Origin of the sequence: Mesorhizobium onobrychidis (genome assembly GCF_024707545.1) — a bacterium.
Lineage (GTDB): Bacteria > Pseudomonadota > Alphaproteobacteria > Rhizobiales > Rhizobiaceae > Mesorhizobium > Mesorhizobium onobrychidis.
In genome coordinates, this window is the sequence record NZ_CP062229.1 from 4832580 (window position 1) to 5063265 (window position 230686).

Here is a 230686-nt window from a genome sequence, read left to right on the forward strand (position 1 = left end):
AGGCTTGTCCCGGCAGGTTGCAGTCGCGGATTGGTGAACCATCGCAACTCAGCTGGCAAGACCGGACAGCGCGGCACGCCGTCGCGCCGCTTCTTGCGGGTTGCGTGCCTCTTCCGTTGGGCCTAAGCGATAGCAATCAACGGGATCGCGAAATGCCCATTCGCCTGAAGAAGCTGATCGGAACATTCCTGCTGGTGGCGCTGGTCATCGTCTATGCATTGGTCGCATCGATCGTGGCGGTCGCCCAACTGGCGGAATCGGGACCGTGGGCGCATTTCCTGTTCTTCCTGCTCAGCGGCATGCTCTGGGTGCTGCCGGCTATGGGCATCATCAAATGGCTGATCCTGGAGCCCCCGCGGCCGAAGAACTGAGGCTCGCTCGCCGCCGCTAGATGGTGAAAGCCTGACGCTTTCTACCCGACGTGTAGGGCAGCTCAGGGTGGTTTTCTGCCTTCCGTGTCGCCGATCGGAACGCGCAGGCAGCGCCAGAAGCGGCTGTTCAGTTGACAAACATCCAACGGCGGGAGTCGACGCACCCCGGCCGCTCACCAATGCCCTTGCTCTAGCACCCTTGCCGCTGGCTGCATAAAACGTCGCTGATTGGCCGTCCCGTTAGACCTCCTCTAGGGCGCACGTACGAGAAGGTGGGCTGGCATAGGCTCCGTTCATCAACCGAAGATCGCTTTTTTGCACCCGGTTTCAAAATTGCGGTTCAGCAAGGCAGAATTTTTGAACGCCAGAACTGCCATTCGCTCTTAGCTCGGAACGGCTGACGCCGACCATCGCGTGGTGAGGTCGACAGCGCATTGGAGCGATATCAGCTTGGACAGTCGCCAACTTCACCTTCGACAGGAAGGAAGAAACGTCGCCGTTCGCAGGCGGTCAGTTCGCGTGGAACAATCCCACGTGCGTAGTCAATGAGGTCCAGAGGTGTTTGGAACGCGCGAATTATTCGGACGCTATCATCACCGGACACGATTGCGATCCTCGTTCCATCGGAATTGAAAGCCGCCCGCATCAGCGCCGGTCGGTTGGCCTCGTCCTCAAGGCTGGCAGGCACTGCGATCTCGCGCCCCGACTGCGCCGCCCAGAGCCTGACCGTGCGATCCTGAGACGACGTCGTCACGACATACAAACCGTTAGGACTGATTTGCGCGCTGTCCACTGCGCCGCTGTGACCCCTGAGAACGACCTTTTCTGTTCCTACCGGAACGCTCCAGATTCGAACGGTCCCATCGCGTGAGGCAGTTAGGAGAGACTGACCGTCCTGGCTGAACGCGACTGCTGTCAGCTCGTCGCTGTGGCCCTTCAGCGTCGCGACACTGTTTCCGTCCTTGATCGACCAGATCCGCGCGGTGCGGTCGAGTGAACCCGTGACAACCAGTTGGCCGTCTGGACTGAAAGCGGCCGCGGTGATTCGGTTCTGATGCCCGATGAGAACCTTGAATTCAGTTCCGTCCGTCTTCAAAAGGTGGGCAGCGTTGTCGTCCGTCGCGGTAAGGACGAGATCCCCGTCCCGGCCGAAAATCGCCTGTGGCAACTTCCCGCTTGTCTTGATGGTGGCCAGTTCGGCGCCGCTTGCCGCGTCCCACAACTGTGCGGTACCGTGAGCCGAACCCGTCGCTAACAGGTCTCCCTTGGGACTAAATTGAACTTGAAGTAGCCCCTCACGAGATTTGAGCTGCGCGACCTCGCGTCTGCTTGCAACGTCCCAAACAAGAACTCGGCCCCCAAGAGATGCGGTTGCAACGCGACTTCCATCAGGGCTGAACGTCGCACTTTGGATAGTTTCGTGTGTGTCAAGCTCGGCTATCTGACGTCCGCTTACAACCTCCCACAGGTGCGCTGCGCTATCCCCACCTCCTGTCAAAAGGTGCACATTATCGGGACTAAAGACCGCAAAGGTCGGCGGATATTCATGGGACAGCGCAGTTGTCAGAACCCCGTCGATATCCCAGAGCCGAGCGGTGCGATCGTGCGATGCAGTGAGAAGAATGCTGTTGTTAACTGGGCTGAATTCCACGTGCTCGACCAAGGCGTCATGGCCGATGATGGTGGTGAGCAGCGACGTGCGCTCGACATCCCAAATACGAACCGTGCCGTTGAGGGAAGCGGCAGCCAAGAACCGATCGTCTTGGCTGAAGACGCTGTTCATCTCCTGATCGCGCTCATCCGGGCCCAGGTAACTTAGTTTGAGCCCCGAGGACTCCTGGCCGAGCACGCCAAGCAAATTACCCGAGATTCCGTCCCAGAGTCGTGCGCTACCATCGAGTGATACCGTCGCAATTCGACGGCCGTCGTGACTGAACATTACGCCTTGCAACTGTGTGTCGCTCTTGTGACCGGCCAATTTCGCAATTTCCATGCCTTTCGACACGTCCCAAAGATGCGAAAGGAAAGGGTATGAAATTGGGCCCCACGAGCTTATCAGGATCCGGCTTCCGTCCGGGCTGAATGCGACGCTGTACGGCCAAGCGTTAACCCGCAGAGTCCGGTTCAGTTTGCCATCTTCCGCATTCCAGATAAGAACGGAGCGTTGATCGCGTTGTGCGATTGCGAAGCTCTGGCCATCGGGACTAAAGCTAGCCAGGGAGCTTCCACGTCTCTCTACACTTAGGATTTTCCTTCCGGTTTGAGCGTCCCAGAGTGATGCATCGCTGTTCTCCCCCGCTGTCAGCACGCGGGTGCCGTTTGGGCTGAAAATCGCCGTAGGAAAATTGCCGACCGGCTGAAGTAAAAAGAGCTGCTCCCCTGAGGTGGCGCTCCACATGCGCGCGGTGCCATCTCTAGCAACTGTAATGACGCGGCTTCCGTCCGGGCTGAACTCGGCTCTCTCAACGGCGCCTTGGTGGCCCTTCAGAACCGCAGTCTCGGTACCATTCAGGGCGTCCCAAATGCGTGCCGTCGCGTCATGCGATGAGGTGACAATGCGGTCGCCGGTCCGATTGAAGGCTGCATGTGTCACACTGGCGTCTTGGTGGAAGATCCTCGTTTGACGATGCGCTAGCAAAGCCTTGTAAAGCGCGGCCTCCGCATCAACGATGTACGGGCGTCTGTGTTCAGATGTGCCCGTCGGCAGCGCTTCGAGCGCCAGCAAAACCGCGGCCTCAGTATTACCGCTCGTTGCGGTTTGCTGCGAAAGAAACGCAAGCGAAAGAGACTGGTTGCGCAGCGCCTGGTCGCGCGCCTCAAGGGCCTTCCTCTCGGCCGACCTGGCCTTGTCCGCGCTCATTTGCGCCAGCACCGCCTGCCGCATTGCTTCCTGCTGTCCTCTGAACCCAATGAATGCGCCTGCTCCAGCCAAGAGAGCCAACACCGTCGCGACAATGGCCGCATAGCGCGTACGTCGTGCCAGCTGTATCGCAGCAGTTGCTGCCAGATCCCGACGCTCAGCTTCTCCCGCGAGCCGGTCGGCCTCGCGCTCCAAGCGTTCGCGTCTTGCTACTTCAGCAGCCTCGATCAGTGCCCGCTCTGCTTGCCGGTCCTTCTCCTCTCTCTCCTTCTGGGCACGTGAGGACGCCTCGATGTATTCAACGACTTGATCGTCGACTTCCTGGCGTCTCGATAGCAGCAATTCCTCGCCCTCGGCGAGACGCTTGCCGGACGGCAGCAAAAGATCGCGGTTCTTGTTGTCTGAGTGCCATCGATGGGCGTCAGCCTTGAGCCGAGCCCGCGTCTCGAGGAAGCTCCTATTCGCGTTGACAATGTCGCTGGCGCGCGGCCAGCGGCTGAGCAGCGCTTCATGGGCCACGCGGACGAAGACATGGCCCGCGGCATCTTCATCACTGACGAGGAGCCGGGCGGCGATCAGCGCATCGACGAGAGCCACTCGTGCCGGCTTTCCAGCCACTTCGCTGAGCAGGACTGGACTTGCCGTAACAGTTTCATCGCCCGGACGCACCGTGGTGAGAGCACGCAGCACCGCCGGCAATGCCTCCTGGATGTCGGGCGGGAGCGCGTCGACGACTTCATCGGCGCGGCGCGCGATCGCCCCTTCGAGGCCGCCAAGCGCACGATACGCAGCAAAGGTGAGGATCCGGCGCTCCCGGCCTACCTCGTACAGCGCATCGAGAACGAATTCGAGAAGCGGCAACGATCCGGGATCGGCGGCTGCCGCGTCCTGCAGCACATCATCGAGCCGCCCCAGATCGGCGCGCTCCTCGAAGCGGAGTGCGGCAGCACGAGCCGGCTCGCGAATGATCTGGGCGATCTCAGGGCTCGTCGGCGGCAAGAGCTCATAGCTGCCGAGGCCGTCCTTCAGCGCCGAGAAGCCTCGGACTTCGCCGCAGCGGTGAAAGAAATCCGACCGGATCGTCGCAATCACCCAGACCAGTCCGCTGCCGGCGAACGCCGCCAAGAGCCGCACAAGCCCTTCGCGCGACGCCGGTTCCTTCTCCGTCGTGAACAGCTCCTCTGTCTGATCGATGGCGATCAGCAATCGTATTTGCGAAGGGACCGAGCCAGCGGCGGTGGCTGCTTTGCCGAGTGCCTGGCGGATCAGAGTCAGCGCGCGATCGGGAGCGCTTCGACAGAGTTGAGTCAGCTCTGCCGCTGTCAGTTCGAGAGCCAACTCGGGCAAGGCACCTTCGCGAAGCAGTCCCGCGGTCAACGAGGCGACAGCATCAGGCCCTTCGGACGGGCGGATCAGGCAACGGCGCCACAAACTGATGCCTACCACTGCGCCGGGTCGGGTGATTGAAGGCATCAGCCCCGCGCGCAGAAGAGAAGACTTGCCGGAGCCGCTCATCCCGTAGATGAGCAAAAATGCTTTGCCGTTGGCTGCCAGCTGCTCCAGCCTTTCGGTGCAAGCAGTGATCGCCCGCGCTCTGCCGAAAAAGAGGTCGGCGTTTTCAAATTCGAAGACGTCGAGACCGCGAAAAGGCGACCTGACCTGTTCCTCCGAAGCGAGGGGTACACGATAGACGTGCACAGGCCGGGCGATATTCTTCACCTTGTGCTCGCCAAGATCGATGAAATCGAGCGAAAGCCGATCGCGAGCCTGCGCATAGATCGCCTCGGAGACACATATTCCGCCCGGCCGTGATAACGGTTCCAAACGCGCGGCGACGTTGACGCCGTCGCCCATGAGGTTGTCACCCTCTACGACGACATCGCCGAGGTTGATACCGATGCGAAATCGCAGGCGGCCTGGCTCGGGGAGGTCGGCGTTCTGTCTATCGATTTCCAACTGGATTTCGGTGGCACACCGCAGCGCCTCGACAGGGCTTGCGAACTCCGCGATGACACTGTCTCCGGCGCTGCCGAACACCCGTCCCTCATGGTGCACAATCAGCCGGTCAATGATCTGGCGATAGGCTCTCAGGGTCGCAAGAGTACCTTCCTCATCCCTGCCTATCAGCCGGCTGTAGCCGACCACATCGGCTGCAAGGATGGCAGCCATTCTACGCTGAACGCGATCCACGGCCATAGCCAGCTCCCGCAATCCTGAAGCATCCTAAAGGAAATGGCGGCCGATGAGGAGGGAGCACCAAGCTTACCCGAAGGACGGCGTTGGCAATTATTCCTTTTGACCTCAACGCACAGTTTCCGCCATTGTAGCGGAGAAATCCAACCCCAGTCGGTTCTGCCACTACCAGCATAATTCTAGTTTTATTGATCGTCCATTGGACCTCCATCCCGTGGCGCACTTGCGACAACGGGACACCGGCATAAGTCCCGCCTATCGACCGAAGATCGCGTTTTCGCACACGGCTTCAAAATTGCCATTCGCAAACGACGGGGTTTGACCTGACCCGGACTTCCAAGGTGGTTCCACGGAACGGCAGCTAGGGGTCACGACGTTCCCTTGACCTCCCATCAGGGATGGTCCGCAAAGGGTCGGTTCTTGCCGTCCACGGGTAAGTTGCGCGGGCGACCATGTAATTTCCGAAGAAAAAAGCCCGACAAAGGGTCGCTTACTACGAACGAATATGCCGGTGTCTCCGCCTCAATTTGGTACGATGGCTCCAAGCTCACCTTCTGGCGCCGCAGCATGAATGAATTTATGGCCCTTGAATTCGCGGGTGATACGAACAAGCTGCTGGATGAACTGACCGATAAGTATAAGTTCGAAATTCCACTTGCCGACCTCCTCTACTCGGACGTGAGCAAGGCCCTCGCGAAAACAGCCACCAGATCTCGTTTGAGAGCCGATGGCGCGGATTGGCAGCTCTGGGTCGAAGCGGGCTCGACCCTCGTTCCCCGCCGCTTCGCCGACAACTTGGCGGACGCTACCACGTCGATGCCAGTCAACAAGCCGGCAATTACCGATCAAGTATGATGACGCGGCGCCGGTAGTTTCCATAGTGGCCTGAATTAAAACTGCGACATTTTCCGGCATCATTCAGCTTGGGCGAGCATGGACGCCCGCTGGCGTAATATTCTCCGTAGTACCTGTCGCCGTCGTACCTGTCAGCGTAGTCAGCCGGTCGATTGAAAACCGCCAATTGAGCATCGAAAGCACCCTTGAGCCATGATCACTGGCGGATAACTGCGCGATGACTTTCCCAATCGTAGCCCAAAACGACAAAGCGCGAGCAAGACCCGAAGACGTGAAACGCGGTGGCAAGGCAAAAGAAGACAAATTTCTGTTGCACGCTGAACGATGAGCACACATCAAGTTCCCCGCGGCCACAAGCGAAAGATTTGGCAAGAAGCGCTAAAGGCATTTCCATCTTCGTTGAACGACTGTACCTTAGCCGATGCCGTAGGGCCGTACTCATGAAACTGCTCCCCATCTTACGCAGTTTTGGTCCGTGATGGTCCTGTGCGTGAAGGCAGAGGAGGGGACATGATCCGGCAGCTTACGTCCTCGGAACGCCAGCGCGGCGCAGCTATCGCGCTCGCCGTGGTGATCACTGGAGCGGCGATGGCAGCCCTGGGACGTTCGGACACGCTTGGTGTCCAGGGCGTTATCGTAATGCTGTTCGCAGGCGGATTGCTCTACGGAGTGCTGTCCTCGTTCTACGAGCCGGAGCCGACGGAGGACCGGGAGGCGTCGTATTACGACGATCCGATCAAAGTCGGCATTGTGCTTTCGATGGCCTGGGCTGTATTCGGCATGTTCATGGGCGTTTGGGTGGCCGCACAGCTCGCGTGGCCCGACCTTGCCTTCGATGCGGCGTGGTCCAGCTTCGGGCGGCTGAGGCCTGCGCACACCTCCGGCGTCATCTTCGGGTTCGGCGGAAATGCCTTAATCGCGACCTCGTTCCACGTCGTCCAGCGCACGTCTCGTGCACGGCTTGCTGGGCAGATCAGCCCGTGGTTCGTGCTTCTCGGCTTCAATCTGTTCTGCGTTCTGGCCATTTCCGGCTATCTGCTAGGCGTCACCCAGTCGAAGGAATACGCGGAAGCCGAGTGGTATGCCGACTTGTGGCTGGTGATCGTGTGGGTGACCTACTTCATCCTCTACATCGCTACGATCGCGCGACGGAAGGAGCCGCACATCTACGTCGCCAACTGGTACTTCATGGCGTTCATCCTGGTCGTCGCGATCCTCCACATCGTGAACAACCTCGCCGTTCCCGTCTCATGGGGGCACGCCAAGAGCTACACGATCTGGCCGGGCGTCCAGGATGCGATGGTCCAGTGGTGGTATGGCCACAACGCGGTCGCCTTCTTCCTGACTGCGGGCTTCCTCGGCATGCTCTACTACTACCTGCCCGTCAGGGCGCAGCGACCGATCTTCTCCTATCGCCTGTCGATCCTGAGCTTCTGGGGCATCACCTTCTTCTACATGTGGGCGGGTTCGCACCACCTGCACTACACCGCGCTTCCGCACTGGGTGCAGACGCTCGGCATGACGTTCTCGGTGATGCTGCTCGTGCCGTCCTGGGCTTCAGCAGGCAACGCGCTTCTGACCCTCAATGGCGCATGGCACAAGGTGCGCGACGACGCTACGCTGCGCTTCATGATGGCCGCCGTGGTATTCTATGGCCTTTCGACCTTCGAGGGCTCGTTCCTCGCCATCCGGCCGGTGAACTCGCTGTCTCACTATACCGACTGGACCGTCGGGCACGTTCACGCAGGCGCCCTTGGCTGGGTCGCGCTGATCACCTTCGGCTCGCTTTATACGCTCGTGCCCAGCCTCTGGAAGCGCGAGCGCATGTACTCGGCGACCCTCGTCGAGGTGCACTTCTGGCTGGCGATTGCCGGAACGCTGATTTACGCCTTCGCGATGTGGAATTCAGGCATCATCCAGGGGCTGATGTGGCGGACCTACACGGAAGACGGCGCGCTCGCCTATTCCTTCGTCGACTCGCTGGTGGCGATGTACCCCTATTACATCGCCCGCGCCTTCGGTGGCCTGCTCTTCCTGCTGGGCGCGGTAGTGGGCTGCTATAATATGTGGATGACGGTCCGGTCCGCGCCGCTCGCTGCGCCGCGCGAAGCAGACGTGCCCGTAATCCCGGCGACCCTCCCGGGGGAATGACAGATGCCTGAACTCTTCCACCGCAAGCTCGAGCGTTCTGCCATCTGGTTCGTTATCGCAATCATCGCGGCCGCGAGTGTCGGCGGCATCGTCGAGATCGCGCCCCTGTTCACCATCGATGAGACGGTGGAAGAAGCTCCGGACATGCGGATGTACACCCCGCTGGAGCTCGCCGGGCGCAACATCTATATCCGCGAGGGCTGCTACGCCTGCCATAGCCAGATGATCCGGACACTCCGGGACGAGGTGGAGCGCTATGGGCCCTACTCGCTCGCCGTAGAGTCCCGGTATGACCGCCCGATGCTCTGGGGGTCCAAGCGGACGGGACCGGATCTCGCCCGTGTCGGCGGCAAGTATTCCGACTTCTGGCACGTCGCGCACCTGACGAACCCTCGTGACGTGGTCCCGGAGTCGAACATGCCCGCCTACCGCTGGTTGGCCCGTACGTCTCTGAAGATTGAAGACCTGCCCTTGCACCTGGCGGCGCAGCGGGCGCTCGGCGTACCCTACACGGACGAGATGCTGGAGAACGCGGCGCGCGACGCCTATGGCCAGGCGACTCCGGACACGGACTTCGCCGCAGGCGTCACTGAGCGTTACGGCGAGGAGACCCAGGTAAGCGCGTTCGACGGAGTGACGACCGACGTCACCGAGATGGACGCACTGGTGGCCTATCTCCAGGTCCTGGGGCGACTGACGGCAGCAGCGTACGGGAATACCGCGGCCCCTGAAGAAGAGCCGGACCCGGAAGGCTAATGGCGGAGGCTATCGGATGGACCTGGATTATAACGCCGTTGTCGCATTCTCGAAGAGTTGGGGCCTTTTTTACCTGATCGCGTTCGCACTCGGCGTGCTCGTCTATACCTTCTGGCCTTCGAACAGGAAGCGTTTCGACAGGGCCAAGCACAGCATCCTCGACGAGGACGACAAGCCATGGAAGTGAATGAACGCGACCCCGTCACCGGCCGCGAGACCACCGGTCACGAGTGGAACGGCATCAAGGAGTTGGATACGCCGGTCCCGCGCGGCGTGCTCATGTTCCTGATCGTAACCCACGTCTGGGCGATCGCATGGTGGTTTCTCGTTCCATCCTGGCCGCTGGGAACGACCTATACGAGGGGCCTTCTCGGAATTGACCAAAGACAGACGGTCGAGGCGCGCCTCGTCGAGGCGCGGCGCGATCGGGTGAACTGGATGAATCGCATCGAGACGGAAGGCTACGATGTGATCCTCGCCGACGAGGCGCTGATGCAAACGGTTCGCAGCACCGGACGGCAGCTGTTCGGCGACAACTGCGCGGCATGCCACGGCAGGGACGGCAAAGGCGGAGCGAACTATCCCGACCTTACGGACGACGATTGGCTATGGGGCGGCGGCCCCGAACTCATCGAGCAGACGATGCGCGTGGGCATCAACACCCGGCACCCGGAAAGCCGGATCGGACAGATGCCGGCTTTCGGGCGCGATGAGATGCTCGACCGCGAACAGGTCCGGACCGTGGCCGCCTACGTCTATTCGCTGACGCACCCCGACTACTCTACCCATGAAAACATCAAGCAGATAGAAGCAGGGCGGGAGGTATTCGTCACGACCTGCGCGACCTGCCACGAGGAGAATGCCAAGGGGAAGCGGGATGTCGGCGCTCCAAATCTCACGGACTCGCACTGGATTTATGGTGAAGATCTGGACACGATCATCGCGTCCGTGCACGGCGGACGGCAGGGTCACATGCCGACCTGGGACGAGAGGCTGACGACGGCCGAGATCAAGACGCTCGCGCTCTATGTCCACGATCTTGGAACGCAGCAGCCATGACCACAAAGATATCCCACAGCAAAGCATGGATAGCCTGGGTGCTGGTTCCAGCCGGGTTGCTGATTTTTGCCGGGGCGAACGCGCACCTTGTCTATGTGGCGGTTCAGTCGCAACCGGACTGCGTGGAGCACTTGAAGGCCGGGGGCGAAGGCGAAGGCTACCGCGCGGCGAAGTCAGCGTGCTGAGGAGGAGTGAGATGAGCGAGACCGACAAGTCGTATTGGCTGCTCAGCGAGACCTCGGGCATTGGCGAAACGCGCGACCGGCGCCTCGACCGGGGACTGCCGCTTTTCGAGGGACTCCGCTGGCTCTCTGCGGGCTGGCGGGATTTCTGGATCCGGCCCGCGTCGAGCCTGGCCTATGGGATTGTCGTCTTTCTCCTGTCCGTCGCCTTCGTTTGGACGCTTGTCGGATTCGGTCGTGACTACATTCTGTTTCCGGCGCTTGCCGGGTTCATGATCGTGGCCCCCTTTTTGGCGCTAGGCCTGTATGAAAAGAGCCGGGCAATAGAGGAAGGACGCGCCATCGGTCTGGCATCAATGCTCCTGGTGCGCCCCACCGGCGGCGCACAGGTCTTCTTCACGGGCCTACTACTGTGTTTGCTCCTGCTTCTGTGGACGCGTGCGGCGGTGCTCCTCTGGGCGCTCTTCTTCGGCGTGACGCCCTTTCCCGGATTCGACCGCATAGTCGGAGTGCTCTTCGGCACCGCATATGGGTGGGCGATGATTGCGATCGGGACGGCGATAGGAGGCCTCTTCGCGGCCTTCGCTTTCGCCATCAGCGTCTTTGCAGTGCCGATGCTGCTCGACCGGCGCGTGGACGCGCTGACGGCTATGGCTATCAGCGCGAAACTGGTGTGGAACAACCTTCCGCCGATGCTGGCCTGGGGCGCCTTGGTGCTCCTGCTCTTCGCAGTCTGCGTGGTCACAGGGCTTATCGGGATGATCGTCATCTTTCCTCTGCTGGGGCACGCAACCTGGCATGCGTACAGGGCGGTCGCACGTCCAGAGGGGTGAGACCATGAGTTGTTGCGCGCCGGGAGCCGAAGCCGCATTGCTGCTGGCGCCAGGGCGGGAGATTGCCGAGCGCGAAATCGTGCTCGCCAGCCGCGACATGGGGGATGGCGCTTTCCAGACCCAGTTTTCGGTACCGCAAGCGCATTGCGCTGCCTGCATAGCTGCGATCGAAGGCGCGCTGCAAAGTCTCGACGGAATCATCGCGGCACGAGTGAATCTCACGTCCCGACGTGTCGCCGTGAAGTGGAGGAATGAAGGTCGTGTCCCTCCGATGTTCGACGCCCTGAAGGCTGTCGGATACGATGCCTGCCTCGCGGAGACGGAAGACGGCGCATGCGATGCCGAGTTGTCGCGGCTGCTGCGGGCCACAGCCGTGGCGGGATTCGCCGCCATGAACATCATGTTGCTGTCGGTGTCCGTCTGGTCTGGCGCAGATCAGGGAACTCGAAATGCATTTCACTTGATCTCGGCGCTGCTGGCCGTCCCCACCGTCGCCTATTCCGGACGGATATTCTTCGTTTCGGCGTGGAATTTGGCGATGAAGCGCACCGCCAGCATGGACTTTCCCATCTCAGTCGGAATCCTGCTGGCTCTGGGCTTGAGCCTCTACGACACGTCTGTCGGAGGACCTCACGCCTATTTCGATGCGGTAACGTCGTTGATCTTCTTTCTGCTTGTCGGGCGCACGCTTGACCATGCGATGAGGCGGAAGGCGCGGAACGCCGTCACCGGTCTTGCCCGCTTGATGCCGAGGGGGGCGGCGGTGGTCGGGGCGGACGGAAGCCGCGAGTTCCGCGACCTGACAGAAATCGAGCCGGGCGACATGATATTGGTAGCCCCCGGAGAACGCATTCCGGTGGACGGGACGGTTGTCATGGGCGCGGGCAGCCTCGACGTTTCGGTGGTGAGCGGTGAGTCCAAGCCCGAACGCGCGCAGCCGGGCAGCGCCGTTCTTTCGGGAGCGCTAAGTCTTGATGGCGCGCTCACTGTCCGTGCCGAGCGGCGTGCACGGGATTCCTTCCTCGCCGACGTGGTCAGGCTGATGGAGGCGGCTGAGCACGGCCGCGCCCGCTATCGCCGCATCGCCGACCGCGCGGCCGCGCTCTATTCCCCTGTCATCCATCTGCTGGCGCTTGCGACTTGCGCCGCCTGGATACTGCTTACAGGCGACTGGCATCGATCGGTTACGATTGCGATTTCCGTCCTCATCATCACCTGCCCGTGCGCGCTCGGCCTTGCCGTGCCGATGGTCCAGGTCGTGGCGGCGCGCCGGCTGTTCGATCTCGGCGTCACCCTCAAGGATGGCAGCGCGCTAGAGCGCCTTGCCGAGACCGACACCGTGGTCTTCGACAAGACGGGCACGCTCACGACGGGCGCCGCCCGCGTCGAACGGCACACGGTAGCTCCGCAAGATGTTGTGGCCGCCGCAGCACTCGCCTCCTTTTCCAGGCACCCGGTGGGGCGCGCGGTGGCCGCGATGACAGTCGCAAGAGTGGCTATCGAAGGGTTCCGCGAAGTTGCCGGGTACGGGATCGAAGGGCGCGTTGGCGAAGCGTTTTACAGGCTAGGAAGGAAGGATTGGGTCTCCGCAAGCGTGGCCAACGTCCCGAGTGAAGCCGCCACGTGGCTTTCGAAAGACGGAAAGCTTGCGGGTTCATTTGCGATTGCCGACGAAATCCGTCCTGGCGCGACGCGTGCCATCCGAAAGCTAGCTGACCTCGGGTTGGCGACAGAGGTGCTGTCCGGCGATCGAGTGGAGGAGGCTTGCAGGGTGGCGGCTGCGTTGGGAATCTCGGAAATCCGCCACGGTGCGCTTCCCGAGGACAAGGTCGAGCGTCTGGAGGAGCTGGCGCGGTCCGGCCGCCGCATCCTTATGGTTGGAGACGGGCTGAACGATGCCCCCGCGCTCGCCACCGCGCATGTCTCAATGGCGCCCTCGTCGGCGGCAGACATCGGGCGGAATGCTGCCGACCTTGTCTTCCTGGGCACGAGCCTGGAGGCCGTACCACATGCCATAAGAGTCGCTCGGAACGCATCCCGGCTGGTGCGGCAGAACCTCGCCCTTGCCATCGCCTACAACGTTCTGGTCGTGCCCCTCGCTGTGATGGGCCATGTTACGCCCCTTATGGCCGCTGTCGCCATGTCGACGTCATCGATTCTCGTGGTCGGAAACGCATTGCGCCTTCCGGGCGAGCCTCCGCCCGCAGGATCTCCGGCTCTTCGCAGGCTCGACTTGGCGGAGGCGGCATGAACTATCTCGTCTGGCTTGTTCCAATTGCCTTGGGCATGGGCGTCGCGGGTCTCGCGGCGTTCCTGTGGTCGATGCGCAGCGGCCAATATGAAGATCTCGACGGAGCCGCCGAAAGGGTGCTGCTTTCAGACGCCGCGGACGTTCCCCTTCGTCAGTATGGGTGGAAAAGCGAGGCGGCCGCTCATGAGGCTCGCCCCAAGGGCGGGAAGGCGCCGACCGCCGACGGCGTTTTCTCAAGGAGCAGAACGGACGGAAGGGTTTGACAATGTCTCAAGCTGGTGACAGGCCGTACGACTGGGTGGCGGCGTTGGCTTTTTACTCGGGAGCCGCCGTGCTTGTCCCAAGCCTCGCCGCCTTGGTCGTTAGCCTTCTGGCGGTCGCCTTGGCATTGCTATAGCAACGAGATGGCTGTCCTGCGTAGGGCGGCGGCTCCGCGACTGCTGGCCTCTTCAGTTGCATTCGGATGCGGACGGAGTATCCTTAAGTTTGGGCGCTGGACGTTGCTGCGCCTAGTGCTCGGGCGTCCTCGCACGAGCGAAATTGGGGAGTGGCAGGCATGTCCGAGGCAATGCATCCGGCGGCGCCGCATCATCTGCCGCCTTTCATAACGGCCCCCGGCGAGACCGATGTGTTGTTCACGGGGTCGGTCATCTTCCTTGTGCTGGCCGTGATGGGGATTGGAAGTTTGTACTTCTGGCTCCATTCCTTGCCGGAGCGCATGTCCCACGGCGGCAGTCAGATCCAGTTCCAGCTGGTGGCGGTGCTGTCGCTGCTGGCGTTGTTCACCCACGTCCATGCGTTCTGGATTGCCGCGCTGTTTCTGGCGCTCGTCCCCGTGCCCGACTTCTGGACGCCCCTGGCCAGCATGGCCGACTCGCTCGCCAGGATGGCGACGGGGCGGTTTCGATCCCCCGCCGCGGAGGCGCCGTCTGAGCCGGCTCCCGAGGTGCTTGCCAACTATACGCCGGTCAAAGTGGAGGCCGTACCTCCTCCGACCCCCTTGGAGAAAGCCCGAAGCGACCCCCGCGACGAAATCGCCAAGACGCATGCGCCGGAGCCGTCCGACCGCCATCAGCGCCAGCCGGTGTCAGTGGGAGGTCATGAACGATGATCGAGGTTCTGCTTTGTTCGGTCCTGACCGTCCTGCCCGATTTTCTCGTCCGGAGGTTCGTACAGGGAAAGAGGATTGGTCACGAGATCACGCTTTATTCGGTGTGGTATGAGCTGCGATACGGAATAACGGCGTGCATAGCCCTGACCATAGTCCTTTTGACGCTCATTCTTTACTATCATCCGTCGACGTCGAGCGCGGTTTCGTTCTTCCGCACAATTCCCATCCTTCCCGAAGGCTCCGGCCGCGTCGAGGAAGTCTATGTGGGCATAAGGGACAAGGTCGAGGCTGGCCAGCGCATCTTCAGGCTTGACAGCTCGGAGCAGGAAGCGGCGCTCGAGACCGCGCGACGGCGCATATCGGAGATAGACGCTGGTTTCGAATTGGCCAAGACCGAACTGGTTGGGGCCGACGCCCGCATTCAGGAAGCGCAGAGCGCCTATCAGCAGGCCCTGGACGAATTCGAAACCAAGAGCGAGCTTCAACGGCGAAACGCCAGCACGGTCGCGCAGCGCGAGATCGAGAGGCTCGCCAATATCGTGGAAGGGCGGCAGGCCGCCGTTTCCGCCGTCGTGGCGAGCAAGCAGTCAGTCGAATCACAGATTTCGTCCGTGCTGCCGGCGCAGAAAAAGAGCGCCGAGGCGGCGCTTGCCCAGGCCCAGGTCGAACTGGACAAGACCGTCGTCTACGCCGGGGTCGCCGGTACGCTGGAGCAATTCACCCTGCGAAAGGGAGACATCGTCAATCCCTTTATGCGGCCCGCCGGCGTTCTGATACCGGCGGAAGCCGGAAGGAAGGCGCTTATAGGGGGCTTCAGCCAGCTCGAAGCCCAGGTGATGAAGGTCGGCATGGTTGCCGAAGCGACTTGTATTTCGATGCCTCTGACGATCATTCCGATGGTGGTCACCGAGGTTCAGGATCTCATCTCGACCGGTCAGGTTCGGATGTCGGATCAGTTGATCGACGCCCAACAGGTGGTCCGGCCCGGAACGATCACCGTCTTTCTGGAGCCGCTGTTCGCGGGAGGGTTCGATGGCGTGCCTCCAGGCAGCAGTTGCATCGCCAACGCCTACACCAACAATCACGACCGACTTGCCGAGGAAGATTTGGGCACAGCGCACTGGCTGTTCCTGCACGTCATAGATACGGTCGGGCTGGTGCATGCGATCATATTGAGATTCCAGGCGCTCCTTCTTCCGGTGCAAACACTCGTCTTTTCGGGCGGGCATTGAGGAACCGACGCGCCGTCGAACATGCGGCCAAAGGAAATACCGTCATGTGCACCAAAGTGCGATCTTAAGCTCGCTATGGCCGTTCGTGCTTAAATGGAACGGGATTTGAACCGACATAACGCGGAGCAACAACGACGTCTCAAGGGATCAATGCGGCAAGTCATACGCTTGGCCTGCCGACCTTAGTTGCTCAAGTGTTTTTCCGGCGCAACTTCCCGACCAATCTCCGCCAACTGGCTCGGCCTTGCCTCGTATGGTGATTGTGCCGGCCTGATTGTCGGGGGTTATATAAACGGCAACCCCGTCTGGACCAATTTTGGACAAGTAGTAAGCACGAACGATGCCGCTTAATTCACAACGCACCAAGAAAGGAAAGTCCTCGAACGATCCCTCTTGGGCATGTGCTTCAGGGCTATACATGCAGGCAAGCGACGATTGCGCAATGACAGCGAAAACTGTTCCTGTAAATAGCCAACGAGCCTTCATGCGAATATCCTTCCTAGGCCAAATATACACCATTGCCAAATATACACCATTGATTGCCGTTCCTTGACCACCGGTTCCGAATAAGCTCGATGGCGCTTCGCCACTCGTCACCGACACGATCAATGCGAAAGCATTATCGGCAGCCGGACGTCCGACAGGATGCCTTTCGTGGCCCCACCGAGCACGAAATCCCTCAGTCTGGTGTGACCGAACGCTCCCATGATCATCAGGTCGGCGCCGATTTCGATCGCTCGCTCCTGAAGCGACACCTCGACCGGGCAATCCTCGGATACGAATGGCATGGCCTCGGCTGACAGCCCGCGTAGGTTCAGCCCTTGAGCCAAGCGTTGGGCGGCGTCCGTCTCCTGCAGGGACTTCTCGCCCGTCACGGTGAGCACCGTAATCTTGGAAGCGCGGCGCAACACCTGATGTGCATCCGCCACGGCGCGAGCCGCAACACGGCTGCCGTCCCAGGCAATAGCAACGCTGTGCAGCTTCGTGACAGGCTCGACCTCTGGCAGAAGGATCGTCGGCCTTCCCGACCCGAAGATAATGGCCTGCGCGGTCGTCCTGCTCGTGGGGTTGTTCGCCTCCCAGGCGCAGAGAACGAGATCATAGTAACGCGCTTGAATTGCAGCGGTGTCATTCAGCAAGGGAGCGTTCGACGCGACCGCGTCTGTGGTTGAGTCCACGCCTGCCCGTTTCGCTTCCAGCACAACCTTTGCTAGAAACGCTTCGCCGCGATCCCGGCACAGCGCTTCGGCCTCCCGCGTCATTTTGGGGACGTCGACCAGCCTCCGCGACAGCGCATTCGAGATGTTTCGGATCTCTACGTTGATGGCCAACGCATGCAGTTGCGCGCCGAGGGCCGCCGCCATCGCGACCGCCCTGGGCACTACCATTTCAGGGTTGGGTTCGGGATAGGTGATAACAGGAAGCAGGGCTATCGTTTTCACTAGGGACCTCCTTCTGAATGCAGGGTACGCGACAGCCATCTAGTCCCAAAGCACTCATCCGGCATGTGCATGGGTCCGCTCACTCGCCCGGATCGTTGACCACGGCCCAACCGTCATCGGGATCGAACGCCGTGATCTTTTCGGCGAGCGCCGCCGTATCGGGCCCGAGATCCTTTTCGTAGACTGTGCCGTACTGGTTTACGACGAAGGTCATGATGCCTGTGCGGTCGTATTCGGCAGGCATCGCGATCAGCCCAAAGCCGGCGATCATGTTGCCGTTGATGACGTAGTCGTACTGGCCGCCGGCGACGTTAGCGCCTTGACCGTTCAATATGCGGTAGCGGTATCCGAAATAGCCGTCCTCGGCGGCCGTCGCCAACTCGGCCTGGCTGATCAGCGAACCGAACGGGCTTTCCGGCACGCCGTCGCCGGGTTCCCAATAGAGCCCGTCATATGTCCCGGGCGTGCTGATCAACTTCTGAGCATATTCGCCGACGCCATCCTCGTCCCAGTCGGTTTCCTTGTAATCCTCCTGGGCCTCGACATAGGCGCGCAGGTTGGCGACGGTGGTCAGCTCGTTCTCGCCGATCCTGCGGTTGATGACTTCTTCCAGCCCGGCGATGGTATCGAACGCCCATTTGCCCTCTGTCTGCACGACAGGGAATGGAAACGGCCATACCTGGTTACCAAGAAGAAGCGAGCGGCGGTCGGATGCCAGTTCCTTGACGGCGATGGCCTTCGCCGCCTCTTCGCGGATTTCCGGAAAGCTCGCCTCCACTTCCTTCGACTTCAGCACTTCGCTGGGCGACAGTCCGAGAAGCGAGGCGACGGCCTCCTTGTCATCTTCCTCCAGCGCTTTGCGGAACGCCTCGACGAGTTCGTCGACTGTTGCGAACGGCGTGGGCGTCTCGCCGATGAAGGCATCGAAATCCTGCGTGGTGCTGGTCTGTGCTTCCTGGGCGCCGCCGGCCGAAAGTGCGGGAACGCCGAGCGAAAGTGCGAGAGTTGCGGTAATGAGGTATCGGATCATGATCATGTTCCTGAAATAAACCGGATGTCGCACACGATACGGCAGTTGCTACCGGCGTCCTCCGCCTCCGCCTCGTCCGCCTCCGCCTCGTCCGCCTCCGCCTCGTCCGCCTCCGCCCCCTCCTCTTCCACCTCTGCTCTGCACCTGGCGATGGCCGCCACCCCGGCTATAGGCGCCGCGGTTCGAATGGTTGGTCGCAACCCTGCCGGGCCGCGGATTTCCCATCGCCGACGGCTTGCGCGGACGATTGTCGGCGCGCGCAGCCGGCTTTTTCCTGGAGGACTTTTTCTGAGCGACTTTCTTGGCCGCGGGCTTGTTGACCGCCGGCTTCGCCTTCCTGTGCTGGTCCGAGACGCGCTTTGCGTCGGGCCGCTTCGTCCCCGACTTCGGCAGCTTGGCCTGCGGCCGGTCCTTCAAACCCTCGGCGACGTTCTTGCGGACATCCTTGCCCTTGAGATCATGCGCCCGCGCCTGCTTGCCCTTGCCCGACTCCCGGCGGTCCTTGGCCTTGCTGGCAATGTTGTTGAAGTCCTTGCTCTTCAGGTTCTGCTTGAGCTTGTCGCGGTCGATGTTCGCGTTCTTGAGATTGATCTTGTCGCGGTCGATGTTCTTGAGATCGAGGTCCTTCAGTCTGTCGATGTCGATATTGTCGATGTCGATATTGTCGAAATCGATATCGATGTTGTCGCCGATATCGACGTCGAGATCCACGTCGCCGCCCCAGGTTCCCCAGTCGTCCCAGTCGACCACAGCGGCCCACATCGCACCGGTGGCAAGCGCGGCCCAGTAGGGCGCCGTCGGATAGTAGTAGGAGGGGTACGGGTCGTAGGCGATCGGGTCGCCCGCTATGACGTAGTCGGGCTCGTACAGCATTTCGGGGGGATAGGTCGGGATATAGACGGTCTGCGGATCAGCAGACCTGATAACGACATTGTCGCCTTCGTTGACAACCTGCACCTGTTCCGTCGTCTTCAAGTAGTTCTTGGCCACGGCCTCGTCGCGCAACTGCTGGATGGCGACGAGCATATCCTTCTGCTGGTTGGCGGCCGCATCCCCCAACTGCTCGGTCCACTCCAGATCGTCGTTCATCATCTTCACGATCTCGGGATAATTGAGCAGCGAGATCACGCTGCCATCCCATTTGTCGCTCGGCTCGAGGTCGGGAGACTTCGCCTTTTCGTCGAGAAAGCGGGCCGCCTGCACGATCTGCAGCGGATAGAGCGAAGCCGCGATGGTGAGCGCGACGAGATCGTCGGGATAAAGCGCGATCGGCGCGGTCAGAACCTTCAATTCGTCGAGCGTGAGAGGAGCAGGCTCCTCGGTGGCGGCGGCCGGTTCGCTGTCGACCGCCGGTCGGGGAGTGGGCGTGGGCGTTTGTGCGTAGGCTGGCGCACCCACCGCCGGCGAAAGCATCAGGAGGGCCGCAAGGCCGACTGAAACGAGGCCGAACCTGGAACAATGGGTCATCTGGCTGCTCCTACGGTAGCGATCGCCGAGCTATTTCTTTTGCACGGCGTCGAAAGTGTCGACGTAGCTCCGCCCAACCGCACGTACGGCGCGACCTATGTCGTCATGGATATCGTCCTGGAGATTGACGAAGGAGACACGCACGCTCCAGTTGGGAGCATCGAAACCCCCGCCATTGAGCAGCACGATCGAGTGGTCCTCCGCCAGGCGATAGACCAGGTCCAGTGGATGAACGTTCTTCTTCAGCCACGTAACCATTTCCTCGCCTTGGTATTTGCGCAGCCAGAACTCGAAATCGAGGGTTCCGCAGTACGCCGCAGAATTCGCGTTGGGCTGAACATCCAGAGGCGGTCCTTGCGCGTCCGATCTGCATCGGTCGGGCATTCCGGCCGCGCCACCGCTGTCGGAGCCTTCGCGAATATGGCTTGCACTGGAAACCGTTTGCGCGGCATCGATATGGTTTACCCGGTCACACGGGGTGAGCCGTCGCTTCAAGCTCGGAACAGAGCCAATCTCACTGGAAAATTGATGCGCCACAGGAATACCCCTTCAATGGCCATTCAACTCTCTATTGTTAAACTACTTTCTCGCGCAGTTTTTAGACATACAACATAACTAAAATAAGTTTTTGAATTGTCGCCCCTAGCTCGTTTACGTCTGTTGTTTAAAACGTAAACCTTGTAGTAGTCTACGTCAAAAAAAATCGAGACTTCAATAACATAGCGAGGCAGTTGTTTATCCCATGATAACACCTTGAATCAGGCACGCAAGGGTGTATTGTACGAATTCAAATTAACTGACATTACAATCAGAGGTTTCATTAGATAATTATCATATAATTTAGTTTTTGGCGAAGCAATCGACTTCTGGCCGCTTGCTCTAGTATTGAACCTGCAACAGGAGGGTATCATGGTTGAATGGGTTCGTGAGCACGCTTCGCAGCTGTCCTGAAATCGCGACCTTCATGTCTCTAGCCATTGGCTATTATTTCTGCCCCTTTGTGTATGAAGATCTCGGCTTAGGAGCGGTGACAGCGACCCCCATTGCAGCCGTCATCGTCGGGCAGCTTGGGATCACGATTTCTCCGTCGCTGAAGGCGCTGCTGGCAGGACTGGTTGTCGGGCATCTGCGTATGCGCTTCCCTCTCTTCGGTGGGGCCGGGACTGTACCTCTGGCACTACCTGCTCCGTATGAACCCCATACTGCTCCTGGGAGGACTGGCTGGGGCGCAGACCATGACCGCCGGCATGGCGGCGGTGCAGGACCGCTCGGGTAGTCCGGTTGCCGTCCTTGGCTATACGCCGGCGGTTCCGATCGGCCACATCCTGCTCACAACCTGGGGGACGGTGATCGTGGGCGTGATGGCGAACTGAAATCCGACCTGAGAAAGGGACCTCGGTGGCAGTAGGATTACCCGGCAAGCCCCGATCGCGGCAGTTGAGACGCAGCTTCTTTTATGCGCTCGTGCAGCAGCTTCGCGTGGTCTGGCCGATCTTCTCCGGCATCCTTCTCGCCATGGCGGGATGCGGGCTGATCATCGGGCGTATTGAAAATTGGCGCGTCGACGAAGCTCTGTACTTCACCTTCGTGACGGGTCTTACGATCGGCTACGGCGATTTCTCGCCACAGCACCTTCTGACGCGGTTACTGGCGATAGCAATCGGTTTTGCCGGCATAGTGATGACAGGCCTCGTTGCGGCGGTCGCCGTGCAGGCGCTGAGGGCGGCTGAGCGCAATCTCCTGAATGAGGCTGGAAATGGGCCCCTTGATCAAAGAGATCCGTAGCAACGTCGTACTCTGGCTTTTGGCGTTTGTTCCGGTGGTATTCGTCGTCCGGCAATTGGAGCCGGAAGCGCACACGCTGCTCTTTGTGCTCTCGGTGCTGGCGATTGTACCGCTGGCCACCTTGCTGAGCGCGGCTACCGAGTCGGTCGCGTCCAAGACGGGCGATACGGTCGGCGGGCTGCTGAATGCCACGTTGGGAAACCTGACGGAACTGGTCATTGCGCTGACTGCGCTGCAAGCCGGCCAGTACACGTTGGTGAAGGCTTCTATCGCCGGAGCAATCGTCGCCAATACTCTGTTCATGTTGGGCGCCTCGTTCCTGCTAGGCGGTATCAAGTATCATGTGCAGGAGTACAACAGGGTCAGCGCCAGGCTGCAAACCAGCCTGCTGTTCCTCGCTACGATCGCGATGGTGACCCCGTCCATGGTGGCGCAAGTCGATTCCGTTGCCACGTCCGCGTTCACCCAGCAGCTGAGCGTTGGATTGTCGGTGCTGCTCATCAGCGCCTACGCGATGGGCCTGGTCTTCTCGCTGAAGACCCATCGAGAACTTTTCAGCGGCACGGCCCATGCGGAAGACGGCGAAGCGTGGCCGATGGGCCTGGCTCTCGGAACGTTGGCAGCGGTGACAGTGCTTGTTGCTCTGGTAAGCGAAGTGTTCGTCGAGTCGGTGCAGGAGGCTGCGGTCGCGTTCGGCATGACCCCCGCCTTCGTGGGTTTCATCGTCGTTGCGTTGGTGGGCGGTTCCGCCGAGATGGCGGCGGCGTTTGCCGGCGCGCGAAGGAACCGGCTGGACCTGAGCGTGGGCATCGCGCTTGGGGCCGCATCACAGATCGCGCTTTTCGTTGCCCCGATGATGGTGCTCCTCAGCTATGTCATCGGCCCTGCTCCGATGGACCTTCTGTTCTGGCCGGGCGCGGTCGTCATGGTGCTTATCGCGACGATAACGGCATTTCTGATGACCAATAACGGACGTTCCGCATGGTTCGTCGGAGTGCTCCTGCTGATGGTCTATCTGATCTTCGCCATGACGATCTACCTTCTGCCACCGCAAGTTTAGGAAGGTGGGTGGAGCGTGGTTCCGTCACGGCGAATACCAGAGATGAACACCAGGATGGGCTGGTCTGACCGCCAGGTTTGGGCGCCCGAAGCAGGCCTACAGGACATGGCGTGAGAACGATAAGCAAGCGGCGGTCTCGTCGGGAGGGCAGATAATTGGATTCGGACGGTTCGCGTCCCCTCGTCCATCCTCGTCAGGATCTCACCCGCGTGACGCTGGCGGTGGTGTTCATCGGCAGTCTTCTCATCGCCAGCTTCTGGGTGATGCAGCCGTTTCTGCCGGCGATCGTATGGGCCACGACGTTGGTGCTTGCCACCTGGCCGCTCATGCTCTGGTTGCAGCGCCATACCGGCAACCGCCGCGGCCTTGCCGTCCTGATCATGACGCTGACCTTGCTGCTGCTTGTGATCGTGCCCTTCTGGCTGGCGCTCAGCACGGTCATCGCGAACATCGACAAGGTTGGCGACCTGGTCCGGACTATCCTGTCGATGCGACTGCCACCGCCACCCAGCTGGCTGGAGGGAGTGCCCCTGGTTGGAGCACGCGCTGCCGAAGCATGGGAGAAACTGAACTCGGCGGGCGTTCAGGAACTGGTCCAAAGACTGACCCCTTATGCCGGAACGCTGACCTACTGGTTCGCGTCAGCCACCGGAAGTTTGGGTGGCATGTTCATACATTTCCTGCTGACGACCGCGATTGCCGCGATCATGTATTCGGGCGGTGAACGGGCCGCCGCCACCGCAATTCTCTTCGGTCGCCGGCTGGGCGGCGTTCGTGGAGAGACCGCGGTAAAGCTAGCCGGCCAGGCGATCCGAAGCGTGGCCTTAGGCGTAGTGGTGACCGCCGTTGCGCAAAGCGCCGTAGCGGGTATCGGGCTGGCCGTGGCCGGCGTGCCCTATGCCGCCGTGCTCATGGCATTGATCTTCATTTTGTGTCTGATCCAGCTCGGTCCGGTCCTGGTAATGGCTCCAGCAGTGATCTGGATGTATTATTCGGGCGACACGCTTTGGGCGACGGTGTTGCTGGCCTTTACCATCGTCGCCGCGACAATGGATCAATTTATTCGCCCTGTTCTCATCCGCAGAGGCGCCGACTTGCCTATGCTGCTTATCCTGGCCGGGGTCATCGGCGGCCTGGTAGCGTTTGGCATACTGGGCATTTTCATAGGCCCGACGGTCCTCGCGGTCGCCTATACGCTGCTCAATGCGTGGATGGCGGATGGCGATGATAGAGAACCTCCTGGGGAAACGCCATGAAGCCGGCACGCGTTGCTGCTTTTAAGCTAGGCGGCAGCGCCGCGAGCCAAATCGGCTAGTAGGGTGGACTCAATGCGCACGCCCGGCAGTTCACCCTCCAAGCGCTATAGTCGTAACTACCAAGACGCTACCGATTGCCGCCATGGCCAGAGCCATCGGCCAAGGGCTTCTGCCCATATATTTGCCGAGCCGTGCGCCGATCAAAAACAGCATGGCGACGGCTACCGCGTTCGACGCGCGCATCGCCGTCGGCAGATCGTCGATGAACAGGAACGGCATGCTGGGTGGAAGCGTCGATAGGATGACCAGCAAGCAGATTGAAACTGCAGCTCTGACATCCCGAATGTTCACAATGCGCCGATTGTCGGATGCTGGAAGAGATCTGATGCGCGTGACGATACTTTCGGCGTCGGCCTCGGATGTGACCAGGCGGACGTCCTTCGGCAACTCGGAGAGGAAGACGCGCCGCGCCTCTGCCAGGGGCATGACGCGGATGGCCTCAAGGAAATTTAGGCGCTTCACCCGCTCCACAGCTGTCGTCAAGGCAAACATGACGCCGTCGACAATTCCCCAAGCGAGGTTGCAGCCCAGGGCAGCCATCAGCACGGCCCCCACCTTGTCGCCTTCGCCAACCGCGACGCTCATGGTGCCTGTGAAGGAAAGCGCCATCAATAGTCCGAAAATTACCTCCGACAGACGGTCGATGGGGTCGAGCACGGGTCTAACGGGATCGGGACCGTTCATGGCAGGACAACCGGCACATGACAACACTTGAGCAATCGCACCTTACAGCAAGCGATTTCCGTTTGGAGTCTAATTCCGCTTGCCGAGTTCCCGTGCTTTGGGCAGAGGCGAACGCGTGGCTCCGCTTCAGCATGGTGGCGCGGCGGTGTAGAACCTGTCCCATAGCGCATCCTTTGATTCGGATGGCAATGATGCGCCAGGCACCCAGGACGGGACGTTTGAGTTCAAGATCCCGAAGCGTCCGATCCGCAGGAAGATCACGGGGTTGCCGGCATTCACCACCCTCAGGGGCGGCGCCTACTTCTTCCTTCCTGGTATTAAGGCGCTTCGATACCTCGCGGCGCTCGGCGACGCCAACTCAGCCTAGCCATAAATGCGGGAGAACGACCATGAGCACAGTGCCACCAGCTCGCACCTACAACCAAGACCACATTGCCCGCAAATACACGCCGGGAAAACGCCGCATGAGCATCTACTGGACGTGGAGTTACCCTTGGGAATCCCAGCGCGATCCGGCGGCGATGGAAAACCGCTTCTCAACGATGACCGAAGTCCGCACCGTCTTGTGGCCGAATTACGAAACGCCGGAGTGGAGCGCGGCACAATTTCTACAAGGAATTGCGGGTACGCTGGAGCTTTTCCACCGTTCCACGCTCAGCTTCCAGCGCATTGCCGGCGAGGCCACCGGTCACCCGGTCGCCGTTTTCCAGCGCATTGACCAGGCGGGTTTCAAGCTGCCGATCGACGAAAGGATTCTGGCAGATACCGACACGCTTATGGTGTTTGGACTCGACCACATCCTCTCTGAGCAGGAAGCCGCGCCAGAGGAAGTCGCCGCCATCGGCGAGTGGCTCAAGCGCGAAGGCACCTGTCTGCTGCTCGCGCCACACCACGATGTCGGTTTCACCGATGACCTCGAGCAGCGCCAGATGGAATACCGCCACCACGGCGATGCACTCGTGCCGCGCCAGCAACGCTTCGGGCAATACACCCGTTCGCTGATGAAGGCTCTCGACGTCCCAGTGCATAACCTGTGGGGTCTCAGGCCAGCGCTCGTCAAAGGCACGAAGGAGATCGCGCCGCTTACAGCCTTTCGGGACATTGACAAGCTGGGTCTGCTCAAAAACGTCCCTACACTCAATTTCCATCCACACCTGCCGCACTATGAGCTGACCACCAAGGACACCAAGTCGGTGCATTTGCTGGCGCGCCAGCCTATTGATCCCGACCGTCCGCATCCCTTCACCGCAGCCGGCAACACGGAGTTCAATTGCCTGCTCTGGATGCCGCCAAATCAGCAGCGCGTCGGCGACATCGTGCTCGTGGACTCGACGAACTTCACCACCCTGTTCGGCGGCACGGACAGTCTGGCGAACTTTTGGCGAAATCTCGCACTGATGAAATAAGCGCCGCTCGGTCATTGCCAACGGCATTGACCGCGTACGCGGCTCCATACGGAGACAGCCCATGCTGATGGACTTGTTGAACAAAGCGGTCACTGTGGCCATGCTTGGTTTTGTGGTTTCAAGCATGCTGGCAATGGGTTCGGGGCTCACCATCCGGCAGATCGTTGAACCGCTGCGCAATGCCCGTCTGGTCCTGCTTGCACTGTTGGCCAATTTCGTCTTGATGCCCCTTGGCGCGCTTGCCTTGGCGAAGGTGCTCTGGCTCGATAACCCCCTCGCAGTCGGGATGTTGGTGCTCGGATGCGCGGCGGGAGCGCCGTTCTTGCCGAAGCTCGCCGAACTTGCCAAGGGCAACCTCGCGTTCTCCGTTGGCGTTATGGTGCTTCTGACGGTTGTCACGGTCGGTTACCTGCCTATCGTCATGCCCTTGCTGCTCCCGGGGGTCACTGTTGATCCGTGGAACATTGCTCGTTCCCTCGTCCTCCTGATGCTACTCCCGCTCGCCATCGGACTTGCCCTGAAGGCGCGATACGAAGAATTGGCCAGTCGGGTGAAGCCCATGCTCGACTGGATTTCCAACATCAGCCTCATCCTGCTGATGTTGTTAATCACTGCAGCGAACATCGACAAGGTTCTACAAGTCTTCGGCACACGAGGAATTCTTGCAGGGCTTCTGTTTGTCGCATTGGGCTTTGGGATTGGTTGGTTGCTCGGCGGTCCTGAGACCGGCACGAGATGGGTCATGGCGCTCGGTACTAGCCAGCGCAACATTGCCGCTGCACTCGTGGTCGCGAACCAAAGCTTCAGCGACCCACAAGTGGTCGTAATGGTAATTGTTGTCGCGATCGTCGGATTGATCATCCTCATGCCGCTTTCTCGTGCGTTGGCCAATCGTTGAGCCAACACGGCATGCTAGACTAAGACTATGGCTCCCATCATCCCTGGAGGTACCGTATAAGGCAGCCAGCTTTTGCTCCGCACCTGCGCCGACCCGGAGCCGGGTTCTCCACCTCGCCAACCTGCGAGAGGCCGCCATGCAGCTCGGCCTTGGTTTTGACAGTCTGTATCCAGCGCCGCCCGTCGAACGGGCTGACGGTGTCGCGGATCGTTTTGGTGGCGACATGGGTATATCGGGCGGTAGTCGCCAACCTGGCATGGCCAGAAGGACCTGGATCACCCGCACATCGGTGTTCGCTTCCAGCAGGTGGGTGGCAAAGCTGTGCCGCAAGGTATGCAGCGTCGCGGGCCTGGCGATCCCCGCCATGTGCTTGGCCGCCATGAACGCGCGGTTGAGCTGCCGCGGCGAGATCGGGTTGATCGGTTGATCCTGGGTTTGCCGGGAAACAGCCAACCTTGTGGCCGCGCTTCGCGCCAGTAGGCGCGCAAGAGCTCCAGCAGCCCGGGCCACAGCATGACCTTGCGGTCCTTCTGCCCTTTGCCTTGTTCGACATGGATCAGCATGCGGTCGCTGTCGATGTCGCCGATCTTGAGATTGCAGACCTCTGAGGCGCGCAGTCCGGCCCCATAGGAGATGCTGAGCGCCGCGCAATACTTCAGGCCCGGCCCCGGGGCCGCCATCAGAAGGTCGGAAACCTCCTCGACGCTCAAGACCACGGGCAGCTTCCGCGGCTGGCGGCGAAACTGCATATGCCGCTTCATGTCCTCGCGCCCGCAGGTGGTGCCGAAAAAGAACCGCAGCGCGACGATGCGGGCGTTGAAGGTGGGCGCAGTAAGGCCCGCATTGGTCATGTGCAGCTGGTAGGCGCGCAGGTCATCAGCTGTGGCGGTGTCCGGAGGTCGCTTCAGAAACCTGGCGAAATCCTTGATGGCTCGGATATGAGCCTGCTGGGCTTTGTCGCCCATCCCGCGGATGCGCATGTCTTCGATCATCCGCTCGCGCAGCGGGGTGGTCCTCTCCTCCGTCATGGGAACCTCCTGTCTGATGATTGAGAAGACCCCAATCGTCAGCCAGGACCGCAAATCCACAAATGCACAGCGTTCAGATCATTGCTGGACCTTCACCACGGGCGCCAGTGCCGCGCGAGCGGCTTCGTCCAAGGGTCAATTCTTCCGGTCTGCGAACAGGAAGGACGCGCCATTTCTTGACATTCCCGGCGCTTCTCCGAAGCTGACCTTCGCGCAAGGGGCTCGAGTCGACCCGCTCCAGTCGTTCGAACTCGAGCGCCCAACGGCGCAAGTCGATTAAAACGTGCAATCCACGGGCCTCTAAATCGCGTAATCGTTCCGACAACGTCGAATCCAAGATGACGCCAAAGCTTGACCGCGCGTTCGTTGGTACTGACCACGCAGTTGAACTGCATGGCCGGAAGCCTCGCGCAGCCGCGTGCCCCAGACCCCGCGCACAAAGGTGCAGGGCACGAAGGGCGTGATCGGTCGCAACGGCAGGCTTGCGCGATAGACGGATTGGGGACAGCCTACGGTCTCTTTTGGACCACACGTTGCGGTTACTCGAGTTTGTCACTTTCAGTAAGCAGTCTCAATGCCCGCCGCAGAATATCTGCTGCGGGTTCTCGGTCGTCTTTCGTCATCGCTTCAAGATCAATATCGATCCTCACGTTGGAATGCTCTTCCCGGAAATGTCGCCGTTCTCTCCCGAGGTTCTCGAAAGTGTCGACAACCCGATAGGTGGCGACTGGATACGAGATGCCCTTCACCTCTATCTCGCCATGTTCCTCACTGCGGACCTGATCCTTAACGTGCGCGAAAGTCTCGTACGAGATAAGGATTTCCCCTGGCGTGGCCAGTGATTGCAGGCGAGACGCGGTGTTCACGGCCCCCCCGATAATGGTGTAGTCCATCCGGTCCGCGCTACCGAAGTTTCCCACGGTACAATAGCCGGTATGAATGCCCATCCTGACCCGCAACGGCTTCTCAATGCCCGAGTCTCGCCACAGGTCGGTCAGATCATGCAATTTCTTCTGCATGGCGATAGCCATGTTCACACACGCGAGAGCATCTTCTTTGACACCTTTGGATTCGGGATCACCGAAGAAAATCAGCATGGCATCGCCAATGTATTTGTCGATGGTCGCGCCATAATTCACACCGATTCGGGACATCTCCGTGAGATAGTGGTTGATCAGCTGAGTGAGCTCTTCGGATTCCATTCGGTCCGCGGTTTCCGTAAAGCCGGCGATGTCCGAAAAGAAGACCGTCAACTTCTTGCGGCTGCTGGCAACCTTGACCTCTTGCTTGCCGCTGAAAATCGAATCATAGAGCTGAGGGGAAAGATATTTCGCTAGCTGGCTGGACAGCTGCTCTAAGGTCTTAGATTTTTGCTCCAACGCTTCAGACTTTTCGGAAAGTTCCTGCTCTCGGTGCTTGAGCTCAGTGATGTCCGCGTATACCGCGACGGTGCCCCCATCTTCAGTCTTTCGCTCGCTGATCAGAATCCATTGATCTTCGCTTCTTCGCTGAAGGTGAGGCTGACCAGGGTTGCGATGAAGCGCTAGACGTTCGGCAACCCAGGCTTCGATGCGCCCCTCAGCATCACGGATAAGCCCGCGCTCAGCAGCTGCGCGAATGATCGATTCGAAGGATGTTCCCGGCGTCACGACATCCTCTATCCACGGATATAAAAGCTTCCTGTACCTGCTGTTGCAGACCACCAGCCGGTCTTCGGCGTCGTAGAGCGAAAAACCTTCGAAAATGCTCTCGATGGCGTCAATCAAGCGTCGGCGTGCCTCATTGATTTCCCTTAAGTTGCTCTCTCTGACCTCGACCGCAGTGTCCCTGAACACAACGAGTGCCTTAGCCATGCCGCTGATCTCGTCATCGCCGCCGCCCGGAATAGTCGCTTCCAGATTACCATCGGCGATCGCCAGCATGCTGTCGCTGAGCGCGGTCAGTCGGGCAATCAGATGGCGTCCGACGTAGAGCCAGACGATGAGAATTGAACTTATTAGGCTCAACCCGACCACTGCGAGCAAAACCCCAGTGCTCCATTGCTGCACGGAAATTGCGCTTCGGTTCGCCATGTTTATGTCTTCATTTGTCGCTGCGACCAATCGATCCACCACGTCAGTCAATTGGCGAGAAAGGTCGACGTTTCCATCCAGCCGCAGTCTCGCGTTGTTCATTATTTCGAGCTCGTGCTCGCGGGCACGAAGGATACTATTCGGACCGTCTATCAAGCTTCGAAATTCCTTAGTTCGATCCGATATGCGTGATCGCAGCATTTGATCCATGTCGGCAGCGACGCGCTCCAACGAACTTACCGAACGCTCCAGCGGAAAGCTCAGAATCGGTAGATCCGCCAATTGAGAAACCGAGGCACGAAGCAATGTGTCGTAGATAGTTGATTCCTCGAACTGCGCCTTCTGCAGTGGCTGTAAAGTGGCAATTGATTGGGCCACCTTAGCGATCGTCCGCGATTTTTGGTCAGACGTGATGTCGCCATCGTCAATCGACTTACGCAAGCGCGACAGGTCTGCCTCCATCACCCGGAGGCCGGGTGCGAGTAAACGCAGGGTAGCAATATGCGTATTGGACAGCTGGCGAAGCAGCTCAGCTTTGCGGTCGTGGGCCTCAAGTTGCCGAGAAATCTCGGTGCCTAAAGAATCTAGATTAATAACTAGGTGCTCTACAGATGGCTCTATTAGATTGAGATATTTAGCACTAACGCCGCCGAGCTTGACGTCGGACAGTAGATCCTTGAGTCGCTCAACCTCTACAGCGATCCTACTCGACAATTGCTCATGTTCTATAGATGTTGCGACAGAAAGATAGGCCGGGGCCATCGAGACGACACGCTCGGCCTGACGAGACAATTGCTGAGACGCTAAGGCGGCCGGGACGCGTTTCTGAGTGATTTGGTCGAGGACTTCACCGACCTGGAGAAATGCATACATGGCGGCAGCCGCGGCGAATACGGCAAAGGCGCTGATGCCCAAGAAGGCCAAGAATAAACGACCACGAACCCCAAGCTGTTGCAATGGTTGCCGCCTCCCTTGGTTTGACCGGCGGTGTTCGCGGTTCCGTGACTTCTGACGGCTTACTTTGCTGGCACGTACTCCCCCTTCGTCCAGCGATACCAGACGTAGCCGGGAGCCGTTACGTCACCATTTTGATCAAAGCTGATCTCCCCCAAAACTGTGTGGAATCGATGGGTTCGCAAAGCCTTGATTACTGCCATGAGGTCGAGTGAACCGGCTATTTCGGCAGCTTGCGTCCAAGCTTGTACCGCCGCATATGTGTGAAGCGTGTATCCCCCGGGTTCGAAATTCTGCGCACGAAACTGATCGACGACCTCAGCTGCTTCTGGATTCATTCGGGGATCAGCGCCAAATGTCATCAGCGTGCCTTCGCCCGCTGGACCCGCAACCATCCAGAACTCTTCGGTGGTCAAACTATCCCCTCCAACAAGCTGAACCTCGAAATCTTGATTGTTGGCCTCACGCAGTATTAGTCCCGCATCGGCGCCATAACCGCCGAAATACATGACGTCGATGGCCACCGCTCGCATGCCGGACACCAGCTCCGCGTAGTCGCTTTTGCCCGGCATATAGCTTGCGTACATGGCCTCTTTGACACCGCGCTTGTGCAATTGCTTCCGGGTTTCGTCAGCAAGGCCCTTACCGTAGACTGAGTTGTCGTGCAGGATGGCGATGCTCTTGTCTGCCCACACATCCGCCAGGTAATTGCCGGCCACAAGTCCTTGCTGATCATCGCGGCCGCACACGCGAAAAACATTGGCACCACCCTCGTCCGTCAGTTTCGGATTGGTCGAGGCCGGCGAGATCATGAGAATGCCCTCTTCCTCGTATACTTTCGACGCCGGGATTGAGGAATGAGAGCAAACGTGCCCCGCGACGAAGACAACACCGTCAGTCGCAAGCTTTCGCGCCACTGCCACAGCCTGCTCGGGATCGCAGGCGTCATCACCGACCAGCAGTTGGACACGCTGGCCGAGTACGCCACCCTTGGCGTTGAGATCCGCCACGGCCAATTGGGCGCCCTGCTGTATCTGCTCGCCCCTAAAGATGTTTTGCCCAGTCATCGGGCCGGCGACCGCTATCGCGATCTCCGCCCGAGCGGCCACTGAGTTGAGTGTCATTAGGGCAACAACTCCAAATAACCGGATTAGCAATCTGGCCATGGTCAATGCCTTCATAGTCGGTACTCCAGTGGTCCCGCACAGTCCCCAACCCGTTCGCAGCCCTCGGTGATCAGCGCGATGACGTAGGTCGGATGGGTGTGAAGCTCAAAGCTATGCTGCCTGAAGCGCGCCTTGAGCAAGCCAAGGTCGCGGAAGCGTGCGTAGCGCGAGAACTCCTTCCTCTCCTGCACGCATCAATCCTCGAGCTGGTCAATCTGGTTCAAGACGAGTGCCGGCCAACTCTCCTATCCACGCGGCAACGCAGGAGAGAACCATGCTTCATAATGATCCCATCGCCGCCATTACGCCAGAGTCATCGCCTGGCGTCACCGCATCCACGCCAATCCCGAACTCGGCTTCCAGGAGAAGGAGACGGCGCGCTTCGTCGCCGATCAGCTCAAGTCGCTCGGCCTGGAGGCTCATAGGCATCGGTGGAACCGGAGTCGTCGGCGTCCTTCGCAGCGGGCGTGGCCGCACGATCGGGCTTACGGCCGAGCTCGACGCCTTGCCGGTCATCGAGAAGACCGGGCTGTCCTATGCATCGACCAAGGACGGCGTCATGCATGAGGTGCCCGGATCGCTGACCGAACGCGATCCTGTCAACTTGGGTTGCCGTGCGGCGGCCCAAAGGCGGCTCCCCAAAAGGTTCTCTCTTTTGTTCGGCGGCATTTTCGAACAGGCATTCAAATCTATACGTTCGAAAGTTTGGCGCGCCGGAGAGGATGAAACTGGGCACTGCTATGTCATTGTTGCGGCTATAGATTTCTGAGATCGTCGCTCGGAATGGAAGGTCCGCCTTGCGCCATAAGCAGACGAAGAATGCAGCCCGGCACCCCTGCAATGGGCGCCAGCCCTAACCACACTCGAACTCCGAAAATCTCCGAAACGTGTTGCGGCCGAGCGCTACAAGAGTCATGATCAGTCCGCGAACGAAATGACGCAGACGGCTTCGTTTGCCGCGGAGGCGGGGCGGTTCGCGGCCCGGGAAGGGCAAATCACAGGAATTCGCCATGCACAATGTCTCTCGGCGAAATGCCATTCGCCTCGTTCTGGCGGTCACAGCCGCCCTGTTTGCGACCTCGATGCCCTCTTTTGCCACGGAAGCGGTTCCGCTGGCGATCAAGGGTTATGACCCGGTCGCCTATTTCACCATCGGAAGCCCCACGCGCGGGCTGCCGGAGATCGAGTACGAATGGGATGAGCACCGCTACCTCTTCGCGAACGCCGAGCATCGCGAGCTTTTCAAGGCCGATCCTGTTCGCTACGCGCCAGAGTTTGGAAATTTTTGTGCAATGGCGCTGGCCCTGGGCGAGCTCGACGAGGCCAACCCGGAGAACTGGCTGATCAGCGACGGAAAGCTTTATATTTTCGGCAAACCGGCCCCGATGGGACCCGCGCTCTTCCAGCAGGACCTTGCTGCGAACATCGCGAAGGCCAACCAGAACCGCGCGCTACTTCAAGGACATTAGCGGTTCATTCTCTCGGCCGGTGGCAGGTCGCCTGTGACGGGGTAGAGGCGGGCCTTGCGGAATCCGTCGCGCAGATGTTCGAGATCGCCAGAGCTTAGAAGCTTGGTTCCGAACTCCTGCGGGTCGAAGGTTGGGTCGATGCGGCGTATCATCGTCACGACACGCGCGGCGTCATCCGCTCGATCGTCTTGTGCATAGGCGGCCGCCAGCAGGATACGGCTGAAGTTCGCGCCTGCGGTTGTTCGAAGACTAAGTTCCGCCTGTTCGATCGCCGCGTCGTAACGCCGTTTCAGATAGTAGGCCAGGCTCAGCGCAAAGCGATCGATCGCATTGAGATCGGGGTCGATACGCTGCGCCTGCTCCAAGGCCTCGATCGCCGCATCCGTCTGTCCCAGCCACAACAGGATGGTGCCGCGCCCGGCGAGGCCGTGAGCATCGTTCGGATTGATCGCAATGGCGCGCTCGATCTCAACCTCTGCCTGGTTGTATCTCTGACGAAAGAGGTGGATGTGGCCGAGGGTGATGCGCGCGCGCACGTCGGAATCATCAAGGCTCAGCGCCTTGATTGCCAGTTCCTCGGCACGGCTCAGGAAGGCGGTTGGCGATTCCGCCCAGCCCATCGAGCTGGCAATGTGATAGGTTTCGGCAAGTGCCGCATATGCAGCAGCGTAGTTCGGGTCAAGCTCGATGGCGCGTCTGAGCAGGGCGCGCGCCTCCACATTGTTTGCATGCGTCGGGCTCTGCAATGCCGGCCTGGCGCGCAGCACGTAATCATAGGCTGCGAGATTTTCGGTTGGCTTCGCGAACACCCGATTTTGTTCGATCTGGGTCACGCGAATCGCCAGGACTCTGACGATGCGAGTGACAATGTTGTCCTGCAGCGCGAACACGTCCGCCAGCGCCTCCTCGAAGCGTGCAGACCAAATCACCCGTCCCTGCCTTGTGTCGACGAGTTGCGCGATGACCCGCACGCGGTCGCCGGTCTGGCGGACGCTGCCTTCGACCAGATAGCTGACGGCGAGACCGCGGCCGATCTCCTCCGGGCTTGCGGGCTTTCCCTTGTAGGGGAAGACAGCGTTCCACGACATCACGGTCAGCGCGGAGAACCGACCCAGTGCGTTGATGATATCCTGCGTCAATCCATCCGCGAAATACTGACGAGCCGAATCGTCGCTCTGGTTCAGGAACGGGAGAATGGCGATCGCGGGTTTCGTGCTGACTTCAGCACTTTTTGTGAATTGATCGCCAGAGCGCAGAATGCTGAGAAATTTCCACTCAGAGCCAAGACCGGCCCACAGCGCGCCTACAATAAGCAAAATCATCAGAGCCAGAGCGGCGAACAATCCCCGGCGCCAGCCGGCGGGCGCCGGAGCGGCCGTGGCGTCGAGCCGCACGCGAAAGGCGCGCACCGGCCGAGCGATGTTCTTGAGCTTCTGTTCGCCGATATCCTCAAAGGCAATGTCGAGCTTGCCTTGCACGTCTTCCTGCACGCGGCCCGAGACGCAGATGCCGCCAGGCTCCGCGAGCCCCTCCAAGCGAGCCGCCACGTTGACGCCATCCCCGAAAATGTCGTCATCCTCGATGATGATGTCGCCGACATTGATGCCGACGCGGAACTCGATACGTTGTCCTGCCGGCACCGCGACATTGCGTTCCGCCATGCCGCGCTGGATCTCGACGGCGCAGCGCACGGCCTCGACCACACTCGCGAACTCGACCAGCATCCCATCGCCGGTGGTCTTGACAATCCGCCCGCGGTGTTCGTTGATCTTTCGGTCGACCAGAGCACGCCGATGCGCCTTCAGCTGGGCGAGCGTACCTTCCTCGTCGTTGCCCATCAGCCGGCTGTAGCCGGAGATGTCGGCCGCTAGAATGGCCGTAAGTCGCCGCTCTACATGCTCGGTTGACAATCCGACTCTCCCAGCGCGGAGTAGCCCACCACATCGGCAGCAAGAATGGCAGCAAGCTTGCGATCCACGACGGCGTTCTTTAAGACCACTTATGCCCGAGGAATGCACCGTAGCAGAAGTCGGACGCATTGTATCGCCGCAAGGCCCTTTGCTGTGCATGCGCCGGGAGGTCTGGAATGGGTCTTGGCAGTGTGAAAACGCGACAGCGCAACGAACCGGTAGAATGATTTCCTTGGGAGAGGCGATCAGAGACATGACGTCCTTTGGTGCCGTCAACGTGATCGATCTTGGGAAAATCATCCCACGCATCCGATCTCGCGGAGTTTTCACACAGCCACGGTCAAAACCGGACGTCGCGCTACATGATTTTGGAATGTACATCCCGCGCCGTACGAGATTCGAACTAAGACTGGGCGTCCGCTGTCGGCGCAAGCAGACATCTGGTCGAGCAATTTGGTTGTCGCCTTCGGGTCACGACGTTCCCTTGACCTCCCATCAGGGATGGTCCGCAAGGGGTCGGTTCTTGCCGTCCACCGGAGTGTCAGACTTTCACCACTAGATGGTGACAAGCATCTTGCCGGCATTGGCCAGCGGCGTCGTCACACCCGACAGCATCGTGCGGATATGGGCAACGCTCTGATAGCGACCGTTGACCGAAATGCGCGGCAGCGCTTGCAGGAAGCCGGCATGTTCGGCGCGCAGCACGCCGTGGCGCGTCGTCACCGCCGAGGCATAGCCGGCGTCGCGGGCAAAGCCGACTTCGCGGTCGCCAACGGCGCTGGCATAGCCATAGGGATAGGCGAAATGGCGCGGCGCCTCGCCGAGTTCGGCCTGCAATATGCGCCTGACGTCGTCGACCTCGTGCCGCGCATCGGCGTCGGGAAGCCGCTTCAGATTGCGATGATTGACCGTATGCGCGCCGATCGTCACCAGCGGATGCCCTGCCATGGCGCGGATCTCGTCCCAGTTCATCAAAGTGCTCTGGCGCGCGTCCCGCTCGATACCGTTCGACCGCGCCAATTCGCGCAGCACCGCGCGCTGGTCCTCCTCGCGGACCTCCAGCGTCAAATAGTCGTGCAGGCGCGCAAAGGCCTGGAGTTTCTTGCCCGCGGTCGAGCAATCGATCGTCACCGCACCGTCCGGTGTTGTCAGAATCAACCGGTCGCGCGCGCTGACGATGTCCTCGACCACCTCCCACCATAGATCGGCGGCGCCGTTTATCAGCCCCGGCGCGACATAGATGGTGACCGGCGCGCCGTGCTTTTCCAGCACCGGCAGCGCCTCGGTCATGTTGTCGCGGTAGGCGTCGTCGGCGGTGATCGCCGCGAACTGGCCATCCTTGCCGCCGGCCTTGATGCGCTCGATCGCCTCGTCCAGCGTGACGAATGTATAGCCGTTCACCGTCATATCGGCGATCACGGCGTCGAGGAACTCAGGCGCGATGTTGAGATGCCGGTTGACGCTATCAGGTTTTTCCGGCCTCGCGGTGACCCGGTGCAGCATAAGGATGGCGCCGATGCCGCCGACAAACGGCTTGGCCAGCGGGGCAAGACCGGTATAGCGGACGACGTTGAGCGCCAGTTTCCGGATCGCCTCGCCCCCGTCGATCATTCATTCACCTTTTGCGCCTAGGCTCATCCAAGCGCGGAATGCGCCTATGCGAGCCCCCAATCGCGGTGAATACGCCCTAAAGGATTGAGGTATGGTTGACGCCACCGCGTCATTTGACGGCAGTCGGCTCGAAGCAATGGAGGCGGCGCCGCGCGCGTTGCCTGCGGATCATGCCGGCCTGTCGGTCTCGGTCGCCGACGGTGCGGCACTTGCGGCCTATGCCGAGTTCTGCGGTTCGGCGCTGTTCGCGCCGGCGCAGAGCCCGGCCTGGATTCTGAACTGGGCCAGATATGCCGAAGCGGACACCGTTTTGGCGACGCTGAACGCTGAAGGCAGGCCGGCTTTTTCGTTGGCGCTGGAAGTCACCAGCCGCGGTCCGTTCCGCGTCGCCCGTTTCATGGGCGGCCGCCATGCCAACGGCAATTTCGCCGCCGCCGACCCGTCTTGGCTGACCAAGGCGGATGGCGCGGCAATCCGCTCGATGCTGGCGGCGATCGCCAGGGCGCGGCCGGACATCGACCTCGTCGCACTGGAACGGCTGCTGCCCGATCTCGACGGCATTGCCAATCCGCTTCTATCCCTCCCGCATTTTCCCAGCCCCAACCTGTCGCTGGCCGTCGACTTGGCGGGAGGTTTTGATGCACTGCTCTCCCGCGCGAGCGGCAAGCGCAGGCGCAAGAGGCACCGCTCGCAGGCGCGCAAATTCGAGGCCGTCGGCAGCCACCGCCGCATCGAGGCGCAGACTGCGGGCGAGGTGAACAGACTGCTCGATGCGTTTTTCGAGATGAAGGAGTTCCGCTTCCGCAAGATGGGCGTCGCCAACGTCTTCGGCGAGCCGAAGGTTCGTGCTTTCTTCCGCGCGTTGTTCGTCGAAGCGCTTTCCGACGACAAGCCGTCCTTCGTACTGCACGGGCTCGAAGTCGCGGGCAAGCTTCGCGCCGTCACCGGATCGAGCCGCTCGGGAAAACGCCTGATCTGCGAGTTCGGAGCGATCGCCAACGACGACGTCGCCCATGCCAGCCCCGGCGACTTCCTGTTTTTCGACAACATCGAGGAAGCCTGCGAGAGGGGATTCGATGTCTATGATTTCTCGGTCGGCGACGAACCCTACAAGCGGCTGTGGTGCGATATCGAGACCCAGCATTTCGAGGTCCTGATTCCGCTGATGCTGAAGGGCCGCGCGCTGGTGTTTGTCCTGCGGCAAGGCGCGCGCCTGAAAGCCTTCGTCAAGAACAGTCCGACGATCTGGAAGCTGACCAAGATGCTGCGCCGCAAGACGGCCGGACAGGCAGCACCTGCGGCGGGCGAAGACGACAGCTGAACGCTGCCGAGATTTCCGGGACGTCTCAGGCGGCGGAGCGCCGTCCGGGTATCGGCGTCCCTGGCGTCTCGTGGCCGACCGGCGTCACCAGCGTCAGGTCGGGATAGCCGCTCTCGATCAGCTCGACTGCGGCCTGAGCCACCTCGTCGTCCGGCTCCAGCAGCGACAGGAAGACCTCGGTGTCCTCGCCGACAAGGCGGCTGATGCCTTGCGCGTCTGCGGGTCCGCATTCGACCACGACCAGATCGTAGGCGGTGGTCAGCGACTGCATGATGATCGGCAGGCGGTCGGCGGCGCGCATGGCGCGGACCGGATCGGCGGTGCCGACGGGAATGACGTGGCAGTCCGAATAGAGATCGGGGTGGATCACGTCGCTGAACTGCGCTTCGGAGGCGAGCAGATTGGTGATGCCCGGGAAAAGCCCGCTGTCCAGCATTGGCCGCGAGGCGGCGCCCGAAGCGGTGAGATCGAGCAGGAGCACACGCAGACCGGCGTCGGAAACCTCACGCGCCACCAGCACCGCCGAGGCGGCCGCCTCGTCGCCTTCCGGCGACACGAATATGGCGCGTGCCGCACCGCTTGTGATCAGTTTTTCCACCGCCCTGTCGATTTCGACCTCGCCAAGGGTGGGGCGCGCCGGCTCGACGTCCTCGCCAGTTGCTGGGGCCGTTGCCGGCGCCGCGGCAGCCGCTTCCGGCTCTGCCGGGACTTCCGCCGCCCGATCCTCGACGTCCTCGATAACGGCCGGTTCGCGGTTGGACGGTTCGCGGGCAACCGGCATAGCGACCTGTTCGATTCGCTCGAAGCGGGCGCCGGCGGCCGGCCGCATGGCGCGACCCGAAAACAGCTCTTGCAGAAGCGTCACGATCGCCATGAGCAGCAACGAGCCGACGAAGGCCGCACCGGTGATCGGCAGGATTTTTGGGAAATAGGGCTCGGACGGCGCCACCGCGCGGGAAAAGACGCGGGCGTCGACCGGCAGATAGTTGCTGTCCTTGCGCGAGGACGCCTCACGGTAACGGGTCAGGTAGGATTCGAGCAGCTGCCGCTGGGCGGTCGCTTCGCGCTGCAGCGCATCCAGTTCGACCTGCTGGTCGCCGGCGCGCGCCGATGCGGCCTTCAGCGTGTTGACGTCGCCGACAAGCTGGTTTTCGCGGGCCTGGGCGGTCTGCGCCTGCGTCATCAGCCCTTTCATGATCTTTTCCGCCTCGTTGCGGATCTGGCGGTCGAGATCGGCAAGCTGCGATCTCAGCGCCCGGATACGCGGATGATTGTCGAGCAAGGAGGTGGAAAGGTCGGCGATGTTGGTCTTGAGCTCGACCTGCCGCTCGCGCAGCCGCTGGATGAGTTCGGAAGACAGCACCTCCGGTACCGCATCCAGCGAGCCGCCATTCTGCAGCGCCCTGCGCACACTGTCGGCAGTCGCTTCCGCCGAGGCGCGATTGGCCCGCACCCGCGACAGTTCGCTGGACAGTTCGGAAAGCTGTTGCGTGGCGAGCACCGAATTGTTGCCGCCCATCAAAAGATCGGACTGGGCGCGGTAGCTTGCTACCTTGGCCTCGGCATCCTTCACTCGCTTCGACAGGTCGGCGATCTCAGGCGCCAGCCAGTCGGTTGCAGCCGAATTCGATTCGATGTTGGCATTGCCCTGGACGGAGATGTAGGCGTCGGCGATCGCGTTCGGAATTTCGGCAGCGAGCCTGGGATTTTCCGAGGAGAATTCGATGACGATAACGCGAGATTTTTCAACGCGATAGACGTTGAGCTTCTCGCGCATCTTCGTCAGCACGCGTTCTTCCGGCGGAATCTCGTTGGGGTCGCTTTTCAGGCCGGCGATGACGAGCAGACGACTCGACACCGGCATGTCCGCCGTCTCGTCGAATTCGGGAAGCCGCGACAAATTGAGCTTCTGCGCAACCTGCTTGAGGATGTCGGTCGAGGAAATGACCTCGACCTGACTGGTCACGCCTTCCTCGTCGAGAATCGGCTTGTCGTTGTCGTTGGTGCCGTCGGGGCGCGTGTAAACCGATTCGCGCGTTTCGATCAAAAGCCGTGTTTCGGCCCTGTAATGCGGCGTGGCGAGCCAGGTGAGCGCGAACGCCAGGCCGGTTACTACAAGCGCGACGACAAGAATGCGCAGCCAATTCCTCGCAAGGCTTGCGAAGAGCTGCCTGAGATCGACGTCGACATCTGCGGCCGCGGATTGAACGGACATGGATCCTGCTCCGGTACTTAAAGCACGTCGCGTTGAACCGGTTCATGCGACGCGCTTTAAGCTCTTGTTTTCATGCATGTCGTTGTCGCAAAACCGCTGCGCACTTTTGGGCGACATGCATTGGTCAGGATGCACCGTAAACAACTATGGTAACTCAGCCGTTAATATCGCGGTAAGCATCTGTTAGGTTTTTACTCGCAAGCGGCAGGTAAAAGCATCGGAACCGGCCGTCTCTTGTCGCTTCGGCCGTGCACCTTTACCGGCCATTAACCCTAACGGGATGATAACGGGCCTCGATCCCCAGAGTTTGCCGCGGTGTAACGGCGGCCAGTCGAAGGTACATGTCCGGCCATGAAAAGCACTGCTTCCCTCTTCCGTGCGCTGCTCACCGTGTCGTTGCTTGCCGGCTGCTCCAGCTACCAGCCGGCGCCGGCCGCCTTTCATAAAATGCTCGATCAGCCTTATCGCCTCGGCGCCGGCGACCGGGTCCGCGTCACCGTGTTCGAGCAGGAAGGATTGACCAACGTCTACAGCGTCGACCAATCCGGCTATCTGTCCATCCCGCTCGTCGGCGCCGTTCCGGCGCGCGGCCACACCGCACAGCAACTTGAAGGCGAGATCGCCGACAAATTACGCCAGGGTTACCTGCGCGATCCGGACGTTTCGGTCGAGATCGACCGCTACCGGCCGATCTTCATCATGGGCGAAGTCGGTGCCGCGGGCCAGTACTCCTATGTTCCCGGCCTGACCGTACAAAAGGCGATTGCCATCGCCGGCGGTTTCAGCCCGCGCGCCAACCAGGAAAGCGTCGATATCACCCGCGACATCAACGGCAAGGTCATGACCGGTCGCGTGGCCACCTCCGACCCGCTCCTGCCCGGCGACACAGTCTATGTTCGCGAACGCCTGTTCTAGTCCACGTGGCGGACACACTCAGGATCGTTCACTGCTTTCGCTCACCTGTCGGAGGGATTTTTCGCCACGTGCGCGACCTGACCGAGGCGCAGGTCGCCGCCGGGCATGCCGTCGGCCTCGTCTGCGATTCGACGACGGGCGGCGACTTCGAGGAACATTTGTTCGAACAGATGAAGGGCACAATGGCGCTCGGCATCCATCGTACGCCGATGCAGCGGCATGTCGGACCGGGCGACCTCGCCTCGGCCTGGCGCACCTTTGGGATCATCAAGGAATTGCGGCCGGACGTGCTCCACGGGCACGGCGCCAAGGGTGGCGCCTATGCCCGTCTGTTCGGCTCATTGTTGCGGGTATCAAGGTCTCGCGTGGCCCGCCTTTATTCGCCTCACGGCGGCTCTCTCCACTATGACGAGACCACCGCCACGGGGAAGCTGTTCTTCGCGCTCGAACGGTTCATGGCGCGTTTCACCGACTACCTTCTGTTTGTCTCCGATTACGAAAGGCAGACATACCGCAGTAAGGTCGGCGAACCGCCCATCCCGAACAACCTTGTCTACAACGGCCTGAGCGCCGCCGAGTTCGAGCCGGTGCGGACCGAGCAGACTGCGGCCGACGTCCTCTATATCGGCATGATGCGCGACCTCAAGGGGCCGGACATCTTCATCGATGCGCTGGTCCTTGCCGGAACGCGGCTTGGCCGCCCGGTGAAAGCGGTGATGGTCGGCGACGGCGACGACCTGCCACGCTACCATGCGCAAGTGAAGCGGCTCGGGCTCGAAGGCCATATGCGCTTCCTGCCACCGATGCCGGCGCGAAAGGCCTTCGCGCTGGCCGAACTGGTTGTCGTTCCCTCGCGCGCGGAAGCCATGCCCTACATCGTGCTGGAAACGCTCGCCGCCGGTAAATCGATGATCGCCACCGCCGTCGGCGGCATCCCGGAAATCTTCGGAGCCGGTTCCCCTGCCCTGATCCGGCCTGACCCGCGCGAACTCGCCGGCAAGATGAGCGCGGCGCTGGCCGATCCCGAAGCGTATAGCAGCCTGATGCCCGACACCGCCGACCTCAAGACGCGATTCGGCGCCGACGTGATGGCCGCCGCGATCGAGACGGCCTATTTCGCCGCGCTCAAGCGTTAGCCCCAAAGGGCGCTAGCCCCAAAAGCTTCTCCAAAGCCACCTGTTGTTTCAAGGGTTTCTTAGCTCTCTTTTGCTATTCACCTGAGGGAAGCTTTGCGGATGCACCCATGAACGAGATCGATCCCGCACGCCGCTTTTCGATAGACGCGGTGCGCAAATTCGACGGCCCTGCCAGCGGCGATAAGCTTGGCGGGATGAACGACGTCGCCCGTCAGGTCGCGTCGCAATACAGGCGCGATACCATGTCGCCGATCATGGTCAGCGGTGTCCTGCGCATGGTCGAATTCGCGCTGCTGTTCCTGTCGGGCCTCTGCGTCTATTTCTACCATGTCGGCATCTTCAGCCATCTCGCCTGGCAATACCCGCTGACGATCGCCGCCGCCTCGTTCCTCGCCGTGGTGCTTTTCGACGTCACCGACTGCTACCAGGTCGTCTCGTTGATGCGGCCGCTCGCCAATTTCGGCCGTCTCCTGCTGGTCTGGGCCGGCACCTTCGCCTTGATGGCGCTGACGGCATTCGCCATGAAGATGTCGGAAGACTATTCGCGCCTGTTTTTCGGCACCTGGTTCGTTGTCGGCTTCATGCTGATCTTCGGTCTCAGGCTAATGATGTCCAAGCTGATCCGGCGCTGGGCGCGCGACGGGCGCATGGAGCGCCGGGCCGTCATCGTCGGCGGCGGCACGACGGCGGAAGTCCTGATCCGCTCCGTCGAAAAGCAGCCCTACAACGACATCCGCATCTGCGGCATCTTCGACGACCGCGGCGACAAGCGCTCGCCACCCATCGTCGCCGGATATCCGAAGCTCGGCACCGTTTCCGAGCTCATCGAGTTCGCCCGCATCGCCCGCATCGACATGCTGATCGTGTCGCTGCCGCTGACCGCCGAATCGCGTGTCCTGCAGCTTTTGAAGAAGCTGTGGGTGCTGCCGGTCGATATCCGGCTCTCGGCGCATTCGAACGCGCTGCAATTTCGGCCGCGCGCCTATTCCTATATCGGCTCGGTGCCGATGCTCGATATCTTCGACAAGCCGATCAACGACTGGGATTCGGTCGCCAAGCGCGCCTTCGACATCGTCTTCTCGATCATCGGCATCATCGTGTTCTCGCCGGTCATGCTGGTGACCGCGATCGCCATCAAGCTCGACAGCAAGGGACCGGTGCTGTTCCACCAGAAGCGGCATGGCTTCAACAACGAGATCATCGAGGTCTACAAGTTCCGTTCGATGTACACGGACAAGGCGGACCCGACGGCCAAGCAGACGGTGACCAGGATCGACCCGCGCGTCACCCGCGTCGGCCGCTTCATCCGCAAGACCTCGATCGACGAGTTGCCGCAGTTCTTCAATTCGCTTTTCGGTTCGCTGTCGCTGGTCGGGCCGCGCCCGCATGCCATTGCCGCCCGGTCGCACAACCTTCTCTACAATGAGGTGGTCGACGGCTATTTCGCACGCCACAAGGTCAAGCCAGGCGTCACCGGCTGGGCGCAGATCAATGGCTGGCGCGGCGAGATGGATACCAACGAGAAGATCCGCATGCGAACGGAATACGACCTCTATTATATCGAAAACTGGTCGCTGCTGTTCGATCTGAGGATCCTGTTCCTGACACCGATCCGGCTGCTCAATACGGAAAATGCCTATTGAGCGCCGTCACGCGTGAACTGCCGCCGGCCGCAGTCAACGCCAAGCTGATCGCGCTGATTGCGTCGGGCGCGGTTTTCCTCGGCGTCTTCCTGTCCGGCTTCGTCATTGCCGAGCCTGCCCCATACGACCTCTATATGGCCGGGCTGATCGTGGTGTGGGCCTTGTTCGGCCTGCGCATATCGCGCGCGGCGGCGCCGCTGCTGGTGCTGCTGGTGGTCATGAACATCGGCGGCATGATCTCGATGACCCAGATGTCGGATATTGCCGGCACCCCGCTCTATCTCTCCGTGTCGCTGTTCCTTGCCTTCACCGCGGTGTTCTTTGCCTCGGTGACATCAGTCCAGCCCAGTCTCTACCGGGTGATCTTCCTGGCCTATGTGATGTCGGCGGTGCTGACTTCGCTGCTCGGGATAGCAGGCTATTTCCATGCCTTCCCGGAGGCGGAGATCTTCACCAAATACGACCGCGCCACCGGCGCCTTCCAGGATCCGAATGTGTTCGGGCCGTTCCTGGTGCTGCCCGGCATCTACATGCTCTATCTCCTGCTGACAGGGCCGATCTCACGCATGCCGTTGCTGGCAGTGCCGCTGCTGATCATCACGGCCGGCATTTTCTTCTCCTTCTCGCGCGGCGCCTGGGGCATGTTCGGCGTTTCGGCGATCCTGCTCACCGGCGCCCTGTTCCTGCAGAGCGCCAGCGGAAAATTCCGGCTGCGTGTCGTCGTCATGACCATCGCCGCCATCTCGCTGCTGGTCATCGCGATGCTCGTGATCCTGCAGCTGCCGGGCGTCTCGGAGATGTTTTCCAGCCGCGCCCAGCTGGAACAGAGCTACGACACCGCCCGCCTCGGCCGCTTCGCCCGCTACACGATCGGTTTCCAGATGGCGCTGGAGCATCCGCTCGGTATCGGCCCGCTCGTCTTCGGCACGATTTTCGGCGAGGACACGCACGACATCTGGCTGAAGATGCTGATGGACTATGGCTGGCTCGGCTTCGTGTCGTTTCTGACGCTGACCTGCTGGACGATATCAGCCGGTCTCCGCATTCTCCTGCGTGACAGGCTGTGGCAGCCCTACCTTCTGTGCGCCTATGTCGCCTTCATCGGCAATATCGCGTTGGGCACCTTCATCGACATCGATCACTGGCGCCACGTCTATCTGCTGCTCGGCCTGATCTGGGGCGCCATCGCATTGGAATACCGCCATCAGCGGCAGTTGCGGCCGCTGGCGCTGCCTGCGCCGGCGGCTAAGGCATGATGGATTTCTGGGGGCAAGTCTAAGTTTTGAAATGGTCGGAGTGGCCGGATTCGAACCGACGACCCCTTGACCCCGAGGAAATTGGGCGTAAAGCGGATTTCTATTTAAAGTCATCGCGTTATGCCGTTTTTCCCTTCCTAGTTCGGGACTTTTTTCGGGCCTTCGCGGCAGCGTTTTGTAGCAACTCCATCGCTGCGGCCAACTCTTCGTCCAGCACGTGGGCGTAGCGAGTGGTGGTCTTAGCCATTGCCGTCGAGTATGGCGGGAACTCGCTGCAGGGCTGGTGATGGGCATAGGCATAGCCGTCGGCATGGCGCTGGCCGGATGAACCTAGGCGAGCGTTGCGCAATCTAACGTATAGGCGGCAACGCCATCACTACGACCGCGGCAACGGCCGTATCCGGGGGCGAAACGTTGATCGTCATCTAAGCATCCACCAAACGATGGCCGCACACAGCAAAAACACGAGCGCGGCACCCGCGATCAACATACCTCTTCGCGTTCGCCACCTTGGCGGCTCAGCCGGCGCAAGCCTGAACCGCTGGGCATGCTCCGTTGCGATTTTCAGTAGGGCTGCAGCCGTTTCGCGCGGCGTCCACCCCTGCGCTTCCGAGGCGGTCACTAGGGCTGCAAATGCGACCTCCAAGGCGACTTCACAGTTGACGTCCCGATCTGGGCTACCCTTTGGCAATATGGGTGGTTGCACGGCTTGGGACATGCACACAAAGCGGCTCGCGGATGAAAGGTTCCCGCGTTTCGAGCCCTTCACTTTCGAAGGTCGGCTTCCAGTCGCGATTGCGCGCCCGCTGCTGGCCTTCGTAGTCAGGAATGCATGTGAAGAACACCTGCCGGCGGACACGGCCGGCAGCCTTGCAATTTAAGCAGATAAAGAGCCCGACCAGGTCGTCATGCATCGAGCCGTGGTCACGGCCGAGTCTGTCAATCAGCGCCTGGATGTCGAGCTTCGTCGACCTCTGCGTGAAATCAATGCGACTTTCAGCGCTATGATTAGCTCTCACTAATATGCTATACGCAAAATGGTGAGGGGCTAGTTCCATGAGACAGTTGCTAGGACACATTGCATTGGCGTGGCTCGTGCTGCCCAGCGATGCAGACGCCCATGATTGGTATACGGGCAAGACTGATCCCGTTCTTCACTATGACTGCTGCGGAAACAAGGATTGCCACCCGATCGATTCCAACGACGTCAGGATGACTAAAGACGGCTATTTCGTCAGGCTGCAGCGCCCCGCTTACTTGAATGAAACCCAGGAAGCGGAGTGGTTTATCCCCAGAGAGCGTGTCCAGACCTCGCCTGATGATCGATACCATATCTGCGAACGTCTAACGACGTTTTATCGAACGATCATTCCCCATATGAAGTTCGAGGCCTATCACAGATTCAGATGGACGTGCTTCTTCGCGCCTAGTGGCACAAGTTCAATCCAGCCGGATGAGATTTACTTCCGGCTTTTGGATTTCAAACTGACCAACTACCTATATTAGAGATGGCTTGAATTTTGCGCAAAGCAGGATCTGCTTAGACCGCGCGGATGTGCGGGCGACCAAGCTTAACTTGGTTTAAGATTTGCTTTTCCCGCTATCTTCGCAGCGTATCCAAGTCACATGGCCGTTGAGGTGCAGAAGATCGAAGGCGACGAAGTAGAGGTCGTGCTGGCGCCGCGTGATCGCCTTCCGCAGGGCGGCAAAGTCCGAAATACCATCCTCGTTCAAGACGATGATTTCGCCGTCGATGATGGCACTCTCGACGTCCATCGTCTTGGCCGCCGTCGCTAGGTCGCGGTATTTGGCAGTCCAATCAAGGCCGCGCCGGGTGAAAATGCGAATGTCCGCGTTTTCGATGATGATTTGTGACCTGTAGCCGTCGAACTTAGCTTCATGAAGCCAATCGTCACCTTTGGGCGGCTTCTCAACCAAGGTCGGCAGTAGTGGCGGGACAAACTTCAGACGCATGCATTGACTCGCAAAACCGCGATTCAATTAGCATGTTCTTAATTAGTTCCGGAAAATTTTAACGGATCGTTGACCGCGCTGTCCCAGAATAGGACGGCGCGGTCAAACCCCCAAACGGGCTGCGCTGGCGGCTCCGGCAATTCGCCTTCCCGTGCCACTGTCGGAGCCGCTACCACACTCCTCCAAAATACCAGTAATGGTTGAATCAACTGTTACCGCACGTGCTTTCCAGTGCGTTTTCCCAGTCGTTAGACTTTGATGGAACAGGGCCTCGCCTCGTCCGGGCGGAAGCCCGTTTTGCCCTCGCGGCTCGAAACCGGCATCTTCCTAGCCATGGGGGATGTTGCAGCGAAAAAGCCAAAAACGGTCTACGGCGCCGATATGACGCCCTATGTGTTTAGTCCCGGCATTTGATGGGTGGGATCGAGTCGGAACCGTTCGGGCTCTTTTGCCCAGATTTTGCAGATGAATTCGTGGGGCGTGAGGCCCTTGAGGGTCTTAAGCCGGCGCGCGAAATTGTAAGCTAAGATGAAGTCGGCGAGATGCCGACGCAGTTGCTCGTGATCGTCATAGTGGAAGCGCTTGACGGTGGCGTCCTTGATGGTCCGATTCATCCGCTCGACCTGGCCGTTCGTCCAGGGATGGTTGATCTTTGTGAGCCGGTGCTCGATGCCATGTTCGTCGCAGATGCCGTCGAAGATGTGCTGAAGGGCATGCCGGTCGCAGGTCCGGTTGGCGAACTGAATGCCGTTGTCGGTCAGAATGGTATGGATGGCATAGGGCACGGTCGCGATCAGGTTGCGAAGGAATTGGGCCACCGCCATCTTGCCCGCCGTCGGGTGCAATTCCGCATAGGCGAATTTCGACGTCCGATCGATGGCCAAGAAAAGGCGCAGCTTGCCCTCGGCGGTCTGCACCTCGGCGAGGTCGATATGGAAATAGCCGAGCGGATAGGCGTTGAACTTCTTCCTGGCCGGCTTGTCGGCGTCCACCTGCGGCAGCCGCGAAATGCCATGGCGCTGAAGGCAGCGATGCAACGACGAGCGCGTCAGATGCGGGATCGAGGGCTGTAGGGCATAGAGACAATCATCCAGCGCCAGCAACGTGTGCTTGCGAAAGGCGACGATCACCGCTTCCTCTTCGAGCGACAGCACTGTCGATCTTGGTTTCTTCGGGCCGGTGGGAAGATCGGCGGTCGAGATCCGGTTCCTCCACTTTCTAACTGTCTTCTGATCGATGCCGTAGCGCTTGGCCAGCGCTCTCAGGCTCTCTTGACTATGCTGTATCGCTCGACGGACTGCCTCTGTCGTCGTGGCGCGGCGGTGTAGAACCTGTCCCATAGCGCATCCTTTGATTCGGACGGCAATGATGCGCCATTAAAGTCCGGGATCAAACACCTATGGCGTGTTCATCTTCGCCAAAACCTACAGGTTGAACGCCGATGTCCTAGTGGTCCCACAGATCGGGCCAAGCCTGTCCGATCACCCGAGAAGGTTTCTCTACTTCCAGGCGCTAGAAAACTATCTCCGGTGCTTCCTTCTGCTCCAGGGCAAAACGCCGGATGAAGTCCGCGACTACCAGCACCGTTTCGGCAAAATGCTTGATGAGAGCAAGCGCCTCGGGCTTGTGGTGCCAAAGGCCGTGGAGAAGTTCATCCACTCGCGCACTCTTTCAAGTGACTACACACGCATAAGGTACGATTTTAAGCTGGATGATCCGGAGGATCCGACGCGACAGCCTCCCCCCATGCAACAAATGCAGCGTGCGGTCAGGGTGCTCGAACAGGCCGTCGGCCGCGCTGTCGAGGCAGCGGACCCAGAGTTCATAACGATGGGCGATCTGAAACTCTTCAAGATATCGTTCGGCCAATGTAAGGCAGTGATCCAAGCCGTTCCGGCGCAGCACCTTCGCGAGCGGCCAGTTGTCATTGGCTGCTTCGCGTGGCTCGCCGGCATACCAAGCCAAACCCGACGCGATAAATTGCTCCGGTGAAGGGCCGTCTCCCGAGCGAGTGATAGGCGTTCCTAGGGGCCGTTTGACGCGGCGTGGCGACCATTCGATCTCATCGGTCTCGGCTTTCTACGATTGGCGTTAACGGCGATACCGGCCTCGAGCGCAAGTCGATCGAGCTGTTTGAAAGACATTGGATTTCCCCATGAAGCCATCCGCCAGGATGGTGGTGAACCGGCCAGGCCAGTCCGTTTCCGCAAAGTGCGGGACGGTAGAAAAATCAAACGCGCCAGCCAAGGATCGGAAGGCCCCTAGTCGTCTTCCTTCTGGATCTCGGCTTCTTCCCTTAGCTTTTGCCAGTCGGCCCCGTGCTTGCGAAGCAGGGCTCGCGCTTGTTTCGGCGTCACGTCTGTGACCTCCGTCAAGTGCTCAACCTCAAGCTCTGCACCTTTCTTGACCCGGCTCGTATCGGTCGATTTCTTTCGGGCCACCTCTGCGCCTCCTTGCTCCACCGTCAGTGGCAACGAGTGTCGAACGTTGAGGTTCCACCCATGTGGAACTATCTGCCGGCCGCATGGTTTCTACCGCCTAAGGGAGACAACTATGCTTAGACTGTTGCTCGTTGCAGGCGCCCTCTACGCGGCATTCCAAATTGGTAGAGAATACGGCCGCGCCGAAGCCGAAGCGTTGCTATCGCCGCCTGTCGATGACGAGCATCGCCCGACGGCAAGCGACGAGGCAGAGTTCGGCGAGCCGCCATAGGGCGCTTGCTCATCGTCATTCGCGGGCTTCAAGTCTGGCCTGATCTTCCAGAATTCGTTCCAACTTATGCGGCGAACTTGAACGGCGCCGTCGCCGATGGTGACGGTGTGGGAAGTGGTCATAGGGGGCTTCGTGGATGGCGCTCGAGGCGGCCGTGATCTCTGCATCGAACTTGGCGACGCACGGAAAACGCGCGTCGCCAGGGTTGGCGGCAGGCTCAATAGAAAGGATACGCATTTCGGGTTCCTTAGAGGAATTACGCAGGCTAGATTCGGAGTAGCCGAGGCGCACGAATGCAGAACATTCGCGCCTCCGCTTCGGGACTTTTCGGGACTCCAGGTTCCGAAACGGGCGATTTGAGCGCCTTTCGTTCCGAAAAAAGAAAAAGGCGCCGGAGGGCGCCTTCAATAAGAACTAGGGACTTCAAGGTGCCCTTCCCGAGAGATGGGTGACAGTTCATTCCGGAGACATGGGTTACACTTTCGGCCCTTTGCAAGGAGAGCAAGGGTGCCTTGGAAGGAGTGTAGCCAAATGGATGAGCGGCTGAAGTTCGTCGCGCGGGTTCTGGATGGAGAGAAGATGGCGGTGCTGTGCCGGGATTTCGGCATCTCGCGCAAGACCGGCTATAAGATCCTCAAGCGCTACAATGACAGCGGGCTGGAAGGGCTGACGGATCGCTCGCGCCGACCTTACCGGCACGCCAATCAGCTTCCTTTCCAAATCGAGAAGCTGATTGTGCGTGCCAAGCAGGACAAGCCCAGCTGGGGCGCGCCGAAGATCAGGGAGCGGCTGGCCCGGCTCTACCCGGACGTCCACACCCCCGCGATCTCAACGGTGCATGCAGTTCTGGACCGCCACGGCCTGGTCAAGCGCCGCAAGCAACGACGCAACCGAGCGCAGGGAACGGCGCTCTCCCATAGCGGCCAGCCCAACGATCTGTGGTGTGCCGACTACAAGGGCGAGTTCATGCTGGCCGACAAGCGCTATTGCTATCCGCTGACAATCAGCGACTTCGCCAGCCGCTATCTCCTGGCCTGCGAGGCGCTCCACACGACCAAGGAGGCCTATGCCTTCACCGTGTTCGAGAACGCTTTCAAGGAGTTCGGCCTGCCCGGGGCGATCAGAACGGATAACGGTGTGCCCTTCGCAAGCCCCAATGCTCTCTTCAATCTTTCCAGGCTGTCGGTCTGGTGGCTCAGGCTCGGCATCGCCATCGAGCGCATCAAACCGGGCAACCCGCAACAGAACGGCCGCCATGAACGCATGCATCTGACTCTGAAGCTGGAGACCACCAAACCGGCCGGCGCCAACTTCCTGCAGCAGCAGGCCAAGTTCGATGACTTCATTCAGGAGTTCAACAACGAACGTCCACACCAGGCGCTCGACATGGACTGTCCGGCACAGCACTACGCGCCGTCACCGCGCACCTACACTGGCCTGCCTGACCTCGATTATCCGTTCCACGACAAGGCCGTCACCGTCACCACCTGCGGGCGCATCTGCTACAATCGCAAAAAGATCAACCTCAGCCAGGTCTTCGCCGGCCAGACCGTCGGCATCAAACAGGTCGAGGACCATATCTGGCTGGTCAGCTTCGTGGACTATGATCTGGGATATTTCGACGATGAGACATGCAGGCTCGAACCACTCCAAAACCCTTTCGGGCCAAAAGTGTTACCCATGTCTCCGGTATAAACCGTAACCTATGTGTCCAGAATGGACCCAGGACTTAATGGTCGGAGTGGCCGGATTCGAACCGACGACCCCTTGACCCCAGCAAGGGCTTCGCCGACATCAACCTGCGCCGCCGAATGCTGATGCGGTTCAAGACCCACCACGAAGCCGTGCGGAAGTGCGTCCTGCTCTACGTCGGCGACCACGATCCCGCTGGCCTGCTGATCTCCGATGTCATCAAGTCGAACCTGATGGACTGCGCCAACGTCAAGGGCGTCGACTTCGATCCGTCGCCGATCCGCGTCGAGCGCATCGGTCTGACACGCGAGCAGATCGACGACCTCGGCCTGCCTTGGATCGAGAACTTGGAGACCGGCAGCGGCAAGGACCTCGGCGATCCGGGTCACCCCGATCACCGCAAGCCCTACGTCCAGAACTACATCGCCAGTCAAGGTCGGCGAAAGGTTGAGGCCAATGCGCTGGTTCGCGATCTGCGTGGTTCGCGTGCGTTGGTCGAGGCGGCGATCAACCGCTACATCCCGGCAAGCTGGCCCGCTGAGCACGAAGCGCGGCTGGCTCCGCATCGACAGGCTGCCCGCGATGCGTTCGCGGCGCTGATCGCGGTCAGGTCATGACTCAGGCAATCTCGATCTCGCCGGCAGGACCTTCGCCACCGTTGCCGAATCCGGCGTTAACATTGCCGCCATTGCCCGCCGTTGTCAGCGCGCGACGCTGCCGCTGCCTCCGACGCTGCCGCTGCCGCTGCCGTCAATGCTGCCGCTGCCACCGATGCTGCCGGTGCCGCTGCCGCCGATGCTGCCGCTGCCGCTGATGCTGCCGGTGCCGCTGCCGTCAATGCTGCCGCTGCCACCGATGCTGCCGGTGCCGCTGCCGCCGATGCTGCCGCTGCCGCCGATGCTGCCGCTGCCGCTGATGCTGCCGGTGCCGCTGCCGTCAATGCTGCCGCTGCCACCGATGCTGCCGGTGCCGCTGCCGCCGATGCTGCCGCTGCCGCCGATGCTGCCGCTGCCGCTGATGCTGCCGGTGCCGCTGCCGTCAATGCTGCCGCTGCCACCGATGCTGCCGGTGCCGCTGCCGCCGATGCTGCCGCTGCCGCTGCCGTCAATGCTGCCGCTGCCGCCGATGCTGCCGGTGCCGCTGCCGCCGATGCTGCCGCTGCCGCTGATGCTGCCGGTGCCGCCGACGCTGCCGGTGCCGTGGTCGCCGACGCTGCCGCTGCCGGCGATGGTGTCCCTACTAGCTGTGCCTGTCGGATGGCCCTCGCCAGTGGTGAGCGGCGGGCACAAGCGACATTGCTGCCCCGCCGAGATCTGGCGCTCAATCGCCTGCGCAAATGCTGGAACGGTCGCCGTTGAGCCGAAAAATGCACTTGAAATCAGCACCATACCGGTGCCGGCGAGGAGATGATGGATGGTTTTCATTGTGTTGCTCCCTAAGACTTTCACCTTGGGTTAACAATTGAAACTCAGAGCTTGTTAAATCGGTTCCCTGCCATGTCGTTCTTAGGCGGGCCGTGGCCGGAAACTGGCCGTTTGGCAAGCGCCTGGGGTTGATTTTGAAACGCAGGCGAGCCGCTGGACGCGATCTCGCCCTTGGCTGGTCTTATGGACCGGGATGCGGCTCCCGCGCGTCCTGACGCGCCGTAGGACTCGCCAATCGCCCATCCTGCGCCAGTCTGGTCAGCCGCGCATCGTCTTCGATCCACTCGGCATGCGTCGGGTAGCACAACACCGCCCATGTTGGCGCGCCGTACCTCCGCTCAAGCTCATCGTCGCTCACGCTAAGATTGCCCCAGTACCTCGCACGCCATACTCGATCCGCCTCGGGCTCGGGCTCCGGATCGACCTGCACCCGCTTCGGTTTCGCGCCCTTGTACACCTCGACAATCAGCCGCCGCTGTTCGGCAACCGCCACGTTGAGCGCTCGCGTCGAAGCCAACGATCCTGACGTTTTCTCAGCCTGCCTCAGATCGGGCAAGCGAGCGCTGAGCCGGACGAATTGCTCGACCAAACCAGCCCTTGCGTCGGCATCAATCCCACGGTCGATCAGCGTTTTGACCGTGCTCCGTTGAAGTGGACCCCCAGAGACCTAATGAGAGATGCCGTTAAGGCCAAGTATGATCGGTAGGACGATGAAAAAGAGGATTGCGAGAACGTAGATTACGGCCTTGTTGTCGGTGATCGGCTCAACCAACCAGTGGTCATCTCCATAGCGGTTGCGCTTAAGCCAACCGCGCTCCCATCTGTCACGGGCCTTCTTGCTTCGATATGGATTTGCCGCAACAGGTTGGCCCGCGTGTCTCGCCCGATAGCCAGCCTCGTATTCCGCCGAAAAGTTGTGTCGACTGGTATTGAGCATCGCGATGCTCACCTTATCGAAATGGGTGCTGGTCTCCTCATCGTAGGAATATACGCCGTAGCCTGTCACTGGAGACAGAGACTCGTGTGCGGCGAGGGGCTTGGAGCGGCCCGCGCGCCTGTCTTGGAACTGCTTCAGCTGCCGTGCGATTTCAGCATCCGCCGCATCGCCGTGAATTTCACGCTGCTTCGCTATCCAATCAGTCCCGAATAGTTCGCCTGCGGATTCGAGCGATCCGCCCTCGCAGTACTCCATCACCAAATGGACGGCATCTGCATCTTTTGCTTCAGTTAGGTAGTGAACCTCTACGATGTTTCCGTGCCTCGCCTTCTCAAGACTTGCTCCTTCTCGCAGCAGGCCCTCTTTTCTTGCAGCCCATTTGTCTTGTGTCTCATCAGGCAGTTGCCTAAGTACTTTGACTGCAAGGCGGTCGCGGATTCCGTCGTGTCCCAAATGAACACGGCCGAAATGGCCGTGGCCGATCTCATCTTCTATTACCAAGGTGGAGCGCAGATCGGTCATTTTCGACACTTCGCCAGGATACAAAACGCTGCTTCTCTGCTTCCAGATCTTAGCTCGTTGCCGTCGAACCGTTCGTCCCAGAAGTCGTTGTCTGCTATGTAGTCATCCGCCTTTCGCTCACCGAAGGTGCGGCTGATGCTTGCCTTCGTAACGGTCTCAGTATCACAAACGCTAGAAAGCGCGGACAGCACAACACCTCTCAGCTCTGCAGACTCAAGGTGAGCTAGGGTTGGTCTTCCTTGTTGACTCACAGCGCTCCCTTTTACAACAGCACGACTTATGCCTTTCTCCCTAGCGTAGTCTGAAATCTCTTGCGCCACAGATGCGTACCCTGCCGGGCGGCTTCCTTTGGGAAGTCGCACAGTAACATCCGCGTTGATAATTATCGGCCCATCTTCGTCAGGCACATCGACGTCGACCATAACCACGCGATCCCCACCAACGGTGAGACCTAACCATCTCTTTGGCAAATCTACCCCTCTCTCTGGCGCGTTACCCTAGTACTCGTCATCGGGCCGAATCTTTACCGAGGAAGATATTCCGCTGGTGAGCCTACAAGCAAGCTCAACAAACCGTTCGACCGCTACGGTCTCTGTTAATCCGAAAGGGATTAATTACTTATGAGTAACTTAGAACGCGCCGCGGCGCGACCGCACAGCCGTGCCCACACCTTCGAACGCGCCGTGGCGCGCACGCACAGGCTTGCGCGAATGGTGAGTTTAATGACGGCAAAGCGGCCATACGCGGGCGCAAACAACCGAGGCGCGGATCTAGGAACCATCATAGGCGACTACCGTTCTGATGCGCGGCCGGTTTTCTCCATCCTTCCAGCCGCTTTCCTCGATGCCCGCCCGCCGAAAAGGCGCGGCGGGCTTTTTGCAGGTATATGAGCTAGCTCGTCTGAGTCTGGTCCGGCTTCTGCCGATCGTTGGCAGGGCTCAATCGCTTGCTGTTTACGCTCCCGCTGGGTTTCAATCTCTTCAGGTTCTTTGTCGTCGATCTTGGCTGTCTCGCTGTCGGCCTCGCCGACTGCGCGAAGCAGTTCGTCCAGCTTGGCGTGCAGCGCCTGCGTATCGCGATGCTCGGCGCGCTGGATGAACAGCGTCATTGCCCACGTCGCCAGTGTCGCTAAGGCGTGCCAATCGAAGCTGCGTCGATCAAAGATCAGCCAGAGAGCGGCGTAGGCGAAAAAGATCAGGAATGCCTGCGGGCGCGATGCCAGCGTACCAATGTGGGTGATGGCCTTCCTGACCTGATTGGTTGACATTTCCTAGACGCCTCCTATCCGGTCAGGAATCGAGTTCGAGTGGTTCGTGTCCCGGCTGCTCATGCCAGATCACCTGCCGCAGATCGCGCCTGTCGACCAGCTGTCCGCAGGTGGGGCAGGCGTAAAAATGCTCCTGTTCGGTCGCAGGCTCGCTTCCCTCGTGGCGTCGCCCGGTGATCGGCGGGCCGAGGTCTGACAACTTCGTCACCGGCGAAGCTTCTTCGCCTCGCGTTCGAGCGTGGCGCGTTCGTTGCCGTGCCGCCTGATCAGGTCGCGCACTTCTTCCGGCGTGAGATGCATCGTCCCTGGCGAAATAGTCGATCTCGTAGTCTTCCTCGGCGGAGACCCGGTTGCGGTCACGGAAATCGCGCTTGGTCTTGTCGTCGGTCATGGCTGTTCCTCCTGGTGAAAAGGAAACAGCGATCCGGGGCGGAATGTTCCACTTTGCTTATTCAAGCGAGAGCTAAGGGAACTGAAACAACCATGCTGGCCGCTATGCCGGCTGTTAAGGAAGCCTGAAGAACAACCCCATTTGACCGCGCAATCACGCGGCCGGGCCCAGACGCCAGGTATTAGGCCGTGAACTCATTAAATCGAGGCTGACAAGAAATGCACGAGCTTCCGGTCTCCAAGACCGTCACCGACACCGCTAGCGCGGTCCACTACGACGTCGTCACCAAGTTACTGTCGCCGATGGGCCAACAGTGAAAGTGACGGGCGGGTAGAACGTGGGCGCTTGCTGAAATGAGTGCATAAGCGACATTTTCTGTCGGCCTCAGGTTGACGCGATCATTGGAGAAGCGCGCTGCGGGTTTCTTCGACCCAACCGTCCGCTTCTATCTCTTTGAAAAGTTTAAGAGCGCTGTGTAGCAGTCCCTCGGCTTTATCTCTTTCAGTCGCGAGTTCAAATTTGCCAAAAGCAAGCAGGCTCTGGGCGAGTTCGGGCCGGGACTGGATTTTCTGAAGAACGTCAATACTTCGACGGAACTGCCCGTCGGCCGATTGGCGATCGCCGTTGGCCTCGTAGGCCTGGCCGAGTGCGCGGTGAGCAGCGCCGATCTCAAGCCTTGCAGTGACGCGCTCCGCGAGCTCCAACGCGCGTTCCGCGGATTGCAATCCCGCTGCAGCATCGCCTTCGGCAAGGTGCAATTGGCTCAGTGCGATATGCGGATAAATTTTGCAGAAATCGAAATCTAGGCGGCGCGCCGCCGTCTTCATTGCCGGCTCCAAAAAGGCTCGGGCATCGGAAATACGGTTTAACTTCAAACAGGCGATGGCGGCCCAACCCGAAGCCCATAATACGACGTTCCATCTCCCGTTTTCCCAAGCTGTCGATAAGTTCTCGTCGACAACCCGGACTGCGCGGTGCCAAAGCCCCTTATAAAACCAAGGCTCCGCTTCCATCGCAAACCACGAGCGCACATCCAAGTTGTGGGTGGACGCTGCAATCTCTCGGGCCATCTCCGCGAACTGCAGAGACCGGTCCAGCCTGCCGGCGCGAGCATTGTTGCAGCGGCCGGCGCCTGCAGCGAAATTACCGAGCTCTTCCAGAGCTCCGACTTGCTTCAAGAGCTTGACGGCCTTTTCGATCTTCCCGAGCGATTCCACAAGCCGTCCGGTATTACCCAGGAAGTAGGCGTAGCGACACGCGACTTCGGCCTGGAGCGCCGCGTCCCCCAAACCGGCATGTCGCTCTGCACTGACCAGCAAGGACTCTTCCAGCCAATCAACTCCTTTGTAGGACTGCAGGCGTGCTAAAGCAGCGATGTCTCCGTCAGCAAACGCGATGGCTTTGTCGACTTGGTGAAGCGCTTCGGCACGCTCTTCTTTGGTCGCGTTAGACCAACCACACCTGATTCGCGCCAGGAATGTCTCAAGGTAGGATTGCCGGTAAACCGCTGTGTCTGGAAGATGTTCAAGAGCGTGGATGGCGCGCCGGTAATGCTCGGCCGCCTCCCAACCAGCTGATCGGCTCTCGGCTTTCGCCGCAGCCAGAAGCCGGCAATTCAGGACCTCTTCCCACGCATGCGCACATTCGTAATGATGCGCCAGCAATGCGGGATCGTTGTCCAGCGACTGGCTGAGCGCACCCGCGACTCGCTTGTGCAGCTCTCTCCTCGTATCACGAAGCAAGCTGCTATAGGCAGCATCCTGAAGAAGCGCGTGCTTGAAGACGTAAGTCGCTCCCGAGGCGGTTTGGCGGGAGACCAGCAGCCCGGCCTCTACCAACGCGTCCAGAGCATTCTGGAGCGCAGCTCTGTTCAGGTCGCATATGTGCCCGAGGAGCTCGGTCGTGAACTCGCGACCAATCGCAGCTGCGGTCTGAATGACCGGCTTTCCCGTGGCCAGCCGGTCGAGCCGGGCCATAAGCAGATCCTGAAGCGATGCGGGCACATCCAGCTTGAATTCACCAGTGGCAGTTGGTTTGCCGCTTCGTGCCTCGATGAGTGTCCGAGCCATCTCCTCAAGAAAAAGCGGGATGCCATCGCTCCGATTGACAATCTCCTCAACTAGGCGCTCCGGAAGCAAGTCATCGTTTGAAAGCGAATTTAGCATTTTCTCGCACTCACGCTTGCTGATGCGATTCAACATCAGCGTCGTGACATGAGGCTGATCCGACCAGGCCACGCGGATGCCGGGGCGAGAGGTGACCAGCAGCAGAACCGGCAGGGTCTCTACCCTGTCGACCAGCCTGCTGAGAAATTCGAGCGTGGACTGGTCGCACCACTGCAAGTCCTCGAAGATGAGAACCGAGGGGCCGTTGGCGCAGGAGTCTTCCACGAGGCCCGCAAGCACGTCATAGGTTCGCTCGGTCTGTTGGGCCGCATCGAGGCTCGGCGACCCCTCTCCTCCATTCTTCGGTATTGAGAGAAAGGTAGCGAGGACCGCCAATTGCTCCTTGGTGCCGTGAGCGGACATCCGGAGCATCGCAGCAAGCCTCCTCAACTTTTCGCCAGGATCGAGGTCCAGCCGAATGTCGGCCGCCTGCTCAAGCTGCATGGCCAAAGGGTGAAACGCTCGGTCCGTGTGAGAGGGCGAGCACTGGTACGTCAGACGCGTATGCGGCCGGTCGAGGAGGCCGGCCCGCAAGGCCTCGCAAAGCCGGGACTTGCCGATGCCGGGCTCGCCCGAAATGAGGACGACCTGGCCTTCTCCTGCTTCTGCCTGCTGAAATCGTTTCATAAGCAGTTCCACCTCATCGTCACGCCCGATCAGCGGTGTACGAAGTCCGCCGTGCAGCGCCTCGAAGCGCGTCTCCTTGGGCTCTTTGCCGCTCACGCACCAAGCACGCACGGGCTCCGCAAATCCCTTCAAGGACTGCTCGCCAAGATCGGTTGTCTTGAACAGATTGCCGAGCAGCTTCCGCGTGCTCGACGCGACCACCACAGTCCCGGGCTCCGCGACGCTTTGCAGGCGCGCCGCCAGATTCGGCGTTTCGCCGACCACAGCTTGCTCACGTGCCGTACCTGCGCCGGTCGTTTCACCGACCATTACAAGGCCGGTTGCGATGCCGACACGAGCTGCAAGGGGCCGTCCTACTGCGGTGTCCAACGTTGCCACTGCCGATGTTAGTTCGAGACCCGCCTGGACGGCGCGCTCAGCATCATCCTCATGGGCGCGCGGCCAGCCGAAATAGATCAGGACCCCATCGCCCATAAACTTGGCGATGTGCCCATCCCATCGCGCGACGACTTTTGTGCAGCTTTCGTGATACACACGGATTGCGTTGGCTAGGTCCTCGGGGTCGAATTCCACCGAGAGAGGCGTCGAACCCACGAGGTCACAGAACATCACCGTGAGCTGGCGGCGTTCGGCTGACACTTCCTCCGGGGACCTAGCACGCGCGACGGGTTCCGCGACAACTTCCTCATGCTGCGCATTGTGGGTCTGTGAAAGGACGGCGATTGCATCGAGAAGCCTCCGGCGATCGCCGACCGTGGCAACGCCCATCTCCTTGAGGTCCTCCCCCGTTAAGCTTGGCAGCACATCGCGATCGATTTTGTTCCTGGCGAACGCTTCCGCGTACTCCCCAAAACCTTGGCCCTCCAGCCACTCGGCGATATCGTGCATAGCCGTTCCTCGACTGGCTACGGTCCGTTCTAAATGAGCGTCATTCCTAGTTCGCGCTATGTCGGCCGCAAGTCAATTGTCTCCGTCGGACCGGCTCACTGTCAGTTCCAAATTGGTGCTAACCCCGGAACGCAGGACGAGGCCTTGAGTGGGGAGCTGATGTGGTCCTCGTCCGTAAGTGGGTCCGAGCATGCGATATAAACTTAGCGACTCTGAATGGCGCGTCATTGCGCCGATGCTCCCGAACAAGGCACGCGGCATTCCCCGTGTCGACGACCGGCGCATTCTCAACGGCATCTTCTGGGTCTTGCGATCGGGTGCGCCGTGGCGCGATCTGCCAAAGAACTATGGTCCCCATACGACCTGTTACAATCGCTTCGTTCGCTGGCGGCGGGCTGGCGTCTGGGATCAGATCATGGATATGCTGGCTGCCAGCCATGATGCGGCGGTGCAGATGATCGACACGTCAGTCGTTCGGGTCCACCAGCACGGGGCCTGCATAGCGAATAACCGCGATCAACAAATGGGCCGTTCACGCGGTGGGCTGACAAGCAAGATTCACGCCGTCGTGGACGCCAATGGTCTGCCGGTGCGCATTGGTCTTACGTCCGGTGAGGCTCACGACAACCGGCTGTGTTCGGTTCTCCTAAGCGGGCTGCATCCACACACGATGCTGCTAGCTGATCGCGGCTATGATGCGGATTGGATCAGGGAACTCATCAGCGCGAAGGGCGCCTGGGCCAATATACCGCCCAAGCGAAATCGCAAGGAGCCCATCTCTTTCAGTCCATATCTCTACCGAGCGCGCAATCTCGTCGAGCGGTTCTTCAATAAGATCAAGCAATGTCGTCGCATTGCCACCCGTTACGACAAACTCGCTGCAAACTACCTCGCCTTCGTCAAGCTAGCATCCATCCAGCTTTGGCTGCGCGTTTTATGAGTTCACGGCCTAGAACAAGTCGAACGAGAACCTCTTCGAGATACTCAAGCCGAAAGCGAATTGATCTTCGCTGCCAAACTTAACAATCGGCGAATCGGCGGCGTCGCCCACAAGCTTACTGTACGATGCCTTTGCGTTCAAAAACCAGGTCGGCCGAAATTCATATCTTGCAAGCCCCCTGATACCCACGCTCTTAAAGCCACCGCCTGGATCAAAGGCGTCAACTCTGAAGCCTGTGTTAGCGGATTCTCGAGCCGAAACTCCGAAATAGCTGTCCATATAGTCGGCTGAAGCAACTGTCGCGAAAGGTCCCAATTTGAGCTCGAGCTCAGGCGTAGGCCGGGCCACCGCGTTCACGCCGAATTCACCCACGACACCGTCAGCACCCCCGAAAGCATAGCGAGCCTCTCCCCAAACCTCCGCGTTGGTCCATTCATAGCTGGCCCGCAAACCAGCTTCGAATGTAGCGTCGACATCATCAAGCCCGGACAGGTCTGGATCATCGCTGACGTCCCGATCAGAGGTGTAGTTGAAGGACGGACCGATCGCGAATCCGCCTGCCTGAGCCTCTGGGCTACCGATTGCAAACAAACCGGGGATGGCGAGATAGCCGAAGCCGATCACTGGCCACGGCCAAATCTCATAATCCTTTGAACCTTCGTATTCAGGCTGAATTATTCCGCCAAGGCCGAGTTCAATGACAACGTCGACATCAGTCTGCGGCGCCTGATCCACTCCTGAATTGTCGGCTGACCAGGCGGGCGTCACAAGGAGTACGGTTGCAGCAACCACGCTGAGGCCAATTTTGATCAAAACCTTCCACCTTCGGACGCTAGATATCGTTCCACTGCATGGTGAAGTATCAACCAAGATGCTGCAAGCGAAATTGGCTATCAGCAACCGCGTCGTGTGGCCGAATTTTGGAGTTCGTGGGCGAACAGATCGAGGCATAGCTTAAACACAACCTCGGCCCGTCGTGATTATCACTGGGGCCGCGCCGACGCGGCCTATCTCAAAAGGGCTGGGTGGTGATCCGGCATGACCAAGGCAAAAGCTGTCTGAAATGGGTGTCAAAAGCCCCAAATCCGTCACTCGATCGTGATGGAATAGAACCGAGCGCAATGTTGTTGACCGATTGCGGGGGAACCCACGGAAGGGAGACAACCCTTATGCCCAGTCACATCACAATCGCAGTCTTGCTCATGATCCTAACCGGTGCCGCCGGGTGCATGACCAGCAATGGAGCGCAGCATTCCACGACACAGACCACAAACGGTGGCAGCAGTAGCCCCGGCGGTAGCGGCGGCATGGGCGGCGGCGGCTACTAAGGCGAATGTGACGCGGACGGCGCTCCACGCGTCTGTGCGGCGGCTTACCTGACGCTGCCGGTGGTGATATTTCAAGGAGAACGGCATGCCGATCTGGCTGGTTCTAATTCGGGTCACTTGGCCTCACCGTGCCTACCACTTCAGGCGGCCCGGCAGCCAATTGGGGGGACCAGTCGGCCGTCGGGCCTAACCGACGGGCGGGGGACGTTCGCCGGCTGGGGTTTAATCATCGCCACCTTCATAAGTTGCAACTAATTTAGTAAAATGATCGTGTTTCGTTCCCCTAGCAGCCAGATCGACCGGACCTATAGTCGAATCCGTGCGTAAACGAGTGAGTACCGGCGCTGACCGGCTGGCGTTCATTCCACCAATGTTGCCAACCCTGGTTGCGAAGCCACCCGAGGGGGATGGCTGGATTCACGAGGTCAAGCTCGACGGCTACCGGTCGCAGATCGCACGCACCGCTGTCACGATGCAACGACGTCAATACAGCGAGAGCAATTCGCACTCCGAGTTCCTCGTGTCGTCAGGCAGTTATCCATCCGGCCCTAGGGTCAAAACCCAACGGAAGATCAGTTGACTTTGGGCCGCAACGGCTCATCCTTGATTTGTTGGCCTACCTTTCCGACCAACTTTTGATAGGGAGGAAGCAATGGAAGCCGTCAATCGTAGATCCACATTTGCACTCGGTCTTACAGTGGCCGCAACGCCACTGATCGCTTGGGCAACCCCAGCCGCCGCACAGACTTACGGCCCCGATGAGGGCAAGGAGATCGGCCCCGGTGTCAGAGTTGTAGCGCTTGGTGAGCGGGCTTCGGTCATACACGCGATGTTGTTATCCAACCCGGGGCGAAGACGCCGGACAACATGATGAAGAACGACATGCTCTGCCACATGACTGAGGGAGAACTTTCGGTCGTTCACAACAAAGAACAGTTCACAGTCAAGAAGGGCGATGTTTGGGCCTGCGCTAAAGGCGCTACTACAGAAGGCACCCAAAACACGAGCAGTGCGGTCGCGATCATGCGGGTCATCGATTTGATGCCCGCATGAGGTAAGCGATGGGGCGGAAGTGCGGCTATGGCCCGTCCCTAAAGAGATGCCCGAGCGCGTATCTGTCGTGTTGGGGAACGTCCAGCGACGGGCCGCCTTCCCCGCTTAATCCGCCATGTCGCGCAGCGGCGTCTTGCGCTTTGGCGCCTGGTATTTTGCGACCAGCCTTGACCTTGTCGATGTCAACCGTCACCAACGGTCCCAGTTCAATCGTCACCTTGCCGCCTTGCTCGTCTATGCGTGTGACCTGGCCGGAAAGAGCGCAGCAGCAGGTAGGCGCGCAGAGGTATGGAAATCATTCGCACGGCGATCAAAACTGATGTCGGCAAAACCGACAGATACGCGCATCCGCCTTCACCATCTCAGCGCAGTCGGGGCATTGCTTCTCGAGTATAGGGCCGAAGGTGATTCCTGGTCCCGTGACTGGCATTTGGACCGTGTATTGGGAGGGTGGTGGCCGCCTGTCACCAAGCGCCAGCACGAGAAGACCCGCAAGCAACGGCGAAATCAGGATCGCCAGCAAGAACCAACCGAAGGTGCTGCGATTGCGTTTGCCGGCTGCGACCCCGACGATGGCTGACAAGCCGAGCCAGAATAGAAGGAACCCCATCCGCGATATCCCCCCAATATCCAGCGAAAGCCTGAACTAATCAGATTTGGGGTAGTTGGTTTTCAAAGATGGTTGGACAATCTGCTTCACGGCATAGTTGATCTTCAGGGCGCACGAAACCGCATCATTCGACTGCTGCGATCCGATGAAAATCCCCATCACTCGGTCGCCGTCATAGGAAACGATGCTTCCTCCTTGGTTTCGGATCAGACGCGCCGAAGCGTAGAGGAATGTCTTGTATATCTCGGCAGCGAAAGACCAAGTTTTTTTCTCAACCAGATTTGTTGAGCCATCTAAGTCGGCGTAGAGAACGGTCGCTCTTTTGAAATAGATAGCGTCATTCGTTAGCTTTAGCGCTGAAGGCTCTGGAACAACAGTTCCGTCGCGGCTCTCCCACGTGGTTTTGAATGTCGTATCTGAATGCGATTTTATTTCGTCACTCAAAGCCACCCAAGTTGCCCCTGCGCCCGTGGAACTGTCTGGCTAAGAAACACTGTGGTAGGCTCGCGGCAAGTGCACCGCCAGCCAATGCACCGTTATAATTGGTGTGGCAGTTCTCTCTTGCAGCGAACGCTTCCTAAGTGCACCGAAGAGTAGTCTTCGCAAAATCGGCCCGCCTAGCTACGTGAAGGAACATTCTGTATGTTCCGCGTTCTTGGGAGGGGTCTATGCGCATCAATTTGCTTGTCAGCTTCATTCTGACGCTTGCCACAGTTAGCGCCAGAGCGGACGACGTTGAAAGCTTGTATTTCACAACAAAGAACGGGGAAGGCCCGAAGGTCGTCAGCCGTTCGACGGGTTTCGCTCAGCCAGTCGTCGAAGCGGTCGATGGGAAGAAGCCATTGGACTGCCCGCCAGAGGCATATTGGTCCGCGGACGATGCAGTGTATCGATGCAAAGATGACTTGAAATACCTTTTGGTGAGCCCGCCAAACCCTGCGGCATATCCAGCCGGCGCACTGATCCTAAAAACTTCCCACCCCGGCACAGACGATCCTGGTCCGAGTGCGCCAAAAGGTTAAGTAAAATGCTAGAACGCAAGGATTTCCTCGATGCAAAGCAGTCTATAACTGCGACTATTTCAGAAATATGTCGATACATCGCGTTCGGGTTACTAGTAGCATTTTATACGATTAGGACAGATAGTTCCCCCTTTGCAAAGGAGCTGCAGTCTTATGGATTGTTGGTATTTCTAGTCGGATTTTGTGGCGCGGCAGCGATTCTGAGTGACTATTTACAATATGTGTTCGGTAAGGTGACAGTCGATAGAGCGCTATTGGAACAAATGTACGAGTATGATGACACTTCGCTGCCCTACCAAGGGCGGAAACAAGCATTTGACGCTAAACAGTTGTTTGTCGGAGTCGGTGCGCTCAGCCTGGCAATTATGGTAGTGTTGGCTAGTTTCGACCCCATTCATTCCTGCTTTTAGGGCTGTCCGCAACTCGGGCAGGTGTAGAAATGGTCGACTTCCCAGGATTTCAGGGAGGACGATGAAAATGGCCCTAGCTAAAAAGGACCAGGAGCGCACCCCCTTCGCTTGATGCAGCCGCATCCGTCAGAGCTGATGAAGATGTGGCCAATCGACAACAAAGATCGGAAGCCCGCGGAACAACACGCCCGACATCATCGATGAGATGGACGGTCCGCCCGATCTGTTCTACGTGTAGGCTCGTCCCGACACCCGAGCACCAAATCGGCGTATCGTTCTCAATCGTCAGGTTATAGACTATAGGGCAATCGCCACCCAAGCTTCTTTGTGTGGAGTGCGGAATACTCTAACAAGGTGGCTTGCCGCAGTGGATGGACATCTAACAGCAGCTAAACATGCCTTCATTGCGCTGATTCTGGCAGCTGCAGCCTTCATTTATCTAGCCATTGGCGAGATACAACGAAATGCAAATTATGAAACCAAGTTGCAGTTGTCACTTATTTTGGCTGCTCGCGATATTGCCACTGGCCTTTATAAGCCGCACCAGGCCACTGATAAAGATATAGCCAGTTTTTCTGACGGTTTAGGAAAGCAATACCATGACCTTTATATAACCGCCATGAAAAAACGAGCAGAACAGACGGGACAAATTCCTGAATTAACGGAACTTATGAAAAGGTTCGGAGCTGCCAAGAATGACTTGGGCGTGGTCATAGACGATATACCAGTGCCGTACTCGATCCTCAAAAAATGCGATGCGCTTTTGATACAACCAGATACCTATTTCTTTTTCTATAACTTCAATTATTTGCGTCCTTTGGATTGGAACGACATATATAGCCGCAACGTGAGATATCTGATTTTCGACAATGATTGTCAAAGTTCTCGCAATCAGAGATTTTTCGCGCTGATTATTCCAGCTAACAATGGCACAACGAGTTTAGCGCTGCCCCACTCAGCATTGTCCATATTTCCATCAATTTTTCGTTGGGCAGAAGAGACCGGGTTATATTTGGCGAGGGCAGATAGGGACAGACTACTACCGGATCGTGTAAAAAAATATTTTCCTTATGACGAGGACTTATACATTTTAAACATTCGGACAATTGAGCTTCTCGCGATAGAAATTCTTGGTGAAATTGATGGAAAATATTATTTAGTAGATGAATTGTCGAAATCGTTGATCGACATTTATGACAAAGATCACAGCAAAGCCTCTCTTGGCGGGATAGACTTCAATTCGCTCGATTTCTTGCGGATTGTCCCTATCTGGATGTTTATGGTGTCCTATTATTATTGGCGTCAGCTCCGAGCCTTGCAGGCGCGAAACCTGGATGATCAAACGTGGACGCCCCTAGATACAGATGATTTGATTGGGGTGTCCGTTTCGTATCTGTGGGCATTCACGCCCGCGATAGCAACGGCGCTAGTCTACTCAATGTACCCGTCGGTTTTCAACTTGATAGCAGTTGTTTTTGGTTACGAGATATCCCCACTCGGGATATGGAAATGGCAATTCCAAGAAGCGCGCCCAATCGGACATTACGGCTTAGATTACATGGCATTCGCGACCCTCGGTGTCCTCGCCTTGCACACTTTTGTGATCTACATCTGCACGGTTTCATCTCTTCGTATAATCAGAAAGCATCAAAAGGTCTCGGTACGCAAAGTTATGTCGGATGTCTCACGTCAGTTTGGGACTTTGGCGCGGCGTTTGCGACACTAAGATCGAGGACCAATGGATAGGCGCGGCCCGTCGAAGCATGACCTGAAGATCGGCACGAGACATGTCTGCAACGCGGTCGGGATGCACCCTGCAGTTCCCCTGCGAAGGTTGAGCGGGTCATTGGTGCCGTCCCCTTGAGAGATATTGTTCGCCATCCTCACGATGCGCGAGACAGAACCAGTGAGACGGCTGCCTGGGCCTAGCGAAGCCAAAGCCGCCAAGGTTGCTGCAACCCGGATGCTCGCAACATGGTTCTCAATCGAGCCGCGCGACTGAGGCGGCTGCCGACCATGCGGCAGACGGGTCTCGTCGCTCATCGTGGATAGGTTCCACAAACCGTCTTGACGTGCAAGGAAAATGTTCCTCTTTTGTTCGCATGGGGCATGATCCAATCGACACGCTGGGCAAGGCAACCCGGCACAACATGCTCGTCAAGGCGGAATGCAGTTGCGGCAATGTGCGCTACTGCCGGTCCGCCGATCTCATGATGGTCTATGGCGGCGGCGCCGATCCTTTGAAACTCAAGTTCGACTGCAGCCGCTGCAAGCCGCAGATCAAGATCACGCTGCTTGAGGTGCATCCGGAGCACCTGCCGAAGCGGTTGATGATACACAAGCCGATGAAGATCGATGGCAAGATCCATTGGCGTACCGAGCGGTTCAGGGGATGACGGACCGCCTCACAGGTCGCAGGACAAGCTAAGGGTGGAGGATGCGAAGGTCGACAACCATAAAGCCAGGCGACGTGTTTGGGCGGTTTACAGTGGTTAGGCAGGTCGAGAACGATCGTCGCAACAGGCCTCAGCAACTTTGTCGTTGCGAATGCGACAATGAGCGCCTTGTCATCAACAACAGTCTGAAGACCGGCAACAGTCGCTCGTGCGGCTGTCTCGCACGAGAACGGTCGGCGGCGACACAGTATCGTCATGGTGGCAAGGGCACGCCTCTTTGGCGCATCTGGCGTGGCATACGAAAAAGGTGCGAGAGCCCGACCAACTCTGACTTTCGTCACTATGGCGGGCGCGGGATCAAGGTCTGCGCCGAATGGCATGACCTTGTCGTTTTCCGCGATTGGGCACTTGCAAATGGTTGGGAGGATCGCTCGCACCTTCCGAAAAACGAGCACTTGTCCATCGACCGGATCGATAATGACGGTCCTTATAGTCCTGAGAATTGCCGCTGGTCGACAAAATCAGAGCAGTGTCGCAACAGGCGCAGCAACCGCGCTGTGCGCCGCTCGGATGGCAAGACCTACGGAACGATCGTTGCTGCGGCTGAGGACGTGGGAACTTCTTACAAGGATATTCGAGCGGCCTGTCTCTGCACGCGCAAGCGCAAGATCGTCGGCGGATACGGCTGGGCCTTCGTCAGGAATGGTCCCGTAGTAGAAGCGGATTAACTGCGGCCTCAAGAGGTAAGGGATGACAAAGACACCTCTGAGGCAGAGATAATGGCATACCGAACAGAAAACGGGAGCTGGGCGGCGTAAGTCCCTAGCCCCGGAGGCATGGCCCGCTGCCGCAAGGTGGCGGGCCGTTCTGGCTAGAGCAAGACTGCCTATTTACACCTATCTTGAACATATGCCTCGGCGCGATTCGAATTGACCATGTAGTCGTCGATCCAGGCATACATTTTGGCCCCGCCGTTTATTTGCAGGCCGTCTGGTCCCACACTCGTCAGGTGACCTGTAATTTTGTCTCCATGCTCGACGTCCAAACCGGCGTCGAGACGATGAACGAGAGTGAATCCCGAATTGGTCTCAATAGCGAAAAAATCGCATCGGGGCATTTGCTCAAACTGGACTGTCCCAACAGTATCTGCTGCGGATGTATTTGCTACCAAAAGCGGCGAAAATGCCCAAAGAAACATAGCTTTCGATCGCATTCGAGTCTCCCATAGGCAAACAATTAAGGTGCGCCTGCCCGCATCGCGGTCTGTCGCGTCCATTGTCGCGTGGACCGGCCGATAGTCGCAGGAACCCGCGCAAAATAGGAGAGGTGTTACCCCTAGCGCTACCCTGGCCGAAAAATATGGGGGAAATTGAAGGTGGACTTTCGGGGGTAAGTCCTTGTTTTTTAAAATGGTCGGAGTGGCCGGATTCGAACCGACGACCCCTTGACCCCCAGTCAAGTGCGCTACCGGGCTGCGCTACACTCCGGACCGGTCGCGATGTATCGTGATAACCCGGTTCGGGTCAACCGAATTCGGCGGCCGTCGCGCCGATGCCCGGCATGGTGGATTTGAAGTTCCTGCTCTGTTGGACGTCGTCAGCATTCAGAAACTTCAAATCCAGTATCACACTCGTTTGTCTGGCTTGATCCTCTGGCGTCGCTGTTATGAGACGGGCCGTCGATTTTCCACGGATTGTGTCAGCACGGCTGTATTGATCAGCGCGTCTTCCGGAAGCCGGAGCGCGGAGGCTATTCGCCGAAGCTTCGATAAATCTGCATTCTTGCCGTTCTCGATGTCCGCGATTTCATCGACCGCCAGGCCGCACGTCAGAGACAGCTCTTCCATGCTGTATCCCCTGGTTTCTCGGATGGCCTTGAGGGCGCTGTGGTCGGGCGCAGCTTCGGTCGCCGACAGTTCGGAAAAAGCTTCGCTTGTTGCTATTTGGGGCATTTGGCAACTCCGTGGATTTAAAGAGTTTGATCAAATCAAGAAGTTGCCTGAGACGGCGCAGAGAATGCCCTCTCAATGGTGATTTGCCAAGCGCCAAAGATGCCGTCACGGCATCGTGATTCCGATCGGCGCAGCCCGGGCCTCGGCGGCACCGGCACGGGACCGTCATCCCCATCGGGTTCTTTGACTGGCCGATCGCCGAATTGTTCGACGGTTCTGAGCCGCTCCCTTGTTAAGCGGCTGTCGCTGGCCCGTCAGCCGTTTGAACGGATCGAATCCGCGGCGGGAGCCTGATGCAGGCAGAACGCGTCAGGGGACTGCGAATTTTTTGGACCGACGCGTGAACCTTTCCTCTCCGGGCCGCACCAAGACGGTATGGACGCCACAAAGGCGGTCCCCAACCAGAAGGACGCCCTGACGGCGATCCTCGATCCAGAGAAGGAAATGCTCAAATGACCAATATCTCGAACTTCAAGCGCCTGTCGCTCGCCGCTGCCATCGTCGTCTCGGCCTTCGGCTCGATTTCCGTTCCGAGCTCGGCCTTCGCCGACGGCACGCATCCGAGCGGCGGCGGCGCGGTTTGTAAGGGCGCGGGTCACTGCCTGGTGCTGCAGCTCGACTGCAAGGGTACATACACAGATGCCACCGACTCCAACGGCACCGTCTATGGCAAATGCAGCCAGACCGCGCAGGTCAGCCCGAAGAACAAGCTCAAGCTCGCGCGCTGATCGACTTTTTATCAACGAAAATGGCGGCCGTCCGCGCCGCCATTTTCTTTGTCTCAACGTGCCGATCTGGATGTCGCTCGCGACGTCTTCTGCTGTCGGCTGAGCAACAGGCTGGCGACGAGCCCGACCACAACCAGCCCGACAGCGGCCGCTGTCGCGGGATGATCGCGGGCTGTCTTCTCTATCACCCTGCTATGCCTCCTGATCGCAGGCAGAGCGTCACTGATGCGCTCGGCAAGGTCCGAGTAATAGTCCGACGCGGTGTCACGCCCGTCCTCGTAATAGGCGCCGCCGCGCCTGGACACGGCTTTTCTCAGCGCCGCCAGTTCCCTGGAGAGGGATGCGACCTGCTTTTCAAGGTCGATGTCGGAGAGGGTCGAAAAAGATACCATGATATGCTTCCTTCCTTTGCGAAAAGGAACGCATGATTTCGGAAGCAGTTCCGGTTTTTTGCCGGCGATCGATCGGCCCTTAAAGCGCGTCGCGTCTGAAGCAATTCATGCGACCCGCTTTTTCTTTTTATGCGTCGTTGTCCCAAAACCGCTGCGCATCCGGCTCAAGCCCGAGGGCAAGCTTTTGGGCGACATGCACTACAGCGCCGCGCGTCCTATTGGACGCGCAAGGGACGCTGTAGCACTTTAATTTTGCGCATGATCCTTTCCGAAAATCGATTCCGATTTTCGGGGTCATGCGCTAGCGCACCTGATCGAGCAGGCGCTTGCATTCCAGAAGGTCGAACAGCGCCTCCTGCAGCAAAGCACGGTTGTCGCGCGAGAGTTTCGACGTGCCCGGCTGCACCGGCCCGTCGTCGTCGGTCTTGCCCAGGCCGAAAAAGCGCCGGCTGGGTTTCACCTTGGGCTCGCCGACCAGCAACTCGTCATCGGCGCCGCGCGGCTGGGCCGCCGGCGTCAGCGGCACCGCATCGGCCTGCCGACGCTGCGAGATCGCCTCGACGGCCGCCATGTCGCCACTGCCGATGGCGACCAGGAAATGGTTGCCGTTCTCGCGCAGCAGCTTCTGCACGCCCTTGATCGTATAGCCCTGGTCGTAGAGCATGTGGCGGATGCCCTTGATCAGTTCGACATCCTGCGGCCGGTAATAGCGGCGGCCGCCGCCGCGCTTCATCGGTTTGATCTGATTGAAACGCGTTTCCCAAAAACGCAGCACATGCTGCGGCAGGTCGAGATCTTCTGCGACCTCACTGATGGTGCGGAAAGCATCGGGGCTCTTGTCCATGGGCGAAATCCTCACGCTGGAGCATGATCCCGAAAAGTGGGAATCGGTTTTCGGCCAAGATCATGCTCAACAAAGAGTCATTCCGATCCGGCTGGTTCTGCCGAATCGGGCCTTATTTCAGCGGTTTATGAAACAATATTCAAGCCCGGCGTCAAAGGAGGCGACCGTTTTCAACCGGGCTTTGATGCGCAGCCGCTATTTGCTGCCCTTGGCCTTGCTGTTCTGGTGGGCGCGCAGAATGCGGTTCTTCAGCACATTCGACGATTTGAAGGTCATCACCCGGCGCGGCAGGATCGGCACTTCCTCGCCGGTCTTGGGATTGCGCCCGATGCGCTCGTTCTTGGAGCGGACATGGAACGTCGCGAACGACGACAATTTCACCGTCTCGCCGCGAACGATCGCTTCGCAAATCTCGTCCAGAACCGCTTCGACGAGCTCGGCCGATTCAGTGCGCGACAAGCCAACCTTGCGATAAACGGCTTCAGCAAGATCGGCGCGCGTAAGTGTCTTTCCCCCCATGCGAACCGTCCCCATCAGCTCAAAAACATAACTCTATACAAGCAAAGAGAGAGCCTAAGTAATTGATCCGGCAAGGTCAAGGACCGAACCTGTCAGTTCGGCACTTACCAGCGAACCAAAACCGCGCCCCAGGTGAAGCCCCCGCCCATCGCCTCGATCAGCACCAGGTCACCCTTCTTGATGCGGCCGTCGGCGACTGCCACCGACAGAGCCAGCGGCACGGAAGCAGCCGAGGTGTTGCCGTGCAAATCGACCGTAACCACCACCTTTTGCTCAGCTATCCCGAGCTTTTTGGCGGAAGCGTCGATAATCCGTTTATTGGCCTGATGCGGCACGAACCAGTCGAGATCCTCAGCGGTGATGCCGGCAGCTGAGAACGTCGCCTCAATGACGTCGGTGATCATGCCGACCGCGTGCTTGAACACTTCGCGGCCTTCCATCCTGAGATGGCCCACCGTTCCAGTGGTCGACGGTCCACCGTCGACGAACAGCTTGTCCTTGTAGGCCCCGTCGGAGCGCAGGCTGGCCGCCAGCACGCCGTGGTCGGCAATGCTGCCCGCCCCCTCTCCTGCTTCAAGCACCATCGCGCCGGCGCCGTCGCCGAACAGGACGCAGGTCGAGCGGTCGCTCCAGTCGAGGATGCGCGAGAAGGTTTCGGAGCCGATCACCAGCACGCGTTTGGCCAGGCCGCCGCGGATATAGAGGTCGGCTGTCGTCACCGCGTAGACAAAGCCCGAGCACACTGCCTGCATGTCGAAGGCGAAGCCGTGATGCATGCCGAGCCGGTTCTGGATGTCGACGGCGGTCGCTGGAAAGGTGTTGTTGGGCGTCGAGGTCGCCAGCACGATCAGGTCGATATCGGCAGGCGTCAGGCCGGCATTGTCGAGGGCTGCGCGCGCCGCAGCCTCGCCGAGCGAAGCCGTCGTCTCGTCGTCGGCCGCGATATGGCGCTGGCGGATGCCAGTGCGCTGGGCGATCCATTCGTCTGACGTCTCGACCATGCCTTCGAAATCGGCATTCTTCATGATGCGGCGGGGCAGCGCGGCGCCTGTGCCGCGCACGACTGATCTGATCAAGGCTCTTTCCTATTCCTCTGCGTCGGCAACGACGTCGGATTTCCTAGATGTCTGGGCATGCGGATTGCGCGCATGGAACAGGTCGAGATCGGCTTCGATGCGGTCGAGCAGATTGTTGCGCACCATGTCGTAGCCAAGCTCGATCGCCGCCGCGAAGCCGTCCGAATCAGCCCCGCCATGGCTTTTCACCACGATGCCGTTCAGACCCAGGAAAACACCGCCATTGGAGCGGCCGACGTCCATCTTTTCGCGCAGGCGATCGAAGGCGCCTTTGGCGAATATATAGCCGATCCTGGCCATCAACGTCCGGTCCATCGCGGCACGCAGATAACCGGCGATCTGTCTTACCGTGCCTTCCGCCGTCTTCAGCGCGATGTTGCCGGCAAATCCTTCGGTGACGACCACGTCGACCGTGCCCTTGCCGATGTCGTCGCCCTCGACGAAACCATGGTAGTTCATCGAGGCCATGTTGGCCTCGCGCAACATACGGCCCGCCTCCTTGACCTCTTCCTGGCCCTTGATCTCCTCGACGCCAACATTGAGCAGGCCGACGCTCGGCCGTTCGATGCCGAAAACCGAGCGCGCCATGCCAGTGCCCAGAATGGCAAAATCAACCAGTTGATGCGCATCCGCGCCGATGGTGGCGCCGACGTCCAGCACCACGCTTTCGCCGCGCAATGTCGGCCAGAGCGCCGCGATCGCCGGACGGTCGATGGTCGCCATGGTGCGAAGGCAGAACCTCGACATTGCCATCAGCGCGCCGGTGTTGCCGGCCGAGATGCAGGCGTCGGCAGTACCTGCCTTGACCGCCTCGACCGCTTTCCACATCGACGACTTCCAGCGGCCATGGCGCAGCGCCTGGCTCGGCTTGTCGTCCATCTTGACTGCTATTTCGCAGTGAATGAACTCGCACACTTCCGCCAGCTTGGGGAGTTTCGCGAGTTCGGGGCGCACTGCCTCCTCGCGACCATAGATGACGAAGCGGATGTCGGGACGCCGCGTCGCGACCGTCATGAGCGCCGGGATGACCACGCTTGGTCCGTGATCGCCACCCATGGCATCGATGGAAATCCTGATCACGCGGTGTTCATCTCACAGTTTGCTTGAGCGAGCGCCTGGCGCTGGCAACGGTTTTGGGGCTCGCGAAGGTTCGGCGAAAATAGCGTTTTTGGGCTGCCGCACAACCGGCTTTCTCCGATTGGGTCGGGTTTTCAGGATTTTCCTAGCAGGGAACGCAGCTTTTGCTGGAATTCGCTTTCCGCAGTCCCGGCATCGTCGGCAGCCTCCATTGAAACGCCTTGCTTGCGCGGATAGGGATCGATCGCCAACCCAAAGAACTGTTCGGCGAGCGCCCCGACATCGATCGTATTGCCGGAAAATATTTCCGGGCTGTCCGGACCTTCGGCATCGAGCATTATCTCGCCGCCGCCCTCGAAACCCTGCCGCCCGAGCTTGGACTGCTCCGGCAGGAACAGTCCGTCGACCGCCTCGTCGATATGCGCCTCGACCGGGTCGAGGGTGACGATGCAGGCCTGGGTGATATCGGCCTCGACGCGGCCGCTGACCTTGATGCCGTTGCGCTTCCACGGCACCACCAGGAGTTCGACACGGTAGTTCTCGACCGAGAACAAATCGTGCTCGCCCGCCAGCGCGGCGCGCTGCGCGGCGTCGGCCTCGATCACCACCGGCAGTCCCTTTTGCGGCAGCCTGGCGACATTGGCCACGAAGGACACAGGGCTCTGGGAATCGGCGTGTTTCATCTTTTCCTTAGATAGTCCTGGCCACGGGGAATGCCACCGTGCCGGATACAATCGATTCGGTCGGCTGTTTCGCGAGTCGCCTGGAGACATCGGCGACGTAGCCGGCCAGTTGCGTTGCTTGCGGCCAGATGGCGGCATCGGGCCTGACATTGCGGGCAAGGGCGGCGATGAGTGCATCATGGTCGTTACGTTCCAGCGCATCGTCATAGGCGGCGGTGCGGCCATAGAACATCTTCGCCAGTTTCTTCATGCGCTTCGGCACGCCGACGTCGCCGATGCCCAGTTCCCGCAGCGAATGCTCGACATCCATGAAGAATTCGTCGATCAGCACCTGCGCGACCTCCCCGGCGACACCGCCCTCGCCGTGCAGCCGGTGCTGAAACAGGAACATGTGCAGCGACAGCATCTCGAAGCGGCCAAGCGGCGTGTCCGGTATATTCCAGTCGGAATAAAACACGGTTTGCCGCGCCGCTGCCACGATTTGTGCGTAAAGCGCCTCGGTGATAACGCGGTTGGCGTGACGTTCGCGACCAAAAAGGCGCTGGAACATTGAGGGTGGTCTCCTGGGGACCGTTTGTTTGAATTGGCCTTGTTGCATCGGCGAGCAAGCTGGTTTACCGGTTTTGCGGCCCAGCGCAAGTTGCGGCCAGCTAATGGAGTTGTAGTTGCGCGCGCTGAAATTCAAGTCGACTTTTCTGTCCAGGTCCGCTTTGTCGAGGTCCGCCGGCGCGGTTTCGCTGCTGGTGGTTGCATCGGCGCTGTCCGCCTGCAACTCGTCGAAAATGATCGGTGATCTCAATCCGGGCGAGACGCTGACGCAGGGCTACGTGATCGACCAGCAGGCGATCGACCTGGTGCCGGTCGGCTCGAGCCGCGAACAGGTGCTTCTGGCGCTCGGCACCCCGTCGACGAAGGCGACTTTCGACAACGAGGCCTTCTACTACATCTCGCAGACGCGCAAGCGTTACGTCGCCTTCGACAAGCCGAGGCTGGTCGACCAGAAGGTGCTGGCGGTCTATTTCGGCGAGGACGGGCGCGTTACCCAGATCGCCAATTACGGCCTGAAGGACGGCAAGGTGTTTGACTTCATCTCAAGGACCACGCCGACCGGCGGCAAGGACCAGAACTTCCTCAGCCAAATCATCGGCGGCGCCAGCAAGCTGGCGCCCGGCCTCCCCGGTGGCGGCGGCAGCTCGCTCGGCGGCACCTGATCCATCCCGGCAGAATCGGCTTCTCATCCTTTCCTTTTGCTTCCCTGGAAGCAGTAACATCTCAGGCGACCGAAAACCCGCGGGAGCGATCCTGCGGGTTTTTGTTTTGAGACAGCAAGCCAGCGTCGCAGGCTGCGAGCCGCAGACGACTTGAACGCGAGCTTTGGAGCAGTCACGGGCGTCAATGCCCTGATGCTGGACGTCCAAAATAGAAGAGCCCGCGGGATCGCTCCCGCGGGTTCGGTTCTGGATTTCGGGCCCGGAAGGGCCGAGCGGCCTCAGCCGTGCGCGAGCACGGCCAGCAGCAGCAGGGCGACGATGTTGGTGATCTTGATAGCCGGATTGACTGCCGGACCGGCGGTGTCCTTGTAGGGATCGCCGACCGTGTCGCCGGTCACCGAGGCCTTGTGCGCCTCGGAACCCTTGAGGTGCTTGACGCCGTTCTTGTCGGTGAAGCCGTCCTCGAACGATTTTTTTGCGTTGTCCCAGGCGCCGCCGCCAGAGGTCATCGAGATGGCGACGAACAGGCCGTTGACGATGACGCCGAGCAGCGAGGCGCCAAGTGCTGCAAAGGCGGACGCCTTCGAGCCCGAGATCAGCAGCACGCCGAAATAGACGACCAGCGGCGCCAGCACCGGCAGCAGCGACGGTATGATCATTTCCCGGATCGCCGCCTTGGTCAGAAGATCGACCGCACGCGCATAGTTCGGCTTCGACGTGCCGGCCATGATGCCCGGATCCTCGCGGAACTGCTTTCGCACCTCCTCGACGATGGCGCCCGCCGCACGGCCGACGGCGGTCATGGCGATGCCGCCGAACAGATACGGAATCAGACCGCCGAAGATCAGACCGGCGACGACGTAAGGGTTGGAGAGGTCGAAAGAGACGTCGCCCATGCCCTGGAAGTAAGGATATTTGTCGCTGTTGGCGGCAAAGAACTTCAGGTCGTTGGAGTAGGCCGCAAACAGCACCAGCGCACCGAGACCGGCCGAACCGATGGCGTAACCCTTGGTCACCGCCTTGGTGGTGTTGCCGACGGCGTCGAGCGCATCGGTGGACTGGCGCACTTCCTTGGGCAAGCCGGCCATTTCGGCAATGCCGCCGGCATTGTCGGTGACCGGGCCGAAGGCGTCGAGCGCAACGATCATGCCGGCAAGGCCGAGCATCGTGGTGACTGCGATCGCCGTGCCGTAGAGGCCGGCGAACTGGTAGGTCGATATGATGCCGCCGACGATGACGATCGCCGGAAGTGCCGTCGATTCCAGCGAGACCGCAAGACCCTGGATGACGTTGGTGCCGTGACCGGTGACCGAAGCCTGGGCGATGGAGTTCACCGGGCGTTTGTCGGTGCCGGTGTAGTATTCGGTGATCACCACGATGAGACCGGTCACCACGAGACCGATCAGGCCGCAGATGAACAGGTTCGCGCCGGTGATGGCCATGCCGTCGACCGTGCCGATTTCGCCCCAGCCCAGCGTTGCCGAGGTTGCGATGCCGAGGCCGACGATCGACAGCAGGCCGGTGACGATCAGGCCCTTGTAGAGCGCGCCCATGATCGAGCCGTTGGAGCCGAGCTTGACGAAGAAAGTGCCGACGATGGAGGTCAGGATGCAGGCACCGCAGATGGCCAGCGGATAGAGCATCGTGGCGCTGAGAACGGCGGTGCCGCCGAAGAAGATGGCGGCGAGGACCATGGTGGCGACCACGGTCACCGCATAGGTCTCGAACAGGTCGGCGGCCATGCCGGCGCAGTCGCCGACATTGTCGCCGACATTGTCGGCTATGGTGGCCGGATTGCGTGGATCGTCTTCGGGAATGCCGGCTTCGACCTTGCCGACGAGATCGCCGCCGACGTCGGCGCCCTTGGTGAAGATGCCGCCGCCGAGACGGGCGAAGATCGAGATCAGCGAGGCGCCGAAGCCGAGCGAAACCAGCGAGTCGATGACGACACGGTCGTTGGGCTGAAGGCCCATGAATTGGGTGAGGATCAGGTAGTAGATCGAGACGCCGAGCAGGGCCAGGCCAGCGACCAGCATGCCGGTGATGGCGCCCGACTTGAAGGCGATCTCGAGGCCGGCAGCGAGGCTGTTGGAAGCCGCCTGCGCGGTGCGGACATTGGCACGCACCGAGACGTGCATGCCGATGAAGCCGGCAGCGCCCGACAGAACGGCGCCGATCAGGAAGCCGAAGGCGGCGGTGATCGAAAGCAGCCACCAGGCGAGCAGCAGGACCACGACGCCGACGATGGCGATGGTGGTGTACTGGCGCGCCAGATAGGCCTGCGCGCCTTCGCGGATAGCCGCGGAAATTTCCTGCATGCGTGCATTGCCCTGATCGGCCGCGAGGACCGAACGTGTCGCCCAGATGGCGTAAAGGACTGAAAGCAGACCGCAGGCGATGACAGCTGAAATTATGGTCATTGCCGGATTTTCCTCGCTTGATGACCCAAAAGAACCCCTCCCTGGGCCGTTGAGACAGGGGAGCGGATTCCGCGCGCGGAATCCGCTCCCTTCCCATCGGCTTATGCGAAACAGGGTTGCGAACGTCAAGATATTGTTCGGTTTTTGCCCGGCTTTCGCCCAAAAGACTCTCGGCAGAGCCGCTCTTTCACTCAGAACCCGGCCGGGTCATGGAAATCGCTGTTTGGAATCCATTTCCGCCGAGATGGGCGAACGCGATATCTAAGCTCTGAGCTGTCGGCTACGCGGTCTCCTGCCCCATGCGGCGTGCGGTGTAGCGCTCGATAGCCGACAGCCCGTCATAGATCAGCACGGCAAGGGCTGCGACGATCAGGCCCCCCTGCAGGACGAAGGCGAGGTTGTTGGACAACAGACCGGCGATGATCACCTCGCCGAGCGTCCTGGCCGCCACGGTCGAGCCGATCGTCGCGGTGGCGAGACTGATGACCACCGACAGCCGGATACCGCCGAGAATGATCGGCGCGCTGAGCGGCAGCTCGACCTTGACCAGCCTTTGCCAGCCGGTCATGCCGGCGCCGCGCGCCGCCTCGACCACGTTGGCCGGAAGCGTCGTCAGCCCGGTCAGCGCGTTCTCGAAGATCGGCAGCAGGCCGTAGAGAAACAGCGCGATCAGCGTCGGCTTTTCGCCGAAGCCGACAGCCGGCACGGCCAGCGCCAGGACCGCCACCGGCGGAAAGGTCTGGCCGATATTGACCAGGCTGCGCGACAGCGGCAGGAATTCGACGCCGGCCGGCCTGGTGACCAGGATGGCGAGCGCCACGGCAACGATGGTCGCGGCCACGGTAGCGATCAGCACGGTTCTCAGATGCAGCAGCGTCAGCGTCAAAAGGCTGCCCTGGTTATAGATCGCCGGCGCGTTGTTCTCGGTCAGCGGCTTCAGCAGCGGTTCGAACCAGCCGGGATTGGTCACGAAGGCAATGAGCAGCACCACCAGGACAAGCCTGAGCAGTGATGGAAGCCAAGCTTTTACACCGGCCTCTTTCATGCCGGTCTCGCCGCGCGTTTCACCAGCCCCTCCACCGTCACGCGGCCGAGCGGCTTGCCGTCCGCGTCCTTTACCGGCAGCGCCGGGCGGCCCGACCACAACAGTTCGGCCAGCGCATCGCGCTGGCTTGCGCCGCCGGGAATCGCCTCGCCTTCGGCAGCGCCCGTCTCGACCGCGTCGCGCACGCGGCCGAGCGACAGCAGCCTGAACGGTTTTTCGCTGGCGCCGACCAGGGTCTCGACGAAGGCGCTGGCCGGCTTCGCCAGGATCTCGGCGGGCTTGGCGTATTGCACCAGCTTGCCGGCATCCATCACCGCGATCTTGTCGCCCATATGCACCGCCTCCTCCATGTCATGGGTGACGAGGATGATAGTGGTGCCGAAGCGCTTCTGGATCGCCAGAAGATCCTCCTGCGCCTTGTTGCGGATGATCGGGTCGAGCGCGCCGAACGGCTCGTCCATCAACAGCACGTTCGGCTCCGCGGCAAGCGCCCGGGCGACGCCGACGCGCTGCTGCTGGCCGCCAGAGAGCTCGTGCGGATAGCGTGGCCCGAACGCCTGGGGATCGAGCTGGTAGAGCGTCATCAACTCGTCGACGCGGCGCTTGATGCGCGCCGCGTCCCAGCCGAGCAGCACCGGCACGGTGGCAATGTTCTGCGCCACCGTGCGATGCGGAAACAGCCCATGGCCCTGGATGGCGTAGCCAATGCTGCGGCGCAGTTCGTAGCCGGGCAGCGAGCGGTTGTCGGCGCCGTCGAGCCTGATCACGCCGGAGGTCGGCTCGACCAGCCGGTTGATCATGCGAAGCAGCGTCGTCTTGCCGGAGCCTGAGGTGCCGACAATGACAGCGATGGTGCGCGGCTCGATCACCATCGACACGTCGTCGACTACCGTTGTCGCGCCATAGCGCTTGGTAATGCCTTCGATCTCGATCATGCCGATTGTGCCTCGCGTCTCCTGGTGGAGGTGATTTCGATCACCGCGTCGAGGATGATGGCGGCAGCAAAGGCCATAGCCACCGTTGGCACGGCGCCGAGCAGCACCAGGTCCATCGCCGTCTGGCCAACGCCCTGGAACACGAACACGCCGAAGCCACCGCCGCCGATCAGCGCGGCAATGGTGGCAAGGCCGATGTTCTGGACCAGCACGATGCGGATGCCGGTGAGGATCACCGGGAAGGCCAGCGGAAATTCGACGCCGAACAGGCGCTGGCGATCGGTCATGCCCATGCCGCGTGCGGCGTCATTGGCGGCGCGCGGCACGCCGGCAAGCCCGACCACGGTGTTGGCCACCACCGGCAGCAGCGAATACAGGAACAGGGCAACGAAAGCGGGCGCGGTGCCGATGCCGCGAATGCCGAGCGCGGCTGCGCCGGGAACATGCGTGGCGACCCAGCCGAGCGGCGCGATCAACAGGCCGAACAGCGCGATCGAGGGAATGGTCTGGATGATGTTCAGCACGTTGAGCACGCCGGCCCGCAATTTTTCGACGCGGTGGCAGAGGATGCCGAGCGGCAGGCCTGATATCACCGCCGCCGCCAGCGAACCCAGCGCCAGCGTCACATGCTTGGAGCCTTCCGCCCAGAAACTGTCGGCACGGTTGGCATATTCCTTGAGGATCGACAGGCTGTTCCAGCTTCCCGAGACCAGCAGCAGGCCGATCGCCGCTGCCGCGACGACAAGCACGCCGATCCGCGCCCATGGCGACAGGTTGAGCCTCGTCAGCACATCAACGAGCAAAAGCGTAAAGGCGAAGATGAGCAACCAGAAACCCGAAGCCGGCGAGATGCGGGCAAAGGTGTTGCCCTCAGGCGTCAGGAAGCTGCCGGCGACGCCGATCAGCAGCGCCAGTGCAGCAAGCGCGACCACGCTGGCGGCAAGGCGCAGGATGAGTGGCGTTTTCAGCAATGCGACGACCGCCGCGACGACGATGACCGCAAGCAGCAGCGGGCCTGCCGCCGCAGGCAGAGCTTCGAGGATCGAGCGTGCCTCGCCTGGCACGATGCGATTGGCGCGAAAGGTGGCGAAGGGCGCCGCGAAAGCGGCATAGGCAACGATCGCAGCGATGACCACACCGAGCTTGTCGAATCTGACGGTCATGACGTGCCTGTGCGATGGCGGCGACTTGAGGATCTGACGTCAGGACCGTCGCGCTCCGTCGCGCCCCCCTCTGGCCTGCCGGCCATCTCCCCCCTCAAGGGGGGAGATTGGCAGCATCAGCGCCGGTACACACCTTGCACAGCTGAAAGGTGGCGAAAGCCGTCGGGACATCTGATCTCCCCCCTTGAGGGGGAGATGGCCGGCAGGCCAGAGGGGGGCGCCGCGCACCGATGTCACGATTTCAGGAACGGCCTACTTCAAAAACCCGTTCTTCTTCAAAAAGTCTTCGGCGACGCCCTTGACCGGCTCGCCGCCGACCTGGAGGCGGCCGTTCAGTTCCTGCAGGGTGACGAGGTCGAGCTTGGCGAAGACCGGCTTCAGCAGCGTCTCGATTGCGGGATGCTCCTTCAGCACCGCCTCGCGGATGATCGGCGCCGGCTGGTAGACCGGCTGCACGCCCTTGTCGTCTTCGAGCACGACCAGGCCGGACGGCGCGATGCCGCCGTCGGTGCCGTAGACCATGGCGGCATTGGCGCCGTTGGTCTGGTTCGCCGCAGCGGCGATGGTCGCCGCCGTATCGCCGCCGGAGAGCGTGATCAGCTGGTCCGGCTTCAGCGTGAAGCCATAGGTGGTCTGGAAGGCCGGCAGTGCGGCGGCCGAATTGACGAATTCGGCCGAGGCCGCCAGCACCACCTGGCCGCCGCCGGAGACATATTTGCCGAAGTCGGACAGCGTCGCCAGCTTGTTGGTCTCGGCGACATCCTTGCGCAGCGCGATCGCCCAGGTGTTGTTGGCCGGCGACGGCGACAGCCAGACGATCTTGTTGGCGTCGTAGTCGAGCTTCTTGGCCGTTTCATAGCCCTTGGCGGCATCCTTCCACACCGGATCGTCGGCCTTCTCGAAGAAGAAGGCGGCATTGCCGGTGTATTCCGGATAGATGTCGATCTCGCCGGCGGTGATCGCCTTGCGCACCACAGGAGTGCCGCCGAGCTGCATGCGGTCGGTGGTCTGGATGTTGTTGGCGTTCAGCACCAGCTGGATGATGTTGCCGAGCACGCCGCCTTCGGTGTCGATCTTCGACGACACCACCACCTGAGCGTTCGCCGAGGCTGCGGTGATGCCGAGCGCCAGTGCTGCGCCGGCCAGAAACTTGACTGAAAACATTTCACAAATCCCTTGCTGAGAACCGGACTACGGCTGCCGCATATGAGCATGGCTTCAATGCCCCGTCGGGGCACACGGTTTCATAAGAAGGGTGATGGGGGCAATAATTTTGTTCGGATGCGGGTGGATCCGCGGCTGTCTGATCCCGACAGCGTCATGTCACTACAGCGCCGCGCGTCCGTTTGAACGCGCAAAGGACGCTGTAGCACTTTGATTTTTCGCATGATCCTTTCCGAACCTTCGGTTCGGGGTCATGCGCCGGTCGGCCGCGCGCTCGTCATCTTCAGCACGCCCAGCGCCATGAAGCACAGCACCGTCACCGGGAAGATGATCCAGTTCAGCATCTCCCAACCCCAGGCATTGTAGACCGCGCCCGACATCAGCGAGGCGAAAGCGACGGAGCCGAACAGGACGAAGTCGTGAAAACCCTGGACCTTGCTCTTTTCGGATGGCCGGTAGCTGTCGGCGACCATGGCGGTAGCGCCGATGAAACCGAAATTCCAGCCGAGGCCGAGCAGAATCAGCGCCGTCCAGAACTGCCACAGGGCCAGGCCCGACAGCGCCACCACGGCGCAGCCGACGAGCAACACAAGGCCGGTTGCGACGATCCGTTCGGCGCCGAAGCGATAGATCAGCGAGCCGGTGAAGAAACTCGGCGCGAACATCGCCATGACATGCCAGGAAATACCAAGCGTGGCGTCGTCCGTCGACAGGCCGCAGCCGACCATGGCGAGCGGTGCGCCGGTCATGACGAAGCTCATCAGCGCATAGCTGCCGACGGCACAGAACAGCGCTGCCACGAAGCGCGGCCTGGTCACGATCTCGGAGAGCGGCCGTGCGTCGCTGTCGGTGATATCCGCTTTGCCGGCTGCCTTGGCCGGGATGCGCAGGAGCGACAGGATGGCAGCGCCGACCGCCGCCAACACCAGGATCGACGCGAACGAGCCGGCAAACATCACCGGGGCAAACAGTTCGCGGGTGAAGATAACGATCTGCGGCCCAAGGATGGCCGTGACGATGCCGCCGGCCAGCACGAAGGAGATGGCGCGCGCCTTGAATTCAGACGGCGCGTTGTCGGCGGCGGCGAAGCGGAATTGCTGGACGAAGGCACCGCCGATGCCGATCACCAGCAGGCCGAAGGCGAACAGCCAAAAGCTGGCCTGGAACAGCGCCAGCGTGGCGATCAGACCACCGAGCGCAGTGACGATCGTGCCAGTCATGAAGCCGTCACGCTGGCCGAGCCGGCGGATGATGGCGGCGGCCGGCAAGGCGCCGAGCGCCACGCCGACGTTGAAGCCGGTGATCGGTGCGGTCGCCAGCGACTTGTCGGAGCCGAGCAGATAATGTCCGGCCAACCCACCCACGGAAATGGCGATGGGTGCGGCCGAACCGATGATCGCCTGCGAAGCGGCAAGGATGAGCGCCGTGCGGCGCGCTTCCCTGCCAGCCTCGGCGATAGCGACGGCTGTCATAAAGCGTCCTTGCCGCGCCCCTCGCCGCGCACCCGGCGCGACACGCGATCGAGCACCGCGTTGACCAGCTTCGGCTCGTCTTCTTCGTAAAACGCCTTGGCGATATCGACATATTCCGAAACGATGACAGCCACCGGCACGTCCTCTCGCTTCATCAGTTCGTAGACGCCGGCGCGCAATATGGCGCGCAGCGTCGAATCGAGCCTGGACAACGGCCAGTCCTCGGTCAGCGCCTGGCGGATGATCGGATCGATGGTCTTCTGGTTCTCGACGACGCCGGCGAGTATGGCGCGGAACCATTGTGCGTCGGCCTCGCGATAGAGCGCGCCGTCGACTTCCTTGCCGAGCCTGAACGCCTCGTATTCGGCGGTGATCTCGAAGACGCCGCTGCCGGCCACATCCATCTGGTAGAGCGCCTGCACGGCGGCCAGACGGGCAGCACCGCGCTTGTTGGCGTGGCGCACCGAGGGCTGGCCGGGTGATGCGGGTTCGCTCACGATCGCTCCCCCAACTGTTGCTTGAGGGCAATCATAGTCAGCGCCGCACGCGCCGCAAAGCCGCCCTTGTCGCCTTCCGAACGCCTGGCCCGCGTCCAGGCCTGCTCGTCGTTTTCGGTGGTCAGGATGCCGTTGCCGATGCAGACCGCTTCCTGCACGGATAGGTCCATCAGGGCACGGCTGGATTCATTGGCGACGATGTCGAAATGATAGGTGTCACCGCGCACGACGGTGCCGAGGGCGACAAAACCGTCATAGCTTGGCCCGCCTTCGGCGGCACCGTCGAGCGCGAAGGAAATCACCGCGGGAATTTCGAGTGAGCCCGGAACGGTGACGACATCGTATGTAGCGCCCGCTTCCTCGAGCGCGCTTGTCGCGCCTTCGAGCAGCGCGTCGGCAAGGTCGTCATGGAAGCGTGCCTCGATGACAAGAAGGTGGGCCTTCTTCTTCGGGCGAATGAACGCTTTGCCGTGTTGGGATGTGCCAGCCATAGATGTCTCCGGGATCGCCGGTGACTTAGGCCGAAGCCGGTTTGATCGCAAGCAGAAGATTGGCGGAGACGAGCCAGGCTTATCGCATCTTTGGGCGAGGTGCGGAGTGGGGGCAGTCAGCACCGATGCTTTCAGTCCACACAAGAACGGCCTCGTGATCCACCACACGGCCGTCATCCACGTCGGCCAAGGCTTCGCGCGTCAGCCGCTCTTCCTGTTTGGAATCCCTGCTTTCCATCAAAGTCCCTTCCTCATTTGAACAGCTCAGCGATATCAGCCATCGGCCGGAACAGCTTCATTGGCTGATCTGGGAACGGCAGAAAGCTCTCGCGTTGATAGAAGCGGCGTGCGTCTTCGCCTTTGGCATCGACTATAACAGCGAACGAGGCAATCTCGCTTCTGACGCACCGGGACAGTGCATCGGCCAAGAGATAGCGACCATGGCCTTGTCCCCGATATCGCCGATCAACGGCGAGACGACCAAGCAGCGTCGCTGGAATGAGGGGGTAGCGAGGAAGCTTGCGGATGGTCTGGGCGGGCCACTCGCCAATATCCACGGCAGTCGCCGACAACGTGTAGTAGCCGGCGATGGCTCCGTCCGGCAGGACAAGAACAAACGGTGCCGCGATGTTCTTGCGCGCGTCCTGTCCAGCCTGCATTCGGAAATATCGATCGAGCGGCTCTACGTCGCTCTCGAACGAAGTCCTTTCGTGATGTGGGCCAAGCACCTCAACCCGAAGAGAATCCTCGTTGGAGGCGCTCACTCGTCAGGTGCCGGTGGCCTGACGATACCGACGCACGGTATCGCGCAAACGATCGTTTACCGGCTGCGGATTGATTAGGGCATCGACGAAGGCCCGGCTGTCGCGGACAGACAAATCGAGACGCTGATGCTCCTCGATGGTCCTGCGGGCGGCTTCTTGCACACTGGTCAGCACGAAATCCGTCACCGTCCGGCCCTGCAGGGCCGCAGCATGTTCAATTAGGCTTTTCTGGTCGGCCGTAACGCGCGTCTCCAAACGCTCGCCACGGACACGGCCGCGAGGTGGGTGTGCATGTGCTGTCATCGTCATTCTCCAGCCGACAATGTACGGCCAATGGCCGGAAACTTCAAGGCTGTTGCCTCAAAGCCCCTCTTTCGCCGCCTCAACCAGGCGCGCCGCGTAGCGGGCCATGGTGTCGATCTCAAGGTTGACCCGGTCGCCGACCTGGCGTTCGCCCCAGGTGGTCACCGTCAGCGAGTGATGGATCAGCAGCACGTCGAAGCGCGAGCCTTCGACCTTGTTGACGGTGAGGGAGGTGCCGTCGAGTGCGACGGAGCCCTTGGGTGCGATGAATTTGGCCAGGTCGCGCGGCGCTTCCAGCGTGAAGCGCACGGCGTCACCTTCCTCCTTGCGCGCCACGATCTCGGCCGTGCCGTCGACATGGCCTGAAACGATGTGCCCACCGAGTTCGTCGCCGATCTTCAGCGCCCGCTCCAGATTGATCCTCGTGCCGGATTTCCAGCCCATCGCTGTGGTCAGCCTGAGCGCTTCTTCCCAGGCCTCGACTTCGAACCAGCGCGCATTGGCGCCGCTTTCCGGCAGCGCCGTGACCGTCAGGCAGACGCCGCCACAAGAAATCGAAGCACCGATGGCGATGGTCTGCGGGTCATAGGCGGTGTCGATGCGCAGGCCGACGCCCTCTCTCAGCGGCTTCACGGCAGCGACGGTGCCGACATCGGTGACAATCCCGGTAAACATCAGATCCTGTCTTCTTGTTTGGCCATGATCTTTTCCGAAAACCGGTTCCCACTTTTCGGGATCATGGCCTAGAAATCCCTTATCCACTCGGCGTAGCTGTCTTCGCCGAAACGCATGTCGCGCAATTTGCGAAATCCTGCCGGGATATGGTCGGCGTCGATGGGCGATGCAATGCCGCTCTTGCCGATCGGCTTCTGCCCCTGGAACAGCACGATGCGGTCGACCAGCCCTTCGGCGAGGAAGGCTTTGGCCACCTTGGCGCCGCCCTCGACCAGCACGCTGGCCATACCGAGCGCGGCCAGGTCCTCGAGCAGTTCCGGCAGCGCAATATCGCCCTCATACGTCTCGGTGCCGATGAAGCGCACGCCGGCATGTTCGAGCGCGGCCCGCCGGTACGGGTCGGCTTCGGCGCAGGCGGCGACATAGAGCGGAACCCGCTCGACGCCGGCGACCAGTTTCGACGTTTCCGGCAGCCTGATCTGGCGGTCGAGCACGATGCGCGCCGGCGAACGGTTTTCCAGCCCCGGCAACCGCACCGTCAGCGCCGGATCGTCCTCCAGCGCCGTGCCGATGCCGATCAATATGCCGTCGGCTTCGGCCCGCATCATATAGACTTCGCGCCGGGCGACGTCGCCGGTGATCGAGACCTGCCCCTCGCCTTCCATGCCGATCTTGCCATCGCTGGAAAGTGCAAGTTTCAGGATCACTTCCGGACGCTTTTTCAGAGATCGAATGAGATAGCCGGCCATCTGCTCGGCGGCTTCTGCCAGCAGCACCTTTTCGACCACTTCGACACCGGCGGCACGCAGGATCGCATAGCCGTTGCCGGACACGCGTGGATCGGGGTCGCTCGCAGCCCCAACCACCCGCGCGACGCCGGCATTGAGCAGTGCATTGGCGCAAGGCGGCGTGCGGCCATGGTGGGCGCAGGGCTCCAGTGTGACATAGGCGGTGGCGCCGCGTGCGAGCTCGCCGGCCTCGGCCAGCGCCTCGGTCTCGGCATGCGGTCGGCCGCCGACAGCGGTGACACCAGTGCCGACAATCATCGGTCCGGTGCCGTCGTCACGCACGATCAGCGTGCCGACGGAAGGGTTGGTCGAGGTTCGCCCGGCATTTTTCCGCGACAGCCTGAGTGCTGCCGCCATGAAGCGGCGATCAAGAACTTCTTGTTCGGCTTGGCTGCGCCTTGCCATGCTCAGCCGGCGTCCTCTTCCTTGAGCTCGTCACCCTTCAGTTCGCCCAGCACGTCGTGGAAATCCTTGGCCTCGCGGAAATTGCGGTAGACCGAAGCGAAGCGGACATAAGCGACGTCGTCGAGCGATTTCAGCGCCTCCATCACCAGGCGGCCGACCTCGCCCGAGGCGACTTCGGTCTCGCCCGAGCTTTCGAGCTGGCGCACGATGCCGGTCACCGCCCGGTCGATACGCTCGGGATCGACATTGCGCTTGCGCACGGCGATCTCGACCGAGCGCAGCAGCTTGTCGCGGTCGAACGGCACCTTGCGTCCGGATTTCTTCACTACGACGAGGTCGCGCAACTGCACGCGTTCGAAGGTGGTGAAGCGGCCGCCGCAATCGGGGCAGACGCGCCGCCTGCGGATCGCCGCGCCATCTTCGGCGGGGCGCGAATCCTTCACCTGCGTATCTTCGGACTGGCAGTAGGGACAGCGCATGGACAGCCTTGTGTTCGCGATTCTCGTGGAGCGAAAGGCTTAGAGGTTTTTGCCGGGATGGCAAAGCACCGGGGGTGGTCTCTCGCGCCTCAGAGATAGCGAGGCGCGAGAAAAATTGCCAGCATCATACCAGACGGCAACACCGGCCGATTACGGAGCGACGTCACCGGTCGGGAACCCACATGACACGCCGAGGCTGCGATAGGCCTTGGTGAAGCCGTCCATCGATACGGTCGCGACCGGAATGTCGGCGAAGATCACATCGAGTACGCTGGCGCGGCGCATGGCACGCAGCAGCGCCAGGCTGATCTCGGGCTTGTTGTTCAACATCCATTTTCCGCCGGCACCCGCCATGGCATTGACGGTCGCCTTGACCTTGCTGTTGCTGTCGCCGAACACCGCCGGAATGTTCTCGCCAGTCGGCAAGTCCTTGTTTTTCATGGCGATGACGAGGGTCGGATAGCCATTAGGCGGCAGTGCATCACCGTTCGAGATGGCGAGGGTGAGGGTGCCGCTAGTACCGCTCGCGTCGAGAAAGGCGGTCGAGGCGACGCAGGTCTTGCGCAGATCCTCGCCGGTATCGATCTCGTCCACAGTGGTGGACCACATGCCGAAGGTTTCCGTCTTCGGTGCGGCTGGGATGGGCGCAGACTGTGCCAAGGCGGCGGACAGCGGCAAGGCGGTCAATGTCGCCACTACGCCAAGCGCGCAAAACCCAGCGACACGGAAAATCTGCATCATCGTCAAGCCTCCTGTCCGGACTCGGTCCCCACTGCAACAGTGCTTCTCGTGCGGCCGATAACGGATGACACTTTGCGTAAGCTCAACCGAGATAGGGATAGAGCGGAAAACGATCCGTCAGCGCGGCCACCTTCGCCTTCACCGCGGCCTCGACGGCTGCATTGCCCTCGTCCGAATTCGCGGCCTTGAGCCCGTCCAGCACCTCGGCGATCAGCTTGCCGATCTCGCGGAACTCGGCCTGGCCGAAGCCGCGCGTGGTGCCGGCCGGCGTGCCGAGGCGCACGCCCGAGGTGACGAACGGCTTTTCGGGATCGAACGGGATGCCGTTCTTGTTGCAGGTGATGTTGGCGCGGCCAAGCGCTGCCTCGGCGCGCTTGCCGGTGGCGTTCTTCGGGCGCAGGTCGACCAGCATCAGATGGTTGTCGGTGCCGCCGGAGACGATGTCGAGACCGGTTTCCTGCAGGCTGGAGGCCAGCACCCTGGCATTGGCAACAACGCTCTCTGCATATGTCTTGAAGCTTGGCTTCAGCGCTTCGCCCAGGGCCACAGCCTTTGCGGCGATGACATGCATCAGCGGGCCACCCTGCAGGCCCGGAAACACCGCCGAGTTCATCTTCTTGGCGATGTCCTCGTCGTTGCACAGGATCATGCCGCCACGCGGGCCACGCAGCGACTTGTGCGTGGTGGTGGTAACCACATGGGCATATGGCAGCGGCGACGGATGCACGCCACCGGCGACCAGGCCGGCGATATGGGCCATGTCGACCATCAGATAGGCGCCGATCGAGTCGGCGATTTCGCGAAAACGCTTCCAGTCCCAGACCCGCGAATAGGCGGTGCCGCCGGCCAGGATCAGCTTCGGCTTGGTCTCGTGGGCGGTCTTCTCGATCGCATCCATGTCGAGCAGATGATCGTCCCTGCGCACGCCGTAGGAAACGACCTTGAACCATTTGCCGCTCATGTTGACCGGCGAACCGTGCGTCAGGTGGCCACCGGAATTGAGGTCGAGCCCCATGAAGGTGTCGCCGGGCTGCAGCAGCGCCAGGAACACCGCCTGGTTCATCTGGCTGCCGGAATTCGGCTGAACGTTGGCGAAGTTACAGCCGAACAGCTTTTTCGCACGCTCGATGGCCAGGTCCTCGGCCACGTCGACGAACTGGCAGCCGCCATAGTAGCGCTTGCCCGGATAGCCCTCGGCGTATTTGTTGGTCATGATCGAGCCCTGCGCTTCCAGCACGGCGCGGGAGACGATGTTTTCCGATGCGATAAGCTCGATCTCGTGGCGCTGGCGGCCGAGTTCGTTGCGGATCGCGCCGAAAATCTCCGGATCCGCATCGGCAAGCGTGGTTTCGAAGAAGGATTCGAATTTGTTCGACACTGCCGCTGCTGTTGCCATGCTTGAGATCCTTGTCGTCCGGGGGGTCTGCCGCGCCATTAACACAGTTGCTTTCGCCCCGCCACGTTTGCAGCGCGAAATTTGCTGGTCGGATTGCGGCAGCGAGGCGAAGAGCCCACCTATTTCCTTGCCTGTCGACGCTTCAGCAAGGCCTCCGCAAGCGTAATTTCAGTAAGCAGCGCCTGCATGGTGTGATCGTTGATCTCACGGCTGCGAAACATGGCGCGCACGGCCGCGCGCTCGGCCTCGACGCCGGCGAGCCTCATTTCGAGCTCCAGCCGTCCGGCTTCGCGGGCTTCAGTGCGCGCTTCGTCAGCCTCGTCGGAGGCGGCGATGCGGCGGCGGTAACCGGCGACAATGCTGTCGGCCGCGGCGAGCCGGGTGCCGGGCACCTCGCCTTCGTCCCCGTCTTCGGCTTCGGCGATGCTCTCGATGCGGGCGATGGCCGCCTTGGCCGCGCCGACACGAGCCAGGCGCTCCTCGGCAGCGCCGGCATCCTCGCCCGGCTCGACCAGCCCGCGCGCTATCCGGGGCAGCGCGAGGCTGGCGATGGCGAGCGAACAGATGATGACGCCGGCCGCCAGGAAGATCACCTCGTCGCGCGCCGGAAAGGGCGAACCGTCCGGCATGGCGAGCGGCAGCGACAGGATGCCGGCCAGCGTTATGGCGCCGCGCACGCCGGCCACCGAGCCGGCGAGGAGAATACGCAGTCCGAACGGCTCGGCCTTGCGCTTGCGCATTCGCGCTACGACACGGGCCGTAGTGTCGCCAATCCAGATCCAGACAAAGCGCAGCGCAATCAGGCACAGCGTCAGCGCCAACACCGTCAGGATCGGCTGGATGACCGGATAGCGGCCGCTGAGTTCGGGCGGCACGTTGCCGATGATGTCGGGGAACTGCAGGCCGAGCAGGATGAAGAGAGCACCGTTGAAAACGAAGGACAGCGTCGTCCACAGCGACATCGTCTGGATACGCGCCGAAACGCCGAGGAAGCGGAAAATTCCGGAGCCGCCGGTCAGCACGCCGGCGGTGACCGCAGCCAGGATACCCGAAGCCCCGACATGCTCCGCGCCGAGATGGGCGACGAAGGGCAGCAGAATCATGACCAGCACCTGCGCCTCGGCCGGCACGCCGCCGATGCGATTCAGCAATTGCAGCGCCTTGGCGGCAACGAACAATGCCACCACGCCGGCCAGGATGCCGACTGCCACGGCGTAGAGGAAAGTCAGAGATGCCGCGGCGAAGGAAAAGCTGCCGGTCAACACTGCCGCCACCGCGAAACGGAACATGACCAGCCCCGACGCATCGTTGAGCAGCGACTCGCCTTCCAGAATGTGCATCAGCCGCGCCGGAACCACATTCTTGTCGACGATCGAGGACACGGCCACTGCGTCGGTCGGCGACAGCACCGCGGCAAGCGCGAAAGCGACAACGAGCGGAACGCTCGGCACCAGCCAGTGCAAGGCGTAGCCGAAGCCGACGATGGTGAAGAAGACCAGCCCAATGGCAAGGTCCAGTATCGGCCCGCGCAGCGCCACCAGTTCGCGCTTCGGCGCGCCATAGGCATCGCTGAACAGCAGCGGCGGAATGAACACCAGCAGGAAAAGCTCGGGATCGATCTCGACATGGATGCCGCGCATCGGCCAGGCGAGTACGGCACCTATGGCAATCTGCAGCACCGGCAAAGGCACCCGCACCAGCCGGACCAGCGCGCCGGAAACGGCGACGAAGACGAGCACGATCAGGATGAAGATGGCGACTTGCATGGCCCTGCAACGGCGCTTTCCGGACCCGGCGCAAAGCGTGACCTCCAGCCGGATGCAAAAAGGCCGCCCTCACCGGCGGCCCTTTCAGTAAAAAGATCAGTCGCTTAGAGCGCGGAGGTGATCTGCAGCTCGTTGGCTCCGTCGAGCCCGTAGATGTCGTCGCGGAACTGCACGACGCCAGGCCCCGTCGACCAGGCCGAGATGTAGAGGAAAAAGACCGGCACCGGATTGGTGACCTGCACCGGGATGTTCTCGCCGCTCTTGATCGCCGCCTCGAAATGCTGGCGGCTCCAGCCCGGCGTGTCGCGCAGGATCCAGGTGACGAGGTCGCGTACGTTCTGGACGCGCACGCAGCCCGAGGAATCGAAGCGCATCATCTTGCCGAACAGGCTTTGTTGCGGCGTGTCGTGCATGTAGACGCCGTCCGGGCTCGGGAAATTGATCTTGACCGAAGCCATCGCATTGCCGGCGCCCGGATCCTGGCGGAAGCGGTATTTCTCCGCGTCGTCGGTCGACCAGTCGACGGTCAGCGGATCGACCTCGCTGCCGTCCGGTGCGAACAGACGGATGTTGCTGTCCTTGAGATAGTTGGGGTCCTTCCGCATCAGCGGAATGATGTCCTTGCGCACGATCGAGACTGGCGCGTTCCAATAGGGATTGACGATGATCTCGTTGATCTTGGAATCGACGATCGGAGTCTGGCGGTCGATCTTGCCGACAACGGCGGTGTGGCGCAGCACGACGCGGTCGTTCTCGACCGCCTCAATCTGGGCGCCCGGGATGTCGACCAATACATAACGGTTGCCCAGCGTGCCGGCGCGCTCGTGCAGCCGCTGCAGATTGGTCTGTAGCTGGCCAAGCCGGACCTGCGCCGAAACATTCATCGCCGCATACGAATATTGGCCCAGTGTCCCGTCGGAAGGCAGGCCATGGCGCGCCTGGAAGCGCTTGACCGCCGCATCGACATAGGAATCGAAGGCCTCTGAAAGGCCGGCGCTCTGCGCCAGGTCGCCCGAAATCATCAAGCGCCTGCGCAATGGCACCACGTCGGGATCGATGACGCCGAGCTGCAATTTCTTGGTGTCCGGGACCGGCTCCCAGCCGCCCTGCGCGACAATATTCTGATACTGCGCGATCGCCTGCTCGGTGTACGCAACGGTCTGCAGGCTGACGATCGGCAGCGTCGAGGCCACCTTGCCGCCCTGGCTGGCGCGGGCGTCGAACTGGTCGTCCCAGTTGCCGCGGCCCGAGGATTTCAGGATATCCGCGATCACGTCCTGCGCGCTGGCGCCACCGGCAATCATCGTCGCGGCCAACGCGGAGGCTCCGGAAAGGAAGAAACGGCGACTGGTTCTCATGTACGCTCCAGATATTCCTGTAACAATTTTTTCACCGGGCGATCGCGCCCGCACTCTAGGGTTGGCATCCTTAACAATTAGCCAACCATGGCCCCCATTGCTTCTGTGCGAGAACGCGCCGGGCGCGACGCGCGTTCAGAGAGACGGTTGGCAGGGAGACGGTTGGCTCTCGCCGCAACATCACCCGCATTCTCGCTTTCACCGGGAATATGGCGGCAACGTGACCCTGACCGCGATTTGGATCGGCTGGCGTGACGAAACGGAAAGACCGGTGCTTTTCGGCACCGGTCTTTAGGTCGCTCCCCGGCCGCGCTTCTGTGGCGCGGTTCCCCTTCATGTCGGGGATTTGCTTACATCCGATAAGCGATGGTGTCGTTCCAGAAGCGGTCGAGGCGCTGCAGGGCGCGGTTCATCTGCTTGAATTCTTCCGTGTTGATGCCGCCGACCTGCTCGATCGAGCCGACATGGCGCTCATAGAGGCCGGCGACGACTTCCGCCACCTCACTGCCCTTCGGCGTCAGCGAGACCCGCACCGAACGGCGGTCGATGCGCGAGCGCTGGTGGTTGATGAAGCCGAGATCGACCAGCTTCTTCAGATTGTAGGAGACGTTCGAGCCGAGATAGTAGCCGCGCGAGCGCAGTTCGCCGGCCGTCAGCTCCGAATTGCCGATGTTGAAGAGCAGCAGCGCCTGGATGGCGTTGATGTCGGAACGGCCGTTGCGGTCGAATTCGTCCTTGATCACGTCAAGCAGACGGCGGTGCAGGCGCTCCACCAGTTGCAGCGACTCCATGTACAGCGAACGGATCGCCTCGCGACGGTCATCGGATACATTGGCGGTCTTCGCCGCCGGACGGGAATTGATCATTGTCTTTGCCTCTCGTTTGTCGCCTGGTGATTTTTTGTTTTTCACCTTGATCGCGACACTATCGAATACTCATAAAATTCGACTTAAACGCTAGGGCTAACAAGAGCTTACCTGTAATAGGTTTCGAAAGAGGCTTAACGAAGGGTCACCCGAACAAGGATGATTAACCTAAAGATTTAGCCAATGATTCCGGGCGGAAATTTGCCCGTCCAACCGGGCGCGCGGCTATTCTTGTCGAGCATCGGTCCGATGCTCTATTGCCGGGCCTGACGCTTCTGCATCCAGATCGCCACGCGAAAGACGATATAGAGCAGCGCCACCGCCGCATGCGAGGCGACGATCAGCGGCCGGTGACCGAAGAGCTCGGGAAAGCCGGCATACATGATGGTCTCGGTCGCAGCGCAGATGAACCAGATCACCGGCCCCCAGGAGGCCAGCATCCACAGACCGGCGGCGGCGAAGGGGAAGAAGACGGCGAGCGTCACCGCCGCCACCTGCCAATGCACCGGCATCAGGTCGAAGCGCCACAAAGGACCGGGGTAGAAGCCGATCAGCCGGATCCAGTACAAAATCCCGAACAACAGGCAGTAGGCTGATACGACGCGCTGGAACCAGGCGAAGATGACCTCGACCGTCGAGGGCTGGAGCACGACGCGTCTCGACGTGACTTCGCTCACAGTTCGAGTTCCCGTTCGCCGAGCGGAGCGAAATAGGCATCGACGTCGGCAGCGCCTACGTCGTCGATGCCTGCCGGCCGCCATTGCGGCGTTGAGCCCTTGTCGATGATGGCGGCGCGGATGCCTTCGTAGAAATCGTGGCCGGCAAGCATGCGGTTGAGGATACGGAATTCCATCCGCATGCACTCGTCCATCGACAGCGTCAGCCCGGCGCTGATCTCGCGCCAGGCGACATGCAGGCTGGTCGGCGAGCGGGTGCGGATCGTCGCCAGCGTCTTTGCCGCGAAGGCGTCGGTTGGTGCGGCGCGCTCCAGGCTGCCGATGACGTCACCCAGCGACGGTTGTGCGAAATGGCGGGCGATCGCTTCCAGCGTCGGACTGTCCGTCTCGCGCCGGGCCGGGATGGAAAAGCCGCGCAGCGCCGATTCCGGGTCGCCGCTCGCCACCAGCCGGTCGAGAAAACCGGCCTGGTCCTGCGCCTTGATCGTGTGCGTCGCCAGGCCCGACCACAAGGCGTCGCCATAACGGATGCGGTTGCCGGTCAGGGCCAGATACATGCCGAAGCTGCCGCCAAGGTTCGGCAGGAGATGACTGGCGCCGACATCCGGGAAAAAGCCGATGCCGACTTCCGGCATGGCGAACTGGGCGTTCTCGGTCAGCACCCGATGCGAGCCGTGGAACGAGATGCCGACGCCGCCGCCCATGACGATGCCGTCGATCAGCGCGACATAGGGTTTTTCGAACGGCGCGATGCGGGCGTTCAGCCGGTATTCGTCGGCGAAGAAATCGACCGGCGGCTTTCCGGCCCGGCCGGCCTCATAAATGTGGAGGATATCGCCGCCGGCCGAAAACGCCCTGCCCTCGGCCTTGACGACGACAACATCGACGCCGTCGTCGCGCTCCCAGGCGCGCAGCGCCTTGTCGAGCGCGTTGACCATGCGATGGTTGACGGCATTGAGCGCCTGCGGCCGCGTCAGCGTGACGATGCCGGCCCTGCCCGATCGTTCGAAGCGGATCTCGTTGCCGCCGCCAAAATCCATCGCCTAAGAATCCCTCCCCGCGCCGCCGGGACTGAAGTGCTAAAGCGTGGCGCATGGCTGCGTCAATGCCAAGGGCAATCCTGCCGCCTTGGCCACCGCCGGCGGCCGATGCTAGAACGGACCATCTTGATGACGGGCTTTCAAACCGGACGTTGAGCCATGCTTGGATTTTCGCGTCTTGCCCTATTGGCGATCGGCCTGATGGTATGCGCGACCGCTCGTCCCGCATTGGCCGCGGACGACCTCTATCGCGCGAAGACCATCGTCACCGGCGAGGGAGAAGAAAACCGCCGGATCGGCTTCAAGGCCTGCCTGGATGCGGTTCTGGTCAGGGTCTCCGGCGATCAGCGGCTGCCGAAAAAGCCTGAAATGGCGGCGCTGCGCGACAAGGCCGGCAGCTTCGTTGCCGAGTTCCGCTACCGCGACCGGATGGAAGGCATTCCGATTCACGACGAGCAAGGCACGCATGACCGGCCGCACGATCTTACCTGCCTCTACAGGCCTGGTGTGATCGACCCGGTACTGGCCTCGCTCGGCAGCAAGCCGTGGCTTGCCGAGCGGCCGCGGCTGGCGATCTTTCTCGCAACGGAGCGAGGTACCAGGCATTTCGCGCTGGCCGCCGACGATGAGCGCGGCGCACCGATGCGCGAATCGTTCGTGAATGCTGCCGACCCGCTGGCGATGCGGATCGCATTTCCCAAGGCGTCGCTGCTCTCAGAATCCGGGCTGGACGACAAGGCGCTGCACGAGACGGATATGGCGGCTCTGGACAAGGCCGCCAAACAGGCCGGCGCCGACCAGGCGCTTGCCGGCAGCATCGTCTGGAGCGACAAGGAATTGGGCTGGATCGCCGACTGGCGGCTGGCCACGGGCGGCAGGACCTACAGCTGGCAGGTGCGCGGCGTCAGCTTCGACGAGGCGTTCCGCGTCGCCATGCGGGGAGCGGCGCAGGTCCTGTCCGGCAACGGTCAGCCATAGGTATGCCGAGTTTCAGGTGATGCCGGCCTGCAAACGGCGGTTTCCTGCGCTTCCAGTACTCGCGTACCTAAACGTACGCTCCGTTCCGGTTCTCGGAACCCACCTGTTTGGTCGCTTCGCGCCCGTCTTCGACTCCGGCTCGGCTTGACCTGAAACTCGGCATACCCCCTCCCTTACGACGCTGGCACAATCGTGCCGCATTGGTCAGCGGCGGGGGCTCGTGGTAAAAGCCACCCGATCCGGAGTTTTGGCGATGAACAAATTCACCCCAGCAAAGCCTGCCGGCGCGCGCAGCGTCGACGAGATCACCGGCAGCCGCCGTTTGCGCCGCATGCGCAAGGCCGATTGGTCGCGCCGCCTCGTCCAGGAGAACCGGCTCTCCGTCGACGACCTGATCTGGCCTATCTTCGTCGTCGACGGGAAAAACATCCGCGAGCCGATCGCCGCCATGCCCGGCGTCTTCCGCCTGTCGCTCGACCTTGCCGTCAAGGAGGCCGAGCGCGCGGCAAAGCTCGGCATTCCGGCGATCGCCACCTTCCCCAATGTCGAGCTCGGCCTGCGCGACCAGACCGGTTCGCACATCCTCGATCCGGAAAACGTCATCAACCGCGCCACGCGCGCCATCAAGCACGCGGTGCCCGAGATCGGCATCATCACCGACGCGGCGCTCGATCCCTTCACCTCGCACGGCCACGACGGCATCTTGCGTGACGGCATCATCGTCAACGACCAGACCGTGGAGCAGGTCACGGCGGCTGCCGTCATCCAGGCCGCGGCCGGCGCCGATATCATTGCCCCGTCCGACATGATGGATGGCCGCATCGGCGCCATCCGCGATGCGCTCGACGCCAATGGTTTTCAGGATGTGGCGATCATGTCCTACGCTACGAAATTCGCTTCCGCCTTCTATGGACCTTATCGCGAGGCGGTCGGCACCGCCGGGCTGCTCAAGGGCGACAAGAAGACCTATTATCTCGACCACGCCAATTCCGATGAGGCCGTGCGCGAGGCCGAGCAGGACCTCGCCGAGGGCGCCGACATGCTGATGGTCAAGCCCGGCCTGCCCTATCTCGACATCATCCGCAGGCTGAAGGACGAATTCCGGATGCCGACCTTCGCCTATCAGGTGTCGGGCGAATATTCGATGATCAAGGCGGCTGCCGCCAATGGCTGGATCGACGGCGACAAGGCGATGCTGGAATCGCTGCTCGCCTTCAAGCGCGCCGGCTGCGACGGCATCCTCACCTATTTCGCGCCCGAAGTGGCGGCGATGCTGAAGGGATGATGCGCATCTGTAGCGCCTAGATCGGGTAACATTCCTTCGTCCAAAGCGCGACATGGCCGCCGCAGGGCAATTGCTTCAGGTTTGCGCTGCCCCTCATTGCCCTGCCGGGCCCCGGTATAGTGACGGGGAGAAAGACGCCTTCGCAAAGGATTTTGCCAATCTCCAACGTTGCAGAAAGCGAGCCGAAGTTGCGACCAGCCCCCCTCGCCCCGTCACTATACGGGGAGAAGGTGCCGGCAGGCGGATGAGGGGCGGCGCCGACATCGACAATTGCTCATTCCAACACGAGTCGAAGCTTCTTTTACTGAATTCCTAAAGCGCGTCGCGTTTGACCGGCCTCATGCGACGCGCTTTAGGTTGTTGTTTTATGCATGTCGTCATCGCAAAACCGCTGCACACTTTTGCGCGACATGCATTAGCGGCCGCCGGCCACCTTCGCTCCTAAAATACCGCTTGCAAAATGCAATCAGTCTGGGCTAAATCAACTGCTTGCATTTCGCAACTGGTTCAGAGCGAGGTACTCATGTCCAAGCTTCGTGTCAACGCATTCACCCTGTCTATCGACGGCTTCGGCGCCGGTCCCGACCAGGACCTGAAAGAGCCGCTGGGCGTCGGCGGGGAAGCCCTGCACAAATGGATGTTGGGCACCCGAACCTTCCGCAAAATGTCCGACGAAGATGACGGGACCACGGATACGGACGACGCGTTCGTGGCGCGCAGCTTCGAAAATATCGGGGCGTGGATAATGGGTCGCAATATGTTCGGACCGATCCGCGGACCCTGGAAGGACGAGAGCTGGAAAGGCTGGTGGGGAGACAATCCGCCCTACCATGTACCGGTCTTCGTGCTCACCCACCATCGGCGGGATCCTATCGTCATGGAGGGCGGCACGACCTTCTATTTCGTGACCGACGGCATCCACTCAGCGCTGGAAAAGGCGAAAGCAGCGGCTGACGGCAAGGATGTGCGGCTCGGCGGCGGGGTCGCCACGATCCGGCAATATCTCCAGGAAAAGCTCATCGACGACATGCATCTGGCGATATCGCCGATGCTGCTCGGCTCAGGCGAGAACCTTTTTGCCGGTATCGACATGCTAAAGCTCGGCTACCGGTGCAGCGAGCAGATCGCGACGCCGAATGCTATGCATGTCATCATCAAGCGCGCGTAGTTCTCACTGCGGGCGCAGCCCTCTGCGCCGCGATCCTTCGCGCCCCTCTGTCCTGCCGGACAGTCCGGCAGGACAGAGGGGGGCGCGAAGGAATGCCGCCCGTCCGGGCCTTTAGCAGTCCCAGATGATTAATACTTCTCCGGCACATAGAGCTCGCGCGGCAGCACCTGGCGCTCGTATTCGGGATTGAAGACGCGGTCGGGCAGCGTGATCTCCTCGTGTGGCACCTCCTGATAAGGCATCTGCTTGAGGAGATGGTCGATGCAGTTCAGCCGCGCCCGCTTCTTGTCGTTGCCCTCGACGATGAACCAGGGCGCTTCGGGAATGTTGGTGCGGGCGAAGGTCTCTTCCTTGGCCTTGGTGTACTGCTCCCAGCGCACGCGCGACTGCAGGTCCATCGGCGACAGCTTCCACTGCTTCATCGGATCATGGATGCGCATCTGGAAACGCATCTGCTGCTCCTCGTCGGTAATGGAGAACCAGTATTTGACCAGCGTGATGCCGGAGCGGACCAGCATGCGCTCGAACTCCGGCACGTCGCGAAAAAACTCCTCGACCTGATCCGGTTCGGCAAATCCCATCACCCTTTCGACGCCGGAGCGGTTGTACCAGGAGCGGTCGAACAGGACGATCTCGCCGCCTGCCGGCAGATGCGGCACGTAGCGCTGGAAATACCACTGCGACTTCTCGCGCTCGGTCGGCGCCGGCAAAGCAACGACGCGGCAGATGCGCGGATTGAGCCGCTGGGTGATGCGCTTGATGACGCCGCCCTTGCCGGCCGAGTCGCGGCCCTCGAAAACCACAACCAGTTTCTTCTTGGTGTAAGCCACCCAGGACTGCAGCTTGATCAATTCGGATTGCAGCGTGATCAGGTCGCGAAAATATTGCTGGCGATCCATCGAGGGCGGATGCGCGTTCTTGTAGATCTTGGCGATTTCCAGCGACAGCGCCGGTTCCGACATTTCCAGCTCGTAGTCTTCGTCGAGCGTGTCGGCGAGCTCCGCCTCCAGCCAGTCCTTGGCGGGAGAATTCTGTTTTGCTTCGGTCATTTATGCTGCTCCGCGTGCACGCCCGTGTCGGCGTCCGGCCTGCCGGCCAAGATCGAACACCTTGAGCCGACTTGCATACAGGCCGGCAATGACGGTTTTATTGCAGCCGGCCTGTGCGCCGGCCGCGCAAATCCGTGAGATGTGATCGATCAACCTCCATGGCATGCACGACAAGCGATGCGAATTGTCCTACAAATGCCAGGCTCCCTCGGGCTGCCTTCGAAGCAGCCCTTCTCAACGCAATTGCGAGGATCTGACATGGAATACCGCACACTCGGCCGTTCCGGCCTGAAGGTTTCGACGCTGACCATGGGTACCATGACCTTCGGTGGCGCCGGCGCATTTTCGGCGGTCGGCAAGACCGATCTCGACGAGGCGCGCCGGATGATCGACCTCTGCATCGACGCCGGCATCAATCTCATCGACACCGCCAATGTCTATTCGAATGGGCTTTCGGAAGAGATCATCGGCGACGCGCTCGGCGGCAAGCGCAAGGGCGACGTGCTGATCGCCTCCAAGGCGCGCATGCGGATCGGCGACGGTCCCAACGATGAGGGCCTGTCGCGCTATCATCTGATCCGCGAGTGCGAGAAGAGCCTGAAGCGCCTCAGGACCGACGTCATCGACATCTATTTCCTGCACGAATGGGACGGCACGACGCCGCTCGAGGAGACCATCGCCGCGCTCGACACGCTCGTCAGCCAGGGCAAGGTCCGCTATGTCGGCTGTTCCAACTATTCCGGCTGGCAAGTGATGAAGGCGCTGGGGATCAGCGACCGCCAGCACCAGCCGCGCTTCGTCACACAGCAGATCCACTACACGCTGGAAGCACGCGAAGCCGAATATGAACTGCTGCCGATCTCGGTCGACCAGGGGCTTGGCGTGCTGGTGTGGAGCCCGCTCGCCGGTGGACTGCTGTCCGGCAAATACAACCGCGACCAGGCCACCGCCCGCCAGCTCAGCGGCTGGTCTGAACCGCCGATCCGTGATGAGGACCGACTATGGCGGATCGTCGACGTGCTTGCCTATATCGGCAACAACCATGGCGTGTCGGCGGCGCAGGTGGCGCTTGCCTGGCTGCTCGGCCGGCCGGCCATCAGCTCGCTGGTCATCGGCGGCCGGACCGAAGCACAGTTCAAGGACAATATCGCCGCTGCAAGCCTGGTGCTGACCAGCGATGAGCGGGCACGCCTCGACGCAGTCAGCCGCCCGCCCGTTCTCTACCCCTATTGGCACCAGCAGTTCACGGCAAAAGAGCGGTTTGGTCCGGCCGATCTGGTTCTTGACCGTGAAGGTGTCTGACAACGGATCCGGATCAGGTCGAAGGTCGCTGCGGGCTTAGCCGGAGATAAAACGCCAGACCTCGGGATCAGGCTCGATCTGGCCGCTGAGCACGAAATACTTGTAGAGCACGAGCAAGCAGATCGCCTGCTCGGCCCGTTCGTCGGCGAATTTGCGGCAATAGGCGTTGGCGGCGGCAATGATGCGTTCGGCCTCAGTCGGATGCCGTTCGAGATATTGCACCCGCTCGGCAAGATCCGTGAAATCAGGTTCGAGCGGCACATAGTGGACGTTGGCCACGAGATCGCTTTCGGCGAACCATGTCTCGTATGTCGGCGGCGGCATCAGGCACAACGAATTCGAACTCATGATCCATTTGAGGTTGGTCGCCACATCGTTGCCTTCGAGCGAAATGATGTAGCGACAGCGCCGCTGCTGGTCGATGCTCAGATAAGGCTTGCGATATGCCGGCGCTGCCGTCGGTTTGGGCGTGCCGACATCGCAAAAGGGCAGATCGCGCGCGGCCTCCAGAAGCAAGGTCCTTATTGGGTTGTTGAGCTCGCCGCGCCACACCGCAACCGGAAGCTTGTCCGCGAAGGCTACATCGTCGGCGGGCATGTGGAAGTGGCGGAACTTGTTGAGCTTGAACAGGACCCCGTTCCTGTTATCGCCGGCGATCGGCCGATCCTTGACGATCGACGGCATCGCAGGCACTTCGACGACGTCGCCGAATTCGAGGTCGATGCGCAAATCGGGATCGAAGTAGCGGGTAAATTCCTTCAGATCGTAGTAATACATGCTCCGGCCTCTCGGTAGCCGGCTGACCGGCACGGCCCCGGCGCTCGGCGCGAAAGCGTCCTGCAATCTGTTGTAGTAGTTGAGACGCGCGCGGACCGATCCGTCCGAAAGCCTGGCCTGATCGAGCAGCCCGGCGAGCCTGCGGCGGAACAGCGCCTGCGGTGCGATATCGCGCACGGCATTGCGCGCATAGTAGAATAGCTTCTGTGCGTTTCTTTGAAGGGTGGCCATCGGTCACTTGATGAAAAGTCGGCTTGTGAATTGCCCCCCGGTCCCTCCTACACCATTGTGCCGGCTGTCTTGCAAGCCACGGAACCGTGTTCAGCCGGCTTGCCGGCTGTGTATGGAGCCGATCGCCCTTTGCGGTGTTGTGTTTGGAGCCCAATGCTCCTAGGCAGGGCTAACAAACCTGTGGGATTGTGAAAGGAAGAGATATGGCGCGAGCACCGAATTACGGCCAGGAACGCAAGGAACGCGACCGGCAGAAGGCCGCCAAGAAGGCGGAAAAGCAAGCGGCCAAGGTCGCAGCCAAGGAACGTTCGAAGTCCGAAGACGAGACCACGTCCGAGACCGAAACGGAAACGGCAGAGTAAAACGCATCCGGCCCGCGAGACTGATCGGATTAGCCGAGGAATCCCGCTGCGTTTTCAGGCCGGCGCCTTGTCGCTGACGAACACGTTCACTTCACGCGCGGCGGCGATGAAGGCGCGCCTTGCCGTCATCGCCGGTTTGTCGCCGGCCAGCGCATCATGGCAGGCCTGCAGCGCTTCGCGATGCTTTGGACTGCGCTTGCCGGGCCAGTTGTTGAGGAGGTAGTCGGAAGCCTCGCGGGCCGTACGCAAGATCTGAGTGGTTCCCTCCGCGCCCGACTTGACGGTCACGGGTGTTTCAAAGCGGTTGTTTTCCATCGCCGCTCTTACGCCATCGGCGCTCGCGAAGCGAGGGCGAAAGTGGTTGCCTCCGCAATCACGCCGCGACGACGGCAAATCCCCTGGCACGCAGGCCGCGCCGGTCATTGCGCAATGATGTCACCAGCCGGTCGCGGCTGCCGACGATATGAGCCGAAAGCCGGTGTGCCGCCTCATCGGCATCGCCGGGCCGCACCGCCGCCAGAATGGCACGGTGTTCGGCCCAGGCACGCCCCAGTGCCGCCTCGTCGCGCACCTCCAGCCAACGCGCCCGCGACAGGCGCGTCAGGGCATCGCGAACCGCCCTGAACAGGAACTCGTTGCCGGACAGGCGTGCCAGCTCGATGTGAAAATCCATGCCGACGCGGTGCCATTCCTCGCGCGGGGTGCCGGCGTCGCAGGAGTCCAGCATCGCCTCGACGACGTCGACGGCGCTCCTGTCCTCCAAGGCACAAGTCAGCTTGACCGCCGCCACCTCGACCGCCTCGCGGTAGACGGCGATCTGCTCGAGCTCGGCGAGGTTGATCGGCGATACCGTCCAGCCGCGCCCGTCGCGGCAGACCAGACCTTCCGTCTCGAGCCGCAGCAATGCTGCCCTGACCGGCGTGCGCGACGCCCCGAAGCGGCTTTCGATCCAGCGTTCCGTCAGCCGCTCGCCGGGACCGATCTCGAGGCCGAGGATCATCTCCCGAAGCTGCTTTTCGACATTCTGCATCTGCGACATTGTGGTTTCCGATTTCTGGCCGTTTTGCTGGCGATCGGCTCGACTACCATCGTTTGCCGATCACGTTTGAGAGCGCCGCATTGACAGCCGTCGAGCTTGCGTCCATGACGGATACCAGCTTGGTATCCCAAAATGGTATCCGGAACAAGTCGTCGAGAGACTTGCCGGACAGGACAGGACATGCCGCAAGAAGCCCCCCTGCCATGCAAGGCGCCCACAACATCCACTGGCGCCGCAATCTCGCCGTGTGCTTTGCCGGCTCGTTCAGCACACTTGTCGCCATGACGCTGCTGTTACCCTTCCTGCCGCTTTACGTCGAGCAGCTGGGTGCCGAGGGGCACGCGGGCGATCGTGCAATGGTCCGGCATCGCCTATGGCGCGACGTTCTTCGCCGCCGCGCTGGTGGCGCCGCTGTGGGGATGGCTGGGCGACCGCTACGGCCGCAAGCTGATGCTGGTGCGCGCTAGTTTCGGCATGGCCGTCTGCATGTCGCTGACCGGCATGGTGGAGACTGTCTGGCAATTGGTGCTGCTGCGCCTGCTGATCGGTTTCGCCGGCGGCTATTCCTCGGGTTCGACCATTCTCGTCGCCATGCAGACGCCGAAGGACCGGTCGGGCTGGGCGCTGGGCGTGCTGTCGGCCGGGATCACCGCAGGCGCCCTCGTCGGTCCCCTGCTCGGCGGCGCGCTGCCGCCCTTGATCGGCATCCGCGCCACCTTCCTGCTCGCCGGCGGCGTCATTTTCCTGGCGTTCCTGGCAACGACTTTTCTCATCAAGGAGAACCCTCGCCCGGCAGCCGACAAATCAGCACCGACTGAGAAGCCGAAAGGCGGCTGGTCGCAAATCTCGGACAAACGCCCGGTCGTCGCCATGCTGGCGACCGGCATGCTGTTGAGCTTCGCCACCATGTCGATCGAGCCGATCATCACGGTCTACGTCCAGCAGCTCATCGAGGACCAAAGCCTGCTAACACTGACCTCCGGCGTCGTCATGTCGGCGGCAGCACTTGGCGCCATCCTGTCGGCGTCGCGCCTCGGCAAGCTTGCCGACCACGTCGGGCACTGGAACGTCATCATTGGGGCGCTTGCCGTCTCGGCGCTGCTGTTGATCCCGCAGGCCTTCGTGACACAGGGCTGGCAGCTTGTCGGCCTGCGTTTCCTGATGGGGCTGGCGCTTGGCGGTCTCTTGCCCTGCATCACCAGCGTCATCCGTCACAATGTTCCGGACGGCGTCGGCGGCAATGTGCTGGGCTTGTCGATCTCGGCGCAATATGTCGGACAGGTCGCCGGGCCGTTGCTCGGCGGCTTCGTCGGCGGTCATTTCGGCATGCGCGCGGTGTTTCTCGGCACATCCGTGCTGATGGCGGGCGGTGCGGCGTATAACTGGCTGGTCCAGTCGCGTCGCGCGCGCGACATGCTGGTGCAGGCGGGCAAATCCTGACACGGTTTGCGGGCTATCACTGCTTCACGGAGACCAGACATGAGCACGGCCGAGCAACCAGCAAGCGGCAGCGGCCGCATCCTCGTTCTCGTCGGCGGCCTGTGCGGCGCGGCCGGCGTGGCGCTCTCTGCCGCGGCGGCACATCTGGGCGGCGCTTTCGTCGGTACGGTCGCGTCGTTCCTGCTCATGCATGCGCCGGTCTTTCTTGCCGTCGGCCTCGTCGGCGCAAGCCGGATCCTGAAAACCGCAAGCCTTATTCTTCTCGTCGGGCTTGTATTGTTCTGCGGCGATCTCCTCGCCCGGGACTTCCTCGGCTCGCGGCTTTTCCCGATGTCGGCGCCGATCGGCGGCACCTTGCTCATCGCCGGCTGGCTGGCGGTTGCAGCCTCGGCACTGGTGCGCCCACGCTTCTGAAACGGCATTCCCGCAGCTCAGCGGGAGAGCTCGGTTGGGTAGCCCGCCCCAGCTCAAGTACGGCGCTTGCGGGCAGACGGCCGGATCCCGCCAAACGACGATCAGTCAGACGATGGCCAGTCTTGCCGGCGTTCGGGCCGGACCGGCAGGTCGCGATTGCGTGCCGCCGGCTTGGTCAGCCGGCGCCGCTCCGGCCTATCGATGGCCGGCGAGATGCCCCAATAGTTGCGATAGATGTCTTCGAATAGATGATTGATCGGATGCATGGCTTGGCTCCTTTTTTAAACTTGAATCGATCCAATCGACAGGCCAGAAAATGCCGTGCCGATCAGCTCCGCTTGCGCTCCACGAGAAAACGCAGATCGCGGATCCACGGACCGGCGCCGCCGCGACGTGTCCGGGTCACCGCGTTCGAGGTTATGCTCCAGTCGTTGCGATAGATGTCTTCGAACAGATAATTGACGGGGTGCATGGCTCTCTCCTTCCTGAATCGATCCAATCGACAGGGCGTTTAACTTGGATCGATTCAAAAATACACTCGACCGCACAGTAGTCAAGCAAAATTTGAATCGATCCAACAAAGGTGCTAGATAGGAATCCGGAGGCAGAAAAATGGCGTCATCCACCGAAGGCAGCACGAAACCCATCCGGCTGGCAGACATCGCCAAGGCCGCCGGAGTTTCGCACGGCACTGCCTCCAACGTGTTCAGCCGTCCCGAGATCGTACGCGAGGAAGTCCGCGAACGGGTCAAGGCAGCGGCCGAGGCGATGGGCTATGCGGGGCCGGATCCCAAGGGTCGGCTGCTGCGTGCCGGCAAGGTCAACGCGATCGGCGTCGCCACGACTGAGCCACTGTCCTATTTCTTCGAAGACCCCTTCGCCCGCGCGATGATGGCCGGGATTTCCGAGGCATGCGATGCCACCGGCGCCGGCATCGCGCTGGTATCGGCCGGCAATCAGGAGAAGCTTGCCTGGAACATCCAGAGTGCGCTGGTCGACGGCTTCATCCTGTTCTGCATCGAGGGCGGCTCACGCCTCGTCGAACTGACGCGCGAACGCAAACTCCCCTTCGTCGCGCTTGAGCTCGGTTTCGACGACGACACTGTTTCGGCAATCGGCGTCGACAATGTCGCCGGCGCCCGCCTGGCGGCGCACCATCTTGCCGAGCTTGGCCATCGGCGCTTCGCCGTTCTGTCGCTGCCTTTCGCCGACGACAGGACCGGTCCTGTCTCGCCGGAGCAGGTCCGGACGGCCGTCTACCCCGGCACGCGCGATCGCCTCGTCGGCTATTTCGAGGCGCTTTCCCGGTTCGGCGTCGATACCGCAGGGATTCCGGTATACGAGACCGAAAACGACGAAGCCAGCACCAGAGCCGGCCTCGAAACGATCTTCGCCTCAGCAGAGCCGCCGACCGCCATCCTGGCGATGTCGGACCGGATCGCCATGGTCGCGATCGAATGGTTGGCCGCGCGTGGCATCGCGGTTCCCGGCGACGTCTCCGTCATCGGCTTCGACGGCGTGCCTGACGCCGCACTTTGCAATCCTCCGCTCACCACGATCGCCCAGCCGATCGCCGAGATCGGCCGCCGGGCGGCGCGAACGATCCTCGATTTCGACGGCACGGTGCGGCGCGAGACGCTCGGCGTCGAGCTTGTCGTCAGGGCCTCTTCCGGACCGCCGCCCAAAACAGCTTAAGCCCGGTCGTCTACAGGTTGGTAGCCGCCATGCCGCCCACGCCGAAGGACGTATGGACAGGCGACGCCTCGCTGCGGACCGGCCTGCTCATGCCGGACCGCCCAATACCCGACAGCCATTCGAGATAATAGGCGAGCGCGAACTGCATGGCGATGCCGGCGGCGATCAGCAAGCTGTCGTAGGCAAGCCCGCCCGGGTTGATCAGCTTCATCACCTGCGCCGCCATGGCGATCACCGTGCCGGCGATGAAAACCGGCAGCGATCGTTTGCCCAATATGGCGAGCGGATGGTCGCGGCTGGTGCGGAACAGGTTCGAGACAGAAGGAAACGCCACAATCAGGTAGCTCACCGCCAGGATGTGCAGCAGCCTCGGCAACGACAGAAACGTCTTGTCGAAGCCGGTCAGCACCACGGGCAGGTTCAGCCACGACACGTGCCCCCATAGCGGGCTGTGCACCCAGACCAATGCCGCCGCGACATAGACCGCCGCCGCGCCGACCAGCCAGCGATTGACCGGAATGGTGCCGCCGCGCCTGATATGCAGCATACTTGCCAGCCCGATGTTGAAGAGGAACTGCCACGACAGCGGATTGAGGAACCAGAAGCCGGGCTCAGGATAATTCGGCGGGGCGATCTGGTAGATTCCGGCAACCAGCCACAGAGCTCCGGATAGGGCGAGCGCCGCCAAAGGCCTGTGGCTGATGAACAGCAGGAAGGTTGGCGCCATCAGCAGCAGCACCGCATAGACCGGCAGGATGTTGTTGTAGCCGAGCTGATGGCCAAGCGTGACGATGCCGATCAGCGCTTGCTGCGGGTTCCTGATCAATGGCTCGATGTTGATCAGCGTCAGCATGTCCGGCCGCTTCGCGAACACCGCCGCCGCGCAGAAGATGGCCAGCACCACCATCGTCGTGACAATGTGGGCGACATAGAGCACACCGGCGCGGCGCCACAATTTCAGTGTCGCCATGAGCCGGTCTCCTGACTGGAATTTTGGGCCGTAGGCGAGCGCGACGGACATGCCGGAGATCAGCACGAAGGCCTCGGCAGCATCCGAAAAGCCGAAATTCTTGTAGGTCAGGGTTTCGAAAACCGTGCCCGGGACATGGTCGACAAATATGATCAGCAGAGCGAGAGCGCGGAACACATCGATGCGCGTATCGCGTTCCGGGATACGCGTATCCGGGATACGCGTTGCGCGATCCGGGATACGCATGCCCCGATCCGGTGAAATTGGCGTGGTCATCGATAAAAGGCCTCAAAGCTGGTTGTTCATGCCGGCGATCGATACGACCGCCCGGCGCACCGCATCGATTCCTCCCGCAGGAGCATATCGGCGAGGAAACGGACTGAAATGCGCCCGGTTCAATCAACTTTGAAGGAGCCCGAAAATATTCCGTTTTGAAGCCGGCAAATGAACAAAAGCGACGCGAAATCAAAAGGATGCAACTATGGCCGAAAAACCTCCGGAAGACGGCTTTTTGCGGCGCGACCTGCCGTTTTTCTACCGCCTCTACAGACCAGCAGAACCAACCGGCGAATGCCTTTTTCTGCTGCATGGATCCGGTGTCGACGAGACGACTCTGGTGGCGCTCGGGCAGCAAATCGCACCGCACGCGGTGCTGGTGGCGGTGCGTGGCCGTATCGCCCAGGAGGGCGGTTTCCGCTGGTTCAGACGGATCTCGCCGATACGCTTCGAACAGGGTAGCATCCGCAAAGAGGCGGACGCTTTCGCTGACTTCATCACGGAAGTTGCGAAATGCCACGTCCTCGACCTCTCCCGGGCAATTTTTCTCGGCTATTCGAACGGCGCCAACGTGGTTTCAAGCGTGATGCTGCTGCATCCGCGGCTCATCGCCCGAGCAGCGTTGCTGCGGCCGATGCCCGTGCTGGACGAGGTGCCGCCGGCGGATCTCCGCAAGGCACGGGTGGCAATCATATCCGGCGCCGCCGACCTGACCTACGGGCCCTTCGCACTCGCGCTGGTCGGACTGCTCAGCCGGCATGGTGCCGAGGTCGAGGCCCACACGATAGTCTCCGGCCATGAAATCGGCGATCGGGATGCTGAAATCATCAGGCAATGGCTGGCCGGCCCGGCAACCGCCATCGCGCAGGCAAATTGATGAGCCCGTCGCCTATGCCCGCCCCATCCGGTTCCAGGCATCCAGCCCGGCGATTTTGTAGGCTTCGGCCAGCGTCGGATAGTTGAAGGTGTTGTTGACGAAGAAATCGACGGTGCCACCGAGATTGATCACCGCCTGGCCGATATGGATCAGTTCGGTCGCACCCTCGCCGACGATATGCGCGCCGAGCAGCCGGCGCGTTTCGATCGAAAACAGAAGCTTCAGGAAGCCGGTGTTGACGCCCATGATATGGCCGCGCGAGGTTTCGCGGAAGCGCGCCACGCCGACCTCATACGCGCCGCCGCTCTCGCGCACCTGCTCCTCGGACTGGCCGACGGTCGAGATTTCCGGCACTGCGTAGATGCCGTAGGGAAAGGTTTCCGGCGGCGGCGGCAAGGGCACGCCGAAGGCATGGCAGGCGGCCACCCTGCCCTGTTCCATCGAGGTGGAGGCGAGGCTCGGAAAGCCGATGACGTCACCGGCGGCATAGATGTTCGGCGCGCTGGTCCGGAAGGTCTGCGGATCGACCTTGATGCGGCCCCGGGAATCGGCCTCGATGCCGACCGCGTCCAGGCCGAGCGCGCCGACATTGCCGGTGCGCCCCGCGGCATAGAGCACCATCTCCGAGCGTATGGTGCGGCCGTCGGCAAGCGTCACCTCGGCGTAGTCGGGTTTCGAGGCGATCTCCTTGATCGCACTGCCGAGCCGGATCGTCATGCCGCGATCGCGCATCTGATGGATGAAATCGTCGACGATCTCGCGGTCGACGAAATCGAGGATGGTGTTGCGCGGCTCGACCAGCGTCACCGGCACGTCGAGCGCCGAAAAGATCGTCGCGTACTCGACGCCGATGACGCCGGCGCCGATCACCGTCAATGTCCGCGGCAGGCGCTCGAGTTCCAGCATCTCGTCGCTGTCGAAGACACGGACCTTGTCGAAAGGCACGTCGCGGGGGCGGTGCGGGCGGGTGCCGACCGCGATCAGCGCATGCGCGAAACCGACCTCGCTATAATCCCCTGTGTCCGTCGTCAGGCTGGCTCTGTTGGGACCGAGAAACTTGACCGCGGCGCGCGCGCTCTTGACCGTGTTGCGCATGAACTGGTGCTGCAGCACCTCGACCTCGTGATCGAGCGTCTTGTGCAGGCGCTCGATCAGATCGCCGACCGAAATGTCCTGCTTGACCCGGTAGCCGCGCCCGTAGAAGCCGCGCTCGCGCCAGCCGGAGAGGTTGAGCACAGTTTCCCGCAGCGTCTTCGACGGGATGGTGCCGGTGTGCACGGAAACACCGCCAAGGCGCCGGCCCCTGTCGACCACCAGCACGGATTTGCCAAGCTTGGCCGACTGCACCGCGGCGCGGCGCCCGGAAGGCCCGCTGCCGATGACCAGCATGTCGTAGTCCATGTCGCCCCGTCCCTCGCCTGCGCTTTGTTGCGTTGCAGCAAACTAACGTCATCCGTGCTGCAAATTCAACCGATCCGGCCAAGTTCGGCGCCTGCCTCCAGTCGCATGCCGAAAACGGCTCAATCTTGATTCCGTCGCAAGACTTCACCATTTCAACATCAGGCGGCCCGCACCTTATCCCGGGCCTGATTACGAGGAAAAGACATGAACGCGCGCGTTCTCGACGGCGAAATCATCACCTCCAGGCTCGATGATATCAGGGCCTATGACGGCGTGCGCACGCGGCGTGTCCTCGCCTTCATCATCGATTATTGCATCGTCGCGCTGCTCACCATTCCGTTCGCGATCCTGGTGTTCTTCCTCGGGATTCTGACACTCGGCCTCGGCTGGATGCTGTTTTCCGTCCTCGTGCCGGCTGTCGCCATACTCTACATCTGGAACACGCTCGGCAGCGCCGACCAGGCCACGACCGGCATGAAGATGATGGGGATCCGGCTCGACCGTCTGGACGGCACCCGTATCGACGGGCTGACGGCGGTGGTGCACTCGGTGCTGTTTTGGGCGGGCAACGTCATCCTGACGCCGCTGGTCCTTCTGGTGTCGCTGTTTGCCGACCGCAAGCGCACGCTGCATGACCTGCTGCTGGGCACGGTGGTCAGCCGCAGTGACCGCTGAGACAGCTTTTCACGAGTCCCGCGAGCTTTTGTGTGCAAAGTGAAGGCATCCGACGCCCACGCTTTCACAATCCTGTTGAATTTTTCGCCGTGCGCGACAAAGGTATGATGATTCGCAGGAGTGTTTCCAAGGTTCGATGACGCACCATCCTACCCAGTCGCCGCAGTTCTTCCTGACCGCGCCGTCGCCGTGCCCGTATCTTGAGGGCCAGTTCGAACGCAAGGTGTTCACGCATCTGGTCGGCGACAAGGCGCCGGAGATGAACGATCTGTTGACGCAAGGCGGCTTCCGGCGATCGCAGAACATCGCCTACCGGCCGGCCTGCGAGACCTGCCGCGCCTGCGTTTCGGTGCGCATCCTGGCCCAGGAATTCACCGCCAGCCGCAACATGAGGCGGGTGATACAGCACAACTCAGACCTGATCGGCGCGATGCACGACGCGCAACCGTCCACCGAGCAGTATTCGCTGTTTCGCAGTTATCTCGATGCCCGCCACCGCCGCGGCGGCATGTCCGACATGACGGTGCTCGACTACGCCATGATGGTCGAAGACACGCATGTCGACACCAAGGTCATCGAGTACCGGCGCCGCGGCCCCGACAGCTTCATCACCGGCAAGGGCCAGGGCGAGCTGATCGCGGTGGCGCTCACCGACAAGATGGCCGACGGTCTGTCGATGGTGTATTCCTACTTCAATCCGGACTTCGAGGACCGCTCGCCTGGCACCTTCATGATCCTCGACCACATCGCCCGCGCCAGGGCGATGGGCTTGCCCCATGTCTATCTCGGCTACTGGGTCAACGGCTCGCGCAAGATGAACTATAAGATGCGCTTCATGCCGCAGGAGCATCTCGGCCCGAAAGGCTGGGAACGCTACGACCACGAAGCGGTTTCGCGCTGAATAGTTTTTCCAAAATCCAATCTTAGACTGTTTCCAGGGAGCGCCTGCTGGCCTTTCCGCTTGGCGGGAGAGTGTGCAATAGCGCGGCTGGCCGCCTCCAAATTCATTGCGAGAACTGCCATGTCGTCCCACAACGATCATCAAAAAGGCCTTCTCATCACCGCCATTGGCGGGCTGACGCTGACCATCGACATTCCACTGATCCGGCTCGCCGACGGCGGCGCATGGACGATCCTCCTGCTGCGCACCGGCACCACCTTGGCCGCGGCGCTGATCATCTGGGCTGTCTGGCGCTCGCTGAGCAGGAACGCGCCGCAGCTCATCCCCGGCTGGTCGGGGCTCGTTGTCGCCATATGCTACGGGCTGACCTCGGTCACCTTCGTCACCAGCATCTATTACACCACGACCGCCAATCTGGTCTTCATCCTGGCCTTCAACACCGTGTTCGCGGCACTGCTGTCCTGGCTGTTCCTGAAGGAGCGGCCGCGACTGGTTACGGTGGTCGCGATGCTGGCCATGATCGTCGGCGTCGCGATCATCGTCGGCGATTCGATCGGCACCGGGCACCTGTTCGGCGATCTTATGGCGCTGTGCTCGGCTTTCTTCATCGCGCTGGCCATCACCATCTCGCGTGCCAGCGGCAAGGACATGGGGTTCACATCGCTGATCGGCGTGATCCTGCCGCTGGCCGTCGCGGTGTTCATGGTCTCAGGCGAAGGGCTTCAGGTGAACGCGCCGTGGTGGATCATCTTCAACGGCGCCGTCATCATGCCGATCTCGTTCTTCTGCCTCGCCAACGGGCCGAAATATATTTCGGGACCGGAAGTGGCGATGTTCTATCTGCTTGAAACCGTGCTGGCGCCCGTCTGGATGTGGATGATCTTTGCCGAAACACCGTCGCGCAACAGCCTGATCGGCGGCGCGATCCTGATCGTCACGCTGGTCGCCCATTCGCTGTGGCAGCTGCATGAGGGGCGCAAGCGCCGCGCAACCCTTGCGGTCCGTCACCCGGCCTGAGACTTCTTCTCGGCAACGATTTCGATTTGCGGCGGCGCCCCCTCCAGCTCCACCGGTGCTGCGGGGGCAAGTTCGTCGGCCAATTCCACCTCGCGCAGCCATTCGCGCCATATCGCGACCAGCAATGCCATCAGCACCGGGCCGATGAACAGGCCGAGAAAGCCCATCGTCTTGACGCCGCCGATCAGGCCGAAAAAGGTCGGCAGGAACGGCAGCTTTATCGGGCCGCCGACCAGTTTCGGGCGCAATGTCTTGTCGACGATGAACAGTTCGACAGCCCCCCAGATGAACAGCGCCAACCCGGCCATCGGCGAGCCGCTGGCGGCGAGATAGATCGAAACAAGCGTGAAGGACAGCGGTGCGCCGCCAGGGATCAGCGCCATGATGCCGGTCAGGGCGCCGAGCGTCACAGGCGACGGCACGCCGGCCAGCCAGTAGGCCACGCCCAGCACCACCCCCTCGCCGATGGCGATAATGGTCATGCCGGTTACCGTCGAGGAAATCGTCGCCGGCACGACGCGTGAAATCCGCTCCCACCTGGTCGGCAGGATGCGTTCGCCGAGACGGTCGACCTGCCCGGCAAAATGCTCACCGTCGCGATAGGCAAAGAACAGCGCGATCATCATGAACAGCAGCGCCAGCAGAAGGCCGAAGGCGCTGCCGCCGGCGGCCAGCACGCCGCGATAGATGCTGCCGATGTTGGCGCCGCTGATCAGCTGGATCAGTTCGCCGATGCCGCCGGGATGGCCGAGATTGCGCGTCCACTGCTCGTTCAGCCAGTCGCCGACCACGGGCAGCGTGGCGATCCAGTGCGGCGTCACCGCGCCTTCGCGGTTGGTCTCGATCGCCCAGCCGACCCATTCGCGGACTTCGTTGCTGGCGTAGGCGCCGGCGAGCGCGATCGGCACCACCAGGAAGGTGAGAATGAACAGGATCGCCAACGTCGCGGCGATCGTGCGGTTGCCGCCGACAGCAGCGAGCAGCCGCCGATAGAGCGGCCAGCTGGCAAAGGCGATGACCAGAGCGGCCAGCACCGGGACCAGGAAACCATGAAAGAAATAGACCCCGGCGGCAACGATCAGCACCAGGAGCCAGCGCGCCGCCGACAGCGGTGGAATGACGGCGGATCTGACCGGCGTCGACAGGCCGAACAAGCGCTGCTGCCCTTCCGGTTTCTTAATCCTGGGTTCTTTCAAATGCCCATTTCTCCCAAAGGCGTGTGTCGCTGCCTTATGTAGCGGTGCTTATGCACCATGATAGTGCAGCAATCGTGACGACATTCCAAATGTTTGCACGGAGGCGCTAATCTCCCCCCTTGATGAGGGGGAGATGGCCGGCAGGCCAGAGGGGGTCGCCGAGCATGAAGCTCCAGCCTCCTCTGTCCGCAATAAGAGGTCGCGTCTGAACGTTCCGACCCCCTCTGTCGCCTTCGGCGACATCTCCCCCTCAAGGGGGAGATTAGCAACTACCCGAATTTCCCCGTCCTCGGGAATCCCTTTGGCACCATGCGTCCGGCCGAGGCTCGGGCACCAATCCATTCGACCAGCTCGTCACGTGATTTGATGAAGGTGCGGTCGGCCGAATCCTGCCAGGAGAGACCGCCGGCAAGCGTGAAGGTCTTGAGATCGAGGACGCCGCCATCCTTGTATTTCTGCAGGCGAACGCCCTTGCCGCGACCCATCTCAGGGATCTCGGCGAGCGGGAAGACCAGCATCTTGCGGTTCTCGCCGACGATGGCGAGATGGTCGCCGGCGACCGGCACACAGCGCTGGGCCTCATCGGGCGCCTTGACGTTCATCACCTGCTTGCCCTTGCGGGTGTTGGCGACGACCTCTTCTTCCGGCACGATGAAACCATTGCCGTCATGCGACACCAGCAGCAGCTTGCGCTTGGGATCATGGACAAAGGCGGTGACGATGTCCTGGTCGTTGTCCATGTCGACGATGATGCGGATCGGTTCGCCGTGGCCGCGTCCGCCCGGCAGCCGGTCGGCGCCGATCGTGTAGAACTTGCCGCCGGTGGTGAAGACCAGCACCTTGTCGGTGGTCTGGGCGTGGAAGGCGAGCTTGAGGCTGTCGCCCTCCTTGAAGGTCAGCAACGAATGATCGGTCAGGTGACCTTTCATCGCCCTGAGCCAGCCCTTTTCCGAAACGACCACGGTGACCGGCTCGCGCTCGATCATGGCATGGGCGATGTCGGTCAGGTCATGTTCGGGCGCGTCGGCGAACTGGGTCCGGCGCTTGCCGAGTTCGGTCTCCGGTCCGAATTTCTCGCGGATGCTGGAGACTTCCCACTTGATCGTCGACCACTGCCTGGCGTCGGACGCAAGCAGCGTCTCGATCTGCTTTTTCTCGATAGTGAGGCCGTCGAATTCCTTGCGGATCTCGAATTCCTCGAGCTTGCGCAGGGCCCTGAGCCGCATGTTGAGGATGGCTTCGGCCTGGTTGTCGGTGAGCGACCAGCGAGCCATCATCACTTGCTTGGGCTCGTCCTCCTCGCGGATGATCCTGATCACCTCGTCGATGTTGAGATACGCGATCAGATAGCCGGCGAGGATCTCCAGCCGCCGTTCGATCTCGCCCAAGCGATGCCTGGAGCGGCGGATCAGCACCTCGCGGCGGTGCTCCAGCCATTCCTTGAGCACGCCTTTCAGCGACAGCACGTTGGGTATCTTGCCGCGCGACAGGACGTTCATGTTGAGCGGAAAGCGGCTTTCGAGCTCGGTCAGCTTGAACAGCGATTCCATCAGGATTCCGGGATCGACCGAACGGCTCTTCGGCACCAACACGACGCGGACGTCTTCGGCACTCTCGTCGCGGATGTCTTCGAGCAGCGGCAATTTGCGCGCCATCAGAAGCTCGGCGATCTTTTCGATCAGCCGCGCCTTCTGGACGCCGTAGGGGATTTCGGTGACGACGATGCTCCAGGTGCCCCTGCCCTGGTCCTCCTGGCTCCATTTCGCCCGGACGCGGAAACCACCGCGACCGGTTTCATAGGCTTCGAGGATCGTGGCCCGGCTATCGACGATGATGCCGCCGGTCGGGAAATCCGGACCTTGGACGAAGTCCATCAACGTCGTCACCGGCGCCTCCGGATGCTCGATCAGATGCAGGGCGGCGTCGCAGAGCTCGGCGGCATTGTGCGGCGGGATCGAGGTCGCCATGCCGACGGCAATGCCGGACGACCCGTTGGCGAGCAGGTTCGGGAAGGCGCCGGGCAGCACGACCGGCTCCTCGTCCTCCTCATTGTAGGTCGGCCGGTAGTCGACCGCATCCTCGGTGATGCCGGACAGCAGCTCGGTCGCTACGTCGGTCATGCGCGCTTCGGTGTAGCGCATGGCGGCGGCGTTATCGCCGTCGATATTGCCGAAATTGCCCTGCCCGTCGACCAGGGGGTAGCGCATCGAAAAATCCTGCGCCAGCCGCACCAGCGCGTCGTAGATCGACTGGTCGCCATGCGGATGGAACTTGCCCATCACTTCGCCGACGATGCGGGCGCATTTGGCGAACCCCTGGTCGGGGTTGAGCCTGAGCAGCCGCATGGCATGCATGATGCGGCGATGGACCGGCTTCAGCCCGTCGCGCACATCCGGCAGCGCCCGGTGCATGATGGTCGACAGCGCATAGGCGAGATAGCGCTCTTCCAGCGCTTTCTTCAGATCGACCGGCTCGATGTTGTCGCCACCGCCATCGCCAGGCGGTAAAAGCCTTTTTCCCATGGGCTGGGACTAGCCGAGCGGGTGATTCGCGGCAAGAGGCGCTTGAATGCGCCACCCCTTCCGCAACACGAACTGGGACGCACTGCTGCGCCGACCAACATCAATCGGTTACATCCCGGCTATATGGCAATGGATCGGATTTGCCTTTCGCCGTGGTTTTCGACCATTGTGCGGGAGAACGCCTTTTTCCCGTCCAGTTCGTCACGGAAAGGGTGACGGCGCAGAGAATTGAAAAGACAATCTTCAGGACAACTCTCAGGGGACTCGCGATGACGATCAGACGCTCGACACTCAACAAACTCGCTTTTTCGACCTTCCTGCTGACGCTGCCGCTGAACACGGCCTTCGCTCAGAATGCGGCGGTCGCCGACCGGCTGAAGGCGGCTCTCGCCGCCCAGGGCGTCGACATCTCCTGGACCGGGGTGACGGGCGATGCCTCCAGCATGGTACTGCAAGGCGTGGCCTTCAAACCGGCGGCCGAAAAGGAAGCGCTCAAGATCGGCGACATCAAACTCGAAGGCGTGACCGAAGCCGATGGCGGTTATGAAATCGAAACCGTCTCGACTTCGGCGTTCCAGCACAGCGAAGACGGCGTCACGCTCGACCTCAGCCCCTTCGTCATTCACGACATGACGGTTCCCGCCGACGGCGCCACAGGCCCGCTGGGCTCGCTGATGATGTACAAGTCAGCCGAACTCGACAACATGACGGTCAAGGTCGCCGACAAGACCGCCTTCTCGATGGAGGGGCTCGCCATCGAAATCACCCCGCCGGCCGACGGCAAGGCGATGGAGTTTTCCGGCACCACAGACAAGTTCAATGCCGACCTGACGCTGGTCGAGGACCCGAAGTCCAAGGACGTGATCAACGCGCTCGGTTACCAGAACATCACCGGGAACCTTGAAATGGCGGGCACCTGGCAGCCTGCGGACGGCAAGATGGAGCTGTCGAAATACGACATCTCCGTCGACAATGCCGGAACGCTCGGCATGACCTTCGGTCTCGGCGGCTACACGCTTGACGTCATCAAGTCGCTGCAGGAGATGCAGAAGAAGATGGCGGCTCAGCCCGAAGGCGCCGACAATTCGGCGCAAGGCATGGCCATGCTCGGCATCCTGCAGCAGCTTTCGTTCAACGGCGCTTCGATCCGCTTCGACGACGATTCACTGACCAACAAGGTGCTGGACTATGTCGGCAAGCAGCAAGGCATGTCCGGCAAGGACATCGCCAACCAGGCCAAGGCGATCGTGCCTTTCGGCATGGCGCAGCTCAACAATCCCGAATTGACGGCGCAGGTATCGGCGGCGGTCGGCAAATTTCTCGACGATCCGCAAAGCCTCGAAATCTTGGCCGAGCCGCCGGCGGCAGTGCCGTTCGCGCTGATCATGGCAGGCGCCATGTCCAACCCGCTCGACCTGCCGAAGACGCTTGGCGTGACGGTCAAGGCGAACGAGGACTGACCGGCACTTCTCTGGCCGGTTTTGCAAGAGGCACTTGCATTGGAAGTGTCAGCGCCGCCCCTCATCCGCCTGCCGGCACCTTCTCCCCGTATAGTGACGGGGAGAAGGGAAATGGCCGCGACCTTGGCGCCCATTTTTGCAACGCTGGCAGCTGGCGAAATCATTCGTGACAGTGTCTTTCTCCCCGTCACTATACGGGGAGAAATGCCCGGCAGGGCAATGAGGGGCAGCGCAAACCGACAGCGTTTAGAATCGCTTGCGGGAGGTTTTTAACCCTCTTTCTTGGTTACTGCGACGCGCAGCGACAATTCGCGAAGCTGCTGCGGGCTGGCTTCCGATGGCGCGCTCATCAACAGGTCGTAGGCCTGCTGGTTCATCGGGAACATGGTCACTTCGCGCAGGTTCCTGGCGCCGACCAGCAGCATGACGACGCGGTCGATGCCGGCCGCCATGCCGCCATGCGGCGGCGCGCCATACTGGAAGGCGCGGTAGAGGCCACCGAAGCGCGCCTCAACCGTTTCGCGGTCCAGCCCGACGATCTCGAACGCCTTGACCATGGTTTCCGGCAGATGGTTGCGGATGCCGCCCGACGCGATCTCGAAACCGTTGCAGACCATGTCGTACTGGAATGCCTTGATCCCAAGCAAATCCTCGCCGTTTAGCGCCTCGATGCCACCCTGCGGCATCGAGAACGGGTTGTGGCCGAAATCGACAAGCTTCTCGTCCTCGTTCCATTCGTAGAAGGGAAAGTCGACGATCCAGCACAATTCGAACCGGTCGCGGTCGACGAGATTCAGCTCCTCGCCGGCGCGGGTGCGCGCCGCTCCCGCGAACGAGACGAATTTCTTCGGGTCGCCGGCGACGAAGAAAGCGGCGTCGCCATCCGCAAGGCCAAGCTGGAGGCGAATCGCTTCGGTGCGCTCCTCGCCGATGTTCTTGGCGAGCGGACCGGCGCCTTCGAGCTTTTCGCCTTCCTTGCGCCAGAAGATGTAGCCGAGGCCCGGCTGGCCCTCGCCTTGAGCCCACGAATTCATGCGGTCGCAGAAAGCGCGCGAACCGCCGGTCCTGGCCGGAATGGCCCAGACCTCGGCCTTCGGGTCGTTGGCAAGGATGTTGGCGAACACCTTGAAGCCGGAATCGCGGAAATGATCGGAGACCGCCTGCATCTCGATCGGGTTGCGCAGGTCCGGCTTGTCGGTGCCATATTTGCGCATGGCGACGTCATAGGGGATGCGCGGAAACTCCTGCGTCACCGGCTTGCCGGCGGCAAAGGTCTCGAACACGTCCCGCATCACCGGCTCCATTGTCGCCAGAACGTCGTCCTGCTCGACGAAGCTCATTTCCACGTCAAGCTGGTAGAATTCGCCCGGCAGCCGGTCGGCGCGCGGGTCCTCGTCGCGGAAGCACGGCGCGATCTGGAAGTAACGGTCGAAGCCCGAAACCATGATCAATTGCTTGTATATCTGCGGCGCCTGCGGCAGCGCGTAGAAGGTGCCGGGATGGATGCGTGACGGCACCAGGAAGTCGCGCGCCCCTTCGGGCGACGAAGCGGTCAGGATCGGTGTCGAGAATTCGGTGAAGCCGACCTCACCCATGCGCCTGCGCATCTCGGCAATGATCTTGGTGCGCGCCACGATGTTCTTGTGCAGCGTGTCGCGGCGCAGGTCGAGGAAACGGTATTTGAGGCGGATGTCCTCGGGATAATCCGGCTCACCGAACACCGGCAGCGGCAATTCCTTGGCCGCGGACAGCACTTCGATCTCGCGCGCGAAAATCTCGATCTCGCCGGTCGGCAGGTTGGCGTTCGCCGTCTCGGCCAGACGCGCCTTGACCTCGCCGTCGACGCGGATCACCCACTCGCCACGAACGGTCTCGGCGATCTTGAAGGCCGGCGAATCCGGGTCGGCGACGATCTGGGTCAGGCCATAGTGGTCGCGCAAATCGATGAACAGCAGGCCGCCATGGTCGCGCACGCGATGCACCCAGCCCGACAGGCGAACGGAAGAGCCGACGTCGCTCTTCCTCAACTGGGCACAGGTATGGCTGCGGTAACGATGCATTGTCATTGGTAAGTCCGGATGTTGATTGCGGCCAAGGCATGATGGCCCGGCCCGAAAATTTGCGCGAAAAGCACATGAGAGGCCGCCTTTGTCAAGGCAGGCGGCGCTCGGGCAGCATCTCGGTTTGAACTTCGGCTTCGATCCTACGCGGTCATCTCTAGGAACAAGCCGTGATCCAACATCAACCGTCCATGGCGGTCAGCGGGTGAAGCGCGCACTATCGCCAGGCGTGGCAACCCCACACACAACAGCGGGATCCGGACGAAGTCCGCATGATTCCACCATTCTTCGGGACGGGATGTTCGATGCCGATACGAGTTCATAAATGTGCGTCGCGTGCAGATCGCGAAACACACTGACGATCATGCGAGCGTTGATGTAATTGCCGAGCCCTCGGCCCCTCTGCGATTCCGCGACCGCAATCAGTCCGCCCCATGCATATCGGTGATAGGCGCTGTGGCAATTGTGAGCCAAGTAGCCATGCGCGGTTGCCGCGACGGTCCCCGTCTCGTCGCCCACCACTACCGTCGTCGCCGGCCCCAGGGTTCCGGCCAGCAGCGACCCCGAAAAGGGCACCACGCCCGACGCCGCCATGAAGGCCTGGATGCGGGCCGTATACTCACCATCCGGCTCGGTCGGCTTGTCTTGATCGATAAGTCCGTCGGGCAATCCCCGGCCGATAATTGCCTCCGATGCCGCCAGGGCACTTGCCCGGTCGGCCAAGAACACGTCCCAGGAATCGAAGCGGAAGCCCCCTTTGGCCAATCGCGACTTGAGCTCATCCGCCTTGCTTGCTGGTATCATACGAAAGCCGCAGATGCCGTCGCGATTGAGGATCTCGTCGATCAGCGCCCACCCGAACTGATCGGGATCATCGCACCCCATGGTGCGGCCGGTCTGGCACGCGCCGGGGGTTGCATTGATGAAGTCGACACTCGCCTCAGCCTGAGCTTGCAGACGCTGCTGAACCTCTGTGCCGAAATAGCCTGACATGGGAAGCCCCCTGCGTGACGTGCCCTATGGAGTATAACAAGCGCAATGGAATATACAGCCAAGCTGTTTCCTGCTGGAACCAGCTGGGCTCCCTTCAAGGTATGGCGTGGCGCGCAGAAGGGATTTTCGGCCTCGCCCGCCGTTGCATTTGTCGTTCGAATAATATATAGCCATTTGGCTATGCAAAACATGGCCAGTCTCGATCGAACGTTTCACGCTTTGGCGGACGGGACCCGTCGTTCAATGATTCATGCGCTCGCTCGAGGCGAGGCCAGAAGCGCCGGCGAACTCGGCCGCCAATTTCGCTCTACCCAGCCGACGATCTCCAAGCATCTGAAGGTGCTGGAGCAGGCCGGGCTTATCGAACGCGCCGTTGAGGGGCGTGTTCATCAGTTCCGGCTGCGCCGAGAGCCACTGCAGGATGCGCAGGCATGGATCGCGCGCCATCAGGCATTCTGGACGGGCGCGGTCGAGCAGCTCGATCGCCTTTTGTCGGAGGGCGCAAACGATGACCATCGATAAGACCGTCGCCGAAGTGCGCAGACGTTTCAGCGCCGCGCCCGAAAAAGTGTTTGCCGCCTTTGCCGAGGCCGACCTGGTCGGAAGATGGCTGAAGCAGGCACCGGAAATCACGCTCACCATCCTGCAGTTCGAGTTCCACGTCGATGGTGCCTATCGCTTCGCCTACCGGCCGCCGCAAGGAGAAATCGTCATCGTCGGTGGCGCTTTTCTATCGATCGAGCAGCCTGCGAAGATCGTCTTTTCGTGGGTTATCGAGCCGCCGGACGAGCATGCAGGCATCGAGTCCGAGGTGACGGTGATCATCACGCCGGACGGCGCCGGCAGCGAACTCGTCATCCGCCATGAAAAGCTCACGCGCAGCGACGCGGTCGTGCGTCACGCCGGGGGCTGGCGTGGCGCTCTGGACCAGTTGGCCGCGTTGCTCGAAGCACAGGATTTCCAGCATGACCGCTGACGAGCTTGCCGCAAGCGTGCGTGCCGCTCTCGCTGGCGCCGGTGATATCCGCGAAGTCAAGATGTTCGGCGGGCTAGGTTTCATGCTGAACGGCAACATGATCGCGGCCGCCTCCCGGCGCGGTCTGCTGGTTCGCGTCGGCAAGGATCGCCAGCACGAAGCGCTTGCCGAGCCCGGAGCGCGTCCGATGGAGATGAGAGGCCGGGTGATGGAAGGCTACATCTACGTCGATCCCCCGGCGCTGACCGGTGAAGCAGTCGGCAGGTGGCTCCAACCGGCGATCGCCTTCGTGCAGACCCTGCCGCCAAAGCTGCCCGGCCAGAAGCCGGCTCGGACGAAAGGAAAACGGAGATGACACGCTTCTTCCTTGGTGTTCTTGCTTATGTCGTGCCGACATTCGCGCTTGGATTCGTCTGATCCTTTTCGAGCGCACCTACGCGGAGCTTGCGATCTATCGCAGCAATATCATCATCCCGTTTGGTTTCCTGTCGATGCTGATCCAGGCAGTCCTCTTCGCCTGGGTCTACGAACAGGCATTTGCGCGGCGGAGCGGTACATTTCTGTCGCTCGGACTGGTCTACGCAGCCTTCGGCGCCGTTCTGTCGTGGAGCTTCACCACGCTGGCCGTCGCCGCAAAGAACGTGATGGCGTCGGTCCCAGACTACCTCACGATCGAGACGGCATTCACGGTCGTGCAGTGGTTGCTCGTCGGGCCGCTGACCGCTTATGCCTTCGGTCGATCCTCGTCAGGGGACGAGCAAGTAGGGGTGTCGGAGCTCAAGGCCTGACCAACTGACGGAAGGCGACTGCTTTTCCGCTTTGATCGTGATTAGGGTGGTCAAGCCGTGTACAATGGCCGTCACATCGACGGGAGGACTACCATGCGCATTCGCACATTGACTGTCCTGATCACGCTGCTTGTTGGCACTTGCGCATTTGCGCACGCTCAGCAGACAAAGCCGATGTCAATCGAGGTGTTTCCTTTCGAATTGGAAGACAAGAGCGCTGGCGCAGGAATAATTCCGCCGGATGAACACGATAGGCGCTATCTGTCCGAGTCGGCACAAATGGCGAAGGACATGCTCTCCCAGTCCGGGCGCTTTACAGTCGTTGATGTGCCCGCGAGTGATATGCAGGCGGCTGCTCCGCATGGGTTGCGCAACTGCGGGGGTTGTGAGGGCCAGATTGCCAAAGAGCACGGCGCGTCTCTTGCCTTGCTGGGCGTCGTAACGCGCGTCAACCGAACAGAGCATACGATGTTCATTCGCATCCTCGACGCTAAAACCGGGAAACCTGTTTCCCAAGGCTTTACCGATCTTCGCATGGGTGCGAATTACGCGTGGCCCCGCTCCGTGAAATGGCTGATGACAAACAGAATTCTGCGGTAGGACGCCCACCACCCAGCGCGCCATCGGGAGCGCGAAAGATCGCCCCTCAGCTAAAAATCAAAATGAGAAACTGATCGTCGGTGCTGGCCTGCCAACCGCCGGGAATTGCCGCTGGCATTGGCGCGGGCGATGGTTCAAGAAGGATCAACGACAGGCCTTCCTTCATGTCCTCCATGCGCCCGCTGATCCCGCTCCTTATTGCCGCCGGCATCCTGCTCGGCGGCAACGGCCTGCAGAGCACCCTGATCGCGCTGCGCGGTGCGCAGGAGGGATTTTCGGCCTCGACCATCGGCCTGATGGGCACGTTCTATTTCGCCGGGTTCCTGCTCGGCTGCCTCGTCGTCACCCACATTATGAAGGCTGTCGGCCATGTCCGCGCCTTTTCCGCGCTGGCGGCGATCGCTTCGGCCGGAACGTTGCTTTTGGTGCTGGTCGTCGACCCGGCAATGTGGTGCGCGTTGCGCCTCGCCGGCGGGTTCTGCTTCGCCGGCCTGTTCACCATCATGGAAGCCTGGCTCAATTCCGGGGCCGCCAACAAGGACCGCGCGCGGGTGCTGGCCATCTACCGGATGGTCGACATCGGTTCGGTCACAGGCGCACAGTTCCTGATCCCGATAGTCGGCGCCGGCGGTTTCGCCATCTTCGCCGTCATGTCGATCATGATCACGCTCTCGCTGGTGCCGGTGTCGCTCGGCGACCGCTCCAACCCGACCCCGCCGGAAGACGTCAAGCTCGACCTGGCCCGCGTCTGGCGGATTTCGCCGCTCGGCTGCTTCGGCTGCATTGCCGTCGGTGTCACCAACAGCGCCTTCCGCACATTGTCGCCGGTCTATGCCGAACAGATCGGCATGTCGGTCACCGACGTCGTCACCTTCGTCAGCGTCGGCATCTTCGGCGGCGCCATCATCCAGTATCCGCTCGGCTATCTGTCCGACCGCTGGGACCGGCGTTCCGTGCTGCTGATAACGACGTGCTGCGCGCTGCTTGCATCGCTGGCGCTGGTATTCTGGGCGCGCAGCGACCCGTCCCTCAACTTCGTGATCGTCTTCATCTTCGGCTGCTTCGCCATGCCGCTCTACTCGCTATCGGCGGCGCACTCCAACGACCGCGCCGACAAGGGCGAGTTTGTGCTGATCAACGCGGCGCTGATGCTGTTCTATTCCTTCGGCGCCATTGGCGGGCCGTTCGCCGCCTCGACGGCGATGCAGTATTTCGGGCCAAGCGCGCTGTTCGTGTTCACCGCCACCGTTTACGCCGTCTTCGTCGTGGTCATCCTGTACCGGATGCAGGTGCGATCCGGCGTGCCGGCCGGCCATCGCAGTCGTTTCATCGGCCTTTTGCGCACATCGACGGTGTTCGCCCGGCTGGCCAAGCGCAACGATGATTCCGACGGGCCTGCGAAGTAATGATGACGGCCCCATATGTGTTGAACCCGGACAGCGGCTTGACGAAAGCCCGCGCGGCTGAAATTGAAGGAGACCTTACCCTTTTGCCAAAAGCGATTTGATGCACGTCATCACCACCCAAGAAGAACTTGAGACCGCTGTTGCCTCGTTCGAAAAGTCGGATTTCGTCACCGTCGACACCGAATTCATTCGCGAGACGACCTTTTGGCCGATCCTCTGCCTGATCCAGATGGCGGCGCCCGGGGTGACGGCGCTGATCGATCCGCTCTCAACCGATATCGACCTGAAGCCGTTCTTCAGGCTGATGGCCAACGAGGCCATCGTCAAAGTCTTCCATGCTGCGCGCCAGGACATCGAAATCATCGTTCATCTCGGAGACCTGGTCCCGCATCCGGTGTTCGACACCCAGGTGGCGGCGATGGTTTGCGGCTTCGGCGACAGCGTCTCCTATGACCAGCTCGTCCAGAAGATCACCGGCGCTCGGCTCGACAAGTCCTCACGTTTCACCGACTGGCGCCACCGGCCGCTTTCCGAGAAGCAGCTCGACTACGCGCTTGCCGACGTCACCCATCTGATCGAGGTCTACCAGCACCTCAGCGCCGAGCTGGTGCGGGAGAACCGCGCTCACTGGCTGAACGAGGAGATGGAGGTGCTGACCGCGCGTGAAACCTACGATCCGCATCCGGAGGACGCCTGGAAGCGGCTGAAGATGCGGCTGCGCAAGCCGCAGGAGCTGGCGATCGTGCAAGCGGTGGCCGCATGGCGCGAGCGCGAGGCGCGCGAACGCGACGTGCCGCGCGGCCGGGTGCTCAAGGACGACGCCATCTACGAGGTGGCGCAGCAGGCGCCGCGCGATGCGGCTGCACTCGGCAAGCTGCGCACCACGCCGAAAGGCTGGGAACGGTCGGCGACGGCAACGGCGCTGCTGGGCGCGATCAACACCGCGCTTGCCTTGCCCAGGGAAGAGATGCCGAAGCTGCCGAAGAGTTTTCAGCCGCCCGAAGGCTCCAATGCCGCCGCGGAATTGCTGAAAGTGCTGTTGCGTATCGTCGCCGAAAAGGAGGGCGTCGCTTCGAAGGTGCTGGCCTCCAGCGATGACATTGACCGCATCGCCGCCGAGGGCGAGGCCGCCGACGTGCCGGCTTTGCAAGGCTGGCGACGCGCCGTGTTCGGCGAGGCCGCGCTCAAACTGGTGCGCGGCGAGATTGCGATCAAGTTCGACAAGCGCAAGATCGCGCTGTTCGATTTGTAGCGTTCGCCCACTCCTTCTCCCCTTTGTGGGGCCCGAAGGGCGGGCGAGGCCCGGGACTTGAAAGCCGCGATCCCTCCAACACCCCTCATCCGACCGAGCTTCGCTCGGCCACCTTCTCCCACAAGGGGCTAGCGTGCGCACACATCTGCTTCGGAGAGGTGTCAAGGGAGTTTGGTCGGGTAGCAGGTTTGGCTTGTGGGGTTGGAATCATGTGTGATTCTGTAGCTGCCATTGTTGATTCGGGAGATTTCGACGATGGCTTTGCTGCTTGGATACTTCGGCGACCTGCGCCTGCAAAAAAGGGGAGCATGGTGCTGGAGCGCATGTGCACGCGCGTCAGCGCGGGCCTGCGCAGGCTGGCCGATACGCGGGCGGAACAGATTGCGTTCACGCGGCTGTTTCGCAATCCCCAAGTGACGGTGCCGGAGATCGTGCGCACGGCGGCGGCGCGAACGGGCGAGGCGGCGGCCGGCCGCCATGTGCTGATCATTGAGGACAGCAGCGAGATCAACTATGAGGCCAAGGCCTCGCGCAAGCGCGGCCTGGGGCATGTCGGCAACGGCAAGGATGTCGGGCTGTTCGTCCACCCGGCGCTGGCCGTGGATGCCGCCGACGGCTCGGTGCTGGGGCTTGCGGCTGCCACGATCTGGCGGCGCCGGGGGCAGAAGGCGCACGACTACCAAGCCCTGCCGATCGAAGCCAAGGAAAGCTACAAATGGATCGCCACCGCCAAGGCGGCCCGCCAGGCGCTGACCGACACGCCGCTGGCTACCGTGATCGGCGACCGCGAGGCCGACATCTACGAAGTGCTGGCAAGGCTGCCTGACGAGCGCACGCATGTGCTCATCCGCGCCGTGCGCGACCGGGCTCTGGGTGAGCAGGGCGGCCGTCTGTTCGGCGAGATCGCCAAAACGCCGGAAGCCGGCCGGACCGCCTTCGAACTGCAGGCGCGTCCCGGCCGACCGGCGCGCAAGGTGCAACTGGCCGTTCGCTTCGCCGCGGTCGCCTTGCGCCAGCCGCGCCTTGGTGCCGACTGTCGCGATCCGCGCGAGATCACGCTCAACATGGTCGAAGTGCGCGAGATCGATCCGCCTTCGCCCAAGGAAGCGGTGATCTGGCGGCTGTTGACCACTCACGCGGTCAAAACGCTCGCCGACGCTTGCCGCATGGTCGATCTCTACCGGTTGCGCTGGACCGTCGAACAGCTGTTCCGAACCGTGAAGTCGCAGGCCATCGATCTGGAGGAAAGCCTGCTTGCCGATGGTGAGGCACTCGAACGGCTGGCCGCGACCGCGCTGATCGTCGCCACCAGGGTCATGCAACTCGTGCACGGGCGCGATGCCGCCGGCCAGGCCTTCAAGGCTGCACGCCTCTTCAGCCCCGCCGAGATCACCGTGCTGGAGGCGCTGATTGCCAGGCTCGAAGGCAAGACCCAAAAGCAGAACAACCCGCATCCGCAACACACGCTCGCCTGGGCCGCTTGGTGCATCGCCCGGCTGGGAGGGTGGAACGGCTACGCAAAGGAGCGGCCGCCAGGTCCCGTCACCTTCAGCAACGGCCTCAAACGCTTCCACGCCATCGCCGAGGGCTTCGCTCTTGCAAATCCAAACTAATCCCCGCCAAATCAGATGTGTGCGCACGCTAGCCCACAAGGGGAGAAGGGGAGTCAGCGCTGTTTCTGACCCATCAGGTGAAAAACCGCGATGACGATCGCCGGTATCGCCAGAAGTGCGAATTTGGTGACGATCAGCGCCGAGGCGAAGGACAGCGAATCCGGATTGGCCGACAGGAAATCGGAGAGCATGCGGGCCACCGCGATGTTCTGCGCATAATCGGCAAGCGTGTAGGGCAGCACCAGGACAAGCGCGAACAGCGACTGGAACTGCGCGGACAGAGCTCGGAAGGTCCTCAGCCGCCGCCCGGTGGCCAGGATCAGGCTGACCAATGTCAGCGACAGCAGCGCCGGGAACAGCAGGTCGAAGGTCAGATAGTGCCAGACCAGAATGATCTCGCTGCCGCGCCGGCCGAGCGCCGTCAGCCAGGCCATGCCCTCGTCCGGGGTGAAACCGGTCAAGCGCAAGTCGAGCGACGGCAGGCCGCCGCTCAGTTGGCGGAAATAGAGGAACTCCATCGCCGTCATGGCGAAGAAAACCGCCACGCAGCCAAAACACAGTGCGGCAGCGTGGCGCGACAGCCGCAGCATCATTGCCGTCAGGCTTCGTGCGAGCTGGTTAGGCTCCGCCGGGGTAATTCGGGCTTTCGCGGGTGATCGTGACGTCATGGGCGTGGCTTTCACGAAGTCCGGCGTTGGATATGCGTACAAAGGTGGCGCGATCGCGGAAATCGGCAAGATCGCGCCCGCCGACATAGCCCATAGCGGCTTTCAGGCCGCCGGCAAGCTGGTGCAGCACGCCGGACACAGGTCCTTTGTAGGGCACCTGCCCTTCGATGCCTTCCGGCACCAGTTTCAGCGTGTCGCGCACCTCGGCCTGGAAATAACGGTCGGCGGAGCCGCGCGCCATGGCGCCGACCGAGCCCATGCCGCGATAGGCTTTGAACGAGCGGCCCTGGTGCAGATAGACTTCGCCCGGGCTTTCGTCGGTGCCGGCCAGCAGCGAGCCGATCATGGCGGCACTGGCGCCGGCGGCGAGCGCCTTGGCGAGATCGCCGGAATATTTGATGCCGCCGTCGGCAATGACCGAGACGCCCGACTTTTGCGCCGTCTCGACCGCCGACATGATCGCCGAAAGCTGCGGCATGCCGACGCCGGCGACGATGCGGGTGGTGCAGATGGAACCCGGTCCGATGCCGACCTTGACGGCGTCGGCGCCGGCATCGATCAGCGCCAGCGTGCCTTCTGATGTGGCGACGTTGCCGGCCAGGATGCGGACCGAATTGGAGAGTTTCTTGGCCCGCGTCACCGCATCGAGCACACGTTGCGAGTGACCATGCGCGGTGTCGATCACCAGAAGGTCCACGCCGGCATCGATGAGCCGCTCGGCGCGCTCAAAACCGTCATCGCCGACGCTGGCGGCGGCCGCCGCGCGCAAGCGCCCCTGCACGTCCTTTGTGGCGTGCGGATTGAGCTGCGACTTCTCGATGTCCTTGACGGTGATTAGCCCGACGCAATTGCCGTCGCTATCGACCACGACCAGCTTTTCGATGCGGTGCTGATGCAGGAGCCGCTTGGCCTCGTCCTGATCGACGTTCTCCTTGACCGTGATCAGGTTGTCGCGGGTCATCAGCTCATAGACCTTCTGCGCCGGGTCGGAGGCGAAGCGCACGTCGCGGTTGGTCAGGATGCCGACCAGCCGGCCGACCGTGTGCCCGCCAGCGCCGCCATTCTCGACCACGGGAATGCCCGAGATGCTGTAGGTGCGCATCAGCCCCAGGGCGTCGGCGAGCGTCGCGTCGGGGCCGATGGTGACGGGGTTGACCACCATGCCGGATTCGAATTTCTTGACTTGCCGCACCTGCTCGGCCTGTTCGGCCGGCGAGAAATTGCGGTGGATGACGCCGATGCCGCCGGCCTGGGCCATGGCGATGGCCAGACGCGCCTCGGTGACTGTATCCATGGCGGCGGACAGGATCGGCACGTTGAGGTCGATGTCGCCGGCAATGCGGGTGCGGATATCGGTCTCGCCGGGCATAACCTCGGAATGACCCGGCTGAAGCAGCACGTCGTCAAAGGTCAGCGCCAATGCGCCCGTGGACGTTTCGATAATCTTTGCCATGGCCAGCCCTCGGAATGCATGAAAAGCGCTGGACCGGATGGACAGCGCCGACTCGTCTTCTTCCCTTTCAGGATTGGCGCTGGCTCGTAACACGTCCCGTCGCCGATGAAAAGCCGATTGCTTGTGCACGACAGCGCTGCGAACTCAGCTTAATGCCCTTTCGCGGTGACGGATCGGCTACCGGAGTTCGCCGCTGGTGATTGGCGGAAGCCGAAGCGGCATCCCCTTGCGGGGGAGATGTCCGGCAGGACAGAAAGATCGCGGCTTCATTCCAGGTTGGGTTCCTCGCCACCACGCAAAGTGGGGGAGAGGTGGCTCGGCGAAGCCGAGACGGAGAGGGGGAACCGCGCCCTACGAAAGCCCCCTCTCCGGCCGCGGAGCCTGTCCTCGGGCTTGCCAAAGGCAAGACCCGTGGGCGGCCACCTCTCCCCCGCTTCGCGGTGGGCGAGGAACCCAGGTCTTGGCAAGTCCGAAGCGATTATCCCGGACGCGGGCTCGCGAATCCCTTGCTTTGTGACGGCAGTTATGCTAGGAATTTATTCATGGTGCTGATTGCGCCAACGACCCGCCGCGAGGCGGGTTTTTTGTTTCGGCGCCATTCTTCGCAGGGCTCCGGACTGGCACCGCTGCCCTGGTCGCACAAATGTGACGGCAAAGTAAGGCGACATCCGACCTAAGCCGTGGTAACCGCCCTGCCTGCCGGCTTGCCCCCTGGACCCGGCAATCGACGGCGCAACATTCAAATCCGGACGCGCTCCATGAACCGCACCATTCCGCTTATCCTGGCGGTCGCTCTTTTCATGGAAAACATGGATTCGACCGTTATCGCAACGTCGCTGCCGGCGATCGCCATCGACCTCCAGACCAGCCCGGTCGCGCTCAAGCTGGCGCTGACCGCCTATCTGGTGTCGCTGGCGGTGTTCATTCCGATCAGCGGCTGGATGGCCGACCGCTTCGGCGCCAAGAACGTGTTTCGCGCGGCGATCGCCGTGTTCATCGTCGGTTCGGTCGCTTGCGCGGTGTCCAATTCGCTGCCGGCTTTCGTGATGTCGCGCTTCCTGCAAGGCATTGGCGGCGCCATGATGACGCCGGTGGGACGCCTTGTGCTGGTGCGCGCCACGCCGAAAAGCGAGCTTGTCGCCGCCATGTCCTGGCTGAGCATCCCAGCGCTGGTCGGGCCGCTCGTCGGTCCGCCGGTTGGCGGCTTCATCACCACCTATTTCACCTGGCACTGGATCTTCCTGATCAATGTGCCGATTGGGCTGATCGGCATCTGGCTCGCAACGCGCTTCCTGCCGGACACCGGGCCGGCGCAGACGCCGCAGCTCGACTTCATCGGCTTCGTGCTGAGCGGGTTGGCGGCATCGGGCATCGTATTCGGCCTGTCGGTGGTCAGCCTGCCCGCTTTGCCGCCGATTGCCGGCTTTCTCACCGTGGCTGTCGGGCTGGTGTCGGCGGTGCTTTACCTCCTGCATGCGCGCCGCGCCAGGAATCCGCTGCTGGCGCTCGACCTGTTCCGTAACTAGGTGTTCCGCGCCTCGGTCCTCGGCGGCGGGCTGTTCCGCATCGGCATCGGCGCCGTGCCTTTCCTTTTACCGCTGATGTTCCAGATCGGCTTCGGGCTGACGCCGTTCCAGTCGGGGATGATCACCTTCGTGGCGGCGGTCGGCGCCATCGGCATGAAATTCGTCACGGCGCTGATCTTCAGGGTCGCCGGCTTCCGCCGCGTGCTGATCTTCGGCTCGCTGATCGCGGCGGCGTCGATCGCCATCAACGGCTTGTTCACGCCCGACACGCCCTATCTGCTGATCCTCGCCGCCCTGCTTGCCGGCGGCTTCATCCGCTCGATGTTCTTCACCGGCATCAACGCGCTAGCCTATGCCGAGATTTCGACCGCCGACACCAGCAGGGCAACGCCGATCGCCGCGGTGTTCCAGCAGCTGTCGATCGCGCTCGGCGTGGCGCTGGCAGGCGGCATCCTGGAAGTGTCGACGGCAATCCATGGCGGGCCGCTGACGCTGAGCGACTTCCACATCGCGTTCTTCATCGTCGCGGCCGTGTCGGCCGCCGCATCGCTGTCGTTCATGCGGCTGGCGCCGGACGCCGGCAACGCCGTATCGGGATATGGCGGGCTGACTACGCCGAAGACGCTGGGGGTGGGTCCACCGGGGAGTTGAGGCTCCTTCCCTTCTCTCCTTGTGGGAGAAGGTGGATCGGCGCGCAGCGCCGAGACGGATGAGGGGTGTTGGAAGAAACGAGGCGACGAAAACTGCAAGCGTGTTGCCAAGCTGGAACACCCCTCATCCGACCTCGCGGAGCCTGTCCTCGGGCTTGCCGGAGGCAAGACCCGTGGGCGAGGCCACCTTCTCCCACAAGGGGAGAAGGAAAAGACGCTAACCCTTAAAATCCTTCGCCAGCAGATAAAGCTCGACCGACTCATCCCGCGAGGCCGGCGGCTTGACGTGATGGACCGAGCGGAAATTCTGCTTGAGCCTGGCGAGCAGCTCGTTTTCGGCGCCGCCCTGAAAGGTCTTGGCGAGGAAATGGCCGCCCGGCTTGAGCACCGACAGGGCGAAATCGGCCGCCACCTCGCACAGATACATGGTGCGGATGTGATCGGTCCGGCGATGGCCGGTGGTCGGCGCCGCCATGTCGGAGAGCACAATGTCAGGTTGGCCGCCCAGCGTTTCGGCGAGCTTTTCCGGCGCCTGCGGGTCGAGAAAATCCATCAACAACACCGGCGCGCCGGGCACCGCATCCATCTCCAGATAGTCGATGCCGACGACATGCGGATGTTCGGCCGTCGATTTCGTGCGCGCGGCGGCGACCTGGCACCAGCCGCCGGGTGCCGCACCAAGGTCGATGACCTTCATGCCGGGCTTGAGCAGATGGTGCTTGTCGTCGATCTCGATCAGCTTGTAAGCCGCGCGCGAACGGTAGCCGTCGGCCTTGGAGCGCTGGACATAGGGATCGTTGATGTGACGCTGCAGCCAGCGGCGCGACGATTCCTTCAGGCCGCTTTTCTTCTTGATCCGCGTCTTCAGCACACGAATGCCGGCAGAGCCTGGTTTTTCCGGTTTCTTGGTCATTGCCTGCCACGCCCATTGTTGCGCCAGACGCCGTCGTCAGCCATCAATTCGCTCAATATGCCCTCGCGCAGGCCGCGGTCGGCGACGCGCAGCCTCTCCGACGGCCACACCGCGCGGATCGCTTCCAGGATGGCGCAGCCGGCCAGCACCAGATCGGCGCGATCGGCTCCGATGCAAGGATTGGCGACGCGCTGCTGGAAATCCCAGCCGACCAGTTTTTCGACCATGCGGTCGACGCTGTCGCGGTCCATCCACAGCCCGTCAACCCGGCGGCGGTCGTAGCGTTCCAGGTCAAGGTGGACGCCGGCCAGCGTCGTCACCGTGCCCGAGGTGCCGAGCAGGTGAAATTTTGGGCTGGCGAGCACATGGCTCAGCCGGTCGCGCCCGTCGAAGGCGTGCAGGCGCACAGCCACATCCTCGACCATGGCGGCAAAGATCTCGCGGGTGACGGCGCGGCCGCCGAAGCGCTCGGCCAGCGAGACCACGCCGACCGGCAGCGACGTCCAGGAGACGATGTGGTTGGCGAGCCTCGGCGAGCGGTGGCCGGTGAGATCGATCAGCGCGATTTCCGAGGAGCCGCCGCCGATGTCGAACAGGACGACGCCTTGCGTGTCGCGGTCGACCAGCGAGCCGCAGCCCGAAACCGCCAGCCGCGCCTCGGTCTGGCGGTCGATGATCTCAAGCTTCAATCCGGCCTCCCGCTCGACGCGGTCGAGGAAGTCGGCGCCGTTTGCGGCCGTGCGGCAGGCCTCGGTGGCAATCAGCCGGGCCTTCCTGATCTTGCGGCTGCGCAATTTGTCGCCGCAGATCTTCAGCGCCTCGACCGCTCGGTCCATCGCCGGCTGCCCAAGCCGGCCATTGGCGGTGAGGCCCTCGCCCAGCCTGACGATGCGCGAGAAGGCGTCGATGACGCGGAACTGGCCGTACCGCGTCGGCACCGCCACCAGCAGCCGGCAATTGTTGGTGCCTAGGTCAAGCGCGGCAAACACCGGCAGCTCCTGCAGCGGCGGGCGGCGGACATCCTGCTCCGGCCTGCTTGGCACAGCTGAGGGCGAAGGCGCGACAATCGCCTCGGGCGGACGGCTGGGTGGCGCGCCGATGGCGACGGGCGCCGACAGTCCGGCCGCTGCGAGGTGAGCGTCATCGCGCACAAAGACCTTGCGGCCGCGCCGACGTTTTCGCCGCTTCCTGGTCTTGGCCTTCTGCTGGCCATTTTGATGTTGGGACGCGTCGCCTGCCGGTCCATGACCGGACCAAGCCTGCACCGGGCGGCCATTCTGCCAGCCGGCGGGTGGGCTTGCCTGGCCTGAAGGCGGCGGCGAAGCCCTGGACACGCCCACTTCCGGCGCGCCGGCGCCGGTGTCGTGGTCTTCCACTTCAGTTCCTTCCGGCGCCGCGCGAACCGGAGACCGGACGCAGCAGGCGCTTTCATGTGTTCTAAGTTGCCGACAGATTAGCAGCGCCGCGCCGGATCACCAAGAGCGCAGGGGCCGAATTTTGCCGGCGGCATTGTCTCGCGCTCCGCTCGGCCCGATCATGGCGGGACAGCGCCCCCTCCGTCCTGCCGGATATCTCCCCCACAAGGGGGAGATTGGCAGCTTTGGCGCTCCGCCGGTTTCTGCGACGGTGGGGATTGGCGAAAGCGGCGGTGACGGCCGATCTCCCCCCAAGTGGGGGAGATGTCCGGCAGGACAGAGGGGGGCGCGAAGGATCGCCAGCCTTTCCTTCTCCCTCCGCAGCGCGCCTTGCCGGTTGAATAGCCGGCTTCGATAAGGCATTTCTGAAATGGCGGGAATGGAAACATTCGGAATTGCGGGCAGTTTTCCTGACGCGAACCGGAAAAGGGCAACGGGGCTGCAACGCATGATCGTCACGCCATGAATTGGAGGCGCTATTTCTGGCCGGTCGTCGGCATCGCGGCGGTCGTCTTCTCGCTGTGGCTGCTGCTGCACGAGCTGCGCGGTATTTCGCTCGACGACGTCTGGGACGGCATCGTCGCCATCCCTGCCCGCGGCTGGGTGCTCGCCGCGCTGAGCTCGGTCATCGCCTATGCGTCGCTGGCCGGCTACGACCACATCGCGCTCCTGCATATTGGCAGACGAGTCTCTTGGCTGTTCGTCACCCTGTGCTCCTTCACCACCTACGCGCTGTCGCACAATATCGGCGGCTCGGTATTTTCAGGCGCGGTGATCCGCTACCGCGCCTACGGAACCAGGGGGCTGATCGGACAGGATGTCGGCATTCTGGTGGCGATCTGCTGGATTACCTTCGTGCTGTCGACGATCCTCGTCTCCGGCCTCGTGCTGGTCTTCGAGCCTGAAATCATCGACCGGTTCTCCGGCGTACCACACCATGGTCTGACCATGGCCGCGGGCGTCGCGATGCTGCTGCTGGTGGCTGCCTATGTCTTCGGCAGCTGGCTGCATCTCAGGCCGCTGAAGATCGGCAGCTTCCAGATCCACTATCCGGCGCTGCCAATCGTCGCGCGGCAATTGCTGATCGGCCCGATCGAATTGCTGGCGGCGGCGGCGATCATCTTCTTCGCCCTGCCCGTATCAGGCAATCCCGGCTATTTCGTCGTGCTCGGCGTCTTCCTGGTGTCGTTCTCGATCGCCCAGATCTCGCACGCGCCGGGCGGGCTCGGCGTGTTCGAGGTCGTGTTTCTCGCCGGGCTTTCGCATATGGACCCGGTCGGCGTGCTGGCGGCGCTGCTGGTGTTCCGGCTGTTCTACCTGATCATCCCGCTGCTGATCGCGCTCGGCGTGGTGCTGTATTTTGAGCACTCGCAGCTCGGGCGGGGTGAGAATTGAGGGGCACCGCCCCTTCTTCCTTCTCCCCTTGTGGGAGAAGGTGGATCGACGCGCAGCGCCGAGCCGGATGAGGGGTGTTGGACGGAACGCGGCGATGCCAAGCTGGAACACCCCTCATCCGACCGAGCTTCGCTCGGCCACCTTCTCCCACAAGGGGAGAAGGGAGAGCCCACGAGACAAGCGGCTCGCCCCGGAATGGGCAAGAGTGAGGGCAAGTCAAAACCTGAAGCAATCGCGCCGATTGAAATGCCTGGGCAGGCTTGACTATTTTCCGGCGGCGGCTACAAGGCACGCGCGGCGACATCGTCGCCCTGCGCGCGCGGTTTTCTTCAACCGCGCCTGCTGGGGAATAGGTTAACGGTAGACCCACGGACTCTGACTCCGTTAGTCCTGGTTCGAATCCAGGTTCCCCAGCCAGTTATTTACTCAATCAAATAGGCAGTTAGTTAGCGTCGCCATGATGGGGGCGTGTTGCATGGGTTTTCGCGTCCTATTGCGTTAAACCTTCCTTTCCGGGCATGTCCCGGCCCCTCCCCTTGCTGTCAGCGCAACACGACTGCAACATGGATCAGCGTCGTGCGAATCCTTTTACGAGGAGCACAACACAGAGCTTGGCCACTATTTCCGCATGCTCTACAACCTCGTGGCCTTCGTCGACGCCGCAGTAATCGGCGAATGCCCAGATGCCTACGTTGAAGGTGTATTCGCCCGGGTCGCTTCGTCCTCCCATGCCACTGGGAATACTCTTCAGGCATCGGAAGCGCGGGAGTGCAGTCGCTGGTCGACAGCAACATCATCGAGATGCGAATCCATCGCCGAGACTGAACCCGTCGAAAGACAGATTCACGCACCAAGCCAGTCACACACCGCTGCAGGCAGCGTCTGTAGTGGTGCGAACTTCGATCGAGCCGCTTCCCTGCCGGAGGCCCCGAGGCGGCGTCTGGCAGTTAGCTGACCGCGCGCAGACGTCGAGATCGAACAAAGGCCTTTAGTCCGTCGGAATCCAACGCCTGCCCGAAGGCATAACCCTGCAGTATGTCGCAGCCCAGGCTCTTAAGTATCCGTGCGTGCTCCATCGTCTCGACACCTTCCGCCACGACCTCGATACCAAGGGACTTGCCGATTTCAATGATCGACGAGACGACCTGCCTTCGTTGCGGCGATTTGACAATTGGGATGACCAGCTGGCGATCTATCTTCAGCCGGCGAGGCTGCAGCTTGAGCAAGCTGACTATAGAGGCATAACCAGTACCAAAATCGTCTATTTCTACATCGATGCCGAGTTCTTTTATCTGCTCAACATTCCAGGTAACAAAATCATCATTTTCGTCAAGGAAAATTGACTCAACAAGCTCGAACGAAACCGTTCCTTTCCTAATATTTAGTTTCGTCAGACTCTTTATGAGTTCGTCATCTTGAAGACGCCGTGCCGAAACATTGACTGATACCCGCGGAATGCGAATATTCGCAGCAGACCATGCTTCGAAATCAAAAATAGATTGCTCCAGTATGGTTCGATCGATGATCGAGACGACATTCAGTTCTTCCGCAGTCCTCAGGAAGACATCGGGCGCCAAAATACCCTTCTCCGGGTGTCTCCATCGCGCCAGCGCCTCAACCCCAACAATTTCGAGCGTTTTTGCGTCAAATTGCGGCTGGTAGAAGGGAATGAACTCGTTGCGCTCAAGGCCGCCGAGAATTTCGTCGGCAATCCGTTTTGTGTCGACGATTTCGCTTTGCATCGCCTCAGTGAAGAATTCGTATCGATTGCGCCCACGCCTCTTTGCCCGATAAAGCGCGATGTCAGCGTTAACCAGCAGGTGTTTGGCTTCGATATCTTTTCCGTTATCAGCTGCAATTCCCACGCTCACACCAAAACGGCATCGATGGCCCTTATAGTAGACGGGCTCGCGCATCTGGCTGATGACGCGGTCAGCGAGCAGCGCCAGTTGCTTGATATCGTCATGCACCACACACAGGACGATGAATTCGTCTCCTCCGATGCGAGCGACAAATCCCTCACCATCGACCTTGGATCGGAGGACAGTTGACGCGTGAACAAGCATTGCGTCACCTGCGGCGTGGCCAAGCGTATCGTTGATGTGCTTGAACCGGTCCAGATCTATGTGAAGCAGTGCCGCATACCCGCCGGAGCGCCTGGCGTTGGCTGCGTAATCTTCCAGCACCTGGTCGAGGTAACGCCGGTTGGGCAAACCGGTCAGCGAATCGTGAAGCGCAATGTGCTCTATGCGCGCCTTGGCCAACTCGAGTTCGGCATTTTTCGACTCGGAAAGCTGTTTTGCGCGAACCAGATCCTTGTTCAGCAGGACATCGGCTGTCACATCCCATTCCGCGCCAATCATTTTCGGGGTGTCGTTCGCGACTCGATAGATAATCGCCTTGGATCGAACATGACGAATCTCGCCATCCGAACGAATAATCCGGTACTCCGACAAATATGGTCCGCCGCCGGCCACCGCACTGTCGAAATCTGCGTTGGCGCCAGCCAAATCATGCGGGTGGATTGCTCCCGCCCAGTCCGGGTAGCCGCGGCGCTCCCCGGTTGGTTTGCCGTATATTTCATTGACGCGATCATCCCACGTAAGTTCGTTGGTCGCGAGATCGTGTTCCCAAACGCCAATAGCCGACGCTTCCAGAGCGAGTTCCAGGCGCCTCGACAATCGACGCAGTTCCGCATAGTTGCGCTGTCTCTCGCCAATCAGGCGACCTGTAACCAGGAAGGGGATCACGACCAGCGCCCCGGCCACCGCCATGATTGCGCGCAAGAACCACGCGTTGTCGGGCGTCGAAGGCCAGCCGTTCTTGGGAATGGCTGCGATCCGCCATGAACCGGACGGGAGCAGAATTTCGGCCGTCACCGGATCGCTTTTGACGACGCCCTCATTGCCGAAGAATTGTTCTCCACCTGAACCGAGAGCGTCCTTGCCGATCAGCGCTATGTCAATCCCGAGATCATCGTCAAGCAGGCCGCTCGCCTTATAAAGGCGCTGCACGTCGACAACGGCCGAAATGATGCCCCAGAACCTTTCAGTGTTGCCCGCACGCCGTACAAAGACCGGAATACGACCGACGAAGCCTTGCCCTCCCTGCCTCAAGTTGACGGGACCGGCAAGAATGAGCTTGCGCTCGTCTCGCGCCCTTAGCGCGCCCGCACGCTGCCACTCGTCCTTGCGGTAGTCGAGGCCCATCGCCTTCTCGTTGCCCTTCATCGGGTACATCAGGGAGATAACCAGATCGGGCGCGCCGGCAATGTTCTTCAATTGCGAGTCCCCGCCAAACAGGTTACTCGCGAGCGAGGCGAAGCGTTGCTGCTCCATATAGGGCTCAGTCACGACCGCCGCGACCAGTCCCTGCACGAGTTGAAGGTTTCCGTTGATGTTACCTTCGAGCTTGGCGCGGATAAGATTGACCTTGGCCAGGACATCCGCACGGGCGGCTTGGTCCGAAACGACTTTGTTCTGGTGGTCCGCAAATACTGCGCTAATGGCAATAACCAGAACGGCCATTGCCGCCGGAATATTTGCCGACGAAAAAACAGCCTTCTTAACACCGCCGAACCTAGCGCGGAAAAGAGCCAATAAGCGATTCCTCAGCTGCCAGTCGAATTCTCTGGTCGACCCGACGATGGAATATTAGCTTTCAAGTATTTAATTTTGACCTTCACGGGTCCTAAAACTTTTGCACTTTTCGATCGCTGGCACCGGAGTGCTGGAACGGACCTGCGGCTCCGCTTGATATCTTGGATCTGCTTGCCGTGACCGACGCCAGCTATGGTGTCGAAACTACCGTTCGAGCAATTCTGGGGAGCCTATGGGGGATCGATGGTCCGCCGCTGCGCGACCGCGAAGCGGATCGACATGAAAAAATGCTGACTAGCGGCTTGCTCGCAAGATCGCGGACACGGCGAGCGCCGTTGCACAATTTGAGGCGCCGGATCCGAACATCATCATGCGTAGACCTCGGAAGAACATAACTCCGCAATGACAATGCAAAACTGGATCAATAGCGGGATTAGTGGCCCTCAATCGTCTTGGGAGTAACAAGGTATGGTATCTTGCCGACGCTACGCTTCGTCGCGCCAATGGAATAGGCCATTGGGATCTTGGGAGAGTTCTCAGGCAAGCCGTACATATCCTTGCCGGCCCGCACGGCAAATGAAAAGTGCTGCCACGAAACCGTGTCATGCTCATTGAGAAAATCAAGCGTCAGCCCAGCTGCAATCAACGCGTTCACCACGTCACTGACCGGATGAATCCACTCATAGTAGCGCGGATGTTTCAAGATGCGGTCGTCGCCGGTATAGGTCCGTTCCTCGTTCCACGCGAGGGGTCGAGCTATTGGCGTTCGCCAGTCGTGCTTGAACGCCAGCGCCGCTGCCTTGCGGTCACACTGGAACATCAACGGGTGGCCCTCGGCCAGATAGAGCCGGCCGCCGGGCCGCAGGAGATCGGCAACCACCCTCGCCCAGCGGAACACGTCGTCCAGCCAGTTTACCGAACCCCAGGTAACGTAAGCGATGTCAAAGGTTCGGCCGAGCGCTTCGACTGCCTCGAACAGTGGCGCTTCCACGAAACGTACATCCGTGCCTGCCTTCGCAGCGAAATCCCGTGCCGCCGCGATCGCGGTCGGTGAAAAGTCGAGGCCGGTCACGCTGCCCGCACCCAGATTCTTCAAGCTGATTGTGTCGAGCCCGATATGGCATTGCAAATGGACGATATCCTTGCCGATGATATCACCGACCTCGCGCGTTTCCAGCTCATAGAGATTGGATCCGCCTGCCAGTACATTTTCGATGTGGTAGCTGCCCGTGGTGTCGGTCGAATGCAGTTCGGCCCGATCATCCCAATTTAGGCGGTTCGCACCCAGAAACGGTTCCAAATTGTCCCCCAAGTCCTGCCGCGACCAACATTTGGTAAACAGAACGTTAATATACTTTGCAGCTAAAGGATCGCGCGTCAATCCGAGGCGGGGCCGGTGCACCACCGCTGCAGGCCAGGCTCACCACCGCCCTGGCCAAGGCGGACGTGCCAATCACGTGTCTGTGCAGAACGAGCGCGCAATCAGGACAAGGCTGCTGTCTTGGAGGTGCCGGCTCCTCGCCCTATCAGCCTCGCGACGCGATTTCACGCGGCTGCGTCAAGTCCCTGCGCCGGCACATAGTTGAGTATAGGGCCGAGCCAGCGCTCGACCTCGGCGGGCGGCATGGCCTTGCGGCGCGCGTAATCCTCGACCTGGTCGCGTTCGACCTTGGCCACGCCGAAATAATAGCTTTCGGGATGCGACAGGTAGATGCCGGACACGGAGGAGCCCGGCCACATCGCAAAGCTTTCGGTCAGGCTGACGCCGGCGTTGCGCTCGCCGTCGAGCAGGCGGAACAGCGTCGCTTTCTCGGTGTGGTCGGGCTGCGCCGGATAGCCGGGCGCCGGGCGAATGCCGCGATAGGGTTCGCCGATCAGTTCGTCCGGCGCCAGATCCTCATCCGGCGCATAGGCCCAGAACTCCTTGCGCACGCGTTCGTGCAGACGCTCGGCGAAGGCCTCGGCGAAACGATCGGCCAAGGCCTTGACCATGATCGACGAATAGTCGTCGTTGGCCCGCTCGAAGCGCTCGGCGATCGCTGCTTCCTCGATGCCGGCGGTAACGATGAAGCCGCCGAGATAGTCGGCCCTGCCACTGTCGGCAGGTGCGACGAAATCCGAGAGGGCGACATTCGCCTTGCCGTCGCGCTTGGTCAGCTGCTGGCGCAGCGTGAAAAAGGTCGCCAGCTCCTGCGAGCGCTTATCGTCGGTGAACAGCCTGATGTCGTCGCCGACGGAATTCGCCGGCCAGAAGCCGATGACCCCCTTCGGCGCGAACCATTTTTCCGCGATGATCTTGGCCAGCATCGCCTGGGCGTCCTCGAAGAGCTGGCGTGCCGCCGGTCCTTGCGCCTCGTCGTCGAGGATTTTCGGGTAACGCCCCTTCAGCTCCCAGGTCTGGAAGAACGGCGTCCAATCGATATAGCGCGCGAGCTCGGCCAGATCCCAGCCTTCGAAGACTTTCAGGCCGAGGAAGGACGGCTTCGGCGGCGCGTAGGCCGACCAGTCGATCCTGTGGGCGTTGGCCCGCGCCTTGGCGAGCGGCAAGCGCTGCTTGTCGGCTTCGCTGCGCGCATGCGCATCGGCAACCTTTTTGTACTCGGCACGAACATTGTCGACATAGCCGCCCCTGGTCTCGTTCGACAGCAGTGCCGATACCACCCCGACCGCGCGGCTGGCATCGGTGACGTAGACCGTCTGGCCCCTGATATAGCGCGGATGGATTTTTACCGCCGTATGCACGCGGCTGGTCGTCGCGCCGCCGATCAGCAGCGGAATGTCAAAACCTTCGCGCTCCATCTCGGCGGCCATGTGCACCATCTCATCGAGCGAGGGCGTGATCAGGCCGGATAGGCCGATGATGTCGACCTGCTGCTCGCGCGCCGTCTGCAGGATCTTCGCCGCCGGCACCATGACGCCGAGGTCGATGATCTCGTAATTGTTGCAGGCCAGAACCACGCCGACGATGTTCTTGCCGATGTCGTGCACATCGCCCTTCACCGTCGCCATCAGGATCTTTCCGGCGGTCTGGCGCTCGCCGGTGTCAACACCGTTGGCGGCGTTCGCCAGCTTCTCCGCCTCCATGTGCGGAAGCAGGCCGGCAACGGCCTGCTTCATGACGCGGGCGGATTTCACCACTTGCGGCAGGAACATTTTTCCTGCGCCGAACAGGTCGCCGACGACATTCATTCCTGCCATCAAAGGACCTTCGATGATATGCAGCGGGCGCTCGGCGGCACGTCGTGCTTCGTCCGTGTCCTGGTCGATGAATTCGGTGATGCCGTTGACCAGTGCGTGCGAAATGCGCTGCTCGACCGGCCAGTCGCGCCAGGCGAGATCGCGTTCCTGCGCCTCCTTGCCCGCCGTGCCCTTGAAACGTTCGGCGAGTTCCAGCATGCGTTCGGTCGCCGTGCCGCCGCCCGTCGGCTGACGGTTGTTGACGACATCCTCGCAGGCTTCGCGCAATTCCGGATCGATGGTGTCGTAGACGGCAAGCTGTCCGGCGTTGACGATGCCCATGTCCATGCCGGCCTGGATGGCGTGGTAGAGGAACACGGCATGCATGGCCTCGCGCACCGGCTCGTTGCCGCGGAACGAGAAGGAGAGGTTCGACACGCCGCCCGATATGTGGACGTGCGGAAGCGTGGCGGTGATCTGCCTGGTCGCTTCGATGAAGTCGACGCCGTAATTGTTGTGCTCATCGATGCCGGTGGCGATGGCAAAGATGTTCGGGTCGAAAACGATGTCCTCGGGCGGGAATCCGGCCTGCTCGGTCAAAAGCTTGTAGGCGCGGGTGCAGATTTCGACCTTGCGCGCCTGCGTGTCAGCCTGACCGTCCTCGTCGAAGGCCATGACGACCACCGCAGCGCCATAGGCTCGCACCAGCCTGGCATGATGCAGGAACGCTTCCTCGCCTTCCTTCATGGAAATGGAGTTCACCAGCGGCTTGCCTTGTACGCATTTCAGGCCGGCTTCGATGATCTCCCATTTGGAACTGTCGATCATCACGGGAACGCGGGCGATATCAGGCTCGGCGGCGATCAGGCTGAGATATTCGACCATCGCCTTCTTCGAATCGATCAGGCCTTCGTCCATATTGATGTCGATGATCTGCGCGCCATTCGCGACTTGGTCGCGTGCGACGTCGAGCGCGGCGGCATAGTCGCCCGCCGTGATCAGCTTCCTGAACTTGGCCGAGCCGGTGACATTGGTCCGCTCGCCGGCATTGACGAACGGAATCTCGTCGGTCAGCGTGAACGGCTCGAGTCCCGACAGGCGCATCTTCGGTTCGATGGCGGGAACAGCGCGCGGCGGATATGTCTTCACCGCCTGTGCGATGGCGCGGATGTGATCCGGCGTCGAGCCGCAGCAGCCGCCGACGACATTGACCAGGCCGTCGCGCGCGAAATCCTCGATCTGCGCGGCCATGAATTCCGGGCTCTCATCATAACGGCCGAATTCATTGGGCAGACCGGCATTCGGATAGGCGCAGGTGAAGGTGTCGGCGACGCCTGATATTTCGTCCAGATGCGCGCGCATTGCTTTGGCGCCCAGCGCGCAATTGAGGCCTATCGTGAACGGGTTGGCGTGACGGACCGAATGCCAGAACGCCGTCGGCGTCTGGCCGGACAGCGTGCGGCCGGACAGGTCGGTGATCGTGCCGGAGATCATGACCGGCAGATACACGTCCTTCTCGATGAATATCTCATTGCACGCGAATATCGCCGCCTTGGCGTTCAGCGTATCAAAAATGGTCTCGATCAGGATGATGTCGGCGCCGCCGTCGATGAGACCGCGCAGTTGCTCGCCATAAGCGAGGCGCAATTCGTCGAATGTCACGGCGCGGTAGCCAGGATTGTTGACGTCCGGCGACATCGAGGCGGTGCGGTTGGTCGGCCCCAGCGCGCCGGCCACGAAACGCCGCTTGCCATCCTGCTGCTCAGCCCTCACCGCTGCCCTGCGCACCAGTCGCGCACCGTCGCGGTTCAGCGCGTAGACCGCATCCTCCATGCCGTAATCCGCCTGGGCGATGGAGGTCGAGGAGAAGGTGTTGGTTTCAAGGATGTCCGCCCCGGCGATGGCGTATTGATAGTGAATCTCCTCGATCGCCCTAGGCTGCGTCAGGATCAGCAGGTCGTTGTTGCCCTGCTGATGGCAGGCGCACTCCGCGAATTTGTCGCCACGGAAGTGGCTCTCGTCGAAGCCCATGCCCTGGATCTGCGTGCCCATGGCACCGTCGAGGATGAGGATGCGTTCGCGCGCCGCCGCCGTCAGGGCCGCAAGGACTTCCGAACCGTCGGGCTTAGCCGCGACGGGACCGAACAGGTCGTCGAGCGATGAAGGGTTTTGCGACATTTTCCATCCTCGTGGCGACAGTCGCGCTTAAGTCACATAAAGACATATTTATGTCAATATACGATACTTGTCTGCCGCTGTCACCCCTGCCGCGGGGGAATGCTGCCTGCTGGTGCTACAGCGGCGCTTGCGCTGTCTTCGCCGATGCCGCCGCTCTCAACAACATCCCGACCGCAAGACGCGCGAGCCGGTCGCGGCGACGACGACGGCCAAGATCATCTATCGCGGTTACGAACTGGGTGCGGCCTTCACCTATGTCGGGCTGAAGGCCAATGTGCTCGAGTTCATGCCGCCGCTGACACTGACCGAGGACGAGGTCACTGAGGGCGCGGCGATCGTCGACCAGGCAATCGCCGACGTGAGCGCAGGCAAGGTCTCCGACGCGGATGTCGCTTCGTTCATGATGTGGTAGGCGACCTCTCGCGTCAGGAGAAGATCTCCGCCAGTTCGTCGACGCTGGTGCCTTCCCTAACCTGCCGCAACTCGACATAGCTGACCGCGGTGGCGATCGACATCACCATAGATGTTACACTCGTCACCAATGCGTCCACCACAGCACCCACTATCCCCCCTCCAAACAGTGCGGCTACAGTGCCGAGCGCCAACTCGATGGCAATTGCGATAATGATCAGGATAATGAACAGGCCGAACAGCGCCCAGCGGCTTCCCTTGGTCAGATCGCGGCTGCGCGCCATCGAGCCGAATACGCCGAGCCGCTCTTGCACCAGTGCCGGTACCGCGACCGACCAACGGAGCGCCAACATGATGCCAGGCACGATAAGAAGCATAAAACCGAGGCCCACGCCTAAACCAACCAACAGGGCAATGGCGAACGTCGGCAAGAGAAAGGAGACTGCTTTCGCGATGCAGTCACCGAATGAAGGCTGCTTGCCGTTCAGGTCCTCGATGGTGGCACGCACCAGCGATGACTGGAGCAACAGCGACAGGATGTAGGAAACAAGGCCGGCGCCCATCGTGACGGCGGTATAGCCGAATACCAGGTTCTGCTCGCCGAAAGTGCTCGGGTCGAAGGGGACGGCCGGGTCCTGTCTCAACGCCCAAAGTTGAAAAACAAGAGTCGGCAAACCCGAAAACAATGCCGCAAGTCCTAAGCAAAGCACGGCGTTGCGGCTGATGACAGCAAAGCTGTCGTTGAAAACCCTGCCGATGCGAAACTTGTCCGGTCGTTCCAGTGTCACTGAAGACATGATGTAACCTGTCCAGTCCAGGCCGATCCTGATGCGATGAAGGCGGCCTTGCCGCTATGAAAAGATTTCCGCCAGCTCTTCGACACTGGCGCCTTCCTTCACCTGACGCAATTCGACATAGCTGACCGCCGTGGCTACCGACAGCACCATAGAAACCACGGTCGACAGCATGGCTGCCGCCACATCGGCGACAATTCCGTCTAGCAGGAGAATGATAGCCGCCATCACCGACTGAATGACCATCGTGATGATCATAAGGATAAGGAAAAGACCAAATAGCGCCCAGCGGCTGCCCTTGGTCAGGACGCGGCTGCGCGACATGCTGCCGAGCACACCTAGGCGCTCCTGTATCAGAACCGGAATAGCCACCGACCAACCAAGCCACAATATGATCCCGGGGACCAGCAGAGCTAATGAAGCAAGGCCCGCCCCCAGCACTACGAGCAGGCCGATCCCCAGGGTTGGGAGCAAATATCGGATGGCTATCTGGATGCAGTCGCCAAAGGACGGCCGTTTGCCGTTCAAATCCTCGATCGTCGCCCGCACGAGTGCCGACTGGAGCAGCAGCGACAGGATAAAGGATATTAATCCGGCGGCAATGCCGACGGAAGAATTCCAAAACATCATACTAGGATCGGCCACCGCGGTCGGGTCGCCCAGTGCAGTCCCGCTCAAGGTCGATTCGGTCCAGAGTCGGAGAACTATCGCCGGCAGGCCTGAGAACAGCAGCGCGAGTCCAAGGTACAGACCGATATTGCGGCTGATGACAGCAAAGCTGTCGTTGAAAACCCTGCCGATGCGAAACTTGTCCGGCCGTTCCAATGTCGTTGAAACCATGATGCGTCCCCCGCTTAGTCACCGCATATCGGCTGGTGATCCCCACATTAAATGTGCCAACATTGGAGGTCGGCGTCTAGTCCACTTGCAATTGCCGTTGTGCATTGTCAGTGTCGGCTGGGGAACCACAGGTTGCAGGGGAGCGGTTGGCAGTGGCACAGCCAGGCACAGCGGAAGCCGAATGGCTGGCAAAAGCGCATGAGCAGCTGATCTCGGATAAGTCGATCCAGTTCGACCTGCCGGCCTATGTGCCTTCCCAGCCACCCGACTGGCTGAAGCCGCTGCTTGACCTGTTGTCGTCGCTCGGTCCCTACATGATCTATCTGTTCTGGGGGGCGGTGATATCAGGTGCCGCGATCATCCTGCTCTTGGTCTTCCTCGAGATGAAAGGTGTCGCCTGGCACCTGCCGTGGCAGCGCGCGCGGCGCGACACCGAGGCGGAGGAAGCATGGCGTCCCGACGCCGGCACCGCGCAGATCCTGCTGTCGGAAGCCGACGCGCTGGCCGCGCGGGGCGACTATGACGAAGCGGTCCATCTCCTGCTTCGCCGCAGCGTCGCCGATATTGCCGCCCGGCTGCCGGACTTCCTGCGGCCGTCGCTCACGGCGCGCGACATCGCCGCTGCTGCTTCGGTTCCCGCCAAGCCCCGCGCGGCGTTTACCGAGATCGCACGCATCGTCGAGGCCGCATTGTTCGCACGTCGGCCGGTCGGCGCCGAAGGCTGGCGGGAGGCACGCGGCGCCTATGAGCGTTTCGTCTTCCGGGATGCCTGGACATGAGCGCGACGCTTGTAGAATCAGCGGCACAGGAGCCGTTCAATCGAAGAACGCTGTTCTGGGGCATTTTCGCCAGCCTGCTTGCGGCAGCGGGTTTCTTCCTGCTGTCCACCTATGCTCCCGACTTCCGGCAACCCGGCAACGGCGGCGCCACGCCGCTGTCGAAAAGCGGCGTCGGCTATGCCGGCCTGGCGGAATGGATGCGGCTGACCGGCGAGACGCCGGCCATGGCACGAAACGAGGACGATCTCGGCACCGACATGTTGCTGATCGTCACCATTTCGCCCGAGAGCGATCCCGCGGCGCTCGACCACATTCTCGAACTTCGGCAGGACCAGGATACCCTCTTCGTGCTGCCCAAATGGCAGACCCTGCCGCTGGAGCAGCACGAGGGATGGAACATGAAATTCGGGCGATTGCCCGATGCGGTGGTGAACCAATGGCTCGGCCGGATCGCCAATGCAAAGATCGGCGTCGGCCAAAGCACGATGCAGCAACTCGACATCGAAGGCCGGCTCGTTGCCGCCCCCGACGAATTGCAGTGGGTGGCGGACGAGCGTCCAATCATAGCAGCCGGCAACGAACAGGCTGTGCTCACCGAACTGGACGACAAGCCTTTCTATGTCCTGACCGACCCCGACCTGATCAACAACGCCGCGCTTGGGGATTCCGCCAAGGCGGCAGCCGCGCTCGACCTGATTGCATTGCTGCAACCCGAAAAGGGCCCGGTCATGTTCGATCTCACGCTGCATGGCGCGGGGCGAAAATACGACCTTGCCAAGCTGTTGGTCGAACCGCCGTTTCTGGCGCTGACACTGACGATCCTGGCTGCGGCGGCGCTGGCTTTCCTGCACGGCCTCGGCCGTTTCGGCCCACCGCGCGCCGAATTGCGCGCTATTGCCTTTGGCAAGCGCGCGCTGGTGGATACGACGGCGATGCTGTTGCGGCGCGCCGGGCGGCTCGAGGAACTGGGAGGCCGTTATGCGGCCTTGATCCGGGTACGCGCCGGCGCACTGCTGGGAGCGCCGCATGGGCTGCAGGGAGAAGCGCTCGACCACTGGCTCGATACTCGCGATAAGGACGAGGTCGACGGATTCACCGCGCGTGCGCAAGCCGTCGGCGAGGCGAAAAATCTGACGCAAATGCACGAGGCAGCGGAACAGCTGCACGATTGGACGGCAAGGAGGCTCGGTGAACGTCGATGATGTGAAAGCCCTGGCAACACGGATCAGGGAAGAAGTGGCCAAGGCGATCACCGGGCAGCACGACACGGTCGACCTGATGCTGATCGCCTTGTTCGCCGGCGGGCATATCCTGCTGGAAGGCCCTCCGGGCACGGCCAAGACAATGACCGCGCGTTGCTTCGCCCAGGCTCTGGGTGTCGCCTACGGGCGCATCCAGTTCACGCCGGACCTGATGCCTGGCGATATCGTCGGATCGAACATCTACAATTTCCAGACCGGACAGTTCACGCTGACGCGCGGTCCGATCTTCTGCGACCTTTTGCTTGCCGACGAGATCAACCGCACGCCGCCCAAGACACAGGCAGCACTTCTGGAGGCGATGCAGGAGCATGCGGTCACCTTCGACGGTACCACGCATTCGCTGGGCCGCAACTTCATGGTGGTCGCGACCCAGAACCCGATCGAGCATCAGGGTGTCTATCCCCTGCCCGAGGCGCAACTCGACCGCTTCCTGTTCAAGCACCGGGTCAGCTATCCCGGCCCCGAGGAGGAACGGGCCATCATCATCCACCATGGCGGCGGCTCCGCCTCGCACGACATCGCGCAATACGGCATCAAGGCCCAGGCGGACCGCAAGACACTGGAGAAGGCGCTCGAAACCGTCGGCTCCGTCACCCTTGTCGACGACGTCGTCGGCTACATCGCGGCGCTGGTGCGCGCCACACGCGACACCGCCGATTTGGAGGTTGGCGCCAGTCCACGCGCGGGCGCCATGCTGGCCAGGGCGGCACGGGCGCGGGCGGCGCTGGACGGGCGCGCCTATGTGATCCCCGACGACGTCAAGGCGCTGGCGGTGCCGGCGCTGCGCCATCGCGTCATCCTGTCCCCGGCCGCGCAGATCGATGGTCGGCTGGTCGAGCAGATCGTCTCCGACCTGGTCGATCAGACGGAAGCGCCGCGTTGATCTATCCAAGCGGCCGAGCGGTGTGGACGGCGGCGGCGGGCGCGGTGCCGGCGTTCCTGGTCGCGCTGGCGCTGCCGTCGCTCTGGTATCTCGGATTGTTGTGGATCTGCGTGCTCCTCGCCTTCCTGGCGGTGGACGCCGCGGCAGGACGCGGGCGGGCATCGCTGGACGCCAGCCTCCACGCGCCGCCGCAGGTCGGCGTCGGCGGGCAGTTCACCGTTCATGTCGCCGCCCGTTTTTCAGGCCGGACGCGGGCCCTGGAGGCGCGCGTCGGCCATGATGAGCGCCTGGCGCCGATGGGCGGCACCGGCGGCCCCCTGGCTCCGACCAGCGGCGGCGGATCGCTCGTTCTTCAGTTCCAGGCGCTGCGGCGCGGCATCGCCAGCTTCGATCGTCTGTGGGTGCGCTGGCGCGGGCCGTTCGGACTGGTCTGGAACCAGGCCGTCTTGCCGATGGAAAGCAAGGTGGCAGTGTTGCCCGACGTCCGCAGCGCCCGCGACCAGGCGATCACGCTGCTGCAGCGCGACGCGCTGCCCGACGGGCATGCGCAGCGCCGGGCCGGCCAGGGCCGGGAATTCGAGGCGCTCAAGGACTACCAGCCCGGCATGGGCCGGCGGATGATCGACTGGAAGCGCAGCGCCCGCCACGGCAGGCTTCTGGCGCGCGAATTCCGCATCGAGGAGAACAACAACATCGTGCTGGCGATCGACAGCGGACGCTTGATGTGCGAGCCGGTCGACGGTGTGCCGAAGGTGGACCGGGCGGTGGTGGCCGCCTTGCTGTCGGCATTCGTTGCGCTCAAGGGCGGCGACATGGTCAGCCTGTTCAGCTTCGATGCGCGGCCGCGCGTCACGAGCGGCGCGGTGCGCGGGTCGGCCAGCTTCGCGATGATCCAGAAGCGGGCGGCGGAGATCGACTATTCCAACGAGGAGACCAATTTCACCCTGGCGCTAACCACGCTTGCGGCGCGGCTCGACCGACGCTCGCTGGTGATCATCTTCACCGACTTCGTCGATCCGATCAGCGCGGAATTGATGCTGCGCACCGTCGGTCGGCTCACCGAGCGGCATCTGGTGCTGTTCATGATGATCAGGGATGTCGAGATGGAGAGCTTGGCCGACATGCCGCCTTTGTCCGGCGAGGATGTGGCCCGCGCCGTCGTCGCCGGCGGGCTTTTGCGCGAAAGGCAGGTCGTTATCGGCCGGTTGCGGCTGCTTGGTGCGCATGTGATCGAAGCCGACCATCAAAGGCTGGGGCCGGCGCTGGTCGAGCACTACCTGCAGCTCAAGCGGGAGGATCTGTTGTGAGCGCGCTAGTACCCGGCGATGCGGTACGCGGTGATGCCGTACGCCAGTCGCTGGCCAGCTTCCGCCGGGAGCGCGAGGCCGACTGGAAGGCGTTCGAGGCGCTTCTCGCCCGCGTCGAGAAACGCGCGCCGCGGGCGCTGTCGGAGGAAGAACTGCTGTCGCTGCCGCTGCTCTACCGTTCGGCATTGTCTTCCCTTTCGGTGGCGAGAGCGACATCCCTCGACAGCGCGCTGATCGCTTATCTCGAATCCCTGTCGTTGCGAGGTTACTTCTATCTCTATGGGGCACGCCGCGGACTACGGCAGCGCATAGCCGATTTCTTCCTGCACGACTGGCCCGGCGCCATCCGCGACTTGTGGCGCGAGACGCTGGTGTCGGTGGCGCTGATGTTTGTCGGCATCGGCGCCGGCGCCTGGCTGGTAGCGTCCGACAAGGGCTGGTTCGACGCGATCATCCCGTCGGGCCTGGCGGCCGGCCGTGGCCCCGACGCTTCGGCCGAGCTGCTGCGCAGGATGCTTTATGATGGCGACAATGGCTTTCTCTCAGGCTTTGCCGCCTATCTTTTCACCCACAACGTCCAGGTCGCAATCCTGGCCTTCGCCCTTGGATTTGCCTTCGCCGCGCCGACGGTGCTGCTGATGCTGTTCAACGGCTGCATGCTGGGTGCGCTGTTCCAAGTCTATTGGGCAAAGGGGCTTGGCATGGAACTTGGCGGCTGGCTGGCCATTCACGGCACCACCGAATTGTTCGCCATCGCGCTGGCCGGCGCTGCCGGCATGCGCATCGGCACGCGCATCGCCTTTCCCGGCGAGTTGACCCGCATGACGGCAGCGGCCCATGCCGGACGGGTCGCGGCGACCGCGATGGTCGGCGTTTCGGTCATGCTGCTGTTTGCCGGACTGCTCGAGGGCATCGGCAGGCAGACGATCACCAGCGACGTCACGCGCTATGCCATCGGCGGCGGCATGCTCGCACTGTGGATCGGCTATTTCTACCTGTTCCAGGTGGTGCGGAATGGCGACCGTTAGACACTCCGCGCTGGCGACAATGCGCTCGCTGATCACGCCTGAAGGTGTCGATCTCCAGGTAAAGCTGGCCGACGCCGGCACACGGGCTGCCGCTTTCCTGCTCGATGTCGTGTTTATCGCCACGGCCGCAATCGCGGTCACGATTGTCGCGCTGTTCGGGGTGAGAGGCCTTGGCACCGATGAAATGCAGCCGCTTTTCATCGTCTGGATCATCGCGATCTTTTTTCTGCGCAACGTCTATTTCATCGCCTTCGAGGCGGGCCGGCGCGCGTCGACGCCCGGCAAGCGGATCGTCGGCATCAGGGTGGCTTCGCGCAACGGAGCCGGCCTGTCGGTCGATCAGATCATCGCCCGCAACCTGATGCGCGAGATCGAAGTCTTTCTGCCGCTGTCGATTATCGCCGGACGGAGTGGGATGGGCGTCGCCGATACGCTGACGACAGTTTTCGGACTGGTGTGGGCGCTGCTGTTCGCTCTGTTCCCGCTTTTCAATCGCGACCGGCTGCGGATTGGCGACCTCCTGGCGGGAACCTGGGTCGTCGAAGCGCCGAAGCGCACGCTGATGGAGGATCTGTCGGCAAGACAGGATCCGGTCGCCAAGACTTTTCAGTTCAGCCACGCCCAGCTCGATGCCTATGGCATCGCCGAATTGCACAAGCTGGAGGAAGTGCTTCGCCGCGACGACTATTTCGCGCTGCGGACGGTAGCGGAAACGATCGGACGCAAGATCGGCTCAACGCCGCAGCCGCATGACGCCCGCCCGTTCCTGACGGCCTATTACGGGGATCTCAGGGCGCATCTCGAGCGAAAGCTGCTGCTCGGCAACCGCAGGGCCGACAAGCATCACCGTTAGGGCCGAAAGGCGGCTGCCTTACCCGATCCACTTCTCGTAGTCGGACACCAAGAGGTGCAGCGGCGCGACATCCTCGTCGATGTCCGCGAAGCGGCCGATCGGTTCGCGGAAGACATTGTCGGTGAGATCGTCGTTGACGGTCGACACCTCGCCAATCAGCACATCCTTGCCCTCGGCCCAGAACGCATGCCAGACGCCTGGCAAAAGCGTGACGCTCTCGCCCGGATCGAGCTTCAGCAGCCCGCCCGCCGGCAGCCGGTGGATGGTTCCGTCGACAGGCACCGATACTTCGGCCGTCGGATCGATGCCGCCATCGCGATCGTGCATGAACAGTTCCAGCACCAGCTTGCCGCCACCACGATTGATGATGTCTTCGGCCTTGATGTTGTGGCGATGCATTGGCGACAGCTGATCCTTGCGCGAGATCATGATCTTTTCGGCATAGAGCATGCCCATGCCCTTCTTCATGTCCTCGTAGCGACCGTTGCGAACGGTGAACAGGAAGAGGCCGAGCTCGTCGAACTTGCCCTGGCCGTAGTCGGTGATATCCCAGCCGAGCCGGGAGGAGAAGATGGCCGACGAATCCTGCCGGCGCGCCTTCATCTGTTCCGGGGTCCAATAGGCGAAGCGCGGCATGATGTAGCCGAACGAACGGATGAAGGCATCGGCGTCGCGGATGATATCATTGATGGTGGAGCGTTTCATGGTCGTGGTTTCCTTCCCGTCGGCCTAGGCGATCTCCAAACCGAATAGCCGAACGCCGATGCGGTGTCGACGTAAACCGCATGAGTTGGCCTCATGACATCCGCTTCGATCAAGGTCATAACGGCAACCAGTTTCCTGATGGTGGCATTCCATGCTGAGCATAGACGACCTCGACACGCTGGCGATCCTGATCGATGTCGACCGCGCCGAAGCCAATATCGCGCGGGCGCAGGCCCACGCCGACCGCCAAGGGCTGAAGCTCAGGCCGCATATCAAGACCCACAAACTGCCTTACTGGGCAAAGAAGCAGATCGCAGCCGGTGCGGTCGGCATCACCTGCCAGAAGATCGGTGAAGCCGAGGTGATGGCCGAGGCCGGCCTCACCGACATTTTTCTGCCTTACAACATTCTGGGCAGGGCCAAGCTGGAGCGCCTCAAGGCGCTGCACGGCCGTGTGACGCTGTCGGTGACATCAGACAGCATGGAAACGCTTAACGGACTCGACGCCACCTTCACCGATCGAGGCCAGCCGCTACAGGTACTGGTGGAATGCGACACCGGCATGGGCCGCTGCGGCGTCCAGTCGGCCAGCGAGGCGGTCGCATTGGCCAGAGAGATCGACAAGGCCAAGGGGCTCGCCTTCGGCGGGCTGATGACCTATCCGGCGGCAGGCCGCGCTGCCGAGGCCGAGGCGTGGCTCGACGATGCGCGCAACGCGCTCGCCGCGTCCGGCCTCGCCTGCCAACGCATCTCCAGCGGCGGCACGCCGGATATGTGGCGCTCGAGCGAGGCTTCCGTCGTCACCGAGTACCGCCCCGGCACCTACATCTATCTCGACCGCTACCAGGTCGCCAAGGGCGTCGGAAGCCTCGACGATTGCGCGCTGACGGTGCTGTCGACGGTGGTCAGCCATCCGACGCCGACACGGGCCATCCTCGATGCCGGCAGCAAGGCCTTGTCCAGCGACACGCTGGGGCTGGCCGATTTCGGCGAATTGCTGGGCGTTCCGGGCGCTATCGTCACCAGCCTCAGCGAAGAGCACGGCAACGTCACGCTTTCCGGCGACGCCCGGCTGCGTATCGGCGAGCGCGTGCGCGTCGCGCCCGACCATTGCTGCGTCGTCACCAATCTGTTCGACGAGGTGCATCTGATCGCCGCAGAACGGGTGCTGGAGACGCTGCCGGTGGCGGCGCGCGGCCGCATGGGGTGAGAAGCGGTCCGCGGAGCGGACGGAAAGCCAATTGCTTGGCTTTTCGAGCTTCGAACCCCCCGGGCCTGCGAAGGGCCGGGCAAATCTGAAATTAGTCAAGCTGATTGCCGTTCTGCCTGCCTCGCCGCAACACGGCGCATGGAAATGACCCGGCGACGTCGGATTTCCGTGCGCATCGCCATCAGATGCAGCGCGAAAAACAGCAAGGTAAAGCCCAGAGCCATTACCAGCAACGGCCGCAACAGGCTGGGATCGATGGTCGGCCCGCCGAGCCGGAACACCGAAGCCGGTTGATGCAGCGTGTTCCACCAGTCGACCGAGAATTTGATGATCGGGATGTTGATGAAGCCGACCAAGGTGATGATTGCGGCGGCCCAGGCGGCGCGCGCCGCATCGTCGAGTGCCCGCGTCAGTGCGATGATGCCGAGATACATCAGAAACAGCACGAACACCGACGTCAGCCGCGCGTCCCACACCCACCAGGTGCCCCACATCGGCTTGCCCCAGATCGAACCGGTGATCAGCGCGAGCGCTGTAAAGACGGCGCCGATGGGTGCCGCCGATTTCAGCGCGACGTCGGCCAGCGGATGGCGCCATACCAGCGTGCCCAACGCGAAAACCGCCATCAGCGTGAAACACATCATGGCCAGCCAGGCGAAGGGCACATGGATATACATGATGCGCACGGTGATGCCTTGCTGGAAATCCTCCGGCGCAGTGAAGCTCATATAGAGCCCGGCGGCCAGGATGAGTGTGGCGATGGTCGCAAGCCACGGCACCACCTTGTCGGCCAAACCGACAAACCGCGTCGGGTTGGCGAAATCCATCCACCCGCTGAGGCGTGAAGTCAGGTCACTCATGCGGCTTTACATAAACCGACGACGCGTTTGGGGCAATCGAGTGGCGGTGTCGCAGGTGGGGCGTTCCCTTCTCCCCCTGTGGGAGAAGGTGGATTGGCGCGCAGCGCCAAGACGGTTGAGGGGTGCTGGACGGAGCGAGGCCGGCGCCAAGCTGGAACACCCCTCATCCGACCGAGCTTCGCTCGGCCACCTTCTCCCACAAGGGGAGAAGGGCGAGCCTGGCCGCTCAGGCGGCCTCGTCCGTGATGGTGCGGCTGAGGCGGCGGACTTCCTCGTCGTTGAGCAGGCCGCCGGCGCGCAGCAGGCTGGCGAAGCGGCCATTGCGCATCGACAATTCGGCGAACCCACCCATTTCGACCACCTTGCCCTTGTCCATGAACACGACCAGATCGGCATCGCGAACGGTGGTCAGGCGGTGGGCGATGATGAAGGTGGTGCGGCCGCGACGCAATTCGTCGATCGCTTCCTTGACGCGGTCTTCCGTCTCGACGTCAAGCGCGCTGGTCGCTTCATCGAGCACCAGGATGGGCGAATCCTTCAGAACGGCGCGCGCGATCGCGATACGCTGGCGCTCGCCGCCCGAAAGCTGTCCGCCGCGTTCGCCGACGACCGTATCGTAGCCGTTGCTCTTCGACAGGATGAAATCCTGCGCGGCAGCGGCGTTGGCGGCGGCGTGGACCTCATCATAGGTCGCCTCGGCGCGCCCGACCCGGATATTGTCCTCGATCGAGCGGTTGAGCAGGCCCGCATCCTGGAAAACGGTGGCGATCGAGTGGCGCAGCGACTTGCGGGTCACCGTGCGGGTATCGATGCCATCGATCAGGATACGGCCGCTCGACGGCGCAAAGACGCGCTGCAAAAGATTGATGAGCGTGGTCTTGCCTGCGCCCGTCGGACCGACGATGGCCACGGTCTGGCCGGCATGGACCTCGAATGACACGTCGTTCACGCCCTGCCCCGAATTGGCGAATTCGAAGCTGACGTTTTCAAAACGCACATGACCAGTGACGTTGACCAGGTCACGCAACCCGTCCGGCTCGGCGGCGTCGGCCGCGGAGTCCTCAAGGCGATAAAATTCCTCGAGCTTGGCCCTGGCTTCCGAAATCTGGTTGGCGAAGGCCGACATCTGGTCGAGCCGGGCAATCAGCAGCGTGGCAAAGCCGGTAAAGGCGATGACGTCACCGATACGCAATTGGCCATGCATGACCAGATAGGAGCCGATCAACAGCACGACCATCATCGAAATGGTCGACGACAGGCGGTGCAGAGCGTTGGCCAGTGCCCACCAGTCGAGCACCGGATACTGGGCATCAAGCAGATTCTTGACATAACGCTTCAAGGCGTCGGTCTCGTGGCCGATGCGATTGTAGCTCTGCAGCACGGCGACATTGCTGACCGAGTCGCTCACATGTGCGAACACTTGGTGAAAGTGCCGTTCCACGGACGCCTGGCCTTCCCTGGTACGACGCATCACCAGCCGCCCGATCCCGACGTACAGCGCGCCCAGCGCCAGCAGGACCATCGACATGCGAATATCCATGCTGAGCGCCGTCGGCACCAGCAGAACCAGTGCGACAACGGTGGACAAATGCTGCCTCATGAACTCGAGCCAGAGACTGAACAAGGTCTCGACCGCGCGCAGAAGCGTATGCAGGGAATTGGAGGTGCCGCGCTGATGATGCCAAGCAAGCGGCATGGTGATCACGCGCTCGAATGACTGGCAAAGCACCTCGCTGCGCCGTGCATGGGCAAAGCGGTCAGCGCCGCGCGCCACCAGAACGAAGGCGACGACGTTGAAGACGCCGATACCGGCCCATACGGCGAGCGTCGAAAAGACCGAGCCGCCGTCCGAAATAGCATCGATCACCCGTCCGAACATGATCGGCTCAAGGATGGCGATAATGGCAAGCGCGACATTCGCTCCGCAGATAAACGCTACGCGTTTCCTGTCGGCGGCGAGATAACCAAGCGCTCTCCAGTAGATCTGCAGAAGGGACACTTCAGCTACTCCGGCAAATTGTTATTGTGCACTGCATCATTTTCTGACTCGTACCTGTTGACGTGTCGCGAAACAATGCTCGTGTACCTCTTCAGTTCCCAATTCGCGAACAAAAGATGGCGACGCTGCGAAATCTGTCGTGATCACCTAACGGTTTGAGAAAAAAGGTAAAATGTCAGCCTTGCGGCAGAATCGTGGCAGGCTGCAAGCACTGCCGCAATTTTAATCAGCAACTGGTTATGTACGGATCACAAAAGCCTGCATCGGCTTTTTGGAGAGCTCATGCGCAATAGAATTTCTAGAGCACGCTTAAACAATGAGCGCCCCCAAGACGTGCAAAGACGCTCCAAATCCTTGAAACTACGCCGGTATCCTGACGACCACCTCAGTCTTGTCGCCGGCTTTCGGTTCGAAAGACGACGCCTTCGTCTTTTTACCATCTACCTCAAGCGAGATGGCTTTGACCTTGGCGTCGCGGACAACGCGAACCCTGAGTTCGGCCCCCAGCACCCTGAGCGTTGCTGTATAACCATCCCAATGGCTGGGGAGTTTCGGCCTGAACTGGATGCGCTCGCCCCTGCGCTCAATGCCGAGGATGCCCTCGACCGCCGCGCGGTAAAGCCAGCCGGCCGAGCCGGTATACCAGGTCCAGCCGCCGCGGCCGCCCTTGCCTTGCCCGGCGTAGACGTCGGCCGCGACGACATAAGGCTCGACGCGGTAGTGCTCGGCAGCGGCTTCGTCGAGCGCGTGGTTGACCGGGTTGAGCATCGAGAGACAGCGGTAGGCGTCGTCGGTGCGCCCCATTTCGGCGAGCGCAATGACGAACCATGTCGCCGCGTGGGTGTACTGGCCGCCGTTTTCACGGACACCCGGCGGGTAGCTCTTGATGTAGCCTGGGTTCTGTTCCGTCCTGGAGAAGGGCGGGGTGAAAAGCTTGACGATCTTGAGCTCGTCGTCGACGAGCATTTTCAATGCCTGCTGCATCGCCGTCGTCGACCGCGCCGGATCGCCCTCTCCCGACAGCACGCTCCACGACTGGGCAATCGAGTCGATCTTGCACTCCTGCGAACCGCGCGACCCCAGCGGCGTGCCGTCGTCGAAACTGCCGCGACGATACCATTCACCATCCCAGGCGGTGCTTTCCAACGCCCGCTTCAGCACGTCGGCGTGTTTTGTCCAGGCTTGCGCACGCTTGGTATCGCCTTCCGCCTTGGCGACAGGTGCAAAGTCTCCCAGCGTCTTCAGCAGGAACCAGCCCAGCCAGACGCTCTCGCCCTTTCCGTGCTCGCCGACACGGTTCATGCCGTCGTTCCAGTCGCCACCGAGGATCAGCGGCAGTCCGGCGGAGCTGCTGCGCTTGATGGCAAGGTCAAGTGCACGTGCGCAATGATCATAGAGTGAAGCGGTCTTCTTCGATATCTCCGGGGTGAAGAAGGCGTCGTGCTCGCCTTCTTCCAGAGGCGGCCCGTCGATGAAGGGCAGTTGTTCCCTGAGGATCGCGGTATCGCCGGTCACCTGCAAGTAGTGTGCCGTGGCATGGGCGAGCCAGACCACGTCGTCGGAAATCATGGTGCGGACGCCTGCCTCGGTGCGCGGCAGCCACCAATGCTGCACGTCGCCTTCGGGGAATTGCCGCCGCGCCGCGTTGAGGATCTGGTCGCGCGCCAGGTTCGGATCATGGACAAGCAGGGCCAGCGTGTCCTGCAACTGATCGCGGAAGCCAAAGGCGCCGCTCGCCTGGTAAAACGCCGAGCGGGCGCGGATGCGGCAGGCAAGGCTCTGATAGGGCAGCCAGTGGTTGACCATGGCGTTGAGCGCCTTGTCCGGCGTCTCGACCTGGATGGTGTCGAGAAACCCTCGCCAGGTGCGTTCATTGTCAGCCAGCCGCTGATCGAAATCCTTGCTGCAATGATGCTGTACCAGCGCGCTGGCTTCCTCGGCAGAGGCTGCATCGCCGAGCAGCCAGAGCAGCGTCACGTCGCCGCCGGCAGGGATGTCGACGTCGCGTGCAATTGCAGCACAAGGATCGTCGCCGGCCTCGACGCGGCCCGACAGGCTGGCGCCGCTGAGCACGGCATGCGGAAGTTCGCTCGTGCCGTTTCGGCCGATGAACTCGCCGCGGTCGGCCGTCACCGAGTGTGCCGCGCCGTCGGCGGCCAGGAAGGCGACCCGCTCGCTGAAGTCGAGCCCGTAGGGATTTTGCGCCAGCAACGCGCCCGTCGCAGCATCCCTGGATGGAACGATGGTCGCCGCCGTGCGCGAACGATGGCTGCCAAGAACCCATTCCGCGTAGGCATAAACGCGCAGGCGCGCCGGCACCGAACCCGAATTCTGGATGCGCAATCGGGAGATTTTCACCGGATCGACAGGATCCACCACATGGGTCAGGTCCATCGACAGCGGTCCGCGCTTCGAACGGAAGGTCGAAAAACCCTGTCCGTGCCATGTTTCGTAGGTCATGGCGGGATCGCGCACCACTGCGGCCAGCGGCGCGAACGCCCGGCCGTTGGCATGATCGTAGATATAGATGCCCTCGCCGGGCCGGTTGGTGACCGGGTCATTCGCCCACGGCGTCAGTTGATAGTCGCGGCTGTTTCGGCTCCAGGTGAAAGCAGCACCTTCAGCCGAAACATGGAAACCGAACGAGGCGTTGGAGACGACGTTGATCCAGGGCTGCGGCGTCGTGCGCCGGCCAGCAAGGCGCACGACATAGTGGCGTCCGTCGCCCTCGAAGCCGCCAAAACCGTTCCACTGGTTGAGCCCGCTGCCGTCGGCGCTGCCTTCGACCGAGGCCTGGGCAGCCCATGTCTGTGGCGCCGGCGGAGACGGTTCACGAAGCGCTGCTGCACCTGCCGGCTGCAAAGCGTCCCGCGCTTGCAGCGCAGCGGCCTCGGCGCGCTCGATCTGATCGAAGATGGTGCCGTTTCGCGTGTGCAGGGCGACGCGGGCGACGGCGAGCAGCGTCTTGTAGGTCGTCTCGTCCATCAGATCGCGGCGCACCGCGAAGATGTGCTGGCGGGGTCCGAGTTCCTTGCCGCGCAGGCGGCTGTTTTCGCACAGCGTCTCGACTGCCCGTTGCAGATCCTGCACGTAGGATGAAGCCTGCTCGTTGACGACGACAAAGTCGATCATCATGCCGCGGGCGCGCATATATTCCTGGAAGCGGAGCGCCTGGGCAACGATTTCGAGATCGGCGACATCGCCGATCCTGACCAGGAAAATCGGAAAGTCGCCGGATATGCTGGTCGGCCACAGGCCCGACTGCTTGCCGAGCCCGGAAGCGATCGATTCGGCCGGAAGGCGCAGGAACGGATCAGGATAGATCAGATAGCGCGCCAGGTTCTGCACATTGGCGGCATCGGCAAGGCTGAGGCCGAGATGACGGGTCTGCACCTGTGAGCGGGTCCAGGCGAGCATCGCCTGGCGGGCGAAGGCTTCCGGATGATCGAGCCGCGCAATAGCATCTTCGAGTTCGGCACGGTTGGCGCCGACGGCAGTCCAGAAGGTCAGCGATATCTTTTTGTTGGCCGGCACGCGCACCTGTCGGCGAAGTGCTGCGACCGGATCCAGCGTGAAGCCGGAATGGCCGCCAAGCTTGGCGCCGGGATCGAATGCCGCGGCCTCGACAATGGTGCGGCCGCGGCCGATGAAGGCGCGCCGGTCGGTTTCGGCCTCGGCGTCGCGCGTCGACCCAGACGGGTCGGTGACGAAATGCACCATGGTGACATCAGGCTCGTCCGTTTCCCGCTTGCGTCTTGTGGCGAAGATCGCCGCGTTATTCGCAGCGATTTCGGTTTCCACGAACATTTTCGAGAAGGCCGGATGCGCATTGTCGGATGCGTCGGAGCCCAGCACCAGTTCGGCAAAGGAGGTCACTTCGATATGCCGATCGACGGGGCCGTCATTGTAGAGCGTCACCCGCCGGCCTTCGCCGTTTCCTTCCGAGATGACGATGCATTCGACCTCCGAACGCAGTGATCCCACCGACTTGATGAAACTCGCCTTGTCGTCGGAGAACAGCGTCTGCACCTCTTCGTCGGTTGCACGCTTTGGCTCGGCGGTGGCCGACCACCAGTCGCCGGTGCCGGCGTCGCGCAGGAAGATATAGGAGCCAAGCCGATCCTCGGTTGGATCCGGCTGCCAGCGCGTGACGGCAAGCTCGCCCCAGCGGCTATAGCCGGAGCCGGTCGCGGTGACCATGACCGAGTAGCGGCCGTTGGACATGACGCTGGTCGAACGCAGCGCCTTGAGCGGATTGAGCACGATGCGCGTGTCGGGGCTCTCGACTTCCGTTTCGTCCTTCGACCGTTCGTCGGCCTCGGTTCTGACGGTGGCGGTCGGGATGTCGCGCGGCGCCCTTTCCTGCAGCAGCAACTCGGCCGACTCGATCACCGGATCGCTGTGGAAGCGGTCGCGCAGGCGTCCTTCGAAGATGGCGTCGGCAACGGCGGCGATCGACATGCCGGAATGGTGGGCCATGTAGTTCAGCACAACGACATGGTCGGTGCCCTCCGGCACGCGCTGCGGCGTGAAATCGACCGCATCGTAGAAGCCGTGCCGGCCAAGGGCGCCGAGCTGCCTCAGCCTGGCCAGGTTCTGCACCGATTCACGCGGGGTGAACTGCGCCGCCAGCACGGTTGCATAAGGCGCAATCACCGTGTTCTGGCCAAGACCTCGCTTCAGCCCCAGCCCGGGCACGCCGAAATTGGTGTACTGGTAGGTCAGTTCGCGGTCGCGGGCATTGTAGGCCGCTTCCGAAATCCCCCAGGGCACGTTCTTCGAGCGGCCGTACTGGATCTGACGTTTGATGATGAGCTTGCTGGTCTGGTTGAGGATGCTGCCTTGGGCCTCTTTCATCACCAACGGCGGCATCAGATACTCGAACATCGAGCCGGACCAGGACATCAGTGCGCCCTTGAACCCGATCTCGACGATCGGCCGGCCGAGGTGGAACCAGTGCTCCGTCGGCAAATCGCCCTTGGCGATGGCGAACAGGCTGGTCAGCCGCGCCTCGGAAGCCAGGAGGTCGTAGCAGCTTTCGTCGAGCTGATGCTCCTCGACCCGGTAGCCGATCGACAGGAGCTTGCGTTCCTTCCGCATGAGGAAGGAGAAATCCATCTCAAAGGCGAAGCGACGCGCGCGCTCGCGCAGCGAAAGAAGCTTGGCCCGCAAGGCTTCGACGGCATTGTCGTCGCTATGCGCGTCATGGACATGCGCTTCGCAGGTGGCTTCCAGTCTCGCCGCCCAGTCGGCGATGGTATCGCTCCGCGTCGATGCGGCCTCGGTATGGATGGCGATGGCGAGCTTGCGGATCTCGCCGGCCAGAACGGCCAGGTTGATGGTGCGGATCGATGCCATCTCGGGCTGTGCCTTGATCGATTCGACCGCCCGCCGCATGCCGTCGAGGCGATCGGCGAGCCGCTGGCGCAACGGCCGCAACTGGCGACGGTCGTCAGGCAACTCCGCCAGGCTTTCGTCGAGGATCGTCACCGTATCGAGGATACCCTCGAAGTCGCCCTGAAGGTGGACTGCAGGCGCTTCCGCCCATTCGGCGCAGGCGGCCGCCACCGCCACCAGATGGCCGGCAAGATTGCCGCTATCGACGGCGGAAATGTAGAGCGGATAGAGCGGTTTCAGCGTCGTCGTGTCATACCAGTTGAAGAGATGGCCGCGCTCACGCGGCATGCTCTCGATGGTCGACATCGTCGCGTCGATGCGGGTGGTCGCGTCGGACAGGCTGATCCAGCCGAAGTCGCGCGCCGAAATCACCGACAGGAGATAGACGCCGATATTGGTCGGCGAGGTGCGGGGCGCCACGACAGGTGCCGGACTTTCCTGGAAATTATCGGGCGGCAGATTGTGATGCTCGGCCGTCACGAAGGTCTCGAAATAATGCCATGTGCGCCGCGCAACCGTGCGCAGAGCATGGATATCCGCCGCCGATATGCGCAAACGGTCCTCGGTTTCGGCCGAGCGGCTGATCCAGAAGGCGAAGGCCGGCGAACCGATCCAGAACAGCGCGAAGAAGAAGGCAACGAAAGCTCCGGTGGAATCGGCCAGAACAGGGATGGCAAGCCCGACGACGCCGACAATCACCGCGCCATACATCATGCCGTAATAGGAGCCGAGATCGTTGTCGCCGTTCTTGTGCGCCTGCGAGGCAGTGCGCCACTCGAGCAGGTTCTGCCGAGTGACGAACAAACGGTAGAGCGTGCGAATGATGGCATCGCCCATCATCCAGGCCAGATGCGCCATCAGCACGATCTTCAGCGCTACCAGGGCGGTGCCGAAGACAACGTCTCGCGCCAGCGCCGAGAAATGGCCGCGCGGCGTCTGGTCGCCGCTTTTCGGCAGGATGGCGTGGACGATGTCGAATGTCGGCGCCATGAACAGTGTGAGGATCAACAGCGCCTGCCATTGCGCGGCCTGCGTGAAAGGCAGCAACGTCCAGCCGGCGATCGCCGCCATCACCCAGAAGATCGGCGTCAGCGAGCGGCGCAGATTGTCGACCATCTTCCAGCGCGACAGCGCCGGCACGCCGGAGCGTGGATCGAGAATGAAGCCCAGAAGCTGCCAGTCGCCGCGTGCCCAGCGATGGTGGCGCGACGCGTCGACCGAATAGCGGGTCGGATAGTCCTCGACCAGTTCGACGTCCGTGACCAGCGCCGCGCGTGCCAAGGCGCCTTCGAGCAGATCGTGGCTGAGGATGGTGTTTTCTTCGATGCGGCCCTTCAGCGCCGCTTCGAAGGCGTCGACGTGATAGAGGCCCTTGCCGGTGAAGGAGCCGTCGCCGAAGACGTCCTGGTAGATATCCGAGACGGCAAATACGTAGGGATCGAGGCCGCGATTGGCGGAAAAGACCCGCTGGAAGAAGGATGCGTCGTCGCCGCTGGTCAGCGAGGCGGTGATGCGCGGCTGCAGGATGGTGTAGCCGGCGGTGACAACGCGCTTTGCCGCATCGTAATGCGGGCGGTTGAGCGGATGGCAAAGCTTGCCAACCAAACTGGCGACGGCATCGCGGGTGGTGCGCGTGTCGGCGTCCAGCGTCATCACATGGATGACGTTTTCAGGCAACGGCACATCCAGCGGCAGGAAGGTGGTGTCGCTGTCACCGCGCAGCAGAAGGTTCAGTTCGTGCAACTTGCCGCGCTTGCGTTCCCAGCCCATCCAGGCGCCCTGGGATTCATTGTAGAGCCGCCGGCGATGCAGGACGTAGAAACGCGGCGCGCCTTCGCTGGGATAGCGGGCGTTCAGCCGTGCGATCTCGTCGCGAGCATATTGGAGGATCTCAATATCCGCCGCATCGATTTCGGTTTTGCTGTCCGGCCAGTCCGAAAGCAGAGCGAAATGGATTTCGTCCGCGGTGTTGGCCAGGTGATGCACTTCGATGTTGCGGATGTTCTCCTCGACGTCGTCGCGCGAGCCGATCAGCGACGGCACCACCACCAGCGTGCGCGCCTCGGGCGGCATGCCGCGTCTGTAGTCGTAGCCGACGAGGCGGGTGGGCTTCAGGAACAACGATACGACGGTGTTGAAGAAGGCAAGCGCGCCTTCGCTGGCCGGCACGGCAAACAGCGCCAGCATCAAGACGATCGACGGTATGGCCAGGCCGAGATTGGCAAGGGCGTTGCCGGAGAGGACCAGAAGCAGGACCGTCAGCGTGAACACTGGCACGACAATGCCCAGCCATCCGGTCTTGCCGAACGCCCGTTTGATCGTGACGCTGACGGTCGGCCGATAGCCGATCGCTTTTTCCAGTTCCAGCCGGCGCGGGCCGACCAGAAAGAACCCGACGTCGGTGTGAGCGGTCGGACCGGTGCCGGTGGTATCGGCGACAGCGGCATGGCCGGCGAGTTCGATCGCCTTTTCGGCAACGCGGAATTCGGAACGATCGGAGCGGCGCGCCATTTCCTCGATCGCGGTCCGGTACTGGTCGCGCGAGAAGAAATCGAGCGCGGCGAAATCGGTGCGCTCGCGCAGCAAGGTGTCGATGCGGCTGACACCTTCGAACCAAACCGTCCAGTCGATATCGTTGATAAGCCTGAGGCCGCGGATGATGTTGCCGGTGGTTACATTGCCGCCGGACAGCGTGCGATGTTCGCTGATGATGATTTCCTCGGCATCGGAGCCGGACTTTTCAAGCTCGCCCTCCAGCCATTCCAGCGCCCTGCCGGCATTTTGCGACCCGTCGCGCAGGCGGTAGAGCAATTGGGTGGCGAAGGTGGTGTCCTGTGCATGGGCGACGTAGTTCGACAGGATCGCCTGACGGTCGGCGCTGTCGTCGATCGCCAGCACGCGGTCGGCAACCTCGTTGGCAATCTGGCGCATCTGCCGGGTACGATTGACCCGGACCGCGATCCGGCGAAGATTTTCGATCAGAACGAAGCGCAGCAGCGATGGCAGCGCCCAGAGTTCGCCGATCTTCAGCGGCTCCACGGACTGAAAGCCTTCGACGATCGCCTTGAACATGGTCGCCGAGACGGAACTGTCCGAATGGGCGACATAGGTCCAGGCCAACGCAAGCGCGCGCGGCACGCTGGCGCCGTCGGAAAGCTTCAGCGTCGGTAACTGCCGATAGAAACGGCGCGGCAGGTCGCGCTTGACCTGGAAGATGGTTTCCTCAACCAGATAGTTGTTGTCGAGCAGCCATTGCGCCGCCGGCGTGATTGTCTCGCCCCTCGCCTGTGCGGCATTGGTCGAGCGGTAGACTTCGAGGATCTTGCTGGCGCTGTCGCGGACGCGTGGCTGGAAATCGAACGGATCCAGGCCGAACAGATCCTTGACGTCGCCCTTGGCGAGGCTTGTACCCAGCGTGCGCAGGCGCTCTTCCGGGAGGAAATTGGAGCGTATCGGCTCTTCGGTGACGGCCGGGAAGCCCGCGCTCGTCTTTTCCATTTGGGTGGGGGCCGTCTGAATATTCATTGAAAATTCCGCATGGGGGACGCATAGCGGCGTCACCGCCACGGCAATGTCCCTAAAACCGATTCAAATGCAATTGGTTGCATCGAAACACAGGTCGAAAGTTTGTTTTCGCACCACAACTTTCAGACGATCACCCCTTCGCTCCCGCCGAGACTTGATCGAAGGAAGGATTCGGGCTTTTTCGTGATGTGGACTTGAGCTTACGGCATATTTCGCCGGTGCTGCGATCATGTTTCGAAACAGGCGTTAATCGTTTGCAGCAACCCGTTCGATCCTGATCACGAACAGCGTCGCCGTTCGGGCAGGCTCCAGGCGCCGTTTTAGGGCGTCCGGCCCGAGCAACAGCGTGTCGCGCGGCCCGATGCGGACAGGCGTCGCGCCGGCCACCGTGATCTCGCCGTCAAAACACAGGATGAGGGTCGCGTCGGCCACCGACTGGATATCTGTCGGGGCCGAAATCACCACGCGCTCGACGGCGTGGGTCATCCGTCCGCGCCGCGTCATGACGTTGAGATCGGTGATCGGACCGGCGATCAGCGCCGCTTGCGTCGGCACATCGGCCGGAAAGGAAAGTGGGGCGGAAGCTTTGGTCACCGTAGCCGCCGGGCGGCCGGCGATATCAAGGATGATCCCCTCGCCTTCCAGCACGGCCAAGGTTCGGTCCACTCCGGCAAACCCGGAGAATGGCCCGCCGCTTTCGACGCGAGCCATGGAGATGCGCCAGTCGAAATCGTCGAGCGCAGCACCTGCGGGCGAGACGGCGATTTCCGTCGTCACCCCGCCGCCGTTCTTCCACGGCATAGACCGGTATGCGGCTGCCCGGAGAATGCGCAAGGCGCGGCTCAGCCGAGAATGCCTGGCAGGTTGAGTTGGTGCTCCCTGGCGCAGTCGATGGCGATGTCATAGCCGGCATCGGCGTGGCGCATGACGCCGGTTGCGGGGTCGTTCCACAGCACCCGCTCCAGACGTTTGGCCGCTTCGCGTGTGCCGTCGGCGACGATGACCATGCCGGCATGCTGCGAAAAACCCATGCCGACGCCGCCGCCATGATGAAGCGATACCCAGGTTGCGCCGGAGGCGGTGTTGAGCAGCGCATTGAGCAACGGCCAGTCGGACACGGCGTCGGAGCCGTCCTTCATCGATTCGGTCTCGCGGTTCGGCGAGGCAACCGAGCCGGAATCAAGATGATCGCGGCCGATGACCACCGGCGCCTTGAGCTCGCCCTTCGCCACCATCTCGTTGAAGGCGAGGCCGAGCCGGTGGCGGTCGCCGAGACCGACCCAGCAGATGCGCGCCGGCAGACCCTGGAACGCGATGCGCTCACGCGCCATGTCGAGCCAGTTGTGCAGGTGGGTGTTGCCGGGCGTCAATTCGCGGACCTTGGCGTCGGTCTTGTAGATGTCCTCGGGATCGCCTGAGAGGGCTGCCCAGCGAAACGGGCCGATGCCGCGGCAAAACAGCGGTCGGATGTAGGCCGGCACGAAACCAGGGAAGGCAAAGGCGTTCTCGAACCCTTCCTCCATCGCCACCTGACGGATGTTGTTGCCATAGTCGAGCGTCGGCACGCCGGCGTTCCAGAACGCCACCATCGCCTCGACATGTTCGCGCATCGACGCGCGCGCCGCCTTTTCGACCGCCTTCGGGTCGCTGGCGCGCTTCTCGCGCCATTCGGCGAGCGACCAGCCCTTGGGCAGATAGCCGTTGAGCGGATCATGCGCCGACGTCTGGTCGGTGACTAAGTCGGGGCGCAGGCCACGCCGCACCAGTTCCGGCACGAAGTCGGCGGTGTTGCCGACCAGACCGACCGATTTCGCCTCGCCGACCCTGGTCCAGCGCTCGATCTTTTCCAGCGCCTCGTCGAGCGTGTCGGCGCGTTCGTCGACATATCGGGTGCGCAGCCTGAAATCGATGCGGTCGGGGTCGCATTCGATTGCCAGGCAGCAGGCGCCGGCCATCACCGCGGCCAGCGGCTGGGCGCCGCCCATGCCGCCGAGGCCGCCGGTCAGGATCCATTTGCCTCTGAGATTGCCGCCATAATGCTGGCGGCCGGCCTCGACGAAGGTCTCGTAGGTGCCCTGCACGATGCCTTGCGTGCCGATGTATATCCACGAACCGGCCGTCATCTGGCCGTACATCATCAGGCCCTTCTTATCGAGATCGTTGAACTTCTCCCATGTCGCCCAGTGCGGCACGAGGTTGGAATTGGCGATCAGCACGCGCGGCGCATCGGTGTGAGTCCGAAACACGCCGACCGGCTTGCCGGACTGCACCAGAAGCGTCTCGTCATCTCCAAGCGTCTTCAGAGAGGCGACGATGCGATCAAAGTCGTTCCAGGTGCGCGCCGCCCGGCCGATGCCGCCATAGACAACCAGTTCGTTGGGGTTTTCGGCGACGTCGGGATCGAGATTGTTCATCAGCATGCGCAACGGCGCTTCCGTCAGCCACGTGCGGGCGTTGAGCTCGCTGCCGCGCGGGCTGCGGACTTCGCGGATGTTATGTCGAGGATCGGTCATGGCGTCACTGTCCCTTTCGAATGAGCTGTGCGACGGAGCGTCAGCGCCCGGCCCAGGCAATCGCGCTTTCCAGGATCCGCTTCAGCGTGGCGCGGATCGGCGCGGCGAATGCGGGGTCGTAAGGCACCGGCCAATTGTCGGGCGTTCCCTTGCCCTCGGGCTCGCGCATATAGCCGCGGTTGGAGAGTTCCATCTGCAGCGCATGGACGCCGTTTTGGGGCTGGCCGAAATTGCGCGTAATCCAGCCGCCCTTGAAGCGGCCGTTCACCACGTATGTCTCGCCGGTTCCGGCGAGGATCTCGTCAACCATCGCCTGCAAGGCCGGATCGGCGCTCTTGCCGTCATTGGTGCCGAGATTGAACACCGGCAACGTGCCCTCGAACAGCCGCGGCAGCACCGAGCGGATCGAGTGGCAGTCATAGACAACGATCTTCTGGTGCAGGGCGCGTAGCCTGTCGATCTCGGCCTGCAAAGCGGCATGGTAGGGCACAAAGTATTTTTCGCGGCGCTCGTCGACCTCCGACGGCCCCGGTTCTTCCCCGGCACGATAGAGTGGATCGCCATCGAAGGTCTCGGTCGGGCAGAGCCCGGTCGTCGCCTGGCCGGGATAGAGCGAGGCGCCGGACGGGTCACGATTGACGTCGATGACGGTGCGCGAGATCGCCGTATGCACCACCGTCGCGCCGAGCTCCTCGGCAAAGTCATACAGCTTGTCGATCCACCAGTCGGCGTCGCGGCGGCCGAGCCAGGGCGACATAAGCCGGTTTTCGAGACCGGCGAGATCGATACCGGTGTGCGGGATCGAGACCAGCAGGGGTGCCGTGCCGTGGGTGACGGTGAGCCAGGAGGGCGCGTTCATGAATGGTCCCCCTGCGCCGGCGCTTTACGGCGCCCCCCTCTGCCCTGCCGGGCATCTCCCCCTCTTGGGGGGAGATCGGATGTCACGCCGGCCTTCGCCAATCTGCCATGTCGCAGGATTGAGTGCGGCGCCAAAGCTGCCAATCTCCCCCCTCGAGGGGGAGATGTCCGGCAGGACAGAGGGGGGCGCCAAGAAACGAGACCTGTCATGGCGCGCATCCTCACGACGCAATTCCCGGCAGTGCCACCGCGCCCGCTGCCTTCACGGCAGCGCCATTGCGCACCATGGCGATGGCCTTTTCCATGTCGGGGTGGAAATGCCGGTCATTGTCGAGATGCGGCACTTCGGCTCTAACCAGCCTGCGCACCGCTTCGAGCGCCGCACTCGACGCCAGCGGCGCATGGAAGTCGCAGCCTTGTGCGGCGGCCAGCAATTCGATGCCGATGACGGCCGTCGCATTCTCGATCATGCCGATCAGCCGGCGCGCGCCGTGTGCCGCCATCGAGACGTGGTCTTCCTGATTGGCCGAGGTCGGGATCGAATCGACGCTGGCCGGATAGGCCTTCTGCTTGTTTTCCGAGACGAGTGCTGCCGCCGTCACTTGCGGGATCATGAAGCCTGAATTCAGCCCGGGCTTCGGCGTCAGGAAGGCCGGCATGCCGGACAGCGCCGGGTCGACCAGCATGGCGATGCGCCGCTCCGACAGCGAGCCGATCTCGCAGACGGCGAGTGCGATCATGTCAGCGGCGAAGGCCACCGGCTCGGCATGGAAATTGCCGCCGGAAAGCGCGGTGTCGTCCTCGGCGAAGATCAGCGGATTGTCGGTGACGCCGTTGGCCTCGGTGCCCAGCGTGTCGGCGGCCTGGCGCAGCACGCTGAGCGCCGCGCCCATCACCTGCGGCTGGCAGCGCAGGCAGTACGGATCCTGCACGCGCTCGTCGCCGACCCGGTGCGATTCACGGATGGCGCTGCCGGCCATCAGGTTGCGCAGCGCCTCGGCCGCCTCGATCTGGCCAGGATGCTTCCTGAGCAGATGGATGCGCGGATCGAAGGGGGCGTCGGAACCCTTGGCGGCATCGGTCGAAAGCGCGCCGGCGACGAGCGCCGACTGGTAGAGCACTTCGGCGTCGAACAGGGCGGCCAACGCGTAGGCGGTCGAGAACTGCGTGCCGTTAAGCAGCGCCAACCCTTCCTTGGCGCCAAGCGTGACCGGCTCCAGCCCGTGCGAAACAAAGGCGACCTTGGCAGGGAACCGGCCATGCGGGGTAAAACATTCGCCGACGCCGATCATTACCGCCGTCATATGCGACAGCGGAGCAAGGTCGCCGGAGGCGCCAACCGAGCCTTGCGCCGGCACCACCGGAATGACGTCATTGGCCAGCATCGCTTCCAGCAATTCGATCGTCTGCGGCCGCACGCCGGAAGCGCCCTGCGCCAGGCTGGCCAGCTTCAGCGCCATCATCAGCCGGGTGATCGCAACCGGCATCGGCTCGCCGACGCCGGCAGCATGCGACAGCACGATGTTGCGTTGAAGGGTCTCGAGGTCGGCGGCGGGGATGCGGACGCTGGCCAATTTGCCGAAGCCGGTGTTGATGCCATAGACCGGCTCACCCCGGGCGACGATCCGTGCAACCGCCTCGGCGCTGGCCTTGATTTTTGGCCGGCAGGCAGCGTCCAGCTTCGGCACCGCGCCACGATAAATTTCGCGCCAGTCGGCCAGTGTTGTGTTACCCGGCTTGAGTTTGAGTTCGCTCATCGTCCTCTCCAGATGCGGGCATGCAGCGGGTTAAAGCCCATGCGGTAGACGAGCTCGGCCGGGCGCTCGATGTCCCAGATCGCCATGTCGGCTGATTTTCCAGCCTCCAACGTGCCGGTTTTTCCGAGCAGTCCGAGCGCGCGTGCGGCCTCGCGGGTGACACCGGCAAGGCATTCCTCCACGGTCAAGCCAAACAAAGTCGCCGCCATGTTCATGGTCAGCAGTAGCGAGGTCAGCGGCGAAGTGCCGGGATTGCAGTCGGTGGCGACCGCCATTCTGACGCCGTGCTGGCGAAACAGGCCGATCGGCGGCTTCTTGGTCTCGCGGATGAAATAATAGGCGCCAGGCAGGATCGTCGCCACGGTTCCTGCCTTCGCCATCGCCGCCGCACCCGCTTCGTCAGTGTATTCGAGATGGTCTGCCGATAGCGCGCCATAGCGTGCGGCGAGTTCCGCGCCATGCAGATTGGACAGCTGGTCGGCATGGAGCTTGACCGGCAGGCCTGCTGCTTTCGCCGCGTCGAACACGCGAGAAATCTGCTCGGGTGAAAAGGCGATGCCTTCGCAAAACCCGTCGACGGCATCGGCCAGGCCCTCGGCAGCGACGGCCGGCAAAATCTCTTTTGCGACCAGGTCGATAAAAGCGTCCTTGTCGCCTTTCGCCTCGGGCGGCAGCGCGTGGGCGCCGAGGAAGCTCGTCCTTACTGTTATTGGACGGTTTTCGCCCAGGAGCCGCGCGGCGCGCAGCGATTTCTTCTCGTTTTCGATGTCGAGCCCATAGCCCGACTTGATCTCGATGGTGGTGAGGCCTTCAGCGATCAGCGCATCGAGGCGCGGCAGCGACTGCGCAACCAGTTCGTGCTCGCTGGCAGCGCGCAGCGCCTTGACCGACGAGACGATGCCGCCGCCGGCCTTGGTGACCTCTTCATAGGTGGCGCCGGCCAGCCGCATCTCGAATTCGTTGGCACGATTGCCGGCATGGACCAGATGGGTGTGGCAGTCGATCAGGCCTGGCGTGATCCAGCGGCCCTTGCAATCGACAATCTCCGCGTCTTGCAAAAGTGCTGCCGTCATGTCGGCTTCCGGGCCGGCATAGACGATCACGCCATCGCGTGCGGCGATCGCACCGTGTTCAACGATGCCAAGTCCGGCAGCGCTTTCGGCCATGGTCGCCAGGCGCGCATTGCGCCAGAGGCGAACCTCCCCTGCCCGGCTTTTGCTCTCTCCAGCCATTATCTTTTCCGTTTCAATCGGCGGCGATTATGTATATACATATTGAAATACACTGCAAGTGATATCATTGCACGGGACACAGGGAATCGGAGAGAAAAACGTGACGGCGATCTTTGCGGAACAGGCGCTTCTGCCCGACGGCTGGCATTCCAATGCCCGGATCGTCGTCGGTGATGGCCGCATCGCCACGGTCGAGCCGAACACTGCATCCCAGCCCGGCGACGAACGCCATGCCATCCTCCTGCCAGGCATGCCGAACCTGCACAGCCACGCCTTCCAGCGCGGCATGGCCGGCCTTGCCGAGCTGCGCGGCCCTTCCGCCGACAGTTTCTGGAGCTGGCGCGAGGTGATGTACCGCTTCGCGCTGTCGATGACGCCGGACCAGGTCGAGGCGGTTGCCGCGCAGCTCTATGTCGAGATGCTGGAGGCTGGGTTCTCACGCGTCGGCGAGTTTCACTATCTGCATCACGACCGCGACGGCCAGCCCTACGCCAACATCGCCGAAATGGCCGAACGCATCACTGCCGCGGCTGCCGACACCGGCATTGGGCTGACGCTGCTGCCGGTCTTCTATGCGCATTCCTCTTTCGGCGGCGCTGTGCCGAACGAAGGCCAGCGGCGATTCATCAACGATGTGAATCGGTTCTCGCGGCTTGTTGAGAAATGCCGCGAAGCCGTTCGGACCTTGAATCACTCTGTCCTCGGCATCGCGCCGCACAGTCTGCGCGCCGTGACACCGGAGGAATTGGAAAACATCGCGGCAATGGTGCCGGGCGGACCGATCCACATCCATATCGCCGAGCAAGTGAAGGAGGTCGAGGACTGCCTTGCCTGGTCCGGAGCGCGACCGGTCGAATGGCTGCTCGCCAATGCCAAGGTCGATAGGCGCTGGTGCCTGATCCACGCCACCCACATGACCGAGACCGAGACCGCGGCCATGGCGAAAAGCGGAGCAATCGCCGGCCTCTGCCCAATCACCGAGGCCAATCTCGGCGACGGCACCTTTGCCGCACCTTTGTTCAAACAACATGGCGGCCGCTTCGGCGTCGGCTCCGATTCCAACGTGCTGATCGGCCTGCCGGACGAATTGCGGCAGCTCGAATATTCGCAGCGCCTCGCCCACCGCGCCCGCAACGTGCTGGCGGTGGCGGGCGGTTCGACCGGCCGCGCGCTGTTCGATGCAGCGCTCGACGGCGGCAGTGCGGCGCTTGGCGCTGGTCCCTCGCGGATCGCCGCCGGCGCCTCAGCCGATTTCGTCTCACTGGAAGGCAATTCCCCTTCGCTGGCCGGCAAGACGGGCGATGCGGTGCTCGACGCCTGGATCTTCGCCAACGGCACCAATATCGATTGCGTCTGGGTGCATGGCAAGAAGCTGGTCAGCGGCGGCAGGCATGCAAGGCGCGATGCCATTGCCGAGCGTTTTCGCAAGGCGATGACGGCGCTTTCGGGATGAGCATGACTGAGGCATTGGATGTGGACCTCGGCGAATCTCTCTCGCTGCATCAGCGCATCCTGTCCGACATCAGCGAGCGGATCCTGTCCGGCGCCTGGGCGCCTGGCCACCGCATCCCGATCGAGCACGAACTGACGGCCGAGTACAAATGTTCACGCATGACGGTGAACAAGGCGCTGTCGCAGCTTGCCAAAGCCGGGCTGATCGAGCGCCGCCGCCGCTCCGGCAGCTTTGTCCGGCGGCCGCAGTCGCAAGCCGCGGTGCTGGAAATCCACGACATCAGGATCGAGGTCGAGGCGCTCGGCCTGCTCTATCGCTACGAGCGTGTGGCGCGCCACAAAAGGCGCAGCAGCGCCGAGGATCGCACCTTGCTGGAACTCGACTCCAACGGACCGGTGCTGGCGCTGGAATGCCGGCATTTCGCCGGCAAGCGGCCGTTCGCCCACGAACGGCGGCTGATCAACCTGGCCGCCGTGGCCGAGGCCGCCAACGAGGAATTTCTTGCCATCGCGCCTGGGCCGTGGCTGATCGCCCGCGTGCCGTGGAGTGCCGCCGAGCACCGCATCCGCGCTGTTGCCGCCGACAGACACATTGCGGCCGCACTCGATATCGAGGCCGGGGCCCCCTGCCTGGTTGTCGAGCGGCGGACATGGAGCGCCGAGCACCCCGTCACCCATGTCCGTTTCACCTATGCGGCCGAGAGCCACACGCTGGTCGCGCGGTTCACCCCGTCGCAGGGGTAACCCTCCCCTCGAGGGGAGGGTCGCGGAGGAAATGCCGCATGGCGGAATTTTGTGACGCGGGGTGGGGTCGGTGCAACCTCGCCGACCCCACCCCGTCTCGCAATCTCCACTTCGCTCCGACTACTCGCCGATCCTCCCTTCAAGGGGGAGGGTTAAGAGCCGCATCTCAGATGGCAGCGGTAACGATGATCTCGACCAGATATTCCGGTCCGGCAAGCTTGGCTTCGCCGGTGGCGCGGGCCGGGGTATGGCCCTGCGGCACCCACTTGTCCCACTCCGCGTTCATCTCGGCGAACGTGCTCATGTCGGCCAGCCAGATGATCGCCTGCAGGATCTTGGTCTTGTCGGTGCCGGCCTTGGCCAGCAATTCGTCGATGGCCGCCAGAATGTCTCTTGTCTGGGCGCCGACGTTTCCGCCCGGCTCGCCGACCTGACCGGCCAGATAGACGGTATTGCCGTGGATGACGATCTGGCTCATGCGCGGGCCAACATCGATGCGACGAATGCTCATGGGACGTTTCCTTCCTTTGTCGGTTGCGCCTCTTTAGAGTCGCCGTCCGCCGGGGGCAAGGTCGCCTGAGTGAATCCTCTTGAGCCAGCAGGGCATGGGCCAAATAGGGTACGGCAAATCACGCCGGTCGCCGCAATTCCGCCCGATTGACTTGTTGACTAATGTAATAACATCACATATCCAATCGCCGCCGCCGTACCAGTCGTGCCCCCGGATCGTCACATGACCAAAACCTGCCTGACCTTCAGCGACCTGACGCTGGGCTACAACAGCCATCCGGCAATCCATCATCTCGACGGCACGATCCACCGGGGATCGCTGACCGCCGTCGTCGGCGCCAACGGCTCGGGCAAGTCGACCCTGATGAAGGGTATCGTCGGCGTGTTGAAGCCGATGGCCGGAACGGTTGTCCGGGCGCCCGGCGTGCGCGCCGCCTATCTGCCGCAACAGTCGGAGCTCGACCGCTCCTTTCCGGCCAGGGTCGTCGATCTGGTTTCGCTCGGGCTATGGCCACGGCGCGGGCTGCTCGGCCGCTACACCAGGGAAGATCGCGATTCGGTCAGCCAGGCGCTGATGGCCGTCGGCCTCGGCGGCTTCGAGAAGCGCCCGATCGACACGCTGTCGGGCGGCCAGCTGCAGCGTACGCTGTTTGCCCGCGTGCTGCTGCAGGATGCCGATCTCATCCTGCTTGACGAGCCGTTCAACGCCGTCGACACCAAGACCGTCGGCGACCTGATCGCACTTATCAAGCGCTGGCATGGCGAGGAGCGCACCATCATGGTGGTCGTTCACGACCTGGATCTGGTGCGCCAGAATTTCCCCGAAACGCTGCTGCTGGCGCGCCAGCCGATCGCCTGGGGCGAGACAAAGGAAACGCTGCGGCCGGAAAACCTGTTGCGCGCGCGCCGCTTCCACGAAGCCTGGGAGGAGAACGCGCCCTGGTGCGAGCCCGACGACCACAAGCATGGTGGTCACGCTCACGACCATGGGCACGACCATCATCACGGCTCCGGGCCGCGGGCAGCATGATGGAAACGCTCTACGGTCTTCTCATCGCTCCGTTCGCCGATTTCGCCTTCATGCAACGGGCGCTTGCCGGGTCGCTGATGCTGTCGCTGGGCGCCTGCCCCGTCGGCGTCTTCCTGATGCTGCGGCGCATGAGCCTTTCCGGCGACGCGATGGCCCACGCCATCCTGCCGGGTGCTGCCGCCGGTTTCCTGTTCTATGGGCTGGAGATCCTGCCGATGACCATCGGCGGGTTGATTGCCGGCATCATCGTGGCGCTTGGCGCCGGTGCCGTCTCGCGCTTCACCATCCAGCGCGAGGACGCCTCGATGGCGGCCTTCTACCTGATTTCGCTGGCCATCGGTGTGCTGATGGTATCGATCCGCGGCTCCAGCGTCGATCTTATGCATGTGCTGTTCGGCACCGTGCTGGCACTCAACAATGAAGCGCTGACGCTGATCGGCGGCATCGTGCTGGTCACGCTGGTCAGCCTCGCCATCTTCTGGCGGGCGCTGGTCGCCGAATGTCTCGACCCGCTGTTCCTGCGTTCGGTCAGCCGGCTGGGCAGCCCGGTGCATTTCATCTTCCTCGGCCTCGTCGTGCTCAACCTTGTCGGCGGCTTCCAGGCGCTCGGCACGCTGCTATCCGTCGGGCTGATGATGCTGCCTGCGGCCGCCGCCCGCTTCTGGACCATGCGCGTCGAGCCGATGTGCGTGCTGGCGGTGCTGATCGGCTTTGCCTCCTGCATCGCCGGGCTGCTGTTGTCCTACCACGTGTCGCTGCCTTCCGGCCCGGCGATCATCCTGTCTGCGGGCGTCGTCTATTTTGCCTCGATCCTGTTCGGCACGCGCGGCATCCTGCGCGCCCGTATTATCCATCACCGCCACAGAACCGCCTGATCCCAACAGAGGTGACCTTTCCATGCTGAAATCGATCCGCACCGCCTTGGCAATGGGCGTTATAACATTAAGCGCCTTTGGCGCGTCGTCGGCCCTCGCGGAGCCGTTAAAAGTGGTCGCCAGCTTCACGGTCATTGCCGATTTCGCCAAAAATGTCGGCGGCGACCGGATCAATCTGACCACCATCGTCGGGCCGGACGGCGATGCCCACGTCTACGAGCCGAGCCCGGCCGACGCGGTGGCCATGGCGGGTGCGGATGTGGTGCTGGTCAACGGCCTGCATTTCGAAGGCTTTCTGCAGCGCCTGGTCGACGCCAGCGCCACCAAGGCGACAATCGCCGTTCTGACCAAGGGCGTCACGCCGATCAACTTCAAACCCGAATTCGCTGATGCCGACGCCGCTGAAGGCGAAGACATCGATCCGCATGCCTTCCAATCCGTCGCCAATGCCGAGATCTATGTGAAGAACATCGCCGACGCCTTCTGCACCGCCGACGCCGAGGGTTGCGACAGCTACAAGGCCAATGCCGCCGCATACACCGAGAAGCTCGACGCGCTCGAGCGCGACGTGCAGACGGCGATCCAGTCGATCCCGCAAGAGAAACGCGTCGTCATCACCTCGCATGACGCGTTCGGCTATTTCGAGAAGGCCTATGGCCTCACCTTCCTGGCCCCCGAAGGGGTGTCGACCGAGTCGGAGCCGTCCGCTGCGGACGTCGCCAAGCTGGTCAGCCAAGTTAAGCGGGACAAGGCGGCGGCGGTATTTGTCGAGAACATCGCCAACGCGCGGCTGATCGAGCAGATCGCCAGCGAGACCGGGGTCAAGGTGGGCGGCACGCTCTATTCAGACGCGCTGTCGCAGCCCGACGGTCCGGCGTCGACCTATATCGACCTGATGCAAAACAACATCGAGCAGATCAAAGGCGCGATCCTCGGAAGCTAAGCGGTCGGCGCTGTCCACCCGGTCGGGCTAGCGCACGTGCGGGCAACAAAGTGCTACAGCGTCCTTTGTGGATCCAAAGGACGCGCGGCGCTGTAGGTAGCCGGCTGGATTTCCCGCATGAGAATGTCTATCTGCATAGTGGGATTTCTTTTTGCGCGGATTGCCGCCCAGGCCTGGGAGTGGCAAGACTCCGCCCCTGGCCAGCAGGCATCGAACATTGCGAGGACGCCATCATGGAATATCGTCAGATCGCCGAGGGCTACTCGGTCTCGGGTCAGATCCAGCCCGATGAGGTAGCCGCCATCAAGGCCGCCGGCTTCAAGAGCGTCATCTGCAACAGGCCGGATGACGAGCAGCCCGGCCAGCCATCAGCGGACAGCGTCAAGGCAGCGGTCGAAGCTGCCGGGCTCGCTTTCCGCTTCATCCCGGTCATCAGCGGCCAGATCACGGCCGAGAATGTCGGGGACCAGGCCGAGGCGCTCGACGAACTCGAAGGCCCGATCTTCGCCTATTGCCGTTCCGGCGCACGCTGCACCAATCTTTACGGGCTGATCCAGCAGTCGAAGGGCTAATTTAGATCGGCAGCGCTCCGGTTTCCTTCAGCGTTTCGAGCACGATCGCCGTCTTCACATGCTGCACGGACTCGTGCGGCAGAAGCACGCCGTTGACGAATTCCGACAGCGACTTCAGGTCCGGCGTAACCACCTTCAGGATATAGTCCATCTCGCCGGTTAGCGCGTGCGCCTCCTGCACTTCCGGCAGCCGCGCCACCAGTTCGCCGAAGCGCTGCGCATTGTCGCGGTTGTGGGTGGCCAGCGTCACCGAGATGACGTTGACCAGCGAGAAGCCGAGCTTGTCGCGGTCGAGCACCGCGCGATAACCCCTGATGTAGCCGTCCTCCTCCAGCCTCTGGCGGCGGCGCGAACATTGCGACGCCGACAGGTTCACCCGTTCCGAGAGATCATTGTTGGTCAGTCGTGCGTCGCCCTGCAACAGAGCCATTATCTTGCGGTCAAACTGATCAACGCGCGCGTCATCCATGAATTTTTCTTCCACTGTGCACAATTCTCGCATGATCTAATCGTTTAAAGCGTTTGAATGCAAGCACCATGCACCTGCTCCGCGCTATAATAGCGTCAAAATGGCCTTTTCCGGCCACGCAGCTTTTGGATGACAATGCCATGGGTCCCTTCCCGCACGATGCACCGCCCGCAAAGATCAGCAAAGCCAACCCCGCCGGCACCGACGGCTTCGAATTCGTCGAGTTCTCGCATCCCGAACCGGAAAAGCTCGCCGAGCTTTTCACCCGCATGGGCTATGTACCGGTAGCCAAGCACCGCACCAAGAACATCACCGTCTGGCGGCAGGGCGACATCAACTATGTCGTCAATGCCGAACCCGGCTCGCATGCGATGAAGTTCGTCGACAAGCATGGCCCCTGCGCGGCCTCGATGGCCTGGCGGGTCGTCGATGCCAAGCATGCCTTCGACCACGCCGTCGCCAAAGGCGCCACACCCTATGAAGGCGTCGACAAGGCGCTCGACGTGCCGGCAATCGTCGGCATCGGCGGTTCACTGCTCTATTTCATCGAGACTTATGGGGAAAAGGGCTCGGCCTATGATGCCGAGTTCGACTGGCTGGGCGCACGCGACCCGAAGCCGGAAGGCGTCGGCTTCTATTATCTCGACCACCTCACCCACAATGTCTATCGCGGCCAGATGGACAAATGGTGGGATTTCTATCGCGACCTGTTCGGCTTCAAGCAGATCCATTTCTTCGATATCGACGGCAAGATCACCGGCTTGGTCAGCCGCGCGATCACCTCGCCCTGCGGCAAGATCCGCATCCCGCTGAACGAGTCCAAGGATGACACTAGCCAGATCGCCGAATATCTGAAGAAGTACAATGGCGAAGGCATCCAGCACATCGCCGTCGGAACGGACGAGATCTACGGCGCCACCGACAGACTGGCCGCCAATGGGTTGAAGTTCATGCCAGGCCCGCCTGAGACCTATTACGACATGTCCCACGACAGGGTGAACGGCCATGACGAGCCGATCGAGCGCATGAAAAAGCACGGCATCCTGATCGACGGCGAAGGCGTGGTCGACGGCGGCACGACCAAGATCCTGCTGCAGATCTTTTCCAAAACCGTGATCGGGCCGATCTTCTTCGAATTCATCCAGAGGAAGGGCGACGAAGGTTTTGGCGAGGGCAATTTCCGCGCTTTGTTCGAATCGATCGAGCAGGACCAGATCAAGCGTGGCGTGCTGAAGGTGCAGGCGGCGGAGTGAGGCAGCGGCCTAACCTCTTGCGGTTGGATCAGTTGTGGCTCAGATTCTAGCCATGAATATTCCTGTCGCAGGCCAAATTGTCGGAACTCGTCAGGCGTGCGGAAGCCGGTGAGGAGATCGTGCTCACGCGCTACGGCAAAGTCGCGGCTCGCCTCGTGCCGCCGGCAACCGCCGAACACCTGCCTCGCATCGGCGCCTTGAAGGGTAGAATCCGGATCGCAGACGATTTTGACGAACTCGGTCCCGAGTGGGACGAGTACGTCAAATGAAGGCGGGTTAGCTCCCAGCCGTTAAGACGTCGCGTTGGCCTGATTACCCAAAGCCAACCTCTCGACCTCCGCTTTCCTGAGTTTCATATCATAGTCGAGGAAGAACTCGTCGAGCTGCGGCGGTTTCACCGATGTGCCGGACAGCATGGCGTGCACCTGGCCGCGATGATGGATGTCGTGGATGAAGAGGTGGGCGAGCAGGTCGCCGATGCGCTCCGGTATTTTTCCGTCCTCGCGCCGGTCGGTGATGACGCGGCGGTCCAGATCGTCGGTCGACAGGTGATCGCAAAAGGCGATCAATCGCCGGTCGGATGCAACCTGGGCGGCAAACAGCGCCTGTGGTTCATCGAACGGCACGAAATCGTCATGAGCCGCGGCGCCAACGCCACCCTGCTCGAGAAAATCGAGATAGAGATGATCGACAGCCAGGATGTGATTGAGCGTTGCCTTGATCGAGGGAAAGAAGCTGGTTCGCTCGGCATCGAATTCACCGGGCTCAAGCTGTAGCACGGCGCGGTAGAGCCGGTCGTTCGACCAGAGATTATTGCGTGCCATGCGGCGATTATGGTCCAGCAGGTCCACGTCACATACTCGCCCAACCAGCCCAGGCAATCAAGTTCACAGCAATACCGATAGCACCTATGGCTAGCAGACGAGCGATCATGCCACGCCGCAGCGCTTGCGTTTCAACATCGCTTGCAACGTGCCGGTTCAAAGCGACGTAAATAAGCTTCGCCGGACGCGCAACGCTGCTGAAGTTGTGGAGTCTTTCAGATCGGTCCTCAACCTGATGGCAAAGTCGGATTGCCGAAATTAGAGGCCAGGCAGTAGCGATGCCGCAAATTCCCACAAACCAGAGATAAGTAGCAGTGTACGGCATCCTGATCCTGCCAGCGCTTCGGAACGACGCTAGATATAGAATTGCTTCAAATTGCGTATTTCTCGACCTTCTGCTCGATCGCACCAAAAATTGAATGTCCGGTCCTGTCCTTCATCTCGATGCGCACCGTATCGCCAAAGCGCAGGAACGGGGTTGTCGGTTCGCCGGCTTCGATCGTTTCGATCATGCGCAACTCGGCAATGCAGGAATAGCCGGCGCCGCCCGCCGAGATAGGCTTGCCCGGGCCACCGTCGAGCTTGTTGGAGACCGTGCCCGAACCGATGATGGAGCCGGCGGCCAGCGGTCGGGTTTTTGCGGCATGCGCGATCAGCGCCGGAAAATCGAAGGTCATGTCCACGCCGGCGTTCGCCCGGCCGAATGGCTTGCCGTTGAGGTCGACCAGCAGCGGCAGGCTGACCTTGCCGCCATCCCAGGCATCGCCGAGTTCGTCCGGCGTTACCGCGACCGGCGAAAACGCTGAGGACGGCTTTGATTGGAAGAAGCCGAAGCCCTTGGCAAGCTCTGGCGCGGTAAGGGAACGCAGCGTGACGTCATTGACCAGCATGACCAGCCGGATCGCGGCCCGCGTCTCATCTAGGCTTGCTCCCATAGGCACATCATCGACAATGACGGCGACCTCCGCTTCCATGTCGACGCCAAAAGCCTCGTCGGCCGCCCGGATCGGATCACGTGGCGCGATGAAACTGTCCGAACCACCCTGATAAATCAGCGGATCGGTCCAGAAGCTTGCCGGCATTTCGGCGCCGCGCGCCTTCCGCACCAGCTCGACATGGCTCACATAGGCCGAGCCGTCGGCCCATTGATATGCGCGCGGCAACGGCGAATGGGCGTCATGCTCGTGAAAGCGCGCTGACGGCACCGCATTGTTCTCCAGCGATTCCGCCATGGCGGCGAGATGCGGCGCGATCCGGCTCCAGTCGTCGAGTGCCGCCTGCAGCGTCGGCACCAGAAACGAGGCATCGGTAAAGCGCGTCAGGTCGCGCGAGACGACGACCAGCTTTCCGTCGCGCGACCCGTCCTTCAATGTGGCAAGCTTCATGCGGTTTCCTCTTCTGGTGCGGCTTTGGTGCCGCTTTGAATTTTTGTTCTACGCCTGATCTCTTCCGAAAACCGGTTCTCACTTTTCGCTAGCGGTCCTTCGGTTCGGGATCATGCTCCAGTCCCACAACAAGGCCGTCGTGGGCGATCGTCAAGTCTCCGGCCCATGTTTTCCTGACGGCGGCGATCCAGTCGGCTTCGCCGATCTCGGGATCGTCGGCCGGAATGAGGTGGTTGAGCACCAGTCGCCCGACCCCGGCCTCCGTGGCGATGCGCCCCGCCTCCCCGGCGAAGCTGTGGCTGGCGAGCAGATGTTCCCTCAGCCGCGCGCCGTTGCCGGTCTTCGCTACGAGCCGCTCGATGCCTTCTTCCAGCATGGCTTCATGGACGAGGATGTCGGCGCCTTTGGCAAAATCGGCCAATGGCGGAAAGAATGCCGTATCGGCGGAGAACACGACGCTTTGTCCGGCATGCTCGAAGCGCAGCGCAAAGCAGTCGGTCACCGGCGGGTGGTCGACGCGCAGTGCTGAAATCTTCAGGCCGCGCTCCTCCATCACCCGGCCTTCGCCGAACTCGATGATCGAAACCATGTCGAGAATATCAGGCCGGCCTTCGTCGGCGATGCGGATCTCGATGTCGAATTCCATCGCCTGGCAAAAGCGCTGCCAGTAATGGTCGGTGCCGGGCGGGCCGAACACGGTGACCGGTGTCGCCAGACCCGCGGTCCAGGCGGTGTGGATCAGCGGACCGAGTTCCAGCACATGGTCGGAATGCAGATGCGTGATGAAGACCAGGTCGAGCGTCTTCAAGCTGATGCCGGCGTCGGCCAGCCCGCGCGTCACGCCAAGCCCGCAATCGACGACGATGTTGCGGCCGCCGATCTCCAGCAGCGATGAACTCGGCCATGGCCCGCCCGGCCGGAGCGCCGGGCCTCCCTTCGAGCCCAGCAGCACCAGCCGATCCCGCATTGAATCGGCGCTCAAGACCAGTCGCCCTCGGGCGTGCCGTTGAAACGCTTCTTCAGATCGGCCCAGCAGTCGATGTAATTATCCTGCCGGGTTTCGAGCTCGGCGCCGTAGCGGGTCAGCATCTGCGGGAATCGGGTCTCGAACATGAAGGCCATGGTGTTATCGAGCTTGACCGGTTTCAGCTCGGCGCGCGAGGCCTTTTCGAAGCCAGGCGCGTCAGGCCCGTGGGCCAGCATCAGATTGTGCAAGCTGATGCCGCCGGGGACAAAACCCTCTTCCTTGGCGTCGTACTGGCCGTGGATCAGGCCCATGAACTCGCTCATGATGTTGCGGTGATACCAGGGCGGGCGGAATGTGTTTTCGGCCACCAGCCAGCGCGGCGGGAAGATGACGAAGTCGATATTGGCGGTGCCCTCCTCGCCGCTTGGCGCGGTCAGCACGGTGAAGATCGACGGGTCGGGATGGTCGAACAGAAGCGCGCCGACCGGTGAAAATGTTGCAAGATCATATTTATAAGGCGCGTAGTTGCCGTGCCACGCCACCACGTCCAGCGGCGAATGGCCGATCTCGGTGACATGGAAATTGCCGCACCATTTGACGATCAGCCGACACGGCGTTTCCTTGTCCTCGAACCAGGCACAGGGCGTCTTGAAATCGCGCGGATTGGCCAGGCAATTGGCGCCGATCGGACCGCGGTCGGGCAGCGTCAGCTTGGCACCGTAATTCTCGCAGACATAGCCCCGCACCTCCTTGTCGACCAGCTCGACCTTGAAGACGAGGCCGCGCGGCAAGACCGCGATCTCGCCTGGCCTGAGCTCGATGACGCCCATTTCGGTGACGAAGCGCACGGCCCCAACTTGCGGCACAATCAGCAATTCGCCATCAGCGTTGAAGAAATGGTCGTCGGTCATCGAGCGGTTGGCGACATAGACATGCGCCGCCATGCCGGTCTGGCCCAGCACGTCGCCGGCAGTGGTGATCGAGCGCATGCCAGCGATGAAATCGGTCGGCTCGGTCGGCATCGGCACCGGGTTCCAGCGATACTGGCCGAGCGCCAGTTCGTGATCGCCGACATTGGGGGCGGTCTTCCACAAGGGAGAACTCACCGCCTTGAAGCGGCCGGTGTGCCTGACGCTCGGTCTGATACGGTAGAGCCAGGAGCGCTCATTGGTGCCGCGCGGCGCGGTGAAGGGCGAGCCGGACAATTGCTCGGCATAAAGGCCGTAGGCCGGCCGCTGCGGCGAGTTGCGCCCCTGCGGCAGCGAGCCAGGCAAGGTTTCGGTTTCGAAGTCGTTGCCGAAGCCCGGCATGTAGGAAAAGGTCATCCGATCCTCCTCGATTAACGCTGCCAGAGCGTCCTTTGCGCGTCAAAGGACGCGCGGCGCTCCGGGATTGACCAAATTGGTTTCATTTGTAACCATCGAAAATGTAACTATCAACCGCAGCGTCTGCCGGGATACGAAGCCATGGACGTCCTAGAACTGGAAAGCTTCCTGCCCTACCGGCTCTACCGTCTCGCCGATGCCGTCAGCCGCGAATTCTCAAAAGTCTACAAGGATCGTCACGGCCTGACGCGTCCGGAATGGCGCACGCTGGCCGGGCTCGGCCAGCGCGGCACGATGACCGCGACGGAACTCGGCGAACAATCGGCCATGCACAAGACCAAGGTTTCTCGAGCCGTGGCGGAGCTGGAGAGGCGCCGGTGGCTGATCCGAACTTCGGATAAAAATGACCGCCGCCTCGAACATCTGACCCTGACCAGAGCAGGCCTTGCCGCCTATGGCGAGATGGTGCCGCTCGCAAAAGCGTTCGAGCGGGAGTTGCTCGCGAGGCTCAGTGCGGAAGAGCGGGCGGCGATTGTCGGCGGGGTAGCGGCGCTGGAGGCAAAACTCACCTTGGGCTGAAATACTCCCACAGGTTCGACCGCCTCAGACATCAGATGGCTACGATGGCAGGCAACGTTCCTAAACCGTAGTAGGCACGTTCGTCCTCAATAATGCCTCTGACATAGCTTCGAAATGCTACCGGATCATCGATGTAGGCCAAGAGAAGCTGCGCCTGCGAAGCCGCGTGTCTTCGAACGCTTTCAAACAGCCGCCTTGCCGTTTCAAAGTCACCAGCCAAGCCGGCCGCCACCCCGGCGTGGAAAGCTGCCCATTCGCCGTACGCACCCGGCTGCAATTCATTCACGAGGATTGTGGCGGTCGCCTTCACGGAAGGGAACATCGATCGATGAATCTGGTCAATTTCGAGTACTTTCCTAGCCATTTGACCGACCAGAGGCACAAACTGTACGGAGTTCTGGAACTCAACGAACCCGCCGACGCGTTCAGAGCGATCGAAGGACAGTGTGTGCGGAGGCGAACCCCAAAGCCAGTGGACAGCCACGTTCAGGTAAGTGCCTTTGGACCAAGAGCTGGGCTGAAATTCGACTACACTCAGCCAGAAGCCACGATCAGCGATCCAGACACGTGACCGCCCCTTTCGCCGAAATCCGGCCGGCTGCAATGCGGTTTTTGCCTCCAAAGCAATGATACGTCCGTGCTCGTTTTCCGCCATTTTAGGACTCGCATAAAGGCAGCAAGCTTGGCGCTCACCAGTCCATCACCACCTTGCCGGAATTGCCGCTCTTCATCGCCTCGAAGCCGGAGATGTAGTCGTCGATGCCGATGCGGTGCGTGATCAGCCCGCTGACATCGAGCGGCCCCTGCACCAGGGCGATCATCTTGTACCAGGTCTCGAACATCTCGCGGCCGTAGATGCCCTTCAAATGCAGCATCTTGAAGATGACCTTGTTCCAGTCGATCTCGAAGCCGGTCGGCGCGATGCCGAGGATGGCGATCTTGCCGCCATTGTTCATGGTGTCGATCATGTCGCGGAAGGCGGGTGCTGCACCCGACATTTCCAGGCCGACATCAAAACCCTCGGTCATGCCGAGCGCCGGCATGACGTCGCGCAGCTTTTCCTTCGATGCATCGACGACATGCTGGACGCCGAGCTTTTTGGCCAGCGCCAACCGCACCGGATTGATGTCGGTGATGACGACTTTTCGCGCGCCGACGCATTGCGCCACCAGCGCGCCCATTATGCCAATCGGCCCGGCGCCGGTGACCAGCACGTCCTCGCCGACGAGATCGAAGGACAGCGCGGTGTGAACCGCATTGCCCAAGGGATCGAAGATCGCGGCGATCTCGTCCGGCACGTCGTCGGGGATCGGCACGACATTGTGCTGCGGGATCGCCAGATATTCGCCGAAGGCGCCGGGCCGGTTGACGCCGACACCGAGCGTGTTGCGGCAGAGATGCCCCCTGCCCGCGCGGCAGTTGCGGCAGTGGCCGCAGACGATGTGGCCTTCGCCCGAAACACGCTGGCCGATCTTGTATTCGGTCACCGCCGCACCGAAATCGGCGACCGTGCCGACGAACTCGTGCCCGGTCACCATCGGCACCGGGACGGTCTTTTGCGCCCACTGGTCCCAATTGTAGATGTGGACGTCGGTGCCGCAGATCGCGGTCTTCTTGATCTTGATCAGAACGTCGTTCGGGCCGATTTCCGGCACCGGCACTTCTTCCATCCAGATGCCCGGCTCGGCCTTGGCCTTGACCAGCGCCTTCATCATGTTCGACATTCTTTTGTCCCTTGAATCTCTTGATCCGGAATCGCTTTTGGCTTCCGGCCGTTCAGGAAATCACACCGAGTTCGCGCCCGACCGCACCGAACGCCTCGACCGCGCGGTCGATGTCGGCGCTGGAATGGGCGGCCGACATTTGCGTGCGGATGCGCGCCTGGCCCTTAGGCACCACCGGAAACGAGAAGCCGACGACATAGATGCCGCGCTTCAGCATGCGCGCCGCCATCTCCTGCGCCAGTGTCGCATCGCCCAGCATGACCGGGATGATCGGATGATCGGCGCCGGCAAGCGTAAAGCCGAGCATACCCATTTCAGACCGGAAGCGCGCCGCATTGGCATAGAGACGCTGACGCAGCGCATCGCCATTGCCGATCAGTTCGAAAACCCGGATCGAGGCGCCGGCGATCGCCGGCATCAGCGTGTTGGAAAACAGATAGGGACGCGAGCGCTGGCGCAACCAGTCGACCACCTGGCTCTTGGCCGATGTGTAGCCGCCCGATGCGCCGCCCAGTGCCTTGCCGAGCGTGCCGGTGATGATGTCCACCCTGCCCTCGACGCCACAATGCTCGGCCGAGCCGCGGCCGTTCTTGCCAACGAAGCCGACTGCATGGCTGTCATCCACCATCACCATTGCATCGTACTTCTCGGCGAGATCGCAGACGCCCTTCAGATTGGCTATGATGCCGTCCATGGAAAATACACCATCGGTGGCGATCAGCCGAAAACGGCAATCCCTTGCCTCCTTCAGCCGCGCCTCCAGATCGGCCATGTCGTTGTTGGCGTAGCGGAAGCGCTTCGCCTTCGACAGCCGCACGCCGTCGATGATCGAGGCGTGGTTCAGCGCGTCCGAAATGACCGCATCCTCCTGGCCGAGCAGCGTCTCGAACAGGCCGCCATTGGCATCGAAGCACGAGCCGTAGAGGATCGTATCCTCCATGCCGAGAAAGCCAGAAATCGTCGCCTCGAGCTGCTTGTGCTCTTCCTGCGTGCCGCAGATGAAACGCACCGACGCCATGCCGTACCCGTAGCGGTCAAGCGCCTGCTTGGCCGCGTCGCGCAATTCGGCGCTGTCTGCCAGCCCGAGATAGTTGTTGGCGCAGAAATTCAGCACCTTTTCCCCGCCCACCTCGATCTCTGCCGACTGCGTCGAGGTGATCACCCGCTCGGATTTGTAGAGGCCGGCCGATTTCAGCCCTTGAAGCTCGCTATCGATATGGGAGAGGAATGCCGCGCTCATGATCAGGCCTGTTGAGATTGAATGGACTGTCGCCCCGCGCGGGCGAAAAATCCACCGCAAAAGCGACTGCTTCGGTGAGGCGCCGGCCAGTGGCCAGAATGGCGCCCCAGAATGCCGCCAATGGCGGATGCTCAAATGCAGGTGCGGCGCGAAAGAACGCGATAACCATTTCGCGAGCTTTCCACCGCTGCTGCTATGTCGACTTCCAGAGCTGTTAACACTTTCAAGCCAATGGTTCTCATACCCAAAAATCTGTCGGCGAGAGGGACCGCCCCAGAAAATGTCGCAGCAACCGGCGCAAACCATTTCGGGCAGGCTCATACTGCTGATCAAGGCAGGCTATTGGCTGGCGCTGCTGATCATTGCAGCCATGGTGATGGCCTCCTTCATCCTTCTCCAGCAGATGATGGCTGCCCAGCGGCACGACGACACGCTGCTCGATATTGTCGGCATGCAAAAGGTGCTGTCGCAACGCATTGTCTTCCTTGCCAACGCGGCAGGTGCAGCTTCGCGCAACCAACAACCGGCTCTGGTCACCGCATTCAAACAGGCCACGGCCGACTTCGAGAGGAACTACGACCTTCTGCTCGAGCGGGTCGTCGCCGACCCGGCGTCACCGGCAAGGTTCGATCAAAAATCAGTCGAGAGCGTACTTTTCGCCAAGCCGTTTCATCTCGATTACTTCTCGGTCGGGCTTATCGCCAACGGCCAACGCCTGGTTTCGGCGTTTGAATCACGACTCGGTATGGCCGACAATGGCGGCTACAAGGGCGGCGGCGAACGCGTCAACCTCGACGCTTCCATCGCCAATGCGACCCTGTCGGGCTATGCGGCACTCGGCCAGCGCATCAGCGCCCATGCCGATGCGCGATCCGAAACACTTCTCGATCTCCATCGAACGCTGTTCTACACCACCATCGGCGTCATCGTGCTGGTGGCACTTTTCATCTTCAGGCCGATGTCGAACGCCATTCTGCGCAAGACGCATGAACTGATCGATGCCCGCAATTCCATGGCCTTCATCGCCGTGCATGACGGCCTTACCGGCCTGCACAACCGCACCTTCCTGACCGACCATTTCGATACGCTGATCAAGGGGGCACAGCGCCGGCGAGAGCGGCTTGCGGCGGTCCACCTCGACCTCGACCGGTTCAAGCAGATCAACGACACGCTTGGCCACGCCGCCGGCGACTATGTGCTGGTGGTGACCGCGCAGCGCATGCGCGATTCCTGCCGGGCGTCGGATCTCTGCGTGCGTCTCGGCAGCGATGAGTTCGTAATGATCCTCAATGGTGCCGGCGGCACCGAAGACATCAACATGGTCGCCAGGCGCGTCCTGACGCAGATCAACGAACCGATCGTCTTTCGGGGCACGACCATCCTTCCGGGCGCCAGCGCCGGCGTCGCCGTCTATCCGGTCGACGCCGACAATGCGCAAGATCTGCTCGTCCATGCCGACCTCGCGCTCCACTCCGCCAAGAAGCAGAGTGGCGGCGGCCTCTCATTCTTCTCCGAGGAGTTGCGGCATGAACTCGATTTCCGCAAGCAGCTCGAGCATGACATTAGGATCGCGATCGCGGAGAAGGCGTTCCAGGTCTATTTCCAGCCGCAGGTTTCGTTGTCGAACGGCACGATCGGCGGCATCGAGGCGCTGGTTCGCTGGAAACATGCCGAGCGCGGCATGATCGCACCGGGCGAGTTCATTCCCGTCGCCGAAAAATGCGGACTCATGCCGGAGATCGGCCGCATCGTCATCGCCAAGGCAATCAGCGAGGCGGCCGAGTGGAACCGCGCCGGAGTTGCCTTCGGACGGCTCGCCGTCAACGTGTCCGGCTCTGAACTGCGTGAGCCCGATTTCGACGCCTTCCTCTTCGGCGTGCTGGAAAAAACTGGTCTGCCGCCACAAAAACTTTCGCTGGAAATCGTCGAATCCGTCATTCTCGACGACGAGAAGACCGGCATCGCGGCAAAGCTGCGGCACATCCGCGCCGCCGGTGTTCATCTCGAACTCGACGATTTCGGCACCGGCTACGCGTCGCTCAGCCACGTCAACCCGAACGAGATCGACCGGCTGAAGATCGATCGCCGCTTCGTCCAGAACATCAATGAGAACGACGACAATACCAAGATCGTGCGGGCCATCACCGAACTCGCCCGCGGCCTCGGCATCTCGATCGTTGCCGAGGGCGCCGAAACCGAGGCCGAGCTCGATTCGCTGATGGCGATCGGCTGCGACCAGGTGCAGGGCTATTCCATCGCCTTCCCGATGCCGCAGGACACGGCACGCGAATGGCTGGTCGCGCGGGCGCCGAAGAAAGCCAGGCTAACGGTGCTGCGGGGAAGCCGGGCGTAAGGCGCCAACCTTGACATGCCGCCTTGGAAATGGCGGCCTGACGGGTGAGTCCGGCTAAGGCCGATCTGCCGCTGACTGCCGCAATGGCGGCAAGTTCTTCAGCGGGTTGAGGATCGGCACCCCGAGCGGAGCAAAATGACGCTCGTTGTCGGTCAGTATCGTCAAACCGTGGACCTCGGCCGTCGCGGCGATCGCTATGTCTTCGAACCCTGGCCGATGCGCCCTTGCCCGATCAAGGATGGACCCGGCGGCATGTGCGGCGCGCAAATCGAAGGGAAGAACCCTCTTTCCATAAAGGTGCTCGAGCGCTTGCCACCAGTTGCGTAGCAAAGCCGCCTTTGTCGTCGCACCCTCGCGCTCGGCCTTCGCTATCCCTGCAGCGATTTCGGATACAGTGACAACGGACAGGAACAGGTATTCGCTGACTTTGTCGAGCCATGTTGCCAGCGTTGCCCGATCCGCATTCTTGGCCGGAGCGATTGCCGAGATGATGTTGGTGTCCAGCAGAAACATCAGGACCAATTGACCGAGTTACAACGCAACCTTGCGAACCTGTTTGCGAGAACGGGGAGGAATATCGCCTTTGTCACCGGGAAAAGCCGCCAGCAATTGTCCGAAGCTAGGCACCCGCGACAGCCGTTCGTAGTCTTCGAACGACAGGATCACGGCCTGCTTGCGCCCGTGACGCGTGATGATGGCAGGTTCTCCCGCCACGGCCCGATCGACCACCGCCGACAGCGTAGCCTTGGCATCCTTCAACTGAATCTCGCGCATGCTGTTGCCCTCGTATATGACCATTGTGGTCATATGTAACATCTCGGGGTCGTTGAAACAATGCGTTCGGCAATTGGGATCAATCGACATTCGCCCGCAGCGCCGCCAGGACTTCCGCGAACTCCGCCAGCCTCTCGTCGGACAACCCGGTCCGCAGCCGCTTATCGAAGGCGAGTGCTGCCGTGCGCAATTTCAGGAACAGCGCCTCGCCGGCATCGGTCAGTTCGACCTGATGAACCCGGCGATTGAGGGGATCGCGGCGCCGGGTCAGCAAGCCTTGCGTCTCCATCGCGTTCAGATGGTGGGTCAGCGTCGCGCCTTGGATTCCGATCATGCCGGCGAGCTCGCGTTGGTTGGCCAGCTCGCGCGACTTGATCGACAACAGAGTGACCCAGACCGGCAGCGTGCCGCCCGCCTCGACCAAGGCGGCGTCGAAGGCCTGTGCGACAAGCTTTGCGGTGCGGGCGAGATTCATCCCGACTGGCGGGCGATCAAAAGGCGTCATGATCCGACACTAGAGCAAGGGAAAGACCGATGGAACTGGCCCCATGCTTATACATTGACACCTAATCATTAGATATCTAACCTTATGGTGAGCGGTGGGGAAAGGAGGAAATGCGGTCATGCAGTATGTCTACATCATCGTCCTCGGCCTTCACGTATTGGCCGGTGTGTTCTGGGCTGGAACGACCATCGCGGTCGCCCGCGATCCGGAGATTCGGATCGAACGGTTTTTCCGGCCGCAAATGGGAGCGGCCGGCATGGTTTTCCTGACCGGCGCTCTGCTCTGGTATTTCTTCCACGGCGGCTATTTCGGTTCGATGGAAATCGTTCTGGCCCTGGGTATCGCGACGGCCCTGATTGCCGCCGGTGTCCAGGGCGCGCTGGTCGGCTCTGCCAGCAGGCGGCTTGCCGGCACTGACGCGGCGACGGAAGCCCAGCTGCGCGCGAAAATGACAAGGGGCGAACGCATCGCTGGTGGGCTGCTGGTCATCACCGTACTTTGTATGGCTACCGCCAGGATGTTCTGAGTGGGGCCTGCCGCAATCACAGTTCAAGAGATCGCACGGTGTCTGGCGGCAAGCCGGCGGCGTGCGCGGCGCGCAGATCGGACCGACGTGCCTGATGGCTCTCCGTACGGAGGTTCTGCTGCGCGCCACCCAATCAATCCGAAGTGATCTTCAGATCCGCAATCCGAACCTTATGCCGTCATAGACTGCTGCGTGGATGTTGCGCGATGCAACCGCATCGCCGATGCGGAAGAGCACGAAACCGCCTTGCGGATTGCGCGCCGGAAAAATGTCGCCGCCATTGACCAGCCGCTCGTAATCGACCGCACCGCCGTTCTTCGACAGCGGTTTCAGTGCGAGATAGAGATCATCGAGCGGCAGCGTGCCGTGCTCGACCACCACCTGATCCACCCGCCGCTCGCCGCGCCAACCGTCGGCGAAGTCTGAGCCGAGTTCGGCGACCAGTTGGTTGCCCTCGCGCCGCACCGAACGCAGCCGCGTGTTGATGGTTATGGTGACGCCCTTCTCCTGGAAGGCGCGCATATAGGGCACGTGGTTCATGCCGCCCATCTCCGGGGCGAAGAAGCGTTCGGGCGAAACCAGCTCAAGCTTTGCACCGCTATTGGCGATCAATTCGGCCGCACCCATGCCCTGATGGCCGCCATTGTCGTCATAGAGCAGCACGTGTTCGGCCGGCTTGACGCTGCCCGCCATGATATCCCAGCTCGAAGTGACGAGATTGTCGCCCGCCGCCAGCGGCGGGTTCTGCGGCAGGCCGCCGGTGGCGATCACCACCACGTCCGGCGACAGCGCCAGAATATCGTCCTTCTCCGCCCAGGTGTCGTAGCGGATCTCAACGCCAAGCCGGTCGAGCTCGGCCAGCCGCCAATCGATGATGCCGATCAGCTCCTTTCGGCGTGGGTTTTGCGTCGCCAGCCGCACCTGGCCGCCGGCCTGGCTCGACGCTTCCAGCACCGTCACGTTGTGCCCGCGCTCGGCCGCGACACGCGCCGCCTCCAGGCCGCCGGCCCCGGCGCCGACGACGACCACCTTCCGTTTCGGTCCCTCGGTCTTCAGGATGATGTGCGGGATATCAGCCTCGCGGCCGGTTGCCGCGTTGTGGATGCACAGCGCCTCGCCCCCTTCATAGATGCGGTCGAGGCAGTAAGTGGCCCCGACGCAAGGCCGGATCTCGTGCTCGCGGCCCTCCATCACTTTCCGAACGATGTGCGGATCGGCGATGTGGGCGCGGGTCATGCCGACCATGTCGAGCTTGCCGGTGGCGATGGCGTGACGCGCGGTGGCAACATCGGCAATGCGCGCCGCATGGAAGGTCGGGAATTTCGTCGCCGCCCTCACCTCGCCGGCGAAGTCGAGATGCGGCGACGAGCGCATGCCGGTCACCGGGATGACCTTAGTCAGCGCGGCATCGGTTTCGATCGAGCCACGGATGATGTTGAGGAAGTCGACCTTGCCAGAGCCGGCCAGCCGCCTGGCGATCTCGACGCCTTCCTGTTTCGACAAGCCCTTCTCGAAATCCTCGTCGGCGACCATGCGGATGCCGACGACGAACTTGTCGCCGACCGCTGCCCGCACGGCGTCGAGCACCATGCCGGTGAAGCGCAAGCGGTTGTCGAGCGAGCCGCCGAAATCGTCGTCGCGCTGGTTGGTGGCGGGCGACCAGAAGCCGTCCATCAGATGGCCGTAGGCCTCGAACTCGATGCCGTCCAGGCCGGCGGCCTGGCAGCGCTGGGCGGCGGCGGCGTAGTCGGCGACGATGCGCTCGATATCCCAGTCCTCGATTGTCTTGGGAAAGGCACGATGCGCCGGCTCGCGCACCGGCGACGCGGACAGCACCGGCAGCCAGTCGGCCTTGTTCCAGCCGGTACGGCGGCCGAGATGGGTGATCTGGATCATCACCTTGCAGTCGTGCTCGTGGCAGGCATCGGCGAGCTCCGTGAGCCATGGCACGATCCGGTCGTCATAGACGTGCAGATTGCCGAAGGCGGCCGGGCTGTCGCGCGAGACGATCGCCGAACCGGCGGTCATGGTCAGCGCCATGCCGCCTTTGGCCTTTTCGGCGTGGTAGAGCCGATAGCGCTCTTTCGGCATACCGTCCTCGGAATAGGCCGGCTCATGGCTGGTCGACATGACCCGGTTCTTCAGCGTCAGATGCTTGAGCTGGTAAGGCTGGAGAAGCGGATCGTTAGTGGTCATCGTCTTCCTACTGTTTCAAATTGTGCTAATGAACGGCAAATTTTGATTTTACGCATGTCGTTGTCCCAAAACCGCTGCGCACCCTCGGGTCAGGCCCGTGGGCAGGCTTTTTGGGCGACATGCAGTAAGGAACCCGCCCATGACCGATACGAAAAACCTTACCCAGCTCGGCACCAACGTCGAGGCGCCACAGAGCCCTGAAGCGGCAGTCCTGGAAACCGTGCCGTTTTCGCGCGGCGACGGGCCGCCGGCCATCGTTCGCTTCACCTGCCCGGAATTCACCTCGCTCTGCCCGGTCACCGGCCAGCCGGATTTCGCCCATATCGTCATCGACTATGCGCCCGATACGCTGCTGGTGGAATCGAAGTCGCTCAAGCTGTTCATGACCTCGTTTCGCAACCATGGCGCCTTCCATGAAGAATGCACCGTCATGATTGGCCGCCGCATCATCGCCGCGACCAAACCACTGTGGTTGCGCATTGGCGGCTATTGGTATCCGCGCGGCGGCATTCCCATCGACGTGTTCTGGCAGACCGGTGTGCCGCCGGAAGGCGCCTGGCTGCCCGACACCGGCGTCGCACCCTATCGCGGGCGCGGCTGAGCCTGAGTTTCTAAGGAACGCACGTTGCATCAGTTGAGCGGCAGCCGCCGGTAGCGGCCAGGGTTGTTCGGGTCGCTGAAATGGCCCATCGGCCCGTGTTCGGCGAAGTGCCCGGCCCAGCGCTTCATTGCAGCGGGGTCGAGCTCGACGCCCAGTCCGTGGCCCTCCGGCACACGCACCGTGTTGCCGGTCTGCCGGAACGGACCGTCCTTGATGACGTCGCCGATCTGCCAGCGAAACAGCGATTGCGACGCTTCCGTGATCCATGGCGTCGCCGCCACGACATGCAGATAGGCTGATGTCATGATGCCGAGATCGTTTGAATAACACCAGAACCCCTTGCCCATCGCCTCACAGGCGGCGATGAATTTCAGGGTTTTCGACAGTCCGCCGAGTGCTGCGAAATTGCAGACGAAGTAATCCGGCGCACCAAGCGCGACCGCACGTCTGAGATCCGGGATGTGCGTGGAGAACGGAATGCGCGAATGCTGGCGCAGCGCCGCCATCTCCTCGAAGGTCGCGACCGGATCTTCGTAGTTGCGGATGTTGAACGGCTCGATCTCGCGCAGCACCCAGCGCGCGGTGGTCAGCGACCACTGCATGTTGGAATCGAGTTTGATCTGCGCCTTGTCGCCAAGCGCCTCGCGCAGCATGCGCACGGTCCTGATCTCGAGCTCGGGATCGCCCATGATCAGCTTGCCCTCGAAGATGGTCGAGCTATGCTCCTCGCGCATCTTTAGGCAGTACTCGACGATCGCTTCGGACGTCATTTCGCCACCCGCTCCGCCCTGCGCGGCGCGAAACGAGAAATATTCCGAAAACGGAATGTCCTTGCGCACCGCGCCGCCGAGGACTTTGTAGAGCGGCATGCCGAAGACCTTGCCTCTGATGTCCCACAGCGCCAGTTCGACGGCGCCGAAGGCCACGGAGGCGGCATTCTCGCCGGTGTTGGCGGTGATCTGCCAGGGCGGCACGCTGCGCGCCTCGCAGTCGGCGATGTCGAGCGGATCGGCGCCGATCAGCGCCGGCGCGATCTCGGCCTTGATCACCTCGCCGAAATGCCACCAAGGCGCCTCGCCCAGTCCGACTACGCCTTCGTCCGTCTCGACTTCTATGATCGATTTCGAGGCGCCGCCATAAAGCCCGGCCGTCCACCAGAATGGGGCGTCTAACGGAACGTTGACATGGGCGACGCGGATATTGGTGATCTTCATCGGTTCCCTTCTCACTCACACTGATATTGGCTGAGCGCCCATTCGCCGGTCACCGACAAAAGGTCCGTGATCTTCCAATCGCCGTCGACTTTCCTGAATTTCCACTCCAGCCGGTGCGGATTGTCGGCGACGACGAAGGCGACGACGACCTTGGCCTCGTCGCCCTTGACCGCTTCAATGGTCTTCAGGCTCTTATCGATCTCGGCTTTGTCGTACGCCGCATTGTCGAGCGCCATGTTGGGATCGAGGCACTCGCCCTGCCCCGATTTCCGCAGTGCATCGCTCTTGTCGAGCACCGACTTCGCCGGATCGGCGAAGTGGCTGCGCAGGGCCGGTTCGAGCTCGAGCCCGACATGCTCGTAGAACGGTTTCACCACCGCCGTCGGCGAACCCGGCTGCGCCGGCGCTGCCCGTTGATTTTCTGCCGGCGGCGGCGCAGCCGGTGGAGTTGCAGGCGCCGCATTATCGGCCGGCGCATTTGCGGGCGGCGCGCTGAACAGTCCCTGAGCGGCGGTGCTGCTCAACCCCGCCGCCAGCAGGCACACAGTCGCCAGGGACCGGCAGCGGGCCATGGCATCACTCCGGAGTCTGGCCAGCCAGGCATTCGAGCGCACTCAGCGTCCAGCCGCTGGTCTTTGAGGTGATGTCGGCGATCTTCCACCGGCCGTCGATCTTCTTGAGCGACCAGACCATTTCGCGTTTGGAATCATCGCCTTCCGGGAAAAGATTGAAGGTCACCGTCACGCTGGCGCTATCGCCATCCACCGCTTCCGACAGCTTCAGCGTCTTGGCGACTGTCTTCTCGTCATAGTCCTGCGCGTCGAGACCGGGGGCGAAATCGATGCAAGGCACCTCGTCCGGCTTGTTCTTCTGCGCCAGGTCGTTGAGGTCGAACAGCTTGGTCACCGGCTCGGTGAAACGGTCGCGGTATTTCGCGTCGGCCTCGAACTTGACTTCGGGCATGTAGAAGAACTTCACCGCATTGGATGCCGGCCCGGCAAAGGCGGCCGCAGGCGCTGCGATCGAGAGAGCGGCGGCAAGCACAGTCAGTCTCATCCGATAATCTCCAGGGTTTCGTGGTGGGAACCGTTCAATACCACGAATCCTGCATCCCGGCTTTTTTGCAGCCCATGAAATCCCCTTGGGCGCTAACTCAGGCGCCCTGGGGAGCTAACTCAGGCGTCCAGCCAGACGTTCTCGAGATCCATCTCGAAGGTCTGGTGGACAGCGTAATTCTTCACCTTCTTGTCCATATGGCTGAACAGCTTCTGCCAAAATGGCTGAACGATGACGCCCGAATCCTGCAGGATCTGCTCAACGTCCTTCATGACCTCGCGGCGCTTCTCCACGTCGATGAGCGAGAGAGCCTGCTTGAGCTTGGCATCGAAATCGGGATTCGAATACGCCGTTTCATTCCAGGCCTCGCCGGTGCGATAGCCAAGCGCCAGCACCTGAACACCGAGCGGGCGCATGTACCAGATGGTCATGGAATAGGGGTATTTCGTCCAGTCGTTCCAGAAGGTCGACCCCGGCAGCACCGTGCGCTTCACCTTGATCCCGGCATCGCGCAGCTGGCCGGCAATCGCGTCGCCGGTGTTCTTCTGCCAATCGTCCTCGACGGTGATCAGTTCATGCTCGAAGTCGGCCTGTCCGGCCTCGGCCATCAGCGTCTTGGCCGCCGCCGCGTCGCGTGTCTTCTTGGGCAGCGGGTAGTATTCCGGATGGATCGGGCTGACATGGTGGTTTTCACCGACGGTCCCGCGCCCGGCGTAGCCGAGTTCGAGCACCGCATTGTTGTCGACGGCCATTTGCAGGGCGTTGCGCACCCGTTGGTCATCATAAGGCTTGTGAGTGATATTGGTCCGGGCAACGAGCGTGGTCGCTGTCCCGACCTCCGATTTCACCAGATCCATCTGGTCGAGGATGTCGATGAAGTCGGCGGGTGTCTCGAAATTGACGTCGATTTCGCCGGATTCGAAGGCATTCACCGAAGCATTGAAGTCGGTGCCGTAGTCGATGAATTCGACACTGTCGAGCGGCGCTTCACCACCCCACCACTTGCCATTCTCACGACGCTTGACGACCGCTTTCTCGCCGACCGAATAAGACACGAGTTCGAACGGCCCGGTGCCAATCGGCTTTTTGATAGGATCGGCGCCGTCGGCATCGAATTTGCGATGGACGACGAGCGCCGGATAGTCGGTAAAGTTCGGGATCAGCGAAATGTCCGGTTCATTCAGCTTCAGCTTGACCGTGTTGTCGTCGACCTTGGTGATTGCGCCTTCCCTGGCCTTGCCGGATGCGGCGTCGATCAGCGCGCCGACTCGTGCGGCCATGGAATTGCCGGCGGCACCCTTCTCGCACCAGCGCGTTAGATTATAGACCACATCTTCGGCATTGAAAGCATCGCCGTTGTTCCAGGTGACGCCCTTGCGCAGATGCAGCACGTATTCGGTGGCGTCGTCGTTGACGTCCCAGCTTTCAAGCAGGACCGGCTCGAATGTGAATTCGCCCGTGTAGCGGACAAGCGGTTCCAGCCAGGTGCGGGTGATGTTTGCCATCTCCACCCAGTCGTAAGTGCGCGGATCCTTTTGTCCTTTCACCGCCATCGAAACGTGCAGCGTTCCGCCTTTCTTCGGCTCTTCGGCCAAGGCCCGTTCCGGCACGGCAAGACCGATCATGCCGTAGGCAAGGGCCGTCGATGCGCCGAAGGCGCTTGCCAGCGCCAGAAACTCGCGCCGGTCCATGCGACCCGCACGCGTCTCTTCCGCCATCACCTCGATGGCGCCCGGCACGCGATCGCCTTTGCTTCTGAAGAATGTCATTTTTTCCTCCCGTCTGGTTCCCGTCAGGTCTTCGCCTGTCCTATTAACTAACGCTGTCCGGCAGCTTTTCCTCGCGCAGCGCGATCAAATCTTTGAGACCATCGGCGATGCCTTCGTCGAGCTTCGGCTCCTCATAATCCGCGAGCATGTTGCGTGCTTTCTCGCGGCCGCGGGTATCGTGGTCCTTTGCCCCTTCAGCCTTCCACTGTTCGTACGAATTGAAGTCCATGACGCTGGGCATGAAGAAGGCGGACTCGAAATGTTCGAGCGTGTGTTGGGTGCCGAGGAAATGGCCGGCAGGGCCTATTTCGCGGACCGCCGCCATCGCGTCCTTGAAATCGTCGAAGGAGAGCCCGCCTGCGTATTTGTACCAGCCAACAAGCTGTTCGCAGTCCGTCGCGAATTTTGAATAGCCGCAGGTCAGGCCGGCCTCGAGCCATCCGGCGGAGTGCCAGATGTAGTTGGCACCGGAAAGGATGGCGGCATGCATCAGCATATTCGCCTCGTAGCCCGCCTGGGCGTCGTTCAGCTTCGAACCGACATGGAAGCCCGACGTGCGCCATGGCAGCCGGTATTTCCGCGCCAGTGCTCCCATCAGATACATCATCTGCGCGGCCTCTGGCGTGCCGCCCATGGGAGCGCCGGTCTTCATGTCGACTGTGACCATGAACTGTCCGTAGATTTGCGGCGAACCCGGGCGCAGAAGCTGCGTGAATGCGACGCCCGCCAGCGCTTCCGCGTTGACCTGCGCGACCGCACCCACGGCAGAGGCAGAAGTCGAGGCGCCGCAGAGGGCGAAGGGCGCGAGAATCAGCGGCTGGTTGTGGCGCGCATAGACCTTCATTGCGTCCAGCATGGTAGCATCCCACACGAGCGGCGAATTGCAGTTGGTGATCGCAACCAGGACCGGGTTGTCACGGACATAGTCCTCGCCGAACACGACGCCTGCCATCGCCATCGTGTCTTCGGCTCGATCCTTGGAGGTCACGATACCCATGAACGGCTTGTCGGAATGCTTCAGCGCCGAATGAATGATGTGGAGGTGACGCTTCGGCACCGCAATTTCCATCGGCTCGCAGATGATCGAGCTCGACGAGTGCAGCGCTGGCGCCATGTAAGCGAGCTTATGAAAATTCTGAAGGTCGGCGAGCGTGCCATAGCGCCTGACGTTGTCGAGGTCGCGCACGTAAGGCGCGCCATACATCGGCACGAAGATGGAATTCTTACCGCCGACGCGGACCGAGCGCTCGGGGTTGCGCGCATTGAGCGTGAACTCCGGCGGGACTTTCGAGACGAGTTCCATCAAGAGCGCGCGGTCAATGCGGACGCGCGTCTCAGAGACATCGGCTCCGGCGGCCTTCCACAGTGCTATGGCCTCGTCGTCGCGGAACTCGCAGCCAACCTCTTCGAGGATCGAGAGCGACTCCTGGTGGATCAGCTCGACAGCCTCGTCCGGGACCATTTGGTATGCGGGTATGTTGCGAACGAGCGTGGGAAACGACGCCATGGGAGTTCCCCGCAGCGCCTTGCGCCCCAGGCGACCACCCGCTCGACGGTTGGCGTGTTCGTTCACTTCAGCGGCCGGTGCGTTCATGGAAACTCCATCCTCCCAGAGCCAGTCAACTTAGCGAGACAGAATATAGCTGTGACGCTGGAAAATCCTGATCTCTTGTATAAGTTCAACTTATGCGAAGCCTGCGCCACCTGCTGCCGTCCGCCGGCAGCCTGATCGTTTTCGAAGCCGCCGGGCGGCTGTCGAGTTTTACCGCCGCCGGGCGAGAGCTCGGCATGACGCAGGCTGCCGTGTCCTACGCGATCCGGGGGCTTGAAGAGCAGCTCGGCGCGAAACTCTTCCAGCGTCGCCATCGACAAGTCAGCCTGACCGAAGCCGGTGACCGCTTTCACGCCGACGTCTCGCTTGGCCTGTCGCACATCCGCAAATCGGCGGAGGATTTGCGCCTACAGGCGACCGGCGGCCATGTGACGCTTGCCGCGTCGACCGCTTTCGGCTCCTTTTGGATGATGCCGCGCCTGCAGCAGTTCCGCGACGAACTGCCGGGCATTGACCTGCGCATCCAGACCGCCGACCGCGATCTCGACATCATCGCCGAGGGCATCCCGCTCGCTGTGCGCGGTGGCGAGCCCCGGGAATGGCCGGACTATCATTCACTGCCACTGGCCGACGAGGAGATATTCCCCGTCGCCGGCGTGAGCTATGTGGCACGGTTCGGGCTGCCGGAAACCGTCGAGGATCTTCCATCACACCGGCTCATCCATCTCGAAGAGCCGTTTCGAGAGGCCGCGAGCTGGGACGAGTGGTTCGCCTCGGCCGGGGTCAACATCACCGATGTCGGGCGCGGCTTGCGCATCAACGATTATGCCCTGGTGATCCAGGCGGTCATGGAAGGGCAAGGCATTGCGCTGGGTTGGGGTCACCTTGCCGAGCGCCTGCTGGCGTCAGGACTGCTGGTGCGCGTCACCAGCCACACGATGACGACCGGCAAGGGCTTTCATGTCATCTGGTCGAGAAACCGCGAGCTCAGCGACAATGCTCGCAAGGTGCGGGACTGGCTGGCCGCGCAAGCATGAGGCTCCCATTAATGCTCAATCAACCGTCACGACGATCTTGCCGAATTGCTCGTTCGACTCGAGAAAGCGATGCGCTTCGACGATCTGCTCGAATGAAAAGGTTTTGGCGATTGCCGGCTTTAGCGAACCTGACATCAATCCGTCGAGGATGAACGCCTTGGCAGCTTCCAACTTCACCGGATCGCCAGTGATCTCGTGGACGAGATAGCCGCGCAGCGTTAGCGTCTTGGCCAGCACGGCGAACAGCGGGAACGGCGTCGGCTCGGGGCTCAAGCCGCCATATTCGATGAGAATGCCACCCCGTGCCATCGCGGCCGTCAGAGGCTCGAAAATCGGGCCGCCGACTGCGTCGAACACCACTCGAATGTTCTCCGGACCGGCGATTTCCTTCAGCCGGGCTTCCAGATATTCTTCCGCTGAAGCGACGACATGGGCCGCGCCGAACTTGAGCAGGGCCTCTCTCTTGGCAGATGTCCGCGTGACCGCGATCGCGGTCGCACCAACGATGTTGGCAATCTGGATCGCGGCAAGTCCGACACTGCTCGATGCTGCGGTAATGACGACAAAGTCCTCCTTGCTGAGCTTGGCAATGTCGATCAGTGCACCATAGGCGGTGAGATATTGCATCCAGCCGGCTGCCGCCTCTTCCCAGCTGAGCGATGGCGGATGTTTGACCACGAGCTCGGCGGGATATGTGGCAATCTCACCATAGGCGGGCCAGCGGGCCATCGATAATGGCGGCACGACGCTGACGGCGTCACCTGGCGCAAAACCGTGCACGGCTTCGCCGACCGCTTCGACGACACCCGCTGCCTCAAGGCCAAGACCGGAAGGCAACGGCGGCGTCTGGATATAAGTGCCCGAACGCAGCAGCGCCTCGGCCCGGTTGAGACCCAATGCCTTGACCCGGATCTGAATCTCGCCCTGACCGAGCGCGGGAATATCGAGATTCTCGATGCGCAGAACCTCGGGACCACCATGCTTATGAAAGCGAACAACACGTGCCATGCGTTCATAACTCCAAAATATTTGAACCGAATACGCTATGCCAGCAGCCATCCGGCAGATAAATGGTTGCTTTGGCAAGACAGTAGAAACTGGAAGTTTTGAATATGGATCGCCTTACGAGCATGGCCGTGTTCGTCAAAACCGTCGATCTCGGCTCGTTCGCGGCGACTGCTGCCGCTCTCGACCTGTCCGGACCGATGGTCGGCAAGCATGTCCGGTTTCTCGAGGAGCGTCTGGGCGTGCGCCTCATCAACCGGACCACACGCCGCCAGAGCCTGACCGACTTCGGGCGCGCCTACTATGAGCGCTGCCGGATGGTACTCGCTGAAGCCGAAGCTGCGGATGCACTCGCGGCCGATCAACTTTCCGAACCACGCGGAAAGCTGCGCGTCATCATGCCCGTGCACTTCGGCCGGCGCTGCGTTGCCCCGATCATGCTGGAGCTTGCGCAGCGATATCCCGCTCTGGAACTCGACCTGTCGTTCAGCGATCCCATCGCCGATCTTGCAGAGGATGGCTGCGATCTTGCCATCCGGACGGGCAATCTGGAGGATCAGGCCGGCGTGATGGCGCGTCGCGTCGCGCGCCAGCGCATGGTCGTCTGCGCGTCGCCATCCTATCTCGAGATGCATGGGTTGCCACGGCAGATAGAGGATCTCGGCAGCCACCAGACCATCATCTACCGCCGTTCGGGCCGTGTCGTTCAACCGTGGTTGTTCCCGCGCCACGGCCAGCCTGCGCTGGAAGTCATGCCGGTCAGCCGGTTGCGGTTCGACGACCTTGCTGCGATCGCCGATGCTGCGGCAGCCGGCATGGGGCTTGCCTGGCTGCCATACTGGCTGGTCCGTGCGCGCATTCAGGCCGGCGCACTTGTCCCGCTGTTATCGGACCAGCCGGGATTTCTTTACGACGCCTATGCGCTCTGGCTGCAGACGCCTCACTTGCCGCTGAAGGTCCGCCTTGCCGTCGACACGCTGGCAGCGGCACTGCCCAGGCTGATGACGTGAAATGCAGGAGCACGGTGAGCGGCGCGGATTCCTGAATTCGCCCCTCCCGCATGGGCGACGAATCCGCGTATAGTACCCTCATGCCCATCCGCCAGCTTTCCGAAACGATGATCAACCAGATCGCCGCCGGCGAAGTCATCGAGCGTCCGGCAAGCGTAGTCAAGGAACTGGTCGAGAACGCGCTCGACGCCGGCGCTGCCAGAATAGAGATCGTCACCGCCGGCGGCGGCCTGAACCTGATCCGCGTCACCGATGACGGCTCGGGCATCCCGGAGAAGGAACTGGCGCTGGCGATCGCGCGGCACTGCACCTCGAAGCTCGCGGACAACATCCACGACATCCGCTCGCTCGGCTTTCGCGGCGAGGCGCTGCCGTCGATCGGCTCGGTGGCGCGGCTGTCGATCCGCTCACGCACGGCCAACGGCGACAGCGCCGCCGAGATCGGCATCGAAGGCGGCCGCGTATCTGCCGTCAAGCCGGCGGCCGCCAATCGCGGCACAACGGTCGAGGTGCGCGACCTGTTCTTCGCCACGCCGGCGCGGCTCAAATTCATGAAGGGCGAGCGCGCCGAAAGCTCGGCGACCAGCGACGTGATCAAGCGCATCGCCATCGCCTTCCCCGCCGTGCGCTTCACGCTGGCCGGTTCCGACCGCTCGACGCTGGAACTGCCGGCGAGCGACGACAGTGCGGAAGGCCGGCTGCGCCGCGTTGCGCAAGTGATGGGCGCCGACTTTCCGGCCAATGCCATCGCTATCGACGCCGTGCGTGACGGTGTGCATCTCGCCGGCCACGTCTCGATCCCGTCCTTCAGCCGCGCCAATGCGCTGCAGCAATACGCCTATGTCAACGGCCGGCCGGTGCGCGACAAATTGATCGCCGGCGCCATCCGCGGCGCCTTCGCCGACGTGCTGCCGCGCGATCGCCATGCGGTGACGGTGCTGTTCGTGACGCTCGATCCGGCCATCGTTGACGTCAATGTCCATCCGGCCAAGGCCGATGTCCGCTTCCGCGATCCGGGGCTGGTGCGCGGACTGATCGTCGGCGCCATCCGCGAGGCGCTCGCCAATGCCGGCATCCGTGCCGCCACATCAGGGGCGGCCGGCATGATGGCGGCGTTCCGGCCGGGCGCAGCGTCCTATGCCCATGCCGGACCGGCCAATGGCCATCGCAGCTATGAGGCGGCCTACCGGGCCTCCGGCTTCGCCGGTTTCGATCCGGCCCGCTCGCCGCAGCGGCCGCTGGACATGGGCTTGGAAGGCTGGGGACTTGAAGACACGGAACCAGGAAACGGCGGCTTCGGCGAAAACGATCAGGTGGCGTTCGACGCCGGACCGCTTCACAGCGCCGACGCGCGTGCCGGACAGACTGAGGCGGCGGAAACGCTGCTCGGCATGGCGCTGGGTGCCGCACGCGCGCAGGTGCATGAGAACTACATTGTCGCGCAGACCAGGGATTCGCTGGTCATCGTCGACCAGCATGCGGCGCATGAGCGGCTGGTCTACGAGGCGCTGAAGAACGCGCTGCATGCGCGCGCCGTGCCGTCGCAGATGCTGCTTTTGCCCGAGATCGTCGATCTGCCGGAAGAGGATGCCGAGCGGCTTGCCTTGCATTCCGAAACGTTGGCTCGCTTCGGCCTCGGCATAGAGCGTTTCGGCCCGGGTGCTGTCGCCGTGCGCGAGACGCCGTCGATGCTCGGCGAAACCAATGTCCAGCAGCTGGTGCGCGACCTTGCCGACGAGATCGCCGACAACGACACGGTCGACACGCTGAAAGAGCGGCTGGACAGGATAGCCGCGACCATGGCCTGCCACGGCTCGGTGCGTTCCGGCCGCCTGCTCAAGCCCGAGGAGATGAACGCACTGTTGCGCCAGATGGAAGCGACGCCCGGGTCCGGCACCTGCAACCATGGCCGCCCAACCTACATCGAGCTGAAGCTCGCTGATATCGAAAGACTGTTCGGGCGGCGGTGAAGGGACTGAGCTTGTCAGTTCTGACGGCGCAGTCCCCCTCTCCGGCAGCTTCGCGGCCACCTCTCCCGCATTAAAATGGGGGCGAGGAAACACCAATCGCCAAGGCCGCGACCCCGGAAAACTTGGGTTCCTCGCCCCACGAAGTGGGGAGAGGTGGTTTGCGAAGCAAACCGGAGAGGGGAAATCATAAAGAGCCGTTCGAAACAGATCTCTATGATTCAATCAAACCTTCGAGCCTCTGATTTACCTCTTCAAATTCACCACGATCACGCCGCCCAGCGCCAGTGCGCCACCGAGAATGCCGAGCAGCGTCGGCACCTCGCCCAGCCAGAAGAATCCGATCAGCGTCGCCACCGGCGAAACCAGATAGAGGAAGTTCGAGGCGCGCGCCGCCGGCAGCCGCGAAAGCGCTGTTGACCAGGCGGCGTAGGCGATGAGGCTCGGCACGATGCCGAGAAAGATGACGGCGCCGAGACCGGCGTTGTCGGCAACCGCCGCCTGCGCCAGGCCGCTCGGCAGGAAAGGCAACAGGCAGAGCGCGCCGAGCACCATGTTCGAGGCCGAAATGGTCAGCGGATGATGGCTGGCAAACAACGGCTTTTGCACGATGGTGTTGACGGCCGAGCACAGCGCCGAGCCGAGGACCAGCAGCGCGCCATTGTCGAAGCGAAGCCCCTGCCCTTCGCCCATGGCGATGATGCCGATGCCGGCGAAGGACAGGAACGTTCCAGCCCAGGCCAGGCCTGAGAAGCGTTCGCCGAGCAGCGCCATCGCCATGATCGCGGTGAAGATCGGGCTGACGTTGATGATGAAGCCGGCAGCACCAGCCGAAACGGTCAGTTCGCCGAAATTGAGCATTACCGTGTACAGCGCAACGAAGACGGCGCCGCCGAACCCGAAGCGCCACAATTCATCGAGCCGGGGCAGCGCCGGCCGCTTGACGGCGAGGAAGATCGCCGCCGGTACCGCCGCGATGGCGAAGCGCAACGCGCCGAGTTCCAGCGGCCCGAAAGCGACGAGGCCGGCACGGATCGCCGGAAAAGCGGAGGCCCAGCCGACCACTGTCAACGCCACCGCAATGGTCGCCGTGGTATCTATCCGCTGTGTCGTATTCAACGTGCCGGTACAGGCGTTCATTTCATCATTCCCGCACTTCATGTCCTCAAACACACAAAACGCCTTTCCTGATCGGTTGACAAACGACCAAATCGAGGGTCAGCTGTGACTATGGATCACAGCTCGGACGCAATACTGCCGCTCGAAACCCTCCGCGCCTTCGACGCCGCGGCGCGGACGGGCAGCTTTTCGGCGGCTGCCGAAAAACTCAACATCACCCATGGCGCCGTCAGCCGGCAGATCGCCAAGCTCGAGGACTGGCTCGGGCTGAAAGTGTTCGATCGCGGCGCGCGTGGGGTGTCGCTGACGATCGAAGGCAACCGCCTGCATCTGCGCACCACTGAGGCCTTCGCGCTGATATCCAGCAATTCGGACCGCTGGGTCGAACCGCGCGGCACCGCCGTGGTGCGGCTGACCTCGATCCCTTCGGTCAGCGGGCTGTGGCTGATGCCGCGCATGGCGGCGCTGGAAAACAATCCGTCCAAGCTGCGCATCGTGCTCGACGTCGACATCCGCCAGGCTGACCTTGCCGATGACGGCATCGATCTGTCGATCCGCTGCGGACGCGGCCGCATTCCCGGCCGCGTCTCGGTGCAGCTTTTCGAAGAACATGTGTTTCCGGTCGCCTCGCCGGACCTCGCCCGCGAGATCGGCCGTGGCGACCCTGCCCGGCTGCTCAAATTTCCGTTGATCAATGATTCGGACGCCTCGGCCTGGCGCGCCTGGTTTGCCGCGCAGGACATGGACTATCGCCCGCGTGCGCAGGACCGCCGCTTCGAGGACTACAATCTGGTGCTCGACGCCGCAGCCCATGGTCTCGGCATCGCGCTGGCGCGGCCGCCAATGATCGAGCATCAACTGAAGTCAGGCCGCATCGTCGCTGTGGACGATCGCATCGTTCTCAGCCCGATATCCTACTGGCTCGACCGGCCTACAGGGCGACCGCGCGCCGCCGCCGCCGAGCTTGCCCGGCGCATCGCGGCCCAGGCCGGGCTGGCGGCGGAAAAGATCGAGGAGTTCATCGTAGCCGAGCAGTAGGATGCCGGACATCCACTTTGCCGGCTTGGTCGGCTGGTTGTCGTCTGAAACAGAGCCGACCAGAGCCAATCTTGTCTCGCTCTAAGCTTGACCTTGCCGGCATTTTGTGGCGATGACATCGTCATGAACCTTGGCTCCATGTCATGATGAACCGCTTCGAAGGCCCCGGCGGCAAGGAAGCCCGTATCCGCTACCTGGACGGCGACTTCCAGGTGACCAGCCCCGGCGCTTTCGTGCGCTGCGCGGTCACCGGAGAAAGCATCCCGCTCGATGAACTCAAATATTGGAGCGTCGCCAGGCAGGAGCCCTATGTGAGTGCCGCGGCCTCGCTGCGCCGCGAGATCGAGGCACATCCCGAAATGCGCAGCCGGCGCTAGTCTGACGCATATGAAAGCCGCTCTGTAGCGATCCTGTCCCGCCAGCATTCCGCAAAAGGTTCTGCCGTCGCGACGCCGAAGGCCTTTCAACCCCTCAGCTTGCGCTGCCGCCAGGCATCCAGCGTCTCGTCGATGATGCGTTCAGGCACGTGGTCGGGATCGAACACGGTGTCGATCTCCAGCACATCGAGCTGTCCGAGGAAATCGGCGGACGCGGCATCGTGGCGCAGCCGGGCGGCGTCCTTGGCGGTGGTGATGAGCCCAAGTCCGGCACCTCGCGCTGTCGCTGACAGTTCGGCAAGCTCGTCCTCGCCATAGAAATGATGGTCCGGAAACGACCGGGTCAGCGCAACCTCGCCGCCGGCCTCACGGACCGTGTCGAAGAATTTGTCGGGATGGCCGATGCCGGCAAAGGCGAGAAATCGCTTGCCGGCCAGCCCCGCCTTGCTGCTTGGCCGTGTACGCGCCTCGAAGATCGGCCGGCCGGCACGCGCCGCCTGACGAACGACCGCATCTGCAGCGAGGCCCTCGCCCATCTTCAGCAGCGCGCTGGTGAAAACCAGTTGGTCGACGATATCAGCCCTGAGCGGACCGCCAGGAATGACGTGGCCGTTGCCGACGCCGTAGCGTGCATCGACGACGACCAGCGCATAGTCGATGTGGATGCGCGCGCTCTGGAAACCGTCATCCATGATCAGGAAATCACAGCCATGCTTTTCCAGCAGAAGGCGCGCGCCGGCGGCACGGTTCGGCGTCACTGCGACCGGCGCGTGCTCGGCCAAAAGCAGCGGCTCGTCGCCGACATGCTTGGCGGCGTCGTGATGCGGATCGACGACATGCGGCTGAGCGAAGGAGCCGCCATGGCCGCGCGACAGGAAACCGGGATTGAGCTGCATGCGCCTGGCCTGCCGGGCCAGGGCGATCGCCACCGGCGTCTTGCCGGTGCCGCCGACGGTGAAGTTGCCGACGCACAGCACCGGCGCCTCGACCTTTTCGCGCGCGGCCGAGCGCATGCGGCGGCCGGCAACGAGCGCATAGATCGCGGACAGCGGCGCCAGCGCCAGCGCCCGCCAGTCCGGTTCTTCCCACCAGAAGGGGGGCGCTTCGCTGGCCACCTTAGCGGCCGTTGGCGCCCTTGAGGCGCGACTTGACCACCAACGGCTGAATGTAGGGTTCGAGCGACTTCAACGTGAGCGCCAGCGCACCGCGCATCTCGTCGACGGTCGCCGCGCCGGCCGCCATCATCTCATGGCGAGCCACCTCGTTGCTCAACAGGAAATTGACGGCGCCGGCCAGCATGTCGCGGTCGCGCACCAGCTTGGCGCCGCCGCTGTCGAGCAGGCGCTGATAGGTCTCGCGAAAGTTCTGGACATTGCGGCCGGCCAGCACCGCCGTGTCGAGCATGGCCGGCTCCAGCGGGTTCTGGCCGCCCTCGGAGGTGAGCGAACGGCCAACGAAGGCGATCTCTGTCAGCCGGAGATAAAGCCCCATCTCGCCCATCGTGTCGCCGAGCAGAATGTCCGTATCGGCGGTGATCCGGTCGCCCTTGCTGCGCCGAGCGACTTTCAGGCCCATGCCGGAAATCTGCGCGGCGAGCGCTTCTGAGCGATCGGGATGGCGCGGCACGACGATCGTCAAAAGACCGTGGTGACGCTTGTGCAGCATCGCGTGAACCTCGGCAGCGACCACCTCCTCGCCGTCATGGGTCGAGATCGCCGCCCAGGTCGGGCGGGCGCCGAGCTGGCGCTTCAGCGTGTACAGCGCCCTTTCATCGGCCGGCGGCGGCGTGGTGTCGACCTTGAGATTGCCGGATACGGTGACCGGCCGGGCGCCGAGCGAGAGGAAGCGCTCGCCGTCGACGTCCGACTGGGCGACGACATGGGCGAGATTCTCGAACAGCGCCTCGGCGATGTTGGCGCGCTTCTTCCAGGATTTGAATGAACGGTCGGATAGCCTGCCATTGACCAGCACCTGCGGCACACGGCGCGCGCCGAGCTCCAGGATGGTCATCGGCCAGATCTCCGATTCGGCGATGATCGCCAGGTCCGGCCGCCAATGATCGAGGAAGCGGCTGACCGCCGGCTTGAGGTCGAGCGGCACATATTGGTGGATGATGCGGTTGCCGAGCCGTTCGTCGGCAACCTGAGCGGAGGTGACAGTCCCCGTCGTCAGCACGATGTTGACGCCGTAGTCGAGAATGCTCTCGACCAGCGGCACGACGGCGATCGTCTCGCCGACGCTCGCCGCATGGATCCAGATCACCGGCCCGTCGGGGCGCTCCCGCCCGGCGATGCCATAGCGCTCGCGCCGGCGAATTCGGTCTTCCTTGCCCCTGGAGGTGCGCCAGGCGACATAGGGCCCGATCAGCGGGTAGGCGGCTGCGCCGGCGAAACGATACGCCGTCAGGAAGGTGCGCGCCCAGCGCTCGCTCATTTCGAGCCATCCACGAGGCGGTAGGCCTCGGCGGTCGCGGCGTTGAGCGCGGCCGTGACCTCCTGGCGCTTGCGTTCCATTTCGGCCTCATCGGCATTGGCCGGAACGAAAACCGGCGTTCCCAGAACGATCGAGGAGCGGCCGAACGGCAGGTTGATCGTGGTCTTGTCCCAGCTGCGCTCCAGCACCTTGCGGCGGCTGGTGGCGATGGCGGCAGGCAGGATCGGGCGGCCCGAAAGCCGCGCCAGGAGAACGATGCCAAGCCCCGCGTCGCGCGGCGTGCCATGCGGAATGTCAGCGATCATGGCGACGTTCTTGCCGGTGGCGAGTGACTTTTTCAGGGCGATCAGCGCTTTGGCGCCGCCCTTGTCGCGACGCTTCGAGCTTTCGCGTCCGCCCGAGCCGCGCACCGCCTCGATGCCGAACTTCTCGATCATCAGGGCGTTGAGCTCGGCATCGGCACTACGCGATACCATGGCCACCAGCGGCCGTCCCCTGGGATAGTAGGCCGGAGTCAGAAGATGCTGGCCGTGCCACAGCGCGATGATGCCGGGTTCGAACTCCGAGTAGGCGCCGCCCGACATCTGCGCTGATCCGTCGACGACACGGTTGGTCAGGCGGACGAGGCGAACGAACTGCGCAAACAGGCTGGCGATGGCGTTCTTGACGAATCGCGATTGCGCCAGCGGTTCGCGTATTTTGCGCCAGAATGTCTTCGAGGTGCCACCGCGGCGCCCTCCGACCGCGGGCCTCGTGGCCGGCCCTTTCACGGCTTCATGATCCATCAAATGTCAACCGGCGGCCTTGTTGTCGGGGTCGAGCAACCGGTGCAGGTGAACGACGAAATAACGCATGTGGGCGTTGTCCACGCTGGCTTGGGCCTTGGCTTTCCACGCCGTTTGCGCGGATTGATAATCCGGATAGATGCCGACGATGTCGAGCGCGTCGAGATCACGGAATTCTGTCCCGCCCAGCGTCTTCAGTTCGCCGCCGAACACCAGGTGCAAAAGCTGCTTCTTTCCGTCTTCCGCGGTCATGTCGGTCCTTCACATATCGTGAGTTTGTGACAGGTCTAGACCAAAGCCGCCGACTTTGGAACCATTGATGATATGTTCAACCGTCCAGCCCTGCGACGACGGCGGAGAGGACGGCGAGCAGTTCGCCGCTGCCGGCAACCAGCGCGCCGTGGTGGATCACTTCGCCGGCATAGCGCGGTGCGCGACCCCTCTGGTCGAGCAATGCGCCGCCGGCCTCGCGCAGGATGAGATCTGCCGCGGCGATGTCCCAGTCATGTGCGTTGGGTTTGACGAAGGTCGCGTCGAGCCTGCCATTGGCGACCATCGCCAGCCGGTAGGCGAGCGAGGGAATATAGGGCACGCGGCCCAGCCGGCCCTGCCATTCCGCCGGCATCAGGGCGATCAACGGCTTCGGCCCACCAATTTCGACCATCGCTGCCGGGCGGCGCACGGCAATGCGACGGCCATTCAGGAACGCCCCCTCACCGGGCAGCGCCCAATAGGTCTCCTCCGTGGCGGGACATTCGAGCACGCCGGCAAGCGTGCGGCCGTCCTCGACCACCGCGACGCTGACGCACCAGGAGCGCAGGCCTTCGAGGAAGCCGCGCGTGCCGTCTATCGGATCGACGACGAAGGTGCGGCGGGCGGCAAGCCTTGCCGGATCGTCGGCCGTTTCCTCCGACAGCCAGCCATAGTCCGGCCGCGCTGCAAGCAAGGTTTCGCGCAGATAAGCGTCGGCGGCGTGATCGGCCTCGCTCACCGGCGAGGTGCCGCCCTTCATCCAGACTTGCGGATTGTTGCCGAAATAGCGCATGGCGATGGCACCCGCCTCGCGGGCAGCGTCGCGCAGCAGCGGCAGATCCTCGCGAGCCCCGGCGGCGGAAGTGACCTGGTCAAGCTCCAGCAAGGGTCATGCCTTCGATCAGCAGCGTTGGTGCGGCGGTGCCGAAATTGCGATCGAGATCGCGCGCCGGAACCATGTTGAGAAACATGGTCTTCAGGTTCGAGGCGATGGTCACTTCCGCGACCGGATAAGCGAGTTCGCCATTCTCGATCCACAAGCCGGAAGCGCCGCGGCTGTACTCGCCAGTCACCATGTCGACGCCCTGGCCGAACACTTCGGTGACGTAAAAGCCTGATTTGAGCGACTTGATGAGGTCCTCGGGCGTCCGCTCGCCCGGCTCGATGGCAAGATTGGTCGACGACGGCGAGACGGAGGAGCCGTTGCGCGAGCCGCGCCCGTTGGTGGTCAGCCCCAATTCCCGCGCGGCCGAGGTCGATAGGAACCAGTGGTTCAAAACGCCCTTCTCAACCATGAGCAGCTTTTCGCCCTCGATGCCTTCGCCGTCGAACGGGCGCGACGCCTGGCCACGGAGCCGGAGCGGCTCGTCGGTGACGGTGATCGCGACCGCCGCTACCTGCTTGCCCATCATGTCGCGCAGAAAGCTGGTCTTGCGCGCGACCGACGCGCCGTTGATGGCGCCGGCAAGATGACCGGCGATGCCGCGGGCGACGCGCGGGTCGAACACCACATCGACCGGCCCAGTCGCCGCCTTGCGCGCGCCGATGCGCCGCGCGGCGCGTTCGCCGGCCTTGCGGCCGATGTCTTCGGGTGCGTCGAGATCGGAGAAATGCTGGCGCGATGAGAATTCATAATCGCGCTCCATGCCGGTGCCCTCGCCGGCGATGACGCTGGTCGAGCGCGAAAAACGCGAGGCGACATAGTGGCCGACAAAGCCGTGCGAGGTGGCGAGCACCAGCCCGCCAAGCCCGGCGCTGGCGCCGCTGCCGGCCGAATTGGTAACGCCCTTGACGGCAAGGGCCGCCGCTTCCGCGGCCAGCGCTGCTTCCTTCAACTGGTCGGCGGAGACTTCCGTCGCGTCGAACAGATCGAGGTCGCGCGGCTTCCTGACCAGCAGGGCTGGATCGGCGAGGCCCTGATAGGGATCTTCGGGCGAGACTTTCGCCATTGCTACGGCACGCTCGGCCAGTGCTTTCGGATCCGACGCGGCCGTCGCCGAGACGTTCGCAACCCGCTTGCCGACGAAGACGCGCAGCGAGACATCCTCGCTCTCGGACGCCTCGGTACCCTCGACCTTGCCAAGCCGCACCGACACGCCGGTCGAACGGCCGCGCACCGCAACCGCGTCGGCGGCGTCGGCGCCGGCCCGTTTGGCAGCCTCGACCAGGGCCGCAACGCGGTCGGTCAATTTCGCTGGGTCCAGCGTATCGGTCATGCGCGTGATCCTGTTTTTCCGCCGGCTATAAGGGGCGGCCGCTCCGCACCATCTATTGTTCCGATGAGGCTTGTGCAATGGCAGAAGTGGCAAACGGGGCAGATCGGCCAGCAGACACCCGGTTTTGGGCGGCATGATCGGAGCGGGTCCTCAAAGGCTGCTTCGGGGCGAATTCGGACTGGCCGATGGCCCATTGACGCCGTGCTCCGACCACATGCGGACGTTCGATTGCGGTAACGCCTTTGTCCTTTCCCACGCATGATCGGCACCTGCCCGAAACCGCTAAATTTAGCGATTTCTTGTGTGTCCTTGGAACTTTGTAGCTTGCGTTCCATTTTCAACCGCATGCGAGACTCTGTGATCCAAAGCATCAGGACTGCGGTGAACGTGTCGCCGCCGCGGTATTCGCTGGTCCTTCCCATATACAATGAAGAACAGGTGCTGCCTCGACTGATCGAGCGGATCAACTCCCTGATCTGCAGGTTGGATGGAGAGGCTGAGGCGATCTTCGTCGATGACGGAAGCCTCGATGGAAGCGTCGAATACCTTCGAAACATGGTCGCCGTCGAGCAGCGCTTCCGGCTGATCGAGCTTTCCCGCAATTTCGGCCACCAGGTCGCGATCACGGCCGGCATGGACGCTGCTGCGGGTGATGCCGTCATCGTCATGGATGCCGACCTGCAAGACCCGCCGGAGGTGGTTCTCGATCTGGTGGCGAAGTGGAAGGAAGGCTTCGAGATCGTCTATGCCCGCCGCGTCAAGCGTGAGGGCGAATCCTGGTTCAAGCGCTTTACGGCGAGTCTCTTCTACCGTCTGCTGGAGAAAATGACGTCGGTCGACATCCCGCGCGATGTCGGCGATTTTCGCCTGGTCGGCCGCAAGGCTCTGGAAACCTTCAAGCAAATGCCCGAACACGACCGTTTCGTCAGGGGCATGTTCGCCTGGATGGGGTTCAAGCAGACGGCGGTGCCTTTCGAACGTCCCGCGCGGACCCTTGGCCAGACCAAATACCCATTCTGGAAGATGATGCACCTTGCCGTTCACGGCATCGTCAGCTTCTCCGAGAAGCCGCTGCGCATCGCGTTGTGGGGCGGATTGGCCATCTCCGTGCTTGCGGTGGTGTTCGGTGCTTACGCTATCTTCGCCTGGATTTTTGAAACCGGCATCATTGCCGGCTGGACATCCACCGTGGTGATCGTGTCGCTCCTTTGCGGCATCAATCTTTTCATGACCGGCGTGGTCGGACTCTATGTCGGCGGTATACACGCCGAGGTGAAACGCCGTCCGCTTTACGTGATCGATCGGGTCGCCGGCTTCGACAAGGCAGTGCATTCCGCCACCCCGGGTGAGAGCCGTCGATCGTTTCGAAAACCCAGGAACGGAGCCTCGGCTGATGGCCGAACTCTTCGACAGCTATAAATCAAATTATGGCGAGGCGGTCGCAGGATCCATCCGGTTTTCCGGCCTCAGGCACGACTTCTTTCTTATCGCCAAAGCCGACCTGCTGCGGCGTCTCGTGGTCGAGCGAAGGCTTCGGCAGGGTGGTGCCGGTGTGCGGGCGCTGGATGTCGGCTGCGGCGTCGGGTCGCTCCACCCTTATCTCGAAGGCGTCTTCGAGCGCCTGGATGGCTGCGACGTCTCGGAAGAATCGATCCTGCGCGCCGGCCAGGACAATCCACGTGTGACCTACCGCGCCTGTACGACGCCGAGCCTGCCTTATGGGGACGGCGCGTTCGATCTGGCTTTCGCCAGTTGCGTCGTTCATCACGTTCCGCCCGTCTCCTGGCTCGATTTCTTCCGGGAGATGCGGCGCGTTGTGCGGCCGGGCGGCGTCGCCTGCATCATCGAGCACAATCCCTATAATCCGCTGACGCGCCTTGCGGTGTTCAGGTGTCCGTTCGACCAGGATGCGGTCCTGCTCAAGGCTGCCAAGGCAAGGTCCCTCTTTCAGGAGACGGGCTTCAGGGATATCCGATCCGAGCACTTCCTGCTGCTGCCGTCGGCCAGGCCTTTTGCCAGAAAACTCGAGCGCCTGCTCGCGCCCCTACCGCTCGGAGCCCAGTACGTGTGCAGCGCGCATGTCTGAGGGCCGTTCAACCGCCCGCACAGGGCTGAAGCTGCTGGCGCGCTTCGGGTTGGTCGGCATCGCTGCGACGATCCTGTATGCCGTCCTGGCTATCGCTTTGGTCGAATCGGAATGGATCGGCTTCTCGCCTGCCCAGGCCTCGCTTGCGGCTTACGCCGCGGCTGCCGTGTTTTCGTATTTCGCCCACAAATCAGTAACCTTCATGTCGAGCGGATCGCATCGATCGGAAGCGGCGCGTTTTGTCCTGCTGACGGCGACAGGCTTTGCCGTGGCTTACGCCGCGCCGGCGCTTTTGACGGCAAAACTCGGCCTGCCGCCCATCATTGCCATTCTGGTTACATGCCTGCTTGTTCCAGCGGTCAATCTTCTCATGCTCGACCGCTGGGTTTTTGCGCAGCGAAGACCCGGCCAGCAAGGCGACCGCTCTACCTAAAGCGCGTCGCGTTTGACCGGCCTCATGCGACGCGCTTTAGGTTGTTATTTTTATGCATGTCGTTATCGCAAAACCGCTGCACACTTTTGCGCGACATGCATTAATCCGTCTCAATGGCATCGAGACGGAACGACACCAGCTTGATGGAGCGCTTATAGATGTTGCTGGCGGCCGGAGTTGGCGGAATGCCGTCGAGATAATCGAAGGCAATTTCGAGTGTATCGGCCTTGGCGAGCGCCGCCGACGGAATGACGAACGAGACCGCTCTTGGTTCTTTGCCGGACAGCGTCACCGCATGTGCCCGAACGCCGTTCACCGAGATCACCACCCTTTGCGTGATCTGTGGTGGCCGAATGACGGCGGCTATTTGCAGCGTGGCGGCCAGCCCGTTGCGCAGCGGCGGTATCTTCACGCGAAGCCGCGAGGTCTCGCCCAGGGAATGGGTGCCGTCGGCGACGGGTCCCGACCAGCCACAGACCCTTATGTCGGCTGCCTGCTTGGCGCCGTCGTTCCGGAACGATACCGTCTGGCCAAGTGTGTAGCTGCCGACGGCATCGCGATTGAGGCAGGTCGTCGTCCGATCGATGTAATAGGCGCGATAATCGGCATTGACGTTTGGATTGAGAGCAAGCGCAAGGATGACGATCTCGGACCCGGCCAGGACCGCCGCGAGCGCGTAGCCGCCGAGCGAGGCAGCGCGCCGATACGGGGCCGGAATATCAGACCAGGGCAAGATAGCCTCCGATCCACGCCACAGTCATGAAATAACAGGCGCCAAGGAAGAGAACCAAAGCCGCGAGCCAAATGAGCTTCGCCGCCGACAACAGGACGGCGAGCATCATAGTCAGAGGCGCAAGCCCAACGACATATCTGACCATCGAGGCCAGGTTGGTGATCAGCGGCAGGATAATACCGAGCGCGCAGAAGAGTGCCGCGCCATATTGCCTTCGAGCGGCCAGAACGGCCGACAGCGCCAATCCGGTGATCGCGGCGAGCGCGCTCCATTGCGGCGCCGTGGGCAGCCAGCCGGTGGTCGGAACCGCTGAGAGCCCGTCCCATAGAAAGACCAGGGGATTGCCGGCCACCCGTCCGAACGCGCGCTGGACATGCAGGAACGCAAAGCCGTCCCCGACCGTAAGGTAAAGAAACAGGATGTAAGCGAACAGGCCCGCAGGCGAGATAAGGATAGCGACCAGCAGATCAGGTCGGCCGAGCACCCAGTGTGGGAAAGACAGCGTCGATCCGCCCTGCTGGCGGTGCTCCCTGAACATTTGAATGACGGTCGCAAATATGACGAAAATCCCGACCAGCCTCGTCGCCGACAGTAGCGCGGATGAAACGCCCGCGGCGAGATAGCTGGAGCGCTTGAGCGCCAGAAAAACGCACGAGGTCAGCAGCACGAAAAGCGGTTCGCTCAGGAAAGTCGTGAAGTGAGAGGAGAACGGGCCACTGAGCAGAAACGCGCAATACAGCACATAGGCCCGCATGTTCTTCTCGAGCAGCGGCCACGCCACCAGACAGGCGGCGTAGCTGCAGACAATGGAGATGATGGTGGCGACCAGTATCGTAGGGAAAGGGAAAACAGACCGGATCGCCGCCACCAGCATCGGATAGAGCGGGAAGAAGCCCCAGCGACCGACATTGCTGTGGTCTGGAATGGGAAAGCGCTCGTAACCCTGTTCGCTGATGCCGATATACCAGGCGCAATCCCACCGGCACAGCGCACGGGCATAAGCCGCGAAACCTGGTTCCTCCGACACCGAAGCAAATGCCGCATAGCGAATGGCCAGTCCGCTGATCACGAACAGCAACGGCACCGCTGCGACGGTCAGGACCATGGCGCGACCGCCAGCGCTCAGACACGCGACATCTTCGAGCGCCAACTCTGCCTCCACCCATTCGAGTGGCTGGCGCCACTCTCCCCCTCTAAATTAGCGCCGCCGGGGCAAATTCAAGACACCCCTTTCGTCGGCGGCATCATCTTCGTCCCGGATCACGAGTCTCTCAGCCAGACCAGCATCTCGCCGGGGTCGCGGTTGTCCCAGGCAAAATACGGCACGGCGGTGATTTTTGCTTCGTCCACCGCCGGCGGTTCGGTGCGATAGAGGCCGTCGTCCCAGTTTTCAAACACCTCTTTCCTGGCAACAGCCGAAAGCGTCACGACGCCGCCCAAAAGGTTGGGCTCCTCACGCGCCTCGATCTGTGCCGTATGTGGCAAGGCCATGCGGTGCAGCTGGCCGGCATTGTCGGTCTCCTCGACGCAATAGATCAGCGGGCCGCGGGCAAGCGCGACGCGGCCGATGTCCTGCCGCACCTGCGGATTGGCATAGAGCCGGTCGACGGCCATTTCGAGGTCGAGCTCGACCTGGTCGCCCTTGCGCCATTCGCGCCGGATCGCGGCATAGCCGTCGCTGGTCACCTCATCCAGATCGACCGCCTCCCCGTTCACCTTGAGCGCCGCCTTGCGGCACCAGGCCGGCAGGCGCAGGTGCAAGGTGAATGTCGTCGGCGCCTCGGGTTCGACGCCGATCGAGACTGCCCCGTCCCACGGATAATTGCTGGCCTGGGTCAGTTCTATGTGCCGGCCTGCGATATCGAAACGAGCCGTGCTGTTTCCATAGAGATGGACGGCGAGTGCATCGTCCGACAGGCCGTAGAAATAGCTGCCGATCGAAGCGACCATGCGTCCGACATTGGGCGGGCAGCACGGGCAGCGATGCCAATTCCAGCGGTTGTGCTTCCCCCGGCTTTCCAGCGGATTTTCATAGAAGAACAGCGAGCCGTCGAGCGACAAGCCTGAGATCGAGCCGTTGTAGAGGGCTCGCTCCATCATGTCGGCATAGCGCGCATTGGGTCCCATGCCGAGCATGCGGCTCGCCCAGAACACCAATCCGACCGACGCACAGGTCTCGGCATAGGCGGTTTCATTGGGCAGATCGTAGTCTGCGGTAAAGCCCTCATTGTGCGACGACGGTCCAATGCCGCCGGTGATGTAGAGGTTCTTGGTGGTGAGATCGTCCCACAGCCGGTCGAGCGCCACCCGCAGCGAGTCGTCGCCATATTCGGTCGCGATATCGGCCATGCCCGAATAGAGGTACATCGCCCTGACCGCATGGCCGACGACCTTGTCCTGATCGCGCACCGGCTTGTGCGATTGGCTGTATTCGTAGGTCTTGAAATGATAGGCTTTTGGGTCCACGCTGCGGGCCCGCGCCTCCTCGTCGAAATAATGCGGCTCAAGCCCGCGCTGGTCGATGAAGTATTTTGCCAGGTCCATGTACTTTTGCTGGCCCGTGACCCGCGCGAGCTTGACCAGCGCCAGCTCGATCTCCTCGTGGCCGCAATAGCCCTTCCTCTTGCCGGGCTCGGGACCGAACGTCTCGGCGATATGGTCGGCATAGCGGCACATGATGTCGAGCAGCTTGCGTTTTCCCGTGGCCTGGTAGTAGGCGACCGCGCCCTCGATCAGATGCCCGGCGCAATAGAGTTCATGGCAATCGCGCAGATTGGTCCAGCGCAAGCCGAGCTGGATGCGCTGGTACCAGCTGGAGAGATAACCGTCGGGCTGCTGCAGCTTGCCGTACATGTCGATGACGGCGTCGATCTTCTGCTCCAGCTCGTCATTGCGGCGGCGATAGAGCGAGTAGGCGGCGGTCTCGATGGTCTTGCCCCAATCGGAGTCCCAGAACATCTGGGTCGTCACCGTAGATCCCGTGAACTCGCTGCCGGCGGTGGCTGCCTCGTCCGGCGAGGGTGAGTGGAACGGAATGACGACGCCCGGCGATGGCCGGTCCGGGTCGATCTGCTCCAGCATGCGCGCCTCGACGCAGCGGTCATAGAGGATATCGGCGGTCCTGGTGGCGACGGCATCGACACGGTCGCCCCAGAAGCCTCGCACTTCGACCTGCGGCACGGGCAGCGGACGGAAGGCGAGTTTTGGCTTGCCCAACTTGCCGGTTTGGCCCGGCGTAGTGCCCTGACTGACGGATTGCGATGCGGTCATCAATTTACTCCGGTTCGATTCGATTGGTCACTTCACGGCCCCTGCCATGAGGCCGCGGATGTAGAAGCGCTGCAGCAACAGGAACAGCACCAGGCATGGCACCATCATCACGGTGACGCCGGCCTGCACCGCGCCCCAGTCGATGGCGCCGAAGCGGCCCGACTGCAGCGCCGTCATCATGATCGGCAGCGTGAACTTGGACTGGTCCGTCATCAGCACCAGCGCTGCCAGGAATTCGTTCCAGGCGCCGAGGAACGCGAACAGCGCGATGGTGACGATGCCCGGCCAGACCAGCGGCAGCATCACCCTCAGCAGCATGGTGACATTGTTGGCGCCGTCCATGCGGGCGGCTTCCTCGATCTCGCGCGGCACCGCGTCGAAGGCGTTGCGCATCATGAAAATCGAGAACGGCAGCTGCAGCGTGACATAGACGCAAACCAGCCCGGTCAGCGTGTTGTGCAGGCCGATCTTGGTCAGCACCAGGAAGATGGGCGTCAGGATCGACTGGAACGGGATCATGATCGTCGACAGGATCAGGACGAAGAGCAGGTTCTTCAGCGGAAAGCGGAAGCGCGAGAAACCGTAGCCGGCCAGCACGCTGACGATCACCGACAGCACGACCGTCATGACAGAGACATAGATGCTGTTTTGCGCCGGCAGCCACAGCCCGTCGCCGAACGTATTGAGCGTGGCGTAGTTCTCGACCGAAAAACCCGTCGTCGGCCAGGGCGGCAATGGCGGCTGACGCGATTCCTGCGCCGGCTTGAAGGCCGACAGCACGGTCCAGACGATCGGCGCCAGGAACAGCAGCGAGGCGATGATGCCCGTCGCGTGCTCGGCAATCTGCATGCCGATGCGGCGTTTGCGGCTGCGTGCCTGCGCCATCAGTCAACGCCCTCGGGTTGGCGCAGCAGCCGCAGCTGGATCAGGCTGAGCGCGACCAGGATGACCAGCAGCACCATCGACAGGGCGGCGCCGTAGCCGAGCTTGAACGACACGAATGACTGGTTGAAAATCCAGTAGACGGCGGTCAGCGTCTGGTTGCGCGGCCCGCCGCGCAGGATGATGTAGAACTGGTCGAAGGCCAGCACCGAGCCGGCAACCGACAGGATCAGCGCCAGCGCCAGCGTGCGGCGCATCAGCGGCAGGGTGATGGCGCGAAACCGCGCCAGCGGCCCTGCCCCGTCGATCATCGCCGCCTCCTGCAGATCAGGCGGGATCGATTGCAGGCCGGTCATCAGGATGATCATGGTGAAGCCCGCCACCTTCCACACGACCATGGCGATGATCGACCAGAACGCCGGCTGGAACGTCGCCAGCAGATTGACCTTTTTCTCGGTCAGGCCGAGTTCGAAGGCGGCGGGGCTGAACAGGCCGGAATCGACATTGAGCAGCCACGACCAGAGCAGGCTGGCCGAGGCGAACCCGATGACAGCCGGCATGAAGAAGGACGTCCGGTAGAAGCCGGTCAGCGGCCGCGGCCGTTCGATGAACAGCGCTAGCGGAAAGGCGACGGCGAAGATCGCGATCGTCACCACCACCGTGTAATAGCCGGTGAAACGCAGCGCGTTCCAGAACCTGGTGTCGCGCAGGATCGCCCAGTAATTGTCGAGGCCAATGAACGAGTGCGCGCCCATCAGCGGCCAGTTGTGCAGCGACATCCACGCCGTCATGCAAAGCGGGATGATGAAAAAGACGACGACAAGGGCGACGGCCGGCGCGACATAGAGCAGGCCGATCCACTGCCGGCGGCCGGTGCCGACCAGTTTGCGGCGGCGTGCTGGGGCGGAGGTTGCTGCGATGGTGGTCATGGCTTCCCTTCTCCCCTTGTGGGAGAAGGTGGATCGGCGCGTAGCGCCGAGACGGATGAGGGGTGTTGGACGGAGTGCTGTCGGAGCCAAGCTGGAGCACCCCTCATCCGTCGCCTTCGGCGACACCTTCTCCCACAAGGGGAGAAGGGGGAGCCAACGTCCCGACGGCGCGGTAGCGCGGTGGTTTCCTTGATTGAGCTCATGCCTGTTCTTCCGTTAGCGCTACGTCCCCCTCCCCCTTGAGGGGAGGGTCCGGCCGAAGGCCGGGGGTGGGGTCGCCTGCGAAACGCGCCAAAAGAACGTCGAGCACTGCCGAGACGACCCACCCGGACCTGCGGTCCGACCTCCCCTCGAGGGGGAGGTTAAAGCCGGCGCTTACTGCTGCGGCGCCGAATCGATGATCGACTGCATGGTTTCCTGCGCGTTGGCGATGGCGCCATCGACGTCTTCGCCGAAGAAGACCTCGTTGACCATCTGGTTCCACGGGCCGTTGGCGGAGTTGATCAGGTCGTTGAACACCACCGAATAGGGTGTGCGGCCCTTGGCCATAGCCTCTGCGGCGATCTTGTAGCGCGGGTCGAGTTCCTTCAGCGCCTCATTGGCGATGTCGCCGCGCACGGGAAGGCTGCCGTATTTCGCCAGAATGGTCTGGCCTTCGAGCGAGTAGGCGAAATCGAGGAACTCTTTCACCACCGCGATTTTCGTGGTGCCCTTGGTGACGACGAAATTGTCGCCGCCGGCAAAGGACGACCAGCCGCCATCCTTGCCGGGCAGGAAGGTGACGCCATAGTCGATATCTGGGTATTGCGTGTTCAGCGCGCCGATGGCGAAGGCGCCGGACGGCGAGATGCCGATATTGCCGCCGGCGAAGGCGGCAAAGAAGTTGGAGCCGGTGTCGGTCTGCGCGCCTGCCGGCACCAGATCCTTCTTGATCATCGAGCGGTAGAGGTCGATAGCGCCGCGCAGCTGCGGGCTGTCGAGCGTCGCCTTCGAGCCGTCCTCGGTGAGGATGTCGCCGCCCGAGGCCCAGATCAGCGGCGTGAAGGTGAAGATGTTGCAGCCGCCGCAATTGCCGGAGAAATAGAAGCCCTTGATGTCGCCGCCGAGCGCGTTGACCTTCTCGGCATAGGTTTCGATCTCGGCCCAGTTGGTCGGGCCTTTTTCAGGGTCGAGGCCGGCCTGCTTAAACAACTTCTTGTTCCAGATCAGCACCGAACTATCGGCGGAGAATGGTAGCCCGTAGATGCGGCCCTTGTAGGTGCCGGTCTTGACGTGCGCCGGCGACAGGCTCGAGAAATACGGCAGCGATTTTGCCCAGTCGGTGATGTCTTCCAGCTGGCCGGCGGCAGCGAAGGACGGCGTGTAGATCAGGTCGAGCGAGAGCGCATCGGGTGCGGTGCCGCCGGCGGCGGCGGCGCCGTATTTCGGGATGATCTCGGCATTGGGGATGATGTCCAGCTTGACCTGGTTCTCGTGCCCTTTGTTGAAGGCATCGACGATGCGCGGCATGAAGTTCGAGCCATCGGCACGAACCCAGATGTTGGCGGTCTCGGCGGCGGCGGCCGGCCCGACTGTTGCCAGCGTGGAAAAGATGCTCGCGGCAAAGGCGAGCCCGGTAATCATAGTTCTCATGGTTCTCCTCCTCATGGTTCTGTTTCCTGCGACCGCGCTCCCCGCGCGGGTGACTATCGGCACGGCCCGTTTCGTTCAGCCGCCCGGCGGACGGCCGCATGACTGACGCACCACCAGCCGGCACGGCAGTTTTCGGATGCCCGGCGCGGCGGGTTCGCCGCCGACGAGCGAAAGAAGCGTAAGACCGGCCTCGCGCCCGAGTGCCGCCAGGTTCATGTCGACGGAGGTCAGCGGCGGGCGGGTTGCCTCGGCCACGATCTGCCAATTGTCGAAACCGATGACGCCGACATCGTCCGGCACATCAAGCCCGCGTTCGCGCAGCGCGTCGATGACGCCACGCGCGATCTGGTCGTTGCCGCAGAAGACGGCATCGGGCTTTTCGCCCTTACGGTCGAAGAGTTTCTTCACCGCCTCGTGGCCCCACGCTTCCGACCACGATCCGAGCAATGGTTCCATGGCCGGCAAGCCTTTCTCGGTCAGCACGTCACGATAGGCCTGCGCCCGCGCGTGCACCACCGCAAAGCTCGCCGGCCCGCTGAAATGGACGATGCGGCGGCGCCCGAGCCGCCAAAAGTGCTCGACCGCCAGGCGCGCGCCGCCAGCATCGTCCGACACGAAGGCGATGGCGCCGGGATCGGGCTGGGTGAAGGCGTAGATCACGGGAATGCGCAGATTGGCGAGATCGACCGGCAGATGGCGGTCGATGCGCTTGCCGGTGGCGATGATGCCGTCGACGCGCTTGTCGAGCATGGCCTCGACATGGAGTTGGCCGAGGCGCTGGTCGTCCTCGACATTGCAGAGAAACACCGACACGCCCTTGTCGACCAGCGCATCCGAAATGCCCGACATGACCGGCAGCGAAAAGCGGCCATAGGTGTCGTTGGTGAGCAGCCCGACGGTGAAGGAGCGGCGGCGTAACAGGCTCTGCGCCAGGCTGTTCGGCCGAAAGCCCAGCCGCTGCGCCGTCTCGCGAATGCGCTCACGCGTCTCGGCCATCATCCGCCCCTGCCCGTTCAGCGCTTTTGAGGCCGTGGCGACACTGACGCCAGCGGCGGCGGCCACCTCGCGGAGGGTGACGGGAGTGGGCGCTGGCGAGGCGTCAGAAGCCATTTTGAGCGACGAAACCCTTAGTTGGGAAAAGGTTTTCTCTTGTTGGCCTGCGGGGCGCTGATTGGTGAGGTCAGCGGATGTGAGACGATTTGGGAAAAGGTTTTCCCAGGGAGATTACGGGAAGGATGCGGGGATGGCAAGGGGAATGACGAGCAGGCGGCGCGGTTGTTCGTTAATGACCGCCTTGCGCCATGGGCGGACGCTTAGCATCAAGGCCTTGAACGTCTCGATATGGCCGGAGAACGAACCCGCTGCGCGGGATGGGCGCGCGCGGTAAGGTAGAGGTCACGATCCGGTTGCCGCGCCCGCATTGAGCGTCGTTCGGCGGGGGCAGAGCATCACAGGCTTCTTCAACAAGGAGCCTGACCATGCCCCATCCTGTTCTCGATGCACAGATCAGCCCGCTGCGCCAACGGTTGATTGACGACATGACCATGCGCCGGTTCAGCCAGGAGACGCAGCGCAACTACGTCCGCGATGTCGGGCGGTTCGCAAGCTCCCTTGGCCGATCGCCGGACACGGCGACAGCGGATGACTTGCGCCGGTTCCAGGTCGGGCAGCAGGATGACGGCGTTCCCGTGCCGACCATGAACAGCATTGTGTCGGCGCTGCGCTTCTTCTTCACCCACACGCTCGACCGCCCGGACCTGGCGCGCAGGCTGGTTCGCCTGTCGCATCCGCGCAAGCTGCCCGTGGTCCTGAGCCGCGACGAGGTTGCCCGTCTCCTCAACGCCACCACCTGCCTCAAGCACCAGGCCGCGCTGTCGGTCGCCTATGGCGCGGGCTTGCGCGTCGCGGAGGTGTCGACGCTGAAGGTCACCGACGTCGACAGCGAGCGCATGCTGCTGCGCATCGAGCGTGGCAAGGGCGGGCGGTACCGCAATGCCATGCTGTCGGCCGACCTGCTCGCGCTGCTGCGCCAGTGGTGGAAGGTCGGGCGGCAACAGGGTGTGATGCATCGCGACGGCTGGCTGTTCCCGGGGCAGCACGCGATGAAGCCGATCAGCACGCGGCAGCTCCATCGCATCGTCGTCGAGGCTGCACAGGCCGCCGACATCGCCAAGCGTGTCGGGCCGCACACGCTGCGTCACAGCTTCGCCACCCACCTGCTGGAGGACGGCACCGACATCCGTGTCATCCAGGTCCTGCTCGGGCACGCCAAGCTCGACAACACGGCCCTCTACGCAAAGGTCGCGACCCGGACGGTACGCTCCGTAACCAGTCCGCTCGACAAGCTTGGCCTGTTCAAGCCGGGAGAGATCTCGCCCGACGGCTGAGCGTGCACGCCTCGATCGAGGTCGCCGACATCTTCCGTGCTGCCGGGCCTGCCTACCGGGTCGCCCATGCAGGGCAGCTCAGCCTACAGCAGTTCAAGGTCATGTCGGCGATCGAACTCTGCCGCACCGCAGCGCTCGGCGGCCACGTCGAGGCCTGCGAGGACTGTGGCCAACGGCGGATCGCGTACAACAGCTGCCGCAACCGGCACTGTCCGAAGTGCCAGGGCTCGGCCGCGCGGACATGGCTTGCCGAGCGGGAGGCCGACCTGCTGCCGGTCGGATACTTCCACGTCGTGTTCACGCTGCCGGCCGAGGTCGCCGAGATCGCCTTCCACAACAAGGCGCTGGTCTACGACCTGCTGTTCAAGGCGGCATCGGAGACTATGCTGACGATCGCGGCCGATCCCAGGCATCTCGGCGCGCGCATCGGCATCACCGCCGTGCTCCACACATGGGGATCGGCGATGACCCACCATCCGCACGTGCACATGATCGTGCCGGGCGGCGGCATCGCGCCGGACGGGAGCCGCTGGATATCGTCGCGCCAGGCCTTCCTGCTCCCGGTCAGGGTACTCGGCAAGTTGTTTCGCCGCCTGTTCCTCACCCGGCTGATCGCCCTCCACGACGCCGGCCAGCTCGCCTTCTTCGGCACCCTTGCTCGTCTCGTCGAGCGGCAGGCCTTCCTGCGGCACCTGTCGCCGATCCGGAACAAGCGCTGGGTGGTCTACGCCAAGGCGCCCTTCGCCGGGCCGGAAGCGGTGCTCGCCTATCTGTCGCGCTACACGCACCGGGTCGCCATCTCGAACCGACGCATCATCCGCCTCGACGAGAGCGACGTCACCTTCCGCTACAAGGACTATCGACGCCCTGACGCCGACCGCCAGCAGGTCATGACGCTCGCGACCGACGAGTTCATCCGCCGATTCCTGCTCCATGTCCTGCCGCGTGGCTTCCATCGCATCCGCCATTACGGCTTGCTCGCCAGCTCCGCCCGCAAGGGCAGCCTCGCACTCGCGCGCGAATTGCTCGCGGCCGCGCCTCCCGCCACGAACGATCCATCGGCCGAACCGGACGACTTCCGCCCGCCGTGCCCGTGCTGCGGCGGACGCATGATCGTCGTCGAGATGTTCGAACGGTGGAGGCAGCCGCGCGGACCGCCCTACGCAAGGACACCGGGCCGGGAGAACGCCCCATGACCCGGCATGGCTTGATGCAGCCTTCAGGCGCAGGCACTCAGCCTCCGGCAACGAACCCACGCGCGTCCATGGTGATCATCGGCGTCGACAGGGCTGCGTCCGACCGCGTGCCGAGCCGACGATGCCGCACGGCCGGAAGACAAGGCGGTCCGTGTGCATCAATCCCGCCGCTTCCCGGCGGCGGTCGCGCCATCCCCGTCACCAGCCGAAAATCGAAATCTCCATAGCCATCGCCGTGGCCCGCGGGTTCCTTCCTCGGGACTTTCGTACGCCTGCCGGCGCCCGAAACTCTTCACGCCAGCGGACCGGCAGCTTTCGGCGTCCGGAAAGCAAGAGCGGACGTGAAGTTCGACAGGTGCAATGTCTCCAGTTGACCGTTGAAAAAGTCGGATGACTCACCTGAAAGCGCAATCAGCGCGACAGTGGGTAGAATGGCTTTCCGAGAAAGGCGCCGCTGCCGGAATTCGCCTGCGCTGAAAGCGCTCTACTGGGCTGATCTGAGAAATTCGTTTCAGCTTGCAGCCGGCCAAGTAACACGTGCGGACTTTTTCAACGCTATCGACCCCGAAGCGGACATGTGGCCGCCATGGCGGATGGCTGCTTCGCGGCGCAAAGGGGTCATAGTCCGT

General features: G+C 62.0%; 210 protein-coding genes, 2 tRNA genes and 5 pseudogenes. 94 read left to right on the forward strand and 123 right to left on the reverse strand.

The genetic code is table 11. The features are described from left to right. The first annotated feature begins 152 nt into the window (after nt 1–152). A complete protein-coding gene (locus IHQ72_RS24080; protein ID WP_029353452.1) occupies nt 153–371 on the forward strand; it encodes a DUF2842 domain-containing protein in 219 nt (72 codons plus the stop codon). Nucleotides 372–816: 445 nt separating this feature from the next. Here IHQ72_RS24080 and IHQ72_RS24085 read toward each other — a convergent pair whose 3' ends face one another. Further along, nucleotides 817–5427 (reverse strand): nSTAND1 domain-containing NTPase, encoded by a 4611-nt coding sequence (locus tag IHQ72_RS24085; protein WP_258117715.1) that lies wholly within the window; start codon nt 5425–5427, stop codon nt 817–819. A gap of 435 nt (nt 5428–5862) precedes the next feature. On the opposite strand from IHQ72_RS24085, the gene IHQ72_RS24090 reads away from it, so the two are divergent. From IHQ72_RS24090 to IHQ72_RS24140, 11 genes are all read left to right on the forward strand, one after another. After that, nucleotides 5863–6279 carry a DUF2092 domain-containing protein gene (locus IHQ72_RS24090; protein WP_258123919.1) on the forward strand — a complete coding sequence of 139 codons (417 nt, stop codon included), beginning with the start codon at nt 5863–5865 and terminating at the stop codon, nt 6277–6279. 513 nt (nt 6280–6792) lie between these two features. Next, on the forward strand, nt 6793–8430 hold the full coding sequence (ccoN, locus tag IHQ72_RS24095; protein WP_258123920.1) for a cytochrome-c oxidase, cbb3-type subunit I: 1638 nt from the start codon (nt 6793–6795) through the stop codon (nt 8428–8430). A 3-nt stretch (nt 8431–8433) separates the two neighbouring features. Beyond that, complete coding sequence (gene ccoO / locus IHQ72_RS24100) at nt 8434–9186, forward strand: cytochrome-c oxidase, cbb3-type subunit II (protein ID WP_123148489.1); 753 nt, start codon at nt 8434–8436, stop codon at nt 9184–9186. 16 nt (nt 9187–9202) lie between these two features. Next, nucleotides 9203–9373, forward strand: a complete 171-nt coding sequence (locus IHQ72_RS24105; protein WP_123148490.1) for a cbb3-type cytochrome c oxidase subunit 3 — start codon at nt 9203–9205, stop codon at nt 9371–9373. Continuing rightward, entirely contained in the window at nt 9364–10245 is an 882-nt protein-coding gene (gene ccoP / locus IHQ72_RS24110; protein ID WP_258117717.1) for a cytochrome-c oxidase, cbb3-type subunit III, read from the forward strand. The genes IHQ72_RS24105 and ccoP overlap by 10 nt, the downstream gene beginning before the upstream one ends. Continuing rightward, nucleotides 10242–10430, forward strand: a complete 189-nt coding sequence (locus IHQ72_RS24115; RefSeq protein WP_123148492.1) for a hypothetical protein — start codon at nt 10242–10244, stop codon at nt 10428–10430. The genes ccoP and IHQ72_RS24115 overlap by 4 nt, the downstream gene beginning before the upstream one ends. Nucleotides 10431–10441: 11 nt before the next feature. Next, nucleotides 10442–11260 (forward strand): DUF2189 domain-containing protein, encoded by an 819-nt coding sequence (locus IHQ72_RS24120; RefSeq protein ID WP_023799907.1) that lies wholly within the window; start codon nt 10442–10444, stop codon nt 11258–11260. A gap of 4 nt (nt 11261–11264) precedes the next feature. Beyond that, entirely contained in the window at nt 11265–13511 is a 2247-nt protein-coding gene (locus IHQ72_RS24125; RefSeq protein ID WP_258117721.1) for a heavy metal translocating P-type ATPase, read from the forward strand. Beyond that, nucleotides 13508–13774, forward strand: coding sequence for a cbb3-type cytochrome oxidase assembly protein CcoS (gene ccoS / locus IHQ72_RS24130; protein WP_258117722.1), 267 nt, complete (start codon nt 13508–13510; stop codon nt 13772–13774). Before IHQ72_RS24125 ends, ccoS begins: the two co-directional genes overlap by 4 nt. 293 nt (nt 13775–14067) lie before the next feature. Further along, a complete protein-coding gene (locus IHQ72_RS24135; protein WP_258117724.1) occupies nt 14068–14622 on the forward strand; it encodes a hypothetical protein in 555 nt (184 codons plus the stop codon). Next, entirely contained in the window at nt 14619–15854 is a 1236-nt protein-coding gene (locus IHQ72_RS24140; RefSeq protein WP_258117725.1) for an HlyD family secretion protein, read from the forward strand. The genes IHQ72_RS24135 and IHQ72_RS24140 overlap by 4 nt, the downstream gene beginning before the upstream one ends. A gap of 147 nt (nt 15855–16001) precedes the next feature. On the opposite strand, the gene IHQ72_RS24145 is transcribed toward IHQ72_RS24140, so the two are convergent. From IHQ72_RS24145 to IHQ72_RS36920, 5 genes are all read right to left on the reverse strand, one after another. After that, a complete protein-coding gene (locus IHQ72_RS24145) occupies nt 16002–16340 on the reverse strand; it encodes a hypothetical protein (protein ID WP_258117726.1) in 339 nt (112 codons plus the stop codon). Between the two features lie 119 nt (nt 16341–16459). Next, entirely contained in the window at nt 16460–17296 is an 837-nt protein-coding gene (locus IHQ72_RS24150; RefSeq protein WP_258117727.1) for a universal stress protein, read from the reverse strand. Between the two features lie 79 nt (nt 17297–17375). Continuing rightward, on the reverse strand, nt 17376–18326 hold the full coding sequence (locus tag IHQ72_RS24155) for a DUF2950 domain-containing protein (RefSeq protein ID WP_258117729.1): 951 nt from the start codon (nt 18324–18326) through the stop codon (nt 17376–17378). 48 nt (nt 18327–18374) lie between these two features. Further along, entirely contained in the window at nt 18375–19793 is a 1419-nt protein-coding gene (locus IHQ72_RS24160) for a DUF3300 domain-containing protein (protein WP_258117730.1), read from the reverse strand. 30 nt (nt 19794–19823) lie between these two features. After that, nucleotides 19824–20330, reverse strand: coding sequence for a hypothetical protein (locus IHQ72_RS36920; RefSeq protein ID WP_309508649.1), 507 nt, complete (start codon nt 20328–20330; stop codon nt 19824–19826). Between the two features lie 372 nt (nt 20331–20702). Between IHQ72_RS36920 and IHQ72_RS37175 the strand changes: the two are divergent. The 4 genes and pseudogenes from IHQ72_RS37175 (at nt 20703) to ydiK (ending at nt 23894) form a co-directional block, all read left to right on the forward strand. Next, nucleotides 20703–21166, forward strand: a pseudogene (locus IHQ72_RS37175) (aspartate-alanine antiporter-like transporter). Nucleotides 21167–21230: 64 nt separating this feature from the next. Further along, nucleotides 21231–21578 (forward strand): potassium channel family protein, encoded by a 348-nt coding sequence (locus IHQ72_RS24175; RefSeq protein WP_123148500.1) that lies wholly within the window; start codon nt 21231–21233, stop codon nt 21576–21578. Next, a complete protein-coding gene (gene cax / locus IHQ72_RS24180; protein WP_258117732.1) occupies nt 21550–22638 on the forward strand; it encodes a calcium/proton exchanger in 1089 nt (362 codons plus the stop codon). The genes IHQ72_RS24175 and cax overlap by 29 nt, the downstream gene beginning before the upstream one ends. 221 nt (nt 22639–22859) lie before the next feature. Further along, entirely contained in the window at nt 22860–23894 is a 1035-nt protein-coding gene (gene ydiK / locus IHQ72_RS24185; protein WP_258117734.1) for an AI-2E family transporter YdiK, read from the forward strand. 90 nt (nt 23895–23984) lie between these two features. Here the strand turns inward: ydiK and IHQ72_RS24190 are convergent, their stop codons facing one another. Then, entirely contained in the window at nt 23985–24638 is a 654-nt protein-coding gene (locus tag IHQ72_RS24190; protein WP_258117736.1) for a VIT1/CCC1 transporter family protein, read from the reverse strand. Between the two features lie 389 nt (nt 24639–25027). Here IHQ72_RS24190 and IHQ72_RS24195 point away from each other — a divergent pair, with 389 nt between their 5' ends. Beyond that, complete coding sequence (locus IHQ72_RS24195; RefSeq protein ID WP_258117737.1) at nt 25028–26044, forward strand: hypothetical protein; 1017 nt, start codon at nt 25028–25030, stop codon at nt 26042–26044. A gap of 61 nt (nt 26045–26105) precedes the next feature. Next, complete coding sequence (locus IHQ72_RS24200) at nt 26106–26942, forward strand: bile acid:sodium symporter family protein (RefSeq protein ID WP_258117739.1); 837 nt, start codon at nt 26106–26108, stop codon at nt 26940–26942. A 275-nt stretch (nt 26943–27217) separates the two neighbouring features. Here IHQ72_RS24200 and IHQ72_RS24205 read toward each other — a convergent pair whose 3' ends face one another. The 5 genes and pseudogenes from IHQ72_RS24205 to IHQ72_RS24225 form a co-directional block, all read right to left on the reverse strand. Further along, the gene (locus tag IHQ72_RS24205; RefSeq protein WP_502572802.1) at nt 27218–27970 is read right to left on the reverse strand and encodes a tyrosine-type recombinase/integrase; all 753 of its coding nucleotides are present in this window, start codon (nt 27968–27970) and stop codon (nt 27218–27220) included. 311 nt (nt 27971–28281) lie between these two features. Beyond that, a pseudogene (locus IHQ72_RS24210) lies at nt 28282–28397 on the reverse strand (GNAT family N-acetyltransferase); the annotation flags it as partial. A 112-nt stretch (nt 28398–28509) separates the two neighbouring features. Next, nucleotides 28510–30999 carry an adenylate/guanylate cyclase domain-containing protein gene (locus IHQ72_RS24215; protein ID WP_258117741.1) on the reverse strand — a complete coding sequence of 830 codons (2490 nt, stop codon included), beginning with the start codon at nt 30997–30999 and terminating at the stop codon, nt 28510–28512. A gap of 59 nt (nt 31000–31058) precedes the next feature. Continuing rightward, nucleotides 31059–32177, reverse strand: coding sequence for a branched-chain amino acid ABC transporter substrate-binding protein (locus IHQ72_RS24220; RefSeq protein ID WP_374120276.1), 1119 nt, complete (start codon nt 32175–32177; stop codon nt 31059–31061). After that, nucleotides 32174–32353 carry an AraC family ligand binding domain-containing protein gene (locus tag IHQ72_RS24225; RefSeq protein ID WP_258117743.1) on the reverse strand — a complete coding sequence of 60 codons (180 nt, stop codon included), beginning with the start codon at nt 32351–32353 and terminating at the stop codon, nt 32174–32176. Before IHQ72_RS24225 ends, IHQ72_RS24220 begins: the two co-directional genes overlap by 4 nt. Before the next feature lie 314 nt (nt 32354–32667). On the opposite strand from IHQ72_RS24225, the gene IHQ72_RS24230 reads away from it, so the two are divergent. Further along, the gene (locus IHQ72_RS24230) at nt 32668–32931 is read left to right on the forward strand and encodes a hypothetical protein (protein WP_258117744.1); all 264 of its coding nucleotides are present in this window, start codon (nt 32668–32670) and stop codon (nt 32929–32931) included. Between the two features lie 313 nt (nt 32932–33244). After that, nucleotides 33245–33631: a YHS domain-containing (seleno)protein gene (locus IHQ72_RS24235; protein WP_258117745.1), complete on the forward strand. Its 387-nt coding sequence runs from the start codon at nt 33245–33247 to the stop codon at nt 33629–33631. On the opposite strand, the gene IHQ72_RS24240 is transcribed toward IHQ72_RS24235, so the two are convergent. Continuing rightward, nucleotides 33628–35541, reverse strand: coding sequence for an adenylate/guanylate cyclase domain-containing protein (locus IHQ72_RS24240; RefSeq protein WP_258117747.1), 1914 nt, complete (start codon nt 35539–35541; stop codon nt 33628–33630). The two genes, IHQ72_RS24235 and IHQ72_RS24240, sit on opposite strands and share 4 nt — an antisense overlap. A gap of 555 nt (nt 35542–36096) precedes the next feature. After that, the gene (locus IHQ72_RS24245) at nt 36097–37152 is read right to left on the reverse strand and encodes a polysaccharide deacetylase family protein (protein ID WP_258117748.1); all 1056 of its coding nucleotides are present in this window, start codon (nt 37150–37152) and stop codon (nt 36097–36099) included. A 91-nt stretch (nt 37153–37243) separates the two neighbouring features. On the opposite strand from IHQ72_RS24245, the gene IHQ72_RS24250 reads away from it, so the two are divergent. Then, nucleotides 37244–38473, forward strand: coding sequence for a GNAT family N-acetyltransferase (locus IHQ72_RS24250; RefSeq protein WP_258117749.1), 1230 nt, complete (start codon nt 37244–37246; stop codon nt 38471–38473). A gap of 25 nt (nt 38474–38498) precedes the next feature. On the opposite strand, the gene IHQ72_RS24255 is transcribed toward IHQ72_RS24250, so the two are convergent. Beyond that, nucleotides 38499–40688, reverse strand: a complete 2190-nt coding sequence (locus IHQ72_RS24255; protein WP_258117750.1) for a GumC family protein — start codon at nt 40686–40688, stop codon at nt 38499–38501. 351 nt (nt 40689–41039) lie between these two features. Between IHQ72_RS24255 and IHQ72_RS24260 the strand changes: the two genes are divergently transcribed. The 4 genes from IHQ72_RS24260 (at nt 41040) to IHQ72_RS24275 (ending at nt 45638) form a co-directional block, all read left to right on the forward strand. Next, nucleotides 41040–41603 (forward strand): polysaccharide biosynthesis/export family protein, encoded by a 564-nt coding sequence (locus IHQ72_RS24260; protein ID WP_258117751.1) that lies wholly within the window; start codon nt 41040–41042, stop codon nt 41601–41603. 5 nt (nt 41604–41608) lie between these two features. Beyond that, a complete protein-coding gene (locus IHQ72_RS24265) occupies nt 41609–42739 on the forward strand; it encodes a glycosyltransferase family 4 protein (protein ID WP_258117753.1) in 1131 nt (376 codons plus the stop codon). Nucleotides 42740–42846: 107 nt separating this feature from the next. Beyond that, nucleotides 42847–44382 (forward strand): undecaprenyl-phosphate glucose phosphotransferase, encoded by a 1536-nt coding sequence (locus IHQ72_RS24270; protein WP_258117755.1) that lies wholly within the window; start codon nt 42847–42849, stop codon nt 44380–44382. Further along, complete coding sequence (locus IHQ72_RS24275) at nt 44379–45638, forward strand: O-antigen ligase family protein (protein ID WP_258117756.1); 1260 nt, start codon at nt 44379–44381, stop codon at nt 45636–45638. The genes IHQ72_RS24270 and IHQ72_RS24275 overlap by 4 nt, the downstream gene beginning before the upstream one ends. Before the next feature lie 677 nt (nt 45639–46315). Here the strand turns inward: IHQ72_RS24275 and IHQ72_RS24280 are convergent. Beyond that, entirely contained in the window at nt 46316–46552 is a 237-nt protein-coding gene (locus tag IHQ72_RS24280; protein WP_258117758.1) for a hypothetical protein, read from the reverse strand. Between the two features lie 142 nt (nt 46553–46694). Between IHQ72_RS24280 and IHQ72_RS24285 the strand changes: the two genes are divergently transcribed. Next, nucleotides 46695–47144: a hypothetical protein gene (locus IHQ72_RS24285; protein WP_258117759.1), complete on the forward strand. Its 450-nt coding sequence runs from the start codon at nt 46695–46697 to the stop codon at nt 47142–47144. A gap of 75 nt (nt 47145–47219) precedes the next feature. Here the strand turns inward: IHQ72_RS24285 and IHQ72_RS24290 are convergent, their stop codons facing one another. Both IHQ72_RS24290 and IHQ72_RS24295 read right to left on the reverse strand, forming a co-directional pair. Further along, complete coding sequence (locus IHQ72_RS24290; RefSeq protein ID WP_441338640.1) at nt 47220–47612, reverse strand: ATP-dependent DNA ligase; 393 nt, start codon at nt 47610–47612, stop codon at nt 47220–47222. A gap of 389 nt (nt 47613–48001) precedes the next feature. Then, nucleotides 48002–48952, reverse strand: coding sequence for an IS481 family transposase (locus tag IHQ72_RS24295; RefSeq protein ID WP_258116642.1), 951 nt, complete (start codon nt 48950–48952; stop codon nt 48002–48004). Nucleotides 48953–49016: 64 nt separating this feature from the next. Here IHQ72_RS24295 and IHQ72_RS24300 point away from each other — a divergent pair, with 64 nt between their 5' ends. Beyond that, nucleotides 49017–49604, forward strand: a complete 588-nt coding sequence (locus IHQ72_RS24300) for a hypothetical protein (protein ID WP_258117760.1) — start codon at nt 49017–49019, stop codon at nt 49602–49604. A 269-nt stretch (nt 49605–49873) separates the two neighbouring features. Here the strand turns inward: IHQ72_RS24300 and IHQ72_RS24305 are convergent, their stop codons facing one another. Next, nucleotides 49874–50053 carry a DUF3606 domain-containing protein gene (locus tag IHQ72_RS24305; RefSeq protein ID WP_258117761.1) on the reverse strand — a complete coding sequence of 60 codons (180 nt, stop codon included), beginning with the start codon at nt 50051–50053 and terminating at the stop codon, nt 49874–49876. Between the two features lie 112 nt (nt 50054–50165). Here IHQ72_RS24305 and IHQ72_RS24310 point away from each other — a divergent pair, with 112 nt between their 5' ends. Next, complete coding sequence (locus IHQ72_RS24310) at nt 50166–50324, forward strand: hypothetical protein (protein WP_258117762.1); 159 nt, start codon at nt 50166–50168, stop codon at nt 50322–50324. Nucleotides 50325–50339: 15 nt separating this feature from the next. Here IHQ72_RS24310 and IHQ72_RS24315 read toward each other — a convergent pair whose 3' ends face one another. Next, nucleotides 50340–50561 (reverse strand): hypothetical protein, encoded by a 222-nt coding sequence (locus IHQ72_RS24315; RefSeq protein ID WP_258117763.1) that lies wholly within the window; start codon nt 50559–50561, stop codon nt 50340–50342. A 270-nt stretch (nt 50562–50831) separates the two neighbouring features. Here IHQ72_RS24315 and IHQ72_RS24320 point away from each other — a divergent pair, with 270 nt between their 5' ends. Together IHQ72_RS24320 and IHQ72_RS24325 are read left to right on the forward strand one after the other, a co-directional pair. Continuing rightward, entirely contained in the window at nt 50832–52019 is a 1188-nt protein-coding gene (locus IHQ72_RS24320) for an IS481 family transposase (RefSeq protein WP_374120277.1), read from the forward strand. 122 nt (nt 52020–52141) lie between these two features. Then, a complete protein-coding gene (locus IHQ72_RS24325; protein WP_258117765.1) occupies nt 52142–52633 on the forward strand; it encodes a hypothetical protein in 492 nt (163 codons plus the stop codon). Nucleotides 52634–52717: 84 nt separating this feature from the next. Here IHQ72_RS24325 and IHQ72_RS24330 read toward each other — a convergent pair whose 3' ends face one another. The 7 genes from IHQ72_RS24330 to IHQ72_RS24365 form a co-directional block, all read right to left on the reverse strand. Next, entirely contained in the window at nt 52718–53440 is a 723-nt protein-coding gene (locus IHQ72_RS24330) for a hypothetical protein (RefSeq protein ID WP_258117766.1), read from the reverse strand. Between the two features lie 181 nt (nt 53441–53621). Then, a complete protein-coding gene (locus IHQ72_RS24335) occupies nt 53622–53957 on the reverse strand; it encodes a hypothetical protein (RefSeq protein ID WP_258117767.1) in 336 nt (111 codons plus the stop codon). A 150-nt stretch (nt 53958–54107) separates the two neighbouring features. Further along, nucleotides 54108–54899 carry a ribosome modulation factor gene (locus IHQ72_RS24340; RefSeq protein ID WP_258117768.1) on the reverse strand — a complete coding sequence of 264 codons (792 nt, stop codon included), beginning with the start codon at nt 54897–54899 and terminating at the stop codon, nt 54108–54110. Then, the gene (locus IHQ72_RS24345; RefSeq protein ID WP_258117769.1) at nt 54896–55321 is read right to left on the reverse strand and encodes a hypothetical protein; all 426 of its coding nucleotides are present in this window, start codon (nt 55319–55321) and stop codon (nt 54896–54898) included. Before IHQ72_RS24345 ends, IHQ72_RS24340 begins: the two co-directional genes overlap by 4 nt. A 368-nt stretch (nt 55322–55689) precedes the next feature. After that, complete coding sequence (locus IHQ72_RS24350; protein ID WP_309508650.1) at nt 55690–56166, reverse strand: low affinity iron permease family protein; 477 nt, start codon at nt 56164–56166, stop codon at nt 55690–55692. A gap of 22 nt (nt 56167–56188) precedes the next feature. Further along, entirely contained in the window at nt 56189–56557 is a 369-nt protein-coding gene (locus IHQ72_RS36925) for a hypothetical protein (RefSeq protein ID WP_309508651.1), read from the reverse strand. Between the two features lie 398 nt (nt 56558–56955). Continuing rightward, nucleotides 56956–60237 (reverse strand): ATP-binding protein, encoded by a 3282-nt coding sequence (locus tag IHQ72_RS24365; protein WP_258117771.1) that lies wholly within the window; start codon nt 60235–60237, stop codon nt 56956–56958. Between the two features lie 190 nt (nt 60238–60427). Here IHQ72_RS24365 and IHQ72_RS24370 point away from each other — a divergent pair, with 190 nt between their 5' ends. Further along, entirely contained in the window at nt 60428–61177 is a 750-nt protein-coding gene (locus IHQ72_RS24370; protein ID WP_258123922.1) for an IS5 family transposase, read from the forward strand. A gap of 9 nt (nt 61178–61186) precedes the next feature. On the opposite strand, the gene IHQ72_RS24375 is transcribed toward IHQ72_RS24370, so the two are convergent. Beyond that, a complete protein-coding gene (locus IHQ72_RS24375) occupies nt 61187–61990 on the reverse strand; it encodes a MipA/OmpV family protein (protein WP_258117772.1) in 804 nt (267 codons plus the stop codon). Between the two features lie 1167 nt (nt 61991–63157). On the opposite strand from IHQ72_RS24375, the pseudogene IHQ72_RS36930 reads away from it, so the two are divergent. Next, nucleotides 63158–63558: pseudogene (locus IHQ72_RS36930) on the forward strand (hypothetical protein). A gap of 115 nt (nt 63559–63673) precedes the next feature. Next, on the forward strand, nt 63674–64138 hold the full coding sequence (locus IHQ72_RS37515) for a hypothetical protein (RefSeq protein WP_258117775.1): 465 nt from the start codon (nt 63674–63676) through the stop codon (nt 64136–64138). A gap of 66 nt (nt 64139–64204) precedes the next feature. Here the strand turns inward: IHQ72_RS37515 and IHQ72_RS24390 are convergent, their stop codons facing one another. Next, complete coding sequence (locus IHQ72_RS24390; RefSeq protein WP_258117776.1) at nt 64205–64618, reverse strand: hypothetical protein; 414 nt, start codon at nt 64616–64618, stop codon at nt 64205–64207. A 218-nt stretch (nt 64619–64836) separates the two neighbouring features. Here IHQ72_RS24390 and IHQ72_RS24395 point away from each other — a divergent pair, with 218 nt between their 5' ends. The 5 genes from IHQ72_RS24395 (at nt 64837) to IHQ72_RS24415 (ending at nt 68724) form a co-directional block, all read left to right on the forward strand. Next, nucleotides 64837–65190 (forward strand): hypothetical protein, encoded by a 354-nt coding sequence (locus IHQ72_RS24395; protein ID WP_258117777.1) that lies wholly within the window; start codon nt 64837–64839, stop codon nt 65188–65190. Nucleotides 65191–65195: 5 nt separating this feature from the next. Further along, a complete protein-coding gene (locus tag IHQ72_RS24400) occupies nt 65196–65600 on the forward strand; it encodes a hypothetical protein (RefSeq protein WP_258117778.1) in 405 nt (134 codons plus the stop codon). 367 nt (nt 65601–65967) lie between these two features. After that, complete coding sequence (locus tag IHQ72_RS24405) at nt 65968–67326, forward strand: hypothetical protein (RefSeq protein ID WP_258117779.1); 1359 nt, start codon at nt 65968–65970, stop codon at nt 67324–67326. Nucleotides 67327–67702: 376 nt separating this feature from the next. Beyond that, nucleotides 67703–67996 carry a hypothetical protein gene (locus IHQ72_RS24410; RefSeq protein ID WP_258117780.1) on the forward strand — a complete coding sequence of 98 codons (294 nt, stop codon included), beginning with the start codon at nt 67703–67705 and terminating at the stop codon, nt 67994–67996. 92 nt (nt 67997–68088) lie between these two features. Continuing rightward, nucleotides 68089–68724: a hypothetical protein gene (locus IHQ72_RS24415; protein ID WP_258117781.1), complete on the forward strand. Its 636-nt coding sequence runs from the start codon at nt 68089–68091 to the stop codon at nt 68722–68724. Nucleotides 68725–68882: 158 nt separating this feature from the next. Here the strand turns inward: IHQ72_RS24415 and IHQ72_RS24420 are convergent, their stop codons facing one another. The 3 genes from IHQ72_RS24420 to IHQ72_RS24430 form a co-directional block, all read right to left on the reverse strand. Beyond that, on the reverse strand, nt 68883–69209 hold the full coding sequence (locus IHQ72_RS24420) for a hypothetical protein (protein ID WP_258117782.1): 327 nt from the start codon (nt 69207–69209) through the stop codon (nt 68883–68885). A gap of 197 nt (nt 69210–69406) precedes the next feature. Beyond that, a tRNA-Pro gene (locus IHQ72_RS24425) sits at nt 69407–69483 on the reverse strand. A gap of 176 nt (nt 69484–69659) precedes the next feature. Continuing rightward, nucleotides 69660–69947: a helix-turn-helix domain-containing protein gene (locus IHQ72_RS24430; RefSeq protein WP_095491037.1), complete on the reverse strand. Its 288-nt coding sequence runs from the start codon at nt 69945–69947 to the stop codon at nt 69660–69662. Between the two features lie 452 nt (nt 69948–70399). Here IHQ72_RS24430 and IHQ72_RS24435 point away from each other — a divergent pair, with 452 nt between their 5' ends. Beyond that, nucleotides 70400–70675, forward strand: coding sequence for a hypothetical protein (locus IHQ72_RS24435; protein ID WP_258117783.1), 276 nt, complete (start codon nt 70400–70402; stop codon nt 70673–70675). A 53-nt stretch (nt 70676–70728) separates the two neighbouring features. On the opposite strand, the gene IHQ72_RS24440 is transcribed toward IHQ72_RS24435, so the two are convergent. From IHQ72_RS24440 to IHQ72_RS24470, 7 genes are all read right to left on the reverse strand, one after another. Next, nucleotides 70729–71067, reverse strand: coding sequence for a hypothetical protein (locus IHQ72_RS24440; RefSeq protein ID WP_258117784.1), 339 nt, complete (start codon nt 71065–71067; stop codon nt 70729–70731). Between the two features lie 301 nt (nt 71068–71368). Further along, nucleotides 71369–71911 carry a MerR family transcriptional regulator gene (locus IHQ72_RS24445; RefSeq protein WP_258117786.1) on the reverse strand — a complete coding sequence of 181 codons (543 nt, stop codon included), beginning with the start codon at nt 71909–71911 and terminating at the stop codon, nt 71369–71371. Nucleotides 71912–72106: 195 nt separating this feature from the next. Further along, a complete protein-coding gene (locus tag IHQ72_RS24450) occupies nt 72107–72430 on the reverse strand; it encodes an integration host factor subunit alpha (protein WP_095485783.1) in 324 nt (107 codons plus the stop codon). A gap of 104 nt (nt 72431–72534) precedes the next feature. Then, on the reverse strand, nt 72535–73506 hold the full coding sequence (locus tag IHQ72_RS24455) for a beta-ketoacyl-ACP synthase III (protein ID WP_258117788.1): 972 nt from the start codon (nt 73504–73506) through the stop codon (nt 72535–72537). Nucleotides 73507–73515: 9 nt separating this feature from the next. Then, a complete protein-coding gene (plsX, locus tag IHQ72_RS24460; RefSeq protein ID WP_258117790.1) occupies nt 73516–74586 on the reverse strand; it encodes a phosphate acyltransferase PlsX in 1071 nt (356 codons plus the stop codon). Between the two features lie 131 nt (nt 74587–74717). Further along, the gene (locus IHQ72_RS24465) at nt 74718–75266 is read right to left on the reverse strand and encodes a YceD family protein (RefSeq protein WP_258117791.1); all 549 of its coding nucleotides are present in this window, start codon (nt 75264–75266) and stop codon (nt 74718–74720) included. A 7-nt stretch (nt 75267–75273) separates the two neighbouring features. Then, nucleotides 75274–75816, reverse strand: a complete 543-nt coding sequence (locus IHQ72_RS24470; protein ID WP_258123923.1) for a ubiquinol-cytochrome C chaperone family protein — start codon at nt 75814–75816, stop codon at nt 75274–75276. A 115-nt stretch (nt 75817–75931) separates the two neighbouring features. Here IHQ72_RS24470 and IHQ72_RS24475 point away from each other — a divergent pair, with 115 nt between their 5' ends. Further along, nucleotides 75932–76477 (forward strand): outer membrane protein assembly factor BamE, encoded by a 546-nt coding sequence (locus IHQ72_RS24475; protein WP_309508652.1) that lies wholly within the window; start codon nt 75932–75934, stop codon nt 76475–76477. Between the two features lie 278 nt (nt 76478–76755). Here IHQ72_RS24475 and IHQ72_RS24480 read toward each other — a convergent pair whose 3' ends face one another. From IHQ72_RS24480 to IHQ72_RS24575, 21 genes are all read right to left on the reverse strand, one after another. Further along, nucleotides 76756–78897: a sodium-translocating pyrophosphatase gene (locus IHQ72_RS24480; RefSeq protein ID WP_258117793.1), complete on the reverse strand. Its 2142-nt coding sequence runs from the start codon at nt 78895–78897 to the stop codon at nt 76756–76758. Between the two features lie 280 nt (nt 78898–79177). Further along, complete coding sequence (locus tag IHQ72_RS24485) at nt 79178–79942, reverse strand: ABC transporter permease (RefSeq protein WP_258117794.1); 765 nt, start codon at nt 79940–79942, stop codon at nt 79178–79180. Further along, a complete protein-coding gene (locus IHQ72_RS24490; protein WP_258117796.1) occupies nt 79939–80877 on the reverse strand; it encodes an ABC transporter ATP-binding protein in 939 nt (312 codons plus the stop codon). The genes IHQ72_RS24485 and IHQ72_RS24490 overlap by 4 nt, the downstream gene beginning before the upstream one ends. After that, nucleotides 80874–82040 carry an ABC transporter permease gene (locus tag IHQ72_RS24495; RefSeq protein WP_258117797.1) on the reverse strand — a complete coding sequence of 389 codons (1167 nt, stop codon included), beginning with the start codon at nt 82038–82040 and terminating at the stop codon, nt 80874–80876. Before IHQ72_RS24495 ends, IHQ72_RS24490 begins: the two co-directional genes overlap by 4 nt. Before the next feature lie 252 nt (nt 82041–82292). Further along, nucleotides 82293–83204, reverse strand: a complete 912-nt coding sequence (gene osmF, locus IHQ72_RS24500) for a glycine betaine ABC transporter substrate-binding protein OsmF (protein WP_258117798.1) — start codon at nt 83202–83204, stop codon at nt 82293–82295. 251 nt (nt 83205–83455) lie between these two features. Further along, nucleotides 83456–84676 (reverse strand): MFS transporter, encoded by a 1221-nt coding sequence (locus IHQ72_RS24505; RefSeq protein ID WP_258117799.1) that lies wholly within the window; start codon nt 84674–84676, stop codon nt 83456–83458. After that, nucleotides 84673–85173 carry a transcription antitermination factor NusB gene (gene nusB / locus IHQ72_RS24510; protein ID WP_258117800.1) on the reverse strand — a complete coding sequence of 167 codons (501 nt, stop codon included), beginning with the start codon at nt 85171–85173 and terminating at the stop codon, nt 84673–84675. Before nusB ends, IHQ72_RS24505 begins: the two co-directional genes overlap by 4 nt. Beyond that, on the reverse strand, nt 85170–85664 hold the full coding sequence (gene ribH, locus IHQ72_RS24515) for a 6,7-dimethyl-8-ribityllumazine synthase (RefSeq protein ID WP_258117801.1): 495 nt from the start codon (nt 85662–85664) through the stop codon (nt 85170–85172). Before ribH ends, nusB begins: the two co-directional genes overlap by 4 nt. 79 nt (nt 85665–85743) lie before the next feature. After that, on the reverse strand, nt 85744–85902 hold the full coding sequence (locus IHQ72_RS37520) for a hypothetical protein (RefSeq protein ID WP_502572793.1): 159 nt from the start codon (nt 85900–85902) through the stop codon (nt 85744–85746). 13 nt (nt 85903–85915) lie between these two features. Continuing rightward, entirely contained in the window at nt 85916–86428 is a 513-nt protein-coding gene (locus tag IHQ72_RS24520) for a GNAT family N-acetyltransferase (RefSeq protein WP_123147543.1), read from the reverse strand. Nucleotides 86429–86431: 3 nt separating this feature from the next. Then, complete coding sequence (locus tag IHQ72_RS24525) at nt 86432–86737, reverse strand: type II toxin-antitoxin system TacA family antitoxin (RefSeq protein ID WP_374120279.1); 306 nt, start codon at nt 86735–86737, stop codon at nt 86432–86434. A gap of 51 nt (nt 86738–86788) precedes the next feature. Next, a complete protein-coding gene (locus IHQ72_RS24530) occupies nt 86789–87406 on the reverse strand; it encodes a riboflavin synthase (RefSeq protein ID WP_258117802.1) in 618 nt (205 codons plus the stop codon). 68 nt (nt 87407–87474) lie between these two features. Beyond that, nucleotides 87475–88599: a bifunctional diaminohydroxyphosphoribosylaminopyrimidine deaminase/5-amino-6-(5-phosphoribosylamino)uracil reductase RibD gene (gene ribD, locus IHQ72_RS24535; RefSeq protein ID WP_258117803.1), complete on the reverse strand. Its 1125-nt coding sequence runs from the start codon at nt 88597–88599 to the stop codon at nt 87475–87477. Between the two features lie 2 nt (nt 88600–88601). Further along, a complete protein-coding gene (nrdR, locus tag IHQ72_RS24540) occupies nt 88602–89078 on the reverse strand; it encodes a transcriptional regulator NrdR (protein WP_023798407.1) in 477 nt (158 codons plus the stop codon). Nucleotides 89079–89228: 150 nt separating this feature from the next. Continuing rightward, the gene (locus IHQ72_RS24545; RefSeq protein WP_258117819.1) at nt 89229–89819 is read right to left on the reverse strand and encodes a hypothetical protein; all 591 of its coding nucleotides are present in this window, start codon (nt 89817–89819) and stop codon (nt 89229–89231) included. An 82-nt stretch (nt 89820–89901) separates the two neighbouring features. Next, nucleotides 89902–91215: a serine hydroxymethyltransferase gene (gene glyA, locus IHQ72_RS24550; RefSeq protein WP_258117820.1), complete on the reverse strand. Its 1314-nt coding sequence runs from the start codon at nt 91213–91215 to the stop codon at nt 89902–89904. A gap of 119 nt (nt 91216–91334) precedes the next feature. Further along, entirely contained in the window at nt 91335–92981 is a 1647-nt protein-coding gene (locus IHQ72_RS24555) for a Na+/H+ antiporter (protein ID WP_258117822.1), read from the reverse strand. A gap of 104 nt (nt 92982–93085) precedes the next feature. Continuing rightward, on the reverse strand, nt 93086–94339 hold the full coding sequence (locus IHQ72_RS24560; protein WP_258117823.1) for a L,D-transpeptidase family protein: 1254 nt from the start codon (nt 94337–94339) through the stop codon (nt 93086–93088). A gap of 350 nt (nt 94340–94689) precedes the next feature. Next, complete coding sequence (gene ldtR / locus IHQ72_RS24565; protein WP_027154640.1) at nt 94690–95205, reverse strand: transcriptional regulator LdtR; 516 nt, start codon at nt 95203–95205, stop codon at nt 94690–94692. A 254-nt stretch (nt 95206–95459) separates the two neighbouring features. Next, nucleotides 95460–95882, reverse strand: a complete 423-nt coding sequence (locus IHQ72_RS24570) for a DUF6163 family protein (protein ID WP_258117829.1) — start codon at nt 95880–95882, stop codon at nt 95460–95462. Beyond that, nucleotides 95879–96922 (reverse strand): enoyl-CoA hydratase/isomerase family protein, encoded by a 1044-nt coding sequence (locus IHQ72_RS24575; protein WP_258117831.1) that lies wholly within the window; start codon nt 96920–96922, stop codon nt 95879–95881. The genes IHQ72_RS24570 and IHQ72_RS24575 overlap by 4 nt, the downstream gene beginning before the upstream one ends. Before the next feature lie 159 nt (nt 96923–97081). Here IHQ72_RS24575 and IHQ72_RS24580 point away from each other — a divergent pair, with 159 nt between their 5' ends. The 3 genes from IHQ72_RS24580 to IHQ72_RS24590 all read left to right on the forward strand — a co-directional run bounded on the left by IHQ72_RS24580 (nt 97082) and on the right by IHQ72_RS24590 (nt 100353). Next, nucleotides 97082–97900, forward strand: a complete 819-nt coding sequence (locus IHQ72_RS24580) for a DUF8605 domain-containing protein (protein ID WP_258117833.1) — start codon at nt 97082–97084, stop codon at nt 97898–97900. 253 nt (nt 97901–98153) lie between these two features. Then, nucleotides 98154–99185, forward strand: coding sequence for a porphobilinogen synthase (gene hemB, locus IHQ72_RS24585; RefSeq protein WP_258117835.1), 1032 nt, complete (start codon nt 98154–98156; stop codon nt 99183–99185). A 523-nt stretch (nt 99186–99708) separates the two neighbouring features. Continuing rightward, the gene (locus tag IHQ72_RS24590) at nt 99709–100353 is read left to right on the forward strand and encodes a dihydrofolate reductase family protein (protein WP_258117837.1); all 645 of its coding nucleotides are present in this window, start codon (nt 99709–99711) and stop codon (nt 100351–100353) included. 128 nt (nt 100354–100481) lie between these two features. On the opposite strand, the gene ppk2 is transcribed toward IHQ72_RS24590, so the two are convergent. Beyond that, nucleotides 100482–101402, reverse strand: coding sequence for a polyphosphate kinase 2 (gene ppk2 / locus IHQ72_RS24595; protein ID WP_192363494.1), 921 nt, complete (start codon nt 101400–101402; stop codon nt 100482–100484). A gap of 258 nt (nt 101403–101660) precedes the next feature. Here ppk2 and IHQ72_RS24600 point away from each other — a divergent pair, with 258 nt between their 5' ends. Then, complete coding sequence (locus IHQ72_RS24600; protein WP_258117843.1) at nt 101661–102704, forward strand: aldo/keto reductase; 1044 nt, start codon at nt 101661–101663, stop codon at nt 102702–102704. A 36-nt stretch (nt 102705–102740) separates the two neighbouring features. On the opposite strand, the gene IHQ72_RS24605 is transcribed toward IHQ72_RS24600, so the two are convergent. Beyond that, nucleotides 102741–103712 carry a glycosyl transferase family 90 gene (locus IHQ72_RS24605; RefSeq protein WP_258117845.1) on the reverse strand — a complete coding sequence of 324 codons (972 nt, stop codon included), beginning with the start codon at nt 103710–103712 and terminating at the stop codon, nt 102741–102743. 203 nt (nt 103713–103915) lie between these two features. On the opposite strand from IHQ72_RS24605, the gene IHQ72_RS24610 reads away from it, so the two are divergent. Next, nucleotides 103916–104074 (forward strand): hypothetical protein, encoded by a 159-nt coding sequence (locus tag IHQ72_RS24610; protein WP_258117847.1) that lies wholly within the window; start codon nt 103916–103918, stop codon nt 104072–104074. Nucleotides 104075–104128: 54 nt separating this feature from the next. Here IHQ72_RS24610 and IHQ72_RS24615 read toward each other — a convergent pair whose 3' ends face one another. Together IHQ72_RS24615 and IHQ72_RS24620 are read right to left on the reverse strand one after the other, a co-directional pair. Then, nucleotides 104129–104389, reverse strand: coding sequence for a DUF982 domain-containing protein (locus tag IHQ72_RS24615; RefSeq protein WP_258117849.1), 261 nt, complete (start codon nt 104387–104389; stop codon nt 104129–104131). A 58-nt stretch (nt 104390–104447) separates the two neighbouring features. Beyond that, nucleotides 104448–105113 (reverse strand): GntR family transcriptional regulator, encoded by a 666-nt coding sequence (locus IHQ72_RS24620; RefSeq protein WP_258117851.1) that lies wholly within the window; start codon nt 105111–105113, stop codon nt 104448–104450. A 203-nt stretch (nt 105114–105316) separates the two neighbouring features. Here IHQ72_RS24620 and IHQ72_RS24625 point away from each other — a divergent pair. Both IHQ72_RS24625 and IHQ72_RS24630 read left to right on the forward strand, forming a co-directional pair. Next, nucleotides 105317–106553 (forward strand): annotated as a pseudogene (locus IHQ72_RS24625) (multidrug efflux MFS transporter). 39 nt (nt 106554–106592) lie between these two features. Continuing rightward, on the forward strand, nt 106593–106967 hold the full coding sequence (locus IHQ72_RS24630; protein ID WP_258117853.1) for a DUF423 domain-containing protein: 375 nt from the start codon (nt 106593–106595) through the stop codon (nt 106965–106967). Between the two features lie 101 nt (nt 106968–107068). Here the strand turns inward: IHQ72_RS24630 and IHQ72_RS24635 are convergent, their stop codons facing one another. Continuing rightward, nucleotides 107069–107233 carry a hypothetical protein gene (locus IHQ72_RS24635; protein WP_164783660.1) on the reverse strand — a complete coding sequence of 55 codons (165 nt, stop codon included), beginning with the start codon at nt 107231–107233 and terminating at the stop codon, nt 107069–107071. Between the two features lie 62 nt (nt 107234–107295). Further along, on the reverse strand, nt 107296–107439 hold the full coding sequence (locus tag IHQ72_RS24640; protein WP_258117855.1) for a hypothetical protein: 144 nt from the start codon (nt 107437–107439) through the stop codon (nt 107296–107298). A gap of 140 nt (nt 107440–107579) precedes the next feature. Here IHQ72_RS24640 and IHQ72_RS24645 point away from each other — a divergent pair, with 140 nt between their 5' ends. After that, nucleotides 107580–108662 (forward strand): LacI family DNA-binding transcriptional regulator, encoded by a 1083-nt coding sequence (locus tag IHQ72_RS24645; RefSeq protein ID WP_258117856.1) that lies wholly within the window; start codon nt 107580–107582, stop codon nt 108660–108662. A 10-nt stretch (nt 108663–108672) separates the two neighbouring features. On the opposite strand, the gene IHQ72_RS24650 is transcribed toward IHQ72_RS24645, so the two are convergent. Further along, nucleotides 108673–109878: an OpgC family protein gene (locus IHQ72_RS24650; protein ID WP_258117857.1), complete on the reverse strand. Its 1206-nt coding sequence runs from the start codon at nt 109876–109878 to the stop codon at nt 108673–108675. A 235-nt stretch (nt 109879–110113) separates the two neighbouring features. Here IHQ72_RS24650 and IHQ72_RS24655 point away from each other — a divergent pair, with 235 nt between their 5' ends. Then, complete coding sequence (locus tag IHQ72_RS24655) at nt 110114–110785, forward strand: alpha/beta hydrolase (protein WP_258117858.1); 672 nt, start codon at nt 110114–110116, stop codon at nt 110783–110785. A 12-nt stretch (nt 110786–110797) separates the two neighbouring features. On the opposite strand, the gene sthA is transcribed toward IHQ72_RS24655, so the two are convergent. After that, nucleotides 110798–112186, reverse strand: a complete 1389-nt coding sequence (gene sthA / locus IHQ72_RS24660; protein WP_258117859.1) for a Si-specific NAD(P)(+) transhydrogenase — start codon at nt 112184–112186, stop codon at nt 110798–110800. A 204-nt stretch (nt 112187–112390) separates the two neighbouring features. On the opposite strand from sthA, the gene IHQ72_RS24665 reads away from it, so the two are divergent. The 3 genes from IHQ72_RS24665 to IHQ72_RS24675 all read left to right on the forward strand — a co-directional run bounded on the left by IHQ72_RS24665 (nt 112391) and on the right by IHQ72_RS24675 (nt 114779). After that, nucleotides 112391–112861 (forward strand): RDD family protein, encoded by a 471-nt coding sequence (locus IHQ72_RS24665; RefSeq protein ID WP_258117860.1) that lies wholly within the window; start codon nt 112391–112393, stop codon nt 112859–112861. Between the two features lie 136 nt (nt 112862–112997). Beyond that, entirely contained in the window at nt 112998–113762 is a 765-nt protein-coding gene (locus IHQ72_RS24670; protein WP_258117861.1) for an arginyltransferase, read from the forward strand. 120 nt (nt 113763–113882) lie between these two features. Beyond that, nucleotides 113883–114779: a DMT family transporter gene (locus IHQ72_RS24675; RefSeq protein WP_258117863.1), complete on the forward strand. Its 897-nt coding sequence runs from the start codon at nt 113883–113885 to the stop codon at nt 114777–114779. On the opposite strand, the gene IHQ72_RS24680 is transcribed toward IHQ72_RS24675, so the two are convergent. Continuing rightward, nucleotides 114767–115975 (reverse strand): AI-2E family transporter, encoded by a 1209-nt coding sequence (locus IHQ72_RS24680; RefSeq protein WP_258117865.1) that lies wholly within the window; start codon nt 115973–115975, stop codon nt 114767–114769. The two genes, IHQ72_RS24675 and IHQ72_RS24680, sit on opposite strands and share 13 nt — an antisense overlap. Before the next feature lie 269 nt (nt 115976–116244). Beyond that, a complete protein-coding gene (gene parC, locus IHQ72_RS24685; RefSeq protein ID WP_258117867.1) occupies nt 116245–118497 on the reverse strand; it encodes a DNA topoisomerase IV subunit A in 2253 nt (750 codons plus the stop codon). A 269-nt stretch (nt 118498–118766) separates the two neighbouring features. On the opposite strand from parC, the gene IHQ72_RS24690 reads away from it, so the two are divergent. Continuing rightward, nucleotides 118767–119957 carry an aq_1923 C-terminal domain gene (locus tag IHQ72_RS24690; RefSeq protein WP_258117869.1) on the forward strand — a complete coding sequence of 397 codons (1191 nt, stop codon included), beginning with the start codon at nt 118767–118769 and terminating at the stop codon, nt 119955–119957. Between the two features lie 269 nt (nt 119958–120226). Here the strand turns inward: IHQ72_RS24690 and aspS are convergent, their stop codons facing one another. Next, nucleotides 120227–122017: an aspartate--tRNA ligase gene (gene aspS, locus IHQ72_RS24695; protein WP_258123924.1), complete on the reverse strand. Its 1791-nt coding sequence runs from the start codon at nt 122015–122017 to the stop codon at nt 120227–120229. A 198-nt stretch (nt 122018–122215) separates the two neighbouring features. After that, a complete protein-coding gene (locus tag IHQ72_RS24700) occupies nt 122216–123010 on the reverse strand; it encodes a GNAT family N-acetyltransferase (protein WP_258117870.1) in 795 nt (264 codons plus the stop codon). A 45-nt stretch (nt 123011–123055) separates the two neighbouring features. Here IHQ72_RS24700 and IHQ72_RS24705 point away from each other — a divergent pair, with 45 nt between their 5' ends. From IHQ72_RS24705 to IHQ72_RS24740, 8 genes are all read left to right on the forward strand, one after another. Then, entirely contained in the window at nt 123056–123532 is a 477-nt protein-coding gene (locus IHQ72_RS24705) for an ArsR/SmtB family transcription factor (protein ID WP_258117871.1), read from the forward strand. Then, nucleotides 123519–123986 (forward strand): SRPBCC family protein, encoded by a 468-nt coding sequence (locus IHQ72_RS24710; protein WP_258117872.1) that lies wholly within the window; start codon nt 123519–123521, stop codon nt 123984–123986. Before IHQ72_RS24705 ends, IHQ72_RS24710 begins: the two co-directional genes overlap by 14 nt. Further along, on the forward strand, nt 123976–124341 hold the full coding sequence (locus tag IHQ72_RS24715) for a TfoX/Sxy family protein (RefSeq protein ID WP_258117873.1): 366 nt from the start codon (nt 123976–123978) through the stop codon (nt 124339–124341). The genes IHQ72_RS24710 and IHQ72_RS24715 overlap by 11 nt, the downstream gene beginning before the upstream one ends. 136 nt (nt 124342–124477) lie before the next feature. Beyond that, entirely contained in the window at nt 124478–124774 is a 297-nt protein-coding gene (locus IHQ72_RS24720; protein WP_258117874.1) for a hypothetical protein, read from the forward strand. Nucleotides 124775–124867: 93 nt separating this feature from the next. After that, a complete protein-coding gene (locus IHQ72_RS24725) occupies nt 124868–125374 on the forward strand; it encodes a DUF3280 domain-containing protein (protein ID WP_258117875.1) in 507 nt (168 codons plus the stop codon). 164 nt (nt 125375–125538) lie between these two features. Beyond that, nucleotides 125539–126780, forward strand: coding sequence for an MFS transporter (locus tag IHQ72_RS24730; protein WP_258117877.1), 1242 nt, complete (start codon nt 125539–125541; stop codon nt 126778–126780). Nucleotides 126781–126880: 100 nt separating this feature from the next. Continuing rightward, nucleotides 126881–128032, forward strand: coding sequence for a ribonuclease D (rnd, locus tag IHQ72_RS24735; protein ID WP_258117879.1), 1152 nt, complete (start codon nt 126881–126883; stop codon nt 128030–128032). Nucleotides 128033–128340: 308 nt separating this feature from the next. Further along, complete coding sequence (locus tag IHQ72_RS24740; protein WP_258117880.1) at nt 128341–129645, forward strand: IS4 family transposase; 1305 nt, start codon at nt 128341–128343, stop codon at nt 129643–129645. A 53-nt stretch (nt 129646–129698) separates the two neighbouring features. On the opposite strand, the gene IHQ72_RS24745 is transcribed toward IHQ72_RS24740, so the two are convergent. Then, nucleotides 129699–130238, reverse strand: a complete 540-nt coding sequence (locus tag IHQ72_RS24745; RefSeq protein ID WP_258117882.1) for a hypothetical protein — start codon at nt 130236–130238, stop codon at nt 129699–129701. A gap of 25 nt (nt 130239–130263) precedes the next feature. Continuing rightward, the gene (gene guaB / locus IHQ72_RS24750; protein WP_258117883.1) at nt 130264–131766 is read right to left on the reverse strand and encodes an IMP dehydrogenase; all 1503 of its coding nucleotides are present in this window, start codon (nt 131764–131766) and stop codon (nt 130264–130266) included. 758 nt (nt 131767–132524) lie between these two features. On the opposite strand from guaB, the pseudogene IHQ72_RS24755 reads away from it, so the two are divergent. Then, a pseudogene (locus tag IHQ72_RS24755) lies at nt 132525–133943 on the forward strand (MFS transporter). A 216-nt stretch (nt 133944–134159) separates the two neighbouring features. Here the strand turns inward: IHQ72_RS24755 and IHQ72_RS24760 are convergent. Further along, a complete protein-coding gene (locus IHQ72_RS24760) occupies nt 134160–134855 on the reverse strand; it encodes an RlmE family RNA methyltransferase (RefSeq protein WP_065008018.1) in 696 nt (231 codons plus the stop codon). Beyond that, nucleotides 134852–136231 (reverse strand): Ppx/GppA phosphatase family protein, encoded by a 1380-nt coding sequence (locus IHQ72_RS24765; protein ID WP_258117894.1) that lies wholly within the window; start codon nt 136229–136231, stop codon nt 134852–134854. Before IHQ72_RS24765 ends, IHQ72_RS24760 begins: the two co-directional genes overlap by 4 nt. Nucleotides 136232–136732: 501 nt before the next feature. Between IHQ72_RS24765 and IHQ72_RS24770 the strand changes: the two genes are divergently transcribed. Together IHQ72_RS24770 and IHQ72_RS24775 are read left to right on the forward strand one after the other, a co-directional pair. After that, nucleotides 136733–137665 carry a lysylphosphatidylglycerol synthase domain-containing protein gene (locus tag IHQ72_RS24770; protein WP_258117896.1) on the forward strand — a complete coding sequence of 311 codons (933 nt, stop codon included), beginning with the start codon at nt 136733–136735 and terminating at the stop codon, nt 137663–137665. Nucleotides 137666–138008: 343 nt separating this feature from the next. After that, nucleotides 138009–138082, forward strand: a tRNA-Gln gene (locus IHQ72_RS24775). A 530-nt stretch (nt 138083–138612) separates the two neighbouring features. Here IHQ72_RS24775 and IHQ72_RS24780 read toward each other — a convergent pair. The 3 genes from IHQ72_RS24780 to metH all read right to left on the reverse strand — a co-directional run bounded on the left by IHQ72_RS24780 (nt 138613) and on the right by metH (nt 146619). Then, nucleotides 138613–141192 (reverse strand): bifunctional diguanylate cyclase/phosphodiesterase, encoded by a 2580-nt coding sequence (locus IHQ72_RS24780; RefSeq protein ID WP_258123925.1) that lies wholly within the window; start codon nt 141190–141192, stop codon nt 138613–138615. A 505-nt stretch (nt 141193–141697) separates the two neighbouring features. Then, the gene (locus tag IHQ72_RS24785; RefSeq protein WP_258117897.1) at nt 141698–142564 is read right to left on the reverse strand and encodes a class I SAM-dependent methyltransferase; all 867 of its coding nucleotides are present in this window, start codon (nt 142562–142564) and stop codon (nt 141698–141700) included. A gap of 245 nt (nt 142565–142809) precedes the next feature. After that, nucleotides 142810–146619 carry a methionine synthase gene (gene metH, locus IHQ72_RS24790; protein WP_258117898.1) on the reverse strand — a complete coding sequence of 1270 codons (3810 nt, stop codon included), beginning with the start codon at nt 146617–146619 and terminating at the stop codon, nt 142810–142812. Nucleotides 146620–146731: 112 nt separating this feature from the next. Here metH and IHQ72_RS24795 point away from each other — a divergent pair, with 112 nt between their 5' ends. Next, entirely contained in the window at nt 146732–147031 is a 300-nt protein-coding gene (locus IHQ72_RS24795) for a hypothetical protein (RefSeq protein WP_258117900.1), read from the forward strand. Between the two features lie 13 nt (nt 147032–147044). On the opposite strand, the gene IHQ72_RS24800 is transcribed toward IHQ72_RS24795, so the two are convergent. Both IHQ72_RS24800 and IHQ72_RS24805 read right to left on the reverse strand, forming a co-directional pair. Further along, the gene (locus tag IHQ72_RS24800; protein ID WP_258117902.1) at nt 147045–147827 is read right to left on the reverse strand and encodes a hypothetical protein; all 783 of its coding nucleotides are present in this window, start codon (nt 147825–147827) and stop codon (nt 147045–147047) included. Between the two features lie 54 nt (nt 147828–147881). Further along, the gene (locus tag IHQ72_RS24805) at nt 147882–148664 is read right to left on the reverse strand and encodes a hypothetical protein (protein ID WP_258117904.1); all 783 of its coding nucleotides are present in this window, start codon (nt 148662–148664) and stop codon (nt 147882–147884) included. A gap of 152 nt (nt 148665–148816) precedes the next feature. Here IHQ72_RS24805 and IHQ72_RS24810 point away from each other — a divergent pair, with 152 nt between their 5' ends. Genes IHQ72_RS24810 through IHQ72_RS24835 form a run of 6 tightly spaced genes read left to right on the forward strand, consistent with a single transcriptional unit; the run spans nt 148817 to nt 154776 of the window. Then, nucleotides 148817–149443 (forward strand): DUF4129 domain-containing protein, encoded by a 627-nt coding sequence (locus tag IHQ72_RS24810; protein WP_258117905.1) that lies wholly within the window; start codon nt 148817–148819, stop codon nt 149441–149443. Next, nucleotides 149440–150645: a DUF4350 domain-containing protein gene (locus tag IHQ72_RS24815; protein ID WP_258117906.1), complete on the forward strand. Its 1206-nt coding sequence runs from the start codon at nt 149440–149442 to the stop codon at nt 150643–150645. The genes IHQ72_RS24810 and IHQ72_RS24815 overlap by 4 nt, the downstream gene beginning before the upstream one ends. Further along, entirely contained in the window at nt 150632–151588 is a 957-nt protein-coding gene (locus tag IHQ72_RS24820) for an AAA family ATPase (RefSeq protein WP_258117908.1), read from the forward strand. Before IHQ72_RS24815 ends, IHQ72_RS24820 begins: the two co-directional genes overlap by 14 nt. After that, nucleotides 151585–152895: a DUF58 domain-containing protein gene (locus tag IHQ72_RS24825; RefSeq protein WP_258117910.1), complete on the forward strand. Its 1311-nt coding sequence runs from the start codon at nt 151585–151587 to the stop codon at nt 152893–152895. The genes IHQ72_RS24820 and IHQ72_RS24825 overlap by 4 nt, the downstream gene beginning before the upstream one ends. Continuing rightward, nucleotides 152892–153923 (forward strand): stage II sporulation protein M, encoded by a 1032-nt coding sequence (locus IHQ72_RS24830; RefSeq protein ID WP_258117912.1) that lies wholly within the window; start codon nt 152892–152894, stop codon nt 153921–153923. Before IHQ72_RS24825 ends, IHQ72_RS24830 begins: the two co-directional genes overlap by 4 nt. After that, a complete protein-coding gene (locus IHQ72_RS24835; RefSeq protein ID WP_258117913.1) occupies nt 153910–154776 on the forward strand; it encodes an RDD family protein in 867 nt (288 codons plus the stop codon). Before IHQ72_RS24830 ends, IHQ72_RS24835 begins: the two co-directional genes overlap by 14 nt. Nucleotides 154777–154794: 18 nt before the next feature. Here IHQ72_RS24835 and IHQ72_RS24840 read toward each other — a convergent pair whose 3' ends face one another. Further along, entirely contained in the window at nt 154795–155481 is a 687-nt protein-coding gene (locus IHQ72_RS24840) for a D-lyxose/D-mannose family sugar isomerase (RefSeq protein WP_258117914.1), read from the reverse strand. 151 nt (nt 155482–155632) lie between these two features. Here IHQ72_RS24840 and IHQ72_RS24845 point away from each other — a divergent pair, with 151 nt between their 5' ends. Continuing rightward, a complete protein-coding gene (locus tag IHQ72_RS24845; protein WP_258117916.1) occupies nt 155633–156691 on the forward strand; it encodes a D-TA family PLP-dependent enzyme in 1059 nt (352 codons plus the stop codon). Between the two features lie 95 nt (nt 156692–156786). Here IHQ72_RS24845 and IHQ72_RS24850 read toward each other — a convergent pair whose 3' ends face one another. The 8 genes from IHQ72_RS24850 to hutI all read right to left on the reverse strand — a co-directional run bounded on the left by IHQ72_RS24850 (nt 156787) and on the right by hutI (nt 174832). Beyond that, complete coding sequence (locus IHQ72_RS24850) at nt 156787–157551, reverse strand: heme ABC transporter permease (RefSeq protein WP_258117917.1); 765 nt, start codon at nt 157549–157551, stop codon at nt 156787–156789. A gap of 226 nt (nt 157552–157777) precedes the next feature. After that, nucleotides 157778–159550 carry a glucan ABC transporter ATP-binding protein/ permease gene (locus IHQ72_RS24855; RefSeq protein ID WP_258117918.1) on the reverse strand — a complete coding sequence of 591 codons (1773 nt, stop codon included), beginning with the start codon at nt 159548–159550 and terminating at the stop codon, nt 157778–157780. 360 nt (nt 159551–159910) lie between these two features. Further along, nucleotides 159911–168472 carry a glycoside hydrolase family 94 protein gene (locus IHQ72_RS24860; RefSeq protein ID WP_258117919.1) on the reverse strand — a complete coding sequence of 2854 codons (8562 nt, stop codon included), beginning with the start codon at nt 168470–168472 and terminating at the stop codon, nt 159911–159913. Nucleotides 168473–168718: 246 nt separating this feature from the next. After that, on the reverse strand, nt 168719–169306 hold the full coding sequence (locus IHQ72_RS24865) for a HutD/Ves family protein (protein ID WP_258117920.1): 588 nt from the start codon (nt 169304–169306) through the stop codon (nt 168719–168721). A gap of 8 nt (nt 169307–169314) precedes the next feature. Continuing rightward, nucleotides 169315–170985, reverse strand: coding sequence for a urocanate hydratase (hutU, locus tag IHQ72_RS24870; RefSeq protein WP_258117921.1), 1671 nt, complete (start codon nt 170983–170985; stop codon nt 169315–169317). Nucleotides 170986–171025: 40 nt separating this feature from the next. Continuing rightward, nucleotides 171026–171844, reverse strand: a complete 819-nt coding sequence (gene hutG, locus IHQ72_RS24875; RefSeq protein ID WP_258117922.1) for an N-formylglutamate deformylase — start codon at nt 171842–171844, stop codon at nt 171026–171028. A gap of 220 nt (nt 171845–172064) precedes the next feature. Then, complete coding sequence (gene hutH / locus IHQ72_RS24880) at nt 172065–173600, reverse strand: histidine ammonia-lyase (RefSeq protein ID WP_258117923.1); 1536 nt, start codon at nt 173598–173600, stop codon at nt 172065–172067. Next, nucleotides 173597–174832, reverse strand: a complete 1236-nt coding sequence (hutI, locus tag IHQ72_RS24885) for an imidazolonepropionase (protein ID WP_258117924.1) — start codon at nt 174830–174832, stop codon at nt 173597–173599. Before hutI ends, hutH begins: the two co-directional genes overlap by 4 nt. A 100-nt stretch (nt 174833–174932) precedes the next feature. On the opposite strand from hutI, the gene IHQ72_RS24890 reads away from it, so the two are divergent. Next, a complete protein-coding gene (locus IHQ72_RS24890) occupies nt 174933–176285 on the forward strand; it encodes a formimidoylglutamate deiminase (RefSeq protein WP_258117925.1) in 1353 nt (450 codons plus the stop codon). Continuing rightward, nucleotides 176282–177028 carry a histidine utilization transcriptional repressor HutC gene (gene hutC / locus IHQ72_RS24895; RefSeq protein WP_258117926.1) on the forward strand — a complete coding sequence of 249 codons (747 nt, stop codon included), beginning with the start codon at nt 176282–176284 and terminating at the stop codon, nt 177026–177028. Before IHQ72_RS24890 ends, hutC begins: the two co-directional genes overlap by 4 nt. 166 nt (nt 177029–177194) lie before the next feature. Here the strand turns inward: hutC and IHQ72_RS24900 are convergent, their stop codons facing one another. After that, the gene (locus IHQ72_RS24900) at nt 177195–177539 is read right to left on the reverse strand and encodes a RidA family protein (RefSeq protein WP_095496140.1); all 345 of its coding nucleotides are present in this window, start codon (nt 177537–177539) and stop codon (nt 177195–177197) included. 222 nt (nt 177540–177761) lie between these two features. Here IHQ72_RS24900 and aztA point away from each other — a divergent pair, with 222 nt between their 5' ends. The 4 genes from aztA (at nt 177762) to IHQ72_RS24920 (ending at nt 180958) form a co-directional block, all read left to right on the forward strand. Then, nucleotides 177762–178568, forward strand: coding sequence for a zinc ABC transporter ATP-binding protein AztA (gene aztA / locus IHQ72_RS24905; protein ID WP_095496141.1), 807 nt, complete (start codon nt 177762–177764; stop codon nt 178566–178568). Next, nucleotides 178568–179443: a zinc ABC transporter permease AztB gene (aztB, locus tag IHQ72_RS24910; protein WP_095496142.1), complete on the forward strand. Its 876-nt coding sequence runs from the start codon at nt 178568–178570 to the stop codon at nt 179441–179443. Before aztA ends, aztB begins: the two co-directional genes overlap by 1 nt. 22 nt (nt 179444–179465) lie before the next feature. Further along, a complete protein-coding gene (aztC, locus tag IHQ72_RS24915; protein ID WP_258117932.1) occupies nt 179466–180386 on the forward strand; it encodes a zinc ABC transporter substrate-binding protein AztC in 921 nt (306 codons plus the stop codon). A 233-nt stretch (nt 180387–180619) separates the two neighbouring features. Further along, on the forward strand, nt 180620–180958 hold the full coding sequence (locus IHQ72_RS24920; protein WP_258117933.1) for a protein tyrosine phosphatase family protein: 339 nt from the start codon (nt 180620–180622) through the stop codon (nt 180956–180958). A gap of 1 nt (nt 180959) precedes the next feature. Here the strand turns inward: IHQ72_RS24920 and IHQ72_RS24925 are convergent, their stop codons facing one another. Further along, entirely contained in the window at nt 180960–181427 is a 468-nt protein-coding gene (locus IHQ72_RS24925) for an Lrp/AsnC family transcriptional regulator (protein WP_077372472.1), read from the reverse strand. Nucleotides 181428–181567: 140 nt separating this feature from the next. Here IHQ72_RS24925 and hppD point away from each other — a divergent pair, with 140 nt between their 5' ends. Both hppD and IHQ72_RS24935 read left to right on the forward strand, forming a co-directional pair. Then, nucleotides 181568–182680: a 4-hydroxyphenylpyruvate dioxygenase gene (hppD, locus tag IHQ72_RS24930; protein WP_258117939.1), complete on the forward strand. Its 1113-nt coding sequence runs from the start codon at nt 181568–181570 to the stop codon at nt 182678–182680. A 77-nt stretch (nt 182681–182757) separates the two neighbouring features. Further along, entirely contained in the window at nt 182758–182949 is a 192-nt protein-coding gene (locus IHQ72_RS24935) for a type II toxin-antitoxin system Phd/YefM family antitoxin (RefSeq protein WP_258117940.1), read from the forward strand. Nucleotides 182950–182970: 21 nt separating this feature from the next. Here IHQ72_RS24935 and IHQ72_RS24940 read toward each other — a convergent pair whose 3' ends face one another. The 4 genes from IHQ72_RS24940 to hmgA form a co-directional block, all read right to left on the reverse strand. Beyond that, on the reverse strand, nt 182971–183531 hold the full coding sequence (locus IHQ72_RS24940) for a DinB family protein (RefSeq protein WP_258117941.1): 561 nt from the start codon (nt 183529–183531) through the stop codon (nt 182971–182973). A 344-nt stretch (nt 183532–183875) separates the two neighbouring features. Further along, entirely contained in the window at nt 183876–184889 is a 1014-nt protein-coding gene (locus IHQ72_RS24945) for a fumarylacetoacetate hydrolase family protein (protein WP_258117942.1), read from the reverse strand. Between the two features lie 88 nt (nt 184890–184977). Next, the gene (locus IHQ72_RS24950) at nt 184978–185856 is read right to left on the reverse strand and encodes an MBL fold metallo-hydrolase (protein ID WP_258123926.1); all 879 of its coding nucleotides are present in this window, start codon (nt 185854–185856) and stop codon (nt 184978–184980) included. Between the two features lie 11 nt (nt 185857–185867). Next, nucleotides 185868–187181 (reverse strand): homogentisate 1,2-dioxygenase, encoded by a 1314-nt coding sequence (gene hmgA / locus IHQ72_RS24955; protein WP_258117943.1) that lies wholly within the window; start codon nt 187179–187181, stop codon nt 185868–185870. Between the two features lie 141 nt (nt 187182–187322). Here hmgA and IHQ72_RS24960 point away from each other — a divergent pair, with 141 nt between their 5' ends. Next, nucleotides 187323–187760: a MarR family winged helix-turn-helix transcriptional regulator gene (locus IHQ72_RS24960; RefSeq protein ID WP_258117944.1), complete on the forward strand. Its 438-nt coding sequence runs from the start codon at nt 187323–187325 to the stop codon at nt 187758–187760. Nucleotides 187761–187791: 31 nt separating this feature from the next. Here the strand turns inward: IHQ72_RS24960 and IHQ72_RS24965 are convergent, their stop codons facing one another. From IHQ72_RS24965 to IHQ72_RS24975, 3 genes are read right to left on the reverse strand one after another with little or no spacing between them, the layout of a single operon-like run. Then, a complete protein-coding gene (locus IHQ72_RS24965) occupies nt 187792–188415 on the reverse strand; it encodes a DUF4304 domain-containing protein (protein ID WP_258117945.1) in 624 nt (207 codons plus the stop codon). A 34-nt stretch (nt 188416–188449) separates the two neighbouring features. Next, complete coding sequence (tdh, locus tag IHQ72_RS24970) at nt 188450–189484, reverse strand: L-threonine 3-dehydrogenase (protein WP_258117946.1); 1035 nt, start codon at nt 189482–189484, stop codon at nt 188450–188452. Between the two features lie 52 nt (nt 189485–189536). Next, nucleotides 189537–190724, reverse strand: a complete 1188-nt coding sequence (locus IHQ72_RS24975) for a glycine C-acetyltransferase (RefSeq protein ID WP_258117947.1) — start codon at nt 190722–190724, stop codon at nt 189537–189539. Between the two features lie 280 nt (nt 190725–191004). On the opposite strand from IHQ72_RS24975, the gene IHQ72_RS24980 reads away from it, so the two are divergent. Then, nucleotides 191005–193077: a putative bifunctional diguanylate cyclase/phosphodiesterase gene (locus IHQ72_RS24980; RefSeq protein WP_258117948.1), complete on the forward strand. Its 2073-nt coding sequence runs from the start codon at nt 191005–191007 to the stop codon at nt 193075–193077. A gap of 54 nt (nt 193078–193131) precedes the next feature. On the opposite strand, the gene IHQ72_RS24985 is transcribed toward IHQ72_RS24980, so the two are convergent. The 3 genes from IHQ72_RS24985 to IHQ72_RS24995 form a co-directional block, all read right to left on the reverse strand. Next, nucleotides 193132–193590 (reverse strand): type II toxin-antitoxin system VapC family toxin, encoded by a 459-nt coding sequence (locus IHQ72_RS24985; RefSeq protein WP_258117949.1) that lies wholly within the window; start codon nt 193588–193590, stop codon nt 193132–193134. A gap of 18 nt (nt 193591–193608) precedes the next feature. Continuing rightward, a complete protein-coding gene (locus IHQ72_RS24990) occupies nt 193609–193851 on the reverse strand; it encodes a type II toxin-antitoxin system Phd/YefM family antitoxin (protein WP_258117950.1) in 243 nt (80 codons plus the stop codon). 79 nt (nt 193852–193930) lie between these two features. After that, nucleotides 193931–194356, reverse strand: coding sequence for a MarR family winged helix-turn-helix transcriptional regulator (locus IHQ72_RS24995; protein ID WP_258117951.1), 426 nt, complete (start codon nt 194354–194356; stop codon nt 193931–193933). A 118-nt stretch (nt 194357–194474) separates the two neighbouring features. Between IHQ72_RS24995 and IHQ72_RS25000 the strand changes: the two genes are divergently transcribed. Continuing rightward, nucleotides 194475–194882, forward strand: coding sequence for a hypothetical protein (locus tag IHQ72_RS25000; RefSeq protein ID WP_258117952.1), 408 nt, complete (start codon nt 194475–194477; stop codon nt 194880–194882). Between the two features lie 150 nt (nt 194883–195032). Here IHQ72_RS25000 and IHQ72_RS25005 read toward each other — a convergent pair whose 3' ends face one another. Next, nucleotides 195033–197078: an oxidoreductase gene (locus tag IHQ72_RS25005; RefSeq protein WP_258117953.1), complete on the reverse strand. Its 2046-nt coding sequence runs from the start codon at nt 197076–197078 to the stop codon at nt 195033–195035. 139 nt (nt 197079–197217) lie between these two features. Here IHQ72_RS25005 and queF point away from each other — a divergent pair, with 139 nt between their 5' ends. Further along, a complete protein-coding gene (gene queF / locus IHQ72_RS25010) occupies nt 197218–197679 on the forward strand; it encodes a preQ(1) synthase (protein WP_258117954.1) in 462 nt (153 codons plus the stop codon). Between the two features lie 29 nt (nt 197680–197708). Here queF and IHQ72_RS25015 read toward each other — a convergent pair whose 3' ends face one another. The 5 genes from IHQ72_RS25015 to IHQ72_RS25035 all read right to left on the reverse strand — a co-directional run bounded on the left by IHQ72_RS25015 (nt 197709) and on the right by IHQ72_RS25035 (nt 203312). Beyond that, nucleotides 197709–198893 carry a mandelate racemase/muconate lactonizing enzyme family protein gene (locus tag IHQ72_RS25015; protein ID WP_258117956.1) on the reverse strand — a complete coding sequence of 395 codons (1185 nt, stop codon included), beginning with the start codon at nt 198891–198893 and terminating at the stop codon, nt 197709–197711. A gap of 11 nt (nt 198894–198904) precedes the next feature. Beyond that, nucleotides 198905–199465: a hypothetical protein gene (locus tag IHQ72_RS25020; protein ID WP_258117957.1), complete on the reverse strand. Its 561-nt coding sequence runs from the start codon at nt 199463–199465 to the stop codon at nt 198905–198907. 4 nt (nt 199466–199469) lie between these two features. Further along, complete coding sequence (locus IHQ72_RS25025; protein ID WP_258117959.1) at nt 199470–199949, reverse strand: DUF3828 domain-containing protein; 480 nt, start codon at nt 199947–199949, stop codon at nt 199470–199472. 119 nt (nt 199950–200068) lie between these two features. Then, entirely contained in the window at nt 200069–201718 is a 1650-nt protein-coding gene (locus tag IHQ72_RS25030) for an ABC transporter substrate-binding protein (protein ID WP_258117960.1), read from the reverse strand. Nucleotides 201719–201761: 43 nt separating this feature from the next. After that, a complete protein-coding gene (locus tag IHQ72_RS25035; RefSeq protein WP_258117962.1) occupies nt 201762–203312 on the reverse strand; it encodes a trimethylamine methyltransferase family protein in 1551 nt (516 codons plus the stop codon). Between the two features lie 92 nt (nt 203313–203404). On the opposite strand from IHQ72_RS25035, the gene IHQ72_RS25040 reads away from it, so the two are divergent. Next, nucleotides 203405–204307, forward strand: a complete 903-nt coding sequence (locus IHQ72_RS25040; RefSeq protein ID WP_258117963.1) for a LysR substrate-binding domain-containing protein — start codon at nt 203405–203407, stop codon at nt 204305–204307. A 15-nt stretch (nt 204308–204322) separates the two neighbouring features. Here IHQ72_RS25040 and IHQ72_RS25045 read toward each other — a convergent pair whose 3' ends face one another. Beyond that, the gene (locus IHQ72_RS25045; protein ID WP_258117964.1) at nt 204323–205315 is read right to left on the reverse strand and encodes a zinc-dependent alcohol dehydrogenase family protein; all 993 of its coding nucleotides are present in this window, start codon (nt 205313–205315) and stop codon (nt 204323–204325) included. 104 nt (nt 205316–205419) lie between these two features. Between IHQ72_RS25045 and IHQ72_RS25050 the strand changes: the two genes are divergently transcribed. Both IHQ72_RS25050 and mutL read left to right on the forward strand, forming a co-directional pair. Beyond that, a complete protein-coding gene (locus IHQ72_RS25050) occupies nt 205420–206322 on the forward strand; it encodes a LysR family transcriptional regulator (protein WP_258117965.1) in 903 nt (300 codons plus the stop codon). An 80-nt stretch (nt 206323–206402) separates the two neighbouring features. After that, entirely contained in the window at nt 206403–208292 is a 1890-nt protein-coding gene (gene mutL, locus IHQ72_RS25055) for a DNA mismatch repair endonuclease MutL (protein WP_258117966.1), read from the forward strand. 243 nt (nt 208293–208535) lie between these two features. Here the strand turns inward: mutL and IHQ72_RS25060 are convergent, their stop codons facing one another. Beyond that, entirely contained in the window at nt 208536–209429 is an 894-nt protein-coding gene (locus IHQ72_RS25060) for a DMT family transporter (protein ID WP_258117968.1), read from the reverse strand. Between the two features lie 90 nt (nt 209430–209519). On the opposite strand from IHQ72_RS25060, the gene IHQ72_RS25065 reads away from it, so the two are divergent. Both IHQ72_RS25065 and IHQ72_RS25070 read left to right on the forward strand, forming a co-directional pair. Then, entirely contained in the window at nt 209520–210446 is a 927-nt protein-coding gene (locus tag IHQ72_RS25065; protein ID WP_258117969.1) for a LysR substrate-binding domain-containing protein, read from the forward strand. 143 nt (nt 210447–210589) lie between these two features. Beyond that, nucleotides 210590–210823 (forward strand): DUF2093 domain-containing protein, encoded by a 234-nt coding sequence (locus tag IHQ72_RS25070; protein WP_095496171.1) that lies wholly within the window; start codon nt 210590–210592, stop codon nt 210821–210823. An 86-nt stretch (nt 210824–210909) separates the two neighbouring features. Here IHQ72_RS25070 and lpxK read toward each other — a convergent pair whose 3' ends face one another. The 6 genes from lpxK to IHQ72_RS25100 form a co-directional block, all read right to left on the reverse strand. Further along, complete coding sequence (gene lpxK / locus IHQ72_RS25075; protein WP_258117970.1) at nt 210910–211938, reverse strand: tetraacyldisaccharide 4'-kinase; 1029 nt, start codon at nt 211936–211938, stop codon at nt 210910–210912. A 1-nt stretch (nt 211939) separates the two neighbouring features. Beyond that, nucleotides 211940–213256, reverse strand: coding sequence for a lipid IV(A) 3-deoxy-D-manno-octulosonic acid transferase (gene waaA / locus IHQ72_RS25080; protein WP_258117971.1), 1317 nt, complete (start codon nt 213254–213256; stop codon nt 211940–211942). Further along, on the reverse strand, nt 213253–214041 hold the full coding sequence (locus tag IHQ72_RS25085; RefSeq protein ID WP_258117972.1) for a lysophospholipid acyltransferase family protein: 789 nt from the start codon (nt 214039–214041) through the stop codon (nt 213253–213255). The genes waaA and IHQ72_RS25085 overlap by 4 nt, the downstream gene beginning before the upstream one ends. Before the next feature lie 6 nt (nt 214042–214047). Beyond that, nucleotides 214048–214293 (reverse strand): DUF4170 domain-containing protein, encoded by a 246-nt coding sequence (locus IHQ72_RS25090; protein WP_029354097.1) that lies wholly within the window; start codon nt 214291–214293, stop codon nt 214048–214050. Between the two features lie 76 nt (nt 214294–214369). Beyond that, nucleotides 214370–215179: a 3'(2'),5'-bisphosphate nucleotidase CysQ gene (locus IHQ72_RS25095; protein ID WP_258117975.1), complete on the reverse strand. Its 810-nt coding sequence runs from the start codon at nt 215177–215179 to the stop codon at nt 214370–214372. Next, a complete protein-coding gene (locus IHQ72_RS25100) occupies nt 215166–216509 on the reverse strand; it encodes a TldD/PmbA family protein (RefSeq protein WP_258117976.1) in 1344 nt (447 codons plus the stop codon). Before IHQ72_RS25100 ends, IHQ72_RS25095 begins: the two co-directional genes overlap by 14 nt. A gap of 438 nt (nt 216510–216947) precedes the next feature. Here IHQ72_RS25100 and IHQ72_RS25105 point away from each other — a divergent pair, with 438 nt between their 5' ends. From IHQ72_RS25105 to IHQ72_RS25115, 3 genes are read left to right on the forward strand one after another with little or no spacing between them, the layout of a single operon-like run. Beyond that, nucleotides 216948–217928 carry a glycosyltransferase family 2 protein gene (locus IHQ72_RS25105; RefSeq protein WP_374120280.1) on the forward strand — a complete coding sequence of 327 codons (981 nt, stop codon included), beginning with the start codon at nt 216948–216950 and terminating at the stop codon, nt 217926–217928. Next, the gene (locus IHQ72_RS25110) at nt 217903–218595 is read left to right on the forward strand and encodes a class I SAM-dependent methyltransferase (RefSeq protein WP_258117977.1); all 693 of its coding nucleotides are present in this window, start codon (nt 217903–217905) and stop codon (nt 218593–218595) included. The genes IHQ72_RS25105 and IHQ72_RS25110 overlap by 26 nt, the downstream gene beginning before the upstream one ends. Further along, nucleotides 218588–219028, forward strand: coding sequence for a GtrA family protein (locus tag IHQ72_RS25115; RefSeq protein ID WP_258117978.1), 441 nt, complete (start codon nt 218588–218590; stop codon nt 219026–219028). The genes IHQ72_RS25110 and IHQ72_RS25115 overlap by 8 nt, the downstream gene beginning before the upstream one ends. Nucleotides 219029–219128: 100 nt before the next feature. Here IHQ72_RS25115 and IHQ72_RS25120 read toward each other — a convergent pair whose 3' ends face one another. From IHQ72_RS25120 to IHQ72_RS25150, 7 genes are all read right to left on the reverse strand, one after another. Continuing rightward, nucleotides 219129–219761, reverse strand: a complete 633-nt coding sequence (locus IHQ72_RS25120) for a hypothetical protein (protein WP_258117979.1) — start codon at nt 219759–219761, stop codon at nt 219129–219131. Beyond that, the gene (locus tag IHQ72_RS25125; protein WP_258117980.1) at nt 219748–220911 is read right to left on the reverse strand and encodes a putative hexosyltransferase; all 1164 of its coding nucleotides are present in this window, start codon (nt 220909–220911) and stop codon (nt 219748–219750) included. The genes IHQ72_RS25120 and IHQ72_RS25125 overlap by 14 nt, the downstream gene beginning before the upstream one ends. A gap of 110 nt (nt 220912–221021) precedes the next feature. Then, on the reverse strand, nt 221022–223031 hold the full coding sequence (locus IHQ72_RS25130; RefSeq protein ID WP_258117981.1) for a glycoside hydrolase family 127 protein: 2010 nt from the start codon (nt 223029–223031) through the stop codon (nt 221022–221024). Between the two features lie 27 nt (nt 223032–223058). Next, entirely contained in the window at nt 223059–223916 is an 858-nt protein-coding gene (locus IHQ72_RS25135) for a carbohydrate ABC transporter permease (RefSeq protein WP_023802294.1), read from the reverse strand. Beyond that, nucleotides 223916–224842, reverse strand: coding sequence for a carbohydrate ABC transporter permease (locus IHQ72_RS25140; protein ID WP_258117983.1), 927 nt, complete (start codon nt 224840–224842; stop codon nt 223916–223918). The genes IHQ72_RS25135 and IHQ72_RS25140 overlap by 1 nt, the downstream gene beginning before the upstream one ends. A gap of 375 nt (nt 224843–225217) precedes the next feature. Continuing rightward, nucleotides 225218–226474 carry an ABC transporter substrate-binding protein gene (locus tag IHQ72_RS25145; protein ID WP_258117984.1) on the reverse strand — a complete coding sequence of 419 codons (1257 nt, stop codon included), beginning with the start codon at nt 226472–226474 and terminating at the stop codon, nt 225218–225220. Nucleotides 226475–226549: 75 nt separating this feature from the next. Then, a complete protein-coding gene (locus IHQ72_RS25150) occupies nt 226550–227584 on the reverse strand; it encodes a LacI family DNA-binding transcriptional regulator (RefSeq protein ID WP_258117985.1) in 1035 nt (344 codons plus the stop codon). A gap of 368 nt (nt 227585–227952) precedes the next feature. Here IHQ72_RS25150 and IHQ72_RS25155 point away from each other — a divergent pair, with 368 nt between their 5' ends. Together IHQ72_RS25155 and IHQ72_RS25160 are read left to right on the forward strand one after the other, a co-directional pair. Continuing rightward, a complete protein-coding gene (locus IHQ72_RS25155; protein ID WP_258117986.1) occupies nt 227953–228861 on the forward strand; it encodes a tyrosine-type recombinase/integrase in 909 nt (302 codons plus the stop codon). A 2-nt stretch (nt 228862–228863) separates the two neighbouring features. Beyond that, on the forward strand, nt 228864–230057 hold the full coding sequence (locus tag IHQ72_RS25160; RefSeq protein WP_258117988.1) for an IS91 family transposase: 1194 nt from the start codon (nt 228864–228866) through the stop codon (nt 230055–230057). Nucleotides 230058–230686: the final 629 nt, after the last annotated feature.

Bases quoted from the DNA above. Each gene is read 5' to 3' on its own strand.
- IHQ72_RS24080 (WP_029353452.1), top strand. From the start codon at position 153: ATGCCCATTCGCCTGAAGAAGCTGATCGGAACATTCCTGCTGGTGGCG.
- IHQ72_RS24085 (WP_258117715.1), bottom strand. From the start codon at position 5,427: ATGGCCGTGGATCGCGTTCAGCGTAGAATGGCTGCCATCCTTGCAGCC.
- ccoO (WP_123148489.1), top strand. From the start codon at position 8,434: ATGCCTGAACTCTTCCACCGCAAGCTCGAGCGTTCTGCCATCTGGTTC.
- IHQ72_RS24105 (WP_123148490.1), top strand. From the start codon at position 9,203: ATGGACCTGGATTATAACGCCGTTGTCGCATTCTCGAAGAGTTGGGGC.
- ccoP (WP_258117717.1), top strand. From the start codon at position 9,364: ATGGAAGTGAATGAACGCGACCCCGTCACCGGCCGCGAGACCACCGGT.
- IHQ72_RS24115 (WP_123148492.1), top strand. From the start codon at position 10,242: ATGACCACAAAGATATCCCACAGCAAAGCATGGATAGCCTGGGTGCTG.
- IHQ72_RS24120 (WP_023799907.1), top strand. From the start codon at position 10,442: ATGAGCGAGACCGACAAGTCGTATTGGCTGCTCAGCGAGACCTCGGGC.
- IHQ72_RS24125 (WP_258117721.1), top strand. From the start codon at position 11,265: ATGAGTTGTTGCGCGCCGGGAGCCGAAGCCGCATTGCTGCTGGCGCCA.
- ccoS (WP_258117722.1), top strand. From the start codon at position 13,508: ATGAACTATCTCGTCTGGCTTGTTCCAATTGCCTTGGGCATGGGCGTC.
- IHQ72_RS24135 (WP_258117724.1), top strand. From the start codon at position 14,068: ATGTCCGAGGCAATGCATCCGGCGGCGCCGCATCATCTGCCGCCTTTC.
- IHQ72_RS24140 (WP_258117725.1), top strand. From the start codon at position 14,619: ATGATCGAGGTTCTGCTTTGTTCGGTCCTGACCGTCCTGCCCGATTTT.
- IHQ72_RS24145 (WP_258117726.1), bottom strand. From the start codon at position 16,340: ATGAAGGCTCGTTGGCTATTTACAGGAACAGTTTTCGCTGTCATTGCG.
- IHQ72_RS24155 (WP_258117729.1), bottom strand. From the start codon at position 18,326: ATGATCCGATACCTCATTACCGCAACTCTCGCACTTTCGCTCGGCGTT.
- IHQ72_RS24160 (WP_258117730.1), bottom strand. From the start codon at position 19,793: ATGACCCATTGTTCCAGGTTCGGCCTCGTTTCAGTCGGCCTTGCGGCC.
- cax (WP_258117732.1), top strand. From the start codon at position 21,550: ATGGGCCCCTTGATCAAAGAGATCCGTAGCAACGTCGTACTCTGGCTT.
- IHQ72_RS24190 (WP_258117736.1), bottom strand. From the start codon at position 24,638: ATGAACGGTCCCGATCCCGTTAGACCCGTGCTCGACCCCATCGACCGT.
- IHQ72_RS24195 (WP_258117737.1), top strand. From the start codon at position 25,028: ATGAGCACAGTGCCACCAGCTCGCACCTACAACCAAGACCACATTGCC.
- IHQ72_RS24200 (WP_258117739.1), top strand. From the start codon at position 26,106: ATGCTGATGGACTTGTTGAACAAAGCGGTCACTGTGGCCATGCTTGGT.
- IHQ72_RS24205 (WP_502572802.1), bottom strand. From the start codon at position 27,970: ATGACGGAGGAGAGGACCACCCCGCTGCGCGAGCGGATGATCGAAGAC.
- IHQ72_RS24220 (WP_374120276.1), bottom strand. From the start codon at position 32,177: ATGAAGGCATTGACCATGGCCAGATTGCTAATCCGGTTATTTGGAGTT.
- IHQ72_RS24235 (WP_258117745.1), top strand. From the start codon at position 33,245: ATGCCCTCTTTTGCCACGGAAGCGGTTCCGCTGGCGATCAAGGGTTAT.
- IHQ72_RS24245 (WP_258117748.1), bottom strand. From the start codon at position 37,152: ATGATCGACGGGGGCGAGGCGATCCGGAAACTGGCGCTCAACGTCGTC.
- IHQ72_RS24250 (WP_258117749.1), top strand. From the start codon at position 37,244: ATGGTTGACGCCACCGCGTCATTTGACGGCAGTCGGCTCGAAGCAATG.
- IHQ72_RS24255 (WP_258117750.1), bottom strand. From the start codon at position 40,688: ATGTCCGTTCAATCCGCGGCCGCAGATGTCGACGTCGATCTCAGGCAG.
- IHQ72_RS24260 (WP_258117751.1), top strand. From the start codon at position 41,040: ATGAAAAGCACTGCTTCCCTCTTCCGTGCGCTGCTCACCGTGTCGTTG.
- IHQ72_RS24270 (WP_258117755.1), top strand. From the start codon at position 42,847: ATGAACGAGATCGATCCCGCACGCCGCTTTTCGATAGACGCGGTGCGC.
- IHQ72_RS24280 (WP_258117758.1), bottom strand. From the start codon at position 46,552: ATGCATGACGACCTGGTCGGGCTCTTTATCTGCTTAAATTGCAAGGCT.
- IHQ72_RS24285 (WP_258117759.1), top strand. From the start codon at position 46,695: ATGAGACAGTTGCTAGGACACATTGCATTGGCGTGGCTCGTGCTGCCC.
- IHQ72_RS24290 (WP_441338640.1), bottom strand. From the start codon at position 47,612: ATGCGTCTGAAGTTTGTCCCGCCACTACTGCCGACCTTGGTTGAGAAG.
- IHQ72_RS24295 (WP_258116642.1), bottom strand. From the start codon at position 48,952: ATGGGACAGGTTCTACACCGCCGCGCCACGACGACAGAGGCAGTCCGT.
- IHQ72_RS24310 (WP_258117762.1), top strand. From the start codon at position 50,166: ATGCTTAGACTGTTGCTCGTTGCAGGCGCCCTCTACGCGGCATTCCAA.
- IHQ72_RS24315 (WP_258117763.1), bottom strand. From the start codon at position 50,561: ATGCGTATCCTTTCTATTGAGCCTGCCGCCAACCCTGGCGACGCGCGT.
- IHQ72_RS24325 (WP_258117765.1), top strand. From the start codon at position 52,142: ATGCGGTTCAAGACCCACCACGAAGCCGTGCGGAAGTGCGTCCTGCTC.
- IHQ72_RS24330 (WP_258117766.1), bottom strand. From the start codon at position 53,440: ATGAAAACCATCCATCATCTCCTCGCCGGCACCGGTATGGTGCTGATT.
- IHQ72_RS24340 (WP_258117768.1), bottom strand. From the start codon at position 54,899: ATGACCGATCTGCGCTCCACCTTGGTAATAGAAGATGAGATCGGCCAC.
- IHQ72_RS24345 (WP_258117769.1), bottom strand. From the start codon at position 55,321: ATGGTCGACGTCGATGTGCCTGACGAAGATGGGCCGATAATTATCAAC.
- IHQ72_RS24350 (WP_309508650.1), bottom strand. From the start codon at position 56,166: ATGTCAACCAATCAGGTCAGGAAGGCCATCACCCACATTGGTACGCTG.
- IHQ72_RS36925 (WP_309508651.1), bottom strand. From the start codon at position 56,557: ATGACCGACGACAAGACCAAGCGCGATTTCCGTGACCGCAACCGGGTC.
- IHQ72_RS24365 (WP_258117771.1), bottom strand. From the start codon at position 60,237: ATGCACGATATCGCCGAGTGGCTGGAGGGCCAAGGTTTTGGGGAGTAC.
- IHQ72_RS24370 (WP_258123922.1), top strand. From the start codon at position 60,428: ATGCGATATAAACTTAGCGACTCTGAATGGCGCGTCATTGCGCCGATG.
- IHQ72_RS37515 (WP_258117775.1), top strand. From the start codon at position 63,674: ATGTCGCGCAGCGGCGTCTTGCGCTTTGGCGCCTGGTATTTTGCGACC.
- IHQ72_RS24395 (WP_258117777.1), top strand. From the start codon at position 64,837: ATGCGCATCAATTTGCTTGTCAGCTTCATTCTGACGCTTGCCACAGTT.
- IHQ72_RS24400 (WP_258117778.1), top strand. From the start codon at position 65,196: ATGCTAGAACGCAAGGATTTCCTCGATGCAAAGCAGTCTATAACTGCG.
- IHQ72_RS24410 (WP_258117780.1), top strand. From the start codon at position 67,703: ATGGGGCATGATCCAATCGACACGCTGGGCAAGGCAACCCGGCACAAC.
- IHQ72_RS24420 (WP_258117782.1), bottom strand. From the start codon at position 69,209: ATGCGATCGAAAGCTATGTTTCTTTGGGCATTTTCGCCGCTTTTGGTA.
- IHQ72_RS24430 (WP_095491037.1), bottom strand. From the start codon at position 69,947: ATGCCCCAAATAGCAACAAGCGAAGCTTTTTCCGAACTGTCGGCGACC.
- IHQ72_RS24435 (WP_258117783.1), top strand. From the start codon at position 70,400: ATGACCAATATCTCGAACTTCAAGCGCCTGTCGCTCGCCGCTGCCATC.
- IHQ72_RS24440 (WP_258117784.1), bottom strand. From the start codon at position 71,067: ATGGTATCTTTTTCGACCCTCTCCGACATCGACCTTGAAAAGCAGGTC.
- IHQ72_RS24445 (WP_258117786.1), bottom strand. From the start codon at position 71,911: ATGGACAAGAGCCCCGATGCTTTCCGCACCATCAGTGAGGTCGCAGAA.
- IHQ72_RS24450 (WP_095485783.1), bottom strand. From the start codon at position 72,430: ATGGGGGGAAAGACACTTACGCGCGCCGATCTTGCTGAAGCCGTTTAT.
- IHQ72_RS24465 (WP_258117791.1), bottom strand. From the start codon at position 75,266: ATGAAACACGCCGATTCCCAGAGCCCTGTGTCCTTCGTGGCCAATGTC.
- IHQ72_RS24470 (WP_258123923.1), bottom strand. From the start codon at position 75,816: ATGTTCCAGCGCCTTTTTGGTCGCGAACGTCACGCCAACCGCGTTATC.
- IHQ72_RS24480 (WP_258117793.1), bottom strand. From the start codon at position 78,897: ATGACCATAATTTCAGCTGTCATCGCCTGCGGTCTGCTTTCAGTCCTT.
- IHQ72_RS24485 (WP_258117794.1), bottom strand. From the start codon at position 79,942: ATGAAAGAGGCCGGTGTAAAAGCTTGGCTTCCATCACTGCTCAGGCTT.
- IHQ72_RS24490 (WP_258117796.1), bottom strand. From the start codon at position 80,877: ATGATCGAGATCGAAGGCATTACCAAGCGCTATGGCGCGACAACGGTA.
- IHQ72_RS24495 (WP_258117797.1), bottom strand. From the start codon at position 82,040: ATGACCGTCAGATTCGACAAGCTCGGTGTGGTCATCGCTGCGATCGTT.
- osmF (WP_258117798.1), bottom strand. From the start codon at position 83,204: ATGTTTTCAGTCAAGTTTCTGGCCGGCGCAGCACTGGCGCTCGGCATC.
- IHQ72_RS24505 (WP_258117799.1), bottom strand. From the start codon at position 84,676: ATGACAGCCGTCGCTATCGCCGAGGCTGGCAGGGAAGCGCGCCGCACG.
- ribH (WP_258117801.1), bottom strand. From the start codon at position 85,664: ATGGCTGGCACATCCCAACACGGCAAAGCGTTCATTCGCCCGAAGAAG.
- IHQ72_RS37520 (WP_502572793.1), bottom strand. From the start codon at position 85,902: ATGGAAAGCAGGGATTCCAAACAGGAAGAGCGGCTGACGCGCGAAGCC.
- IHQ72_RS24525 (WP_374120279.1), bottom strand. From the start codon at position 86,737: ATGACGATGACAGCACATGCACACCCACCTCGCGGCCGTGTCCGTGGC.
- IHQ72_RS24530 (WP_258117802.1), bottom strand. From the start codon at position 87,406: ATGTTTACCGGGATTGTCACCGATGTCGGCACCGTCGCTGCCGTGAAG.
- ribD (WP_258117803.1), bottom strand. From the start codon at position 88,599: ATGGCAAGGCGCAGCCAAGCCGAACAAGAAGTTCTTGATCGCCGCTTC.
- nrdR (WP_023798407.1), bottom strand. From the start codon at position 89,078: ATGCGCTGTCCCTACTGCCAGTCCGAAGATACGCAGGTGAAGGATTCG.
- IHQ72_RS24545 (WP_258117819.1), bottom strand. From the start codon at position 89,819: ATGATGCAGATTTTCCGTGTCGCTGGGTTTTGCGCGCTTGGCGTAGTG.
- glyA (WP_258117820.1), bottom strand. From the start codon at position 91,215: ATGGCAACAGCAGCGGCAGTGTCGAACAAATTCGAATCCTTCTTCGAA.
- IHQ72_RS24555 (WP_258117822.1), bottom strand. From the start codon at position 92,981: ATGCAAGTCGCCATCTTCATCCTGATCGTGCTCGTCTTCGTCGCCGTT.
- IHQ72_RS24560 (WP_258117823.1), bottom strand. From the start codon at position 94,339: ATGAGAACCAGTCGCCGTTTCTTCCTTTCCGGAGCCTCCGCGTTGGCC.
- ldtR (WP_027154640.1), bottom strand. From the start codon at position 95,205: ATGATCAATTCCCGTCCGGCGGCGAAGACCGCCAATGTATCCGATGAC.
- IHQ72_RS24575 (WP_258117831.1), bottom strand. From the start codon at position 96,922: ATGGATTTTGGCGGCGGCAACGAGATCCGCTTCGAACGATCGGGCAGG.
- IHQ72_RS24580 (WP_258117833.1), top strand. From the start codon at position 97,082: ATGCTTGGATTTTCGCGTCTTGCCCTATTGGCGATCGGCCTGATGGTA.
- hemB (WP_258117835.1), top strand. From the start codon at position 98,154: ATGAACAAATTCACCCCAGCAAAGCCTGCCGGCGCGCGCAGCGTCGAC.
- IHQ72_RS24590 (WP_258117837.1), top strand. From the start codon at position 99,709: ATGTCCAAGCTTCGTGTCAACGCATTCACCCTGTCTATCGACGGCTTC.
- ppk2 (WP_192363494.1), bottom strand. From the start codon at position 101,402: ATGACCGAAGCAAAACAGAATTCTCCCGCCAAGGACTGGCTGGAGGCG.
- IHQ72_RS24600 (WP_258117843.1), top strand. From the start codon at position 101,661: ATGGAATACCGCACACTCGGCCGTTCCGGCCTGAAGGTTTCGACGCTG.
- IHQ72_RS24605 (WP_258117845.1), bottom strand. From the start codon at position 103,712: ATGGCCACCCTTCAAAGAAACGCACAGAAGCTATTCTACTATGCGCGC.
- IHQ72_RS24610 (WP_258117847.1), top strand. From the start codon at position 103,916: ATGGCGCGAGCACCGAATTACGGCCAGGAACGCAAGGAACGCGACCGG.
- IHQ72_RS24615 (WP_258117849.1), bottom strand. From the start codon at position 104,389: ATGGAAAACAACCGCTTTGAAACACCCGTGACCGTCAAGTCGGGCGCG.
- IHQ72_RS24620 (WP_258117851.1), bottom strand. From the start codon at position 105,113: ATGTCGCAGATGCAGAATGTCGAAAAGCAGCTTCGGGAGATGATCCTC.
- IHQ72_RS24630 (WP_258117853.1), top strand. From the start codon at position 106,593: ATGAGCACGGCCGAGCAACCAGCAAGCGGCAGCGGCCGCATCCTCGTT.
- IHQ72_RS24635 (WP_164783660.1), bottom strand. From the start codon at position 107,233: ATGCATCCGATCAATCATCTATTCGAAGACATCTATCGCAACTATTGG.
- IHQ72_RS24640 (WP_258117855.1), bottom strand. From the start codon at position 107,439: ATGCACCCCGTCAATTATCTGTTCGAAGACATCTATCGCAACGACTGG.
- IHQ72_RS24645 (WP_258117856.1), top strand. From the start codon at position 107,580: ATGGCGTCATCCACCGAAGGCAGCACGAAACCCATCCGGCTGGCAGAC.
- IHQ72_RS24650 (WP_258117857.1), bottom strand. From the start codon at position 109,878: ATGCGTATCCCGGATCGCGCAACGCGTATCCCGGATACGCGTATCCCG.
- IHQ72_RS24655 (WP_258117858.1), top strand. From the start codon at position 110,114: ATGGCCGAAAAACCTCCGGAAGACGGCTTTTTGCGGCGCGACCTGCCG.
- sthA (WP_258117859.1), bottom strand. From the start codon at position 112,186: ATGGACTACGACATGCTGGTCATCGGCAGCGGGCCTTCCGGGCGCCGC.
- IHQ72_RS24665 (WP_258117860.1), top strand. From the start codon at position 112,391: ATGAACGCGCGCGTTCTCGACGGCGAAATCATCACCTCCAGGCTCGAT.
- IHQ72_RS24670 (WP_258117861.1), top strand. From the start codon at position 112,998: ATGACGCACCATCCTACCCAGTCGCCGCAGTTCTTCCTGACCGCGCCG.
- IHQ72_RS24675 (WP_258117863.1), top strand. From the start codon at position 113,883: ATGTCGTCCCACAACGATCATCAAAAAGGCCTTCTCATCACCGCCATT.
- parC (WP_258117867.1), bottom strand. From the start codon at position 118,497: ATGGGAAAAAGGCTTTTACCGCCTGGCGATGGCGGTGGCGACAACATC.
- IHQ72_RS24690 (WP_258117869.1), top strand. From the start codon at position 118,767: ATGACGATCAGACGCTCGACACTCAACAAACTCGCTTTTTCGACCTTC.
- aspS (WP_258123924.1), bottom strand. From the start codon at position 122,017: ATGCATCGTTACCGCAGCCATACCTGTGCCCAGTTGAGGAAGAGCGAC.
- IHQ72_RS24700 (WP_258117870.1), bottom strand. From the start codon at position 123,010: ATGTCAGGCTATTTCGGCACAGAGGTTCAGCAGCGTCTGCAAGCTCAG.
- IHQ72_RS24705 (WP_258117871.1), top strand. From the start codon at position 123,056: ATGGAATATACAGCCAAGCTGTTTCCTGCTGGAACCAGCTGGGCTCCC.
- IHQ72_RS24710 (WP_258117872.1), top strand. From the start codon at position 123,519: ATGACCATCGATAAGACCGTCGCCGAAGTGCGCAGACGTTTCAGCGCC.
- IHQ72_RS24715 (WP_258117873.1), top strand. From the start codon at position 123,976: ATGACCGCTGACGAGCTTGCCGCAAGCGTGCGTGCCGCTCTCGCTGGC.
- IHQ72_RS24720 (WP_258117874.1), top strand. From the start codon at position 124,478: ATGCTGATCCAGGCAGTCCTCTTCGCCTGGGTCTACGAACAGGCATTT.
- IHQ72_RS24725 (WP_258117875.1), top strand. From the start codon at position 124,868: ATGCGCATTCGCACATTGACTGTCCTGATCACGCTGCTTGTTGGCACT.
- IHQ72_RS24730 (WP_258117877.1), top strand. From the start codon at position 125,539: ATGTCCTCCATGCGCCCGCTGATCCCGCTCCTTATTGCCGCCGGCATC.
- rnd (WP_258117879.1), top strand. From the start codon at position 126,881: ATGCACGTCATCACCACCCAAGAAGAACTTGAGACCGCTGTTGCCTCG.
- IHQ72_RS24740 (WP_258117880.1), top strand. From the start codon at position 128,341: ATGGTGCTGGAGCGCATGTGCACGCGCGTCAGCGCGGGCCTGCGCAGG.
- IHQ72_RS24745 (WP_258117882.1), bottom strand. From the start codon at position 130,238: ATGATGCTGCGGCTGTCGCGCCACGCTGCCGCACTGTGTTTTGGCTGC.
- guaB (WP_258117883.1), bottom strand. From the start codon at position 131,766: ATGGCAAAGATTATCGAAACGTCCACGGGCGCATTGGCGCTGACCTTT.
- IHQ72_RS24760 (WP_065008018.1), bottom strand. From the start codon at position 134,855: ATGACCAAGAAACCGGAAAAACCAGGCTCTGCCGGCATTCGTGTGCTG.
- IHQ72_RS24770 (WP_258117896.1), top strand. From the start codon at position 136,733: ATGAATTGGAGGCGCTATTTCTGGCCGGTCGTCGGCATCGCGGCGGTC.
- IHQ72_RS24780 (WP_258123925.1), bottom strand. From the start codon at position 141,192: ATGGCCGTTCTGGTTATTGCCATTAGCGCAGTATTTGCGGACCACCAG.
- metH (WP_258117898.1), bottom strand. From the start codon at position 146,619: ATGTCGCAAAACCCTTCATCGCTCGACGACCTGTTCGGTCCCGTCGCG.
- IHQ72_RS24800 (WP_258117902.1), bottom strand. From the start codon at position 147,827: ATGTCTTCAGTGACACTGGAACGACCGGACAAGTTTCGCATCGGCAGG.
- IHQ72_RS24805 (WP_258117904.1), bottom strand. From the start codon at position 148,664: ATGGTTTCAACGACATTGGAACGGCCGGACAAGTTTCGCATCGGCAGG.
- IHQ72_RS24815 (WP_258117906.1), top strand. From the start codon at position 149,440: ATGAGCGCGACGCTTGTAGAATCAGCGGCACAGGAGCCGTTCAATCGA.
- IHQ72_RS24835 (WP_258117913.1), top strand. From the start codon at position 153,910: ATGGCGACCGTTAGACACTCCGCGCTGGCGACAATGCGCTCGCTGATC.
- IHQ72_RS24840 (WP_258117914.1), bottom strand. From the start codon at position 155,481: ATGAAACGCTCCACCATCAATGATATCATCCGCGACGCCGATGCCTTC.
- IHQ72_RS24845 (WP_258117916.1), top strand. From the start codon at position 155,633: ATGCTGAGCATAGACGACCTCGACACGCTGGCGATCCTGATCGATGTC.
- IHQ72_RS24850 (WP_258117917.1), bottom strand. From the start codon at position 157,551: ATGAGTGACCTGACTTCACGCCTCAGCGGGTGGATGGATTTCGCCAAC.
- IHQ72_RS24860 (WP_258117919.1), bottom strand. From the start codon at position 168,472: ATGAATATTCAGACGGCCCCCACCCAAATGGAAAAGACGAGCGCGGGC.
- hutU (WP_258117921.1), bottom strand. From the start codon at position 170,985: ATGACCGATCCTCGACATAACATCCGCGAAGTCCGCAGCCCGCGCGGC.
- hutG (WP_258117922.1), bottom strand. From the start codon at position 171,844: ATGAACGCGCCCTCCTGGCTCACCGTCACCCACGGCACGGCACCCCTG.
- hutH (WP_258117923.1), bottom strand. From the start codon at position 173,600: ATGAGCGAACTCAAACTCAAGCCGGGTAACACAACACTGGCCGACTGG.
- hutI (WP_258117924.1), bottom strand. From the start codon at position 174,832: ATGGCTGGAGAGAGCAAAAGCCGGGCAGGGGAGGTTCGCCTCTGGCGC.
- hutC (WP_258117926.1), top strand. From the start codon at position 176,282: ATGAGCATGACTGAGGCATTGGATGTGGACCTCGGCGAATCTCTCTCG.
- IHQ72_RS24900 (WP_095496140.1), bottom strand. From the start codon at position 177,539: ATGAGCATTCGTCGCATCGATGTTGGCCCGCGCATGAGCCAGATCGTC.
- aztA (WP_095496141.1), top strand. From the start codon at position 177,762: ATGACCAAAACCTGCCTGACCTTCAGCGACCTGACGCTGGGCTACAAC.
- aztB (WP_095496142.1), top strand. From the start codon at position 178,568: ATGGAAACGCTCTACGGTCTTCTCATCGCTCCGTTCGCCGATTTCGCC.
- aztC (WP_258117932.1), top strand. From the start codon at position 179,466: ATGCTGAAATCGATCCGCACCGCCTTGGCAATGGGCGTTATAACATTA.
- IHQ72_RS24920 (WP_258117933.1), top strand. From the start codon at position 180,620: ATGGAATATCGTCAGATCGCCGAGGGCTACTCGGTCTCGGGTCAGATC.
- IHQ72_RS24925 (WP_077372472.1), bottom strand. From the start codon at position 181,427: ATGGATGACGCGCGCGTTGATCAGTTTGACCGCAAGATAATGGCTCTG.
- hppD (WP_258117939.1), top strand. From the start codon at position 181,568: ATGGGTCCCTTCCCGCACGATGCACCGCCCGCAAAGATCAGCAAAGCC.
- IHQ72_RS24945 (WP_258117942.1), bottom strand. From the start codon at position 184,889: ATGAAGCTTGCCACATTGAAGGACGGGTCGCGCGACGGAAAGCTGGTC.
- IHQ72_RS24950 (WP_258123926.1), bottom strand. From the start codon at position 185,856: ATGCGGGATCGGCTGGTGCTGCTGGGCTCGAAGGGAGGCCCGGCGCTC.
- hmgA (WP_258117943.1), bottom strand. From the start codon at position 187,181: ATGACCTTTTCCTACATGCCGGGCTTCGGCAACGACTTCGAAACCGAA.
- IHQ72_RS24960 (WP_258117944.1), top strand. From the start codon at position 187,323: ATGGACGTCCTAGAACTGGAAAGCTTCCTGCCCTACCGGCTCTACCGT.
- IHQ72_RS24965 (WP_258117945.1), bottom strand. From the start codon at position 188,415: ATGGCGGAAAACGAGCACGGACGTATCATTGCTTTGGAGGCAAAAACC.
- tdh (WP_258117946.1), bottom strand. From the start codon at position 189,484: ATGTCGAACATGATGAAGGCGCTGGTCAAGGCCAAGGCCGAGCCGGGC.
- IHQ72_RS24975 (WP_258117947.1), bottom strand. From the start codon at position 190,724: ATGAGCGCGGCATTCCTCTCCCATATCGATAGCGAGCTTCAAGGGCTG.
- IHQ72_RS24980 (WP_258117948.1), top strand. From the start codon at position 191,005: ATGTCGCAGCAACCGGCGCAAACCATTTCGGGCAGGCTCATACTGCTG.
- IHQ72_RS24985 (WP_258117949.1), bottom strand. From the start codon at position 193,590: ATGTTTCTGCTGGACACCAACATCATCTCGGCAATCGCTCCGGCCAAG.
- IHQ72_RS24990 (WP_258117950.1), bottom strand. From the start codon at position 193,851: ATGCGCGAGATTCAGTTGAAGGATGCCAAGGCTACGCTGTCGGCGGTG.
- IHQ72_RS24995 (WP_258117951.1), bottom strand. From the start codon at position 194,356: ATGACGCCTTTTGATCGCCCGCCAGTCGGGATGAATCTCGCCCGCACC.
- IHQ72_RS25000 (WP_258117952.1), top strand. From the start codon at position 194,475: ATGCAGTATGTCTACATCATCGTCCTCGGCCTTCACGTATTGGCCGGT.
- IHQ72_RS25005 (WP_258117953.1), bottom strand. From the start codon at position 197,078: ATGACCACTAACGATCCGCTTCTCCAGCCTTACCAGCTCAAGCATCTG.
- queF (WP_258117954.1), top strand. From the start codon at position 197,218: ATGACCGATACGAAAAACCTTACCCAGCTCGGCACCAACGTCGAGGCG.
- IHQ72_RS25015 (WP_258117956.1), bottom strand. From the start codon at position 198,893: ATGAAGATCACCAATATCCGCGTCGCCCATGTCAACGTTCCGTTAGAC.
- IHQ72_RS25020 (WP_258117957.1), bottom strand. From the start codon at position 199,465: ATGGCCCGCTGCCGGTCCCTGGCGACTGTGTGCCTGCTGGCGGCGGGG.
- IHQ72_RS25025 (WP_258117959.1), bottom strand. From the start codon at position 199,949: ATGAGACTGACTGTGCTTGCCGCCGCTCTCTCGATCGCAGCGCCTGCG.
- IHQ72_RS25030 (WP_258117960.1), bottom strand. From the start codon at position 201,718: ATGACATTCTTCAGAAGCAAAGGCGATCGCGTGCCGGGCGCCATCGAG.
- IHQ72_RS25035 (WP_258117962.1), bottom strand. From the start codon at position 203,312: ATGAACGCACCGGCCGCTGAAGTGAACGAACACGCCAACCGTCGAGCG.
- IHQ72_RS25040 (WP_258117963.1), top strand. From the start codon at position 203,405: ATGCGAAGCCTGCGCCACCTGCTGCCGTCCGCCGGCAGCCTGATCGTT.
- IHQ72_RS25045 (WP_258117964.1), bottom strand. From the start codon at position 205,315: ATGGCACGTGTTGTTCGCTTTCATAAGCATGGTGGTCCCGAGGTTCTG.
- IHQ72_RS25050 (WP_258117965.1), top strand. From the start codon at position 205,420: ATGGATCGCCTTACGAGCATGGCCGTGTTCGTCAAAACCGTCGATCTC.
- mutL (WP_258117966.1), top strand. From the start codon at position 206,403: ATGCCCATCCGCCAGCTTTCCGAAACGATGATCAACCAGATCGCCGCC.
- IHQ72_RS25060 (WP_258117968.1), bottom strand. From the start codon at position 209,429: ATGAACGCCTGTACCGGCACGTTGAATACGACACAGCGGATAGATACC.
- IHQ72_RS25065 (WP_258117969.1), top strand. From the start codon at position 209,520: ATGGATCACAGCTCGGACGCAATACTGCCGCTCGAAACCCTCCGCGCC.
- IHQ72_RS25070 (WP_095496171.1), top strand. From the start codon at position 210,590: ATGATGAACCGCTTCGAAGGCCCCGGCGGCAAGGAAGCCCGTATCCGC.
- waaA (WP_258117971.1), bottom strand. From the start codon at position 213,256: ATGAGCGAGCGCTGGGCGCGCACCTTCCTGACGGCGTATCGTTTCGCC.
- IHQ72_RS25085 (WP_258117972.1), bottom strand. From the start codon at position 214,041: ATGGATCATGAAGCCGTGAAAGGGCCGGCCACGAGGCCCGCGGTCGGA.
- IHQ72_RS25090 (WP_029354097.1), bottom strand. From the start codon at position 214,293: ATGACCGCGGAAGACGGAAAGAAGCAGCTTTTGCACCTGGTGTTCGGC.
- IHQ72_RS25100 (WP_258117976.1), bottom strand. From the start codon at position 216,509: ATGACCGATACGCTGGACCCAGCGAAATTGACCGACCGCGTTGCGGCC.
- IHQ72_RS25110 (WP_258117977.1), top strand. From the start codon at position 217,903: ATGGCCGAACTCTTCGACAGCTATAAATCAAATTATGGCGAGGCGGTC.
- IHQ72_RS25115 (WP_258117978.1), top strand. From the start codon at position 218,588: ATGTCTGAGGGCCGTTCAACCGCCCGCACAGGGCTGAAGCTGCTGGCG.
- IHQ72_RS25130 (WP_258117981.1), bottom strand. From the start codon at position 223,031: ATGACCGCATCGCAATCCGTCAGTCAGGGCACTACGCCGGGCCAAACC.
- IHQ72_RS25135 (WP_023802294.1), bottom strand. From the start codon at position 223,916: ATGGCGCAGGCACGCAGCCGCAAACGCCGCATCGGCATGCAGATTGCC.
- IHQ72_RS25140 (WP_258117983.1), bottom strand. From the start codon at position 224,842: ATGACCACCATCGCAGCAACCTCCGCCCCAGCACGCCGCCGCAAACTG.
- IHQ72_RS25145 (WP_258117984.1), bottom strand. From the start codon at position 226,474: ATGAGAACTATGATTACCGGGCTCGCCTTTGCCGCGAGCATCTTTTCC.
- IHQ72_RS25150 (WP_258117985.1), bottom strand. From the start codon at position 227,584: ATGGCTTCTGACGCCTCGCCAGCGCCCACTCCCGTCACCCTCCGCGAG.
- IHQ72_RS25155 (WP_258117986.1), top strand. From the start codon at position 227,953: ATGCCCCATCCTGTTCTCGATGCACAGATCAGCCCGCTGCGCCAACGG.